We start from the raw sequence: 167,813 nt of genomic DNA, 5'->3' as shown, positions 1-167,813 counted from the left end.
GGTGGTTTTCCACCGGATTGAGAGCACTTAATTGGCACATAGTATTCATATTTGAATTACTAAAGGCTGAGTAATAATTGTCCGCACACACAGGCAAGGCCGAATTGGCCATTGCAAAGCGCTTTTTTATGCAAGGGGCGTGGAGCTTTGTTCCAATCTTGTTGTTGGTGGTGTGGATTCTCAAGCGTGAGGTAAGAGCATTTGGTGGATGCCTTGGCATGTACAGGCGATGAAGGACGTGGCACGCTGCGATAAGCGTTGGGGAGATGTGAGCAATCTTTGATCCAGCGATTTCCGAATGGGGGAACCCATCCTCACCATTTATTTTTGTTTTGAAGTCTTCGGATGACAAGATGAGAGTAAATGGGGAAGGATATCATCAGGTTGAATAAAATAGACCTGGTGAAGCGAACCCGGCGAACTGAAACATCTCAGTAACCGGAGGAAAAGACATCAACCGAGATTCCGTTAGTAGTGGCGAGCGAACGCGGACCAGGCCAGTGCCTTGTTGTAAATTAGCAGAACATTCTGGAAAGTTTGACCATAGTGGGTGACAGTCCCGTATGCGAAAATGATCAACAGGGACTTGAGTAGGGCGGAACACGTGAAATTCTGTCTGAATATGGGGGGACCACCCTCCAAGCCTAAATACTCGTACATGACCGATAGCGAACAAGTACCGTGAGGGAAAGGTGAAAAGCACCCCGATTAGGGGAGTGAAATAGTACCTGAAACCGAATGCTTACAAGCAGTTGGAGCCGCATATGCGGTGACAGCGTACCTCTTGCATAATGGGTCAGTGACTTAATTTATCGAGCAAGCTTAAGCCGTTAGGTGTAGGCGCAGCGAAAGCGAGTCTGAATAGGGCGAATGAGTTCGATGAATTAGACCCGAAACCCGGCGATCTAGGCATGACCAGGTTGAAGGTGCGGTAACACGCACTGGAGGACCGAACCGTTTAATGTTGAAAAATTATCGGATGAGTTGTGTTTAGGGGTGAAAGGCCAATCAAGCCGGGAAATAGCTGGTTCTCCGCGAAAACTATTGAGGTAGTGCCTCGGATGTTTTCCTATGGGGGTAGAGCACTGGATGGGCTAGGGGGTCGCGAGATCTACCAAACCTAACCAAACTCCGAATACCATAGAGACAAGTCCGGGAGACAGACGGCGGGTGCTAAGGTCCGTCGTCGAAAGGGAAACAGCCCTAACCTACAGCTAAGGTCCCCAAGTCATATCTAAGTGGGAAAGCATGTGGGAATCCCAAAACAACCAGGAGGTTGGCTTAGAAGCAGCCATCCTTTAAAGAAAGCGTAACAGCTCACTGGTCTAAATAAGGGTTCCTGCGGCGAAGATGTAACGGGGCTAAAGATATGCACCGAAGCTTAGGGTTGCAGTTTACTGCAGCGGTAGCGGAGCGTTCCGTAAGCGGATGAAGCCGAAGGGTAACCGACGGTGGACGTATCGGAAGTGCGAATGCTGACATGAGTAGCGACAAACAGAGTGAGATGCTCTGTCGCCGAAAGCCCAAGGGTTCCTGCTTAAAGCTAATCTGAGCAGGGTGAGTCGGCCCCTAAGACGAGCCCGAAGGGGGTAGTCGATGGGAACACGGTTAATATTCCGTGACCTGGTGGAATGTGACGGATCTCGTGTGTTGTCTGGTCTTATTGGATTGATCAGGCTTCGAAGAGGTTCCAGGAAATAGCTCCACCATATAGACCGTACCCGAAACCGACACAGGTGGGCAGGTAGAGTATACCAAGGCGCTTGAGAGAAGTATCCTGAAGGAACTCGGCAAATTACCTCCGTAACTTCGGGAGAAGGAGGCCCTGTCAGAAGGCAACTTTTGGCAGGGGGCACAAGCTGGGGGGTAGCGACTGTTTAGCAAAAACACAGGACTCTGCTAAGTCGGCTTCAAGACGACGTATAGGGTCTGACGCCTGCCCGGTGCTCGAAGGTTAAGAGGAGAGATGAAAGTCTTGAATTGAAGCCCGAGTAAACGGCGGCCGTAACTATAACGGTCCTAAGGTAGCGAAATTCCTTGTCGGGTAAGTTCCGACCTGCACGAATGGCGTAACGACTTCCCCACTGTCTCCAGGATATGCTCAGCGAAATTGAATTCTCCGTGAAGATGCGGAGTACCCGCGGTTAGACGGAAAGACCCCGTGCACCTTTACTGCAGCTTCAGAGTGGCATTAGGAAAGAATTGTGTAGAATAGGTGGGAGGCTTTGAAACCATGGCGCCAGTCGTGGTGGAGCCATAATGTGAAATACCACCCTATTGTTTTCTGGTGTCTAACCTAGATCCGTTATCCGGATCAGGGACCCTCTGTGGCGGGTAGTTTGACTGGGGCGGTCGCCTCCTAAAGAGTAACGGAGGCGCGCGATGGTTGGCTCAGGACGGTTGGAAACCGTCTGTTAGAGTGCAATGGCATAAGCCAGCCTGACTGCGAGACTGACAAGTCGAGCAGAGACGAAAGTCGGTCATAGTGATCCGGTGGTCCCTCGTGGAAGGGCCATCGCTCAACGGATAAAAGGTACGCCGGGGATAACAGGCTGATGATTCCCAAGAGCTCATATCGACGGAATCGTTTGGCACCTCGATGTCGGCTCATCACATCCTGGGGCTGGAGCAGGTCCCAAGGGTTTGGCTGTTCGCCAATTAAAGTGGTACGTGAGCTGGGTTCAGAACGTCGCGAGACAGTTTGGTCCCTATCTGCCGTGGGCGTCGATAATTGAGAGGAGTTGACCCTAGTACGAGAGGACCGGGTTGAACATACCTCTGGTGTACCAGTCATGCCGCCAGGCGTGCTGCTGGGTAGCTATGTATGGACGGGATAACCGCTGAAAGCATCTAAGCGGGAAGCCTCCCTCAAGATAAGTTATCATCGAGTCGTGGAAGACCACCACGTTGATAGGCTGGGTGTGGAAGCATGGTAACATGTGAAGCTAACCAGTCCTAATTACTCTTTTCGCGCTTGTAGAATCCCGCCATCAACAACAATGTTGGAAAACATCGTTGTGGCGTGGACGATTGAGCTCGGCCCATGGTGAAAGTGCACACCGTCAGTGTTTTGCTGACAAGATGTGCGCTCATAACCACATCGATTAAAAGACCCGTGACTACAGCTTATGCGCTTGCTTCATTGCTTGGTGGCCATAGCGACTGTGACCCACCCGATCCCATCTCGAACTCGGCCGTGAAACCAGTTAGCGCCGATGGTACTTTGTCTTAAGGCATGGAAGAGTAGGTCGTCGCCAGGCATTGCAGCAGGCGCATGAACATGAAGTCACGCGGAAATAACCCATTCACTTTTTCAAAAAGCGGCCTGTCCGGCATCGGGCCGGCCGCTTTTTATTTTGGCGCGGGATGGAGCAGTCCGGTAGCTCGTCAGGCTCATAACCTGAAGGTCGTAGGTTCAAATCCTACTCCCGCAACCAATTTATTGAAGAAAATCAAAACATTACAAGCCTCGCTGTTACCAGCGGGGCTTTTTTGTTTTGCTGCTGTAAGCACACAGTAAGCAAGGTGGAGAGTGCTTCTGATGAGAAAGCGCGGCATGATCTATGTCGTGAGTGTTCGTCTGCTCCCAAAAAGTGGTCTCGAGTGTAAGCCAGCCACGACAAATCAGGACGTATGAATCAGCCCTTCCTTCAACCTCTTGTCCCTCGCGCTCCAATAGTCGCAATCATCGTCCTGGCGCGGAATGCCCCCACAATGGTGCTTTCTTCTTTTGACCGGCCGGCGGCGCCTGGTTGAATATTATCTCGTTGGCTTCGGCCAGGTTACATGCCTGTTATTCATTGCTTGTCTCAAAAGCACTCGTTCAAAGACCGGTTCTGTCATGGTCGTTGCGTTGACATGCTGGAAGTAAAGTAGCAGGCGACGCGCAAAGGGGAGTTTCATGAAAAAAGCCGCAATGAAAATTATTGCTGCACTGGGAATATTGAGTCTGCCAACACCAGCACTCGCCTACCATACTGTCCGCGTTGGTGATGCTTCGCAAATCAAATTCGTGATTTCTGGTAACAGGGTCTATCTTCGCAATCTGGATAGTTTCGACTCAAACTGGCTGGGCTGTTGCTACAATTACTGGATGGACCTCACAACAGAGACCGGAAAGTCGCAATATGCCTATTTCCTCTTGCGCTATGCATCTGGAGAATCGATCGACCTGCTGGTCAACGACCGGACCCAGCCAGGTGCGATCTACCACCTGGGCAATTTTATGTAGGCTTGATGAGGCCTAACTTTCGTGCATCTTTTTCTCTTCCGGGCATGGTCAATCAACAAGACTTTCGATTTGTTTGATCTGGTTCATTGAGGCTTCTCAAGTGACATGAAATACGGGAATACTGCGGGAACCTGCCACGAAAAATTGGTGAAAGAGGCGCAGTCGGCTGGTGCTGGTGCGGCGCCATAGTTGAAATAAAACACCATGCTTTGCTGGGTGGCTACTGCGGTCATGAACATGGAGAGCCACCCCTGACAGGTTTCCGGAGCGATGGTTCCGGCATTGGTGGCGTGACCGGTTGTCAGATTGCACATATAGGGCCAGCCCATGCCCTCCAGTTTGGGAATTACGGTTCCGTTGGGATCGGTCCCCACCGAGGTGATCTTGACATTGCACGTGATGGTCCCTGCCTGGGCCTGCGTAACACCCGGTCCGAGACTCAGTATCGCCAGAATTATCAGTCGAGCGTTGCTCAGGACATGTGCTGTCGACAAAAGCAAATTTGAGATCATCTTCGATTTTCCCTGTTTTTTACAAGATGATTCGATTCATCTCTGAGTATATGAACAGTTTCATGCACCATGGTATAGAATATCCCCCATAATGGGCCTATCTTTGATAGTAATAAATTTGGCTATTGGTGAAAGCATTTTCCTTGGAATTGCACCTGATTGAATAGCTATATCAATCCGAATTTTGTGAAAATAACTGATCAATGTCCGTTACTGTCAGGGCAGGTGCATTGACATATAAAAATCGAAAATGCAGCCCTCATGCAAAGGGGATCTTTATGCACTTTGCGAAATTGATTGGCAAAACCGGTCAGGGACACACCAGAAACTCCAGTCGCAAAGTAAAAATATCTGCCCGTCTGTTCGCCTGTTCACTGACCACCTGCTTCGTCGCCATGCCTGTTCTTGCGGGCGAGACGGTTCTTTATACCTATGACGAGCTGGGCCGGCTGGTACGAACCCAGCAAACGGGTTCGATCAACAACGGCGTCACAACGGACATCGATTATGACGATGCGGGGAACCGGACCGGCTATGAAGTTACGGGGTCCAGCGGAGCCGGTTCGGATGGCGGTGCGACCGGCAATGTCGGCGGCGGTTCCGGCAGCAATACTGGCGGTGGTGGCTCCGGAGGTGGTGGGGAAACACCGCCGGGCTTTGCCGTTTCGGACACCAGCACCACCGAGGGTGGCAATCTGGTGTTTACCGTCACAAAGAGCGGCAGCGTTACCAGCAGCTATTCTGTTTCCTACGCGACAGCCAACGGGTCGGCAGTCACCGGATCGGACTATGCCGCGAAATCCGGCACACTGACATTTAACGGTTCAACAGGTTCGCTGACGGTCAGTGTCGCAACCGTCAACGACAGTATATTTGAGCAAACAGAAGCCATGTATCTGAATCTGTCCAACCCCACTGGCGGTTCGACGATCACCGACAGCCAGGGCGCGGGCACGATTTCCGACAATGATGTCCAGAACAACCCGCCCACTGCCAATAATGACACGCTGATTGCCTTTTGCGGACAGGGCGTGAAAAACGTGCTGCTGAACGACACCGATCCCGATGGTGATGCGCTGTCGGTCGCCAGCATTACCGGTGGCGGCGGAATGGCCCTGTCCGAAAATAATGGCCTGATCATTGCCGAAAATGCATCCACCGGTTCCTTCACCTACACGCTTCAGGATGCCCATGGCGCAACCGACACCGCCACGGTCTTTGTGACCAACAGCTGCGGCGGCGGAGGGCCATTCGAATGAGTGATCCCGCGCATCTTCCGTTTTTTCCCATTCCCTCACTGTCGACAGGAAAGCTTCGATGATCAAACAAAGCGCTTTGACAATGGCCACGGTTCTGGGATTGATGCTCGGCGCATCGGCACAGGCGCAGGATGATCCTGGCGGCCCGGGCAGCAACCCCAATCCGGTCCCGCCATCTCCGGCCGAGCAATATGCGGTCAGCGAAGGCGGTGTCGACATGCGCACCGGCCAGTACACCTATTCCAGCACCGACCTGTTAATCGGTGGCAGCGGTGGTCTCAGCCTGACCCGGAACAATGGTGAAAACGACTGGAAATGGTCGAAACCCATGGGCCAGTTCTCTCACAACTGGCACATCTATGCGACCTACGCGCCGATCAAGAATGGCGGTGCCAATTTCGCAGTCATCGGGGGCGGCCGCGGATTTGCGCTCAGCACGGGTGCCAACTCGAACAATTTTGTCGCCTATTCGAACACCCAGCGTGCTTCAATCCGCGGCGTGCCGACCGGTTCAAACCCGCTGGATCGCTATCTCGTCTATACGGCATCCGATGGCACCAAAATCACTTTTCGGGAGGAAGGCGCCAATCCGGACGGGCCGCGCGTACTTTTGTCCAATTCCTCGCAAATCGGAACCGGCTATTATGCGTCCAAGGTCGAGGAGCCTGACGGTACGACCTACACGCTGAGCTATGACGAACCGACCAGCTCCAGTCCGGCCTATTTGCGCCGGGTCACCAGCAATCACGGCTATGCGCTGATTTTTCAGCAGACCACCGTTGCGGGCTATAAATATGTCAGCAAGGCCTGCGTGATCAATCTCGCGGTCCAAAGCGCGCCGTCCAACAATATCTGCCCAGCCGGTGTCCCCACGGCCAGTTATGCCTATGGATCAAATGGCAGGATGACGTCGTTTACCGATCCATTGCAGCAGGTCCACAACTATACTTCCACATATAGCGCCACAGCCTGGGCTGCCGCCCTGGCGAACTGGCCCAGCAGCAATTACACCTGGACCGAAACCTATAAAATGCCGGGTCAGTCGACGCCTTATCTGACCAACACTCTGCTGCGTCACCCCTTTTATGAATATACGCAAAGCCAGACTTTCGCGGACGGCCGGACGTACAGCTACGCCTGGAACATCACCGAACACAATGAGTCCACGATGGAAGTGGCGGGCGGAACCTGGACGCGGAATGATGGCGCGACAGCCACGGTGCGCTTTCAGGAAATGAAGCGCCCTGGTTGGGAAGAAGGCGATTCCTATTCGATTTCCGCAGGCCCCAACAAGATCATCGATCCCTTGGGCAGAGAAGTCCTGGGCGACTATTGCCTTCCCATAACAACCAGCGGGCAGCCTCCGTTCCCGCCACGAACCGGGTGCGCCACAGTGCCGGTCCGCTACTGGAAATATCCGGAAGGCAATATCGCCGAGTTCACATATGATCTCTATGGCAATGCATTGGAGACCCGTCAGAAGGCCAAGCCGGGATCTTCTTTGGCGGATATTGTCACGACAGCATCTTATAACTGCGCGACCGAATTGCTGTGCAAGAAGCCGCAATCAACGACGGACGCGAACGGCAACACGACCAATTATACCTATAGCAGCACAACCGGTCAGCCGCTGACGGTCACCGCTCCGGCGGTCAATGGTGTTCGGCCTCAGACGCGCTATACCTATACATTGCGCTATGCGCGGGACGTCAACGGCACCGCACTGCAGCCACCGATTTCGCTGCTGACGTCGGAGGAGTATTGCAAGACGACCGCGGCATCCGGCAGCGGCTGCGCGGGCGCCGCCGCTGATGAAGTGGTCACGACCTATGACTATGGGCCGACCACCGGTGCCAACAACCTGCAATTGCGCGGTGTCGTCGTCGACAGCGGCGGGCTCAACCTGCGCACCTGTTACCAATATGACGATCTGGGAAGGTGGATAGCCGAGACCCAGCCGGAAGGCACGGGGAGTAGCTGCCCATGAGACAGTCTCTGAACCGCAAAATCGCACTTGCCCTGACCGCCACGGTCATTGGAACCAGCCTCGCTGCCTCTGCGGCCCAGGCGCAGACATCTCCTTCGGATCACACCAGCGCCACCCGCTATGACATATTGGGACGGGTGGTTGGCACCATTGCTCCGGATCCGGATGGCAGCGGTACGCTCAAATATCTGGCCACCCGGACCACCTATGATGCACGCGGCAATGTCATCAAGGTGGAGAGCGGCGAACTGGCCAGCTGGCAGTCCGAAGCGGTGGCCCCGGCGAACTGGAGCGGCTTCACCATCCATCGCACCGCACATAGTGCCTATGACGGATCCAACCGGAAGACCAAAGACTGGGTGGCTGGCAGCGACAATGTCACGGTCAGCCTGACCCAGTACAGCTATGACAATGTCGGCCGGCTGGAGTGCACCGCCGTGCGGATGAATCCGGCAACATATACTGGTCTCCCGGCCAGCGCCTGTACCCACGCCACCGAAGGGCCGGACGGCAAGGACCGGATCACCAAAACCGTCTATGATGTGGCGGGTCAGGTGCTGCAGGTCCGCCGTGCATTCGGCGTTCAGAACGTGGAACAAGCCGAGGTCACCTATAGCTATACCCAGAACGGCAACAAGGAATATGTGATTGATGCCAATGGCAACCGGGCCAAGCTCACCTATGATGGACATGATAGGCAACGTTACTGGAGTTTTCCGAGCAAGACACGGCCATCAAGCTTCAATGACACTACGCAGGCGACAGCTCTCGCTACCGCTGGCAATGTCGATTTCAGCGATTTTGAAGAATATGGGTATGACGCGAATGGCAACCGCACGTCTTTGAGAAAGCGCGACGGCTTTACAATAGCCTATCAATATGATGCGCTGAACCGGATGACGGTAAAAGATCTCCCTTATCGGGCGGATCTTCCCTATGAACACCGCAAAGATGTGTATTACACATATGATCTGCGCGGGCTCCAGTTGTCCGCAACTTACATCAGCACCGCAGGCGAAGGATTGCGCTCTACTTACGATGATGCCGGTCGGCAATTGACTGCGAGCATGTACGTAAACAGCGTGTCGAAAACACTCTCATACCAATACGACAAGAACGGCAATCGTACCCGGATCACTCATCCGGACGGGCAATATTTTACCTACAGCTATGATGGGCTCAATCGATCTTATGATATCTATGAGGGGAGCGCCATCTGGGCCAACCGGCGGGCCGCCAACCGATATAATGATCGCGGCCAGCTCTGGTACAATCACCGTCTGACGGGTCTCCAGGACGCCTATTATTATGACCCTGTTGGTCGGCTGTCTTCCCTGGACATCCAGGCACAGGGAACGGCCGAAGACAATATCTTCGGCTTCTCCTACACCCCTGCCTCCCAGATCAGGTCGCGCACGACCAGCAACGATCTCTATGCCAACACCGCGCATTATGATGTCGACCGCAACTACACCACCAATGGCCTCAATCAGTACAGCGCCGCCGGTCCGGCGAGCTTCACCTATGATGCCAATGGCAATCTGACTTCGGACGGCAGCACGACCTTCACCTATGATGTCGAGAATCGCCTGATCTCCGCCAGTGGCGCGAAAACCGCGACGCTGACCTATGATCCGCTGGGGCGGCTCTATGAAGTGTCCTCGCCCTCCGGCACCACGCGCTTTCTTTATGACGGTGACGCCCTGGTCGCGGAATACAACACCGCCGGTGCGATCACAGCCCGCTATGTCCATGGCAATGGCGTCGATAATCCATTGCTCTGGTATGACGGCAGCACGGTCAGCAGCACCACGCGCCGCCACCTGTTTGCCAACTGGCAGGGCAGCATCAGCGCGATCACGGATGCCAATGGCAATGCGATCGCGGTCAACGCCTATGACGCCTATGGCATAGCCAATGACACCAATATCGGCCGGTTCCAGTATACCGGCCAGATCGCGATCCCCGAGATCGGCATCTACCACTACAAGGCCCGCGCCTACTCGCCGACGCTGGGCCGGTTCCTGCAGACCGATCCGATCGGGTATGAGGATCAGTATAATTTGTACGCATATGTTGGGAATGATCCGGTTGGGAATGTTGATCCATTCGGTATGTATGGCTGTAATTCTGCTGCTACTAGGATTTGTCAGAAACCCCAAGAATCTGCTATCAGGCAGCTGGAAACAAGTCTTGAAAATGTGAGTTCCCTAAGGGACGCACTGGAAAACGGTGATGAATTGACTGAAGAACAGCAACAGATCCAGGACAGAGTGGGCGAGTTTCTCGGTGAAGGATTTGGCGAGTCAGCAGACAACCTGACCGGTCTGATTGACACGGGAAATCGTGCTCTGGCCGTATTGAGAAGCGATATTCCTGTTGTTCAACGAGCTCAGCCTAAGGCACATCAAGACAGAAGAGCAGTGGCAGCCGGATCTAAAGGCACCGAAGGAAGTGTTCCAAAAAATCGGCATTTAGTCATCTATCCTGCATTTTCCAAAATACACCCTCCAGCGCAAGCTAGAACACTGATTCACGAAGCATTGCACCATGTGCCTTATCAGACCATCAACGATGGGCCCCGGAGTAATACTTACGGGCGTCGGAGTGCCCAAAAATTGGCCAGTCGCAACCCTGCGGCGGCATTGAAATCGGCAACAAATCTGGCTTTTGCGTTAGGCTTGGGGGTCGAATGAGACTGATAACTTGCAGCAAAGCCATGTTGTCATTCGGCTTAGTATTGATTGTTGTCTGTTGTGTTCCGCCTTCGGAACCGGTTTCTGTCGAGCATTCTGGTGATGTCACATACAAAGTTGGTTATGATTTTGTAGAACAATTCAATCAGATAGACGTCGAAATAATGCCTCCATCAAGTTCCTACATTTGCATCGAAGACGTGGTGGTTGAATCTTTGGCAGAAGATGAATTTGTGAACAAGGGTCATCCCGGCGTCACCGACCTGCACGGCATTAACATAAATGAACACATCAAGGTGATTTCCGACAAAGGATCTCGCATCTACATTTCTGCAAGCAGATATGGTGGCCAGACAATTGAAATCCCATATCATTTTTGTGATGAACTTTTTGAAACTTCAGACAAAAAGAAAGAACCTCGAATTTTGACCGTCGAAATCGGTCGCGGCCCTTAGTTTCATCTTTTTTAGAATAGCACCGCAACTACACCACCAACGGTCTCAATCAGTACAGCGCCGCCGGCCCCGCGAGCTTCACCTATGACGCCAATGGCAATCTGACCTCGGACGGCAGCACAACCTTCACCTATGATGTCGAAAACCGCCTGATCTCGGCTTCGGGCGCGAAGACCGCGACGCTGACCTATGATCCGCTGGGGCGGCTGTACGAGGTCTCCTCGCCCGCGGGCGCCACGCGCTTTCTCCATGACGGCGATGTCTCTTCGCCTGCAATCACCCCCCGGATGATTGCGTCTCATCGAGGTGGCGGAGTACAATACCGCCGGCACGATCACCGCGCGCTATGTCCAAAAGGCGTGCTCGTGGTCGCGCTGTAGTTTTTCCTAATACGGTCCCTGATTCGCCGCTCATCTGATTGATAGATCGTTCGATTACTTGCTTTATACGCACCCCGGGGACAAATAGATCCAAAATGGGGTTATCTTTTTCTTCGTTTTTCTGACGAGATTTGCCAATTAAAAGTCGCAGATTTCCTGCTGCTCGGTAGTCGGGATGCCGGTGACCTCTCTTTGACAGTTCAGGTCAAAGTGCCCGATTGTCAGGCTGCATGCGTTGACACTAATCCATCTCCTCAGCACTCATATGCATGTCGGCATTTGGTCATTGCCAATTCATGGCTTCGACCCTGACGGATGAACTGGAGGGCTGCATGAGGGTTTTTCTCGCGCTGGTTTTGATCTGTTTCGCAACACTTGGCGGGGCAGCCCAAGCTGGCACTGCCGGAGGGAAAATCGTTCATGTCGGCACCACAAGCAACAATGTACTCCTCTTCCGCATTGCAGGAGGAGTCGACACCAATCGGCCGGCCTGCGCCGTTACGCTGCGCTATGCGGTTGACAAGGACAGCGTTCACGCGCCGGTGATTCTGACGGCTTTTGCCACGGGCAAGGAGCTGGGCACCGTGGCCGGAACAGGCAATTGCACCTTTATGTCTAACTCCGAAGACCTGCAGTTTATCGAGGTTTGTCCACTGAATGGATGTTCATGATGGTCAAGCACAAACATTCCGACATTACCATTGTCGAGCCAAAAGGACCGCGGGCCCGGCTGTTGAAGCTCTTTGGCCTTGTGATCATGGCGGGCTTCGGCTCGACAACGGCATTGGCAGGTGGAGCTCTCTATCCCGCGCAAGTGATCACAAATGTGTCTTTTCAGGAAGAAGGCCTGCTTTTCTTTGCCGACAATTGGCCAAATCCCAATAACTGCGACAGCACGGCCGGGGTGATGCTTCTCAAGACAGACCCCAATTGTGACAAGGCTTATGCACTGATCCTGACCGCCTTCACTGCCGGCATGACGGTTCAGGGCTATTCTGACGGCTGCGCTTTGCATGATGGCCAGAGCTACAACACGATCAGGGGCTTCAAATATCTGGTGGTAAACAAATGACGGGCGGCGCCGAAAGCGGCCTTCCGAATGTTACGCAATCAAATCGCCGACCGGGCACCACTGGAGCGTCGCGTTCCATTTCCCGGCCCAGGTTATCGCACTGCAAAGGAGAATTTGACTTGAAGAACAGAGCAACAAAGCCACTTCTTTTCATCACCTTAGCGTGCTTCGCTCTGGCTGGCGTCCCGGCCCAGGCGACAGAAGTCTGGTCGGATGATCGACAGATCACGCTTCTGTATCCGGTGCCGAATGGCCTGACGATGTATATTGACGGAGCCGATCTGCGCCCGACGGGCACAACAACGCCGTGCCCCGGCAACCGGATGCACATTCCGTCTTCGGCTCCCAATTATGAAGTCATGGCCAGCGCCTTCATGCTTGCCTTTGGTTCTTCATTCAACATTCGCGTGGTTTACGAGACAGACACTCTCTCGGATTGCGACATTCGTATCATTCGGGGGTGGGTTTCCAAACCATGAGTGATCCCACGTTCGGCAACCGGAGTTCTGCCATGAAGCCTTTCTGCAAATATTCTCTCGCTGCCCTCCTGCCAGCAAGTCTGCTTCTGGCCAGCGGTCCCGCACTTTCCCAGGCGACGACAACCTATGAGTATGACGCTTTGGGGCGATTGACCGGCACAAGCACAACCGGTGGCACCAATGACGGACTTGCGACGGACTATGAATATGATCCTGCTGGCAACCGCAGCCGGGTTGTGGTCACCGGAAGCAGCAACGACCCTCCGGGCACGACGAAGATAATCGTGCTCCCGATCAACGGGTTCCTGGTCATACCGGTTTCAAACTGACCCTGACGATCGGACAAGATGAGGGTGGAAATTGAAGAAATTTATCGAACTTTTTGCAGCGTCATTGTTACTGGCTCTACCTTCACATGCAAATGCCGCCGCATGGTGTCAGGGCTATATCAACGACATTCTAACTTATGACAATGGCGATGTCGGCATATGGAGTACGTGGCGGACTGGTTGGACTACCATTTGCAATGTGAAGACCGAGTGGAAAGGAATTGCGCCTGAAGCCTGCTTCGTCTGGTTTTCGACCGCAAGTGCTTCCATCGTGGAGAACAAAGCAACCGTCATGTACTATCGAACGATAGATCAAGCGGAATGTGCAACAATGCCGCTGGCGACTTCTGCACCCGCCCCAGGATACCTCCGGATGTCCAAATGAGCGGTTTGTTCAAGACCTTTGTCACCGCAACCGCAATCGCAACGGGCTCGGCCGCCAGCGCCGCCGGCGGATGGACCGACGAAGCTGTCCCCGCAAGGGTGGAAATCGTTCGCGACCAAGGAATCCTCATTTTTGGGGATTTCGGTAATCCTGGACCGAACCCCTGTGCATCCGGAAATGCCGTCTGGGTCCCAAAGTCACACAGCGAATATACCGAGGTGCTGTCGAGCGCACTGGCGGCAGTTGCAGGTCAGCTGAAACTGAAATTCTATGTGCACTATTGCGCAACGGTGGGCTGGCACGGGTCCGATTACAACCAGTACTCCGCCGCCGGCGCCATGTTCATTTCACGATAGAACGGGAGAAGCAGAAATGGAATCTGTCTGGAAATATGTGTTGACGCTTCTCGGTGCCGTTGTCTTGTCTGGTACCGCTCACGCACAGACCTTCACCTGCGCGGTTTCCAACAATATTCCCTACTGTCAGTATACCGGAAAACTCGACAGGGTTTACATCAACATCGACAAATGGATGCTGTTTTACTTCGAGCAATCGGTGGATATCGCTTTGCCAGCATCTGCCGGATTTACGGGAATATCCAGAGGTGACGCCGGTGCATTCGCGGTGTCTGCCGATCCCGAATTTGCAGAATATTTCTACTCCACTGCGCTCACCGCTTTTGCGGGTGAAAAAACCGTCACGATCCAGATGCGCGGCAATGTGGGCGGCTACATGAAAGTCGACAGAATCTGGGTGACCCGATGAGGAAGGGAGAAAGTTGATGAAACTGCAGATGCCGATCAAATCCGCCTGGAAGGCGTTGCTGGGAATGATAGCGCTCGTCGCACTACCGGGTGTCGCCAATGCCCAGAGTTTCTCTTGCGCCGGTTCCGGGGCCGGAGCTTATTGCCAGTACACCGGCAAAGTGGCGCGCGCCTACATCAATGACGGCAATCTGATACTGATGTACTTTGAGCAGCCCATCAATACCAATTTGCCGGCCGCGGTGGGAATTACCGGGATTACGCAAGCAGCAGCCGGTGCCTATTACACGCCCAACAATCCGGAATTTGCGGAATATCTCTACTCCACAATTGTCACCGCTCTGGCTGCCGACAAGACCGTCTCCCTTCAATTCAAGGCTGCTCAGTCAGGGTATCTGAGAATCAACAAGATCTGGCTATATTCCTGATGGCGGCGGGCAGGAAAATTCTGGCACCGGACCGGAAGACAAGGGTTCGAAGAGGCACACCCCGATCGCGGATGATGGCCATTGTCACTGCCTGTTGCTGTGTCGTGTCCACCTCCGCAAATGCCGCCGCAGTGGACTGCGCCGGGACGCTGAGCGGGGTCTATACGACCAAAGCCGGCAATGTCCTCGTCCTGAGTTCCTGGCGCGGCGCCTGGACGCAGGTCTGCAATCTCAACAGCGAATGGAAAGGCGTGCCAGCCCAGACCTGCTGGGGCTGGTTCGCGAAAATCAATACCGCCGTGGCCCAGGTTCTCGAGGTCCGCTTTCATTTTCCCGACGGTACCAGCGCCGCCTGTGACCAGTATCTTACCTGGGAAAATGCGCCGTCCCCGGAATATGTGATGCTGCTGGATCCGTGAGAAAAGTCATTCTGAATTGACAGATAATCGTAACCCACAATCAAATTTTCAGGACAGAATATGAAATCTGCACAACTCGCGAAACTCGCTCTGATAGCTACCAGCATGATGCTGACCCAACCGGCCCTGGCGCAGTTCAAATCATTTGGTGAAAGTTTCGCGGTTCCGCATTTTGAATCGATTGATGAAAATGGTGTCAACTGGACTTCGGGTTATCTTCGTGTGCAGTCGCCTGTGATTACTAAAGGCAGGGACGAGGCCCAGCGCCGGCTGGGACTGTCCTGGGTTGGGCGTTCATGGGTTCGGACGGATACACCAACCATCTGGAAAAAGAATGGCAAGTTTACCGTCAATTACAACGGCTATTCCGACGAATTCAACGGCCCGAGCAACTTCACCCAGCGGAAGCCGGTAAATGGTGCCAGCCTCGGTTGCAGCTATGAAACCCCCAGCAATCATACCTCCCTTTGTGTTTACAAAAGCCGTGATGGCGACATTGTTCTTTTCCGAGGGATCCCGTCTTCACTCACGCCGGTGCCGAACAACATTGGGGAGTCCTGGTACGAGCACGGAAATCTTGCGATAACTTCAGTAGAAGTGATTTCCGCGGACAGAGGAAACCGCAGGCACGGTGATTTCGGGCCCTACGCATTTGCTGTCGGGCGGACAGATTATTACAAACGGGATTTCATTCTCAGATTTGTTTACCAGTTCAACCCAAGCTCTACGCTTTTTTCTTCGGAATTGAAAATCACCACGCCCAACCATGACAATGATGATGAAGAACATTATTTGCGCCCGAAAAACACGACCCAGACCATAACCGACTACAATGGAAATGTCTGGAAATATACTTTCAACAGCGATCGTGAAATGACAAAAATCGACGCGCCCGGTACCGCAGCGGACGTCACATTTACCTACACCGGGCAGCATCGGGTACGTACAGTCACGACTGTCGATGGTGTTTGGGATTACAGCTATTCCGACAATAGCACGTTCCGGACGATCACCCGTACGGACCCTGAAGGCAATGTAACCATCGTCAAGTATCACAAGGACGGCGGATATGTGGTCCGGCATACAGACCCGCTGAATCGGGTCACCAATTACGAATATACGGATGATCGACTTACTAAAATTACCTACCCCGAGTTAAACTATGTCACGTTCGCTTATGATTCGCGCGGGAATTTGACTCAAAAAACGACTTATGGAAAGCCAGGGGCAGGGGCGCCGGTGCTGACCGAAACGGCCACCTATCCGGCAACCTGTGACTCGACACCGACCTGTAACCGTCCAATTTCGGTCACCGATGCCAACGGGAATGTGACCAATTTCACGTACAAGACGCCCGGAACCGTGCAGGCATCCCTGCTTTACGGGCCGGTCAACATGCCATTCGGGACCAACAAGCCAGAAACTGTTACCTTGCCAGCCCCGACAAATGGGGCTGTAAGGCCACAAATCAGAAATTCTTACGTTGGCGGGGCACTGGTTGAGTCTTCCATCTGTAAAACGCAATCTTCATGCGCAGGCACCGCAGACGAAGTGAAGACAGTTTATGATTACGGGACAACCCATCAGGATCAACGCCTGCTTTACGGAGAAGCGGTAACTTCCAACGGGCAAACACTACGCACCTGTTACAGTTATGATTTCTTGGGTCGACGTACTTCAGTCACAACCCCGCGTGCCGGACTGGCCAGTTGCCCCACCAGCACTAATCTCGGCAGTACTTCTGGCACATTTTCTCCCGCATTCTCAAGGGCTGCGCTAGCTCCAACCTATCCAACCAGCTCCGGTACTGGCGGCGGAACCGGTGGCGGCGGCACTGGTGGTGGCGATCCTCCTGACCCGTGCATCAATCAGCCCGTTAGCTGCCAGTAATCATCATGTTCGTTGCTCGCAATAACACGCGCTCGACCGCGGTAACTGAAGGAACCCGAAAAATGGATTTCAAAAAACAGCTCCTGGTCGGTTTGGGCCTGATCATCGCGTTCTTGCAGTTGACTGCCGTTGCGCAAGCAAACCCGCCGACCGCTCACACGTCGAGAGCGTATCATGACGTCTATGGCCGGGTCGTGGCTACAATCGCCCCGGATCCCGATGGCTCTGGTCCATTGGGTTTTCCCGCCACCAGAACAAGTTATGATCCGGTCGGTCTCGCACTGAAAGTCGAGACAGGCGAGCTGTCGGTCTGGTCGGACTGGACCACCTTCACCATTTTTGTCACCGAGCATCATGCCTATGACACGATGAACCGCCGGGTGAAAAGCTGGCAGGTCGGTGACGACGGGCAAACCATATCCATGGTGCAGCACAATACCGACCGTGCCGGAAGGGCGGCTTGTACGGCCATCCGCATGGACACGGCGCGCTTTGCCAGCCCGGAAGCCAATCCCTGCAATCAGGATACAACCGGCAGCTCCATTCCGGATCGCATTAGCCGGAATTTCTATGATGCAAAAGGGCAGGTCATAGAGATGCGAAAAGGCATCGGCACAACACTGGAGCAGGCCGAAGCCACCTATACTTATACCAATAATGGCCAGCAATCTTCGGTAACCGATGCCAATGGGAATCGCGCGACCTACACCTATGACGGACATGACCGGCTGATACGCTGGAATTTCCCGCACAAGACCAGCACCGGTGCCACTTCGACGACTGATTTTGAGGCCTATACCTACGACAATAACGGCAACCGGAAAACGCTCAGAAAACGTGATGGTCAGGTCATCACCTATACTTATGACAAATTGAACAGGGTCACCAAAAAGGATATTCCGGGCAGTACCACGCTCGATGTCTTCTATGGTTATGACAATCGCGATCTTCAGACCTATGCCCGCTTTGCCTCGACCGCGGGGTCCGGGATAACCACGGCCTATGACGGCTTCGGCCGCCTGATCAGTGCGACCAACAACATGTTCGGAACCGCGCGAACGCTGACCTATCAATATGACGCCAATGGCAATCGCACCCGTGTGACCCATCCCGATGGCCAGTATTTTTCCTATGCATATGACAATCTCGACCGGCCGACCACGATCAAGGAAAATGGTGGCACGGTGCTGAGCACCAACCGGTACAATGCACAAAGCCAGCCGGATCTGATGACCCGCATCGGTGCATCCACCAGCCTGGCCTATGACAAGGCCATCCGGCTGAGCCAGATGAGCCATGGTCTCGGCGGAACCAGTGGTGACGTCGATTTCGGGTTTTCCTATAATCCGGCGAGCCAGATCAAGACCCGCACGATCAACAATGACGTCTACGCCGCCACGACACATTATGACGTGGATCGCGGATATACGGTCAACGGTCTTAACCAGTACACGGCCACCAATACCGGGGCGACATATGGCTATGACAATAATGGCAATCTGACCAGCTATGTAACCAGTGGTGGTCAGGTCAATTACAGCTTTGATGTCGAAAACCGCCTGATCGGCGCGACGGGCGACCGGACTGCCAACCTGGTTTACGATCCCCTGGGCCGCTTGTGGGAAACCAATGAAGGCGGTTCAACCAACACCACGCGTTTCCTTTATGACGGCGATGCGCTGGTCGCGGAATATGACGGTCTCGGCAATTTGCTTCAGCGCTATGTCCACGGCCCGGGCGTGGATCAGCCAGTCGCCTGGTATGATGGCGGCACCGTCAATGCGGCCAACCGGCGCCAGCTCTTCCCGAACTGGCAGGGCAGCGTCACCGCAATCGCCGACGGCAGCGGCAACATGGTGCAGGTCAATGGCTATGACGAATATGGCATTCCCAATGCGACGAATCTCGGCCGCTTCCAGTACACCGGCCAGATTCTCCTGCCGGAACTGGATATCTACCACTACAAGGCCCGCGCCTATTCGCCGACACTGGGGAGATTCCTGCAGACCGATCCGATCGGGTATGAGGACCAGTATAATCTGTACGCCTATGTCGGGAATGATCCGATAGGGAAGATCGATCCGAGTGGGGAGAGATCCACAGTTTCGGGTGGTCGAGTTTACATTGATCCCGAGAGAACAGGGGTGCCGAAAGTCAATCTGCCAAATCGAATGGGTGCTCGTGGAATTACTTCACGTTCAGGGGACTTTCATATCTACGACCATAGCACCCCGACGAATGCGCGTAACCTAACACGAATGGGAGATTCATTGGCTAAAGTGCCAACGCCTGGGCCAGGAAACTCGCCAGCATCAGGAAAAGGGGCTCGAAACAACGCCGGCTGGATTCCGACAGCGGGATCGACCAACATGGTCAGGTCATTTAGAGTGCCAAGTAGAGATCCAGCAAACCGAACCGATACGATCGTAAATTATACCATTGCAGGTGAGCATGATCTCAATGAAGGATTCGTAATGCGATGGGGGGAGAGAGGAAAAGATGGTAGAATTACGATCCAAACCTATGGCGAAGGCGACTCTTGGAGACAAATGATGATCCCAATTTATCATGATATCTGGGATGCTCAAGTTGGTCGCGTGTGGGGAGATGTAGATAACAGAGTGATAAGAGAGTACGCCAGATGATGCGGTCTTGGCTGCGAATAGCGGTTTCATTTCTAATACTCTGCGCCAGTTTTCTGCTGTTTGAAGTTCAAAATGTTTGGCCATTTAACGAGCATATCGTATCTAACCTGCGAATTGCGTTCACTTTCTTCACCATAGCTGCTTTTGTTTGCGTGATTGCAAAAAAGGGTGGCTTGGCCTTTGCGTGCCTGATGGCCGGTTTTGTGAGCACGTCGCTTTTTTCCAATGCAGAAATCTCATTTTATTTTGTTTTGCTAGCGATTATCCTCGCGTTGTCTCTTTGGCTAGTTAGCGGATTTAAGAGTGCCTGAAGTTTTTGCGTATGCAAAGTATTGCAGACCAGATTGAATCGCCGTCTCGAGGACGTAGATAATGACGCGTTCTTCTTGTAAGAATTCGAAGAACGTTAGATGGGAATATGATCAGCTTGGACGATTTGGCGAATTGTTAAGGATTTTAGCACGAATAGCTCCAACTGTTTCAATTTGCGCTGAGTAGGACTGTCAACCCAGTTGAATGGAAGGCAGACGCATCGAATCTTCCCCATCACCAACCCCCGAAAACCGCTGCCCGACCACAGCATTGCGCACAAAGAACTTCACTTGCGGTGAGGCGCTCCCTCCAACAATCTGGCTCGCAGTGATGCGGCCGTCCTCGCCGATGGTGACGGTGAGTTCGACGCTGCCCTTGGCGCGTGGAAGGCGCTGGCGCAGGCTGGCGACCCAGGTTTCGAATGCGTCTGCGTCCGCCTGGCTGTCTTTGCCAAAACCGAAATAGCCGGCAATGCGTCCGGCGAGCGTGGGTTTGGGTGCCGGCTTTTGGGCTTCTGCCATTTCCGGGCGGCGATTGGGGGCGGCGCCGGCATAGGGATCGTAGACGCCTCCGCCGCTCGGCTCGCCATTCGCTTTTGAGGCATCGGCGATTGCTGACGGCGCGGGCGCGATGACAGGTCGCGGAACGGTCATGCGCGATCGCGACCATTCGGGTGGCAATTCCGTTTGCCTGCTGAGTTCGATTTCGGTCAGCGGCGTGGTGGCTGCACTGGCCTGTGCATTGCTGTCGGGATTTTCCTGGATAGCCGGGTCATCCGGAACCGGCGCTGACAACTCGATCATTGTGATTTCCGGATTGTCGGCCCCGGTCGCACCACCTTCTCCGGTCGGCGGCTGATAAATCAGACCGCTCAGCAGAAAATACAAAAAGCCGCCATGCAGTGTCAGGGCAAGCGCGCCGCTGGACAGTTTCCGGAGGTTTTTTCGATGCGGCCAGCGAGCGGGAAGGGCGGGCAGAAAGCTGCTGTCGATCACCGGCAAAAATTGCCGTTCAACCTGCCACTCATCTACCGTCCGAAAGGCCATTTTCTCCCCTCATTTCGCGGTCCGGAAACCACCTTAGTTGCGGGTCCCGATCATGCAAGGCTCTTATACCACAAAAATCAACGAAAATGGCTGTTTTCTGTCGCATTTCGATTGCAAAATCCGGCGTTTTCCGACACAATTTTTGTCTTGCAGGGGAGTGATTTGCCGAGTCTTTCTGACCATCTTCTGGAGCATGAACTGATTGCTCTTCCGGAGCTCGAAAAATCGACCCGGATTGCCAGCGAAACCGGCCTGCGCCTGCCTTGGGTTTTGTCGCAAATGGGACTGGTCAACGACGATGATCTGCTCGCGGCCTTGCACGAGGTCAGCGGATGTCCGATAGCTGCTCCGGGACTGCTCGACAGTCGACCCGAACCACTCGACGGGATCTCTCCTCATTATCTTCGCAAGCACAGGGTAGTGCCGCTGGTCACCGAAAAGGAGGCTCATGTTCTGGTCGGAGATCTCGAGGATGATGGCGTCATCGACGCCCTGCAATTTGCGCTGGGCCGTCCGGTCGAGGCCCGACTGGCCCGGCTCGGTGATATTGAAGATCGCCTGAATCAGTATCTGGAGTCCGGGGATGACGCTGTGCCGATGCCGGGTGAGGCGGGTCTGGATGACGAGCTGGAGCGGCTCCGGGACGGCATCAGCGAAGCGCCCGTCATTCGCCAGGTCCATGAAATACTAACCAATGCGGTTAAAAGGAAGGCGTCGGACGTCCATATTGAACCTATGGCGCGCCATCTGTCGGTCCGCTATCGCATCGATGGGCGGCTCAGCGAAGTGGAGCGCCACCCGGCTGGCATAGCCGAACCGATCGCCTCGCGGATCAAGGTGATGGCGGGTCTCGACATTTCCGAAAGCCGCCTGCCGCAGGATGGCCGGATCAAACTCACGGTGCGCGGCGAGGATATAGATATCCGCGTATCCACCTCTCCCATCGCCAACGGCGAGAGCATTGTCATGCGGCTGCTCGGCCGTGCCAGCCTGCCACTGGAGTTGGATGCGCTGGGGCTGCCTGCCGTGGCGCTGGAAAAATTGCAGTTTGCGCTGCAAAAGCCTCACGGGATCATCCTGCTGACCGGTCCCACGGGAAGCGGCAAGACCACGACACTGTATGCAGCGATGAATGCGCTGCGAGGTCCGGAGGTCAAAATCCTTACGGTCGAGGATCCGGTGGAGGTCATGCTGGAAGGTATCAACCAGGTCCAGGTGCATCCCGAAATCGGTCTCAGCTATGCCAGCAGCTTGCGGTCTTTCCTGCGCCAGGATCCGGACATCATCATGATTGGCGAGATCCGGGACGGAGAAACCGCAGAGATCGCCCACCGGGCAGCACTGACTGGCCATCTGGTGCTTTCCACACTGCACACCAATAGCGCGCTGGGGGCCTATACGCGGCTTAACGATATCGGGGTGGAGCCGTTTCTGGTCGCGTCCACGGTCATCGCCACCATCGCCCAGCGGCTGGTGCGCAGCTTGTGCGACGAGTGCAAAACTCCCATCGTGCCGGATGCGGCTGCGACCGAAATGTTCCGGCAGTCAAATGTGGACTTGCCGGAGGAGATCTTTGAAGCGACAGGGTGCAGCAACTGTCACAACAGTGGCTATGCCGGCCGCCGGCCGCTGATCGAGATTGTGGCAGTTGACGATCAACTGAGGGAGAAAATCCGCAACGGGGATGCCGAAGACTATCCGCTTGAACCGTCGGAAACCCTGCTTGGACATGGTCTGACGCTGGTCGGGGAAGGACATACCAGCCTCGATGAAGTGCAGCGAGTGGTGAGCTTCTCATGACCGATTATCGTTGCCTCACGGTTGACGCTGCCGGAAAGAAACAGTGGCGCAAAATTGCAGCCGCCAGCGAACATGATTGCGTGGAGTTGATGCTTGCGGACGGCCTGACACCATTGCAGGTTACTTCGGGTTCCATGACACTTGCGGAGCGATTAAACCAGCCTGTGCAGTTTTCGTTCGGGCCTGGACTTGGTGAGCAAGCCTTGATGCTCAATCAGTTAGCGCTGCTTGTGCGATCCGGTCTGCCAGTGGACCGCTCGCTTGATCTGCTCCGGGATCAGGCTCCCAAAGCACGTCAAAAGCATATGCTGCACGCGATCCTGGACAAGGTCAAACAGGGGGAGGGCCTCGCGCGGGCGCTGGAAGTGGCCAGGATATTCCCGGGCTATGTTGTCGGTGTGGTTCGCTCTGCAGAACGCAGCGGCAAATTGGGCGAAGCTCTCACCTCTGTTGCTGCGCGCATGACAAAGGCGACCGAGACCAGACGAAAGCTGGCGACAGCGCTGACCTATCCAGCAGCTGTATTGATCGCGACGATCGCCGCGCTGGTCATTGTGCTGACCAGTGTAGTACCGCAATTTGAACCGGTATTTGCCGGCAATGAAGACCGGCTTCCGGGCATTACACTGCTGGTGTTATCCTTTTCTGCCTTTGTTCGCAGCTATGGACTGTTTTTACTGGGTGGCATGCTGCTTGTGGTGACTTTTTTCTGGATCCTATTAAGGTCTGAAGAAGGCGAGCAGCTTATGTCCCGGCTGGCACATTATCTGCCTGGCATCAAACTGCGCGACCAATATCTGGCGGGGCAATTTACCGGTTTGCTCGCAACGCTCATTGCCAATGGGCTGACTGTGGTCAAAGCCTTGCCGCTTGCAAAAAACACGCTCTCGAGCCGCCGCTGGAAGTCAGATCTTGAAGATGTGGAGCGGCAGATACGAGAAGGAATCCGGCTCTCCTATGCCCTAGCGTCCACGTCTGTTTTCCCGGAAACCGCCAGTCGTCTCATTGAAGTCGGCGAGCGAACAGGAAAACTGGGAGAAACGTGCGCCCATGCTTCGGAAATCATGAGCCAGGCGGCCTCGGCCCGGATCGAGCGGATTGTGTCACTGGTGAACCCGATTGCGATCATATTGCTGGGCGGGCTTGTGGCGATGCTGGTGGCGGGCGTAATGCTCGGAATATTTGCCTTGGGAGATATTGCAGGATGAGTTTGAAGCCACCACAAGAACAAAATGCCGCATGGGATCCGCCGAAGCGCAATGGCTTTACCCTCATGGAAATGCTGGTTGTCCTGGTTGTGATAGGACTGATCGCGGCAGTGGCCATACCTCAAATCACCAATCTTCTGGGCAGTGCAAAAACCAAGGCGGCCAAAGTGCAGCTGGATACGCTCTCGGCAAGCCTGCGCCACTATGAACTGGACACCGGGGCCTTTCCGACCAGCGAGCAGGGAATTGAGGTCTTGTGGTCCATGACAGACCCGGATCCCGCCTGGAACGGTCCTTATGTGCGGCAGGAACGGCAGCTCAAGGATCCCTGGGGCTTTGATTTTGTCTACCGCTCACCGGCTGAGGATGCGCCCTATGAGCTTGTGACGCTCGGTGCGGACAACAAGGAGGGAGGCACTGGCGATGACGCGGATCTCAAAGCTATCCCGTAAGCAATCGAAAGCGTGCTCCAACGGCTTTACGCTCGTCGAAATGCTGGTCGTGCTGGCGATCATGTCGCTGGCGGCGGTGCTTTTCATCGGCGGCGTCAATCAGTCCGGCACCATTGCGCGTATGGAAGTGACCGAACTTGAAAGATCAATCACATCGGCACGGCAATCGGCCATCAGGTCTGGCGAAACCCGGAGGCTGGAACTGGTACCCAACGGATTTAAGCTGCGCGGCGCTTTGGCTGGTGAGGACAATCTTCTTTTTTATGCTGATGGATCATCAAATGGCGGCAAAATATATCGGGACGAACAACTGGTCGCCCAAGTGCGCTGGATCGACGGGAGGCTCATGAGATGAGCTCGACTACCCCCCCTTTCAAAACCGGCGAGCGTGGGTTCACGCTGGTGGAAGTGTTGGTGGCTTTGGTGGCCACGGCCTTTCTTGTGGCGATATTGCTGGATGGCTCGGTCTCTGCAGCCGCGCGGCAGCAGGACAATGCGCTGGCGCAACAAGCGCTGAGTGTTGCCCAGTCCAGAATTGACGATCTGCGCGATATCTCTGGCGCACCTGCCCAGCGAAATGGGGAAGAAGACGGCGTGCGCTGGACCTTGCAGGAAAGGGAAATTGCGCGTGACCGGCGTGGTGCCTTTATCCTGGTGGAAGCGAGAATATCGGCCGGTTCAGAAGACAAACCTCAGCTCATAACCTTTCAAAAGCGCTATGTACGAAGCCTGATAGTCCGATGACCCGGAACGGCTTTACTCTTGTTGAAACGCTGGTTTCGATTGTTGCAGGGGGGCTTTTGCTCGGCGCGATCACTATGGTCATCGCCGGACTGGGTGATGATTTGCGTGAAAGCGAAGCTTTTGGCGGCAACCAGACCCAACAGGCAAGGCCAATTTTGGAAAGCGCACTTGCAGGTGCGCGTTTCGCAGATGAGAATTTTACGCCTCTGCCTCGCTCTGAGAACAGCCTGAGCTTTCGGATGATTGCGCCTGCAGCCTTGCAAAGTCAGGGATATGTTCAGGCGTCCTTGCAAATCTCGAACCGCGCCGGGGCCAAAGCACTTTTGCTGCAATCCATATCCAACACCTTCCCGGCGGTTGAAATTCTGTCGGGGCAAAAAGACATTGGTATTGAATATGTCGAGGTACCGGAAAACGATGGAGAATTTATCGGCACCGTCGTGATTTCCTATCACGGACAAGCCGGGGGCAGCGCCAATCAGATAAAAATCCATCCCAAAATCAATGGGCGCGGGGCTTGCGTTTTTGATGTCATTTCACAGCGGTGCCGTTCATGAATGCGCCCACGCAAAATCTGAGTCAAAGAGCAGGTGCATTCTGGCATTGGTGGAGTGACGAGCTGCGCGAGTTATTACCGGCGAGCCTCAAAAACCAGCCTACTGAGCGAGACCGGTTTGATATTTTTGCAGGCGATGAAGAAACAGTCATAGAATATGTCCATAATGGTGCCGGCGAGAAAATGGTGGAAGCCAAGCGCCTGGAATCTTTGGAGCAAGACAGCTGGGATCAGATTGTTGCGCTTGCCGATCAGTATCCCCCCAGACTGTTTCTGCAAGGACGTGACTATCTCGCCATTCCGGTAAAGCTTCCCAAAGCGAGCTTTGCTGACATTCGATCCGCTTTGCAGTTGCAGCTCGCAAATCTGGTGCCGCTCAAACCGGAATATGTCGACTGGGACTTTGCCGCGCTGGAGCGTGATGACAAACATGTTTTTGTGAGCCTGATTGTCGCAAAATCTGCGCGGCTTGATGAGATAGAAACTCTCTTTGCGGAAAAAAGCCTGATGCCGCCGACATTCTGTGTGGAGCATCAAGGCCGGATCGCGGTTCTGAGACGACCCCTGCTGTTGTCGAGCAAGCCGGCAGATCAAAACAAAAAAGCATTTGCGCTTGCAGCTGCTGGCCTGCTGGCCTGCACACCCCTGGTCACCTGGGCGGGCGCAGAAATCCTTCTGAGCCGGGAAGAAACGCGCATTGCAGAACTTGAAAGCGTTCTGGAGCCGCGTTTGGCGCAGGAAAAACAGATTTTGGCTGAAGAGATGGTGCGGCGAGCCGCCGCGCCTTTGCTCAAAATGCCAAGTGCCAGCAATCGGCTGGAAGCACTGGCCGCCAATCTGCCGGACACGGACTGGACGAGTTCCGTAACTCAGGACGGGCAGGGGAGAATGCAATTTCTGGCGGATATGGAAGATCGCGAAAGGGCTGAGGTCGGGCTCAGCCGGTCCAAAATTTTTGAGAACCTCGAACCGATTGAAGAACTGGATGCCGAAAACACACGCGACCGCGTGCGCTATGAGGTGGGACGATGAGTGTTGCCAGCATCAATCAATTCTCACCGGTGACACGGAAAACCCTGGCAGTTGGATTGCTCGTCCTTTCTCTGTTGCTCATTTGGAATGTCATCTTGTCCCCGCTATTCGCCAGTATTGGCGCAAGCCTGACTGAGCTGGATGATGCGCGGTTTCAACGGGAGCGACTGGAAAGACTGGAAGCACGGCCAGCCCCGGTAGCTGCGGAAGTGCTGCCAGCCGAAATCGTGTTCCGCGTTGATGATCCGGAAACTGCAGTCAGCCAGTTTGATGGTTATTTTGCCAATCTCGCAAGCGGAGCGGGCCTGCAGATTCTAAGCACTGAACCGCGCGTCGGGAAAACCGGCAGCAAGCTGCTGCAAATCGATTTTGCGGTTCAAGGCCGTGAAGAAAAGGTGATGCGTTTCATCAATTTGGCCGAAAAAACCATGCCGATCATTCGTTTCAAGGACTGGACAATTCAAGCGGTCGATCCGGCCAGCGGAGAGGTGCAGTTTTCAGGTCAGGCTCTCGCCGGGTGGGCAAAACCATGATGGAGCGTGTGAAACCGGAATGGATTTGGCTGGGTCTGGCCTTTGTGATCATTTGCGTTGTGCCGTGGTTTTTGTTGTCAGCAGACGATGATGATGTTGAAAAGCTCGAACCGGTTCTGACCACGCAGGTGCAGATGCAGGACATAGCTGTTGTCGACATGCTTCTCACAAAACCGCTCTTCAACTCGGGTCGCAAGGTGATCGTGCCGGGTCTGCCGGACACGGAAGCACCGGCCGATGGCGCACAGGGCCAATCTCAAATGACCCCCGCCCCTACATTAGTAGGGCTTGTCTCCAAGAGACGGGGTAAGGCTGTTGCGATTATCAAAACCCACGATGGCGAAACCAAGACCCTGGCAAGGGGACAGTCAAGTGATGGCTGGAAGCTGGTGTCGGTAAGGAAAAACGCCGCTGTTTTTGCCAATGCCGGTGAAAACAAAACGATCGGGCTGAACTATTCGAACAAGGCTGTAGGCGGCCCAGGAGTTGGCGATGCCATCCCGGCTAGCGAACCGGAACCTGGTATCGATATCGGAGAAAATGAGTGATTTTTTTGTGTTTCAAAACCGGCATATCCCGGCTGACTGTGAAGTGGCTTGCGGTTTTGCTGCTGGCCTCAATGCCTGCCATATTGATGGCGCAGGATTCCAAAAACACCCGTATCCAGTATGATGAAGTAAACGGATATTCGCTTGCCTTTGTCGAAGCAGATGTGAAGCGCGTAGTAGATGCGGTAATGGGCTCCATGCTGGGTGCCAGTTACACCATTGATCCGGACGTTTCGGGCAATATTACGCTGCGTACGGTGAAGCCGGTGACAGAAGATTCGCTCATTCCACTTCTGGAACAAGCGCTAGCCAGTATAGATGCGGTGATTGTGAAACGCGGTGACGGGTACCGGGTCATCGACCGCGCCAAGGCCCGTGCGCTCGCGCCAATTACGAGCTCCCGCATTGCTTCTGCAGGCAACACAGCTCCAGCTTCGGGAAATGCTGTGCCAAGGCGATTTGTTCCATCCGCGCCCGGCTTTGCCACCGAGGTGGTAACCCTGGAATTTGGCAGTGCTGCTGAAATCGCAAAACTCATCCAGGGCTTTTTGGGGGACAATATCGCAGAGCCTTCGCGCGACGGCTTCAACAACCTGCTCATCACGGGCAATGCAGAAGAACGCGATGCGGCCAAAAAACTGATTGGCCGATTTGATGTCGATAATCTTTCCAACATGAATTTTGAGATTTACCGGCTGGAAAATGTCGATGCTGACACATTGGTGGGGGAACTGGATGAGATTTTTGCGCCTCCCTACGACATCATCGGCTCGCGCGTGCGGCTGGTACCCTTGCCAAGATTGCGTTCGGTGTTGGGGATTTCCGCAAACCGGGCTGATTTGTCGAGAATAGAGCCCTGGATAAGGCGGCTGGATGCCGGCGGTTCGGGAAAGCGCAAGCTTTACAGCTATGCAGTGCAGAACGGCCGAGCTGCTGATATTGCCTCATCATTGCAGCTGGTATTGGGAAATGGCGAACAAACGGTTCCGCAAAGCAATGGCCCGGCTCGGATCGACGTGTCCGGAGGTGCGACGCAAGATGATGGAAACGAGAGCAGCCCGGCCGCTACACCGAGCAATTCCGGATTTTTTCCAAGCGCTTCGGCCGGCCTTTCCAGCGGTTTGAGGATTGTTCCGAACGCCCAGAACAACAGCCTGCTGATTTATGCGAATGGAGAAGAATATGGGTTTATCCGTGATGCGCTCGAAAAACTGGATCAGCCGGTTGCCCAGGTTCTGATCGAGGCGACACTTGCTGAGGTCACATTGTCGGATGACTTGCGCTTTGGTCTGGATTTTTCGATTTTTCGTTCCGGTTCTAATGGCACAAACACAATTACGAGCAGCGGAAACGAAAGCGGGACGCCTGCATCCAGCTTCCCGGGTTTTTCGGTATCCGTCATCGGCTCCACGGCGTCTGCTGTTCTCAACACCTTGCAATCCAAAACCGATGTACGCGTCCTGTCAGCTCCCAAAATCCTCACGCTCAACAATGAACCGGCAACGTTGCAGGTTGGTGATCAGGTGCCAATTGTTACTCAGCAATCACAAGGTGTGGTGTCGCCAGGCGCGCCTTTGGTCAATAATATTGAACTGAGGGATACCGGCGTGATCTTGCAAGTGACCCCGCGGGTGAATGACAGCGGGACGATCATTCTCGATATCTCGCAGGAGGTCAGCGATGTTGCCGAAACCACCACGTCGGGTATCAATTCTCCCACAATCCAGCAACGCCGGCTGGCGAGTACGGTGGCTACACGGTCCGGGGAGATGATTGCGCTTGGCGGGCTTATTCGCAATCGGCAGACCAAAATTAAATCGGGTATCCCTCTGCTTAGCCAGATACCGCTTATCGGAGGCTTGTTTGGCCGGGACATAGACACAGGGGCGCGCACAGAATTGATTATATTGATCACTCCAACGGTTATACGTTCACCGGAAGAAACCCAGAATATCGTCAACGCCCTGATTGACGGTCTGGATCTCACCAGGCCGCTTGTTGATCAAGCCATCGAAGGACAGGTGGGTGGACGTCAGCCCTGAAACCAGACCTCACCAATTGAGGCTTTCCTCAAGCAGGGAGCATGGATTCATATTGATCACCGCGATCTGGATGCTGCTTCTGGGCGCCTCCATTGTTGCAATCCTGATGGCCAGAAATCTGCATCAATCAGAACAATATTCGTTTGAACGTGAGCAAATCGCACATAGATATGCCCTCGATAGCGCTGTGGAAAACGTCGCTGCAGATCTGTTGTTCAATGGTCCGCGCAGCACCTTTGCACAGCTCCCAAATGAAACAGGATACAGTATCGGTGGTGTTAATGTGACTGTGAAGGTCAGCAGCGAAAGCGGAAAGATAGACGTCAATCAGGCGGATATTGCGCTTGTTGAAAGAGCGTTGCGCGGGCTTGCCGCTAGCGCCCAAAGCCGGGAGGTTTTTCTGGATCAGATCAAAGCCTCTCGAGCTGCTGACAGGCCGTTTCAGTCTGCTTTGGATATTGCAGCTGCCTTGCAGCAATCTGGCCTTTGCGGGGGCAGTATTCAGGAAGATTTGGGGCAATTTTTCACAGCATACTCTGGATTGGCCCAGCCGCAACAGGGGCAGATAGATCCGCAGCTTGCCAGAGCATTGGGGCAGCCGCATGTAGGTTCCGGTGGCCGGACGCGGCCGGGAACTGCAATTCGAGTTGAAGCAAGATCAGAGCAGGAGCAGGTGCAAGTTGCAGTATTGCGGGTAGGCGGATCCCTCTCGCAGTCGCATGTGCTGGTTGACTGGTTTCAGTCCGGGGTTTGTCGATAGAGAGAATTTTTGGAATTTCCGAATGGCAATGGGGTCGAGGTCTACGGCCCTATCGAAACAAAATCGTCCTTCTGAACGACAGTGACTGGTTGCCTTGCCAGTAATTACGACATAGCTGTTTGCATAAAAAGAGGCGCGTAAATCGAAGAAGGAAAACCGCGGTCCAGTGCCGATTGAAACAGACGGGTGATTGGGAAATGGAAACCCGGATACGTCCGTGGCCCCCTCTGCCAGAGCGGCACGAATAACGGACATTGCGTTGTCCACTTCGTCAGACTCCGCTTTGTTTCTATAGAGTCTGCAACTTAACACTTCGCACTCGGAGATGTAACCGATGACACTCACTGTTTGGCCGTTCAGTCGATCTATCTGGGTAATAAATTCATCGACTTTGATTGGCTGCGTCGGCGACGCGGCGCGACAACCCATTGTTGCAAGTATCAGAAGCAGGCCAATTGCAGGTCGGAAAAATGAAGCGGTTCCCATTTCTCCGAGCGTACTGGTTGCGACTACCGCTTTCCACCCCGAAAAAATCGTTCCGTCTTCCAAACCCAAATGTCCGCTTTCGGGACAATGCAGTCATGACCGCTATGGACGCATAAGCGGACACTGACTTTGCCGGTATTGCTGACCCCCTGATCAACTTTGCAACTGACCCGGATTGATGTCCGGAATTCCCGAAAAATTTGCCATCAGCTCTGCATGTCCGCTTAACTGCCGGTCAGTCTCTTCCTGGATGGGTAGCAGATTGTCGTTGCCGCGCTCATGGGTCCCGCCCAGCACGATGTTGCCGCGTCTCGGAAACATATAGAGCACGCCGCCCGGTTGGCGGCTGATATAGCTATAGTCAATTTCGGGCTGGTGTTTGAGCAGCGTCAACTGCCCGCGAACAGGAACGATGTTTTGGTCGCCAAATAAAAAGCCTGCCCCGAGACCGGAACAGTTGACAAGAACCGGATGAGGCAGTCTGGCCAGGTCTCCGAGCGAGGTGAATTTCATGGTCCAGAATCTTGCGCCCATTTCCGACAGGTCCCGCATCAAGGCAGGGAGATAGAGATTGGGATCCACCATGATTGTGCGAAATTTTCCCGTTATCCTGCGTCCCAAAAATATGCTCTCGGACATTCGACTGTCCTGTCGCAACGGTCGCATCTGGAAATGGTCGATCCAGTAAACACCGTATCTCGGTTCGGCCAAAAACGGACGGAATCCCGCCAATGCATCCGCGGTAATTGCATCGTCGGATGGGCCAATATTGGCGTTTTCTCCCGATCGATAACTCGGTCCGGTCAGGATGATAGCTCCTGCAATATTGGAAGTCGTATCGGGAGAAAATTTGTCGGCATAGACCGTTACCTTGATGCCGCGCCGCGCCAGCAGCCACGCTGTCGTCAGTCCGCTTACTCCCGCGCCAATAATGCCAATCGAGTCTGGCTGCGCAGCAGAGGCCTGGTCTGCCGCCCATCGGGCGCACGGCCACGATAGGGTATAGCCGTCGCCGCCATGGCCATAATTATGGACAACAAATTTCTCGGCAGTCTTTTCGATATCCAGCCTGAACCCGCCAACTCGGCCGGGACGCAGCCCCACAACCGGCCGATCAACATCGTCCGGGGACAGTTTTACCGGAAAGCCCGGCCGGAGCGATTGTGCAGGAAGAAGACGGGGCGTTTGGCACGCCGTCAGGGATGCTGCCCCCATCGACAAGAGAAGTGATCTACGTGTGAATTCAGATTTGGCTTGCAGCAACTCCATCGCGCTTGATTAGCCTAAAACCCGCAGTGTTCATAGAATTGGCATGGCAAGTTTTCATAACCATCAAGATGAAAGTGAACCAAATCGCGCGATAAAGTAAAATCGGAAAATCAAAATATTGTTAGCCTCGCCGCTACCAGCGGGCCTTGATTGGTTTCTGTAAGTGCGGTCTGTAAACAGGCGTGTCTAGCTGCCGGAAATCAACTGCCAGACACCACCGATCAGAGACCCGAGTACGAAGATGTAGATGGGTGGCATACTCAGATAGATCCACCGCAGGCGCTTTTCCGGAGCCTTGTGATATCCGAGCGCATAGCCAACACGCATGAATGGCCAAATGATGCCAATCCCGGCTGCCCAATAGGGACTGACGGCAAAGGCGAATAGCCAGAGACCGGGCAGGAACAGAACCAGATGCTCCAGTGTATTGTGGTGCGCGCGCACATATCGTTCATATTCTGGCGGACCGCTGTGCGATGGCGCTTCGATCTTGAATCGACCGCGCGCCAGGCCAGCCATCAGCAATGTGAAATAGTAAGCCAGCAGCGCGAGAGCGCTGACGACAACGACATAGCTATAGGCTTCCATTTTTGCAGGTATCCTTTGCCGGTTTCGGTTATCTATCTGCCTGATCGGGGTTCGAATTCGATATGCAGCTCCTTGAGGGAACGCAGCAGAAAGTGCGGATGATATTCGAAATCATTTTTCCCTTCCGCGAACCACATATCCTCGAAACGGTCGACAACGGCTGTGAAACCCCAGATCAGTTCACGCCGCGCCAGCGGTGCGCCCAGACAATGATGGGTACCCGAACCAAAGCCCATATGAGCGCCGGCTTTCTTGCGTTCGAGGTCAATCTTTTCCGGGCATTCGAAAAACCGCTCGTCGCGATTGGCAGCGGCATAGCGCACGTTGATGATTGAACCGGCAGGAATGGCAACTCCCGCAAGCTCCGTATCTTCGCGCACAAACCGCATCAGGCTCTGTACGGGGGATTCCAGCCTCACGACTTCCTCGACAAATGTTTTCATATATTTGTCGGGATCGGACTTGAGTTTGTGCCAGACATCCTTGTTCTCGATCAGGAGCTTCATGCCGGCGGCGAGGGCATTGGTCGTGGTCTCGCTGCCACCGACAAAAGTATCGGCCATCATTTCTGCATGCAGTTCGTTGTCATTGAGCGGTCGGTCCCAGCCCTCGATCACCGTGTTCACCAGCACGCTGATCAGGGAGTCGTCAGGATTTGCGCGAAGCCGTTCAAAGATCGGCTGGAAATAGTGTTGCGCCTCGATTTCCCGGTCGACCATCTCCATATGCCGGTCTTCGGGCAACATCATCGAAATCCGCTGGAAAAAGGCATCCGTCCAGCGCTTGATTTTCCACATATCCTCGCGTTTGGCACCCATTTGTTCGCCGATAATGAACAGGGGCAAGGGAATGGCGAACTGCTTGACCCATTCGCACTGGCCCTCATCCGCAAACTCATCGATCAGTTCATAGGCCAGATTCTCGACCAACGGGTCAATCTGCTTGATCCGGCTCGGCTTGAACGCCTCGTTGAACATTGCGCGCATCTGTTTGTGGTTCGGGTCATCGCGGCCAGCCAGTGTCGGTTCCGGCAACCAGCCCTTTTCCTCGAAACGTGCCGTGACTTTGCGGCCACGTTCCATGTCCGCAGGAGCGGCACGCTGACTCATATCAGGAGCGGCACTGGGAAAGCGGGCAGGATTGGTCAGCACTTCCCGCACGTCGTCATAACGGGTGACGATGAACATGTTGTCCGTGCCCGGCTGGATGTAGACCGGAGCTTCGTCCCGCAATGCCTTGTAGGCGTCATAAGGACATTGCTGCGTTTGGACATCGAACAGATTGACGTTCAGCTCAGCTTTGGTGGCCATGAAATCCTCCTCATCGTACCTGGATTTTGTCTTCACCCCAGGGTGCAATTTCTTCAGCTTTCTGAAACGCTTCGGGCAATTCTTCGACCATGTGCCATGTTGCTGCCAGCCGCCCAAAACCAACGAAAAAGGCGCAGGTCATACCGAGTTCCACAATCTGTTCTTCGCTGAAATGCTCTCGCAACCCGGCGTAGATACTATCGGTAATCGCAAGATGGTCGGTCGCCATCAGCTCGCCAAACCGGATTGCCGCTTTCTCCGCATCGCTCAAATTTTCGGCTTCCTGTGGTTTCTCCAGTGAACAGACCGCATCTTCATCGACGCCGTCGGCTACTGCATCACTGTAGCGAATGGCCATGCAACTGCGGCACTGGTTGAAAAAGGCGATCCGCAGCCGCACCAGCTCAACCAGTCGCTCGGGCAACTGCCGGTTCATCTTGAGGGCTCCGCCAAATTGCATCAATCCCAGCGCCTGCTCGGGGCAATGAGCGAAGAACCGGGTAAGCCCCTGCTCGAGATCCGTCAGATTTTCAGGTTGTACAGCCGCGCGAATCCGCGGGTCCCACTTCTCTGGCGGTAGTTTTGATATCCTGCCCATCCGATCCTCTCCAATCTGTCAATGGTTTTGCCGTTCAGAATAGGCTTAGCTGCCGTCAAGGATACTGACAGATTGGAGAAGGAGAGGATTTGGCGAAAATGCCCGGCACTGCACAAAACCAGGCGGCCTGTCCGAAAACGCTCGATGATGTCGACCTGTTCGGTGCCGGCGCGCAAGAGCATTGGTATGCCGCCTATGACATACTTCACCGGGAGGCACCTGTGCTGCGCATTGCTGGTGAGGGACTGACACCGGACAAGGATGCTTTCATCCTGACAAAGCATGAAGATATTTCGCGCGTCGTGAAGGACTGGGACCGCTTTCCGCCAACCCTGTCGCTGCTCGTCAGGCAAATCGAGGCCGCAGGCAAGTTGCCTCAGGAAATGCCGGATCTCGACGCGATGATCATTTCAATCTGTTCGCTTCGCCCCACTCCGGAGCTCTGGCGTGCGCATCGTCAGGAATTGACAGACCCCTGGGTCGGACCCGGGGCCAAACGCCATGAGAAAATGATCACAGACCATGTCAACTTTCTGATCGACCGGTGGATCAACAAGGGGGAAGTTGATTTCGTCCGGGAATTCGCCCGCCCATTGCCTCAGCGGACCATGGCCTCGGTCCTGGGCTTCCCCATTGAAGATATTCCGCAACTGGAAATCTGGGGCAATGCCCAGGTCATGTCCTACGTCCACGGGTGCGGTCACAACAACAAGTTGACCGCCGACCAAACCCGCGAAAAATTCCGGCTTCTGGATGGGTTTAGCGACTATGTGCGCGGGAAAACCCGGGAAAAACGGGCTAGCCCGCAGGACGACATGATCAGCTTTCTGACTCAGGTGCATTACCAGGCGCTGGACCGGAAACTGACCGACGATGAAATCAATGGTGTTGTCTATGCAATGGTCATAGGCGGCCTGGAAACCACCCAATATGCCATTGCCGAACAGGCGCAGCTGATTTGTGACCGGCCGGGCCTCTTCCGGAAATTGCAGGCAGACCGTGGTCTGATCCGCAGTTTTATAGAGGAAGGCATGCGCCTGCGTTCGCCGACGCAAGGGCTGTCCACCCGGATCACTTCGCAGGATGAGGTGTTTCAGGGAGTCGATGTGCCAGCCGGCTCCTCACTGCATCTGCGCTGGGCAGCCGCCAATATCGACCCGGAAGAGTTTGAAGAGCCCCAAGAACTGAAACTGGACCGAAAGGCAGTCACTCGCCACCTGGCTTTTTCGGCTGGCCCGCGTGTTTGTCCGGGGGCCGGACTGTCCCGGCTGGAACAGACCATAGCCTGGAACCGCCTGCTCGATCGGCTGGAGAATATCGAATATGCGGCGGACAATGATTTTCTGCATCAGCCCGGCATCATGCTCGGCACGAACCGGCTCAATCTGAAATTTACAGCAAACGGGAAGCAATCATGACCACATTACTGGCACATATCAAAATCAAGCCCGGCAAGGCGGAAAAGTGGGAGGCTATCATGGCGGACATGGTGGAAAAGACTTTCGAAACCGAAACTGGTGTCAATCGCTATGAATACTGGAAAGGGCAGGAGGAGAATTTCTATTACTGTCTGCTCTCCTTCGAAGACAAATGGGCTTTTTACCGGCATCAGATATCCGATCATCACGAAAGTCATGAATTTGCCGATGTACTGGCCGATATCCGGCTCGAATATGTCGACCCTGTGACTGGTGCGGGTGGAGGGCTGGCGGATACCAGAGATCCTGCACTTCCTGATGATGCAGACGAAGGGATGGCGATGGCGCAGGAACGTTTCCCGCTGGATATTGCCGGATGGTGGACACGGAGAAAATAGCGATGGAAAAGGCCTTGCAGGAGCTGCTCGACAAACAGGCTATCACGGAAGTGCTGAACCGCTATTCCCGCACACTGGACTGGCTGGACGATGAGGAGCATGCCCGCTGCTACTGGCCGGATGCCGAAATTGACTATGGTTTTTTTGTTGGCAGGGCCGATGAATTCGTACCGGTTGTCATGGAGGTTGAGCGCGCTTCCAAACGCCGCTGGCATATGTTGAACAGCGTCCAGATTCTTCTTCGAAACGAAACCGGAGCGGACGTGGAATGCTACGGCCTTGCAGTCGGGATCAACGACAGTGAAGGCGAGATGAAGGGCAATCTCTATGGTGGACGCTATCTCGATAATTTTGAAAAACGCGAGGCCGAATCCGGCCTGGAATGGCGCATTTCCCGAAGAAAATATATTCTCGACTGGACATTGCCGCTCCCCGTTCAGCCAGACGGCAGTCCCCGCGCAGAATTTCCGTTGCACATGCTGGATCTGACCCAATCGGGTCACGAGGAATATCGGCCGATGTGAGCGGGCGGTTGGTGATGCAACCGGCACAGAAGACATCGCAAGTCTGGTTGCGCGAAACTGCTGTTAGCGATATCGGAAACACAAATTCCTCCGCCCGTTCATTGTTCGGAAATGCGCGGTATAGCGAGCGAGCTCAAAATACACCCCCAGGAGACGGAGGCACGGACACATGGACGCACTGGACGGACAATGCTGGATACTGACCCTGTCCTGCGAAGACAGATCCGGCATTGTCAGCAAGGTCACCGGATATCTTCATGAAATCGGCGGCAATATTATGGAAGCCCAGCAGTTTCGCGACCCGGAAACCAACCGGTTTTTCATGCGGGTGGAGTTTGAAATCGCCAACTCGACCGGAGTGGAACAATTTGAATCCTTTGGCAACCCGGCCGCGGAATTCGATATGCGCTGGCGATTCCGCCGGCGAGATCAGGCCAAGAAAGTCCTGATTCTGGTATCCAGGTTCGATCATTGCCTCAGCGATCTTCTGTACCGCAGGCGTATTGGTGAGCTGAAAATGGATATTGTCGGCATCATTTCCAATCATCCGGGCGACAATCTCCATCTGCCAATGCGAGACAAGATCCCGTTCCATCATTTTCCGGTCAGCAAGGACAGCAAGCCGCAACAGGAAGCACAGATACGGGATGTGATCGAGCGGACTGGTGCCGAACTGGTTATTCTGGCGAGGTACATGCAGATCCTGTCAGATGATATGGCCCGGTATCTGCGTGGCCGATGCATCAACATCCATCACAGTTTCCTGCCGGGTTTCAAAGGCGCAAGGCCCTACCATCAGGCGTATCAGCGCGGGGTGAAGATGATTGGTGCGACAGCCCATTTCGTGACGAGCGACCTCGATGAGGGGCCGATTATCGAGCAGGATGTTGAGCAGGTCAGCCATAGCGACATGCCCGAGGACCTGGTGACAAAGGGACGCAATATTGAGCAGCGCGTGCTGTCTCGCGCTGTACGCTATGCGCTGGAAGACCGCATATTGCCCAACGGCCGAAAGACCGTTGTGTTTCGGCGATAGCACACAAACTCAGTCAATGATGAGGGACCGGAACTCCCGAATTCGGGATGCGTTCTTGCCAAGATCGGAGCCGCCCACTCTCGACAGCGACCTGATATCGACAACGGATCCAGTGGCTCCGTTCGAGCGGATGCGGATGATGACATCGTCCTTGAAGCCATACCAGAATGTTGTGTCTGTCGCTTCGACAATCCCCGTTCCCGGATCATCCGAAACCAGTGCCCAACCGAGAGACTGGACGGCCTGGACGGTACGCTCATGGGCCTCGGCGGGTGTCACATCGATGCGGATCGGGACAATATCGGGATAGGCTTCTGCCTGGAGATCCGAAACCAGCCTGTCCGGTTCCCCGTCCCGCCCTGGCTTGAGTTTGCCGACATAATCAGCCGGATTGGAACCGGACGCATTTCTGATTGCCATGATGGCATCGGTAAACATGGGCGGGTCCTGCATGTCGGTTGTGATGTCGTGGATCGCGGGTACCGCCTGCGCCGTGGCGCGGACATTGTCATATTGCATCTTGGCGGCAATCGGCGCGCCAATCGCAATTACCGCGACTGCGAGTCCAGCCAGTTTCCGCGGATTGAGGACGAGAGAAAGGATCAGTGCCAGCAACCCCAGACCACCGCTCACATACCAGATAACCGGCCACCACTCGCGTGTCATTGTGCCGAGGCCAAAACCGAAATCCCAAAAGCCAAATCTGGACCCAAGACCGGCGAGACCCGGCCAGACCACGACGATAATCGCAGCAACCAGGGCGAGGGCCAGAACTGCAGTTCGAAATTTCAACATGTCGACCTCTTTTTGCAACTTACCTGATCGGTTTGTCGGTGTGATAGGCCGAAAGCCTAAACTGCACCACCCCACAGAGCGGGAGAGAGCCGGGATACCCTCCCATTCTCGATTTTCAGCGCATGTTTGCGATCCTTTGCAAGCAGGGCTGGCGGGTCCACATCAACATATCTGGCACCGGCTGCAGCGAACAAGGCTGGTGCGATACCGAGGGATGTGCTCAGCATGCACCCCACCATGATGTCAAAACCCTGGTCCAGGGCCGCCGCGCGGAGCGCCAGTGCTTCGGTCAGTCCTCCGGACTTGTCGAGCTTGATATTCACACCGTGGTATTTTTCTCCAAGACCGGCCAGGTCCGCCCGGCTATGGCAACTTTCATCCGCAAACAGGGGCAGCGGCGATGCGTAATTCCGGAGCGGCTCGTCCGCACCGGCTGGCAGAGGTTGCTCGATCATCGCGACCCCCAGTCGGGCAAGCTGAGGTGCGACTTCGCGCAGAATATCGAGCGTCCAGCTTTCATTGGCATCCACGAGCAGCTGGGATTGCGGGGCGTTTCCATGAACAGCAGCGATCCGCTCGCAGTTCAGTTTCGCATCGAGCTTGACTTTGAGGACCGGAAAGCCGGCGAGACGACCGGCTTCTTTTCCCATTTCTTCGGGGGACAGAATGCTGATTGTCTGCACCGTCTGAAGACCTTCTGGCCAGCCCATGCCTGACAGCTGGCCTACGTCCTGGTGATTTCTCTTCGCCTCCAGATCCCACATCGCAGCATCGACGGCATTGCGCGCAGGGCCGGCCCGCATGACCTGCTGCAATTCCAGGCGATCCAGACCTTGCTCGAGCAAATTCCGGATTGTTTCTATCTCTGCGGCAAGCGAGTGGCTGGTCTGATCATATCGTGGAGAAGCAACGGCTTCCCCACGACCCGCAATCTCGCCATCGCTGAGCGTAACAGTGACTGTTTCCGTTTCATCCCGGCTGCCGCGTGCGATCACAAACGGCTTCTTCAGCGGCCAGCGGTCGATCTCGATCTTTAGGCTGCAGGACATGCCAGCTCGTCCACGAATTTCGCAGCACCGTGAATCATCGGATCGAAACAGGGAGCCGCGAACCGCTCCTCCAGCTCCGCACAAAGTGTATCCGCCTTTTCCGGACCAACCAGCCGGCAGTTAAGGGAAATTGCGCCAAGTCTGACGCGAGGATTTGTGAGGCGCGCCATTTTCAGATTGGTATCGATACAATCCTGCAGGTCCGGCACCGGATATCCGGGCTTGTCCTTGATTTCCTTCCGCCCCGCTTCGTGGCACATGATCAGCACATCAGCCTGGGCGCCGTGCAAAAGACCCAACGACACACCTGCATAGGCCGGATTGAACAGCGATCCCTGGCCTTCGATCACGTCCCAGTGATTTTCCGCGGCGGCGGGGCACAGATGTTCGACCGAACCGGCGATATAGTCGGAAATCACCGCATCTACCGGGATCCCGGTGCCCGCGATCAGAATGCCGGTCTGGCCCGTGGCCCGGAAATCGACATTGAAGCCGCCAGCCGTCATATCCTTCTCCACCGCGAGAGCCGTGTACATCTTCCCGACGGAGCAATCCGTACCAACCGTCAATATCCGCTTCCCTGATCGTGCTACGCCGGTGCCAATCGGCACGGAGCCGAACTGATGCCGGATGTCGTGCAGCGCTGTACCTTTGGTTTCGGCTGCCTTGCGGATCTCTTCTACATCGGAAAGGCGCTGGTGAAGGCCATTGGCGACGTCCATTCCGGCATCAATGGCTTCCAGAATATCCTGTTGCCAATTCTCCGGAATATCTCCGGTCGTGTTTGTCAGGCCGAGGACAAAAGTTTTTGCTCCGTGCTGTGCTGCTTCTTCGGGGCGCATCTTCGGTAGCCCCAAGGTGAGTGGGTTGCCATGCTCGCCGATGCAGATTTCCGGACGCCACTGGGCAATCCCTCGCGATGTCTTGATTGCCAGCGGGTTGTCTTCATGCCCCAGAAAAAGCAAATAGGGGCCTTGGAGATCGTGCATGGGCAATTCCTGTCCGTTGCCTGTCATGCAGATAGTCGGCAATCTGCAAGCGGTCGATGGGGATCAGAGCATGGGATATCCCTTCAGGTCAAGCCGCCCGATTTTGATTCGCACTCCCGGCTGCGCCATTCCAGTTGTCCGAGAGGAAATATTCGCCCAACCGTTGCACGACGCAGGTTCCGGTGGGGAAAGGATTGCCGAAGGGTTCCGACCGCCCCAGAAACGCCATGTCACATTGCTGCGCGCAGTTGAAATCAGTCATCGCGTCCCCGACAAACAGGCATTGTGACGCAGTCAGACCTTCGGTTGCCATGATGTCGCGGACTATCGAGGCCTTTTTCTCCGGTGCGCCACGTGCGGTGCGGAAAAATGGTGCGAGACCCTTGCGATCAACGATGATCTGCAACTCATCATGCGGTGTTCCGGACACGATATGGGCCTGGATATTCTGGCGTTCGAGCATGGCCAGAACCTCCGGAACATCGGGGAGCAGCGCGCTGTTCACGACCTCGTCGAGGACGATGGAGGAGAGCTTGTCGCACCATTGTGCGATTTCGGCTTCACTCAGCGCAATACCAAGATGCTCGCGGTGAAAGCGGGGGATCTTGTCGAACCGGGTTTCTCCAGGCACGGCGCGCTGATAATCTTCCACGGCCCTGCGTACTTCGGGACCAAATTCGTCATAGAGTTCGCCGAAAGCCGTGATCTTGGCGTCAACGGAGTCGGCGATCACGCCATCGAAATCGAAGAAGATACAGTCATATTGCGACAGGGAAACGGGGGTCATGGGAGCTCCAGTCAATCAGGGTTTCAGGGTTGACGGTATCCAGACCGTCTTCGGTATAGACCGTGTAAAGCGCACGGGCGATGCGGTAATCCTCGATATAGTCGATATCGACACCCGCAAGACGGGACAGGGATTGCAATTGGGGATTTGCACCGAGAAAATATTCGCGGGCGAGAATTTGCTGGCGCGGAGCCATGTAGATGCTGTTGGTGACCTTGTACCAGTCCGGCAATTCCTGCGAGATGGTATGATTTCGTGTCGCTTCATAGTTGAGCGCTCCATCCTGCGACCAGAAATATTCCTTCATCAGGTTGACCCCGACCAGCGAGTCCCGTTCGCCGGTGATGACCTGTTCGTGGTAAGCGCGAAAGGCATCGCAATATTCCTGCGGGGCCATCAGCGGACAGACAACGGTTGCCCAGGCGATGTGGGTGTGCGGGATGTCGCGGACAATGCCGGTGATCACGTCACGGAACGGGGCAATGTGGTCAATCGCCAGATGCCGCGCCCGGTGATGACGGGACACGCCAAAGCGGTTTCCCAGTTTGAGGAAGTCCTCATCTTCACTGGACAGGTATATGCGCTTTGGGTCGATGACCTCGCATAGCTGTGCCAGCTTCCATTCGATCAGTGTTTCCTCGTTGCCGAATGGCAGAAGGCATTTTTCGGCGATGCGCGAACTGCCGCGCCGGACGGGTATTACAACAGCCAGATCATACATGGGAAAGAACCTCTTGAAGTGGGGATAGAGATTGTCATGCCGCCTTCTCTGACGGCTGGGAAAGATATCGGGCGAGCCCCTGGTCCCAGCGGAACGGGTCAACCGGTCGTTTCATGCGCGAGACGATCTCGCCGGCTTCGAGGGCGGGATCCGAGGGATCGAACACATTATTGGCGAGATGAAAAGTGAACCAGCGGCGGGCCTGGACGGCATCGGCGCGGCGGGCGACAGACTGATCAATGTCCGCGGCAAAGTCCCGGAAAACATCATAGGCCTGCAACCAGTCTCCGGTTGCAAAGTCCGACATGCGCAACACCGGCGTGCCGAATGCCGCACAGGCACTCCAGCTTTTGGAATTGCCGACAACCATGCCATCGCTGTGCCAGCTCAGTGCGAGCGTTGCCTGTCCGGCAATTTCGGTGCCGTCGATCATCACCACCCGATCGGGATTTCCGGCGATCGCCGCTTCCAGCGCACGGTTGTCGCCGTACAGCTCGTTGAGCGGATGATTGGTAACCGCCAAAATGCTGTTGTCACGCAGACCGGAGGCAAGGGCCCTGATCATGGCGGCATTGTCCGGATAGCGATGATGCTGCCCGAAAAAATTCTCTTCATTTTCATATTCGAGCGGAAGGCCGATGATAATGCGATCCGTCGGCAATCCCGCCAGCGCCAGAAACTCCTCCCGGGACGGCAAAGCGGTTTGCTGATGCATCTGGGCCCAGATCGGACCGGCAAGCTGGTCGAGGCGATCACTGTCTTCTGTCGACAGTTCGGGCATGAGGCCGTGATCGAACAGGCCGGGCGACAAGGTGACCCAGTTGGCGCCGGTTTGCGCGGGTGGCGCTCCGCCTTCCATGATGTAGCGCACAGTCCCGGGGAACCGGCCGGGTGTTGCAATGTCGGCACTGCGACACAGGGTGAGATCGGGGTTCAGTTTCTCGACCAGCGTGATGAGATCCTCTTCTCCGCTGGCATCGCTGCGCAAGGCCGGGTGATCGGGACCATCGAGAATGATCCAGTTCACATGGGTGAGATTCGCTATGAGAGGGAGCTGATCTTCGCCAAGGCCGGTATTGCGCCAGAGAGGCGGGATCAGGACATGGACATCATGGACGCGTGCCATGACCCGGATCAGATGCACGATAATGTTGGAAAACCACCAGGGCGTCACAACGGGCAAGTAAAACATTACCTGCATGCGTGCTTGCGCCACTGTCTTCCTCCTCAACCTTTTGCCGGGCGCATCCGGCCCGGAAAGGAAAAGGATAAATGTTTATGGTTAACAAAGCGCTAAGGCAGAAAACCTGACCAAAGCGGGAGAAATCCAGAGGTTAAAGCGCTTGCGCGGTTTCTCCACCGGGCATATTGTCCGTATTCCGTTCGAGCAGGCGCAGGGTCATGGAAGCAGCAGTTGCGAAGATCTTTGAATTTGCACCCCTTCTTTGGGGATTGGGCTTCCTTGCGCCGCTGACCGCCCAGATACTGGACATGATGCACTGGGCCGCGCCCTGGGGTCTGACTCCGCTGGGCTTCGGCTTCATTATTGGTGGGATTTGGGGGATATATGCGCAGGTCCGGGGTACCTGGCTATGGTGAGCCTGGCTCTCGATCGTGCTCCGGCGGAGCTGCTTGCGGATCCGGAAGCGCTGGATCCGGAGGCCATTGACCGGCTCGCCGAACAGGATCTGACCGGCCTCGATCTTTCCGGCCTCTCCGACAAGCAGATGCGGCGGCTCGAACGCCGGATTGCCCGGCGCTTCCACGGCGGCACAAAGGGGGGCACGCCCTGGACCCCGGTGATCTGGGGTCTCGGCAACAGCGCCGCCTTCGTCATGATGTGGCCGTTGGTGATGCTGGACATGATCCCGCTCTGGCTGGGCTGTCTGGTCAATATCCTCTGTGCATCCATTGCCCTGCTTCCCAGTCACGAAGCACAGCATGACAATATTGCGCGACCCGGGACCAGATTGCGCTGGCTCAACGAGCTGGTCGGGCGCGTGTCCCTGATCCCGCTGGCCGGACCCTATCGTGCCTTCAAGATCACCCATCTCGGACACCATCGCTATTGCAACATTCCGGACAAGGATCCGGATTATTCCACCAGCGCGCGCAATGCCTGGCATTTCCTGTTCAAGTCCGTGCGCAATCGTCAGCCACGCGGTGAAGGGGGCGTGGCGCGCTATGTGGAAGTCCTGAAGGAAATGGACACGGCGGAATCCCGGCGCGCCCTGCGCGAAGCGGCAATCACGCAATTCCTCTTTCTGGCGATCATGTTTGCCTGCGCGTGGAACGGCTATGCGATTGAGGCACTGTTGCTATGGTGGGTGCCGCGGCATGTCGGACTGACCTATATCCGGCTGGTGCTCAGCTGGATGCCGCATCATCCGGCGAAGGAAACCGGCCGCTATACCAATACCCGGGCGTTCAAAAGCTGGGCCGGCAATTTGCTGACATCGGGGATGGAATATCATATTGTCCACCATCTCTACCCGAATATTCCGATCCACCGGACACCGGCGGCCTATTGGGCCCTGCGTCCCCTGCTCGTGGCGCGAAAATGTGAGCTCGGTAAACTTTAGCCGACAATCCCCGACAGATATTCCGTCTTGCGCCGGCCATTGCGGATCACGCGCCGCGCCGTGAGTTCCATGTTGCGAAAGGGTTCGCGATAGGAGACGTGGACCCATCCGCTGGCCGGTTCGCCGGCGCGGTAGAATTCGAGGATCAGCTGATCATAATTCAGCCGCCGCTCCATCCAGCGGCAGATTTCGAGATTGTCGGCACCGGGGATCTCGAAGTCGGCGGCTTCGCCCTTGATATGCTGGGATGAGCGCGATCCCATCAGCGCCCGATTGAGCCGAGGACTGCGGTAGCCGGAGGAAATCATCACCGGCCGGTCATATTGCGCGCGGACCGGTTCCAGCACCTTCTCGCAGAGCAGCTTCATCGCGGCAATCTCAACCGGACCGGGCCTATTGTCGATCATCAGCCGTGTGGCGGTCTGGGAGGCGGTAAATTCGCTGAGATGGAAATGCGGACTGAGTTTCATGGCGGGCAGCATGTGTGGAGCGGGTCATGCCTGTCAACCTGATGGTGGTCCGAGCGAAACAGGAAGAAGCGGAAGCGTGAAGACCGTTTGACACACCCGGGTTGGCATGCAAGATCGACTGCAAACAGGGGAGGGTTTTAATGACAATATTCCGGATAGTTACCGTGCTTATAGGGCTCATACCGCTATATCTCGGCGGCACCGGCATGCTTTTCGGGGCGGCGGCCATGGTGCCGGAGCCCGAGCTATACTCCCTGCCAGCGATCAATGCACTGGACAGCCAGTATCGCTATCTTGCGGGGGTGTATGTCGCCGTCGGACTCATGATCCTCTGGTCCGCCGGCGATGTGAAGGGCAGGGCCAGCCTGATGCGCTTTGCCATGCTCGGCTGGTTTATCGGCGGTTGCGCGCGCGGTCTGTCGTGGCTGACCGTTGGCGAGCCGGCGGATTGGCAAGTCAGCGGCATGATCGTGGAACTGGTTGTACCTGTAGTCATTTTGCTGTGGCAACAGCGGATTGTCCGTAGCCAGCAGAACGCCCTCTGACCGGAACCTATCGCCGCGCGATACATTCGATTTCGACGCGGGCGTTCAAGGCAAGACCGCTTGCGCCCAGTGCGCTTCGTGCCGGGTAATTGTCCTTGAAAAACTCCTTATACACGGTGTTGAAAGCGGGCCATTCTGCCATGTCCGCCAAAAAGGCCGTGCACTTGACGATCCGGTCCATGCCCAGGCCTTGATCAGCCAGTGTTTGCCGGATGTTCAACATGGTCTGACGTGTCTCCGGAGCTATGCCGCCGGGCACAAGGCCGGAGCCTTCCTTGATTCCCAATTCGCCGGAAAGGAATATCCAGCCATCGGCTTCAACCGCCTTGGAAAAAGGAAAACCAGCCTTTTTGGCCGCCTCTGTTGTGTGAAAGACTATTTCGCTTTCGGCTTTTTCGGAAGCGTCCCGATCGTCAGCCAGCGCTGCCTGTGCAGGCAACCCTGCCAGCATGGCTGCCAAAACCAGAGTTCGCATCGCACCTTCCTCCTATTTGTTCAGCATGTCTTTCAGATACTGGCCCGTGAAACTTTCCTTCACCTTGGCAACTTCTTCCGGGGTTCCCTGTGCGACGATTTCTCCGCCACGAATGCCGCCCTCCGGTCCGAGGTCGAGGATGTGATCAGCGGTCTTGATTACGTCCAGATTATGCTCGATCACGACGACGCTATTGCCCTGTTCCACCAGCCGATGCAGCACCTGCAGCAGCTTCCGGACATCTTCAAAATGCAGGCCGGTTGTGGGTTCATCCAAAATGTATAATGTCTGCCCGGTTGAACGTTTGGACAGTTCTTTTGCCAGTTTGACACGCTGCGCCTCGCCGCCCGATAGGGTCGTCGCCTGCTGGCCGACCTTGATATAGCCCAGCCCGACTTCATAGAGCATCGCCATCTTGTCCCGGATCGGCGGTACCGCCTTGAAGAAGCTGACAGCATCTTCCACGGTCATGTCCAGGATATCTGCGATCGACTTGCCCTTGAATTTCACTTCCAGTGTTTCCCGGTTATAGCGCTTGCCCCCGCATTCCTCGCAGGTGACATAGACATCGGGCAGGAAGTGCATCTCGATCTTGATCAGTCCGTCACCGCGGCACACTTCACAGCGGCCCCCCTTGACGTTGAAGGAAAAACGTCCGGGCTTGTATCCGCGCGCTTCGGCTTCGGGCAGTCCGGCGAACCAGTCGCGGATATTGGTGAAGGCCCCGGTATAGGTAGCCGGATTGGAACGTGGTGTCCGGCCGATAGGCGACTGGTCGATATCGATCACCTTGTCGCAATATTCGAGTCCCGTGACCTTTTCATGTTTGCCCGCGATCACGCGCGCACCATTGAGCGACCGGGCCGCGGCGGCGTAGAGCGTGTCGATGGTCAGCGAGGACTTGCCTGATCCGGACAGTCCGGTGACGCATGTGAATGTGCCCAGCGGAATGGAAGCCGTCACATTGCGCAAATTATTGGCTTCCGCACCATGTACGGTCAGCTTCTTGCCATTGCCTTTGCGCCTTTTGGTTGGAACATCAATCTGTTTTGTACCATTCAGGTACATTGCAGTCAGGGATTTCTTGTTCTTCAGGATCTGCTTGAGCGTGCCGTTGGCGATGATTTCTCCACCATGCACACCGGCACCGGGGCCAATGTCGACCACATGATCGGCGGTCCGGATGGCATCTTCATCATGTTCGACAACGATGACCGTGTTTCCAAGATCGCGCAGGCGTTTCAAGGTTGTCAGCAGCCGGTCATTGTCCCGCTGGTGCAGGCCGATGCTGGGTTCGTCGAGCACGTACAGGACGCCGCTCAATCCTGATCCGATCTGGCTGGCGAGCCGGATCCTCTGGCTTTCGCCACCCGACAGCGTCCCGCTGGTCCGGTCGAGATTGAGATAGTCCAGCCCGACATTGTTGAGAAATCCGAGCCGCTCAATGATTTCCTTCAGGATGGGTTCGGCAATCTGGCGCTGGGTGGAGTCGAGCTGATCCGCCAGCCCCTCGAAAAAGGCGAGAGCATCCCCGACGCTGCGCCGGGTGGGTATGCTGATATCCTCGCCGGCGATCTTGACCGCCAGTGCTTCGGGTTTCAACCGGGCACCGTGACAGACCTCGCAAGGCGCGGCGGCCTGAAACTTGGCCAGTTCTTCCCGCATCCAGGCGCTTTCGGTCTGCAGCATGCGGCGGTTGAGATTGCCGACCACGCCTTCAAACGGTTTCTTGACTTCATAGCTTTTGCGTCCGTCCTGGAAACGCAGCTTGACCGGCAGTCCCTGGGTGCCGTTGAGGATGACATCGCGGTGATGTTCGTCGAGATCGTTCCACGGGGTTTCCAGATCAAATTCAAAATGACGGGCCAGCGATCCCAGCACCTGCATATAATAGGGGCTCGGCGGATTGGATTTCGCCCAGGGCACAACCGCGCCCTGCTTGAGCGTGAGCGCGGGATTGGGGACAATCAGCTGGGGATCGAAATATTGTTTCTCGCCCAGTCCGTCACAGGCCGGGCAGGCACCTTGTGGCGCGTTGAAGGAAAACAGGCGTGGAGCGATCTCCTCGATCGTAAATCCGGACACCGGGCAGGCGAAACGCTCGGAAAACACGATCCGGTTGTCGGGCAGGCCGGTGCCTTTCATCTTTGTCCCGGTTTCTTCCGCTTCACGCCCGGGCACGACGCCATCTGCCAGATCGACAAAAGCCAGACCGTCCGCCAGTCGCAGGGCGGTTTCGAAGGAATCCGCCAGCCGGGTCTCCATGCCTTCGCGCACCACCAGCCGGTCCACGACCACTTCGATATCGTGTTTCAGCTTCTTGTCGAGCTTGGGCGTCTCCTCGATGTCGTAGAATTCACCGTCGACGCGAACCCGGGTGAAACCGGCCTTTTGCCACTCGGCCAGCTCCTTGCGATACTCTCCCTTTCGTCCCCGGACGACGGGCGCGAGCAAGTAGAAGCGGGTTTTTTCGGGCAGCGCCATGACCCGGTCGACCATTTGGCTGACCGTTTGCGCCGTGATCGGCTCTCCGGTTGCAGGAGAATAGGGAATGCCCGCTCGTGCCCAGAGCAGACGCATATAGTCGTAGATTTCGGTGACCGTAGCGACGGTCGAACGCGGATTGCGGGAAGTGGTCTTCTGCTCGATCGAAATGGCCGGAGACAGTCCTTCGATATGCTCGACATCTGGTTTTTGCATCATTTCGAGAAACTGACGGGCATAGGCCGACAGGCTCTCGACATAGCGCCGCTGACCCTCGGCATAGATGGTATCGAACGCCAGGCTCGACTTGCCGCTCCCGGACAGTCCGGTAATCACGATCAGTTTCTCGCGGGGCAGGTCAATATCCACGCCCTTGAGGTTGTGCTCTCTGGCACCTTTTACTTTGATATGGGTCAGCATATGCAGCCTTTGCCGAAGATTGGAAACAGAGTCCAGCGGGTCGTTGGACCATATAATGTTCTATTTATGTTCTCAATGCAATGGGCCAGTGCACCGAGCATTGAGAATCATCCTTCTATGGGGCCGGTATCGTTGGTGAGGAGGCGCCATGATGGTGGGAAGGTCGTTCAGAACAGCGGTTGGCTGATGGGAATCTCCAGATCCAGTTGCCCGGCAATATGCTCGCCCCATTTTTCGACATAGCCGATCTCTTCCTCGATGATCGGACTGGCGGCTTTCTTCGCCTGATCAGCCATGGTTTCCTCGTAATCTCCGCCCTGTTTGGCATGACTGGAGAATACCGGACCGCCGATCAATTCATCAATCTGGTTATCGTCAAACGCAAAATCGAAATGACTCGCGAGGGCGCGGAAGGAATCGGACTTCCGGTCATTGAACAGGGCAGAGTCCAGGGTCCGGAACCTGCCCCTGAACGGCGTCCTGAGGATCATCGCAAAATGGCGCTGATGCAGCAGCCATGTCAGGGCCGTGACCTGCATGTCGGTGAGGCGCATTTTTTCGTCATCGGACAGGCCTAGGTCTAGCGCGGCATAGCTGGAAATTTCCTGATTGAGCCGGCGTGCCCAGATCCTGCCTTCCATGCCCTTTTTGGCCACCGATCGCAAAAAGGCCCCGAGCCCGGACGTCATCATTATTGCTTTCGTTTTCGGCATATGCTGCATGATCAGCGGCAGGACCTGATTGGCATGATTGGAAGGCTTGACCACAGTCATGTTCAGGTCACCGCCGGACCGTGCAAAGAGGTTGAAGATGGGTTGCAACAGCGACTGGGTATTCTGATGCGACAGAGAGACGGCAATATCATTGAAAATCTGGGGCTCGCTATATCCGGCGCATCCTGGCAGCTCATCCATGGCGCGGACCAGCAGCGTGGAGCGACAAAAGGCGGTGTGAAAAATATAGTGACTGGGGACGCTGTCCGGTTTGAAATTACGAATATCCTCTCCGGGTATCCAGACTGCTTGATCTGGAGTTTCCAGTTGAAAGCTGGCCATAAACGTTAGCTGTTTTCGCGCTTCGTCCGGAAGATGGATAAATTGTACCCGGTCTGACACCACATCGAGGCGGTGTGGCAACCAGTTGCGATCATTGAGATATGTTGAACTGTCTGACATCGCCAACTATGGTGCCCGAACTTGTCGGGGCGATCAATTGCAAAGGCGATACCGGCGTCTCGGAGTCTATGACCATGCTGCAGGCGATAACACAGGAAGAGCGCAATTCGCGGGCGAGCCAGCTGGCGGAATCCGGCCGGTTGCACATGCCGGATTTTCTGGAAAACGACACTGCGGCGCAGCTTCACAGGACCTTGACGGATCTGGAGTGGATCACGGTTTTCAACAAGGGCACCGACAATTACGAAATGCCCCGCAGGAACGCCATGGCCATGCGCGAGTCGGAGCGTGACCGGCTGCTGGCCGATATCCGGAGCCGGGCGCGATCCCAGTACCAGTTTTTCTATCTTCGCTATCCGATTGTGGAATCCTATTTTGGGGAAGGCGAGGACCGCGGACCGCTGGCCGGATTTTTCGAGATGATGAATGCACCGGAGACCCTCGACGTCATCCGGGAAATCACGGGAGAACCAGACATATGCTGGGCTGATGGCCAGGCGACCTGCTTCGGACCGGGCCATTTCCTCAATCAACATGATGACCGGCATGACAAGCATGACCGTGTTGCGGCCTATGTTCTCAACCTGACACCGGAATGGGATGTCGACTGGGGCGGGTATTTGCAATTTTTTGATGAGCGAGGTGATCTGACCGGGGGGTTTCGGCCGCGCTACAATGCGCTCAACATGTTTACCGTACCCAATCGCCACTCTGTGGAGCTGGTCGCCCCCTTTGCCGGCGCACTTAGATATTCCGTCACCGGCTGGTTTCGCCGGGATGATCCACCGGGCAATATCGGCGGAGATTCCTGAGGATCAGGTTTCAGGATTTGCCATCGGCATCGGCGGGTGTTTTCGCGAGCTCATCCAGAACGCGTTCGAGGCCGCGAGCCAGCTCGTCGAGATCCGCATCCTCAAAAGCTTCGTCCAGCAGGCGGTTGATTTCGCCGAACGGGCTACGGATCGACCGTAACGCTGCCATGCCGGCCGGTGCGGGTTTGAGCACCCATGCCCGGGCATCGGTGTCCGATCTTGTGCGGGTGATATAGCCGGCCTTCAGCAGCCGGTTGGCCATCGTGGTAATAGCGCTTTCCCGCTGCATGAGCCGTTCGGCCAGATATTTCTGCGACACGCCATCCTCCTCGGCGATAATCGTCATGACCGCCGCCTGAGCTGTCGACATGCCACCGGAGTCCAGCAGGGCTGCATCTGCCTCCTTTTTCAGGCGATGGGCCACCCGTTGCAGCAGGAAATAGAGCTTGTGATCTTTCGCAGACATGCCTGTCTCCCTATTGACATTCCCGGCACCTTCCTAATACTACATATATGAAGTATCTCAAGAGGCGGGAATCAATATGGGTGCAATAGACGTCTGGTCACAAATGACAACGCAGCGCATGGCCGAGGCTCCGTGGCTCGCCACTTTGCTCCGCTGGACGGGGCAAACCGGCGCTCCGCAGGTGCCATCAACCGAAGTGACTCTGGCGGCGATGGACGCCGCCAATGTCGACATCAGCCTGCTGTCCGCCTGGCACGGCCCGGCGGGTTCGCTGATCTCGAATGAAGAAGTCAGTGCCCAGATTGATACGGCTCCGGACCGTTTTCGCGGCCTGGCAACGGTCGACCTGTCGCAGCCCATGGAAGCGGTTCGCGAACTTCGCCGGTGGGTCGACGGGAAAAAATTTGTTGGCGTCCGGGTCGTCCCCTGGCTCTGGGATCTGCCGCCGAATGATCGCCGCTATTATCCGGTTTACGCTGCCTGCGTCGATCTCGGCGTGCCGTTTTGTACGCAGGTTGGCCATACCGGTCCGCTGATGCGATCCGAAACGGGGCGTCCCATTCCCTATCTGGAAGACGTGCTGCTCGACTTTCCGGAGCTGGTGGTAGTTGGCGGTCATGTCGGATTTCCGTGGATCGATGAACTGATCTCGCTGACGATCAAGTTCCCGAACTTTCATGTCGATACATCTGCCTATGCCGTGCACCGGCTGCCGCCCGATTTTGTCGCTTACATGAAGGGGCTGGGGCAGGACCGCGTCATCTTCGGAACCAACTGGCCGATGCTCTCCCCTGCCGGTTGCCTGCAGCGACTGGACGACCTGCAGCTTACCGATGTTCAGCAGGACGCATTTTTGTCAGGCAATGCCCGCCGAGTGTTCAAGCTATAACCGCAATGGAAAGGAACAACCATGCCAGTCCGTAAGCGAGTCGAAGCCTTTGTAGATGCCGTCGTCAACGGTGATCACGGGGAGGCCATAGCCAATTTCTATCATCCGGATGCCAGCATGCAGGAAAACCGCGAACCGCCGCGCGAGGGACGTGACCAGCTGATCGTGCATGAGCAAGCCGGGATGCGGCGGATTCAATCCATGATTACCCATCAACCGGAAGCGGTGCTGGTTGACGGCGATCACGTCGCCATTGCCTGGACCTTCGATTCTGTCGGCAAGGACGGCGTGACCCGGCGACTTCATGAAGTTGCTTTGCAGGAATGGCGGGGCGACCGGATCGCCAGAGAACGTTTCGTCTACGACAGTGCGACAGCCTGGCAACCCGTTTCCTCCCCAGATAATTCAAAGGACTGAATCATGGCCTCTCCCGACCCCTGTGTCATCGACACGCTCCCTTTTGCCGGGCTCGACCCGGAAGAAATGTGCCGACGGGCGCTTGAATCCCGCAGCGATACAGACCTGTTCGAGCATGAGCTCAGTTTCGTGCGCCGGCGAGTCATCCGGAATTCTCCGGATCTGCCCAGCCTGATCATCCTGCCGGACGGTCCGGCCACGCTGGAAAGCTACGACGGCTTTATCGACGCTCTGTCTGACCGGTTCAACATCGCTGTCATGGAGATTCCGGGTTTTGGATTTTCCTGGGCGAAGGACACGCAGGCGATGGAATTCGAATCCACCTGCCAGATCATGGCGCAGGCGATTGCCGATCTCGCTCTTCCGCAAGCGGTCCTGGTGGGCCCCTGTATTCAGGGCCTGATCGCGGCGCGGATTGCGGAGATACTGGACAGTCAGCTGGCGGGCCTGATCATTGCCCAGACTGCAGATTTTGCCGGGGAAGTTGCCTGGACACAGAGCGGCATCGATACCCATGGCAATCTGGCAAAGCCTTATGAAGGCCAGATCAGTTTCCGTCTGGCCCGCGAACGTGCGACCGTCGACTGGTGGGCGGCCTTTGTCGCGGGGCCGAAACTGCCGCTGGAAGAGTTTCAGGAAGAAGCGCGGAAAGTCCTGCGCTGTGGCTGTTCCTATGCACTGGCATCTCAGATCCAGAAATTCGGCGCGATGGATCAGCTGCCGGAATTTGCACCAAAGGTACCGACTGCGGTGATCTGGGGATTGACCGACCAGTCTCATCAGGCAACCGACAAGCGTTCGGTTTTGCGCTATGCACCGGATGCAATCTACATCGAGCGCGATGATCTGGGCCATTTTCCCGATCTGGAGGAGCCGGAACTGATAGCGGACACGGCTGGCCGGCTGATCGCTGATAGCTAGAACAACACGGGGAAAATCCTGTTGAGAATCTCGTTCTTGTTCCACGGGCCCAAACGTGCTCAACAGGCCGGACATGGAATCCCCCTGTATCAACATCTGTACGATTGACGGACCGACCGGCCTCTGTGCCGGGTGCGGACGGACGCTTTCAGAAATCGCGGAATGGGCGTCAGCGACCGAGGCGCGTCAAAGCGAGATTCTGGCCGTCTTGCCGGATCGCATGCAGAATCTGGCTGAAAAAGGCAGTGGAACCGGGCCCGACTAGCTGCGGTCCGGCTTGCCGGTATGCTTTTGCCGGGAGAGGCAAGCATGGCATGGCGTGGCGCAGTTTTCGTCGCCACCGCCTTCCTTCTCCAGCGGGATATTGACCGATCGCACAACCCCGTCGGCATTGCACAGTTCAATGGTCATCATTCCACTGGCTGGAGCAGCGGGCATTAGCGCCATGCTCCAGATCGCTATCAGCGCGGGCAGGCTGGCTGCACCGCCGGTTCTAAACTTCTCTATCATCGGAATCCGGTTTCTCGTCGTCATCAATCAGCACGCGATGCGCTGCGCCTTCCAGATCTTCAAACTGGTCATTGCGCATCGCCCAGAAGAAAAAGGCCAGACCTGCGAGGCCCATGAACAGGGCCACGGGAATGAGGATCGCAAGGCCGCTCATTTGGCTGACCCGTAAAGCCGCAAGGCATTGCCCACGACAATCAGCGAGGATGTCGACATGGCTATGGCGGCGATCAGCGGCGTGACCAGTCCGGCAAGAGCCAGCGGCACGGCAAGGATGTTATAGCCAATGGCCAGGGCAAAATTCTGGCGGACCGTCTGCATTGTCCGGCGGGCAACTTTGACGGACAATGCCACCGGCATCAAACTGTCGCTGGTAAACACGGCATCGGCGGCCTGTTGGCCGACGTCACTGGCCGATCCCGGTGCGATGGACACGTGTGCGGCGGCCAGGGCCGGACCATCATTGAGACCGTCGCCGATCATCAGCACCTTGTGTCCCTGATCGCTGAGGCGACCGATGGCATGCACCTTGTCTTCCGGGCGGGCACAGGCCTGGGCGATTATCCCCAGCTCCCTGGCAACCGGGCCGACGGCTTCCAGGCTGTCTCCGGACAAGAGCGATGCAGGCAGGCCCAGCTCGTCCAGTTCCCGGATGGCTGCATGGGCATCTGGCCGGATGGCGTCGGTGAGAGTGATGTGCGTGATTTCGTTCGCGATCACCAATTGGGTCGCGAGGCTGGCGTTGCCTTTCTCCGGTCGTCCGAGGGAAACCGGCTGGTCATTCCAGATCGCCGACATGCCTTCGCCGGCGGTTTCGGTCAGGTCCTCAACGTCTGCAGGCGCAATGTTCTTGGCGTTCAAGGTTGTGCAAATGGCTTTGCTCACGGGATGCCTGCTGGATTGGGCCAAGGCCAGCGTTACCGCTTTCTGGTCATCAGACAGCTGGTCGAGATTGTCCGGGACCGGCTGGCCCATGGTCACTGTACCGGTCTTGTCGAGAATGATCCGATCCGCCTCCGCCAGCCGTTCGAGGGCGCTGCCATCCTTAACCAGAACCCCCTTTCGCATCAACGCGCCAGACGCCACCACCTGGGCAGCCGGCACAGCCAGCCCCAAGGCGCAGGGGCAGGTGATGATCAGCACCGCAACGGCAATCAGCAGCGACTGGTGCACACCGGCGCCTGCCAGCATCCAGCCGATGAAGGCCAGAAGTGCGAGGCAGTGGACGGCCGGGGCGTAGTAGCGCGCGGCCCGGTCGGCGACCCGGACATGGAAAGAGCGGTGCTGCCCTGCTTCATCCATCAGGCGCGCGATGTCGGAAATGCTGGTATCCTGACCCGCAGCCGTTACCTGCACCCGGACAGGAGCAGTCAGGTTCGTGGTTCCGGCGAGAACGTCATCGCCTTTCTGGCGCAGTCGGGGGTCGCTTTCACCGGTAAGCATCGAAAAGTCAAAGCCGCTGGATCCTTCAATGATCACACCGTCGGCCGCGAGATTTTCGCCGGCGGCAACCTGCATGACCATATTGGGCCGGATATCCGTGGCCTTGGTCCAGGCCGTTGTTCCATCCGGCTGGATCACCATCGCGCCCGGCGCGGTTTGCCGGAGCAGGGCGGAAATACCCTCGCGTGCCCGGTCCCGCATCATGCCGTCGAGGACACGCCCCGAAAGCAGGAAGAAGATCAGCATCACCACGCCATCAAAATAGGCGTGGGGACCACTGGTGGCCGTCTCATAAAGGCTGAGCCCGGTGGCCAGCAGGATTCCGATGCTGATCGGCACGTCCATATTGGTCCTTAGATATCGCAGGGCCATGGCGGCGGATGCGAAAAACGGTCGCCCGGAATAGGCGATGACCGGGATGGCGATCAAAGCCGAGAGCCAGTGGAACAGGTCTTTCGTGACGCCCACGGCACCCGACCAGACGCTGACCGACAGCAGCATGATGTTCATCATGCCAAAGCCCGCCACAGCCAGGGCCCGCAGCAGGCGCCTTGTGTCGCCACGATCTTCGGACAATGGATTGTCCGCCAGTATCTGGGCTTCGAAACCCAGTTCTGCGATCGCGCTTTTGAGCTTGTCTTCGGTCAGTTCCGGTGTGTGTGAAACAGCCACCTGTTTGGTCGAGAAATTCACCCTGGCGGTCACCACGCCCGGCAATTCTCCCAGCCCGCGCTCGATTTTGGCAATGCAGCCCGCGCAGCGCATGGTCGGGACGGCAAAGCGGCTGTCTTCGCACTGCCGGACGGGTTCCAGATCATCGAGGGCGACCGTGGCGTTCATCTGATTTCACTGACCATGTCGAGATTGCGGCCACCTTCGGCAACCGAAATCCGGAGCTTCCACCGGCCTGCTGGTAGTGACTGATTGCTCAGATACTGGCCGGGCGCTGCTTCGCTGAATTCCAGTTTCAAAGAGTCCGTGCGCCCCACGGGATGTTCGGCGACTGCTGATACCCGGGCGCCGCTCAATGCGGTATTTTGGGCGTTGCGCACGGCAATCTGGAGACGGTCGTCGGCGCGAACCGGAGTGCTAACAGTCCAGCCATGCGCGGCTTCGCGGCGGCTTTCTTCGAGCCACTGATTGTATTTCTGACTGGCCACATAGCTGTTGTCGACAACCGTGCCGCCAAAGGAAGATACCGCCAGCCCGGCCATCAGAAAATTGACCGCGGCTATCACACCGAAAAAGGCGACAAACATCAATGTCACGTGAAAACCGGTGATTTTCTTTCTGGTTCGGTTCATGCTCTCATCCTCAGTCAGTTTTTGGGCCGTTCAAAAAACAGCTCTTCGCTGTCGCTTTCCGCATTTTCTCCGGCGCCCTCAATCGTCATGACGAATTCATCGCGTTCGGATGTGGTTTCTGGCGCCGCAATGAAGAGCCGCAAATTGGCGACAGAGTCGGCGGGGACCGTGACCTCCAGCGCGGTTTGCTGGTCCGGCCGGCTGGTTCCGCCTTCCCAGAGCGTGGCTCCCGGCAGTCCCGTAATCGATACATTCATCTGCCGAGGCCGGTTCTCCATATTGCGGATTTTCGCGGTATAGGCGTTGCGGATATCCCCGTTGGAGAGCTGCACATAGACCGGATTGCGATCATGCTGCACGGCAAGGTCAAGCCGTGTGCGATTGCCCAGTGCAAACAGCATGGCCAGCCCGATGCCCGCCCAGACGCCAAAATATACCAGGGTCCGGAGGCGCAGGAGGTTCTTCCAGGCTGGCCCGGTTTCTTTCCCGGCTTTCTCTGCTTCGGCATCATCCGCCGTGATATAGTCAATCAGCCCGCGCGGACGGCCGACTTCACCCATGACCCGGTCACAAGCGTCTATGCACAGTGCGCAGGTGATACAGCCAATTTGCGGTCCTTCGCGTATATCAATCCCGGTCGGGCAAACCGCGACACACTGGTTGCAGTCGACGCAATCACCAAAAGCTGCCGGGTCTTTCTGGGCCTTTTTGATGCTGCCCCGCTTTTCGCCGCGCCAGTCCTTGTAGGTTACCTGCAAGGATTTTTCGTCCATCATCGCCGCCTGAATGCGGGGCCAGGGGCACATGTAGACACAGACCTGCTCGCGCATGAAGCCGCCAAATATAAAGGTGGTGGCGGTCAAAATGCCGACGGTGGCATAGGCCACAAAAGCCGCTTCACCGGTCCAGAAGTCCACCACCAGCGTCGGCGCGTCGGCAAAATACATGATCCAGGCGCCGCCGGTCCAGAAGGCGATAAACAGGTAGATGCCCCATTTGAACAGGCGGCGGACCGTTTTCTTGGCTGTCCAGGGCGCCTTGTCCATTCGCATGCGGGCATTGCGATCGCCATCAACAAACCGGTCGACATGCTGGAACAGGTCGGTCCAGACGGTCTGCGGGCAGGCATAACCGCACCAGGCACGTCCGACGGCAGATGTGACCAGGAACAGGCCGATGCCGGCCATGACCAGCAGTCCGGCGACATAATAGAATTCGTGCGGCCAGATTTCGATGCCGAACATGTAGAAGCGCCGGTTGGCCAGGTCGACAAGCACGGCCTGATTGGGGGCATAGGGTCCGCGATCCCAGCGGATCCATGGCGTGATGTAATAGATCGCGAGTGTGACGATCATGATCGCCCATTTGAGCCGCCGGAAGGTTCCGTCGATCCGCTGGGGATGGACGGCCTTCCTGGCCTCGTAGAGCTTCAGCTCGGGATCAAGGATTTCATCAGGATTGTTCATCACCTGTGCCTGTTTCCGCCGTTTCGTCGGGCTGTGGTGCCGCTTCCCCGCCGCCAAGCGAGTGGACATAAATGGCGAGCATGCGGATTGTAGCAGGATCCAGACGTTCGCTCCACCTTGGCATGACGCCATAGCGGCTGTTGGTGATGGTTTCGGTTAGCGACGCCCGGTCACGACCATAAAGCGCGATCCGGTCGGTCAGATTGGGGGCGCCCTGAAAGCGGTCGCCCTTGCCGTCAGCGCCATGACAGATCGTGCAATTGGCCTCGTACAAAACCGCGCCGCGCTCTGATGCCGGGCTGGGCCTCTCGTCACCAGAGATTGTGCGCACGTAGGACACAACGTCCTGGATTTCGTTCGGCTGGAGGATCCCGTCCCGACCGAAGGCCGGCATTTGCGAGAACCGCGTGTCGGGATGGTCGGGCTGGCGGATACCGTGGACCAGCGTGTATTCGATCGCCTCGAGGTCGCCGCCCCAGAGCCAGTCATCGTCATTGAGATTGGGATATCCCTTGAATCCCGACGCCCCGGATCCGTGACACTGGACGCAATGGACCTTGAATGCCGATGCGCCGCCATTAATGGCCTGGTTCCTCAGGTTTTCGTTGGCGGCCACGCTGTTTATGTCATTTGCCACCAGCGCTGCCCGGATCGGCTCGAGCTGTTGTTCCCGGGCCGACATTTCCTTCTGCAATTCGCCGCGACTGGTCCATCCGAGCACGCCTTCCGTGGCGGAGTTGACCAGCGGCCAGGCCGGATAGAGAATCATGTAGGCAATGCCCCAGACGATGGTCGCATAGAAGGTCCAGACCCACCAGCGCGGCATCGGCGTATCCAGCTCCACAATGCCGTCCCATTCGTGGCCAACCGTTTCGGTGCCGGTGGCTTTATCGACATATTTGTGCTCAGACATCGTTCTTGTCCTCATCAAAAATCATGTTGGCGGCATCATCGTGCATGTCCTTGGCGGCCGGACGAAAGGTCCAGAGCGCAAAGCCGAGCCACAGCAGGGCCATGAACAGCAATCCCCAGCTATCGGCGAAATGGCGCAGTTCCTCGTAGTTCATCGCGGCTGCTCCTGTGCTTCACCGGCCTCAAAGTCGACCAATGTCCCCAGCATTTGCAGATAGGCCACCAGTGCATCCATTTCGGTCAGCCTGTCCGGGTTGCCGTCAAAATCGCGTACCTGGACCTTGGGGTAGCGCTCTTCCAGTTCCGCCGTACTGGCAAATGGATCAACCTGGGTGAGCAGGTCTTCATTGGCCTTTTCAATGGCTTCTTCCGTGTAGGGGACGCCAACCCGATACAGAGCCCGCAAATGGCCTGACATGTCACCGGCATTGAGGTCGCGGTCCTTCAGGAAGGCATAGGGTGGCATGATCGATTCCGGTACGACCTGACGCGGATCCACCAGATGCTGGACATGCCACTCGTCGGAATAGCGGCCACCGACGCGGGCGAGATCAGGTCCGGTCCGTTTGGAACCCCACTGGAACGGATGGTCATACATCGACTCCGCAGCCAGCGAATAATGGCCATAGCGCTCCACTTCGTCGCGGAACGGCCGGATCATCTGGCTGTGGCAGGTGTAGCAGCCTTCCCGGATGTAGATATTGCGTCCGGCGAGTTCCAGCGGCGTATATGGCCGGACCCCTTCGACTTCCTCGACCGTGTTGTCGATCCAGAACAAGGGAGCGATTTCCACGATACCGCCGATGATCACCACAACCAGGGAGCATACGGCGAGCAGGGTGACGTTTTTTTCGAGCTTTTTGTGTTTGTCAGCAAAATTGGCCATGTTGTGTCTCCCTTACTCGGCCGGAACCGCAGCTGGCTGACCAGCCAGAGGTTTGTCGGCTTCCGGATCATGCGGAGTTTCGGTCATCGGTTTCTCATCGCGCTGATGGCCGGCGATCGTCATCCAGACATTGTAGACCAGCACACAGGCACCAGCGAGGTAAAGCAAGCCGCCGACGGCCCGGATCAGGTACATCGGAAGCATGGCGCTGACGACTTCGCTGAACGAGTAGACGAGATAGCCGTCATCTCCATATTCGCGCCACAGCAGGCCCTGCATGATGCCGGCAACCCACATCGAAGCGGCGTAGAGAACGATACCCATGGTCGCGAGCCAGAAGTGCCAGTTGATCATCCGCAGGCTGTACAGGCGTTGCTTGCCCCACAGACGTGGCACCAGATAGTAGATCGCCGCAAAGGTGATCATGCCGTTCCAGCCCAGCGCACCGCTGTGCACATGACCAATGGTCCAGTCGGTATAGTGGGACAGGCTGTTGACCGCCTTGATCGACATCATCGGCCCTTCGAAGGTGCTCATGCCGTAGAAGGCGAGGCTGAGAACCATCATCCGGATGATCGGGTCGGTGCGGATCTTCTCCCATGCGCCGTTGAGCGTCATCAGGCCGTTGATCATGCCGCCCCAGCTCGGCATCCACAGGATGATCGAGAAGACCATGCCCAGCGTCTGCGCCCAGTCGGGCAGAGCCGTATAGTGGAGATGGTGCGGACCCGCCCAGATATACAGGAAGATCAGCGACCAGAAGTGAATGATCGACAGGCGATAGCTGTACACCGGTCGTTCGGCCTGTTTCGGCACGAAATAATACATCATGCCCAGGAATCCGGCGGTCAGGAAGAAGCCGACCGCATTATGTCCGTACCACCACTGGGTCAGGGCGTCCTGAACCCCGGCAAAGGCGCTGTAGCTTTTCGCACCCAGCAGACTGACCGGCATGGTCAGGCCATTGACAAGATGCAGCATGGCGACGGTCAGGATGAACGCCAGGAAAAACCAGTTGGCGACATAGATATGCGGTTCCGAACGTTTGGCGATCGTGCCGATGAACACGGCGGCATAGCTGACCCAGACAATAGTCAGCCAGAGGTCGACATACCATTCCGGCTCGGCATATTCCTTCGATTGTGTGATGCCGAGCAGGTAACCGGTGGCCGCCAGCACGATAAACAGCTGGTAGCCCCAGAAAACAAAGCGGGCGAGGCCGGGGAAGGCCAACCTCGCCCTGCAAGTGCGCTGGACGATATAGTAGCTCGTCGCGATCAGCGCATTGCCTCCAAATGCAAAAATGACAGCAGAGGTGTGAAGCGGACGCAGACGTCCGAATGTCGTATATTCAAATCCCAGATTGAGAACCGGGAATGCCAGTTGCAGCGCGATATAGAGTCCGGCCAGAAAACCGGCCATGCCCCAGAAGATCGTGGCGATCACGCCCCAGCGGATGGGATCATCGTCATACAGGCCCTGATCGGGCGGCGCTTTCAAAATGCCGCGCCCGATGGCAACATAGTCGGCCTTGCTGATGGTCACCCAGAGAGTGATCAGGCAGGCGATGGCAATGATCGCCATGTGAAAGGCAAAGCCGCTGTCCGCAGCCAGAACCATCGCAGCGAATGCAACGAATGCGAGTACCAGCCAGCCGCCGGCCTTCATCAAAAGAGTATCCATGTTTTCCTTCCCCGTTTCGGCGACAAGAAATCGCTATCCACGGGAAGGCATTGCCCCGACCGGAGAACCAAAACATTGATCTGCGTCAATTTCCGGAAACAGTCTGTCGGAAAAGCAGTTTATGCCGTTATTGCAGGGCTGGAAATGGAGAACGAGGCTGGCGGGCCGGAGCAAGGCTGCAACGGCCCGCAGCAATCAGGTCATTGGAACTTCTCAGTCGAGGTAGAAATTCACAGTCGTGACGACCCGGACCTTTTTGTAGGGTGTGTCGGTTACGCCATAGCCGCCGGCATCGCCGTCCCGGCTGTTGATCGAGAAATAGCCCTGTGTAGCGGACTTGATGCCACCGACATCCGTTCCGCTGTCTTCTGCAAATTGCTCGGCAGATTTTCGCGCATCCTTGGTGGCTTCGGCCACCATTTCCGGTTTGATTTCGTCGAGCTTGGTAAAGGTGTAGCTCATCCCCGAGCCGTCTTCGAGAACGACGCCGCGACGGACAAGATCAAACTGCCGGGCGACCGCCGCCTGTGCCTTTTCGATATCGTTGGTGCGCAGCGACATGCGCTGGCGGATCGTATATTGGGGGATGCCGTTGCTGCGATACTGGTTGACATTGGCGCCTGTCGGTTTGAGCGCATCCGCCTCAAAGCCCAGCTCCTTGAAGAAGGTGCGGATCGCTGTCGTATCCTGGTCCATATCGGCCTGCGCCCCTTGCAGGCTCGTGCTTTGCGCCGAATAGGCGATGGTCCAGGTGGCCAGATCCGCCGTGACTTCCCGTTCGGCCAGCCCGCGAACGGTCACGCTGCGATCGGCCATTTTCGCCCGAAGCAGACCGTCTCCGAGCAAATATCCGCCAACGATCAGCCCGATGGTCAATATGCCGGCGCTGGCCAGCCAGACACTGTTTCTGCCGCCCAGGATTTTCCCGCTGTCACCATTTTCTGCCATAAGTGTTTCCCTTCCCTCTCTTGCCTTCTAGACTGTTTCGACAACCCGGTTCGGCTTTGCGCTTGCTGCGATGAACCGTTTCTGAATAGCGATGAATGGAGTTTGATATTATGCCCATCCAGTATTTGCACACAATGCTGCGTGTCACAGATCCCGATGCGACGATCCGGTTTTTTAACCTGCTGGGACTGGAGCAAGTTCGCCGCTATGACATCGAGCAGGGGCGGTTCTCGCTGATCTTCATGGCTGCGCCGGGTCAGGATGGTGTAGCGGAAGTCGAGCTGACCCATAACTGGCCGCCCGAAGACGGGAGCGAGCCGGAGCAATATGACGGCGGCCGGAATTTTGGACATCTCGCCTATCGTGTCGATGACATTTATGCGCTGTGCCAGAAACTGATGGATGCCGGCATCACGATAAACCGGCCACCGCGGGACGGGCATATGGCTTTCGTCCGGACGCCGGACAATGTGTCGGTCGAGTTGCTGCAGGCGGGCGACAATTTGCCCGTCCAGGAACCCTGGGCGAGCATGGAAAATGTGGGCGAGTGGTAGCAGGAGGGTTCAGGCCTGAGCGGTGTCGCCACCGCGTAAAGCCGGTGTTCGGGACATGTCAAACCCGACGATCTGATTGCGGCCATTATTCTTGGCGTCATAGAGCCGCCGGTCAGCTGTTGCCATGACGGACTTCAGCGAAGCCCGTTTCGGAATGGCCGCAATCCCGGCGGAAAAGGTGACGGGCTGACCAATTTCCGGCACCGACTCGTGGACAACGCGGATCAGGCTTTCGCATATCCGGCTCATGATCGCGGACGGAGACTGCCCGTTCTGGTCCAGATCCTCCTGACGAATGAGCAGGGCAAATTCCTCGCCACCGATCCGGGCAGGGGAATGGACGGTTTGCGCCAGCGTTTGCCCGACGGCTCGCAGCACATTGTCACCGACTTCATGTCCGTAGGCGTCATTGACCTGCTTGAAAAAATCGATGTCCAATATGGCAAGGTGGGAATATTCTCTGGTCGCCCGGTTTCTCTGAAACCGTTTCTCGAATGCCCGTCGGTTGCCGATGCCGGTTAGCCCGTCTGTCTCGGCGAGCAGCGTGAGTTCCACTTGCTTGCGCAAGGTGCTTTCGTGATTTCGCCGGAGTTTCATGATCCGTGTCGCAACGCCAAAGGCCAGAATGATTGTCTCGAGCACGAGCGCGAAATAGAGGCCATAATCCAGTTCATGAATACCGATATAGAGGTCCATTCCCCGCGCAATCCGGTCGAGGCTGAGCGCAATGATTGGCGTCCATGCAGCGATCTGGAACCAGATCGCCCGGCTGCCTCGCCGGGCCGCGTGCCACATCGTGTAAAGGACGACAGCCATGTAAGGCAGGAACGATGCGTGATAGTAATTGCGTATGCTGGTGTCGTAACCTTCAATGACCTGAAAGATATAGGCGGTGACAAAGACAGGCAGGACCGCGGTTGTCAGCAATATGGGGCGCAGCCACTTCGCGATCTTTCCGGGTTCGAGAAACCGGTCGAGAAAAAACCCGCTGGCGGCGATGCAGATGGCCAGCGTCCAGTAGTTCAGAAGGAATTTGGTGGTCAGGGTCGTGTCCGGAAACACCAGAAAGATCAGGCCCGACGAGCTGAATGTGTAGACGACTGTCCCCATGATCATCACGCTGTGCCACAGCATGAAACTGTAGCGCAGGGCGCCATAGAAGAAGGCATTGTAGAAGAAGGGCATGATTGCCATGCCGCACAAAAGGGCAAACATGGCAGACAGGGGCAGTTTGAGATTGTCCCACCGCTCCTTTGATGCCAGCTGAAGCAGCGTCAGGGAGCTGGCCACACGCGGCCGGTCGAGGGCGACGTAGACAGTTTCGATCCTGTTCCGGATCTCCGGATTGTCCGACCCTGGAATCGCCAGGCCATAATGGCCCTTGGGGCGCCAGCTATCCACGACCTCCCGTTCGGAAAATGTCGCTGACCGCACGCTGCCGTCGTCCAGAACGGAGTGTACCTCCATTGTCGTCAGGCCGTTATTGTCTCCCTGAACTTCAATTGCGCCGTCGGGCAAATCAGCCGCGCGGAACGGAATTTTCGCCCAGAGTTTGGCGCCAGAAAATCGATATTTGTCTTCCGAGCAATCGAACTTTTGCGACTGGGCCAGAACGTCGGATATTCGGGCTTCCGAGCCGGTTCCAAGCGTGCACAATTCGTGAGAAAGAGGGACGGCCGCAGACGCGGGCGCACAGAGGCAAAAAAATGCCACGATTGCGACCAGTAAGCGCAAACTGCCTTCCTCCCGTATGACCCTCATCAAGTCGATGTGACCTAATGTAAATTCGCTATTTTTCCGTTAACCATCGACAGGTTTTCGATTAGCTTCTAAAACCGGTTTCATGCTTGAAATTGTCCGAATTCCCGTACTGTCTGACAACTATGTGTGGCTGGTTCACGAACCAGAATCGCAGGAGACCATGGTCGTTGACCCTGCGGTCGCCGATCCCGTGCTGGCGGAAGCCGAAAAGCGGGGCTGGCAGATCACCCAGATCTGGAACACCCACTGGCATCCGGATCATACGGGCGGCAACCAGGCGATAAAAGACGCAACGGGCTGCCATATTACCGGCCCGAAAGCGGAGCAGGAGCGGATACCGACGCTGGACAGCAAGGTGCGCGGAGGGGACAGCGTGAAACTGGGAGATGTCGAAGCGCAAGTGCTCGACGTTCCGGCCCATACTGCCGGCCATATCGCCTTCCACATCGCCTCCGAGAATGTTGTTTTTGTTGGTGACACCCTGTTTGCCATGGGCTGTGGCCGATTGTTCGAGGGGACAGCCGAGCAGATGTTTGAAAATATGCAGAAACTGTCGCGCCTGCCCGGCGAAACTTCGGTATATTGCGCACATGAATATACCCAGAGCAATGGCGAATATGCACTGGTCGCGGAGCCTGATAATGAGGCGTTGCGGCACCGGATGAACGAAGTCGTCGCAGCGCGGGCGAGGGGAGAAGCAACCGTTCCGACGACGATCGCGCTGGAACAGGCGACAAACCCGTTCATGCGCGCCACATCCGCCGCTGAACTGGCGGAACGCCGTTCAGCCAAGGATAATTTTTGAAGAGCTATTTCAGTTTTTCAGTCCATTATGGTACATTGTTCATTGATGGGGGCAAAAGGAGAATTGTGATGCGTAAACTGATGTTCGCGCTGCCCATGGCAGCACTGCTGGCGGCTCCCGCGGCGATCGGCGGGACAAAGGAAGTCCAGCTGAGCGAAAAAGAGCAGGCCAAATTCGACAAGGCGATCGAAGGGCGGACGGCTGGCGAACCGCTGAAGTGCATCGGCCGGACCCAGCAGGAAAACCTGACTGTGGTCGGCGACAAATATCTGATCTACGGCCGCAGCCGCAATGCCAAGACCATCTATGTCAACGAGCCGCGCGGCGGTTGCCAGGACGCTGATCGCCATACGCTGGTTACCCGGCGGTTTACGTCAAATCTCTGCAGCGGCGAGATCGCCGAAGTGGTGGATTCGACAACCGGAACCTTCCGCGGAAGCTGCTCTTTTGGGGATTTTGTTCCCTACACAAAGAACGCCGAATAATCTGTATCGACCGGCTCCGGCCAATCCTATTTCTTGTACAGCGCCGACAGACGGTCGGCATAGCGTTCGCGAATGACATGGCGCCGGATTTTCATGCTCGGCGTCAGTTCCTCGTTTTCAATCGCAAAGGGTTCGTCGGCAAATTCAAACCGGCGGACCTTTTCCGTTACGGACAGGTTCTCGTTCACTCGGTCCACGGCTTCGCGCATCGCCGACTTGAATGCCGGATTGGCCTGCAGCTTCAGAAAATCATAGGCCATGCCTTCCTGCCGTGACCATTCCAGCGCCCATTCGGGATCGGGCACCAGCAAGCCGACCATATAGGGTCGCTTGTCCCCGACAATCATCGCCTGGAGAATCTCTGGCTGCAGCGTCAGCATGCCTTCCAGTTTCTGGGGGGCGACATTTTCGCCCTTGTCATTGACGATCAGATCTTTCTTGCGGTCCGTAATGGCGACCCGGCCAGCTTCGTCAATCAGGCCGATATCGCCGGTGTGCAGCCAGCCATCCTTTATGACGCGATCGGTTTCCGGCTGGTTTCGCCAATAGCCCTTCATCACCAGCTCGCCGCGAACCAGAATCTCGCCGTCTTCGGCAATCTTCACATCGGTGTCGATCATCGGCGGGCCGACCGTATCCATTTTCAGGCCGGTGCGGGGACGGTTGCAGGCGATGATCGGACCGGACTCGGTCTGCCCATAGCCTTGCAGCAAAGTCAGACCCAGCGCCTGGAAAAAGACGCCAATATCGGGATTGAGCGGGGCGCCACCGGAGACCATGGCCTTGATGCGACCGCCAAACCGTTTCTGGACTTTTGGTCGCAAGGTCCGGTTGAGGAACAGCTCCATCGGCTTGTCGCGTTTGCGTTTATGGCCTTCTGCTTCGCGCTCGCCAATGGTCAGTGCCTTGCCGAGCAAGTAATTTGCCATCTTGCCCTGTTTCTCGACCGTCTTGATCAGACGCTGGCGGAGGACTTCGAAAAGGCGCGGGACCACGACCATGATGGTTGGGCGCACTTCCTCGATATTGGACGCCAGTTTTTCCAGGCCTTCCGAGTAAAAGATCTGTGCGCCGAGGCCGATGGGGAAAAACTGGCCTGCGCTGTGTTCATAGGCATGACTGAGCGGGAGGAAGGACAGGAAAACTTCGTCGTCCCAGCCAAAGTCGTTTTCGATGACTTCGGCCGGACCTTTGACATTATGTAATATGGCACCGTGATGCTGCATCACGCCGCGCGGCTTTCCGCCAGTGCCGCTGGTGTAGATAATACAGGCGGTATCATCGCGCGTAATTGTTTGAACCTCTCCGGCGACTTCGGCGACATCCTGGTCGGTTCCCTGCACCATATCCTGCCAGTTATGGATGCTGAATTCTCCGGATTGACCAATGCGCAAATCGGACAGGCCGATCACGATGTCGGCATCTGCGGAACTGATAATCGAGGGCAGAAGATTCTGCGCCAGCTTCTGATCGGAAACGATCACCGCCCGCGCGCCACTATTGTCGAGAATATGCTGATGATCTCCCGGGGTGTTGGTGACATAGGTGGGAACCGTGATGCATTGCGCGGCCATGATGCCGAGATCAGCGATGCACCATTCCGGCCGGTTTTCGGATACCAGCATCACCCGGTCGCCCGGTTTCAAACCCAGCTTCTTGAGAGATTTTGACAGGGCTGACACTTGCCGCGCCGCCTCGGCCCAGCTTGTTGCCCGCCATTCGCCATCTATCTTGGCGCTCAGGAACGGCTCGTCACCGCCTTCTTCTGCCCGGGCAAAGAACATCGACACCAGGTTGGAGTAATTGTCGAACTCAAGATATCTGTCCTGAGACTTTTTTGCTGCCACGATCACACCCTCTCATCCAGCCTTGCCTGCACGGCGATTTTTATTCTGACGTGCAGGCTAGCGCGGTTCCCGAAGTCCGGCAATTCTTTTAGTCGCCTTTTGCTCAGGGAAGTTCGCTGACCGCTTCGCCGATGGACCTCGGATCAACAGCGCCGACCCAGCCACGCCCGGTTTTCTGGGCTCCGGCCAGTTTCGAAGGCAGGCCCGAGGTGTCGACTTCATGCCCAAAAGCACCAATGGCGTCCTGCAGCTTGACCAGATCGCTGTCCCGTTCGATCAAAACCTTGTCCCTGCGGAAATAGATGTTCGGCAGGGCCATCGCCTGTTCCAGTGTCAGGCCATAGTCGATGACGCCGATCAGTGTCTTGGTCACATGCATGATGATACGCTTGCCGCCGGCCGAACCCAGCGCCAGAACGGGCTGGTCATTGGCATCATACACAATGGTCGGCGACATCGACGAAAGCGGGCGCTTGCCGGGTTCCACGCGATTGGCCACCGGGGCCCCATTCTTTTCCGGAGCGAAAGTGAAATCTGTCAGCTCGTTGTTGAGCACCATGCCGCGGGCGAGCAGCTGGCTGCCAAAGGGGCCTTCCACTGTGGAAGTCATATTGGCGATATTGCCATCGCCATCGACCGCCGTGAAATGCGTGGTGCCCGCGACTTCCGAGGATATGGCCGCCGTTCGCGGGGTGGCGCCAGGCGGATTGCCGGCAAGATAGCTGCCGCGTGCTGTTCGGGCGGAGATCAGCTTCGAGCGCCTGGTCAGATAGGCCCGGTCGATCAGACCTGCGACCGGAACCGATACGAAATCGCGATCCGCGAGATATTTTTCCCGATCGGCATAGGCGAGGCGCATGGCTTCGGAAATCAGGTGCCAGCTTCGTGCATTGTCCGGCCCGAGCGCACTCATGTCGAACCGTTCCAGCATACCCAATATCTGCTGGACCGTGGTTGCGCCGGATGAGGGCGGACCCATGCCGCAGATTTTGTAGGCGCGATAAGTCGAACAGACTGCCGGACGGAGCTTTGCGCTGTAACCGGCCAGATCTTCGGCTGTGATCACCGCCTGATTGGCCGGCGCGTTGGCAACCGCGGCCGAAATCGCCGCCGCGGTTTCTCCACTGTAAAAGGTATCTGCCCCGCCAGCCTGCAGATCACGCAACAGTTTCCCCAGTTCCGGATTGGTGATTTTCGTACCCGGTGTTGCGGGTGCACCTTCGCGCCAGTAGAGCGCCTGCATGTCCGGGAAATTGGCCCAGATTGGCGCCAGTCGCTCCATCCAGTCGGCTTGCGGATTGCTGACGGCATAGCCTTCTTCCGCCAGCCGGATCGCCGGTTCGAACAGCTTCGCCCAGGGCAGTTTGCCCCATTTGCGATGCGCCATCTCCATCAGTCGCATATTGCCTGGCACACCGACGGACTTGCCGCCCGGTACCGATGCGCGGAAACCTTCGGGTTTTCCATCCTTGTCCAGAAAGCGATCCGCCCTGGCCGAAGATGGCGCGATTTCGCGTCCGTCGATCGTCTCGATCCAGCCGCGTTTGCCATCATGGTGGAGCAGGAATCCGCCGCCGCCAATGCCGCTGGATTGTGGTTCCACCACGGTCAGTGCGAGCATCATCGCCATGGCTGCATCGGCGGCAGACCCGCCGGCCTGCAAAATTTCAAATCCGGCTTTGGTGGCTTCCGGATGAGCCGAAGCGGCGGTGCCGACATTCTGGGCCTGCGCCGGGAGCGCGACCGGGATGAGAAGCAAAAACGCGAAGAAAGTCAGGAGTTTTTTCATGGACCGGGTTTTATGATTGCCCCGGGTCTTTGGCAAATCATTTGTCTGCGCTGCCGACGGCTTCGGCGACAGAGGTGAATCCGTCGCGTTTCAGCAGGCGAGCGAGATCGCGGTTCATCGTTTTGGCTATGCCCGTCCCTTTGTAGATCATGGCCGTGTACAGCTGAATGAGGGAAGCCCCGGCGCGGATCCGTTCATAGGCCTCTTCAGCTGAAGATATGCCGCCTACTCCAATCAGCGGGATTTTCCCTTCACTGGCAGACCGGAAATCGCGAAGGCGCTGCAGTGCGAGGTCCTTTAGTGGTGCACCCGACAGCCCGCCCTGTTGGTCGCGATTGGAAGATCGCAAATCCGGCCGGCTGATGGTTGTGTTGGACACAATCAGCGCATGTAATTGATGGGTCATTGTGACATCGACGATATCGTCAATATCGGCCGGCTCGAGATCCGGTGCCACTTTCAGGAATACCGGCATGGCATGGTCTCCGCGCGCCTCCATCACGGCGGTGAGCAGCTGTTCCAGCGCCTGCTTGTCCTGCAGTGCCCTCAGTCCGGGCGTGTTGGGTGAGCTGATATTCACCGTGAGATAATCTGCCAGCGGCGCCATGTTTTTCACGCCCGTTACATAGTCGGCGATCCGGTCCTCGCTGTCCTTGTTCGCGCCGATATTGATCCCCAAAATGCCTTTGCCCATGCGCCGCCGGATCCGCGTGAGACGGGGTATCGCATTCTGCTGGCCATCATTGTTGAAGCCCAGCCTGTTGATCACGCCTTCATCTGCCGGAAGGCGGAACACGCGGGGTTTGGGATTGCCGGCTTGCGGGCGGGGTGTCAGCGTGCCCACTTCGGCAAAACCAAAGCCCATGCGGATCAGCGCGTCGGGCACTTCGCCATTTTTGTCGAATCCGGGCGCCATCCCGACGGGATTGGGAAAGGTCAGCCCGGCCAGTTGTGTTGTCAGAACAGGATCAGATTTGGGCGCCGGCCCCATCGGCACGGTTTTCAGGCCCGCTATGGAAAGGCCATGTGCCTTTTCGGCTTCCAGGGAAAATATCAGCGGGCGGACAAGATCATAGAGCATGGCCGCGCCTATGGCATTGCCTGAACCGCACGGCAATCCATTTGCTATCGACAAACGTCCCGAAAATATGGTCGCAGATGCAATCAAATATGATATGCGCTCGGCACGGAAAGACGAGGACATGATGACAGCAACACCAGATTTTGATTTTCAGCTTGGCGAAATGGCGGACCAGATCCGCGACACAACCCGGCGCTTTGCCGAAGAGAAAATCATGCCGCTGGCCGAAAAAATGGACCGCGAGGACTGGTTCCCGCGCGAACTATGGGAGCAAATGGGCGAGCTCGGCCTGCACGGTATCACGGTCGAGGAAAAGGATGGCGGTCTCGGGCTGGGCTATCTGGAACATGCCATCGCTGTGGAAGAAGTCAGCCGCGGTAGCGCCGCCCTGGGCCTCAGCTACGGCGCGCACAGCAACCTGTGCGTCAACCAGATTCGCCGCTGGGCCTCACCGGAACAGAAAGCCAAATATCTGCCGAAACTGATATCCGGAGAACATGTCGGATCGCTGGCGATGTCTGAAGCCGGAGCCGGTTCCGATGTCGTATCGATGAAACTCAAGGCCGAAGCGGTGCAAGGCGGATATCTGCTCAACGGCACCAAATTCTGGATCACCAATTCCACCGATGCCGATACGCTGGTGGTCTATGCCAAGACCCGGCCGGATGCTGGTTCTGGTGGCATCACCGCCTTCCTGATCGAAAAGGACATGAAGGGTTTTTCCATCGGCCAGAAGATCGAGAAGGTCGGCATGAAGGGCAGCCCCACGGCGGAGCTGGTCTTTGACGACTGCGAGGTTCCGGAAGAAAATGTCATGGGGCCAATAAACGGCGGTGTTGGCGTGCTGATGTCGGGGCTGGACTATGAACGCGCGGTACTGGCCGCGATTCCGCTGGGCCTGATGCAGGCCTGTCTCGATACGGTCATCCCCTATGTCCGCGAGCGCAAGCAGTTTGGCAAACCGATCGGCACCTTCCAGCTGATGCAGGGCAAGATTGCTGACATGTATGTCCGCCTGAACAGCGCCCGCAGCTATGTCTATAATGTCAACAAGGCGTGCGACGCCGGGCAAACGACGCGTTTCGATGCGGCTGGCGCCGTCATGTACGCCTCCGAAAGCAGCGTCCGGGTCGCAGAGGAGTCGATCCAGGCGCTGGGCGGCGCAGGATACACCACCGACTGGCCGGTTGAACGCTACTGGCGGGACAGCAAGCTGCTCGACATCGGCGCAGGCACCAACGAAATCCGCCGGATGCTGATTGGCCGGGAGTTGATCGGAGGGGGATGATGTCGGAAAAAGACATTTACGTCATTGAACTCGATGGAACGAAGCTGCAATCAAGGGAGGACTTCTTCCGAGATCTCAGCATAGCAACCGATCTTGATCTCGTGCCTAATCTCGACGCGTTGGACGAAGATTTGGCTTTGCAAATCCCTTTTTGTTGTGGGCCGTTCAAAGTTATCTGGCACCGCGCCGAAAGCTCTGATTGGAGTGGTTATTCTGAAATCACGAAAATTCTAGGTGTCCTATTCTTTGCCCAACAGCGTGATCCTGATCATTTTATAGGGTTGGAACTGGTCTTTGATTCAGAAGAAAATCAGGATGCGTCGAGCTTTCAAGCGGCCTATTCTTCGCCTGGCTATGTCGCGGAACGAAAAAAGCGGGCAAACAAGCTGCCCGACAGGTTTCGGCTAAAATGAAAATCCTCCTCACCGGGTCCTCGGGCTGGCTGGGGCGGTTTCTGGCGCCGCGGTTGCAGGCGAAGGGCTACGAAACGGTCGGACTGGACGTGGTGGACGGTTGTTACACCGATGTGGTCGGGTCTGTTGCGGACAAGGTGTTGATCGACCAGACCGTGTCGGAGAAGGGGATTGAGGCGATCATCCATGCCGGGGCGCTGCACAAGCCGGATATTGTTCGCTATCCGGCGCAGGCTTTTGTAGATGTCAATGTCACTGGCACGCTGAATCTGCTCAAAGCGGCGCGCGATGCCGGGCATGACCGCTTTGTCTTTACATCCACAACCTCGCTGATGATCTCGGCCGATGTGCGGGCCGGCAAAAGCGGCGGCGCGACGTCAGCTTATTGGCTGGATGAGGACTTTGGTCCGCTGAAGCCGCGCAACATTTATGGCGTGACCAAACTCGCAGCCGAGCATTTGTGCCGGCTCTGGTCGGACCAGCACGGGCTGGATGTCGCCATCCTGCGCACCGGAAGGTTCTTTCCGGAAGATGACGATACGCTCTCCGACCCCAGCGGTCCGAACCTCAAGGCCAATGAGTTTCTCAATCGCCGTCTGACCGTGGAAGACGCTGCCGACGCGCATATTGCCGCGCTGGAGAAGATCTCCGGGCTGGGTTGCGAGACATTCATCCTGTCTGCTCCGCCGCCATTCTCGCGGGATGATCGTGAAAGGCTGATCGCGGATCTGCCCACAGTAATTGAAAGCTACTATCCCGAAGCGAAAGCGCTATACGCCAAAAAGGGTTGGGTGCTCCCCGACTATATCGACCGTGTTTATGATCCGGCCAAAGCCGAAAGACTGTTGGGTTTTCGACCGGCCACAGACTTCTCATCTGTTCTGGAGGCCTTGAAAAACGAAGGCGAAATGCCCTTTCAGCATGACCCTGATTATCTTTCCCCCAAGGGGCGTACATGACCTACACCTTGATCACTGCCAACCGGAATTATTCGAGCTGGTCGTTGCGACCATGGCTGCTGATGAAGGCGCTACGTATCCCGTTCGAGGATGAGATCGTCTATTTCGAAGCCGAAAATTATCAGCGATTCCGCGAGTTTGCACCCAATGCGCAGGTGCCGTGTCTGAAGGACGGGAGCAGGGGCAGCGGGGCCAGCACGGTTTGGGACTCGCTGGCAATTATTGAGTATCTCGCCGAACGCCATGATGGCTGCTGGCCAGTAGACGGCAAGGCCCGGATGTGGGCCCGATGTGCAACCGCCGAAATGCATGGCGGGTTCTCGGCCTTGCGCAACCAGTGTCCGATGAACGTGGGTGTCCGGGCGCGCCTCCATAAAATTGACCAGCCATTGCAAAGGGATATCGACCGGATTGGAGAATTGTTTGCGCAGGGTCTGGAACAATTTGGTGGTCCCTGGCTGGCAGGAAACGAATTTTCTGCGGTGGATGCCTTTTACGCGCCGGTGGCCTATCGCACCCGGACCTTTGATCTCGATATTGGTCCGGCGGGCCGGCAATGGGTCGACCATATTCTCGCCCATCCTGCCATGCAGGAGTGGGAAGCAGAGGCACTGGCCGAGCCCCATCGGGAGCAGGGGCATGAGGAGGAAATCGCCCAAACAGCCAGCGTTCTCGAGGATTTCCGGGTTCCTGTTTGAACGGGTTCTGAAATTCGCGGTTGATTAGCGCGCCGGGTTCGTCCAAAGGCGGCCTCATCGATGCTGCATTGCAGCATTTTTCTTCCCGCAACTCTCGATCGAGGCCTGCTATATGGCGATTCACAGCGACTTCCGGCGCGACTGGCTGTCCAATCCAAAAACCGAATTTCTGGCCGGTCTGGTCGTGGCGCTGGCGCTGATTCCCGAAGCGATCGGTTTTGCGATCATCGCAGGTGTCGATCCAAGAGTGGGTCTCTATGCCAGCTTTTCAATTGCCGTCATCATTTCCATGATCGGCGGCCGGCCCGGCATGATCAGTGCGGCCACCGCTGCCGTTGCCGTGCTGGTGGTCCCGCTCGTGCGCGATCATGGTGTCGAATATCTGTTTGCCGCGACAATTTTGATGGGCATTTTCCAGGCAATTGCCGCCTTGCTCCGGCTCGATCTGCTGATGCGCTTTGTCTCGCGCTCGGTGATCACCGGATTTGTCAATGCGCTCGCAATTCTGATCTTCATGGCACAGCTGCCGCAGCTGACCGGCGAAGCAATGACGTTTCAAACCTATGCGATGGTTGCGGCCGGTCTGGCGATTATTTACGGATTGCCGCGGATCACCAGCTGGGTGCCGTCACCGCTGGCAGCGATTATCGTTCTGGCCGCCATCAGCATGTATTTCCGGGTAGATGTTTCCACTGTTGGCGACATGGGCGAACTGCCGGACAGCCTGCCATGGTTCCATGTCCCACAGATCCCGATCACCTGGGAAACATTGCGGATCATTGCGCCCTATTCGCTGGCGATGGCGGCCGTCGGTCTGCTGGAATCCCTGCTGACCGCTTCGATTGTCGATGACATGACCGAGACGCGCAGCGACAAGAAACGTGAAACCTATGGCCAGGGAATTGCCAATTTCGTCACCGGATTTATCGGCGGCATGGGCGGTTGTGCGATGATTGGCCAGTCGGTCATCAATATCAAGTCCGGTGGGCGGCGCCGGCTTTCCACCTTTTTCGCCGGCGTCATGCTGCTGGTGCTGATTGTCGGGCTGGGCCCGCTCGTGGCGCAGATCCCGATGCCGGCGCTGGTCGCGGTGATGATCTTTGTCTCGATCAGCACATTCCGCTGGCGGAGCTTTTTGGAAATCCGCCATCATCCCTGGCCCTCCAATGTCGTGATGATTGCAACCGTGGTCATGGTCGTGGCGACGCATGACCTGTCCATCGGCGTACTGACCGGTGTTTTGCTGTCGGGTATTTTCTTTGCGTGGAAGGTTCGCCAGCTGGTGACGATCCAGGATTTCATCGAGGTCACAACGCACCGCTATGTCTTCGGTGGCCAGATCTTCTTCGGATCGGTGGACATGCTCTATGAAGCGATGGAGTTCAACGAAGATGGAATCGACAAGGTCATTATCGATGTGCACGACGCGCATTTCTGGGATATTTCCGCGACCGGCATGCTCGACAAGATTGTCGAGCGGCTCAAGAATGAAGGCAAGGAAGTGGAACTGATCGGTCTGAACGAAGCCAGCGCCACGCTGGTCGAGAAATATAGTGACAACGACCGGCCGTTTGAAAGCCTGGGTGTGGTGGGACATTAGTTTTCCCTGCCGATGGGAAGTCCGTTATGGTGCGCGTTCAGTAAACTCCTGATTCGCAATTCCATTTTGAAGGGCCTCTCTCATGATCACTCTGCACCATCTCGAATATAGCCGATCGACCCGCATCATCTGGTTGCTGGAAGAACTGGGCGTCGAATATGAGATGGTCCGTCACCAGCGGCATCCGGAAACCATGCGAGCACAAGCCGATCTGGCCGCGATCCATCCGCTGGCCAAGGCGCCGACAGCGATCATCGACGGCAATCTGATGATGGAATCCGGCGCGATCATCGAATATATTCTGGAGCAATATGGCGAAGGCAAGCTGGCACCTGCACCGGGGTCAAATGACCGCGCCGAGTTTCTCGAATGGCTGCATTTCGCCGAAGGCACATTGGCCAATCCGGTGATCGTGCAGATGCTGGCCCCGCGTTTCGGTGGACTGGGCGAAGGCTATGCGCCCTTCGTCGAAGGGGAAGTGGTCAAACTGCTCGACTATGTCGAACATCATCTCGACAACCGCGAATATATTGTCGGCGACAGCTTTTCCGGGGCGGACATCAATATCATGTATGTGATCGAGCTCGCCATGGCCGCAGGGATGCTGGCCAATCGGCCGGCCTGTGCCGATTATGGCAAGCGCATGATGGCGCGGGACGGCTACAGGAAGGCGATTGAGCTGGGCGGGCCCGTGGTTCCATCCCTGGGAGGCTAGAACCGTAGTTCCACCGGCCAATTCCGAAATCGCGTCTGAAAACAGGTGGCGCGGGCAGATTGTCACGCTGATCCTGCTGATCCTGACTTTGCTGGCCTTTGCCGGAAACTCCCTGCTCAACCGCGCGGCGCTGGCTGACGGGCAGATTGACTGGGCAAGCTTCACCATCATCCGCCTGGTCGCCGGCGCCCTGTTGCTCAGCCTGCTGTTCGGCATCCGTCACGGCGTGGCGATCATTCCGAAGCGTGCGGACGTCATTGGTGCCGCCTCACTCTTTGCCTATGCGGCCGCCTTTTCCGCGGCCTATATTCAGCTGGATGCCGGCATCGGCGCGCTGATCCTGTTCCCTGCCGGACAGATCAGCATGCAACTGATCGGGTTGTTGCGCGGGATCGTGCCGTCTCGCGGCCAGATAGCTGGTGCCGCCATCGCCCTGGGCGGCCTGATTTACCTGATGGCACCTGGCGCCAGCGCACCGCCGCTATGGAGTGCACTGTTGATGACCAGCGCGGGCATTGCCTGGGGATTTTACAGCTGGACCGGGAAGCTGGCGGAAAATGCGGAACTGGCGACGGCACGCAATTTTTTGGGGGCCGGCCTGTTGGCCTTGTTCCTGCTGCCATGGGTTGATCCCGACATGATCAGCGGTCGCGGTGTTTTGCTGGCTGTTGTCTCCGGCGCGATAACCTCGGCGCTCGGTTATATTCTCTGGTATCAGGTGCTGGCCCGGATTTCGATTACCAGTGCCGCTGTGTCGCAATTGTCCGTACCAGCCATTGCTGCGGTGGGCGGAATTGTGCTTCTGGACGAGGTGCTGACGGTGCGGCTGATTGTCGGGGCAGCGATCATCTTCGCCGGCATCGGGCTGGTAATCAAGGCATCCGGACAAGTCCGGAAACGGGAATAGGGCAGTTGCGCAGGCGACGCCCTGGTTGATGGTCGAGAGCTAGCCCACCGAGTCCCGCACCTTTGCAATCCCAGCCTCGCGCTGGGCGCGAAGCTCGGCTTTCAGCCTCGCCGGATCGCGGGCAAATACGAAACCGAAGCTGACGCCGCCTTCCTTGCCGATGGTGGCATGGTGGAGCTTGTGCGCCTGGACAAGACGTTTGGCATAACCCTTTTTCGGCACATATTTGAAATAGCGCTGATGAACGAGACCATCGTGTATGAGCGTGTAGATAATCCCGTAGATCAATATGCCAAGACCGATCCAGGTTCCCGGTTCCCAGGCGCTGGTCCCCATGATCATGGGGCTTCCGATCGCGAACATCGAAATACTCATAATCGCGCCAGCAATGCCGTAAAGATCGTTCTTTTCCAGTGTCTTGTCATGGGGCTCATGATGATCCCGGTGCCAGTTCCAGCCAAATCCATGCATGATATATTTGTGCGACGCCCATGCGACAAATTCCATCCCGACAACGGATATCATGATGGTTCCAAGGATCGCAAAAATGGTCATCTGGCGAAGATAGGCCTTTCTGCCGGGCTTTTGAAGTCACTTCCTGCTTGCACGGGCAATTGATCTGGCTAAACGAAGCACCATATCGGGAAGACAGGATAATATGACAAAAGCACGCACCCTTTATGAAAAGATCTGGGACGCACATGTGGTGGACCAGCGCGACGATGGCACGTCACTCATCTATATCGATCGCCATCTGGTCCATGAAGTGACCAGTGCGCAGGCCTTTGAAGGATTGCGCAAGGCTGGTCGCAAGGTCCGCCGGCCGGACCTGACCCTGGCCGTACCCGACCATAACCTGCCCACAACCCCGCGTCTGGATGCACAAGGCAACAAGATCCCGATTGCCGACCCGCAGAGCGCCGCCCAACTGGCCGCTCTCGAGGCCAATGCGCCAGCATTCGGTGTTCCCTATTTCGATGCCACCGACATCAAGCAGGGCATTGTGCATGTGATTGGTCCGGAGCAAGGCTTTACATTGCCTGGCACGACCATGGTCTGCGGTGATAGCCACACGGCGGCGCATGGCGCGCTGGGCGCACTGGCCTTCGGCATTGGCACGAGTGAAGTCGAGCATGTCCTGGCCACGCAGACATTGCTCCTGAAGCGCTCCAGGACGATGGAAATCCGGGTCAATGGCAAGCTCAGTCCGGGTGTCAGTCCGAAGGATCTCATCCTCCATATTGTCGGCGTTATCGGCGCTGCTGGCGGCACCGGACATGTGATCGAATATCGTGGCGAAGTCTTCGAGAAAATGTCGATCGAAGGCCGGCTGACGGTATCCAACATGTCGATTGAAGCCGGCGCACGGGCCGGCCTGATCGCGCCGGATGAAGCCACATTTGCCTATCTCAAGGGGCGGCCGATGGCTCCCTCGGGAGCGGAATGGGATGCAGCCGTTGCGTACTGGAAAACACTGCCAACCGATAAAGGGGCCGTATTTGACAAGAGCGTCATCATTGATGCCGCGGATATCGCACCGTCGGTGACCTGGGGTACCAGCCCCGAAGATGTCGTGCCCGTCACTGGCGTCATTCCCGATCCCGCCAGTTTTGCCGATCCTTCGAAACAGGATGCCGCCCGTAAGTCTCTGGACTACATGGGACTGGAGGCCGGTCAGAAAATGTCGGATGTGCCGGTCGAGAATATCTTCATTGGCAGCTGCACCAACAGTCGCATTGAGGATCTGCGTGCAGCCGCTGGCGTGCTCAAGGGCCGGCGCAAGGCCGATGGCGTGAAGTGGGCGATCGTTGTTCCCGGTTCCGGCCTGGTCAAAGCGCAAGCCGAGTCCGAAGGGCTGGATCGCATCTTTCTCGATGCCGGATTCGAATGGCGCGAGCCGGGCTGTTCGGCCTGCCTCGGCATGAATCCGGACAAGGTGCCATCGGGTGAGCGCTGTGCATCCACATCCAATCGCAATTTTGTGGGACGGCAGGGGCCGGGTGCAAGAACTCATCTTGTCTCGCCGGCCATGGCGGCTGCCGCTGCCGTGACTGGAAAGCTGACCGACGTTCGTGAACTGACAAAACAGGATTGAACCATGACTGATGACAAGAAAACACCGGAAGCCGATGCCACTGAAAACGAAAAAGGCAATGGCGAAAAGAAAACCGGAAAATGGTCGACCGGAGCAAAAGTTGGCGCCGCAGTCGGTTCTGCTGCAGTCGCAGCAGCCTTGATCTATGCCGGACGGCACAAGATGCGCAAGCTGGACGAGTTCAAATCTGCCAAACCCCAGCCGGGAACGCGCTATGAGAACGAACCGGTGGATGACGACCAGGATGAGGATGACGGCAAATGAAGGCGGTCCGCAAGGTCGAGGGACGGGCGATTCCCTTCGGTCAGAAAAACGTCGATACTGATGTCATTATTTCGGCGGAATGGCTGAAAACGATTTCCAGGGAAGGCCTGGGTGCCGGCGCGTTTGAGTCCATCCGGCAAAAGGAAGGCAATATCTTCGACGATCCGGAATTTGCCGGTGCGCCGATCCTGATCGCGGGCGACAATTTTGGCTGTGGATCCAGCCGGGAACATGCGGCCTGGGCCCTGGATGACATGGGGATCAAGGCGATCATTGCACCCAGCTTTTCCGATATTTTTTCGGGCAATGCCTTCAAGAACGGCCTGCTGGCCATTGCCTTGCCACAGGAGGCAATTGACCGTCTGATGGAAGTGGCGAAAACCGACCCGGTTTCGATCGACATGGAAAGCATGAGCGTGACCACGCCGTTCCAGGATCGCTTTGCATTTGAAATGGATCCGTTCCGCCGGAATTGCCTGATGGAAGGGCTCGACGAAATAGACCTGACAATGACCCAGTCCGATGCCATAGAGCGTCACGAACAAGAGACCGATTCTGCCCGGCCCTGGATTCGTCCACAGGCGGCATGACCGGCCTATCCGTGTTGGGGAAGAGGAAGAACAGATGAAAGCATTGATGTCCGTGCAAGTTGGCGGTCCGGAGACACTCGAAATGATCGAGGTCGACAATCCGGCTGCCGGAAAAGGTCAGGTGGTGATTGATGTGAAAGCCTGTTCCATCAACTATCCCGACGTGCTGATCATTCAGGACATGTATCAGTTCAAGCCGCCGCGTCCGTTTGCGCCTGGCGGAGAAGTGGCCGGCGTGATTGCCGAAGTCGGAGAAGGCGTCACGGGCCTGAAAGTCGGTGACCGGGTGGCGTCGACCACCGGCCACGGCGGGCTGGTTGAGCAGGTGGCTGTCGACCAGAACAGCGTGTTCAAAATTCCGGACAGCGTCTCGTTCGAAGATGCCTCGGCGCTGATCCTGACTTATGGGACGTCAATCCATGCCCTGGTCGATCGCGGACATATCAAGGAAGGTGACACGCTCCTCGTACTCGGCGCGTCCGGCGGTGTCGGCATTGCAGCGGTTGAGCTTGGCAAGGCATTTGGCGCCCGGGTTGTTGCCGCTGTTTCGTCAGAAGAAAAAGCGGCTTTTGCAAAAGAAGCAGGTGCCGACGAAACCGTTGTCTATGGCCGCGCACCATTTGACAAGGAAGCGTCCAAGGCGCTGGCTGGCCAGTTCAAGGCAGCTGTGGGCCCGAACGGCGCTGACGTGGTCTATGACGCGGTGGGTGGTGATTACAGCGAGCCTGCCGTGCGGTCGATTGCCTGGGAAGGGCGTTTTCTGGTTGTCGGATTTCCGGCGGGAATTGCCAAATTGCCGCTCAACCTGACACTGCTCAAGTCGTGCGATGTATGTGGCGTTTTCTGGGGCGCCTATGCCGCCCGGGACCCGGCCGGAAATCGCTCGCATATCAACCGCCTGTTCAAGCTCTGGGATCAGGGCATGATCCAGCCGCGGGTTTCCGAAGTCTTCGCTTTTGAAGATGCCGGCAAGGCAATCCAGAAAATGGCGGATCGCGGAGCTATCGGGAAGCTGGTTGTCAAAGTTTCCGATTGATCGGGGCTGCACTCTTGTGGCGGACTGCCAGAGTGCCTATTTTCAATGTCACAAGACTAGCAATATCATTGTAAGGGAAGAACATGGCCAATTTTGAAGATCGCGAAAAAGCGTTTGAAACGAAATTCGCGCGCGATGAAGAAATGCAGTTCAAGATCACGGCACGCCGCAATCGCCTGCTGGGTGAATGGGCGGCGGAAAAAATGGGTCTGACCGATGAAGAAACCGATGCCTATGCCAAGGCCGTTGTGCAGGCGGATTTCGAGGAAGCCGGTGACGAGGACGTGATCCGCAAACTGCTCGGTGATCTGACTTCCGCAGGTGTCGATGTGGATGATGCCGGCATTCGTACCGCTCTCGCCGACAAATTGGTAGAAGCGCGCCGCCAGTTTATCGAAGAAGCCGAGTAGGATCATCCACGATGCCCATGGCAAGTGCAGATATCGAGACCATGATCCGCGAAGCCTTCCCGGACGCGATTGTCGAGATTCAGGATCTCGCCGGCGACGGGGATCATTATGCCGCCAAAGTGCTGTCTTCGGCTTTCGAAGGGATGAGCCGGGTGAGCCAGCAACGCGCGGTCTATGCCGCACTTAAAGGGAAAATGGGCGGCGAACTGCATGCGCTGCAGCTGACCACCGGGGTTCCCTCCAAGGAGAATTAGAATGACAGATGCTATCCACGCAAAAATCGATTCCATGGTGACATCCAATGATGTTGTCCTGTTCATGAAGGGCACTCCGCTGTTTCCGCAGTGCGGATTCTCCAGCAAGGCGGTCGCGATCCTCGAACATCTCGGCGTTGGCTTTGAATCGGTTGATGTCCTGCAGGACATGGAAGTCCGTCAGGGGATCAAGGAATTTTCCGACTGGCCCACCATTCCTCAGCTCTACGTCAAAGGCGAATTTATCGGTGGTTCGGACATCATGATGGAAATGTACGAAGCCGGTGAACTTGGCGAGCTGATGGCCCAAAAGAAAGTCGCTCCTGCCAGCTGAGCAAACGGCGAACAAAATAGACAGACACGGGCCGAAAAACAGAATCGGCTGGCCCGAATCAAGAGCGGCCCGGATTAGGAGTTCCGGGCCGCTGTGACTTGGGTAGGTTTGTCAGTAATTTCAATGAGGGGGGACAACGGAGACCAGTTCGCTGTCCCCCTCATTCGTGTTTCGTGGGTGTGAAACAATAGGAACGCCAATAGCCATGCATTGACCGTGCCAGTTTTGCTCTGGTGAAAATTTTCAACGGTTTAGCTGGTTACTGTGCTGTTAACCTGTGTCGAGATGTAAAATAACTCGACATGGCAGGGCTTTCGGATCAACCGATAAAATCCAGCCTGGTCATCAAAATGTAAAATCCAGTGTTTACATGCGTAGTCGTTTAATCTACGGTTGTAGTCGATTTGGGATCGGCCAGAATCTGGCTGGCTTGGACATTGGGGAGTAGGTCATGGTCGAGCGCATCAGTGATGCAGAACATGAAATCATGGAAGTTCTCTGGACACAGTCGCCGCTGACGGCAACTGAGGTCGCCGATCGGGTCGTGGAATCAAAGGGCTGGTCTCTCCAGACAGTCAAGACATTGCTCTCGCGGCTGGCCGCGAAGGCGGTGCTTGGCACCCAGCGTGATGGCCGCAAATTTCTCTATACACCTCTGGTGGAACGCGACGCCTATCTGGCCGGCGTTTCGCGCAAGTTTGTCGATCGTCTCTTTGGCGGCAAGGTTACGCCGCTGGTTGCACACCTGGCCGATGCCGATGAGCTGAGTGACGAGGATATCCGGGAAATTGAAGAGCTTTTGAGGGAGTTGAAGGCATGAGCAGCGAGATATTCGGCGACGGAATCCTGGCCATCTGGACCCTCGATACGATGGTCTCAATGACATTGCTGATGGCCCTGGTCCTCCTGCTACGCCGACCGGTGAGCCATTTCTTTGGCCCGCACATCGCCTATCTTCTCTGGATATTGCCACTGGCGCGCCTGTTCATGCCGACGCTGACGGTCGCAGCTCCGCCGCCAACACCTGCAGAACCGATCGCTTCAGCTGTGATCGGATCCGAGCTGGTGCAATCCTCGGCCGCCCAACAGGTCGCTGTCAGCGCCTTTGCTTCGGTGGACTGGCTGATGGTCGCCGTGATCATCTGGCTGGGTGGTGCGGGCTTGCTGTTTTTGAGCAAACTGGCAGGCTATTTCCAGTTCCGTGAAGACATATTGGCTGATGGTCAGCTGGTCGGCCGGCATGGCAATATCAAGATTCTGGAAACGGCGGCCGTCAACGGTCCCCTGGCCTTTGGACTGTTTGACAAATATATTGCGGTACCTGCCGATTTTTTCCGGAATTATGCGCCGCAGGAACGCGAATTGGCGCTGGACCATGAGATTGCCCATCACGAGTCCGGTGATCTGGCCGCCAATTTTGTCGGCCTGCTGATCCTGTCTCTCCACTGGTTCAATCCGGTGGCCTGGTTTGCATGGGTCGCATTCCGTCAGGATCAGGAAACGGCATGCGATGCGCGCATCCTCAAGAAAAGCGGGCGTTCCATGCGTGCGGTATACGGACGGACAATTGCCAAGTCTGCTTCCGGTCACAAGCTTGGGCTGGCCAGTCCGCTCAATCAGAAGAACAAGATCAAGGACCGGCTCAAGATGCTGGGTCAAACCGAGAAATCCGGCATGAGGAAAAAACTCGGCATGCTCATGGTCGGCGCCTCCACATTCGCTGCGCTCCCGCTGACGGCTACGGTGGTCTATGCCGAGGCAGATATTGCGGAAGCAGAAATGGCGGATGATGCACATCCCGACGACGCGTTTGACGGCGTTCAGGTTCAGAGCGCCGGCACCACGGTCGACGTCGGTGACAAGGGTGTGCTGGTCACCGAAAAAACCCGGGACGGTTACAAATATACCGTCAGCAACAAGCGCGGGACATTTGAGTTTGAATCGCAACGCAAGTTGAAACGGAGTGAGGTTGACGAAAAACTTGGGCGGATGGTGCCTTCTTACAAGAAGACCAGCCTGCCTGTACCTCCTGCACCTCCCGCGCCTGCTGTACCGCCGGCACCCGAACCCTTTGCTGATGATGACAAGGTTGTGAACATCACCATGCTGAACGGGTCGAAGGATTTTGCCCGCGACAAGCAATATGTCCACAAGATCAAGCATGACGGACGCACGATTATTTTGCGTACCAACCAGAAACTGAGCAAGGAAAAGGTTCGGGAAATGGTGGCTGAGGCAGAGGAGTCGCGCCGCGAGTCTGAAGCAGAATTGCGCGAGCACCGGCAGGAATTGAAAGAACGTGAGCGCGAGATGCGCGAACACCAGCAGATGGTCCGGATCCAGCTGCGCGAGGCCGAACGTGAAAGAGAGGAAGCCCTGCGCGAGGCGGCCCGCGAAGTGCGGGAAGCGCAACGGGAAGCCAGAGCAGCTGCGAGAGAGGCAAAGCGTGAAGCCCGGGAAGCGTTGCGCGAAGCCATGGAAGAGGCGAGCGAGAGCAAAAACGAGAGCAACCAGACTTCGCGACGAACTGCCCGCCAGACAAGCAGGGTGTGGAGCATCGCCAATCAGGTGGTCGAAATCTCCTACGCACCGCGACTGCCCGTCAAACCGAAATCCGTCAAAGTGGATATCGATTGCGAGGCGATGAACAAGAAAATCGCGTTTGCCGGCAAACCCGGTGATCTCGAGAGCCAGACCTGGGCCGTCGTAGCCGGATGCGGCAGCTTCACTACCAGGATCGACGAAAAGAAGATGATGAAGCTGACGTTGCAAACGCTGAAACAGCGGCGGGATGCAGCGGCGAAATCCTGTAACAATCCGGATGCCGATTTGCGTCGCAAGATTCGCAACTATGATCGCGAAATCAAGGAGCTCGAAGCCGGACTCGAAACGATCTGAACCAATCCTTCAGAGCCCCGCTTTCGAGCCGCTCCCCCGGCAAAACCTGATTTTGGCTTGTTTTACCGGCTGAATATGCGACATCCACCGGATGGATGAGAAATTCGATCCCGCCAGTTTCCCGACCGGCCTGGCTGAGCAGCTTGAACCGCTGGTTGTGCGCGTGCTGGCGGGCAATCCCAGCCCCTATACCTATACCGGGACCCAGACCTATCTTGTCGGGAACCGGTCGGACCGGGCCGTGATAGACCCTGGCCCGGCCATAGATGCGCATATCGATGCAATCATCGCCGCCGCGGGCGATGCCAGGATATCAGCCATCATGTGTACCCATACCCACCGTGATCACAGCCCGGCGGCGGCGCCGCTGGCAGAAAGAACCGGTGCGCCCATTATCGGATGCGCAGCGCTGGTGCTGGAAGATGATGGGCCGCGGGCGGACGAGGCCTTTGATCAAAGCTACCGGCCCGACCGGGTGCTGGTTGATGGTGAAACCCTGTCCGGCGATGGCTGGACCATCGAAGCGGTGGCCACTCCCGGACATACCTCCAATCATCTCTGTCTCGCGGTGCAGGAGTCCGGTGCGATGTTTACCGGTGACCATGTCATGGCCTGGTCGACCAGCGTGATATCACCGCCGGACGGCGACATGGCCGACTATATGGCGAGCCTCCAGAAAATCTATGACCGGGAGGACAAGGTCTATTACCCGGCCCATGGCAAACCGGTGGACAAGCCGCGGCAGCTGGTGCGCGGGATGATGGGGCACCGCAAGCAACGCGAGCGCCAAATTTTGAAAATCCTGGAGGAGCGGGAAGCGGCCATCCCCGACATGGTCCAGAAAATGTACAAAGGCCTCGACCCGCGCCTGTTTGGTGCGGCCGGACGTTCGGTTCTGGCGCATCTTCTGGATCTCCGGAACCGGAATATCGTTCACGAAAATGACGAGATATGGGCGCTGGTGTCGTGAACCGTGCCGGTAGCCTCGCTGTTTTTTTTGTTGTTCTGGCGGTGGCAGTCATCGGCTTCATGCTATGGCCGGAAAAGAATAGTGAACCGGCCGCTGGCGGCACGGAACCGCGCTCCGGGGCGGCCGTTTTCTCCCTTCCGGTCCCGATGACGAACAATGCGGTTGCCTTGGCGACCGGACCGGACGGACCGACACTATACAGCTTTAATGGCCTGAAAGCGGGCAAGGGCTGGCAGGATACCAGTCAGGATGCTTTTGCCTGCGTCATCGAGATCAAAGCCTGTGAAGCGATCAGCCCGGTTCCGGTCGAGCAGGGGCGGCTGGCAAGTGCAGCGGTTACCGTTGACGGAAAAATCTACCTGTTTGGCGGCTATACCGTCGCCGAAAACGGGGACGAAGTCTCGACGCCGGAAGTTTTCGCCTATGATACGGACGATGACAGCTATGTGCGGGTGGCGGACATGCCGACGCCGGTCGATGACATGGTCGCATTGCCCTATCGGGACCGCTGGATCTATCTCGTTTCCGGCTGGCATGATCAGGGCAATGTCAGCCTGGTTCAGCTCTACGACACCCGGACGGATAGCTGGTCCCAGGCAACCGAATTCCCGGGACTGGCCGTCTTCGGGCATGCCGGCGGGCTTGTCGGAAACAGCATGATCGTTACGGACGGCGTCGCGGTCGCCGGACTGGTGGACGGCAAGCGCAAATTTGTTGCCGCCCCTTTCACCTGGCGCGGGGATATTGATCCCGCCGATCCCTTGCGAATTTCCTGGCGTCCTGTCGATCCGATGCCGGGCGGTCCGCTCTACAGGATGGCGGCGGTTGGCGATCCGCAACGCAAGCAGGTGATCTTCGCTGGCGGCGGCGACAATCCCTATAATTACAACGGGATCGGATATGACGGTGAACCCGCCAAACCCTCCGACCGGATCATGGGCTATGATCTCGAGACGGACAGCTGGACGGCGCTCGGCAGGTTGCAATCTGCCAGCATGGACCATCGCGGCCTCGCAAAATCCGGGCAGGATTACTATATCATGGGGGGCATGAACGCCGACCAGGCGGTCATCGCAGATGTGGCAAAATTCCGCATCGATGATTGATCTTTTCGGGCGCCGCATGGCATAGCCGGATCAAGTTGGCCAAATGGCCGGAAAACAAGGAATAAAAAATGGACGCACGTGGTGGAATTGGCGGCTCTCTGGCCGGGGTGGACGTGATCGAGGAAATCAACCGGCTGCGCAAGGAGCGCAATGCGATCATCCTCGCCCATTATTACCAGAAACCCGAAATCCAGGATATTGCGGATTTTGTCGGTGACAGTCTGGAACTGTCCCGCAAGGCGGCGGAAACCGATGCCGACGTCATTGCCTTTTGCGGCGTGAAGTTCATGGCGGAGACGGCAAAGATCCTGTCGCCGGAGAAGATTGTCGTGCTGCCTGATCTGGACGCGGGTTGCAGCCTCGAGGACTCCTGTCCTCCGGACAAGTTCAAGGCGTTCCGCGAAGAGCATCCGGACCATATCGCGCTGACCTACATCAACTGTTCGGCCGAGGTGAAAGCGCTGAGCGATATCATCGTCACCAGCTCGTCGGCGGAACATATCCTGAAACAGATTCCGCTCGACCAGAAGGTCATTTTCGGCCCGGACAAGCATCTCGGCGGCTATATCGCCCGCCAGACCGGCCGCGACATGCTGCTCTGGCCCGGTGTGTGTATTGTCCATGAAGCGTTCAGCGAGACCGAGCTGCTCAAGCTGAAGCAGCAGCACCCCGACGCTCCGGTTGCCGCACATCCCGAATGTCCGGCCTATATTGTTGATCATGCGGACATGGTCGGTTCGACCAGCGCGATCCTGAAATATGCCAAGGAATTTGACGGCGACACGATCATTATCGCGACCGAACCGCATATCATCCACCAGATGGAAAAGGCGGTGCCCGAGAAAAATTTCATCGGTGCTCCCGGCGCGGACGGCAACTGCAACTGCAATATCTGCCCCTATATGGCGCTCAACACGATGGAAAAACTCTACGTTGCGCTGCGCGATCTCGAACCGCGGATCGAGATGGACGAAGAGCTGCGGCTGCAGGCGAAAAAGTCGCTCGACCGCATGCTGGAAATGGCCAGCGCGACGGTGGGGCAGGGCGACCTGGGACCGACCGACCTGGCGCATGAGGGCTAGGCATCTGGCCAAACCTGACAACTGTCTGCAAAATGCCGCTTTCGCCAGGCAACTGGTGCAATGATCTCTCGGTGATGTCGAGGGAGTTATATCCATGCTGGAGCCTGTGGTGAGTGTTTTCACTGACAGTTCAGGAAGACTTCGCCTTCTCTGGCGCCTGCCCATATTTGCATTTTCGCTGTTTGCCATCTTGAGCCCGCTCTTTCTGGTTTCACCGCAATGGTTGCAGCTCATGCTGGCGGTCATTCTCCTGACGGTGTTTCTGGGATTCTGGGCTGCCAGAATCGAGCAAAAAACATTGAGCGACTACGGGCTAAGTCGCGACCTATTTTTCGGTATTGAGTTTTTTGTGGGAATGGTTTTCGGCGTTTTGGTGATCGGATTAATTTTTGCTGTGTCCGTGCCCTGGAGCGTGCCGGGTGCAATTATGATCAGTTCCGCCGCCGTCGATGGCGCTTTCTGGATGTTTCTGTTCAGAATGTTGCTTGTCGCCTATTGGGAAGAACTGATCTTCCGAGGGTTCCTCCTGACCAGTTTTCGCGAATGGTTTGGAATGAAGCTGGGAGCCAGACCTGGTTTGGCGATGTCGGTGCTACTCACTTCCGTAATTTTCGCCTCGGTGCATGGTGCGACTGACAATTTCTCGTGGGCCGCTTTTTTCATACTGGCTTTGAACGGGGCAATCTGGTGTCTGCCGGTCATTCTCACAGGACGGTTAGGAATGTCGATTGGATTGCACGCAGCCTGGAATTTTTCGCAAAGCAAAATTTTCGGATTTTCCATGAGCGGCAATGAATCCGCCTCATCGTTGTTATCTGCGGAACAGGCCGGGCCGGACTATTGGACCGGTGGCGCTTACGGACCGGAAGCAGGACTATCTGGCATTGTTGCTCTGGCCGTAACGGGCATTCTCGTTCTGGCCTATCACCGAGCCTTCCTTCGGCAGGAAGGCGGCAAGTGATCAACCGCCATGTTCCTGCATCAGCTCTGCCGAGAATAGCCGCTTTCTAAATGACTTGGTTGGCGCTAGATATTGACGATGACATTCTCGCTTGACCGCTTCGACCTTGATGCCTTTGTGCAATCCACTCTGGCGGAAGATCTCGGCCCAACAGGACGGGATGTCACATCCGAGGCGGTGATTCCAGCCGATGCCATCTTCACCGGTGTCATGGACAGCCGCCACGAAGCGGTGATTGCTGGATTGCCCATTGCGGAGGCTTTTTTCCGTGCGCTGGACCCGGCAGTCGAGATCGAAATTCTGGCCGAAGAGGGAGCGACTGTCGCATCAGGCGCCGATATCATGCGATTGAAGGGCAGAGGACGCGCGATGCTGACGGCCGAGCGCAGCGCACTCAACACGGTGCAGCATCTCACCGGTATCGCCAGCATGACCGACGAATATGTCCGCAAGATTGCGGGGACGGGTTGCACTTTGCTCGACACGCGCAAAACCATTCCCGGGCTTCGCGTGCTGGAAAAATATGCGACGCGGATGGGCGGGGCGCAGAACCACCGCATGGGCCTGTGGGATGCCGCGATGATCAAGGACAATCATGTTGCCGTCGCCGGCGATATCGGCGAGGCGGTACGACGGGCAGTGGACGCAAAGATCGAAACGATCATTGTCGAGGTGGACCGCGTCGACCAGATCGAACCCGCACTGGCCGCTGGCGGCACCCATTTGCTGCTCGACAATATGGACCCGGCGACCTTGCGCGGGGCGGTAACGCTGATCGGAGACCGCGCAGCGACCGAGGCCAGCGGCGGGATCAGCCTGGAAACCATCCGGGACAAGGCGGAAACCGGAGTAGATTTCATCTCGGTCGGCCGATTGACACAATCGGCACCAGCGGCAGATATCGGCCTCGACTTTGAACAAGTGTGATATCAGACGCGGTTAGTGATGAAACCTGCCCGTCCAACATCGATCATCTGGTTTGAGCGGCTGTTCTGGATTTCGGCATTTGTGAGTTTTGCAACCGATCTTGATACAGAAGGCTCATTGTTTGAGATTGTTTTGATCAATGCGGTCTTTTTTGGATTACTGTTCCTGCTTTGGGATCTCATAGCGCGTCGCGCCAGCAATGTGTTCAAATGGATATATTCCGTTCTTGCGTTTTTGGGACTGGGGTTTTTTCTGCTCGCAATGGCGGCAAAAGGCCTTGGATCGGAAATGCTGGGAGGTATTTTTCTCCAAATGACCGGGCCTGATCTTGTTGTTAGCGCCGTTGCCAATATTTTGTCATTTGGTGCAGCGATTTGCCTGTTTTTGAAACCTTCCCAGATCTGGTTTCGGTCAAAAGGTGCCGTGATCCAGAATGGCGACCAATTGTCGGATGTGTTTGAATGAGAATTTTCAGTTTGCATCTCATGCTTGTGGTTCCATCACTGGCCCACGCCCAGGCCTACCAATGCCGCGCACCCTCGGTCCTGCAGCCCGCATCACCAGTATCCAAACCCGCCAGCGAACCGCGGCGCCCACTGCCGGTATCCGGCTATACGCTGGCGCTGAGCTGGTCGCCGGAATTCTGCCGGACCCGCAAGGACAGTTCCCGCCACAAGACCCAGTGCAGCGGTGATGACGGCAGTTTCGGGTTCATCCTGCACGGTCTCTGGCCGGACGCGCAGGGTGCCACCTATCCGCAATGGTGCCGGGCGACCCGTCTCCTGTCTCCCGCTGCGACACGGCGGAATTTCTGCATGATGCCGGATACGCGGCTGATGGCGCGGCAATGGGCCAAGCATGGCAGCTGCATGGCCCGGCGGCCTGAAACCTATTTCCGGATTTCGCGGATCATGTTCGGCGCGGTCCGGTTTCCGGACATGGACCGACTGTCACGCAAACCGCTGACGGCGGGAGCCTTTCGCACGGCCTTTGCCGCGGCCAATGACGGACTCACCAGCGAGATGATCCGGCTGAAAATCAATCGGCGGGGCTGGTTGCAGGAAGTGCGCCTGTGTCTTGCAGAGAATTTTCGGCCCACCCGCTGCCCGGCCCGGATGCGGCGGGCCAAAGACGACACGGCAATCAAGATCTGGCGGGGCGCCTGACGCTATTCAGCCTGAGATCAGGTGCGCTTGTCCGTCCCGAAAAGAGCCGGGTCGTTATCGATGGTACGGGTACCCGGGTGGTGCTTGTCGAGATGCTTGCGAATGATCTTCAGATTGCGGGTGTTGGACCGCCACAAGAAGTCGAACAGGTCACCGGCGAGCGGGACGGCACCCAGCGCGGTGTCGATGCCGACATTGGCCGCCATCCGTGACAATTGCCATTTGGACATGCCCAGATTACGGGCCTCCCAGACGATATAGGCGCCCATCAGGGCCGTTGCGATATCCCCGACAACGGGAATGAGGCCAACGAGGGAATCAAGCCCGACAGGGCGATTTATCCCGGGAATCACGAAAACCCGTTCCAGAACCTTTTCCATGGCCTCGACACGCTGCCGGACCGCCTGCGGGTCGCGGCTTACATCCGGCAATTGTTCCGCGAGACGCTTTAACTGCTCTTCGGAGATGGCCAATTTCGGTCCTCCCTGTGCTATATTAGTCATACACCTATGATATAGGTATGCCGACCAGCGAATTCAATGGATGCCACCCGCGGGGATTGACCGCAAACCCGCGCTGATCCGGCCTTGCGATCGACCAGCGAACGGGGGTGCCGAGCGGAATATAGTTGTAATGATTGACCAGCATCTGTTCGGCTTCGGCATAGAGGCGGGCCTTGATCTCCAGATTGGTGGCGGCATCGGCATCCGCGATCCTGGCATCGGCATCGTTGAGGCAGACAGCGGTCAGATCGCAGGTGAGCTGGGTCAGAAACCATTGCGGGCTGTCATAAGGCGCGATTTCGTCAATCAGGCGCACATCTGCCACGCGGTCAATCCCCACTTTTTTTGCATCCAGTCCGATCCTCCGCAAATCCGACTGGACACGCAGGAACAAAATGTCCGCCCCGGCTTCATCGGGCAGGCCGATAACGAGGGGCGGAATATACCCGTCAGAGGCCTTCCACCTGGCTACCATGGTACGGGCGAATTCGATACGATCCTGCATGGTCATGGTCGCCCAGTCCGGCCGGGTGTTGATGCCTTCAACATCCAGTGCTTCGGGAATGATCTTCTGCCGGCTTTTCCATGCGGTTACATTGGGGAAGGAGGTCAGCAATGCCGGTCGGTCGATCGCCATCGAGAGTATTTCGCGATTGTCGGGTATCGCCCAGAAACCATCCGCGCGCACAAAACGCAGCCCGAACAGTCCGGCCACCGGATCCAGGCGCAAATTGCCGGTATCGATTCCCGACGCATCGATCAGCGGCAGATGATGAAACTTTCCGTTGAGCACGACATCGATATGACCGGCATCGAACCGGGCGATGGCGAGCGCCGCGCTTTCGCCGCGCAGAAACACCCGCCGTGGATCATCCTCCACAGAGCTCTCATCGGTCTCCTCGTCGTCAGCCTCCTCATCCGGTTGCAGCAAAGGACCAAGAACGAGCGTCGGCTCCGTCGAGATTTCCACCATCGGGCCCGCGCCATGGCCTGCACGGAACAGGCCCAGTTCAGGTTGGGCCAGCAGCTGGAGGAAATTGGGCTGCGGAGAGTCGAGGCGTATTTCGATCACGCGGCCGGTCATGGAGACGATTTCATCGATGACCCTTAGGTCACGTCCCAGCCGGCTGCCGGCCAGCTCTGCGATACGCTCTCTCAGTAAAGTGGCGATTCGTTCGGCCGTGATCTGGCGGCCGTCGTTCCATCTGGCCTCGTTCAGGCGGAAAATGTAGCTCAGGCCGTCGTCGGTCACAATCCAGCGTGCCGCGATGGAGGGCACAATCCGGCCCTGTTCGTCCAGCCCGATCAGACCTTTGGCCACGGCCATCCGGGCTGTTGCGGAGACGTGATTCAGATTAATCCCGATCGGATTGACCTTCCCGCCACTTTCGGAAATCACTGTAACACGGGCCCGGTCTTCATCGCCTGACGAACTGCATGATGCCAGCAACAGACCAGCGATCACTGGCGCGATGAAAGAGGCCAGACGGGATGAGTTCCGGTTTGTCATGGCGTCCTTATACGCAATGTGCGGCTGGGGTGAACATTGGAAATATTATCGTCCCAGCCGTCAATCCGCGATGCGACCAGCGAGCGCGTCACATAAAAGTAGAGCGGAAGGATTGGCATGTCCCGGGTCAGCAACTGGTTGGCCTGTGCGAACAGAGCCGCACGTTTCCCGGCATCTGCACTTTGCCGGGCATCGTTGACGAGCCTGTCATAAGCCGGGTTGCTGTATCCCGAATAATTGCCCGGTCCGTTGGCGGGCTGGTGCACCATGAGAAAGTTTTCCGGAACCGGAATGTCTGCGATCCAGCCGGAACGGGCGAGGGCGAAATCATGCTGGCGCAAGGCCGAAAAATGCAAGGCCGCCTCGCTGTTGAACAGGGTCGTACGGACTGGCAGCGGTTGCCACATGGCGGCCAGTGCCACCGATACCCGACGATGTTCAGCGGAGCTGTTGAAACGTATTTCAAATGTGAGCGGATTGTCGGCATCATATCCCGCTTCCCGCAGGATCCCTTCAGCTTCACGCAGTCGCCGTTCCCGCGGCCACGTGGCCCAGACAGGGCGGTATGCTGACCCGCCGTTCAATCCCGGCGGCAAGACGCTCCAGGAGGGACTGTTGCCGATCGCCATGACCTTGTCGGCAATCCATTGTCTCTCGATGGCCATCGACAGGGCGGTTCGAACCCGCGCATCATCAAATGGCGGCTTGCGGGTATTGAACACAAAATAGTAGCTGCCAAGATAGGGCGTGCTGTGGGCCAGACCGGGATGATTGTCTTCGAGCCACTGGTGGCGACTGACCGGATAGTCAGAGGCGATGTCCGCCCCTCCGGCCAGTATCAGCCGCATCCCCGCAAGACTGTCATCCATGGGTTTCCAGATGATATTCCCGGTGATCTTCGTGTCATCATGCCAGTTCGGATTGCGTTCCAGGCGCGCATGATTGTTGAGAAGCCAATGAGTGAGCCGATAGGGTCCGCTGGTCACCACAGGGCGATCGGCGGTCCATCTGTTTCCCGCTTCCCTGATTCGGTGCAGCGGTATGGCGGACAATGCCGGATGGGCAAGCAGCACCGGCAGGGCCGGCGACGGCGATTTGAGGCGGATCTCCACCATCTGTGCGTCGAGCGCCACAATTGTGGAGATATTGTCAAAGAGCGTCCGTGTTGGTGCGGCCGTTTCCTCCGCTCGCAACCTGGCCAGGACATCGGGAAACAGGTGCGCGTTGATCGGCGTGGCGTCAGAAAATTCCAGGTCCGGCCGTAATTCGAAAATCCACCGCAAACCGTCTGCGGATACCGTCCATTTCTTTGCGAGACCGGGCTCTGCCTCACCGCGGGCATCCAGTCTGGTCAGGCCTTCATACTGGTCAGCCAGAACCCTGAGCGAGGACAGATCAGACACCCCTTGCGGATCGAGACCCTTGATTTCGGAATCCGACAACCGGACGATTTGATCCGGACCCGGCAAAACAGTTTCGTCAGCGGCGCCACCGCACCCGGTCAGGACAAGCAACAGGCTGAACAGAAAAATCAGACGCATGGCCCAACCGTAGATGTTTTTGCTGGATCAAGGAACAGTTACTCTTATGCTTGCCGGGAACATGGAGACGAAAGAATGGCCGGTTTGCAATATGATATTCAATCAATAGGCGGTTCGACCGGGCAGGCCATTCTCGAGCTCTTGCCCGAGATTGCGGCACGTGCGGAAGAAATTGAGCAATCGCGCCAGCTGCCGGCTGATCTCGCGCGCAAAATGGCTGAGGCCGGTGCTTACAACCTGTCAAAGCCTTCAGCCATAGGCGGACTGGAACTCCCGCCGCTGGATTTTCTGAAAATCATCTCGACCATTTCAGAAGCGGACGCCAGCGCCGGCTGGTGCGCCATGATAGCGGTCACGTCCACACTCGGCGCAGCCTATCTCGACAAGCCGGTGGCAGAGGAGATTTTTGGTCCGCAGGATGTCATCACGGGCGGAGTGTTCGCGCCCATGGGCAAAGCGGAAGACAAGGGCGACAATTATATCCTCTCGGGACAGTGGCAATGGGGTTCCGGCTCTCCGAATTGCAGCTGGCTTGGCGGCGGCGCCATGATTTTCAAGGATGGCGAGTTGTTGAAATTTGAAAATGGGGCGCCCTATCACCGGATGCTGTTTTTCCCGGCTGATCAGGCGCGCCTGATCGACAGCTGGCATGTCGCCGGAATGAAGGGGACGGGATCCGGGGATTTTGCAGTCGAAGCGCTGACGGTTCCCAAGGAACGGAGCATATCCTTCATCGCGGACGAACCGCAGGATGGCGGACCGCTGTACAAGTTCCCGCTTTTTGGATTGCTGGCGCTTGGCGTATGCGCCGTTGCTTTGGGTAATGCGCGGGCTGCGCTCGAAGAGATACGGAATATCGCGATCACCAAGAAAACGCCCGGTGGTGGCCGCACCATGGCCCAGCGACCTGTCGTACAGGTGGAGCTGGCAAGGGCAGAAGCGCAGCTGAGTGGTGCGTTTGCCTTTCTGGAGACCGCCGTCGAAGCTGCCTGGCAGGAAGCCAATGGTGAAGCGCAGATTTCAGCGCGCGGGCGGGGCCAGTTGCGGCTGGCTTGTGCCCATGCCACCGAAACTGCTGCAGATGTTTGCAAGACTGCCTACATGCTTGGCGGTGGTGCCGCGGTCTATGCGTCAAGCACTCTGCAGCGCCGGTTCCGCGACGCGCATGTAGCGACGCAGCATATCGCAACAGCACCGGCAGTATTCGAGCTTGCAGGCAAGGTGCTGCTGGATCAGCAGGTGGACATGGCGATGCTGTGAAAGTCAGACCGGTTCAGACCGGGGCCTTCCCCATTTCGGCGGCTATTTTCGATAATGTTTGCGTCATCATATCGTTCGCCTCGTCAGTCAGCGACAGCAGCACGCGAACCCGGTTGTCCGCATCCCTTTTCTTTTCGACCAGACCAATATTGTGGAGATAATCGACATAGCGATTCATCGTCGTCTTGGGGACATCATATGTGATAGCGAGATCCGAGGCCACCACGGTTTTGCCGTGATGTGCCGAACAGGTCAGGTCCAGCATGATATTCCACGGGACTTCCCCGAAGTCCTCCGCAAAATATTTGAAGTCATTCGCTCTGATTGACCAGATTTTGAGCAACAGAGCCGCAATATTGCGCGAATTTTCTTGAGGCCCGGTTTCCGGTAGTTCCGGCGAACCAGATAACATCCAGGGCAAATCTTCCTCGTCAGAAACCGTCCTGTCCGAACTTTCTGCAAACTTGTTTTTTGGTCCGGAACGATCCTGATCGGATATGGTATCTGCCCCCGGTTATCCTTCTTCGCTCGGCCAGATGCTATCTACCAACCGGATGGTAGTCAATGCCAACACCCGGGTTTTCCAGCGATTTTACATGTGGCGATCATATCCTCCGCATTGCAATTTGTCAGGTCGATGCTAAGGGAGGGGCATGAATACACGCACGGCAATCCTCGATCTGGCGGAAGATGCTGCCCGGCAGCAAGGCTCCAACGGATTCAGCATCGGGCGTCTCGCCAAGTCCGTGGGTATTCAGAAGGCCAGCATGTTCCATCATTTTCCCAGCAAGCCGGATTTGCTGGACGCGGTGTTCGAGCGATACTCCCAGGAAATCTATCTCTGGTTTGATGACCTCGACAAAAAACAGGTCACTGGTGGCGAGCGCGTTTCCCGGTATCTGGACCTCACACGCGATATTTTGCAAGACGGGGACTCAATTTGCTTGTCGATAGTGCTTTGTGTTGAGCAGGAAAGCTTGCAGGATGAGCTAGTCGACGAGGTTCGGATCTTTCAGAAACGCAATGTGAAATGGCTAGCGCAATCCTTCAAGGCCGGATTGCGTGACAACAGCATCAAAAATGTGGGCAGCCCGAAGGCGGAAGCCGCGGCCTGCCTCTCGCTAATAGACGGAGCTTTGGTCTCCGCCCGGCTCCATAATGATGTTACCCATTATGACAACGCGGTGAAGCTCTTGCGATCCCGATTGCGCCGAACCGGGAAATAGTGCTTCCGGCTCGTGTTCCCATCCCAAAAATCAACTGGTGCGGACGGCGGGACTCGAACCCGCACACCCGTTTCGGATAGCAGATTTTAAGTCTGCTGCGTCTACCATTTCGCCACGTCCGCACCGGTAGATCCGGCTGAGTTGCCGAATGTCTCTGGACAAGCATCATTGCACGCCGCGGGTCAAGTGCGGAGCAACCAAATCCATGTTTTTCTTGTGAGCTATATGTACGGGAGCAATCTGTTCTAGCGGTTTTTGTTCAATCGCTCCCGGATTTCCTTGCCCGGTTTAAAATAGGGCACCCGTTTTGCGGGAACTTCCACGGATTCACCTGTTCGCGGATTTCGTCCGATGCGCGGTTTGCGCTGGCGTGTGGAAAACGCGCCAAATCCCCGCAATTCGATACGTCCACCCTCTGCCAGTTTCTGAGTGATCTGGTTAAAAAACAGATCCACAATCTTCTCAATCTCATCCGGTTTCAGCTCCGGATTTTCGTTGGCCAGTTTTTCAAGCAATTCAGAACGTATCATCGGCTTGCCTTTCGGTGTCAGAGGCAGTCTTGCCATTCATGGAAGGCGTCTTTGCCAAGAGGCCATTCCATTCTTCACGGATAAGCAGGATGATGCCAGAAAATTTACATGTTTTCAATGGGCTTTGGATTTTCAGAACAGGGTGTGCCTTATTCCGGGATGCTGCTGGCCAGTGATTCTTCCTCCCAAAAACGGAAAAGCCCGCCTTCCTTTCGGAAGACGGGCTTTCCAGATCAGTTTGGACAGGACGTGATCGAGGTGATCAGTCGTCCTTTTTCTTGAGCGCTTCGCCAAGAATATCGCCAAGGCTCGCGCCGGAGTCTGTCGAACCGAATTGCTCGACAGCCTGCTTCTCTTCGGCCAGCTGATGCGCCTTGATCGAGAAGTTCGGCTTTTTGCTGCGGTCGAAACCGGTGACCATGGCATCGACTTTCTGGCCGACCTGGAAACGGTCCGGACGCTGTTCGTCGCGGTCCCGGCCAAGGTCGGAACGCTTGATGAAGCCGGTTGCTCCATCGTCGCCAACCTGCACTTCGAGGCCACCGTCGCGGACTTCGAGAACGGTGACAGTTGCCACTGCGCCCTTCTTCATTCCGCCAGTATCTGCACCGCCAACCGCAGGAGCGCCTTTTTCCAGCTGCTTCATGCCGAGGGAAATGCGTTCCTTCTCGACATCAATGTCGAGAACCACCGCTTTGACCTGCTCGCCTTTGTGATGGAGGTTCAGAGCATCTTCGCCGGAAATGCCCCAGGCAATGTCGGACATGTGAACCATGCCATCCACATCGCCTTCGAGACCGACGAAAAGACCGAACTCGGTGGCATTCTTGACTTCGCCTTCGACGGTGCTGCCAACCGGATGTTTGTCAGCAAAGTCGGTCCAGGGATTGGACTGAGCCTGCTTCAGACCCAGAGAAATCCGGCGCTTGTCGGTGTCGACTTCGAGAACCAGCACATCGACTTCCTGAGATGTCGAAACAATCTTGCCGGGGTGAACGTTCTTCTTGGTCCAGCTCATTTCGGAAACGTGGACAAGACCTTCAATGCCTGGTTCGAGCTCAACAAACGCACCATATTCCGTGATATTGGTAACCGAACCCGTGAGCTTGGTGCCAACGGCATATTTTTCGGACGCTGTGTCCCAGGGATCGCTTTCCAGCTGTTTCATGCCGAGCGAAATACGCTGGGTATCCTTGTTGATCTTGATGATCTGAACTTTCAGCGTGTCGCCGATGTTGATCATTTCGTTCGGGTGATTGACGCGCTTGTAGCTCAGGTCAGTGACATGGAGCAGGCCGTCAATGCCGCCAAGGTCAACAAACGCACCATAGTCGGTGATATTCTTGACCACACCTTCGGTAACCTGACCTTCGGCGAGCGATTCAATGAGGCCGGAACGCTGTTCGGCGCGGGTCTCTTCGAGAATGGCGCGACGCGAAACGACGATGTTGCCGCGCTTGCGGTCCATTTTCAGGATCTGGAAGGGCTGTTTGATGTCCATCAGCGGGGTGACATCACGCACGGGGCGGACATCGACCTGGCTGCCGGGCAGGAAGGCCACGGCGCCGTCAAGGTCAACGGTGAAACCGCCCTTGACGCGACCAAAGATAATACCCTCGACACGATTGCCTTCGTCATATTCTTTTTCCAGCTTGTCCCAGCTCGCTTCGCGGCGAGCGCGATCGCGGGACAGCATGGCTTCGCCATTCACATTTTCGATACGATCGACATAGACTTCGACTTCGTCGCCGACGCTGAGTTCGGCTTTCTGGCCTGGTGCTGCGAATTCACGCAATGCTACGCGGCCTTCGGATTTCAGCCCTACATCGATGACAGCCATGTCATTTTCGATGGCGGTGACGGTGCCTTTGACCACGCGGCCTTCAAAGCCCTGATCTTCACCACCGAGAGATTCGTTTAAAAGTTCCGCGAAATCGTCGCGGCTTGGAAATGCCGTTGAGGCCATGTGTGTATTCCTTAACAAATGTTTTTTCGGGCCAAGCGGTTGGTTCCGCTGGTCTTGGACCAAAACACGCCAATCACCGCATGTGATTAGCGTATCCCCCAGAAAACTGCCATTTCGTGAAATGCGGGACCGAGCACAAAACAGCAAAAGAAACGCCCGAGCCGGAATGATCCTGGATCAGTCCGTCCTGCGTTTCATATTTTTGCTATGCCGGATCTTTGTCGCGCCGGCTGCTTATCTTCGCATTCACCAGAGCAATCGCCTGTTGAACGGCGTCGCCTATAGTCAAATCTGTTGTATCTAGCAAGTCTGCATCTTCCGCGGGTTTGAGCGGTGCCGCAGACCGGTTCATGTCCCGCTCGTCCCGCTTCATGATATCCGCAAGTATGTCGTCAAAATTGACTTTCTCGCCTCGGCCAATCATTTCCTCAAACCGCCGCACCGCCCGGGCTTCCGCGGATGCCGTGACAAACAGCTTCACATCGGCATCTGGTGCAATCACCGTGCCTATGTCCCGTCCGTCCAGAATGGCGCCTCCAGGTTGGGTGGCAAAGTCTTTTTGCCGCTTGTTCAGCGTCTGTCGGACCGCCGGATGTATCGAAACCTTGCTGGCATATGCGCCAACACCTTCGTTTCGCAAAACCGGATCGCTCAATAGAGCTCCTTCGAAGATGCAGCCTTTCAGTGCATCTTCTTCGCTGTCCGGATCACCGCCCATTTCCCTCACGGTCCAGCCTACGGCCCGGTACAGCAGCCCGGTATCCATCAAGGGCAACTGGAAATGCGCGGCCAGTTCCCTTGAAATCGTGCCTTTCCCGGATGCGGTGGGGCCGTCGATAGCGATAATCATGGTTGCCGCTCCGCCGGCTGCCGCCATGCTTTCCATAATCCACCAAGAGCAATGGCGATCCAGACGATCTCGAGCAACAGCGAAGCCAGATTAAAATGTACAGTGAGCGAGATCGTCAACAGCCCGGCACCGGCAAGGTTCGCGCCATTGTAGACAAAGGGGTCAACTTTGGTGGCATAGACATTATAGGCATAGGCTGCGACGATCAGGATGCTTCCCAATATTCCGATGACATTGGCGGAAAGGTCTGAAATCATGCCTTTGACAGTCCCTTCAGCATTTCGACAAATCCCGGAAAACTGGTTTGCGCCGGGGTCATGTCATCCAGAGCCAGCCCTCCCTTGGTGACGAGGCCCGCGACTGCGAAACTCATGGCGATCCGGTGGTCAAGGGCGGTTTCAATCACCGGTTTGTTGCGCCCTCCGGTGAGCGGCTTGCCACCCGTTCCCTGAATGGTCAGGCCGTCAGCTTGTTCCGTGACTTCCACACCGAGTGTTTCGAGTCCCCGTGCCATTTGGCTCAGGCGATCGGATTCCTTGACCCGCAATTCCTGCAATCCGGTTGTTCGGGTTACTCCATCGGCCAGCGATGCCGCGACAAACAGCACGGGGAATTCATCGATCATGCACGGCGCAATTCCGGATGGAACCTCAATGCCGGTCAATGCACTGTGGCGGACGTGAATATCGGCCACCGGTTCGCCTCCGACTGTTCGCTTGCGCTTGAATGTGAGGTCGGCCCCCATGTTCTGAAGCACCTGAAACAGCCCGGCCCGGGTAGCATTGATTCCCACGTTCTGAACGACAATGTCCGATCCCGGAACCAGCAGGGCGGCGACCACCGGAAAGGCTGCGGAAGAGGGGTCACCCGGAACCTTGATGTTCTGGGGATTCAGTTCTGCTTCGCCTGTCAATGAAATGGTACGGACACCATCTGTATTGGTTTCAACCGCCAGTTCGGCGCCGAAACCCCGCAACATGGTTTCGCTATGGTCGCGAGTCGGGATCGGTTCCATGACTCTGGTTATGCCAGGAGTATTGAGCCCCGCGAGCAATATGGCCGATTTGACCTGCGCAGAGGCCACTGGCAGGCGATATGCAATCGGAACGGCCGGGCAAATGCCGCGCACTGTCAGCGGCAGGCAGGACTTTCCATCACCCGATGGTCTCGCCTGAATATTTGCACCCATTTCGGACAGAGGATCGATGACGCGGCCCATTGGCCGAGCAGTCAGGGATGCATCACCGGTGAAGGTGGTGGAGATGTCATGCGAGGCCACCAGACCCATGAGCAAACGGGTGGATGTCCCGCTGTTGCCCATCTCAATCGCAGCCTCGGGTTGCATTAGCCCGCCAGTACCAACGCCATGGACCGTCCAGACATCGTCGTTCTTTTCGATTTTGGCGCCCATGGCGCGCATCGCCTCTGCGGTGGCGAGAACGTCCTCACCCTCAAGCAACCCGGTTATGCGGCTTTTGCCAATCGCGAGGGAAGACAGGATCAGGGCTCGGTGGGAAATCGATTTGTCGCCGGGAACGGTGATTTTTCCGGACAGGGGCCCAGCTGGAGAAAATCGCTTACTGGTTTTGCTGGCAGAGGAATTCTGGGTCATTTGTCAACTTTGCAATCCGGTAAAGCACAATTGATTCGTGCCCTTATGTGAAACGGCTTTTGACAGCGCGACCAAGCTATGGCAAGGCGCGCCCCGATTGGATGAACGATTCATTTTTGACAGAGTCGGGCATCACCAGGAAACCTGACAAACAAGGATTTGGAACCAGCCATGGTCAAACCAGAATGGGGCACGAAACGTACATGCCCGAAATGCGGAACACGCTTTTATGATCTCGGCAAGGAAGATCCCGTGTCCTGCATTGAATGCGGTGAAAATTGGACCCCGGAGCCGGGCCTGAAGTCCAAGCAGCCGATGCCGTTTGAAGAAGCGCCGAAGAAAGACGCGAAAAAAGAAGAAGATACGATCGACGATGATGATCTGGACATCAACATCGACGATGATGAGCCGTCTCCGGATAATGAAGTCGACCTCGGTGGTGACGATGACCTCGGCGTCAGCAAGGGCAAGGGCGACGACGAAGACGACGAAACGTAATTTTGATACGGCAGGCCCTGTTAGGGCTTGCAAAAGGCGGCGCATCTGCATTAAAGGCGCCGCTAACGGGGCCTTAGCTCAGCTGGGAGAGCGCTTCGCTGGCAGCGAAGAGGTCAGGAGTTCGATCCTCCTAGGCTCCACCAATTTTCTGGAACAGAACCGATCTTAGTGATCGGCGCCCTGAAAATTCCCGCAGCGCAAGCAAGGGCCTGGAACGGGCCATCTTCTCAAATTCCGTTTCTGATATTTGTGAATTGGCCCTTCCCATGACAAAACCTGTAACCGCCTATGACGCAATCATCCTCGGCGCCGGAGGCGCGGGGCTGATGTGCGCGGCCATTGCCGGGCAGCGCGGCAAAAATATTTTGGTCATCGATCATGCTGCGGAGCCCGGGAAAAAAATCCTCATCTCCGGCGGCGGGCGCTGTAATTTCACGAATATTCACACGGCGCCGGATCGTTTTCTGTCCGAAAACCGGCATTTCGCGAAATCGGCGCTGAGCCGATATACCGCCACCGACTTTGTTGATCTCGTCAACCGGCACAATATTGCATGGCATGAGAAAACCCTTGGCCAGTTGTTTTGCGACGGTTCGGCGAAACAGATTGTCGCCATGCTGCTCGCGGAATGTCCGGAGAACCATGTCAAACTGTCACTTGGGATGCCGATTTCCGATGTGAGCCACGCAGATGGCGAATATTGTGTGACATGTGGCGATCGTACGGCGAAGGCCTCGTCTCTGGTCATAGCAACCGGCGGGCCATCCATTCCCAAAATGGGTGCGACGGGATTCGCCTATGAACTGGGCCGGAAGTTCGGTTTGAAAATCGTAGAACCGCGTCCGGCGCTGGTGCCACTGACACTTGGCGGGGAAGAAACGCTGTTCCGGTCATTGTCCGGAGTTTCCGCGCCGGTCATCGCCAGCTGCGGCAAGACGGCGTTCCGGGAAGCCGCATTGTTCACCCACAAGGGCCTTTCGGGTCCTGCGATTTTGCAGATATCTTCCTACTGGCAACACGGGTTGCCAGTAACGGTCAACTTCCTGCCTGATCGGGCGATCGGCTGGCTGGTGGACCTCAAACGCGCACAGCCGCGGATGCAGCTTAAAAAAGCGATTGCAGAATGTCTGCCTGCACGCTTGTCCGAAACCCTGATCGATCGGATTGCGCTCACCGGGGATCTGGGAAACCTGGCCGATCGCAAGCTGGAGGATGCGGCACGACGCCTGGCCGACTGGCGGTTCATGCCCAATGGTACCGAAGGCTTTGCCAAGGCCGAAGTCACCGCAGGCGGCATCAGTACCGCCGGTCTCTCGTCGAAAAATATGGAAGCTAGGCAGATGCCCGGACTCTATGCTATCGGCGAGGCCGTTGATGTCACCGGCTGGCTTGGTGGCTATAATTTTCAATGGGCCTGGGCAAGCGGTTACGCGGCGGCACAAGCTCTGTAATCATACGACAATCCTTTCAAACCACCGGTGACTGGCATTCCCGGTGTGCTTTCAACTTTGCCGCTGACGGAATTTTCATGTCATTCAATACAGTTTCCCCGCTTCTCGCCGAAGCCCTTAGCGAGCGCGAATATGACCAGCCGACAGCGGTGCAGGCGGCCGTTCTGGAACCGGAAACGGAAGGGCGTGATCTGATCGTTTCGGCTCAGACCGGATCCGGAAAAACGGTAGCGTTCGGTCTTGCGATGGCGCCACAGTTGCTCGAAGACAGCGGCCGGTTCCCGTTCCTCGTTGAACCGTTGGCACTGGTCATTGCACCCACCCGTGAACTGGCTCTGCAGGTCAGCCGGGAACTGAGCTGGCTCTATGCCAAGGCGGGGGCGCAGATCGCCACCTGTGTCGGCGGCATGGATGCTTCGAAGGAGCGGCGGACGCTGCGGCGCGGCGCGCACGTGATTGTCGGGACCCCAGGGCGTCTACGCGACCATCTGGAACGCGGGGCGCTGGACTTGAGCAAGCTCAGGGCGGTCGTCCTCGATGAAGCGGACGAAATGCTCGACATGGGTTTCCGGGAGGATCTGGAAGAAATCCTCGACGCAACGGGCGAAGAGCGCCGCACGCTGCTATTCTCGGCCACCATGCCCAGGCCGATTGTCGCGCTGGCGAAGCGCTACCAGACGGATGCCTTGCGGATATCCACCGTGGGTGAAGATCGCGGGCACGGAGATATTGCCTATCAGGCGGTGGCAGTCGCGCCGTCCGATACGGAAAATGCGGTGGTCAACCTGCTCCGTTTTCATGAAGCGGAATCGGCAATGTTGTTCTGCGCGACGCGGGAAAGCGTGCGCCGTTTGCACGCCAGTCTGGTGGATCGCGGGTTCAGCGCCGTCGCCTTGTCGGGCGAACATACGCAAAGCGAGCGAAATCAGGCGATGCAGGCACTGCGTGACAAGCGAGCGCGGGTATGCGTCGCCACCGACGTTGCGGCGCGCGGGATTGATCTGCCGACCCTGTCGCTGGTTATCCATGTCGAGATCCCGCGGGACGCCGAAACCCTGCAACATCGCTCGGGTCGGACTGGCCGGGCGGGCAAGAAGGGCACGGCGGTTCTTGTCGTGCCTTTCCAGCGCCGGAAGCGGGTCGAATCGATGTTGCGCGGGGCAAAGATCAGTGCGGAATGGAAAGACGCACCGTCGCGTGCGGACATCCGGAAAAACGATGCCGAACGCCTGATCGAAATGCTGCGTCAGCCGGTTGAAATTGACGAGGATGATCGCGAGCTGGCGACCCGGCTCATGGCCGAAAAGACGCCAGAGGATATCGCCGCCATGCTGGTCCAGTCCCACCGCGCAAAACTGCCGGCGCCGGAGCAGATGCTCGACCGGGGCGCTCAGTCAAAGCCGGCACCGGGTGGTCCGCGTCCCGGATTTGAGGATACTGTCTGGTTCAAGATGGATGTCGGTCACAATCAGCGGGCGGACGCGCGCTGGATCCTGCCTGTCCTTTGTCGGCGTGGACATATCACCAAAAACGAAATCGGGGCCATTCGCATCAACGGCAATGATACACTGTTCGAAATTCCCCGGGCGGTGGAAGGCAAGTTCACCAAGGCCATTGCGCAAAAACGGGATGGCGGTGATGACACGGATGACATTGTGATCACCCGGTTCGAAGGCACACCACGCGATGCGGCGAAGCGGAACCGCAAGGGACGCCGGGACAATGCCGGCGGCGGCCGGGACTACAGCAATGCCAGCAAGAAATTCGGAGGCAAGAAATTCGGCAAGCGCAAGCGCGCGGAAAGCAAGGCTGGCGGCAAAGACTTTGACGGCAAATCTAATGCGGGGAAAAAGAGAGGCGGACCCGGCAAGCCTGAGGCGCGGCAGAAATATGCCAATGAAGGAGCCTCTGACGGTTCCGGTTCGGGAAAAAATACCGGTGATCGAAAAAAGGGAGCAAAAGGTCCGTTTGGCGGAAAAAAGAAGAAACCTCATCGCGGCAAGCGGCCTTTTGAAGGCAAACCGCGCAGAGACTGAGGAGCGAAGTGACGGAACCTGTCCAGATTTTGGTTGATGCGGATGCCTGCCCGGTAAAGGAAGAAATCTACCGGGTCGCCTATCGTCACGAAATACCCGTACTCATAGTCAGCAACAGCCATTTCCGGATCCCGCAGCATCCACTGGTGAGCCGTGTGGTGGTCAGCGATGCGTTTGACGCCGCTGATGACCTTATTGCGGAGCAGGCAGGCGCCGGTTCAGTCGTCATCACCAGCGATATCCTGCTCGCCGAGCGTTGCCTGAAGGCGGGTTCTCTGGTGCTGGCACCCAATGGCAAGCCGTTCACCATCGATTCCATCGGAGCGGCAGTGGCAACTCGCGCGATCATGAATGATCTGCGCGCCGGCATGGGGACAGAGAATATTGGAGGGCCGCCGCCCTTTGGCAAACAGGACCGGTCGCGATTTTTGTCAGCGCTGGATGAAATTCTCGTCCGGCTCAAGCGAGCCGGCTAACCGGTTCCTGACTTAATCAACCGTCACCCGGAACGTCAGGGCGGTACTGGCTGATGGTCCGAGAGAAGCGATATTGGCGGTTAGAACAGTGCCAATGACGGAAGCCGTGACCCCGTCGCTTTCGGCGCCATCACTGGCATCATCATCTTCGGGCGTTCCCGCAGCGTTGCAATTGGTCCCGCTCTGCATCGATCCGGCAGTATAGGTGTAGTTGCCCACCAGATTGTCGGTCGCAACGATGTCTGTCGCGGTCGCGCTGCCGCTGTTGCTGATCAGGATGCAATATTGCACGATGGCTCCGGGGATGGATTTGGGAATAGATGTGCCATCAACGATACTGACCGGATCACTGATCACGCTGCTGATCTTGGTCACGCTGAATGTGGTGTCGGGCTGGCAATAGTTCATGTCATGGATGTTCATGAACTGGTTGCCGGGATTAACCGGGGCCGTGGTATGATTGCCATAAACAATCGTGACCGTGTCGACGGGGGCCAGGAATGTAACCACCACGTTTCCGTCCGGATCCGGGCCGTCAGAACCGACATCTCCGATCGCGGTGTTACCGATCACATAGTTGGCGGTCCCGTTGGTCAGCGTGGGAATCACCGTTGTGCCATTGAACGTGCCCGTCACGGTGACCTTGTCCGCCCATTGTCCGGCGCCGAAATCCACGTCGAACAAAGTGAATTGCAGGCCGGGAACTGCGGTGGGCAGTGTGAGCACGGTCGTTGACGTGTCGGAACGGGTATTGTTGTTCATGTTGAGGAAAAGGGATTGTTCCGTCGCCCCCTGTCCGCCTGTATTGGTCGAGTTGATCGCCGGAGAACCGGTGACGAAAGCCACATCGGTGGTGATCGCGTAATTCGTGACCCCGATCCCGGCCACTGTGAAATTGTTGTTGGTAGATCCTGTTGTCCAGGCCTTGCCGTTCCAGTCGAACAGGATCTGGTTGGCCGGCGAACAGATTGTCGACAGGCTCGGCGGTGTGCCAGCGATGCGTGTGCCAGCAACCGTAAAGCTGGCATCATCATAATCATCCTCGCCCGTTGCGCCGTTGCCAGGCGTGGAGTCGAGGTCAAATATCGACGAGACTGTCACTTCCGCGGCATTGGTGACCGTTGCCCCCGAAGTGGCCGTCACATTCGCGACGATATTGAGCGTTGCACTGCCTCCCGGAGCCAGCGTGCCGACTGACCAGTTGCCAGTCCCGCTATTATAAGCCCCTCCGCCGGTATCGCTGACATAGGTAACACCCAGCGGAAGCTGATCATTGACGACGATGCCGGTGGCGGTCGAGGGGGAACTGGAGGCGTTGGTCACAGTGATGGTGTAGGTAACATTGTTGCCGTTATTCGGGCTGCTGTCGTTGACCGTTTTGTTGACAGACAGATCGGCAAATGGCGGCGTGTCGGTCAGAAACAGGTCGGCGCGAAGGAAATTGCCGTCATCTTCCGACGGGAAGATATCGCAGATTTCCAGCCGCCATGTCCCGGTACTATTCTCACCGTTAAATGCAGAGAGTGCATTATCGGGAATGAAATTATTTTCGTAGAGTGGCAGCCCGGTGTTGTGATTGCCGGTTGCGGGATCTGTATTGACCAGCTGGGTTCCGCCGTCATTCAGGCGAACATCAAAATTGTCGCCGGAATCCCCGCCACTGCCATTTACCACCCGGACCCTGGTGCCTAGCGGAGATTCCAGCGTGATCCGCATGTCGCCGCGCCAGCTATGGGTAGCGATGACACCGATATCGACGTCCGAAACCGTGAAATTGTCCGGCACCGAAAAATTCTGAACAAGCGGACTGCTACAGATCTGGGATCCGGTGATATCGTCGGCGACGCCGGGATCCGTGATCGTATATTGGGTGGTGGTTTGCGCCTGTGCAATCGCCGGAAAAAGCGCGAGCGTGATCAGGCCCAGCAACAGTTGCGCCAGGTATCTCACACAGGATTGTGCGCCGGATCTGGTCCATCCGCTATCACATGTCCCCACAAACATGGTTCACCGGTAGGGGAATAGACTGAATATTTGGTAAAAAAATCGCTGCCCAAACGCACTTAATGAAATTTTACAATTTCCGAAATCTGCTGATTTTCCGGGCCGCTCCCGCGTTTACCCGGTGGGAGGACCATTCCAGTCTCCGCGACCGGCCATCCACAGACTGATCGCGGCAACCGCTGCCGTGTCGGCACGCAATATTCGCGGTCCCAGCGAAACCGGCACGGTCTGGGAAAGGGCCCGGATCGCAGCATTTTCCGCATCGGAAAACCCGCCTTCCGGACCGATGAGAATGGCCGCGGGTCCTTCATGGGCTACAAGTGCCTTGCGAAAGCTGCCTTCCCCGCTCTCGAAAATCCGTTCATCCGCGAAGAACAGGTGCCTGTCCGCTGGCCAGGCCTTCAACAATGCGTCGAGTTTTGTCGTTTCCTCGAGCTCCGGCAGCGATGTCCTTTCGCACTGCTCGGCGGCCTCGATCATGTGCGCGCGCAGCTTCTCCGGCTTGCCCATCGGGTTCTGCGTCCGCTCTGTCTGCACCGGGATCATCCTTGCAACACCGAGTTCGGTGGCCTTTTCGGCAATCCAGGCGAACCGGTCCTTTTTGATCGGTGCCGCACAAAGCCACAGATCGGGCACCTGTTCGCGAGGACGGGTCAGCCCGTCAACAAGAAGGATGAGGTCCCGCTTTCCCAATGTCGTCACATGCGCCAGATATTCGCCGGAGCGGTCGTCAAACAGCTTGACTGGCTGGCCCTCGCGAATCCGCATGACCTTGAGGAGATAATGTGCATGGCTGCCATCCAGCCTGACTTCTGCACCATCGGTCAGTTCCACATCAACAAACAGGCGTGGTGCGCTGCGCGGCGGATAAGCGGGTGTGGCAGGCATGGGGTCGGTTTTCTCCCGGAGTGCAGGAATTGCTGTCGGATTATGGACGCTCTGGACGCTTAATCAAGTTCCGCATGACGAAAAAAACGGACTGGCTTATAGGGGAGCGATGTCCAGTGAATCACAGATCGTTCCGGATACGGAAAATACCGGCCTGATCGGCCTGTTGCCATCCGCGGCCCGACCCTATGCGTTGCTCGCCCGACTGGACCGGCCGATCGGCTGGTGGCTGCTATTCTGGCCCTGTGCCTGGGGCGTGGCGCTGGCAGGTGGAGCGATCCAGCGCTGGGACCTCCTTCTCTGGTTGCTGCTCGGTTCCGTGGCGATGCGGGGAGCAGGTTGCGTCTATAATGACATTGTGGATCGCGATCTGGACCGCAAGGTGGAGCGTACCCGAAGCCGACCGCTGGCCAGCGGAGTGGTTTCTTTGCGGTCGGCCTGGATCTGGCTTCTCCTGCTGTGCCTGGCGGGACTTGTCGTCTGGTTTCAGATCAATCTGACCGCCAAGATCGTTGCGCTCTGCAGTTTGGCGCTTGTTGCTGCCTATCCTTTTATGAAACGTATCACCTGGTGGCCGCAGCTCTGGCTTGGTCTGGTGTTCAGCTGGGGCGCGCTGGTCGGCTGGTTAGCCATTGCGCCGGACGGGAGTCTGGCCATGCTCCTGCTCTATGGCGGCACCATTTTCTGGGTGATCGGCTATGACACGATCTACGCGTTGCAGGATCGTGAAGATGATGCGCTGGTCGGTATCAAGTCTAGCGCGCTGCGGTTGGGGGACAATGTGCGACCGGGTGTCCTGGGCTTTTATCTGCTCGCACTTGCCGGATGGGTGGGCGCTTTCTGGATGGTGCGGCCAGATTATCTGGCGCTTGCCGCGCTGATCCCGCTGGCCTGTCACCTGCTGTGGCAGGTCGGCACGCTCAAAAGCAGTGACGGCGACGATGCGCTGAACAAGTTCCGGTCGAACCGGTTCGCCGGTTTTCTGATGTTTCTCGCCTGTCTGGTGGTGGGGCAGGCCGGATAGCTCTGACTGTCTCAATCCGGTGATTTAAAGCCTTGCAACTTGCACGGATTCTGGCATCTTTAATCATCTGATTAAACCTCCCGGAGTCTTGGCATGAAGCAACGCCGTTTGGGCAAGAGCCCCATCTATGTGTCCGAAATCTGTATGGGCACGATGACTTTTGGCAGTGCGGCGGACGAAGCCATGTCCCGGAAAATCCTCGACCAGTCGCTCGATGCCGGGATCAACTTTTTCGATACGGCAGAAAATTACCCGGTACCGCCGAAACCGGAATGGGCAGGGGATACCGAAAAGATTTTCGGGCGCTGGCTCAAGGACAAGGACCGCGACAGCATCATTGTCGCAACAAAGGTCTCGGGCCCCAGCCATGGCTGGATCCGGTCGTCGCAGCGGGCGGGCATGACGGCGATGGACCGGCACAATATTGTCCGTGCTCTGGATGCGAGCCTGAAGCGGCTCGGTACGGACTATATCGACCTGTATCAGACCCACTGGCCGGACCATGGTACTGCCTATGACGAAACCATGGAAGTGCTCGACGAGCAGATCCGGGCGGGAAAGATCCGCGCGATCGGCTGTTCCAACGAAACCAGCTGGGGTCTGATGAAATCGCTGGAAGCCTCCGAGCGTCTTGGGGTAGCGCGCTATTGCACCATCCAGAATAATTTCAGCATGAACAACCGGCGGTTCGAGGACGAACTTGCTCAGGTGTGCGAGAAAGAAGGGGTGAGCCTGATACCCTATTCCCCGCTAGCGGGAGGTGCGCTGTCGGGCAAATATAATGATGGCGCGACCCCGGAGGGCGCGAGATTCTCCAGTTATTTGAAAATGGGTGGCCGGCAGAAGAAAATGGCGGAACGTTTCGTCAATCCGAAGAGCGAGGAATCGACCAAGCGCTATATGGAGATTGCAGCGGAGCTGGGCGTCTCACCGGTCACATTGGCGACGGCCTGGTCGAAACAGCATGATTTTGTCGCGTCCACCATCGTCGGTGCGACCCATAGCGACCAGCTGCCCGACATTTTTGCCGCCGCAGATCTGGAACTCGACAAGGATATGATGAAACGGATCTACAAGATCAGCCGCGAGATCATGTATCCAATGGGCTGACGGTCCGGACACAATTGAGGGAAAACAAAAGCATGAACCGATTTCTGCAACATACGGGCGCGAAATATCCGATTGTCCAGGCCCCGATGGGCTGGATCGCGCGTTCGCAATTGGCGTCCGCCGTCTGCAATGCCGGAGGAATGGGCATCATCGAGACCTCTTCCGGAGAGACGGAGAATTGTCTCGCGGAAATCGAAAAGATGAAGGATCTGACCGAGGCGCCATTTGGTGTGAATCTGCCAATCATGTTTCTCAAGGATCCCGGCCTTTTGCAGCATATTTGCGACAGCGGGGTGAAATTTGTCACGACCTCTGCGGGCAGCCCCCGCAAATTTATCGGGCCGTTGAAGGAAGCCGGGATCACGGTGTATCATGCCGTCCCCACTGTGGATGCCGCCATGAACTGCGTAGATGCCGGGGTGGACGGTCTGGTCGTGGAAGGCGCGGAAGGCGGAGGTTTCAAGAATCCCGAAGAAGTTTCGACTCTTGTCCTGTTGCAGGCGATCCGCAAGCAGACCGATATTCCGATGGTCGCGGCAGGTGGGATTGCCGATGGCAAGGGCATGGCAGCGGCCTTTGCGCTGGGTGCGGAAGCGATCCAGATGGGTACGCGCTTTGTATCGAGCGCGGAAAGCCCGGTACACATGAATTACAAGCAGGCAATTCTGGATGCCAAGGAAACCGGCACCTATGTGCTGAACAAGAAAGCCACGCCCTGCATTCGCGCGCTGAAAACCGAGCGGACCGCGAAAATCCATGAAGATGGCTTAATGCCGCCAGATACGTTCAAGGGCATATTGGATGTCTATTTCGGCGGGGACATGGAAGCGGCTGTTGGTTTGGCCGGACAGTCTTCCGGTTTGATTGACGAGGTAAAAACTGCCAGACAGATTATTGACGAAACGGTGGAAGAGTTTTTCGCCATTACCGAACGTATGGGCGCCCTGAACGCCGCAAAGACATTCTGAAATCAGCATATTAAAAGAGGAACATCTGATGAGCATCGACAACGCCAAACAACTTTTCACCACCGTAACCGACGACGGCAAGCTGGTGCTTTCAATTGAGCCCTATGATGTGCCGGAGCCGGCTGACCACGAGGTGGTTGTCGAGATGGAAGCCGTGCCAATCAATCCGTCCGATCTCGGCCTGCTGACCGCACCCGCCCAGATGGATACGGTGCGCAGCGAGACGGTCGACGGTCACCCGGCGCTGGTTGCGGATATCGATCCGGCGATGATGCGCATTTTCGCCGGTCGCAAGGGCAAGAAGCTGCCGGCAGGAAACGAAGGCGCAGGCAAGGTGGTGGCTGCCGGAGCCTCTGACGCGGCACAGGCACTACTTGGCAAGACCGTCACCATCGTTGGCGGAGAAATGTATCGCACCCACCGCGTAATGCCCGCGATGATGTGTGTGCCGCTCCCGGAAGGCGCGCCGGCGAAAGAAGGCGCCAGCCTGTTCGTCAATCCGATGACCGCGCAGGGTTTCGTCAACACGATGCGCTCCGAAGGTCATGAGGCGCTGGTCCACACCGCGGCCGCCTCTAATCTCGGCCAGATGCTCGCGAAGCTGTGCCTGAAGGAAAATATTCCGCTGGTCGCCATTGTGCGGAGCGATGCGCAGAAGAAAATCCTGACAGATATCGGTCTGCCGGAGGGACATGTGCTGGATTCATCAAAGGACGACTTCATGCCGAAGCTTGTCGATGCTTTGGCCGAAACCGGTGCGACGCTGGGCTTTGATGCCATTGGCGGTGGCAAAATGGCCAATTACATCCTCACCGCCATGGAACAGGCTGCGGCCAAGCGCGGCGCGGAATTCAGTGTCTATGGCTCCACCGTCAACAAGCAGGTCTATATCTATGGACGTCTCGATACCGGCGACACGATTCTCGGCGCGGGTTACGGTCTCTACTGGGGTGTCGGCGGCTGGCTGCTGACCCCGCATCTCGAAGAGGTTGGCATGGAACGCATGATGGAAATGCGGATGTATACGGTCGAGGAACGCAATGGCATTTTCCACAGCGACTATTCCAGTGAAATCAGCCTGATGGACATGATCGATCCCGAAACCGCCAAGGCCTATGAGAAGAAAGCGACGGGCGAGAAAGTGCTGGTGAATCCGACACTGTAAAGGGTCGGTATGTTTCGGCACTGGTTGTCAAGGGAGTGGAGCGCAATTGCCATCGTGGCGATGATTGTAGCGGCTCTGGTCTATTCGTACGGGATCGAACAAAGAGCAGAAATGGGCCCCTTCACGGCAACTGAAGCCACTATAGTGAGTTTCGGATCATCGGCTGGGTACAGTGCCCGGGGCGCTGACAACATGGTGGTCATGGTCAAAACCGGGGAAGGAGTGATCATGCGTACCCGCGTACCAATTGTACTGCTCCGACAGTGTCGGGTTGGGGATTCAGTTGAAGCGGAATCGAATGGGCATGTGATTAAAATCGACCCGCAATCCTGTCGGCACTAGCGTGATTTAGCGGACATCGTCATCCTGAACTTGGTTCAGGATCCATGGCTGGGCTAGATGGATGCTGAAATGAATTCAGCATGACGGCTAGGGTTGCGCTCACGCATCGCCTTGCAGTCGCGCTTTCAGCGCTTCATTCTCGGCTGTCAGCCGCGCGATCTCGTCCTGCAGCGGTTTGGCGGCCTGGTCGACCATGTCTTTGGTGTAGCGCGGAATGATATGTTGCGGGCAGTTCCAGTCATAGGCTTCGAGTGAAATTGTCATGACCCGCTCGGGCTGGCCGGCATAGTCGCGGTCGACGATGCGGCGGGTCAGGTCCGGGTCCGCATCCAGCGCATGCGCCTGGACATGGCCGAGCAGCTTGAGGCGCTTGCGCCGGGGATAGTCGACCATGAACAGCGCAACGCGGTCATCGGCGCGGGTGTTGCCGAGACTGATGTACTGCCGGTTGCCGCGAAAATCCGCAAAGCCGAGCGTCTGATCATCGAGGATCTTCAAAAATCCCGCCGGGCCGCCGCGATGCTGCAGATAGGGCCAGCCATTTTCCGAAACGCTGGCCATGTAAAAGCTGTCGCGTGCAGCAATGAAAGCGGCGGCTTTGTCGTCAAAACGGTCAAACAGGCGCTCGCCGGCAAAATCTTCCCACTGGTCCCGGGCGCCATTGTCGGCCTGCGCCTGTTTCACCGCATCGGTGGTCAGCATGTCGAGAAATTTATAGGTCATGGCTTGGATCTCCTGCCCCCGGTTCGCGCCGGAGCGGGGACAGGTTACTGCATATCGGGGCCAGGGGCCATGATGGCCTGACCGTCAGGCGGGATATGGTTGGTCAACCATAGTTCACGACCTCATATTCGATCCCGTTCCAGTCGAAGAAATAGAACCGCTTGCCCGGTTCATATTCCTCGTGGCCAAAGGGTTCCAGTCCGGCGGCTTTGACCTTTGCTTCCACGGCATCCAGATCGTTTACTGTCACACCGACATGGTTGAGCGGGGTGCCTTTCCGAAATTTCGGATCGGCGGCCTCCACGTCGTCATTGGTGTAGAAGACAAGATAATCCGCGCCATTGCCGGGATTGCCGACATGGATTGAATGACCTCCCATTTGCGATGGACCTTGCCAGCGTATCTCCCAGCCAAACAGGTCGCAGACCAGGTCTGCGCTGCGCTGCGGGCTGGTGACGGTCAGGTTGACATGTTCGAGTGTTCCTGTGCTCATGGTTTTTCTCCTGTTGTGAATTCTGTGGTCGGGATGCGCCAGGGCGGAAAGCGCCGGTTGTCACCGGCATGGAAAAGGCAGATCGGGTTGCCGGCCGGATCGCTGAGATGGGCTTCACGCCAGCCCCAGTTTTGATCTGTCGGCCCACTGTCAAAGGCGATCCCCGACTCCCGCAGTCGTTTGACCACGGCGTCGAGCATATCGAGTTCGAAATAGACCATGGTGGTGGGAGCTGAAATGCTTTCCACCGCATGGATCGACAGGGTCTCGCCGCCCGGGGTTTCGAACCGCGCATAGCGGGGCGGAGAGTCCACAATCTGGGTCAGCCCCAGCCGCCGGTAGAAATTGACGGACCGCTCATAGTCCGTGCACCCCACGGTGACCTGGTTCATCTTCATCGCCTATTCTCCTTCTGAAACCTGCGAGTGCTTGCCGTTGCTGGACGAGCTGGACGGGTGTTTGCGGGTTCAGGGAGTCATGATTTCCGGCGCTCCAAAGCCCGTCAAACAGCGCTTTTGCTGTCCACAGTTGCGATTCGTACAACCTCAAGCTAAGTTGAGGTCAAGAAATATATTTTGAGAACCGCTCATTGGGCTCCTGCAAAGGCATGAGCCCATCTCCCGCCGGTTCGATCCGGGGGTTGGTTGGGACTTAAACAGCGTCGCGAAAGTTGCTGCAGATCGGCGGATCGGCGGATCGGCGGATCGGCGGATCGCGGGGCAAGCCTTGACCGTCGCGTCAACCGCCGGCGTTGCGGGATGGGTCCCTGCCTGCGCAGGGATACGGCGCAGGAAAGGACAGACTCATGCCTCAAACGCCCACACTCACCATCGGCCAACTCGCCGCCAGAACCGGGCTCTCGGTCTCCGCCATCCGCTTCTATGAGGACAAGGGACTGGTCGAGCCTTTCCGTTCCGGCGGGAATCAGCGCCGGTTTTTGCGCAGTGATATCCGCCGCCTCAGCTTTGTGCTGATCGCCCAGCAACTGGGGCTGAGCATCAGCGAAATAGAAAGCCAGCTTGCGCGGCTGCCGCACGGCCGAACGCCGACGGCAGCTGACTGGCGCAAGATCAGCAAAGCGATGCGCAAGGTCATCGACCGACGGATCACCGAGCTGGAGCGGACGCGCGAACGGCTGGACGGATGCATCGGCTGTGGCTGCCTCAGCCTAAAAAAATGTGCGCTCTACAATCCGGAGGACCGCGCGGGACTAAAGGGTCCGGGCCCGCAGCTGGTGCTGGGAGATGAATGAAAAGCTGTTCAAACTCTCCCGGAGTTGCGCCCTTTTTCTTGTCTCTGTGACCGAAAACCAACGTACGACATGTTAATCCTCAGCCGCGTTTTCCTCTTTTCCGGCCGGATCATATTTGGCGAACCAGCCCATGATATTGTCGGTCTTGGCAATCAGCTGGCTGGGCCGGCCGGCAATCAGATGCGGTGCTCCGGGAACGCGAACCAGAACCGTGTCGACATTCTGTACCTTGAGCGCGGTATAATATTGTTCGGCTTCCCAGGTCGGTGTCCGCCAGTCGGCCTCGCCAACCATCACCATGGTCGGGGTTTTGACATTGCCAACCAGCGAAAGCGGCGAGCGGCGCCAATATTCCTGGGGCTGTTCCCAGGGTTGTGCCCGGAACCAGTGCCGGCTGACAAAGCGTGATATGTCGGCTGACAGGGCCATGCTGGCCCAGTTGATCACCGGCTTGATCGTCGCGGCGGCGGCAAAGCGATCGGTTTTGCCAACCGCCCAGGCGGTGAGGACGCCGCCACCCGAACCGCCAGTAATGAACAATCGATCCGCGCTGACATAGTTGCGCGCGACCAGCGCATCGACCACGCTCATCAGGTCATCATGATCCTCACCCGGATAGTTGAGATCAATGAGCTGTGCGAATTCCTCCCCATAACCCGTCGAACCGCGCGGATTGACATAGGCCGTGACATAGCCTTCCGCGGCAAATCGCTGGATCTCGGCAGCGAAAAAGGGGCCGTACATGGTGTGCGGGCCGCCATGAATCTCGAGAATCAGCGGAAAGCTGCCATCGGCACGAAAGTCCGGGGGCAGGGCGACCCAGGCTTCGATCGGACGCCCGTCATGACTGGACGGGATCTGGATTTCCTCGATTGTTGCCAGTTGCAAATGGCCGAGCGCATCTTCGTTGAGATTTGTAAGGGTACGCGCAGCGCGGCCCCCGCGCGCATAAGCCACGTCCGCCGGACGTTGGGCAGATCCTTTGGTATAGGCAATCAGCGGTGTGCTGCCGCCCGCGCGACTGGCCACCGAGAAGCTGCCGCTGGCATAGGGACGGCCAATCGATGTGCCACCGACATCCCGCTGCAGCTGGCGGACATTGCCGGACAGGTCGATGGAGACCAGTGTCAGCGCCCCATCCACTTCTGACTGTGCGATCAGGGCGCGACCGTCCGCGCGCCATGCGATGCTGCCGATCGACCGGTCATATCCTGAGGTCAGATTGCGGATGCCCGACCCGTCAGTGTTCATCACATAGACGTCCGTTTGCTGATAGGCTTTCAGCTTGTCGTCATAGCCGAGATAGGCGATGCGCGAACGGTCCGGGGAAACACGGGGAGCGATGTCCGGACCATCACGCTGTGTCAGGGCCGTCCGGGATCCGTCAGACAGGGTCACCCGGTAAATTTCACTCTCGATCGGATCCAGATCGGCATTTTCCACATCATTGCCGGTCACCAGCAGGGTGTCATTGTCGAGCCATTGCGGTGCACCAAATTCCTTGTCGCCACGGGTGATCTGTCGCGCTGTTCCGCCCTCTGTACTCAGTACGAAGACATGGCGCGTGCCCTTCGGAAGATAGCCGGCGCCATCGAATCGAAAAACAAGATCGTCAATGACCTTAACTGGCTTTGCCCAATTGGCACCTTTGGGCGCCCTTGGCGGTTGGGCCAGCGTCACCGGTTTGTCCGGAACCAGCATGGCAAAGGCCAGGGATTTCCCGTCGGGTGACCAGACAGGCGCGTTGGGCGGAAATTCGAATTGCCCGAGCGAAAAACTCTCGCCGCTGTCGGCATATCGCAGACGCATGTCCGGTTTGCCATTGGTTGAGGTGAGGTACACCAGCCGGTCTCCGTCCGGCGACCAGCGAACCGAAGAGCTGCTCTGCCCCGTCACCATTGGCCGGTGGGCGCCGCTCCGGGTATCAACGGACCAGAGTTCGCTTTTCACCCGGTCGGCAAACCGGTCCATCGACTTGCGCGCATAGACAATGGTGGAACCATCCGGCGAGATCTGCGGATCATCCGCATATTCGAGGTCGAACACGCGTTCGGCGGTAAAACGATTGTCCGCGACATCCTTCGCGAAAGCGGTTGTGGCCATCGAAGACAGGCAGCAGGCGGCAAGAAGGTAACGCAATTTCATCATGAACCCCTTTTTACATGGGGAGACTGTATGAAGCTCTGGCCGGATAAGCCAGTGGAGTTTATGGAAAATCGCACCGGTTACCCGTTTTCAAAGCAGCAAAAGCGGGTTCATGGCTATCCCGAAAAGCAGGTGTAAAAAAACCGCAACAATATTGTCCGCAAATTGTCACCAAAACTTCCTAGAGCCGCCACAACCAACGATATCACACCCTGTCCGGGAGGCTCCCTTGCCAAAAAAATCTCTGCTTTTTCTGTCAGCTGCCGCGCTGGCGATTCCCACTCACGGTGCAGCTGCACAGGCCATTACCGAAGAACAGGCGGCAGCGTTGCTGGACCGGCTGAACCAGCTGGAAGCCGAAGTTAAAAGCCTGCGATCCCAGCTCAATAATGTCCGGACCAGCCAGGCCAGCCAGGCAGAAGCTGTTTCTGCGGTGGCCGAACAGGTAGCGGCCACAGACGAAAAACTCGCGGCTGCGAACACGGAAAAAGTCACCTGGAAGGGCGCACCCCAGATTTCCACATCCAGCGGCTGGTCATTCAAGCCGCGCGGGCGCCTGCAATATGACGCCGGAACGGTCAATGCCCCAGGCTCGATTGTCGATAACGGCCTCGGCTTTCAATCGGAAATCCGGCGCGCGCGTCTTGGCGTGCAGGGCGATATTCCCGGCGGCTTTGGCTACAAGTTCGAAGTAGACGTCGCCGATAATGAAGTCGTCGTGACCGACGCGGTTCTGACCTACAAGGACGGCGCGGCAAAATTCACGGTCGGGCAACATAACAATTTCCAGTCCTTTGAAGAGCTGACCTCCAGCCTGCACATCAGTTTTCTGGAACGTGCAGCCTTTACCGATGCGTTTGGCTTTCAGCGGCGCGTGGGTGTCTCCGGCGAATATAAGAGCGGTGATTTTCTCGCCCAGGGTGGCGTGTTTACGTCCAATTTTGACGATCTGAGCAGTGATGAAGCGAATGCCATTGGACTGGATGGCCGCGTCGTGTTCATGCCGAAAACCGGTGATACGCAATGGCATCTCGGCGGATCGGTCCACTGGCGCGACATGAATGACCAGTCTGGTGCAATGCGTTATCGCCAGCGGCCGGCGATCCACACCACGGATACGCGTTTCATCAATACCGGCAATTTCACGGTGACCAGGGAAACCAGCTATGGTCTGGAAGCGGCTGTTCTGAGCGGCCCGCTGCACGTCGCGGGCGAGGCGCACTGGCTGAAGGCCACGCGCCCTGGCGGCCTTGCCAATCCCACCTTCTTCGGCGGCTATGTCGAGGCCGGCTATTTCTTCACCAAGGGGGATAGTCGCGGCTACAAGAGCGGGAAGTTCGACCGGGTGAAACCCAATGCGGCTGTCGGTGATGGCGGTGCCGGGGCGTTGCAGGCCAATGTCCGGTTCGACTATCTCGACCTGTCCGACGCGGGTATCATCGGCGGAACCCAAAATGCGTATCAGGCTTCGCTGATCTGGACACCGGCAGACTATGTCCGCTTCATGCTCAACTATTCCCATATCGAATATGACAATGCGGCTGTTTCGGCGGCTTCGGGCAATAATTACACGGTTGATGTCTTTGGCGCTCGAGCGCAGGTGGATTTCTAGAACCGGGAATGCCTCCGCGGCCATTCTGTCAGGCCTGATTTCGGGCCCGTTGTCTGGACCATGCATGATCGCGGCAGAGCCAACGAAAGGTTGGAGCTACCAACCTTCAAGGCGCGAAGACGGGGCTGCTGTTTTTCAGGGGTGATTCTCCCTTGTCGGTATCGGGAAAACCCGGTGAGGTGACGTCCGCCACGGAATCCGATTGCGGAACCTGTCGCACGATGATCAGACTCAGGAAATATCCCATGATCGCACTGGCGCCATATCCAACGACTGGCGTGGGATAGGCACCCATCGCAGCGACCGCAATCAGCGCAACCCAGCACGCGGTGAACGTGTAGTGGATTGCGCTGCGTTCGTTTCGCGGCACAAAAAATACCGGGCTCACCAGTATCAGGCAGCCGATCCAGAGCGCCAGTCCGGCCATGATGTGGACATCAAAGGCTGTCCAGAGGATATGATCGACAAACGGAACAGCCGGAATACGGTCGGGCTGAAACAATGTGGCCAAAAGCCCGATAGCGCAAACTATCGCCGCGCTGAACGTCCATTGGCCTGGCCGCATCCAGCAGACTACGGCAATCGCGGCAAACAGCATGGCCGCCATCGCCCGGTCCGGCTGAATGGCGATGGCAAAACCCGCTGTTACAACCGCCAATGTCGTCCAAATATTCTGGATTCTGGCGAAACAGAGCGCGATCAACGGCAGAAAAATCAGACTGGTCTGAATGAAGAACGGTCCTATCAGGACCCAACGTCTTGCGTCCTCCACGGCATGGCCAATTGCCGCCGTGCCAAGCAGGATCACCGAACCGGTCACTGCGGCCATGGTCACAAAACCGTTGGTATTCCGCACCGACACCATCACGGCCATCGCGATCAGTATCCCCGCCACCAGCGCCATGCCGTTGATGACCAGCATCGAGTCCGGAGCTCCCGAAACGGCGAGATAGGCCAGCCCGGTCAGGCATGCCGTCACTCCCGCGATGAATGCCGAAATCGTAAACCTGTCCTGCATGATCCTGCTCCAGTTTTTGAAGGGTGAGATTTCCATTTCCATATGAAAGCGAAAGCAGGCCATCAGGCATCCCAGCGCGAAGATGACGGCTTTCCTCTCGGTGCTGAAAGTCGATATTTCCGCGCACATGGCCTGCGCCCATTTTTCGCGATGATCCGGCGTCAGAAATTGTATCAGACGCATCAGCTGGTGCCGCATCATGCTGATTTCGGCTTCAGCTGAGGGGCTGGTGCCAAATGCGTGGCATCGACCAGGCTTTGCGCAAAAATCCGGCCCGTTTTGGTCAGCTCGTAAATATGGCGGGGCGGCCGCCCCTCGACGCTGGCTTCCTGCCATCGCGACACCAGAATCTCCTGATCCTCCAGACGGGCAAGCATCGGATAGAGTGTGCCTGGTCCTATGCCAGCCTCTCGCATTATTTCGTAGCCGTACTTGCCCTCTGACGCATTGAGCAGGGAAATCAGGGCGGACCTGGTGGCTTTGGAAGGGGCTCTCGCTTTTCGCATGATTCTTATATCGATATATATCGACTTAATGTCAATGACCTGATCTGGATCGAGTGAAAAAGTCAGTCCAAAGCGTTTACGGAATTAGGCAGAGTCCGCTTTTGCGCCCAAACAGGCCGGGCTGCGCCGCCTTACTCGGCGGCGATCAGTTCCTCGGCGGCGTCGAGATCCACCGACACCAGCTGGCTGATCCCGCGTTCGATCATCGTGACGCCGAACAATCGATGCATCCGGCTCATCGTCACGGCGTTGTGGGTCACGATGAGATAGCGGGTGTTGGTTTCCGCCACCATCTTGTCGAGCAGGTCGCAAAACCGCTCAATATTGGCGTCATCCAGCGGTGCATCGACTTCATCGAGCACACAGATTGGTGCCGGATTGGTTAAAAACAGGCCGAATATAAGTGCCACAGCGGTTAAAGCCTGTTCGCCGCCCGAGAGCAATGTCAGCGATGTCAGCTTCTTGCCCGGCGGTTGCGCCATGATTTCGAGGCCGGCCTCGAGCGGATCATCGCTGTCGACCAGTTCGAGATGCGCCTTGCCGCCGTCGAACAGGGTGGTGAACAGGCGCTGGAAATGCTGATCGACTTCTTCAAAGGCGGCGAGCAGTCGCTGACGCCCTTCGCGGTTGAGGCTTCCGATTGAACCGCGCAGCTGGTTGATCGCTTCATTGAGTTCTGCGCTTTCCTGGGTCGATTGTTCCCACTCGGTCTCAAGCTCCGCCAGCTCTTCGGCGGCGACGAGATTGACCGGCCCGATACGTTCGCGGCTCAGCGTGAGGCGTTCCAGTTCGGCAGATTCCAGTCCCGCGTCGCCGACCGTTTCCGCGTCAAACTCCGCTTTCTCCGGAAGCATCTGTGGCGGGCACTCGAATTTCTCGCCCGAGATCCGGCCCATTTCGACCCGGCGCAGTTCCTGGTTTTCTGCGCGGGCCTTGGCACCTGCGCGCTGTTCGCGGGCCTGGCTGAGTGCTTCGCTGGCGGCATTAAGCCGGTCTTCATGATCCCGCTGTTCCAGCTCCGCCTGACGTAGCGCCTCGTCCTTCTCGGCTACGGCCGCATTGAGCAGATCCTGCTGGCCCTGCAGCTCTTCGACCTGGACATTGATGACTCGCGGCCGGTCAGCCAGCTTCTCGACTTCGGTTTCAATCTCCGCCGCGCGTTTGGTCATTTCGGCCATACGGGTGGCAGCCTCGCTGGACCGGTCGCGCCAGGATCGCATCTGCGCGCTGGCAACGGCTTTCTGTTCCTTCACCTGCGCCAGTTTCTGATCCAGCGCCGACAGCGCAGCCTGCGCCGACATGACCTGATCCCGTGCGGCATCACGCTGATTTTGCAAGGCGGCACGCGCTGCCTCCTGCGCCGCGCCATCCGGCTGACCGGCGCGCTCCTGTTCGGCGGATTCCAGTTCGGCCTGTGCGGCAGCTTTGTCGGTTGCGAGCGCCTGCTCGCGATCGCTCAGGCTGGCTGTGCGCTTCTGCAACCAGGCGAGGGCTTCTTCCGCCTGATCCACTGCGCGGAGCGTCTGGCGTAACTGATCTTCAGCCGTGCGACGCGCTTCCCGTGCGGCTGACAATTGTTCTTCGGTGGCGGACAGTGTCTGCTGTTGCTGCACCAATATAGTCTCGGCCTCGGCCACCTTATCCGTGGCGGGAGCCAATAGTCTTTCCAGTTCCGCATGGCGATTGGCGCGGACCAGCCGTTCGGCACTGGCATTGCCATCGTCGCGCGCCACAAATCCGTCCCAGCGGCGCAGCGCACCTGCCTTGGTTACGAGGCGTTGCCCCACCGCGAGCTGTTGCCCGTCATCGCTTTCCGCGACGAAAATCTGGGCGAGACGATCATGCAGCGCTTCGGGGGCTTCGACATGATCGCGGAGGATTTCGCAGCCCGACGGTGCTTTGCCAGCACTCGCCAGCCCCTGACTGCCGGCCCAGAACCGGTCTCCATCTTCCCCGACAGCCGCCAGCAGATCGTCACCCAGTGCGGCAGCCAGGGCGCGTTCATAGCCCTGGCCAGCGCGAATCTGGTCGATGGCCTTGTGATCGCTCTCGCTTCGCGACAATTCGCGGTCGAGCGCGGCATGTTCGGCTTGCAGGCCGGCCAGTTCCGCCTTGAGCGACGCCACCGAAGATTCCGCTGCATCCCGGGCTTCGCTGGCCGCGACCCGATCGGCTTCGAGTGCAGTGATGGCTGCGGCTCCCGATTCAGCCGCAGTTTGCGCCGTCTCGCGCTGGGATTGGGCTGTTTCCAGCGCCGCTTGCAATTCCTCTTCATCGCCCATTTCCGCGCGTTCGGCGGCCAGACGATCCAGTTCTGCCGACAACCGGTCGAGCCGGGTCTGTGCCGCTTCCAGCGCGGCATCCGAGACCTTGATCTCGGCCTGAATACGCGCCTCTTCCGCCACCGCTTTCGCCAGTTCCACTTCGCTTTCGCTGGCGGCCCGTTCGGCTTTTTCCGCCTGCTTCTCGAGATCCGGGCGCTCGCTTTCCAGCGTGGTGAGCTGGGCAGCAAGCCGGCTTTCATCCTGTTCCAGCTGTGCCAGCGCCTCCATCGCATCGCGGGTCAGCTGGTCTTCGCGGGCATTGTCTTCCTGAATGCGGCGGGCTTGCGATTCGAGATCGAGCAGGCGCGACTTCAGATTGTCCCGCTCATTGGTCAGGGTGACGAGCCGATGGCCGGACTCGCTGGCTTCATCGCGAGCCTTCTGGAGATCGGCGCGGATCAGGCCCAGCGACCGGGCGCTGTCATTCTGCGCCTTGACCGCCTCCTGCTGTGCGTTCTGACAGCTGTTGACGCTGGCCTCGGCGGCTTCGGCTTCTGCATTGGCAGCATCGGCAGCGGCAGCGGCTTCCTGCCAGCGGGCGTAGATGAGGCGCGCCTCGACGGTTGAAATCTGGCCAGAAAGTTTCTTGTAACGTTCGGCCTGTTTCGCCTGCCTGCGCAAGGCCGAAGCCCGCTGCTCCATGTCACCCAATATGTCATCGAGCCGGGCCAGATTGCGTTCCGCCGCGCGCAATTTCTGTTCGGCATCCTTGCGCCGGACATGCAGGCCGGAAATGCCAGCCGCTTCTTCCAGCATCTCCCGGCGATCGGTCGGCTTGGAGGAAATCACGTTGCTGATCTTGCCCTGGCTGACGAGGGCAGGGCTGTGCGCACCGGTGGCGGCATCGGCAAATATCAACGCGACGTCCTTGGCCCGGACGTCTGTGCCATTGGCACGATAGGCACTGCCAGCACCGCGTTCGATCCGGCGGACAATTTCCAGTTCGCTGTCATTGTCACCGACATGAAGTGAGGAGACATCGTCGGTCTCTCGCTCGGCATGCAATGCCACTTCGGCAAATTGTCGCTCAGGGCGATCCTGGGTTCCGGCAAAAATCACGTCTTCCATGCCGCCGCCGCGCATGGATTTGGGAGAACTTTCCCCCATGACCCAGCGGATCGCTTCGAGCAGGTTGGACTTGCCGCAGCCATTGGGGCCGACAACACCGGTGAGACCTTTCTCGATCCGCAGTTCGGTGGGATCGACAAAGCTCTTGAAGCCCGAAAGTTTGAGCTTCTTTATCTGCACGGATGCTGTTCCATGCGCATTTGGCCTTGTCCGCCCCTCATCTGATGCCCCCCGGCTGTATCGTCCGAACGCACGTGGTTATCGCGCGCCCGCTTCCTGCAATTTGGTTTCCACGATGGGCCAGTTGGTGCCCTGGATCATCGTGCCATTGATCAAGAATGTCGGCGTGCCGGGAATGTTGTAATCCTCGGTCGCCTTTTCCGTATCTGCAATCAGTTTTTCCGCTGCTGCCGTGTCGCTCAGGCAGGCTCTGGCCTGATCTTCGGAAATACCGCGTTGCTGGAAATAGCTGATCAGATCCAGCTCTTCTGCCAGGCGGACAAACCGGACATCCGCGGGTGACTGGAGAACTGAGCTATAGGTGGATTCGCCCATGGCCTGGGCTTTTTCGAACATTGGCCCCTGATTGCTGAGAGCCTGCTTTGTCAGGGCAAAAAACGGTCCGGGACCGCCGCAGCGCGACAATATGGCAGAAGTCAGGTCCAGCGGATCACGCACATAATTGCGCACTTCAAAACTGACCCGGCCGGACTCCACATATTCGTCGCGGATGGCATCAAATGCCTGTTCACCGAAATCCTTGCAGTGCGAGCAGGTGATAGACATGAATTCAACCAGCTTGATCGGCGCGTCGGGATTGCCCATGACATAACCGCCAGCCTCGGTTTCGGTCACCATCTCGGACCATTTTTGTCCGGACGGCGCTGCGATCGCCGCGATCGGCTCGCTGGATACTGCGCCATTGGCTGTGGCATCTTCATTATCGCTGCAGGCGGCCAGACTCAGAGCCATAGCGGCAGCAGAAAGTGTCAGAATTTTACGCATGATGTGTTCGTTCCCGTCGTGAAATGGATATCTTGTCTGTTTGGCTGGTCATTGTGGCAAACGGCTCAGGCCGGCCTCCAGCGGCGCCCAGTCGCGGACATTGCCGATATATTTGCCATTGAGAGTAAAAGTGGGCGTTTGCGCCCGCTCGGGCTTGACCAGTTCAATGGCATTATTGGTCATCGCGGTCAGGATTTGCTGTTCTTCTTTGTTGCTGAGGCAGGCGACGAGCTCGGCCCTGCCATATCCCCGACCCTGCATGAATTCGAAAAGGCCGGCGCCTTGCGCAGTCTTGATCAGCCTTTCGCTGACCGTGCCTTCGCGCGTGGCTGCCTTTGCCTTGATGTCGAGCGCATCGAATCTGTTGAGCATGGTGATCTGGTTGCCGAGCAGGGCATTGTGGTTGCCAAAAAAGCGATCACGGGTTCCACATCGCGCCATCAGCGCAGCCGCCATGTCAATGCCGTTCAATATCAGATGACGGACTTCAAAGCTGACATGTCCGCGATCCACATAATTGGCCTTGAGCGGCACATGGGAGTCTTTCTCAAACTGTCCACAGCGAGGGCAGGCATAGCTCATATATTCGGTCAGCCGGAATTTGGCGATAGGGTTGCCCATGACATGGCCACCTTCTGCCGAGACCGTTACGCGATCCGACCAGGCCGATTTGCTATCCGAAGACTGGGCCTTGACCGGCGAAGATATTGCGAGGGCTGTCCCGCAAATTGCCGCAAAAAACGCTGCTGCAAATTTCATTCCATGTCCTCTTTGCCGTTTGGCCCGGTTTTTGACCGCGCCGGCTTGTCCGAACCGCCAACTTTTCCGGCGATTTTGATCCCTATTTGCGGAGCCTCTTCCGACTTGGCAATACCCGTTGCCAGTGATTCCAGCACCCTGTTCAATTCCGGGTCACCAATATCCCGCAAGCTCTCGCCCAATTCGATCGGCGCCGGTTTGAGCGAGGGGGGTGGTGCAACCCGTTTTTCCCTTTGTTTTGGCGGGGTTACGACGCCCTGCCTGAATCGCACCTGACTGATCGCGCCATATCCGAAAAACCGGTTCACGCGCTCGATTATTTCGGGTGTAATATGTTGCATCAATGTCGCGTGTGCGCCGGATACGAGCAAATGCAGCGTCCCGCCTTCTTTCTCCCCGCGGGGAAAGCGGATTGATTCGGGAAGCGAGACGTCCGCATAGCGTTCTCCGACGATTTCGGGCCATCGACTGACGACCGAGCTCTGGATAAAGCCGAAGCGGCGAAAGGCGGCGCGTCCTATTTCCGGCATCAGGTCGGAAATGCTTCGTGCCTCTCCGCCGCGAGGCCGCTGGAACTTGTTGTATTTTCGGGGCGCAGCACTACGGGGCGGTCGCTTGCTTTTGCCAGCATCTCCAGTGTTGCCACTGCGCGTTCCATTTTCCTTCGCCATCGCCAGAGATCATGGCATAGGAGCCCCATGGGCGTCGACAAAATAACAGGCGAAGCGGCAGAAATCGCCGCCAAAATCAGTGCACATTATGTGGATAACGCACGGCAGCTGCCCTGGCGGGTGCCGCCGCACCGGTCGCAGGCAGGTGAACGGCCGGATCCCTATCATGTCTGGTTGTCCGAAATCATGCTCCAGCAAACCACGGTTGCGGCCGTGATAGGGTATTTCGAAACCTTCATCCGGCGCTGGCCGACGGTCACTGACATGGCAGCTGCAAGGGAGAGCGACATTCTCGCCGCCTGGGCCGGGCTCGGATATTATGCGCGAGCGAGAAACCTGTTCAAATGTGCGACCTATGTTACGGAAAAACGGGATGGAATTTTTCCTCAGACAGAGTCTGAACTGTTGGAGCTTCCCGGAATTGGACCCTATACGGCCGCTGCGATTGCGGCGATCGCCTTTGGCCAGCGGGCGGTTGTGGTCGATGCCAATATCGAGCGGCTGGTCGCCCGGCTCCATGCCATTTCAACACCGCTGCCAGCTGGCAAGAAAGCCATTCGCGCCGCGATGGATGATCTGACGCCGGAAGATGGCGCCGGAGATTTCGCCCAGGCCTGTATGGATATTGGGGCATCCGTCTGTTCGGCGCGATCTCCCAAATGCGCAATCTGCCCGGTACGCAGCCATTGTCGGGCGCATGCCACGGGCAAGATGGAAGAGTTCCCGGTCAAACCACCGAAAAAGGCCAAACCGGTCCGGACAGGCCGGTTTTTCTGGATCGAGAGTGCCGGCAATATACTGCTGGTCACGCGTCCCGGCAAAGGCATGCTGGCGGGAATGCGCGCGCTGCCGGATGACAACTGGGCCGCGCAAAGAAATGGTCACGGGCAAGCGCCATTCCAGGGAAACTGGCAGATTCACGAGAATGTTGTTCAGCACAGCTTCACGCATTTTTCGCTTGAAGTCGATTTGGCGGTTTATCATGGCGACAAAATCGCTATTAACAGTGATGAAAGCAGATTGGTGGACCTGGCTGAGCAAGTCGGGCATGCGCCAGTCTGGTGGCCGCTGGCCCAGTTGCCAGAAGCCGGGCTTCCCACGTTGTTTGCAAAGTCTGCAAGCTGGGCAATGAAAAGAAAAAAGAAGACAGAGAAGGAACTGCAATGAAAGTCACCCCCCTTAACGGTCCGGCATTTGATCGGCGTTCAGTCCTCGGAGCCCTTGGCGTCACTGCCCTGCTTGGCGGCCAGTCCACCGCGGCGCTCGCGCGCACAATGGTGCAGAACCGGCCGACATTCTCCGGCCTGACCAGGATCATCAACGACTATGTCGAGCAGAAGAAAGTCGCTGGCATGCTCGCGGCGATCGGCTATCGCAACGAAGCGCCGACGGTCATTTCTGCCGGCACGCTGACACTTGGTGGCGAGAAGCCTGTCGGCCTCAACGACACGCTGTGGCGCATGTATTCGCAGACCAAGCCGGTAACCGGCATGGCCACCATGATGTTGATCGAAGATGGCGATATCGATCTTGACCAGCCGGTTTCGGAAATCCTGCCCGCATTCAAGGACATGCAGGTTCTGGTGGATCCCGAAGGCCCGGTCGAAAATACTGTCGCCGCCAAGGGGTCGGTCACCATCCGCCAGCTGCAGACGCACACCGCCGGACTGGGTTACACGATCGTGTCCAAGGGCCCGATTCAGAAAGCCTATCTCAAGGCGGGACTGACGCCGGGCCGGGTCAGCCGCAATCCGATCCCGGGCGTTGATCCGGGCTCTCCGACTCCCGATCTGGCCACGTTTATCGAACGCCTCGGCGAATTGCCGCTGGTCTATCAGCCCGGTTCCAAATGGAGCTATTCGCTGAGCCATGATGTGTTGAGTGCGGTGATCGAGAAAGTGTCCGGCAAGCCGCTGGACCAGTTCCTGCAGGAGCGCATGTTCGGACCGCTTGGCATGAACGACACGTTCTACAAGGTGCCGGCAGACAGGGCCGGCGATCTGGCCGACAATTACGCTCCCTTTGCCGGTTCGCTGATCCCGATCGACCCCGGTGCGACAAGCATCTACCTCGATGCCCCCGCTTTTGCATTCGGAAGCACCGGCCTGGTCGGGACCGCAGCAGATTATGACAAATTCCTGCAGATGTTGCTCGGTTTCGGACGGTTCGGTGATGAGCAGGTGATGAAACCTGAAACCGCCAGGCTTGGCATGTCAAACCTGTTGCCCGAGACCGCAGATCTCAGCGGCACCTGGGTCGCCAAACAGGGCTTTGGTGCGGGCGGCCGCGCTGGTCTCGGCACGGAAGCCAGCCCGGCCGGGACCTTTGGCTGGGGTGGTGCAGCGGGTACTTCGGCCTTTGTCGACACCAAAAACGGGTTCCGTGCTGGGGGATATACGCAGTATATTCCGTCGAACAGCTATCCGTTCCAGTCCGATTTTCCGAAATATGTCTATGCCGACCTGCTCGGGGCAGCGGCGGTTGAAGGAAAAACAAGCCCTTGAGCGACCACATCAGTCAGATCACCCCCGCCTTTGCCGGCGGCACCATGGACCGTGCCGATCAGGTGCGGGTCAATCCGGACCGTCTCCGCGATGCGATGATGCGGCCCAATGCGCGGTTGCTCAGGCTCGATGGGCTCAATCCGGTCTTTGATGACCATGGCAATCTGGCCTGGGGTGCGGCTTATGAAGCTTCCCCCGACAATGATCTGCTGTTGCTTGGCATGGACGGGGATACGCCCTGTTTTGCGGAGCTGAACGGGGCGGGCAACGCGGGGCCGGCTGCCGATCCCCGGCTTTGGCAGGCACTGGGCGGGTTGCCACCCGAACAGGCCGCCGTCTACGCGACGGCGCGCAGCCTGGTCGACTGGCATGCACGCCACCGGTTTTGCGCGCAATGTGGCAAACCGACCGAATCCCGAAAGGGCGGTTGGGCAAGATTGTGTGACCCGGAAAAGGACGGCTGTGGCGCGGAGCATTTTCCCCGCACCGATCCGGTGGCGATCATGTTGTCGGAATGTGAAGGCAAGGTGCTGCTCGGCCGCCAGCCGCGGTTTCCGGTCAAACGTTTTTCAGCACTGGCCGGCTTTATCGAACCGGGCGAGAGCATTGAAGGTGGAGTCCGCAGAGAGCTGTGGGAAGAAGCCGGGATCAAGGTCAGGGACGTACGTTATGTCGCCAGCCAGCCCTGGCCGTTTCCTTCATCGCTGATGATCGCCTGCACCAGCATCACCGACGATCCGACACTGACGCTGGATGAAGAAGAAATCGAGGAAGCGGGCTGGTTTTCTCTGGCTGAGGTTCAGTCGGCGATGGCCGGTGATCCGGACGCCCCCTTTATCGCACCGCCACCTTTTGCGATCGCGCATGACCTGCTGCGGCACTGGATTGACCTGCAAACCGGTTAGGAAAAGCTGGCTTCAACCCTGTCGGCTTCCTCTGCCGGGACCATCAGATAATCCGCCAGCGCCAGATCGCCGTGAATGCCGATTTCCGAAATCCGCTCAATCGTTGACAGCGTTTCGTCACTGTGCCTGCGAATGCGGAACATGACATAGTTGGCGTCGGTCAGACAGGCTTCGATCTTTTTCTGCTGTTCGAGACGCGGGCTATTGTCGGCATTGTAGGCGGGCAGGATTTCGACCAGCACATGCGGGCGCTGTTCCGCGAGCAGGGACCTGATGCCCTCGATCACATAGGCTTCGCCGCCTTCGACATCGATCTTGACGATTGCCACCTGTTTGGGAAGCAGGCCTTCCGGCAAATCATCCAGGCCAACGGTGACCACCGGCTTGGTGGCGATGGCGCCTTCGCGAAAGCCCTCGACAAGGCTGGCCGATGGATCGGTATCCTCGTTACGGTAAATCTGCAGCTGGAGAATATCGGTATGCACGCTGAGTCCGGCCGGGACCACGGCATAGGGAAAATTGTTGGCGGTGATCAGTGTCTGGGCATAGTCGGCGCAGGCCGGATTGGGTTCGAAGCCCAGATATTCCCGCTCGGGATCGGCCGCGGCGACCTTGAGCATTGTTTGCCCGAGATTGACACCAACATCCATGAATGCGCCGGGCTTTTGCCTGAACAGGTGGGCAATCATCTGCGCCATCCACGGTTCGGACACATAGGTTTTCCGGCCGTTTATGATCGGAATCACAAAGCGCCGGCCAAAGGCCTCTTCGGTATAGCTTCGGTTGAACATGCCGAGATTCTTCAGGATGAAATGCGCGGCGCGGTGTTGCAGGGCAGGCATGATCTGTCTCTCTGTTCTTCCGGGCTGTGCCTATTGCAAGTCACCCGGAAATTTGTTTCGGGCTTCTGTTTAAGACATTTCCTGGTTTTGAGAAGACCTTAAGCCGGATTTCGGGCCATTGTGCTCTGGCAATCCCTGATTGATACAGGCAAGGAGTGAACTGTTAACGGCCATTGTCGTTCGGTCAGACCAGCCCGAGTTTCGAGAGTTCCCCGAGCATCTCCGCCGGCATGTCCTCCGCCCCTTCTGCTCCATCACCGAGATCGGGCGGGGCGTCCTTGTCCTCCAGATAGCGCCAGCCCTGATGTGCCCGGCGCGGGATGGTCTGAACCGCAATCAGTTTCGGTTCGAGCCGGATCCATTGCCGGCCTTCGCCATTGTCCTGGAATCCGATGATCGGACTGCGCCCGACAATCTTTTTCTGGTGAATCCAGTAGAGGGAACCTCCGGCCATTTCCGTGAAGCGCTTGGGCTTGTAGCGGGTGGTCAGCCGGGCTTCGCCATTGGTGGCGGCATTGCCGGCATGCGATTCCAGCCACCGGCGGAGAGTGGCCGGGCTTTCGCTGCGAAAGGCAATCTTGGTCATGTGAAGCGGCATGGCATTCATGTGTGGGGAGTGACCGTCATAGTCAAGCATCGATCAGACTTGCGCGCACCAGCCAACGGGTGAATGATATGCGGGAACACAAGCGAGAGGATGACCAATGAGACTGATCAGGATGACGGTGGCGGCATTCGGTCTGCTGGCAATGGCAGCGCCGGTGGCAGCAGAGGATCACGCCAAATCCCCCCATGGACCGGACGACACGATCGGGGCTGCCAATAATCTGAGCCTCGAAGGAGTGCTCGCCGCCTCGAAGCTGGTGAAGACCGGAAAGACCTATCCACTCGGCGTGATCACCGGCCGGAACTCACCCGCTTACCCGGGGCGGGCGTTTGACATTGAGGTTTTCCCGATCCCAGAAGGCGGCGCGAACAAGGTGACCGGTCATGACGATCGTCTGGTCAGCCATGTCGGAATCGGATCACAACTGGATGGCCTGGGACATATCGGTGTGGACAAGGTGCATTATAACGGGATTACCGCCGAAGAGATTTTCGATCCCAAAGGACTGAAGAAACTGGGCACCGAACATGTGCCGCCGATCGTCACGCGTGGCGTGCTGATCGATATCGCGGCACATCGCGGTGTCGCGCAGCTTGCGCCGATGGCGTCCTTTGGCAGTGCGGAGATTCAGGCGGCGGCCAAGGCGCAGGGTGTGACAATAGGCAAGGGCGATGTCGTGCTCTTTCATACCGGCTGGCTGTCCAAGGCCGACGAAGACCCAGCCGTGTATATCGGGCAGCAACCGGGGATCAACGCGGATGGGGCGAAATATCTGGCAGAGCTGGGGGTCGTGGCGGTTGGTGCCGACAGTGCGGCTCTCGAAACCATGGACTTTGGAACGGATGGAAACCTGTTTCCCGTCCATGCCATGCTGCTCGCACATTACGGGGTCTACATTCTGGAGACGATGAATACGGCAGACCTGGCCCGGGACAAGGCCTGGGAATTCATGTTCGTGCTGGGCCAGCCCCGATTTGCAGGGTCGGTTCAGGCGGTGATCAATCCCGTCGCTATCCGCTAGATTCTGCCAGTTTTTCCGGGAAGAACAGCTGCGTGCAAGTTCCCCTATATTTATTGTTGCAAATGATTATCAATATCATAATATGACTTCGAATCATCCGGAGGAGAAGCCTGTTATGAAAGTCTGGTCTGCCCAAATCGCACAGCTGGGTGCCCCGCTGCCGGAATTGTTGTCGCTTTCCGGGGCCGAGGCACGGATCATACTGGCGCTCCGTCATGCGGTGATGTGTCAGAAGCTGCAGCGGGATCCGGCGCCGGTTCTGAAAGAGCGCCTGGGAACCGGCCTTGCCGTGACACGATTTCTGCTCGTTCTGGAAACAATCGGTGAGGCCTGGCCGGACAATTTTCATCTGGGTCGCAATTGCTGCCGGCACACAACGGCGGACGAAATCACCTTGCTTCAGATGGTCCGCTTTTGACCGTCTGTTGTGCGAAATGATCGGTGCAGATGCACGCGACCGGGTCTTCATTGACATTGGCAATTTCATTTCCGTCTTTCGCAGTCCGACGGAAAGCTAGAGTCCAACCAGACCGCTGGCGACCGCGAAACCGAGAAAGGCGAGGAAGCCCATCGTATCGGTGATCATGGTGACAAAGACCGAAGAGGCCAGCGCCGGATCCTGATGGAGGCGGTCAAGCATGACCGGGACGAATATCCCTGCAAAGCCGGCAATGACGATGTTGACCAGCATCGCGGCCGCGATCACCCCGCCCAGCATCGGATTGGCGAAGATCAGTGCCGTGCCGATCCCGACCAGTACCGCCACCGTGCCACCGTTGAGCAGGGCAATGCGGAATTCGCGGCCGATAATTCGCCGGGTATTGGACCGGGTGAGTTCATTCATCGCGAGAGCCCGGACGGAAACCGCCATCGTCTGGGTTCCGGCGTTGCCGCCGATCGAGGCGACGATCGGCATCAGAATCGCCAGTGCCACCATCTGTTCGATGGCAGCGCCAAAAATGGAAATCACGAAGCTGGCGAGCAGCGCGGTCGCAAGATTGGCGATCAGCCAGCGGACGCGCGCCCGATAGCTTTCCCGGATCGGTTCATTGATGTCCCCTTCGCCGGCACCGGACAGCAGCAGCACGTCCTCGCTGGCTTCGTCTTCGACGATATGGAGAATGTCATCGACGGTGATCATGCCGATCAGCCGGCCATCCTCGTCGACCACGGCGGCGGAGATCAGATTATATTTCTGGAACCGCAGGGCGACCTCTTCCTGGTCCATGTCGGCCGGGACCAGTGTTTGCTCCCGTTTCATCACGTCGCTGACGGCGATGTCGCGGGGTGTGCGCAGGATCCAGCTCAGCTGGCAGGTGCCGACCGGCTTGTGCGCCGGATCAACGACGAAAATTTCCCAGAATTCGGTGGTCAGATCATCATGTTCGCGCAGATAGTCGATCAGCTGCCCGACATTCATATGTTCCGGCACTGCCACCAGATCGCGCTGCATGATCCGGCCGGCGGTTTCTTCCGGATAGGTCAGGGCGGTTTCGATGACCGCGCGATCTTCGGCATCCAGTTCGGCCAGAACGGCTTTCTGTTCGCCTTCCTTGAGATCTTCGATAATCGCAACGGCGTCATCGGTCTCGAGCTGTTCGGTCAGATCCGCAATCTGCCCGGGCTCGAGTATTTCGATCAGATCTTCCCGGACGTGCTCGTTCATTTCCGCAAGCACATCCGCGCTGACCAGATCGCCCAGGGCGGCGGCCAGCGGGGCGCGCTCGTCTTCGTCGACCAGTTCGAAGAGATCGGCAATATCGGCGTTGTGTAGCGGGTTGACCAGTTCCTGGGCGAGATTGGGATCGGCCTGATCGACAGCATCTGAAACCGAGCGGACAAATTCGTCGGTCAGCCGGTTATCTTCGTCAAGGCTCTGGGGAGCGGCGTCTGCTTCGCGGTCTTCGGGAGTGTTGCCTGGCTCGCTCATGTCGATGCTCCCCGCCTCAGAGCGGCATACCGAACCGCCGCACGATTGCTGTCTAGTAGCAGTAATGGCCAGAATGCAATGTTTTGTGACATTTATCGAAAGCAGCGGGTGATTTTTCGTGCGCCTGCACCTATATGCCCTGCAACGACACTATATCTCAGAACAAGGAACAGCCCATGGCGCATGAAAAAATGACCTTCCACCTCGATACCGGCGATGTTGAAATCAAGCTCCGTCCGGATCTGGCTCCCGGCCATGTCGAGCGGATTACCGAACTGGCGTCGGAAGGTTTTTACGACGGGGTTGTTTTCCACCGCGTGATTGACGGATTCATGGCGCAGGGCGGTGATCCGACCGGTACCGGCATGTCCGGTTCGGACAAGCCCGACATTCCCGCCGAATTCTCTCAGGAACCCCATGTGCGCGGCGTCTGTTCCATGGCCCGGACCATGGATCCGAACAGTGCCAACAGCCAGTTTTTCATCTGCCTGGACGACGCGACGTTCCTCGATGGCCAGTATACGGTCTGGGGTGAAGTCACCAGCGGCATGGACGCCGTCGATGCCCTGCCCAAGGGCGAGCCACCGGCGCAGCCTGGCACGATCAAGTCGGTTACGCTGGGATAAACGCCAACGGATCAGGCGCCAAAGGGGAGGCAGGCCATGCAGGTATATCGATACGGTCTCGGGATCATCGCAACCACCCTGCTTGCCTCCTGCAGCGGTCCTGAAGCGGAGCCGGAACTCTATCCGGATTCGCTGTTCGAAAACCCGCCCGCTTCGGACACCGGTGCGATAGCCGAACTGCGGGGACGCTGGGTCTCCGAAGAAAACACGGATCGCGAGCTGGAAATTTCCGGCCATGAATTCGTGCGCTTTGAAAAAGCGGTCGAGACAAGCCGCGGGCCGGCGGTATTTGTGAAAGACTGCAGCACCGGAAGCGCGGACCCCGACGGCGAGGCCTTTGTTGTAAAGGAATCCGGGGAAAAGACCTGCTACATCATGTCATCCGTCACCGAAGACAAACTGGTTTTCATACATGGCAAGCGCGGCCGCATGTTTCGCTTCACACGCAGGACGGAGGAATGACATTCCCTGATCTTGAGATCTGCAAAAAGGAGTTTCCGTCATGCGCCTGAAAGTCCCGAGGATAGAACCCCTTTCCGATGCCGAACTGGATTCCGGACAGTCCGGCAATATCCGCAAAACCTTTCCGGTCGGCCCGATCTACAACATTTTCCGAACGCTGATGCGAGCGCCGCGGGCGAGCAAGGCGTTTCTCGCCTGGGGCGGTTATATCCTGTCCGACCATAATGACCTGCCGCCGCGCGAGCGGGAACTGGTGATCTTGCGGACGGGCTATAACTGGAAATCGGGATATGAATGGGCGCAGCATGTCCGGATCGGCAAAGAGGCCGGGCTGAGCGATGAAGAGATAGAGCGCATCAAGCAGGGGCCGGAAGCCGATGGCTGGACAGCGCTGGATCGCGCCCTGCTCAAGGCGGTGGACGAGCTGACTGCCGACAGTTTTGTGACGGATGCGACGTGGTCCGGTCTGTCTGAACTCACCGAGAAACAGCGCATGGATCTGGTGATGACGGTCGGCCAGTACACCCAGGTGTCGATGATGCTCAACAGTTTCGGGGTGCAGCTGGACGAAGGGCTTGATGCTGATCCGGATCTTGAGGCCTGATCGCAAGCCCGATTAGAGGCCGGCCTTGATCACCCAGTCATGGAATATCCGGACGGCGCGGTTTTTCTTGTCTCGCTTCCGGCACACAAACCAGTAGCTGTAGGGACTGTCGACATCATGGTCGAACAGCCGGGCGAGGCGGGGGTCATTGGCATCGGAAAAATGCCCGCCATGCATGATCGCCACGCCGAGCCCCTGAGCTGCGGCTTCGAGCATCAGCGGTCCGCTGTTGAGATGATCGACGCTGGCCGGTTCCAGATCCGGCAGGCCGACTGCGTCTTTCCACTGTTCAAAGGCGCGCGTCATGTCGCTGTGGACCAGAATATTGTGATGCTTCAGATCTTCCGGCGACCGGATGGCGTTCGGGCCCTCAGTCAGCTCGGTTGAAGCGATGGCGTAGACCTTGTTCGAATCCAGTTTCACACTGTAAAGATTGGGGTCGACATGATCAGCGATGATGATCGCCGCATCGATCACATCGCCCAGCATGTTCTCCGCATGGCTGGATGTATCGACATCGATATGAAGCTTTGGAAACAGCTGGCGCAGCTCTGGCAGCCGGGGAAGAAGTCGAGTCGCCCCGAACAGCGGCAACACGCCGAGGCGCAGCCGGAGATCGCCACCGCTGACCGTCATCTGGTCGACCGCTTCGCCGATTGTTTCGATCGCCGGTGCGACCGCATCCAGCAGCGTCTGGCCGTCCTCGTTCAGAATCATCGCCTGATTACGGCGTTCGAACAGCGGCTTGCCGATATGGTCTTCCAGCGACTTGATCCGCCGACTCAGGGCCGGTGCGGACAGCGCCAGCTCAGCTGCTGCAGCTTTGGAAGACCCGAGCCTGGCCACGCGAATAAAGGCTTCGAGCGCGCGAAGGGGAGGAAGGCGTCTCATGATGCAACGCATATTGGCGCCAATTTCGGATTGTGCAATGCAAAACTTCATAGATTCTGTGGATAATGGCGGAAATCCGCCATATTGAACTATATTGGTTGCAAATCATGCAACTATCAATGTCTATTTCGCACTTGCAACATAAGCGATTCTGGCCCAATTAGGACGGGCCTTTCAGGCATCCTCTCCTAAAAACTTTTCAGGCCAGTCCTTCGGGGCTGGCCTTTTTTTTGGTTTTTTCAGCTTGCCCGGTATCGAAGTCGCGGGACCAGTGCTGCGATTGCGATATTGAGAGTCGCATATTGGCCGCATCGACCCTATCTAGTTGATAATAGGTAAGCGGCAGGAGAATCGCCTGATGTCTGACAATTCTGACTCCCCGGACAAAAAAAAGGACGACGACAAGGACCCGAACATGCTTCGGCTCCAGGTCGCCAATGCGCGATCGGAAGACAGCGGGCGTGGTCTGGCCCGCTTGTCGCGAGACAATATGGCAACGCTGGGTCTTGTGGAAGGCGAGGTTATCGAGATTTGCGGCAAGCAGGCGACTCCCGCACGGGCGGTTTTGCCCTATCCAGAAGATGAAGGACTGGATTTTGTCCGGCTGGACGGGTTGCAACGCGCCAATGCCGGAGTCGGGTCCGGCGATTTCGTCGAAATCCGCAAGGTCGAATCGAAGCCGGCGAAAAAAGTGGTCTTCGCACCAGCCCAGAAAGACCTGCGACTGCACGGCAGCGGTAATGGTCTCAAGCGCAGCTTCATGGGACGGCCACTGAATGCCGGTGATTTTGTCGCGACCCATGGCCAGCAACAGGTGGATCGCAGCGACATGCCGCCGCAATTGCGACAGATGCTCGCCGCCCCGGCCTTTTCGCTGCAGCAGATACGGCTCACCGTTGTGTCCACCACGCCGAAGGGTTTTGTCCATATCGACGAGAATACCGAGGTGGAACTCCGGCCGGAATATGAGGAATCGACCGAGCATCGCCGGGCAGATGTCACCTATGATGACATTGGCGGCTTGCATGAGACAATCGATCAGCTGCGCGAGATGGTCGAGCTGCCGCTCCGCTATCCGCAGCTGTTCACGCGGCTCGGTGTCGATCCGCCACGCGGGGTGCTGCTCCATGGCCCGCCAGGCACCGGAAAGACCCGCCTGGCCCGGGCCGTCGCCAATGAAAGCGATGCCGAATTCTTTCTGATCAACGGCCCGGAGATCATGGGGTCGACCTATGGCGAATCCGAGAAAAAGCTGCGCGAAGTCTTTGAGGCTGCGACCAAGTCGGCCCCCTCGATCCTGTTTATTGATGAAATCGACTCCATCGCGCCCAAGCGGGGCGAGGTCCAGGGCGAAACCGAGAAGCGGCTGGTCGCGCAATTGCTGACCCTGATGGATGGTCTGGAATCCCGGCTCAATCTGGTGGTGATTGCCGCCACCAACCGGCCGGAAGCCATTGACGAAGCGCTGCGCCGCCCCGGCCGTTTTGACCGCGAGATCATCGTCGGCGTGCCCGACGCGCGCGGCCGCCGCGAGATACTGGGGATCCACACGCGCGGGATGCCACTCGAAAGCGCAGTGGACCTGCACGAGCTGGCCCGTACAACCTACGGGTTTGTCGGTGCCGATCTGGCGGCGCTGACGCGGGAGGCTGCGATTGAAGCCGTGCGGCGAATCATGCCAAAGCTCGATCTGGAGTCGGAAACCGTTCCGCCGGAAGTGCTTGATGAACTGGTCGTGCAGCGCAATGACTTTGTCGAGGCACTCAAGCGCGTGCAGCCATCTGCGATGCGCGAGGTGATGGTCCAGGCTCCCGATGTGCGCTGGGAGGATATTGGCGGACTGGATGACGCGCAGATGCGCCTCAAGGAAGGCATTGAACTGCCGATGAAAAATCCCGAAGCCTTTACCAAGCTGGGCATTCGCCCGGCCAAGGGGTTCCTCCTTTATGGTCCCCCGGGAACGGGCAAGACCCTGCTGGCCAAGGCGGCCGCGCGTGAAGCGGATGCCAATTTCATCGCGACCAAGTCGAGTGACCTGCTGTCCAAATGGTATGGCGAAAGCGAGCAGCAGATTGCCCGCCTGTTCGCCCGTGCCCGGCAAGTGGCCCCGACGATCCTTTTCATCGACGAGATCGACAGTCTGGTCCCCGCCCGGGGCCGCGGAATGGGCGAGCCGCAGGTGACGGAGCGGGTGGTGAATACGATTCTCGCCGAGATGGACGGGCTGGAGGAAATGCAGTCGGTCATCCTGATCGGTGCCACGAATCGCCCCGGTCTGGTGGACCCGGCACTTTTGCGACCGGGCCGTTTTGACGAGCTGGTCTATGTGTCGGTTCCCGGCAAGGATGGACGGCGCCGCATCCTCGCGATCCACACCTCGAAAATGCCGATCGCCAAAGATGTCGATCTTGACGACATTGCCGAGCGGACGGAACGCTATTCGGGTGCTGATCTCGAGGATCTGGTGCGCCGGGCCGGCCTCTATGCGTTGCGCGAACATGGCGGGCTGGTCGAGACCGTGGGAATGAAGCATTTCGAAAAGGCGCTGAAAGACAGCCGCGCTTCGGTGACACCGGAAATGGAGGAAGAATATTCCAAGATGGAAGCATCGCTCAAGCAAAGTGCGATGCGCGCCGAACCGATCGGATTTGTCGCCCCCGGCATGCTGACGCCGGAGCGCGACAGCAAGCATTAGGGCGCGGGGGCAAAAAGAGTATTAGCGGGATTGCAGCGACGTGTCATCGAGGCGCAGCGTCTTGTATCCCCAGCCAAAGATGAACACGCACATGGTAAGCGCGAGCCAGAAGGGCAGGGCACCGCCATAGGTGTAGAGCAGGACCCCCAGTGCGGGCGAGGCGATAAACGCCACACCGTTGACCGACGCGACAATGCCGGCCACGCCATTTTGTTCCGATCTCTTCACGGCCAGTGAGGCACCGGCGGTGAAACCGGGGCGGAACAGGCCAAAGCCCAGTGATCCAATCGCAAAGCCGAGGATGATTCCATACAGATCGTCGGACAGGCCAATGATGAAACAGCCGAGCGCGGCCATCAGCATGCCCCACAATACCGAGGACCGCGGGCCCATCTGCAGCAATGGAATCAGACCCCATTGCGCGAGCAGGGTCGCCGCGGCGCCGGACATCAGCACGATGCCGGTCATCTCGATCCCCGTGGCGGGATCATTGCGCAGACCGAGCCGGTCGAGCACCAGAAACCCGATGACGCCAAGTACAATGGCATGGGCATTGCCGCCGAGAATGCCGGTAATCAGCCACGGCTTGATCCGCTCATCGCTCCATTTCATGCGCGGCGGCAATTCCCGACCTTCCCGGGCAGCGCCGGGTACGGCATGCTGTTCCTCGTCGCCGTCACTGTCCTTGAGACTGCCGGAAGATGGCGCCGAACTGTAGGGCTCGGAGGTGATCACGCCCCTTGCTTCAAATCCGGGATTGTCATTGGGCAGCTTCAGCGCCAGCGCGATCATCACGACGATACCGATGGCGGCAAAGGCGAACATCGGACTGGACAGACCAAAGAAAGGCAGGATCAGGATTGGTGCGATTGCCGGGCCGACAATCGTGCCGAGACCAAAGGAAGAAGATATCAGCGACAGGGCCTTGGTCCGGTCCGCACGCGCCGTACGGGCCGCGACATAGGCCTGAACCGCGGGCGGGGCCGCTGAACCGAGACCGCCATAAAGGCTGCGGAAGGCGGCAAACAAAATGAACGTCCACAGCGCGCTATACCATCCCAGAAGGCCCAGAAACAGCGCGAGTCCGGCCAGGGCAAAGGAAGCGGTAAAGCCGATCATGCCCAGACGCATCAGCGCCTTTCGCCCGCGATGGTCGGACATTCTCGCCCATTTGGGGGCGGTATAGACCCACAATAGCGCCGACCAGCTGAACGCGGCGCTGACCCAGAAATCGGGAATGTGCAACTGGGTCCCGATCGTTGGCAGGACCGACTGCATGGCCGTATTCCCGGACGCGGTCACCAGCATCACCGAAAACAGCACGGCCATTCGCGTATTGTCGATGGTGCGACGCGCCGGTGTTGCCAGGGAGGGATCGGGAGAATCGGCCATGGCCGTCCTATGGCATGCTATTTTTCCCAATCATAGCTACGTTCCACTCTGGCCACATGCAGACTGTAGCTGCTGTACCATTTGCCCCGTCCGGTTTCGCGGATAGCGGCATGTTCGGGGTTGTCGCGCCAGGCTTTGGCATCATCATCCGTTGCCCAATAGCTGATCGTGATTCCCGACCCGTCGGCATTTCTTGCGTGATCGATACCGCGATATCCGGACTGCAAGGCGGCCAGTTTCTCCATCCTGTCAGCAGCGTCTGCGTAACCGCTATCGTCCGCATCCGTGCGCCGCGCACAGAAAATGACAGCGATGGTTCCTTTGGTAAAAACGGTCATGGCGCCGAATAACGCCACCGCTGGTCGCGAACAAGTGCGAACATGTTTGAACATGACGCTGTGATACTCTAACAGGACACCGGAAACCGGAGGAACGAATTGAACAACAGCATAGCCAAGACACCATTTGTCAGCCGGGTCCGGCAAAGATTGCAGAGACTGTTTGGCGCATGGGGGGTATTTTTCAAAGGCTTCCTGAAGCATCCGGTCATGGTCGGTTCGATCATCCCCTCCTCGGCGGCCACGGTTACAAAGATGCTGGAGCCGGTTCACTGGGACAAATGCGATCTGTTTGTCGAATACGGGCCGGGGGTTGGAACATTCTGTCGCCCGGTTCTGGAACGCATGAAGCCCGACGCGACGCTGGTTGTCATCGACCTCAATCCGGATTTTATCGATTATCTGCGCAAGACCATTGGTGACAGCCGGTTTTACGCCGTTCACGGTTCCGCTGCCGACGTGCAGCAGATCATCCGCGATCTGGGTCACGAAAAAGCGGACTATGTCCTGTCCGGACTCCCCTTTTCCACACTGCCAGATCAGCTGGGGCCGAAAATCGCGAAAGAGACCTATGACGTTATCCGCCCCGGCGGCGCGTTTCTGGTCTATCAATTTGTCAAAAAGGCGCGCGATTACATGGCGCCGCATTTCGATCAGATCGACAATGGATACTCGCTCTGGAATATCCTGCCCTGCCATCTGTTCTGGGGCTGGAAGAGCAAATAGCGCGTTCCTTCTTCATGTCGTTTGTCGACCCTTGTTGACGGTTGGTCGAAGACCCAATCCGGCCTTGCGCCTTTCGCGCGCATGGCCATAGTAAGCACATAACAAGACCCCTATCGAGAGGACGATTCCCATGTCACGCTTTTCCGGCTTTTCTGTTTCACGGTCCCTGGGTGCGGCCCTTGCTGCGACCGCACTGACCGTATCTGCACCGGCCTTTGCCGACAAACACGCATCTCCGAAACCAGCCCCCGTCAGCGAGCTCGTCGACGCGGTCAACATTCCCTATGAAGAGTTCACGCTCGACAATGGATTGAAGGTGCTGGTGCACACCGACCGCAAGGCACCGATCGTCGCGGTTTCAATCTGGTATGGCGTGGGATCCAAACATGAGCCGAAAGGCAAAACCGGATATGCCCATCTGTTCGAGCATATCATGTTCAATGGTTCGGAAAATGCTCCGGGGGATTTCTTTGAACCGCTGCGCCAGATTGGAGCGACAGACCTGAACGGCACGACCTGGCTGGACCGGACCAATTATTTTCAGACTGTTCCGAAATCTGCGCTGGAAGTCGCCCTGTTTCTGGAAAGCGACCGCATGGGCTATCTGCTCGGTGCCGTGACCCAGGAAAAACTGGACAACCAGATTGGTGTGGTCTCCAACGAAAAGCGACAGGGTGACAACCGGCCCTATGGACTGGTCAGCTATCGCCAGACCGAATTGCTGTTTCCCGATCCGCATCCATACGGCCACAGCACGATCGGATCGCTGGAAGATCTCGAGGCGGCTTCGCTCGAGGACATGAAGACCTGGTTCACCGATCATTATGGTCCGAATAACGCCATATTGGTGCTGGCCGGAGATATTGATGCGGCCGCAGCGCAGCCGCTGGTCGAGAAATGGTTTGGCGCCATCCCCCGTGGCAAGCCAATTCCGCAACTCTCCCCCGAACTGCCGACGCTGGATGCGCCGGTCTATGACGTGATGAAGGACAAGGTCGCAACGACGCGGATTTACCGCAACTGGATCGTGCCGGGTCTCAATGATCCCGATTACACGCCGCTGGATGTCGGGATGACCGTTCTCGGTGGTCTTGCCAGTTCACGCCTCGACAATATCATGGTGCGTCAGGAGAAGAATGCGGTGGCGGTATCCGCTTATGTCATCCCCTTCGTCCACGGCAGTCTTGTCAATATCCAGGCTGACGTGAAGCCGGGCGAAGATGCCGATGCCGTCGCCAAGCGACTGGACGAGATTATCGCGGACTTCATTCAGACCGGACCGACGGTCGATGAAGTGCAGCGCGTCGCGACCCGCGATGCGGCCGCGCGTATTGCCGGTCTGGAACAGGTGGGCGGTTTCTCCGGCAAGGCGGTGGCTCTGGCCGAGGGTGAACTCTATTCCGACGATCCCGGGCACTACAAGAAAGAGCTGTCTCGGCTGGCATCTGCCACGCCTGAGGCGGTGACGAAGGCCATGCAGAAATGGCTGACCCGGCCCGTGGTTGGCATTCGCGTGGTACCTGGTGAGCGGGAAGCCTATGATGAAGTGGCTTCAGGCGAAGGCGGCCGTACCGGCACACTGACAGCACCCGCCTTTTTCATGCAGGGCGATCAGCCAGATGCGCTGTCTGCTCCGGATCGATCCCGGCTGCCGGACGTTGGTGAAGTGCCCAATGTGGACTTTCCCGATGTCGAGGAAACGACCCTGTCCAACGGGATCAAGCTCTATTTCGCGAAACGCGATGCGGTCCCGATGACCCGGGTTTCGATCTCGTTCAACGCGGGATCCACTGCGGACCCGAAAACGAAAGTCGGTCTGCAGAATTTTGTTTCGGCGATGATGGAAGAAGGCACAACCAGTCTGAATTCCGTCCAGATTGCCGAACAGCAGGAACGGCTGGGAGCGAGCATCAGTGTCGGCGGGGGCCGGGACCGGACCCGTGTCAGTCTGAGCGCGGTCAATCCCAATCTGGATGCGTCGCTGGATCTGCTCGCGGACATCGTCAAAAACCCGGCCTTCAATTCCGATGAGATCGAACGGATCCGGGTACAGCAACTGACCGCCATCGATCGCGAGGAAAGCAATCCGCGCAGTATCGCGACGAACAGCCTGCCACCGCTGATCTTCGGTGAGAACCATCCCTATGGCCGCGGACTGTCGGGCAATGGCACGAAAGAGTCGGTGGCATCGATCACGCGTGAAGATCTGGTGAACTTTCATTCCAGCTGGATGCATGCCGGCAATGCCGAGATCTTCGCCGTGGGCGATATCGACCGCGCCGCGCTGGTGGAAAAGCTGGAAGCCCGGTTTGGCACCTGGCAGGCACCTTCGGCCGCACCGACCAAGAATTTCGATGCGCCGATTCCGGATCAGCAGGGCCGGATTGTCGTGATTCACCGGGCCAATTCTCCGCAATCGGTAATTCTGGCAGGGCAGGTGACACCCGCCAATGGAACGGATGATCTGCTGAAGCTGAATGCTGCCAACGAGATCCTGGGCGGCAATTTCCTGTCGCGGATCAACATGGACCTGCGCGAAACCAAGGGCTGGAGTTATGGCACCCGCAACACCGTGTTGCGCGGCGAGGGCCGTGTTCCCTATATCATGCGGGCCCCGGTCCAGACCAACCAGACCGGCCCGGCTGTTGCCGCGATGATGGAACAGGTGAAGGGTTTTCTGGGCGAAAATGGCGTGACCCCGGCCGAGCTGGAACGCACGGTCAATGGCAATGTCCGCCAGTTACCCGGCCAGTTCGAACGGTCGACCCGGGTATTGGGCCAGATCCAGAATGACGTGCTGTTCCAGCGCCCGCTCAACTATGCTGAAACCGTTGCGGACCGCTACAAGGCGCTGACCGCTGATGATCTCAACCAGGCTATGGCTGACGCTATCGATCCGGACAAGTTCACCTGGGTGATTGTCGGCGATGCGGACAAGATCAAATCGCAGCTGGAGGCGCTGAACATGCCGATCGAATATCGTGGCTATGAAGCTAGTGACACGGATGTTAGTAAGGCGGACAGTTCAGATGATTCGGCAGTCGCAGGAGATTGATCGCCGGCTCAGGGCTATGAATTTAAAAGGAGAATATTATGTCGATTGATGGTTCATATGATTGCATCACCAAATCCCCCATGGGTGACCAGGCGTCGGTGGTAACGATTACAACCGATGGCGATACCTTTACCGGTACCAATGAAGGTTCGATGGGTTCGATGGAGCTGGAAGAAGGCAAGATCAACGGCAATGAGCTGACCTGGGTCATGAATATGACCGTGCCGATGCCGATGAAGCTGGAAGGCAAGGCCACGATCGAAGACGGTGTTCTGACCGGTTCGGTGAATGCCGGTGCTTTTGGTGAAATGGCGATGACCGGCACCAAGAAATAAAAAACCGTTTGAGTTATCCGTCCAACCGGGCGGATATAAAAAGGGCCGCTATCCCAATGGGTAGCGGCCCTTTTTGATTTCTGTTTGCGGCGAGGACCGGCTAGCGGACAACCACGCTGACGGCGCGGCGATTCTGGGCCCAGGCCGCTTCATTCGATCCGAGTGCTTCGGGGCGCTCCTTGCCATAGCTGACCGTGGTCATGCGGGATGGGCTGACACCCAGCGACGCGAGATAATTTTTCGCGGCATTGGCCCGGCGCTCTCCCAGCGCCAGGTTGTAATCGCGTGTCCCGCGCTCGTCGGCATGGCCTTCAATCGTGATCCGGGCATTGGGATGCTGTGCCAGCCACTGGGCCTGGCTTTGCAATATCACCTGATCCTGGGAATCCACATTGAAGCGGTCGGTATCAAACAGAATCCGGTCGGACATGGTATTGGCGAGGAAATCACCCTGTGAGCCGGGCGCATAGCCGGGGCCAGCAGGTGCGGGTGGAGGAGCCTCAGGTGCGGTGCCCACCGGTGCCGGTGGCAGTTCTTCGGGCGGTTTCTGTCCGCAACCGGCCAGAACCAGGCTGGAGGTAATCACGAGGGGGGTAGCGTATTTCCACATATCGGCACTCCTAGTCAAAATTGCCCTTGGTCTACTTATAACCTGTTTTCAGGGACTTGTCCCACATTAGTTACACGGTCTCCCGCTATTATGGCAGCAATGGTCCCCAGGACGGGTCGGAGCCGTTGACCGGTGTGGGCAATTGCCGCTCGTTGCGCCCGGTCAGATCGACCTGCCAAATTCCGGTCCGGCCATTGCCACGGGTCGTGCGGAAATACTGAATGACCCGGCCATTGGGTGCCCATGTAGGGGCTTCGTCCTGCCAGCTGTTGGTCAGCAACCGCTCGCCGCCGCCGCCTGGCGTCATGACGCCAATCCGGAAATTACCGGCAATCTTGGTGAAGGCGATCAGGTCGCCACGGGGACTCCATTCCGGTGTCGCATAGCGGCCGCCACCAAAGCTGATCCGGCGTTCATTGCCGCCGTTGCTGCTCATGACATAGAGCTGCTGGCTGCCCGAGCGGTCGCTTTCGAACACGATCCGGCTGCCGTCAGGAGAAAAGCTGCCGCCAATGTCGATGCCCGGCGAGAAAGTCAGCCGTTGCGGTTGTCCTCCTTGCGAAGAGACCTTGTAGATGTCGGTATTTCCGGCAATTGCCATGGAATAGAGGATCCATTTGCCATCCGGTGACCAGCGCGGTGCAAAGGTCGGATTGCTGCTCTCCGTAATCAGCCGCTGGCGGCCTGTGCCGATGTCATAGATATAGATCCGGGGATTGCCGTCGAGAAAACTGAGATAGACGATGCTTTTGTAATCCGGCGAAAAGCGGGGCGTCAGCGCCGTGGCGCGGCCATTGGTTATGAACCGGTGATTGGCGCCGTCGCTGTCCATGATCGCCAGCCGCTTGCGCCGGTTATCCTTGGGACCGGTTTCGGCGATATAGGCGATGCGGCTGTCGAAGAACGGGGATTCTCCGCTGAGCCGGGAATAGATGGCATCGGCGCATTTATGTGCGGCCCGCCGCCAGTCGCGCGGTGACACCACGAAACCCTGCCGCGTCAGCTCGGTTTCGAGCGCGACGTCGTACAGATAACAACCGACTGTCAGCTTGCCATCCGGATTGGTGCGGACAAAGCCCTGGATCAGCGCCGCCGCGCTGGTGCTGCCCCAATAGGAAAATTGCGGTGCGGTCACTTCGTTGAAGCTGATGCCGCGGACCTGATTGCGACCCTTTGGCTCGAACAGGCCACTGGAACGCAAGTCGCTGACAATCACGTCGCTGATCTTGCCACCAAGATCGGCGGTACCCCCCGCCGGGGTTTCGGTGTTCTGCGGTGTGGGCAGGGCAGGGACAGCGATGATCAGTTCATTGTCCCCTTCCGCTGTCACATCAACTGTCAGCTGCGCCTGCACAGGAACAGAAAGTCCAGCCGCGAGTGCAATCAGGCCGAGAATGGTTTGCCGGGCCGCAGGGAATCTTTTTCTTTTGGTCATGCCTTGGATTTCCTCATCCTTGATCAGCTGTCCTACAGCGCCAGACGTTTGTCAAAATTGGCCTGCAAGTCTTTCCAGGAATCGTAGAATTTTTCCGGAAGGTCAAATGGTGCGGCCCGTCTGACAGCGGCGACGGCGCGTTCGCCGTGCAGCGCAGCTTGCGGCGCATTGGAGGCCGTTTTGCCGGACGTGTTCACAATCGTCGGACGACCGACAACATTGCCCTGCCGATCCAGCTGAAAGCGCACGACGGTTCGCAGCAATTCTGCATCCGCTCCAGTAGGTGCCAGACTCTGCCAATGCGGTTTCAGCTGCGCCAGAACGGCTCTTTGCAGACTGGCCACAGCCGCCGGCGACGCCTTTTCCGCGGCGATATTCTGGTTGCGGCTGGTCGAGGCCGTATCGGTCACGCCTTTCAGGAAATCCTTGCCAAGGCGCGAGCCTCTGGGCTTGTCGGCTGGTTTGGGTTTCGCCTTGGGCGGTGTCTTGGTCCGGGGCTTTTCGCGGGCTGCGACTTTCGGCTCGGGCCTGGGCCGTGCGGCGGGTTGCTCGCGCGGCGGCGTGGGCCGGACATCCGGCAATTCGGTCAGTTCTGCCGGGTCCGGTTCGGTGAGCTCGGCTGGATCAGGCGGCCCCAGTTCCGGGGCAACGCTGGTTGCGGGCGGCAGCTTCGCGGGATCGGGAGCAGCACTTTCCAGGCCGACTTCATCGGCAATCATCACCTCAATCGGCTTGGTCCGGAAGCTGTCGTCCGGCCCACCGAGCAAGCTGAATGACAGCACGCCGATCAGGGCGATATGCCCGCCGGCCGCCACTCCCAGGCCAATTTTTTCAGCGCGTTCCATAACAGCCGATCATTCCTATGGCGCCTCAGATGAACCGCTGGTGACTGGACCCGTGACCAAAGAAAGCCGGTTCAGACCCACTCGGTTCAACTCGCCCATCACACCCATGACCAGACCATATTGCAGTGTCGTGTCACCGCGCAACATTATTTGGCGTGGGTTTTCAGGGTTTTGGCTGGCGGCTATGTCACCCAACCGCGAAATCAGGGCAGTCCGACTCAACTCCTCCTCACCCAGATATATCCGGCCGTCCCGGTCTATCGAAATCTGCACCGGCTCCTGTTCCTGTTCCAGCGCATTGGCGCGGCTTTCCGGAAGATTGACAGGTACCCCTGCAACCAGCAAGGGCGCGGTGACCATGAAGATGATCAACAGCACCAGCATGACATCAACAAAGGGGGTCACGTTGATTTCGGACATGGGCGGACGTCCGCGGGTCCGGCCACCATTTCGCGAAGGGGTGTTCATGCCCATTATCGCGCTCCCAGTTCCAGCTCGCGACTGAGGCTGGCATGGAGGCCGTCGGCAAACCGCCCCATGCGCGCTTCCAGCTTGTTGAGGCGGTGGGAAAAGCGGTTATAGGCGATCACCGCCGGGATGGCGGCAAACAGGCCGATAGCGGTGGCAAACAGCGCTTCGGCAATGCCCGGTGCGACGACGGCGAGCGAACTGTTCTGTTCTGCAGCGATTGCCGAAAAGCTCCGCATGATGCCCCAGACCGTCCCGAACAGGCCGACAAAGGGGGCGACGCTGCCGACCGTGGCGAGGAAATTCAGCCGATCCGCCATCGCATCAATTTCGCGCGCGATGGTGGCGTTCATGGCCGTCGCCAGCCGCTCGCGCGTGCCCTCGCGATCCACCGGCCCGGCGGTTGTCGAGCGTCGCCATTCCTTGATTCCGGCGATAAACACGCGCGCGACAGGAAGCACGCTTTTCTTGTATTTCTGGAAGAACCGGTCGACATCCTGGGTGCTGGAATAGGCGGCTTCAAACTTTTCGGTGCGATCCTGGATACGGCGCACCTTCATCGCGAAGCTGACGATGATCGTCCAGGTCCAGATACTGGCGAGGAGCAGGCCGATCATCACCAGTTTGACGATGATGTCCGCCTGAAGAAAAAGCTCGAAGGGCGAAAATCCGCTGGAAATGGCGACGACGGAGAGTGTTTCTAGCAAAACGGAGTCCCTTTGTAGTTCATTCTGCATCCATGACGCTGGCGAAGGCCTTTGTCCATGCTTCGGGTTGCCGACGCGGCCGACCCGAGGGTGTCAGAAAGGCGGCCTGCACATCGGCCGCGGCAATCCTGTCCTCGCCGCGCATGATCGTCTGCTCGATGATCACGCTGGCAGCGCGCAGTTTCCGGACCCTGCTCACCACGACAAGATCATCGTCCAGCCTGGCCGGCAGAACATATTTGATCGTCATGTCGGTGACCGCATAAACCCCTTCACCGGCACCGAATGCGGCATTTTGATCCATGTCCAGCACCCGCAGCATGTCGGATCGGGCGCGCTCCATGTAGCGCAGGTAATTGGCGTGATAAACAATCCCCGAAAAATCCGTGTCCTCAAAATAGACCCGGCAGGCGAAATAGTGCCGACCACCCACGAAACGCCCGTCATGCGGCTGGATATCGGAAGGAACGTCCATGGAAGTGCTTTAGGACACCAGCCTTGCCTGCGAAAGCGCATTTTGCCGGGTTTTTGTCGGCTGGACGCAAATGCGAGTCCTTTCGGCGGCTCCGAACCAGATTATCGCCGTTCCTCAATCACTTGCGTGATCGCGTGGGGGCATGGAAATCCGGTGGCTTGTTGCGGACCCATTGCAAAAACCGCCCGATTTTCGGATGATCTCTCAGCGCTTCGGATGCGTGGAATTGCCGTGCCAGTTCCGCATTGGTGAAATTGGCATGGATCGTCCGGTGGCAAATGGGATGAACAGCAACAGTTTCCTTGCCCTTGCGGCTTTTCGGGACCGGATGGTGCCACTCAATGCGGCGGCCAAGCGGGCGTTCGCAAAGCCAGCAATATTCTACCGGACGGGTCATTTTCGGGCAGTGCGTGCCTGTCGGCTGTCCAGGAACTTCGCCAGCCGGTTCATTTGGCGCAGCCGATGCAAAAACTGGCCATGGGATCGATTTCGAGACGCTTGAAGGCGATCGGTTCGCCTCATTCGGCGCACCAGCCATATTCGTCCTCCTCCATGCGCAGGAGCGCCTGATCGATACGGGCCAGGTCACTGGTGCGCCGCCGTGCTTCGGCCTGTGCCATTTCCTGTTGCTGCAGGGCATCCATGCGCGACAACCGTCCGACGCTTTGCTGATCGAGTTCCACAGTGCTTCGCCAGCTTTCGGCCTCGGCATCCAGTGCCTTCAGCTCCTTTTGACGATCGAGCAGGCGGGTTTTCAGCTGTTGCAGCTGACCGTCCGAAAGTCCGTCCGCGCTCATCGGCTGCTAGTTTCCGGTGGGTGCCAGCAGGTCCAGTGTCGCGGCGGTCATGGCTTCGGTTCCCAGCGTAACCGACTCTCTTGGCTTCACCTTGAAGAAAGGCGAATGATGGGACGGGACCGGTGTTCCGCCCGCCTTTTCGCGGTCAAAATCGGCTTGCGGTGTTCCGCCAACGCCGAAATAAACGCCCGGAACATCGGTATTGGGGGCCACAAAATAGGCGAAATCCTCAGCGCCCATGCCACCGCGCGGGCGATCATCAAATACTTCTTCGCCAAATCGCTGTTCGAAAAGCGTGCGGATACGCCGGGTCAGCGCGACATCATTATAAGTCGCGGGCGTACTTTCTTTCGACACCAGGACTTTGGGCAGCTTGTCCTCGGGCAGGCCGTTCATTCGCCCTACATTCTCCGCCACCCGCCGGATTCCCGCGAGCAGCTTCTGGCGCGTTTCTTCATCGTCGGCGCGAACGGTGAGCTGCATGGTCGCCCGGTCAGATATGATGTTGTGCTTGAACCCGCTGTTGAAAGCACCGACGGTGACCACGCCCGGCTTGAGCGGTGCGATATCGCGGCTGACCAGGGTCTGCAGGTTCATGATGATCTGAGCACCCATCAGGATCGGGTCCTTGCCGCGATGCGGACTGGCACCATGCGCACCAACGCCGTGCACGATGATATCGACCGTGTCGGCAGAAGAGTAGGTGATCGACTCCCGGAGGGTTAGCCTGCCGGTGGCTGCACCGGATGACACATGGAAGGCGAGGGCATAATCGGGTTTCGGGAACCGCTCGTAGAGGCCGTCCTCCATCATCATCCGCGCACCGCCCAGGCGTTCTTCCGCCGGCTGGGCGATGAGCACGACGGTGCCCTGCCATTGCGCCTTCATGTCGGACAGACGCCGCGCGGTGCCGATGATCGAGGTGATGTGCACATCATGGCCACATGCATGCATGACCGGCTTCTCGGTGCCATCTATGCTGACCTGGCGCGCTGTGGATGCATAGCCGAGGCCGCTGTCTTCCTTCACCGGAAGCCCGTCCATATCCGCCCGGAGCAGGACTGTGGGACCTGCGCCATTGGTCATGACACCAACCACGCCGGTGCCGCCCACCTGTTCGGTCACATCCCATCCGGCCGCGCGCCATTCGCGCGCGATAATGGCCGCGGTGCGTGTTTCCTTGTAGGAAAGTTCGGGATTTTGGTGGAAATCAATGAACAGCGCTTCCAGCTTCGCATCATAATCGGAAGCAATCGCGGCGCCCAGCGGTGTATTTGTGGATTGCGCACCGGCAGGTGCGCCAGCCGTGATGCTGCATGCCGCTGCAAGCGCCAGAAAAGACTTTTTCATGATTTCCCCTTTATTGCGTCACACCTTATGCCGGTCCGAGGCGAAAAGCGCAAAGCTTGTTGCCTTCCGGGTCCCGGAAATAGGCGGCGTAAAAGGCCATCGGGCCCTCGTCACCCCGGACTCCGGGTGCCCCCTCGTCGGATCCGCCCAGCTCCAGACCCTTTTTGTAGAGACTGTCGACCTGCGATCGCTCCTGCATTTGCAGGGCAATCATGTTGCCGTTGCCGGGTTGTGCCTGTTCCCCGTTCCAGGGTTCGGTGAGGGCGATGGACGGGCTGGCCATGTCAGTGCCGTAGAGCGTGAAGCCATTTTCTTCCATTTCCATCAGCCGCTTGGCGCCGAGCTCGCCGAGCAAGCCGTCATAATAGGTCCGGGCCTTTTCCAGATCATTGGTTCCCAGAGTCACATATCCGATCATTGCATCATCCTCCCATGTTCATTTTGCAAACGCAAAGCTTGTTGCCGTCGAGATCGCGGAAATAGGCGCCGTAAAAGACTTCTGGTGCCCGCCAGCCCGGTTCGCCTTCGTCCTTGCCACCGATTTCCAGCGCTTTGGCGTGCAGGCGGTCGATATCTGCTGTGTCCTCAAATTGCAGCGCGACCATGGTACCATTGCCGAAACAGGCCTCGCCTTCATCATAGGGAGACGTGATGCAGAGCATCGGCTGGCCCGGGACTTTGCCGTAAAACTGTCCGCCGAGCGGCGTCTTGAACAGCCTTTTGATGTCGGTTCCTTCAAACAGGGAGTCGTAAAAGGCGAAGGCCTTTTCCTTGTCGTTGGTTCCGAGCATTGTGTACGCGATCATTATTCTCTCCTTGAGGGGGTGATTCGGTTTCGGAGTGAAACCTATCAGTCGTGCGGGCAGATGCAATAACCAGCGAGGTTATGTCGCATTCTGCGGCCAGGACCGTTGACTGGCGCTGCTGTCAAAGAAAAACGCAGCGCAACCGAATGGCCGCACTGCGTTCGAAATTCCTGTCTGGTGACAGATATCAGCCAGCGGGGCAGTCACCCACGCGCTTGCCGACATTTTTGGCGGAAATTTTCATTTTCACCGGTCCGGCGCCGCCGTCCATGTTGAGCATCATGTCATAGCTGCTTGGGCCATATTGGCCGGTCATCGCCATGTTCATTTCGCCAGCACCGTTGTTCATGTTCTTGCAGGATAATTCGGAATCAATGGCACCGCCACTCATGTTGAATTTCTTTATTTCGCAGTCAAACTCTTCTTGAGCCGCAAAAAACTCAGCTCCAGGGTTTTTGGCCATTTCTTCGGTCATGCAGGATTTGCTCACCGTTTTCTGACTTTTCATCCGTTCGATCATGCCGGGAGGAACGCCGTTGGGCATGCCTTCGATCTCCACATCGACAATCTCGACGGTATTTTCCCATTCACCCGCTTCCAGGCTCACTTCGTTCATCTCGGCGGCGACTTCTTCGTTGGTGATCTTGCCGTCTCCATCAGCATCTGCACCACTGTCTGCGCAACCGCTGACCAAAGCCACCGCAGCGGCAGAAACCAGAATCTTTTTCACTGTTATATACCCTCATCTGTTTCGTTTCGTCCTGTTTGCCATAGCCGCGGCGGAAAGTCTTGTAAATTTGCTCTGAACTGCGTCCAGAATTGGGATGACAGTGATCCCTTTTTGTTCCATAGTTTCACCATGGCAAAACTGGTGATACGAGAAGGTCTGGCGGAACCGGAAACTGACGAGAATTTCGTTCCGCACAAGCCGGCGCGCCCGGAGAAATCCGAGGGCGGAAAGCGATTTGAACTGGTCAGTGACTTTGAACCGTCGGGAGATCAGCCCACTGCGATTGCGGAACTGGTCGAGGGTGTTGCGGATGGCGATCAGGATCAGGTGCTTCTGGGTGTGACCGGCTCGGGCAAGACCTTTACCATGGCCAAGATTATCGAAGAGCTGCAGCGGCCGGCTCTCATTCTCGCGCCCAACAAGATCCTGGCAGCCCAGCTTTACGGGGAATTCAAAAGCTTCTTCCCGAACAATGCGGTCGAATATTTTGTCAGCTATTACGACTATTATCAGCCCGAGGCCTATGTCGCCCGGTCTGATACCTATATCGAAAAGGAAAGTTCGGTAAATGAGGCAATCGACCGGATGCGGCACAGCGCAACCCGGTCGTTGCTGGAGCGAGACGATGTGATCATCGTGGCATCGGTATCCTGTCTGTACGGCATCGGGTCGGTCGAGACCTATTCGGCCATGATATTCGATTTGAAGAAAGAGCAGGCGGTGGATCAGCGGGATATCATTCGCAAGCTGGTCTCGCTGCAATACAAGCGCAATGACCAGGCTTTTGCGCGTGGCAATTTCCGGGTGAGGGGTGACAATCTCGAAATATTCCCGTCGCATTATGAAGACATGGCCTGGCGGATATCATTCTTCGGGGACGAGATTGAGGAAATTGTCGAATTTGATCCGCTGACCGGGAAAAAGGGCGCCAGCCTCAATCGGGTCCGCATATTCGCCAATTCCCACTATGTGACGCCGGGTCCGACCATGAAACAGGCGATGGAAGCGATCAAGCTGGAATTGGGTGTGCGGCTGAAAGAGCTGGAATCCGAGGGCAAACTGCTCGAGCACCAGCGGCTGGAACAGCGCACCAATTTCGATCTCGAGATGATCGCTGCGACCGGGAGCTGCGCGGGGATTGAGAATTACTCCCGCTTCCTCACCGGCCGCCTGCCCGGAGAACCGCCGCCAACACTGTTCGAATATTTGCCCGACAACGCGCTGCTCTTCGTTGATGAAAGCCACCAGACGGTGCCGCAGATCGGGGCGATGTCGAAAGGCGATCACCGTCGCAAGATCACGCTGGCCGAATATGGCTTTCGGCTGCCCAGCTGTATCGATAACCGGCCGCTGCGGTTCAACGAATGGGATGCGATGCGGCCCCAGACGGTCAGCGTGTCGGCGACACCCGGCAACTGGGAAATGGAACAGACCGGCGGCGTATTCAGCGAGCAGGTCATCCGGCCAACCGGGCTGATCGATCCGCCGGTGGAAATCAAGCCGGTTGAAGATCAGGTGGACGATCTCATCAACGAATGCCGGAAAGTGGCCGAACAGGGCTACAGGACGCTGGTCACCACCCTGACCAAACGCATGGCCGAGGACCTGACCGAGTTCATGCACGAAGCCGGAATCAAGGTACGCTACATGCACAGCGATGTGGAAACGCTGGAACGTATCGAACTGATTCGCGATCTTAGGCTGGGCGTCTATGATGTTCTGGTGGGGATCAACCTGTTGCGGGAAGGTCTCGACATTCCCGAATGCGGGCTGGTCGCAATACTTGATGCGGACAAGGAAGGTTTTTTGCGGTCCGAGACCTCGCTGATCCAGACCATCGGGCGGGCGGCCCGGAACGTAGACGGCCGCGTCATTCTCTATGCCGATCGCATGACCGGTTCGATGGAACGGGCCCTGAACGAGACCCGGCGCCGGCGCGAAAAACAGGAAGGGTATAATCTCGAGCACGGGATAACACCGACCACCATCCGCAAGAATATCGGCGACATTGTTGCCCATGTTGCGAGCAAGGATCAGGTGACCGTACCGATTGATGACGATACCGAGCATCTGGTCGGCCACAATTTGCGCAGTCATATCGAGAGCCTGGAAAAACGGATGCGGGAAGCTGCCGCCGATCTCGAGTTCGAGGAAGCCGGACGGTTGCGGGACGAGATCCGCAAGCTGGAGGCGGACGAACTGGGTGTTCCGGCGGACTTGCAGGTCGCCGCCCCCAGGGGCAGGGCCACCGAGGGGCGCCCGGGAACCCGAAAGGGCAAATACGGGCGGACGACCAAGCGGCGGATGGGGTGAGATCGCGGCATCTGTCTATTCGATCAACGACTGCAACATGTAGATAAACGACATCCTGGTGCCTTGTGCCCGCCGGCTGGCAGGTTCATTCTTGTGCCGTTTGTTGAGGGGAGCATATTATGCGAATTTCGTTTTTCGCCGTAACACTGGCGGCACCCTTGCTGGCTGCCGCTTCCCACGCACAGGCCAGTTCTGTGCAGGCCAGTTCAGTACAGGCACCGCTGGTGCTGGCATCGCAAGCGACTCCCGAACTGGCGGCAGCAGTAGCAGCGCCCGGACGGAGCGAAGGCGACACCAAGCTTGATGACAGCCGAAAACCTGCCGAGCTGCTGTCCTTCATGGGTCTCGAGAAAGGCGATACCGTCCTCGATATCTTTGCCGGTGGCGGATATTATAGCGAGATCATGGGGGCCGCGGTCGGTCCGGACGGGTCGGTGACAGCCGTCAATCCCCCCCAGTTTGTCAGTAGCGAAGCGGCCAAAACCAAATGGGCGGGGATCGCATCGCGGCAGTCCAATGTGACCATGGTACCGTCCCAATTGCCGGACTATGAGGCCGAGCGAGACAGCATCGATTTTGCGATGCTCCATCTGATCTATCACGATTTTTACTGGGAGAGCGAACAGTTCAAATTTGAGCGGATGGACCCGGCGGTGGCGCTGGCCAACCTTTACGCGGGGATGAAGCCGGGCGGAATTATTGCTGTTGTGGATCATGTCGGACGCGCTGGGGACACCCGGGCTATTGTCGAAAAGACCCACCGGATTGATCCGGCAACCGTGAAGGCCGATTTCGCAAAAGCCGGGTTTGTCCTTGATGCGGAGAGCGACATGTTTGCCAATCCGGCAGATGACCTCGACAAGAATGTCTTTGCACCGGAACTGCGGGGAAAAACAGACCGGTTTGTCATGAGATTCCGTAAGCCAGGATAGGAGATTCACTTACGGGGAGGCGCGAAATCCGAGTCGCTGCGCCAAGCATTTGATCTCAAAGGGCGTTTTTTCCGCCTGGAAATCCTGTGAATATCCTGGCTTTCTTGCGCTTTGCGGCGCGGGGAATTCATTGCGGGATTTTGTAATAATATTTCAGAGTGTTACGGCGAGTTACAATAGTTTACATGACTGTTCACCCATGGTTCGACTAATAGCGCCTATATCAGTTGCGTAGTCAGAAACTGAACGGCCCGGGCGTTATCCGGCTTTTCAAAACGGCAAGGATCCCATGGAGCTTATTGTGGACAGCAATGGCATGACAAATCGCGACACCCCTCGCAAAGCGTCTGTTTCTGCCCGGTCGGGCAGTGCGGCATTTGACCGTGCCGAGCTGCGTGCGGGACCAACATTGGGGGACGGGTTGTATCTGGTCGTGTCCGGTCCGGGGGCAGGACACGGTCGATCAACCCGGTTGCGTCCGGATCTCGGTGATCCGTCTCCGGAATATCGGCGCATCGAAATCGTCGTCGAGGCAGGAACCGAATCGGTGACCGGCGAACAACGTTACGAACGATCCATGCCGCTTTCGGGGCTGGCAGGCAGTCGGGGAATCGAGCTGGTTGGCAGCAACGGTACCAAGAGATTTGATTTGATGAGTAACTGACTTTGGCCGACGGCGCCCGGGTTTAGGGTCGCAGGTTGTCGGAACAAAGGCAGGGGACAGGCTGGTGTAGAGTTTTGGCCTGTCCCCTGATCCTGACGATCAGGATGGAAAATTTGAAGAACAGGTCCGGCAATCCGTCATACGGGGGCTTTCAGGGGGTTTGTAAGCCGCCGGACACTGGGAGCAGGGCCGGGCGCGCCAGTTGTGTTTTGCGCGACCGCCCTGCTTTTGTTTTGCGCGATTTTTTGCCGGTGATTTTCAGTGAACCGACAGAGTATGTTCGCTAGCTGGCATATTTGACGGAACAGCCATAAGCCCGTGTGTTCGCCATCTGCACCGCTTTGCCGGATTTCAGATCGTTGAGCGCCGCCAGCACATGATTGCGAGCGCCCTTGATATCCGCCGGATTGGCGGTTGGCTTGTCGTCAATGCCCCCCTGGTAGACCAGTGTGCCTTCGCCATCGATCACATACATGTGCGGTGTCGTCCGGGCGCTGTAGGCCTTGCCTACCAGACCCTTTGCGTCGAGCAGATAGTGACTGGCCTTGTGCCCCTGATCCGCGAACAGGCGCTGCGCTTCTTTCACGGTCATGTGCCCCTGCTTGCCGGGTGCTCCACTGTTTATGGTGAGCCAGACGGCGCCCTGTTCGCGGGCTGCGGCCTGGGTTTTCTGCATGTTGCCGCTGTCATAATGCTTCTTGACGAAAGGGCACCCCGGATTATGCCATTCGAGCACAACCGTCTTGCCTCGAAATGCGGAGAGCTGAACGGTTTTTCCAAACATGTCGGTGAGCTTGAAATCCTGGGCAATGGCGCCATTTTTTTGCGCGCCGGCGACCGGCTGGGCGATGGCGACAATGGCGAGAGAGGCAAAGGCAGCGGTTGTCAGGTTCTTCAACATCGGGGACTCCTATTCAAGGTTATCTGGCATCGGCCATGCGTTCCGGGGGGTTGACCAGATCGGTGAGTGTGCCGACGGTCAGGATCTGCGGGAGGATGACTGGTTCCTTGCCGGGGGCGTAGAACAGATATAGCGGTACGCCGGCGCGTCCGTGCTTTTCGAGAAACTTGCTGATCTCGGGATCCGGACGGGTCCAGTCTCCCATCAGGACGGCGACATTGGCCGCAGCAAAGGCATCCGCCGTTTCCTGACGCTGGACGGCGGCGGCTTCATTGGCCTTGCAGGTAATGCACCAGTCGGCAGTGAAATAGGCAAATACCGGTTGCCCGGCGGCGCGCAGTTCGGCGAGCCGGGTTTCGGCAAAGGGCTCGCTCGGCAAAGTGGCTGTGGAGGCACTGGCGACTCTGCGCTCGTCCATGACGTCATCGCCGGGCAGCAGCGCGATGCCGCCAATGATCGCGACCGCCACCGCCGCGGTGGTTATTGCGCCGCGCGAAACACCCTTGATCTGTCCGCTGCCAAACCACCACAAAAACAGCGACACGAGCAGCAGGAACATCAGGGAGACACCCAGCGCATCGGTGCCGATCTGACGACCGAGCAGCCAGATCAGGCCGACGGACGTGAGCAGCATCGGGATAGCCATGATCTTGCGGAAGCTGTCGAGCCATGCGCCAGGTCGGGGCAGCCGGTCCCGGATCGCCGGGACAAAGGCGATGAGCAGGAAGGGCAGCGCCAGCCCGATGCCCAGCCCGGCAAAGATAACCAGCGCTGCAATCGGGGGCAGAATAATCGTCGCGCCGAGAGCTGCCGCCATGAAGGGGCCAGTGCAGGGGGTTGCGACAAAGGCGGCCAGCGCGCCGGTCCAGAATGATCCGGTCGGTCCATCCTTTTGCGTGAGCTTGTTGCCGAACTGGATATTGGGCAGCTCGAACAGCCCGGCGAGGTTCAGTCCGATCGCCGTGACCAGCGCCAACAGCACGAATATGATCCGCGGGTCCTGCAGCTGGAATGCCCAGCCAACCGCCGCGCCGCTTGCGCGCAACGCCAGCAGCAGTGCGCCAAGCGCCGTCGCAACAACCACGACCCCGGCGGTATAGGCCAGCGCATCACGGCGCACGACAGCTTGATCACCGCCCGCCTTTGCCAGGCTGATGGCCTTGAGGCTGAGGATCGGGAAAACGCATGGCATCAGATTGAGCAGCAGCCCGCCGAGAACCGCGCCGCCCAGGGCTAGCAGCAGCAACGACAGCTGGGACTGACCATCCCCCAGCCCGCCGTTGGTGTTTCCAACAAATGGGATGCCCGACATTTCGACTTTACCTTCATTGGCATTCAGGGAAAGCCCCATGTCCGGGCCGACTTTGAGCACACCGCTGATTTGCTCGAGACCATCACCACGCGCGGCTGTCTCGATAATCAGCCGGTCTCCATCCCGGTTCACCTTCTGTGGCGCGCCATAATCGACAATTCCGTCTTCGCGGATGAAGAAATAGGGGTCGGAGATTTCAATATCGGCCGGGAACGGAACCGACAGCCGAAAAATATCATTCTCGACACCAAAAGTCGCGGCACTGCCGAGCCGGCGGGGCAGGGCTTCGCGCCAGGCGTTGAAGGCACTGTCCAGCGCAACCGCTGCATCGGGCCCGACCACTTCCAGATCTATGGACAGTTCGTCCTGTTCCGGCACGCAGATCTCGTCGGTACAGGCGAGCCATTCCGACTTGACTGAAATGGGCAAGGGGCCCGGCTGGACCCGTTCCGACACCACAAGATTTACAAGGACAGCATAATCGCCCTTGTAGATATAGTTCATGATGCCGGAAATCAGCAGCGTGTCGGGAACCGGATATTGCGCCTTGCCGGCGGTGACGCCATCGGGAAGAGTCCAGTCAAAACTCATGCCGATTCCGGCATCCCCAGGATTTTCCCAGTAACCGTGCCAGGTGGGCTTGGGCGTCATGACAAAGGCCAGAGTCACGCTCTGTCCTGCCTGGACCTGCCGGGACTCTGCAACCAGAGTTGCGGGAACGTTCAGCTCTTTTTTTTCAGAAAATCCGGCAGGCGCAATCTGTTCCATCGTCAGGTTTTGTGCTCTTGCCGGACTGACGCTCAGCAGAAGCGAGAAAAACAGCGCCGCCACCAGCGTCTGCATTGCGGTCATCCAGTTGGCTTTTGCCCGGCTTTTTGTCGACAAAAACTTGTCCGTCATGAAAACTCACCATTTCGCTTCTAAAGATATTTAGGCTATCAGCGGCGCTCTTGCCATAGCTGCTTTTGATACCTGGGAATTATTCGTGCGTCTGACCAAAATTGTTACATTATTCACCGGACTGTTCGTCCTGTCATCCGCTGCCAGTGCAGAACATCACAAGGAGGGGCAGGAAGCGTCGCCGAAACTGGTTGTCGCAATCTCGGTAGACCAGTTTTCGTCCGATCTGTTCAGCGAATATCGCAGCACTTTCCGGCACGGGATGAAACGTCTCGCCGGTGGCGCGGTCTTTCCGTCCGGCTATCAGGCGCATGCGGCGACCGAAACCTGTCCCGGACATGCTACCATCATGACGGGAAGTCATCCCGGGCGCGCCGGAATCATTGCAAATAACTGGATCGATCTGAGGGTCGCTCGTGATGACAAGACGGTCTATTGCGCGGAAGACGAACGGGTCGAGGGGACCAGTTTCGGCGCAATTACCGCCGCGACCCAGGGGCCCTATATTGCCTCGGCCTGGCATCTGCTCGTCCCGACGCTCGGGGAACGGCTGAAGGCAACATCTCCGCAATCCCGCAATGTTGCTGTCGCTGGCAAGGACCGGTCCGCCCTGATGATGGGCGGTACCGATGTGGATGCGGTCTACTGGTGGAAGCGCAAGGGCTTTGCCACATTGAGTGACCGTGAGGTCGGGCCGCCCATTGCCGCGCTCAATGCGCGAATCGCCGACTATATCGACCAGGCCCGCGCGCCCTATCCGGTGCCGGACCATTGCGCGGCCCGCAATAATCAGATCGTTGTCAGCGACAACCAGTCTGTCGGGACCTATGATTTCCGGCGGCCGGAAGGCACGGCCCGGATCTTCCGCGGTTCACCGGACTTTGACAAGGTCACGATCGAAGCGGCAATGGCTCTGATTGATTCCATGAAACTGGGGCAGGGCGAGGTGACAGACGTCCTTTCGGTGGGGCTGGCTGCAACCGATTATATCGGTCATGCTTTCGGTACCGGAGGCCTGGAAATGTGCATTCAGATGGCACAGCTTGACCGGAATCTGGGGCTGTTGTTCGAGCATCTGGATGCCGCCGGGATGGACTATGTCGCGGTATTAACGGCGGATCATGGAGGCCATGACCTGCCGGAACGCCTGCGCTTGCAGGGCGTACCCGATGCTGAGCGTATTGATCCCAATCTCAATGCGAAATTTGTCGGCAAACAGGTCAAAGACATTCTGAAAGACAGTTCGGACGTGCCGGTACTCCATGCCGACAGCCCGTTTGGCGACTATTATGTCAGCCTTGATCTGCCTGCCGAACGACGCGCCGAAGTCAAAAAGATCGCCATGATGATGTTTGCCGAGCATCCCCAGGTGGAGGCGGTGTTCGATCATGACATGCTGTCTGCCCTGCCGATGCCGAAGGGACCGCCGGAAGAATGGACCATGGCCGAGCGCACCCGGGCATCATTTCATCCGGACAGATCCGGTGATTTCATTGTTTTGCTGAAAAAGGCGGTGACCCCGATCGCTTCGGGTGGACCCGGCTATGTCGCGACACATGGCAGCCCCTGGGACTATGACCGTCAGGTTCCGATCCTGTTCTGGCACAAGGACCTCGCACATTTTGAACAGCCGCTGTCGGTCAGGACCGTCGATATCGCGCCCACGCTCGCGGCATTGATTGGTGTGGAGATTCCCGCCGACGAGATTGACGGAAAGTGCCTCGATATTGATGGCGGAAAGGCCAATAGCTGCGAGCGCTGACGCCCGGGAGCTAGCGGCGCTCGTAGCGCGACAATCCGCGGCCGAGACTGTTATTGGCTATGCGGATCTGGTCCCCGCTCCAGTCGGCCACGAACCAGGTATTGCGTTCTACGCCATTCGCCAGTCCGGCATTGTTGGAATGGATATTGAGACCGGATGAACTGTGCTCCCGGCCCTCTGCGGCGACGGCGATGAACGCGCTGTAATTTTCCTTGTTCTGCCCCTGAACAAAAACATTGTTGGCAATCGTCCCGGTGGCGCCGGCGGGGAGATCGATCATATAGTTGGTCGCGCGTCCGCTGGTGTCGTCAAAACTGCTGCCGGCAATGGAAACCCGCGGCGCGCGGCTCTTGACATAGTGGCCGCCGCTGCCTTTCTCAAAGCGTGAGTTTCGGACCGTCAATGATCCATAATCCCCAATATACACGCTGTGCGCACAGGAAAGACCGCGATCGCAGCGGCCAAGGCGCTGGAAGGTGGACCGGGTAATCACGATTTCTGCCGAAGGATCATCCGCACTGAGGATGCCCTGCTCGGCATTCCGGAACAGGGCATTGTTGATGTACAGATCCCCTTTTTCGATGCGGATACCCGCGCCATTGCCATCCGGGACGCGCTGGTTCTGAAAGATGATGCCGTCAATTGTCGCCGCTTTGCCGCGCAAGACGAGGCTGGCCTTGCCCTCGCAAATCCCGCCATCCAGAACCGTCTGGCCGGCAATTTCCGCGCGATATGTAATGCGTCCGGCCGTCTGGACCGCGCAGTCGCCATAGGCACCCGGCGCAATGACGATTGTCGCATCATTTCCGCCAATGGCCTCGACAGCATCCGCGAGACGGTAGAAACCCTGACCGGTTTCGACCACGGTAAAGGCCGGGCCATTGTCCTGTGCCGCTGCCGGGATGGCGGCAAGCAGGGCCAGAGAGGCAATCGTCATGTTTTTCGAAAGGCTGTTCAAAATCTCATGCTCCGGAGAAAGTTCTGATAATTGCAGGAAGGCTGTTAGGCCCGGCGGCGCAACACAACAATATGTGCTTTTACTCTGTCCCAAATGAATTCAAGCTGAGACGAAGAAGTTAAAAGCCCGTCACGGTCTGTAAAAAGTGATAAAATATGTCTCATTTCGGGACATGCCCCGGGAGCAATGGTAGCCATATGGTCAATATTTTGTTAATAGAATCGCCGAGGGTCGCATTTTGTGCGTTGTTAAACGTGCGTAAAGGAATGCAGAAAAATGAAAAAATCAATTTTGGGCACTGCGGTTGTTTCAGCCTTTGCTTTGGCGGGAACGGCAAATGCCGCAATCATAACCGGTGAGCTGACTGGCGGCATCGCGTTCGACAATGGCGGGGTTTTTCAGGAGTCTATCCCTGTTATTGTGGGTAATAATCACCAGGACTCGAACAATCTTTTTGCTTTCAACGAAAATCAGGGCGTGGCGCTGGATGCTGACGTTGGCGGCTTGACGGCTGGTACGCTTGTCAACAGCCACTACGTCTTTTTTGACCCGTTGGCACGGGGCACGACCGGAGTCGGTTATGTCGATTTCGATGGCGAGATCATCGGGGTTTTGAGCGGCAAAGCAGATATGGATGCGACGGATACGTTGCTTGGACTGGGTGCTGTCAATTATGTCAGCGTGAGCCTGCGCGGTCTGGAAGCGGCCGACAGTTTCAACGTGGTTGGCAATCGTCTGAACATTGACTTCCGGGCATCTTCCCCGGGCGACTATATTCGCGTTCTGACGGCCCCGGTTCCCGAACCGTCCACCTGGGCAATGATGATCGGTGGTTTCGGTCTGGTCGGCGGTGCGATGCGTCGTCGCCGGAAAATGACGACGAAAGTCAGCTACGCCTGATCGTCAGAACAATCGAATACCTAAAGCCGGTTCCGCAAGGAGCCGGCTTTATTCGTTGAGATTGGGCCGCAGCCACTGCCGCGCCCGGTCGAGCGGAACACCACGCCGGGCGGCATAATCCTCCACCTGATCTTCGCCGATGCGGGCGACGCCGAAATATTCGGCTTCCGGATGGGCGAAATAGAAACCGGACACGGCGGCCGTCGGCGTCATCGCAAAGCTGGTTGTCAGTTCAATACCGGTATGTTCGGTTGCGCTCAGCATATCGAACAATATCGGTTTCAGGCTGTGGTCCGGGCAAGCGGGATAGCCGGGGGCAGGGCGGATGCCCTGATATTTTTCCTGGATCAGCGCCTTGTTGTCGAGACTTTCATCCTCTGCATAACCCCAAAGGTCCTTGCGCACATGCTCGTGCATCCGCTCCGCAAAGGCCTCGGCCAGCCGGTCGGCCAGCGCCTTCAGGAGGATGCTGTTATAGTCGTCCTTGTCTGCTTCAAAGCGGGCGACATGCTCGTCAATGCCGTGTCCTGCAGTCACCGCAAATCCGCCCATCCAGTCATCGGACGTATCGACAAAATCGGCGAGGCAATTATTTGATTTGCCGGATCGCTTGCTGACTTGCTGACGCAGCATGGGGAGGGCGATTTCCTCATTTTCGGGTGATACCATGATGTCATCACCATCCCGCCGCGCGCGCCATAGGCCAGCGACCCCTTTGGCGGTCAGCCATTTCTCTTCGATGATCCG

The 167,813-nt window shown here is 57.3% G+C and carries 169 protein-coding genes, 3 tRNA genes, 2 rRNA genes and 1 pseudogene (1 of these 175 only partly in view); 98 read left to right on the top strand and 77 right to left on the bottom strand.

The annotated features are described in order from the left end of the window. Positions 1-181 precede the first annotated feature (181 nt). The 4 genes from BUQ90_RS16885 to BUQ90_RS16870 all read left to right on the top strand — a co-directional run bounded on the left by BUQ90_RS16885 (position 182) and on the right by BUQ90_RS16870 (position 4,231). Positions 182-2,979, top strand: a 23S ribosomal RNA gene (locus BUQ90_RS16885). 166 nt (positions 2,980-3,145) lie between these two features. Then, positions 3,146-3,260, top strand: a 5S ribosomal RNA gene (gene rrf, locus BUQ90_RS16880). Positions 3,261-3,360: 100 nt separating this feature from the next. Further along, positions 3,361-3,437, top strand: a tRNA-Met gene (locus BUQ90_RS16875). A 464-nt stretch (positions 3,438-3,901) separates the two neighbouring features. Then, on the top strand, positions 3,902-4,231 hold the full coding sequence (locus tag BUQ90_RS16870; protein ID WP_074206245.1) for a hypothetical protein: 330 nt from the start codon (positions 3,902-3,904) through the stop codon (positions 4,229-4,231). A gap of 83 nt (positions 4,232-4,314) precedes the next feature. Here BUQ90_RS16870 and BUQ90_RS16865 read toward each other — a convergent pair whose 3' ends face one another. Beyond that, positions 4,315-4,743, bottom strand: coding sequence for a hypothetical protein (locus BUQ90_RS16865; protein WP_074206244.1), 429 nt, complete (start codon positions 4,741-4,743; stop codon positions 4,315-4,317). Between the two features lie 278 nt (positions 4,744-5,021). On the opposite strand from BUQ90_RS16865, the gene BUQ90_RS16860 reads away from it, so the two are divergent. From BUQ90_RS16860 to BUQ90_RS16785, 15 genes are all read left to right on the top strand, one after another. Next, entirely contained in the window at positions 5,022-6,002 is a 981-nt protein-coding gene (locus tag BUQ90_RS16860; RefSeq protein WP_074206243.1) for a Calx-beta domain-containing protein, read from the top strand. A 58-nt stretch (positions 6,003-6,060) separates the two neighbouring features. Beyond that, on the top strand, positions 6,061-7,989 hold the full coding sequence (locus BUQ90_RS16855) for a hypothetical protein (protein WP_074206242.1): 1,929 nt from the start codon (positions 6,061-6,063) through the stop codon (positions 7,987-7,989). After that, a complete protein-coding gene (locus BUQ90_RS16850; protein ID WP_074206241.1) occupies positions 7,986-10,685 on the top strand; it encodes an RHS repeat protein in 2,700 nt (899 codons plus the stop codon). Before BUQ90_RS16855 ends, BUQ90_RS16850 begins: the two co-directional genes overlap by 4 nt. After that, the gene (locus BUQ90_RS16845; protein WP_143182906.1) at positions 10,682-11,140 is read left to right on the top strand and encodes a hypothetical protein; all 459 of its coding nucleotides are present in this window, start codon (positions 10,682-10,684) and stop codon (positions 11,138-11,140) included. Before BUQ90_RS16850 ends, BUQ90_RS16845 begins: the two co-directional genes overlap by 4 nt. 712 nt (positions 11,141-11,852) lie before the next feature. Continuing rightward, positions 11,853-12,191, top strand: a complete 339-nt coding sequence (locus BUQ90_RS16835; RefSeq protein WP_159437131.1) for a hypothetical protein — start codon at positions 11,853-11,855, stop codon at positions 12,189-12,191. Continuing rightward, complete coding sequence (locus tag BUQ90_RS16830; RefSeq protein ID WP_159437130.1) at positions 12,191-12,592, top strand: hypothetical protein; 402 nt, start codon at positions 12,191-12,193, stop codon at positions 12,590-12,592. The genes BUQ90_RS16835 and BUQ90_RS16830 overlap by 1 nt, the downstream gene beginning before the upstream one ends. Before the next feature lie 119 nt (positions 12,593-12,711). Beyond that, positions 12,712-13,071 carry a hypothetical protein gene (locus tag BUQ90_RS16825; RefSeq protein ID WP_074206236.1) on the top strand — a complete coding sequence of 120 codons (360 nt, stop codon included), beginning with the start codon at positions 12,712-12,714 and terminating at the stop codon, positions 13,069-13,071. A 32-nt stretch (positions 13,072-13,103) separates the two neighbouring features. Continuing rightward, positions 13,104-13,400, top strand: a complete 297-nt coding sequence (locus BUQ90_RS16820) for a hypothetical protein (protein ID WP_159437129.1) — start codon at positions 13,104-13,106, stop codon at positions 13,398-13,400. Positions 13,401-13,431: 31 nt separating this feature from the next. Continuing rightward, positions 13,432-13,785 carry a hypothetical protein gene (locus tag BUQ90_RS16815; RefSeq protein WP_074206234.1) on the top strand — a complete coding sequence of 118 codons (354 nt, stop codon included), beginning with the start codon at positions 13,432-13,434 and terminating at the stop codon, positions 13,783-13,785. Beyond that, on the top strand, positions 13,782-14,141 hold the full coding sequence (locus BUQ90_RS16810) for a hypothetical protein (protein ID WP_074206233.1): 360 nt from the start codon (positions 13,782-13,784) through the stop codon (positions 14,139-14,141). Before BUQ90_RS16815 ends, BUQ90_RS16810 begins: the two co-directional genes overlap by 4 nt. A 16-nt stretch (positions 14,142-14,157) precedes the next feature. Then, entirely contained in the window at positions 14,158-14,550 is a 393-nt protein-coding gene (locus tag BUQ90_RS16805) for a hypothetical protein (RefSeq protein ID WP_074206232.1), read from the top strand. A 16-nt stretch (positions 14,551-14,566) separates the two neighbouring features. After that, a complete protein-coding gene (locus tag BUQ90_RS16800) occupies positions 14,567-14,977 on the top strand; it encodes a hypothetical protein (RefSeq protein WP_084192765.1) in 411 nt (136 codons plus the stop codon). After that, the gene (locus BUQ90_RS16795) at positions 14,977-15,396 is read left to right on the top strand and encodes a hypothetical protein (protein WP_143182904.1); all 420 of its coding nucleotides are present in this window, start codon (positions 14,977-14,979) and stop codon (positions 15,394-15,396) included. Before BUQ90_RS16800 ends, BUQ90_RS16795 begins: the two co-directional genes overlap by 1 nt. Before the next feature lie 60 nt (positions 15,397-15,456). After that, positions 15,457-17,286 (top strand): RHS repeat domain-containing protein, encoded by a 1,830-nt coding sequence (locus BUQ90_RS16790; protein WP_074206230.1) that lies wholly within the window; start codon positions 15,457-15,459, stop codon positions 17,284-17,286. A gap of 62 nt (positions 17,287-17,348) precedes the next feature. Further along, positions 17,349-19,931 (top strand): RHS repeat-associated core domain-containing protein, encoded by a 2,583-nt coding sequence (locus BUQ90_RS16785; RefSeq protein WP_074206229.1) that lies wholly within the window; start codon positions 17,349-17,351, stop codon positions 19,929-19,931. 503 nt (positions 19,932-20,434) lie between these two features. Here the strand turns inward: BUQ90_RS16785 and BUQ90_RS16775 are convergent. Next, positions 20,435-21,289: a hypothetical protein gene (locus BUQ90_RS16775; RefSeq protein ID WP_074206227.1), complete on the bottom strand. Its 855-nt coding sequence runs from the start codon at positions 21,287-21,289 to the stop codon at positions 20,435-20,437. Positions 21,290-21,451: 162 nt separating this feature from the next. On the opposite strand from BUQ90_RS16775, the gene BUQ90_RS16770 reads away from it, so the two are divergent. The 11 genes from BUQ90_RS16770 to BUQ90_RS16720 all read left to right on the top strand — a co-directional run bounded on the left by BUQ90_RS16770 (position 21,452) and on the right by BUQ90_RS16720 (position 30,964). Next, a complete protein-coding gene (locus BUQ90_RS16770) occupies positions 21,452-23,089 on the top strand; it encodes a GspE/PulE family protein (RefSeq protein WP_074206523.1) in 1,638 nt (545 codons plus the stop codon). Continuing rightward, the gene (locus BUQ90_RS16765) at positions 23,086-24,297 is read left to right on the top strand and encodes a type II secretion system F family protein (protein WP_074206226.1); all 1,212 of its coding nucleotides are present in this window, start codon (positions 23,086-23,088) and stop codon (positions 24,295-24,297) included. The genes BUQ90_RS16770 and BUQ90_RS16765 overlap by 4 nt, the downstream gene beginning before the upstream one ends. Continuing rightward, on the top strand, positions 24,294-24,749 hold the full coding sequence (gspG, locus tag BUQ90_RS16760; RefSeq protein WP_074206225.1) for a type II secretion system major pseudopilin GspG: 456 nt from the start codon (positions 24,294-24,296) through the stop codon (positions 24,747-24,749). Before BUQ90_RS16765 ends, gspG begins: the two co-directional genes overlap by 4 nt. Then, on the top strand, positions 24,721-25,104 hold the full coding sequence (locus BUQ90_RS16755; protein WP_084192761.1) for a pilus assembly FimT family protein: 384 nt from the start codon (positions 24,721-24,723) through the stop codon (positions 25,102-25,104). The genes gspG and BUQ90_RS16755 overlap by 29 nt, the downstream gene beginning before the upstream one ends. Then, on the top strand, positions 25,101-25,493 hold the full coding sequence (locus tag BUQ90_RS16750) for a type II secretion system protein (protein ID WP_074206223.1): 393 nt from the start codon (positions 25,101-25,103) through the stop codon (positions 25,491-25,493). Before BUQ90_RS16755 ends, BUQ90_RS16750 begins: the two co-directional genes overlap by 4 nt. After that, the gene (locus BUQ90_RS16745) at positions 25,490-26,050 is read left to right on the top strand and encodes a type II secretion system protein (RefSeq protein ID WP_074206222.1); all 561 of its coding nucleotides are present in this window, start codon (positions 25,490-25,492) and stop codon (positions 26,048-26,050) included. The genes BUQ90_RS16750 and BUQ90_RS16745 overlap by 4 nt, the downstream gene beginning before the upstream one ends. Continuing rightward, positions 26,047-27,081, top strand: coding sequence for a hypothetical protein (locus BUQ90_RS16740; RefSeq protein WP_074206221.1), 1,035 nt, complete (start codon positions 26,047-26,049; stop codon positions 27,079-27,081). Before BUQ90_RS16745 ends, BUQ90_RS16740 begins: the two co-directional genes overlap by 4 nt. 95 nt (positions 27,082-27,176) lie before the next feature. Continuing rightward, a complete protein-coding gene (locus tag BUQ90_RS16735) occupies positions 27,177-27,614 on the top strand; it encodes a hypothetical protein (protein WP_143182902.1) in 438 nt (145 codons plus the stop codon). Continuing rightward, complete coding sequence (locus BUQ90_RS16730; protein WP_143182901.1) at positions 27,611-28,162, top strand: hypothetical protein; 552 nt, start codon at positions 27,611-27,613, stop codon at positions 28,160-28,162. The genes BUQ90_RS16735 and BUQ90_RS16730 overlap by 4 nt, the downstream gene beginning before the upstream one ends. Next, entirely contained in the window at positions 28,159-30,204 is a 2,046-nt protein-coding gene (gspD, locus tag BUQ90_RS16725) for a type II secretion system secretin GspD (RefSeq protein WP_074206218.1), read from the top strand. Before BUQ90_RS16730 ends, gspD begins: the two co-directional genes overlap by 4 nt. Positions 30,205-30,256: 52 nt before the next feature. Then, positions 30,257-30,964, top strand: coding sequence for a hypothetical protein (locus BUQ90_RS16720; protein WP_074206217.1), 708 nt, complete (start codon positions 30,257-30,259; stop codon positions 30,962-30,964). A 639-nt stretch (positions 30,965-31,603) separates the two neighbouring features. Here BUQ90_RS16720 and BUQ90_RS16715 read toward each other — a convergent pair. The 4 genes from BUQ90_RS16715 to BUQ90_RS16700 form a co-directional block, all read right to left on the bottom strand. Next, entirely contained in the window at positions 31,604-32,554 is a 951-nt protein-coding gene (locus tag BUQ90_RS16715) for an FAD-dependent oxidoreductase (RefSeq protein ID WP_159437127.1), read from the bottom strand. A gap of 351 nt (positions 32,555-32,905) precedes the next feature. Beyond that, positions 32,906-33,307 (bottom strand): MAPEG family protein, encoded by a 402-nt coding sequence (locus BUQ90_RS16710; RefSeq protein WP_074206215.1) that lies wholly within the window; start codon positions 33,305-33,307, stop codon positions 32,906-32,908. Between the two features lie 32 nt (positions 33,308-33,339). Then, positions 33,340-34,617: a cytochrome P450 gene (locus tag BUQ90_RS16705; protein WP_074206214.1), complete on the bottom strand. Its 1,278-nt coding sequence runs from the start codon at positions 34,615-34,617 to the stop codon at positions 33,340-33,342. Between the two features lie 10 nt (positions 34,618-34,627). Beyond that, positions 34,628-35,215, bottom strand: a complete 588-nt coding sequence (locus BUQ90_RS16700; RefSeq protein WP_074206213.1) for a carboxymuconolactone decarboxylase family protein — start codon at positions 35,213-35,215, stop codon at positions 34,628-34,630. Between the two features lie 98 nt (positions 35,216-35,313). Here BUQ90_RS16700 and BUQ90_RS16695 point away from each other — a divergent pair, with 98 nt between their 5' ends. From BUQ90_RS16695 to purU, 4 genes are all read left to right on the top strand, one after another. After that, the gene (locus BUQ90_RS16695) at positions 35,314-36,633 is read left to right on the top strand and encodes a cytochrome P450 (protein ID WP_074206212.1); all 1,320 of its coding nucleotides are present in this window, start codon (positions 35,314-35,316) and stop codon (positions 36,631-36,633) included. Next, positions 36,630-37,031, top strand: coding sequence for a putative quinol monooxygenase (locus tag BUQ90_RS16690; protein ID WP_074206211.1), 402 nt, complete (start codon positions 36,630-36,632; stop codon positions 37,029-37,031). The genes BUQ90_RS16695 and BUQ90_RS16690 overlap by 4 nt, the downstream gene beginning before the upstream one ends. Then, positions 37,010-37,555 (top strand): nuclear transport factor 2 family protein, encoded by a 546-nt coding sequence (locus BUQ90_RS16685; protein WP_084192760.1) that lies wholly within the window; start codon positions 37,010-37,012, stop codon positions 37,553-37,555. The genes BUQ90_RS16690 and BUQ90_RS16685 overlap by 22 nt, the downstream gene beginning before the upstream one ends. Before the next feature lie 169 nt (positions 37,556-37,724). Further along, entirely contained in the window at positions 37,725-38,591 is an 867-nt protein-coding gene (gene purU / locus BUQ90_RS16680) for a formyltetrahydrofolate deformylase (protein WP_074206209.1), read from the top strand. Positions 38,592-38,600: 9 nt separating this feature from the next. On the opposite strand, the gene BUQ90_RS16675 is transcribed toward purU, so the two are convergent. The 6 genes from BUQ90_RS16675 to BUQ90_RS16650 form a co-directional block, all read right to left on the bottom strand. Next, positions 38,601-39,386 (bottom strand): DUF1499 domain-containing protein, encoded by a 786-nt coding sequence (locus BUQ90_RS16675; protein WP_074206208.1) that lies wholly within the window; start codon positions 39,384-39,386, stop codon positions 38,601-38,603. Positions 39,387-39,442: 56 nt separating this feature from the next. Beyond that, entirely contained in the window at positions 39,443-40,435 is a 993-nt protein-coding gene (dgcA, locus tag BUQ90_RS16670) for an N-acetyl-D-Glu racemase DgcA (protein ID WP_074206207.1), read from the bottom strand. Next, positions 40,420-41,424 carry an N-acetyltransferase DgcN gene (gene dgcN / locus BUQ90_RS16665; RefSeq protein ID WP_074206522.1) on the bottom strand — a complete coding sequence of 335 codons (1,005 nt, stop codon included), beginning with the start codon at positions 41,422-41,424 and terminating at the stop codon, positions 40,420-40,422. Before dgcN ends, dgcA begins: the two co-directional genes overlap by 16 nt. 88 nt (positions 41,425-41,512) lie before the next feature. Further along, the gene (locus tag BUQ90_RS16660; RefSeq protein ID WP_074206206.1) at positions 41,513-42,211 is read right to left on the bottom strand and encodes an HAD family hydrolase; all 699 of its coding nucleotides are present in this window, start codon (positions 42,209-42,211) and stop codon (positions 41,513-41,515) included. Then, on the bottom strand, positions 42,183-42,932 hold the full coding sequence (locus tag BUQ90_RS16655; protein ID WP_074206205.1) for a glycosyltransferase family protein: 750 nt from the start codon (positions 42,930-42,932) through the stop codon (positions 42,183-42,185). Before BUQ90_RS16655 ends, BUQ90_RS16660 begins: the two co-directional genes overlap by 29 nt. Positions 42,933-42,966: 34 nt before the next feature. Next, positions 42,967-44,148, bottom strand: a complete 1,182-nt coding sequence (locus tag BUQ90_RS16650) for a hypothetical protein (protein ID WP_143182900.1) — start codon at positions 44,146-44,148, stop codon at positions 42,967-42,969. Between the two features lie 185 nt (positions 44,149-44,333). On the opposite strand from BUQ90_RS16650, the gene BUQ90_RS16645 reads away from it, so the two are divergent. Both BUQ90_RS16645 and BUQ90_RS16640 read left to right on the top strand, forming a co-directional pair. Beyond that, positions 44,334-44,531, top strand: a complete 198-nt coding sequence (locus BUQ90_RS16645) for a hypothetical protein (protein WP_074206203.1) — start codon at positions 44,334-44,336, stop codon at positions 44,529-44,531. Beyond that, positions 44,525-45,514 carry a fatty acid desaturase gene (locus BUQ90_RS16640; RefSeq protein ID WP_143182899.1) on the top strand — a complete coding sequence of 330 codons (990 nt, stop codon included), beginning with the start codon at positions 44,525-44,527 and terminating at the stop codon, positions 45,512-45,514. Before BUQ90_RS16645 ends, BUQ90_RS16640 begins: the two co-directional genes overlap by 7 nt. On the opposite strand, the gene BUQ90_RS16635 is transcribed toward BUQ90_RS16640, so the two are convergent. Further along, entirely contained in the window at positions 45,511-45,984 is a 474-nt protein-coding gene (locus tag BUQ90_RS16635; protein ID WP_074206520.1) for a D-Ala-D-Ala carboxypeptidase family metallohydrolase, read from the bottom strand. The two genes, BUQ90_RS16640 and BUQ90_RS16635, sit on opposite strands and share 4 nt — an antisense overlap. A 140-nt stretch (positions 45,985-46,124) precedes the next feature. Here BUQ90_RS16635 and BUQ90_RS16630 point away from each other — a divergent pair, with 140 nt between their 5' ends. Beyond that, complete coding sequence (locus tag BUQ90_RS16630; RefSeq protein ID WP_074206202.1) at positions 46,125-46,529, top strand: DUF4345 domain-containing protein; 405 nt, start codon at positions 46,125-46,127, stop codon at positions 46,527-46,529. 7 nt (positions 46,530-46,536) lie between these two features. On the opposite strand, the gene BUQ90_RS16625 is transcribed toward BUQ90_RS16630, so the two are convergent. The 3 genes from BUQ90_RS16625 to BUQ90_RS16615 form a co-directional block, all read right to left on the bottom strand. Continuing rightward, complete coding sequence (locus tag BUQ90_RS16625; protein ID WP_204244811.1) at positions 46,537-47,004, bottom strand: RidA family protein; 468 nt, start codon at positions 47,002-47,004, stop codon at positions 46,537-46,539. 12 nt (positions 47,005-47,016) lie between these two features. Beyond that, complete coding sequence (gene uvrA / locus BUQ90_RS16620) at positions 47,017-49,908, bottom strand: excinuclease ABC subunit UvrA (protein ID WP_074206201.1); 2,892 nt, start codon at positions 49,906-49,908, stop codon at positions 47,017-47,019. A 167-nt stretch (positions 49,909-50,075) separates the two neighbouring features. Next, positions 50,076-51,083, bottom strand: a complete 1,008-nt coding sequence (locus BUQ90_RS16615) for a hypothetical protein (protein ID WP_143182898.1) — start codon at positions 51,081-51,083, stop codon at positions 50,076-50,078. A 68-nt stretch (positions 51,084-51,151) separates the two neighbouring features. On the opposite strand from BUQ90_RS16615, the gene BUQ90_RS16610 reads away from it, so the two are divergent. After that, a complete protein-coding gene (locus tag BUQ90_RS16610) occupies positions 51,152-51,895 on the top strand; it encodes a 2OG-Fe(II) oxygenase (RefSeq protein ID WP_159437126.1) in 744 nt (247 codons plus the stop codon). A gap of 10 nt (positions 51,896-51,905) precedes the next feature. On the opposite strand, the gene BUQ90_RS16605 is transcribed toward BUQ90_RS16610, so the two are convergent. After that, entirely contained in the window at positions 51,906-52,361 is a 456-nt protein-coding gene (locus BUQ90_RS16605; protein ID WP_074206198.1) for a MarR family winged helix-turn-helix transcriptional regulator, read from the bottom strand. Positions 52,362-52,437: 76 nt separating this feature from the next. Between BUQ90_RS16605 and BUQ90_RS16600 the strand changes: the two genes are divergently transcribed. From BUQ90_RS16600 to BUQ90_RS16585, 4 genes are all read left to right on the top strand, one after another. Next, entirely contained in the window at positions 52,438-53,250 is an 813-nt protein-coding gene (locus BUQ90_RS16600; protein ID WP_074206197.1) for an amidohydrolase family protein, read from the top strand. Between the two features lie 21 nt (positions 53,251-53,271). Then, on the top strand, positions 53,272-53,667 hold the full coding sequence (locus tag BUQ90_RS16595; protein WP_074206196.1) for a nuclear transport factor 2 family protein: 396 nt from the start codon (positions 53,272-53,274) through the stop codon (positions 53,665-53,667). Positions 53,668-53,670: 3 nt separating this feature from the next. Beyond that, complete coding sequence (locus tag BUQ90_RS16590; RefSeq protein WP_074206195.1) at positions 53,671-54,588, top strand: alpha/beta fold hydrolase; 918 nt, start codon at positions 53,671-53,673, stop codon at positions 54,586-54,588. A 73-nt stretch (positions 54,589-54,661) separates the two neighbouring features. Continuing rightward, positions 54,662-54,853, top strand: a complete 192-nt coding sequence (locus tag BUQ90_RS16585; protein WP_074206518.1) for a DUF1289 domain-containing protein — start codon at positions 54,662-54,664, stop codon at positions 54,851-54,853. Here the strand turns inward: BUQ90_RS16585 and BUQ90_RS17635 are convergent. From BUQ90_RS17635 to BUQ90_RS16540, 10 genes are all read right to left on the bottom strand, one after another. After that, the gene (locus BUQ90_RS17635; RefSeq protein WP_143182897.1) at positions 54,850-55,098 is read right to left on the bottom strand and encodes a hypothetical protein; all 249 of its coding nucleotides are present in this window, start codon (positions 55,096-55,098) and stop codon (positions 54,850-54,852) included. The two genes, BUQ90_RS16585 and BUQ90_RS17635, sit on opposite strands and share 4 nt — an antisense overlap. Then, positions 55,082-55,252, bottom strand: coding sequence for a cbb3-type cytochrome oxidase assembly protein CcoS (ccoS, locus tag BUQ90_RS16580; protein WP_074206194.1), 171 nt, complete (start codon positions 55,250-55,252; stop codon positions 55,082-55,084). The genes BUQ90_RS17635 and ccoS overlap by 17 nt, the downstream gene beginning before the upstream one ends. After that, a complete protein-coding gene (locus BUQ90_RS16575) occupies positions 55,249-57,378 on the bottom strand; it encodes a heavy metal translocating P-type ATPase (RefSeq protein WP_074206193.1) in 2,130 nt (709 codons plus the stop codon). The genes ccoS and BUQ90_RS16575 overlap by 4 nt, the downstream gene beginning before the upstream one ends. After that, the gene (locus tag BUQ90_RS16570; RefSeq protein WP_074206192.1) at positions 57,375-57,842 is read right to left on the bottom strand and encodes a FixH family protein; all 468 of its coding nucleotides are present in this window, start codon (positions 57,840-57,842) and stop codon (positions 57,375-57,377) included. The genes BUQ90_RS16575 and BUQ90_RS16570 overlap by 4 nt, the downstream gene beginning before the upstream one ends. A 14-nt stretch (positions 57,843-57,856) precedes the next feature. Further along, a complete protein-coding gene (gene ccoG / locus BUQ90_RS16565; protein WP_074206191.1) occupies positions 57,857-59,308 on the bottom strand; it encodes a cytochrome c oxidase accessory protein CcoG in 1,452 nt (483 codons plus the stop codon). After that, on the bottom strand, positions 59,295-60,221 hold the full coding sequence (gene ccoP, locus BUQ90_RS16560) for a cytochrome-c oxidase, cbb3-type subunit III (protein WP_074206190.1): 927 nt from the start codon (positions 60,219-60,221) through the stop codon (positions 59,295-59,297). The genes ccoG and ccoP overlap by 14 nt, the downstream gene beginning before the upstream one ends. Next, positions 60,214-60,375 carry a cbb3-type cytochrome c oxidase subunit 3 gene (locus tag BUQ90_RS16555; RefSeq protein WP_074206189.1) on the bottom strand — a complete coding sequence of 54 codons (162 nt, stop codon included), beginning with the start codon at positions 60,373-60,375 and terminating at the stop codon, positions 60,214-60,216. The genes ccoP and BUQ90_RS16555 overlap by 8 nt, the downstream gene beginning before the upstream one ends. After that, positions 60,372-61,106, bottom strand: coding sequence for a cytochrome-c oxidase, cbb3-type subunit II (ccoO, locus tag BUQ90_RS16550; protein WP_074206188.1), 735 nt, complete (start codon positions 61,104-61,106; stop codon positions 60,372-60,374). Before ccoO ends, BUQ90_RS16555 begins: the two co-directional genes overlap by 4 nt. A gap of 12 nt (positions 61,107-61,118) precedes the next feature. Continuing rightward, positions 61,119-62,789, bottom strand: coding sequence for a cytochrome-c oxidase, cbb3-type subunit I (gene ccoN, locus BUQ90_RS16545; protein WP_074206187.1), 1,671 nt, complete (start codon positions 62,787-62,789; stop codon positions 61,119-61,121). Between the two features lie 213 nt (positions 62,790-63,002). Next, positions 63,003-63,737 (bottom strand): SIMPL domain-containing protein, encoded by a 735-nt coding sequence (locus BUQ90_RS16540; protein ID WP_074206186.1) that lies wholly within the window; start codon positions 63,735-63,737, stop codon positions 63,003-63,005. A gap of 110 nt (positions 63,738-63,847) precedes the next feature. Here BUQ90_RS16540 and BUQ90_RS16535 point away from each other — a divergent pair, with 110 nt between their 5' ends. Next, positions 63,848-64,291 (top strand): VOC family protein, encoded by a 444-nt coding sequence (locus tag BUQ90_RS16535; protein ID WP_074206517.1) that lies wholly within the window; start codon positions 63,848-63,850, stop codon positions 64,289-64,291. Between the two features lie 9 nt (positions 64,292-64,300). Here the strand turns inward: BUQ90_RS16535 and BUQ90_RS16530 are convergent, their stop codons facing one another. Continuing rightward, entirely contained in the window at positions 64,301-66,004 is a 1,704-nt protein-coding gene (locus BUQ90_RS16530; protein WP_159437125.1) for a sensor domain-containing diguanylate cyclase, read from the bottom strand. Between the two features lie 130 nt (positions 66,005-66,134). Here BUQ90_RS16530 and gloB point away from each other — a divergent pair, with 130 nt between their 5' ends. Beyond that, positions 66,135-66,857, top strand: coding sequence for a hydroxyacylglutathione hydrolase (gene gloB, locus BUQ90_RS16525; RefSeq protein WP_074206184.1), 723 nt, complete (start codon positions 66,135-66,137; stop codon positions 66,855-66,857). Positions 66,858-66,925: 68 nt separating this feature from the next. Next, positions 66,926-67,342: a hypothetical protein gene (locus BUQ90_RS16520; protein WP_074206183.1), complete on the top strand. Its 417-nt coding sequence runs from the start codon at positions 66,926-66,928 to the stop codon at positions 67,340-67,342. Between the two features lie 26 nt (positions 67,343-67,368). Here the strand turns inward: BUQ90_RS16520 and BUQ90_RS16515 are convergent, their stop codons facing one another. The 3 genes from BUQ90_RS16515 to BUQ90_RS16505 form a co-directional block, all read right to left on the bottom strand. Beyond that, positions 67,369-69,126, bottom strand: a complete 1,758-nt coding sequence (locus BUQ90_RS16515; protein WP_074206516.1) for an AMP-dependent synthetase/ligase — start codon at positions 69,124-69,126, stop codon at positions 67,369-67,371. A gap of 166 nt (positions 69,127-69,292) precedes the next feature. Continuing rightward, positions 69,293-70,978 (bottom strand): gamma-glutamyltransferase, encoded by a 1,686-nt coding sequence (gene ggt / locus BUQ90_RS16510; RefSeq protein ID WP_074206182.1) that lies wholly within the window; start codon positions 70,976-70,978, stop codon positions 69,293-69,295. Between the two features lie 37 nt (positions 70,979-71,015). Further along, complete coding sequence (locus BUQ90_RS16505) at positions 71,016-72,059, bottom strand: quinone-dependent dihydroorotate dehydrogenase (RefSeq protein ID WP_074206181.1); 1,044 nt, start codon at positions 72,057-72,059, stop codon at positions 71,016-71,018. A gap of 124 nt (positions 72,060-72,183) precedes the next feature. On the opposite strand from BUQ90_RS16505, the gene BUQ90_RS16500 reads away from it, so the two are divergent. From BUQ90_RS16500 to BUQ90_RS16470, 7 genes are all read left to right on the top strand, one after another. Then, positions 72,184-73,347, top strand: coding sequence for an isovaleryl-CoA dehydrogenase (locus BUQ90_RS16500; RefSeq protein WP_074206515.1), 1,164 nt, complete (start codon positions 72,184-72,186; stop codon positions 73,345-73,347). Then, entirely contained in the window at positions 73,347-73,760 is a 414-nt protein-coding gene (locus tag BUQ90_RS16495; RefSeq protein WP_074206180.1) for a barstar family protein, read from the top strand. Before BUQ90_RS16500 ends, BUQ90_RS16495 begins: the two co-directional genes overlap by 1 nt. Beyond that, positions 73,757-74,719 (top strand): NAD-dependent epimerase/dehydratase family protein, encoded by a 963-nt coding sequence (locus BUQ90_RS16490; RefSeq protein ID WP_074206179.1) that lies wholly within the window; start codon positions 73,757-73,759, stop codon positions 74,717-74,719. Before BUQ90_RS16495 ends, BUQ90_RS16490 begins: the two co-directional genes overlap by 4 nt. Continuing rightward, positions 74,716-75,417 (top strand): glutathione S-transferase family protein, encoded by a 702-nt coding sequence (locus tag BUQ90_RS16485; RefSeq protein WP_074206178.1) that lies wholly within the window; start codon positions 74,716-74,718, stop codon positions 75,415-75,417. The genes BUQ90_RS16490 and BUQ90_RS16485 overlap by 4 nt, the downstream gene beginning before the upstream one ends. Positions 75,418-75,529: 112 nt before the next feature. Continuing rightward, entirely contained in the window at positions 75,530-77,017 is a 1,488-nt protein-coding gene (locus BUQ90_RS16480; RefSeq protein ID WP_074206177.1) for a SulP family inorganic anion transporter, read from the top strand. An 82-nt stretch (positions 77,018-77,099) separates the two neighbouring features. Continuing rightward, entirely contained in the window at positions 77,100-77,732 is a 633-nt protein-coding gene (locus BUQ90_RS16475) for a glutathione S-transferase family protein (protein ID WP_074206176.1), read from the top strand. Continuing rightward, positions 77,692-78,639 (top strand): DMT family transporter, encoded by a 948-nt coding sequence (locus BUQ90_RS16470; protein WP_204244810.1) that lies wholly within the window; start codon positions 77,692-77,694, stop codon positions 78,637-78,639. Before BUQ90_RS16475 ends, BUQ90_RS16470 begins: the two co-directional genes overlap by 41 nt. A 39-nt stretch (positions 78,640-78,678) precedes the next feature. Here BUQ90_RS16470 and BUQ90_RS16465 read toward each other — a convergent pair whose 3' ends face one another. Further along, the gene (locus BUQ90_RS16465; protein ID WP_204244809.1) at positions 78,679-79,194 is read right to left on the bottom strand and encodes a sterol desaturase family protein; all 516 of its coding nucleotides are present in this window, start codon (positions 79,192-79,194) and stop codon (positions 78,679-78,681) included. Positions 79,195-79,297: 103 nt separating this feature from the next. On the opposite strand from BUQ90_RS16465, the gene leuC reads away from it, so the two are divergent. The 16 genes from leuC (at position 79,298) to BUQ90_RS16385 (ending at position 92,732) form a co-directional block, all read left to right on the top strand. Beyond that, on the top strand, positions 79,298-80,734 hold the full coding sequence (gene leuC / locus BUQ90_RS16460; protein WP_074206175.1) for a 3-isopropylmalate dehydratase large subunit: 1,437 nt from the start codon (positions 79,298-79,300) through the stop codon (positions 80,732-80,734). 3 nt (positions 80,735-80,737) lie between these two features. After that, positions 80,738-80,998: a hypothetical protein gene (locus tag BUQ90_RS16455; RefSeq protein WP_074206174.1), complete on the top strand. Its 261-nt coding sequence runs from the start codon at positions 80,738-80,740 to the stop codon at positions 80,996-80,998. Next, positions 80,995-81,588, top strand: a complete 594-nt coding sequence (gene leuD, locus BUQ90_RS16450; RefSeq protein WP_074206173.1) for a 3-isopropylmalate dehydratase small subunit — start codon at positions 80,995-80,997, stop codon at positions 81,586-81,588. The genes BUQ90_RS16455 and leuD overlap by 4 nt, the downstream gene beginning before the upstream one ends. Positions 81,589-81,622: 34 nt before the next feature. After that, positions 81,623-82,624: an NADPH:quinone oxidoreductase family protein gene (locus tag BUQ90_RS16445; protein ID WP_204244808.1), complete on the top strand. Its 1,002-nt coding sequence runs from the start codon at positions 81,623-81,625 to the stop codon at positions 82,622-82,624. Positions 82,625-82,707: 83 nt separating this feature from the next. Next, positions 82,708-83,034, top strand: coding sequence for a DUF1476 domain-containing protein (locus BUQ90_RS16440; protein WP_074206172.1), 327 nt, complete (start codon positions 82,708-82,710; stop codon positions 83,032-83,034). 11 nt (positions 83,035-83,045) lie between these two features. Further along, positions 83,046-83,288, top strand: coding sequence for a BolA/IbaG family iron-sulfur metabolism protein (locus tag BUQ90_RS16435; protein WP_074206171.1), 243 nt, complete (start codon positions 83,046-83,048; stop codon positions 83,286-83,288). Position 83,289: 1 nt separating this feature from the next. After that, positions 83,290-83,622 carry a Grx4 family monothiol glutaredoxin gene (gene grxD / locus BUQ90_RS16430; RefSeq protein WP_074206170.1) on the top strand — a complete coding sequence of 111 codons (333 nt, stop codon included), beginning with the start codon at positions 83,290-83,292 and terminating at the stop codon, positions 83,620-83,622. Positions 83,623-84,073: 451 nt separating this feature from the next. Further along, entirely contained in the window at positions 84,074-84,442 is a 369-nt protein-coding gene (locus BUQ90_RS16425) for a BlaI/MecI/CopY family transcriptional regulator (protein WP_074206169.1), read from the top strand. Beyond that, positions 84,439-86,520 carry a M56 family metallopeptidase gene (locus BUQ90_RS16420; RefSeq protein WP_074206168.1) on the top strand — a complete coding sequence of 694 codons (2,082 nt, stop codon included), beginning with the start codon at positions 84,439-84,441 and terminating at the stop codon, positions 86,518-86,520. The genes BUQ90_RS16425 and BUQ90_RS16420 overlap by 4 nt, the downstream gene beginning before the upstream one ends. Before the next feature lie 91 nt (positions 86,521-86,611). Continuing rightward, entirely contained in the window at positions 86,612-87,490 is an 879-nt protein-coding gene (locus BUQ90_RS16415; protein WP_074206167.1) for an MBL fold metallo-hydrolase, read from the top strand. Then, the gene (locus BUQ90_RS16410) at positions 87,487-88,596 is read left to right on the top strand and encodes a Kelch repeat-containing protein (protein WP_159437124.1); all 1,110 of its coding nucleotides are present in this window, start codon (positions 87,487-87,489) and stop codon (positions 88,594-88,596) included. Before BUQ90_RS16415 ends, BUQ90_RS16410 begins: the two co-directional genes overlap by 4 nt. A gap of 68 nt (positions 88,597-88,664) precedes the next feature. Then, positions 88,665-89,678 (top strand): quinolinate synthase NadA, encoded by a 1,014-nt coding sequence (nadA, locus tag BUQ90_RS16405; protein WP_074206166.1) that lies wholly within the window; start codon positions 88,665-88,667, stop codon positions 89,676-89,678. Between the two features lie 94 nt (positions 89,679-89,772). Continuing rightward, a complete protein-coding gene (locus tag BUQ90_RS16400) occupies positions 89,773-90,639 on the top strand; it encodes a CPBP family intramembrane glutamic endopeptidase (protein WP_074206165.1) in 867 nt (288 codons plus the stop codon). A 78-nt stretch (positions 90,640-90,717) separates the two neighbouring features. Continuing rightward, positions 90,718-91,566, top strand: coding sequence for a carboxylating nicotinate-nucleotide diphosphorylase (gene nadC, locus BUQ90_RS16395; RefSeq protein WP_074206164.1), 849 nt, complete (start codon positions 90,718-90,720; stop codon positions 91,564-91,566). Positions 91,567-91,584: 18 nt separating this feature from the next. After that, positions 91,585-92,031: a hypothetical protein gene (locus BUQ90_RS16390; RefSeq protein WP_074206163.1), complete on the top strand. Its 447-nt coding sequence runs from the start codon at positions 91,585-91,587 to the stop codon at positions 92,029-92,031. Next, the gene (locus tag BUQ90_RS16385) at positions 92,028-92,732 is read left to right on the top strand and encodes a ribonuclease T2 (RefSeq protein ID WP_074206162.1); all 705 of its coding nucleotides are present in this window, start codon (positions 92,028-92,030) and stop codon (positions 92,730-92,732) included. The genes BUQ90_RS16390 and BUQ90_RS16385 overlap by 4 nt, the downstream gene beginning before the upstream one ends. Positions 92,733-92,749: 17 nt before the next feature. Here BUQ90_RS16385 and BUQ90_RS16380 read toward each other — a convergent pair whose 3' ends face one another. From BUQ90_RS16380 to BUQ90_RS16370, 3 genes are read right to left on the bottom strand one after another with little or no spacing between them, the layout of a single operon-like run. Continuing rightward, positions 92,750-93,205 carry a DUF4112 domain-containing protein gene (locus BUQ90_RS16380; RefSeq protein WP_074206161.1) on the bottom strand — a complete coding sequence of 152 codons (456 nt, stop codon included), beginning with the start codon at positions 93,203-93,205 and terminating at the stop codon, positions 92,750-92,752. 34 nt (positions 93,206-93,239) lie between these two features. Beyond that, a complete protein-coding gene (locus tag BUQ90_RS16375) occupies positions 93,240-94,745 on the bottom strand; it encodes an ABC transporter substrate-binding protein (protein ID WP_084192755.1) in 1,506 nt (501 codons plus the stop codon). Next, positions 94,742-96,286, bottom strand: a complete 1,545-nt coding sequence (locus BUQ90_RS16370; RefSeq protein ID WP_074206160.1) for a peptide ABC transporter substrate-binding protein — start codon at positions 96,284-96,286, stop codon at positions 94,742-94,744. Before BUQ90_RS16370 ends, BUQ90_RS16375 begins: the two co-directional genes overlap by 4 nt. A gap of 75 nt (positions 96,287-96,361) precedes the next feature. Here BUQ90_RS16370 and BUQ90_RS16365 point away from each other — a divergent pair, with 75 nt between their 5' ends. Then, entirely contained in the window at positions 96,362-97,546 is a 1,185-nt protein-coding gene (locus tag BUQ90_RS16365; RefSeq protein ID WP_074206159.1) for an acyl-CoA dehydrogenase family protein, read from the top strand. Positions 97,547-97,559: 13 nt separating this feature from the next. Here BUQ90_RS16365 and BUQ90_RS16360 read toward each other — a convergent pair whose 3' ends face one another. After that, positions 97,560-97,958, bottom strand: coding sequence for a MarR family winged helix-turn-helix transcriptional regulator (locus BUQ90_RS16360; protein WP_074206158.1), 399 nt, complete (start codon positions 97,956-97,958; stop codon positions 97,560-97,562). A gap of 241 nt (positions 97,959-98,199) precedes the next feature. Between BUQ90_RS16360 and BUQ90_RS16355 the strand changes: the two genes are divergently transcribed. Further along, the gene (locus tag BUQ90_RS16355; protein ID WP_074206157.1) at positions 98,200-98,772 is read left to right on the top strand and encodes a TetR/AcrR family transcriptional regulator; all 573 of its coding nucleotides are present in this window, start codon (positions 98,200-98,202) and stop codon (positions 98,770-98,772) included. Positions 98,773-98,807: 35 nt separating this feature from the next. On the opposite strand, the gene BUQ90_RS16350 is transcribed toward BUQ90_RS16355, so the two are convergent. The 6 genes from BUQ90_RS16350 to aroA all read right to left on the bottom strand — a co-directional run bounded on the left by BUQ90_RS16350 (position 98,808) and on the right by aroA (position 103,730). Further along, a tRNA-Leu gene (locus BUQ90_RS16350) sits at positions 98,808-98,894 on the bottom strand. Positions 98,895-99,017: 123 nt separating this feature from the next. Next, complete coding sequence (locus BUQ90_RS16345; protein ID WP_074206509.1) at positions 99,018-99,302, bottom strand: integration host factor subunit beta; 285 nt, start codon at positions 99,300-99,302, stop codon at positions 99,018-99,020. 262 nt (positions 99,303-99,564) lie between these two features. Continuing rightward, positions 99,565-101,268: a 30S ribosomal protein S1 gene (gene rpsA / locus BUQ90_RS16340; protein WP_074206156.1), complete on the bottom strand. Its 1,704-nt coding sequence runs from the start codon at positions 101,266-101,268 to the stop codon at positions 99,565-99,567. 205 nt (positions 101,269-101,473) lie between these two features. Continuing rightward, positions 101,474-102,118 (bottom strand): (d)CMP kinase, encoded by a 645-nt coding sequence (gene cmk, locus BUQ90_RS16335; protein WP_074206508.1) that lies wholly within the window; start codon positions 102,116-102,118, stop codon positions 101,474-101,476. Next, positions 102,115-102,375 carry a CBU_0592 family membrane protein gene (locus BUQ90_RS16330; RefSeq protein ID WP_074206155.1) on the bottom strand — a complete coding sequence of 87 codons (261 nt, stop codon included), beginning with the start codon at positions 102,373-102,375 and terminating at the stop codon, positions 102,115-102,117. The genes cmk and BUQ90_RS16330 overlap by 4 nt, the downstream gene beginning before the upstream one ends. Further along, complete coding sequence (gene aroA, locus BUQ90_RS16325; RefSeq protein ID WP_074206154.1) at positions 102,372-103,730, bottom strand: 3-phosphoshikimate 1-carboxyvinyltransferase; 1,359 nt, start codon at positions 103,728-103,730, stop codon at positions 102,372-102,374. The genes BUQ90_RS16330 and aroA overlap by 4 nt, the downstream gene beginning before the upstream one ends. 171 nt (positions 103,731-103,901) lie before the next feature. Between aroA and BUQ90_RS16320 the strand changes: the two genes are divergently transcribed. From BUQ90_RS16320 to BUQ90_RS16300, 5 genes are all read left to right on the top strand, one after another. Beyond that, a complete protein-coding gene (locus tag BUQ90_RS16320; RefSeq protein ID WP_074206153.1) occupies positions 103,902-104,228 on the top strand; it encodes a TIGR02300 family protein in 327 nt (108 codons plus the stop codon). Between the two features lie 67 nt (positions 104,229-104,295). After that, positions 104,296-104,371 (top strand) — tRNA-Ala (locus BUQ90_RS16315). A gap of 123 nt (positions 104,372-104,494) precedes the next feature. Beyond that, positions 104,495-105,679, top strand: a complete 1,185-nt coding sequence (locus BUQ90_RS16310; RefSeq protein WP_074206152.1) for a BaiN/RdsA family NAD(P)/FAD-dependent oxidoreductase — start codon at positions 104,495-104,497, stop codon at positions 105,677-105,679. Between the two features lie 77 nt (positions 105,680-105,756). After that, positions 105,757-107,715: a DEAD/DEAH box helicase gene (locus BUQ90_RS16305; RefSeq protein WP_084192823.1), complete on the top strand. Its 1,959-nt coding sequence runs from the start codon at positions 105,757-105,759 to the stop codon at positions 107,713-107,715. Positions 107,716-107,723: 8 nt separating this feature from the next. Next, positions 107,724-108,191 carry a YaiI/YqxD family protein gene (locus BUQ90_RS16300; protein ID WP_074206151.1) on the top strand — a complete coding sequence of 156 codons (468 nt, stop codon included), beginning with the start codon at positions 107,724-107,726 and terminating at the stop codon, positions 108,189-108,191. Between the two features lie 12 nt (positions 108,192-108,203). Here BUQ90_RS16300 and BUQ90_RS16295 read toward each other — a convergent pair whose 3' ends face one another. Beyond that, positions 108,204-110,141, bottom strand: a complete 1,938-nt coding sequence (locus BUQ90_RS16295; RefSeq protein WP_159437123.1) for a proprotein convertase P-domain-containing protein — start codon at positions 110,139-110,141, stop codon at positions 108,204-108,206. A gap of 168 nt (positions 110,142-110,309) precedes the next feature. Further along, positions 110,310-111,083, bottom strand: coding sequence for a 16S rRNA (uracil(1498)-N(3))-methyltransferase (locus tag BUQ90_RS16290; RefSeq protein WP_074206150.1), 774 nt, complete (start codon positions 111,081-111,083; stop codon positions 110,310-110,312). A gap of 109 nt (positions 111,084-111,192) precedes the next feature. Here BUQ90_RS16290 and ubiA point away from each other — a divergent pair, with 109 nt between their 5' ends. The 4 genes from ubiA (at position 111,193) to BUQ90_RS16270 (ending at position 115,350) form a co-directional block, all read left to right on the top strand. Then, a complete protein-coding gene (ubiA, locus tag BUQ90_RS16285; protein ID WP_074206506.1) occupies positions 111,193-112,107 on the top strand; it encodes a 4-hydroxybenzoate octaprenyltransferase in 915 nt (304 codons plus the stop codon). Positions 112,108-112,200: 93 nt separating this feature from the next. After that, the gene (locus tag BUQ90_RS16280) at positions 112,201-113,217 is read left to right on the top strand and encodes an aldo/keto reductase (protein ID WP_074206149.1); all 1,017 of its coding nucleotides are present in this window, start codon (positions 112,201-112,203) and stop codon (positions 113,215-113,217) included. 32 nt (positions 113,218-113,249) lie between these two features. Further along, complete coding sequence (locus BUQ90_RS16275) at positions 113,250-114,185, top strand: NAD(P)H-dependent flavin oxidoreductase (protein WP_074206148.1); 936 nt, start codon at positions 113,250-113,252, stop codon at positions 114,183-114,185. A 28-nt stretch (positions 114,186-114,213) separates the two neighbouring features. Then, positions 114,214-115,350, top strand: coding sequence for an MDR/zinc-dependent alcohol dehydrogenase-like family protein (locus BUQ90_RS16270; RefSeq protein WP_074206147.1), 1,137 nt, complete (start codon positions 114,214-114,216; stop codon positions 115,348-115,350). A gap of 441 nt (positions 115,351-115,791) precedes the next feature. Here BUQ90_RS16270 and BUQ90_RS16260 read toward each other — a convergent pair whose 3' ends face one another. From BUQ90_RS16260 to BUQ90_RS16250, 3 genes are all read right to left on the bottom strand, one after another. Further along, positions 115,792-116,415, bottom strand: a complete 624-nt coding sequence (locus BUQ90_RS16260) for a pyridoxamine 5'-phosphate oxidase family protein (protein ID WP_074206145.1) — start codon at positions 116,413-116,415, stop codon at positions 115,792-115,794. Positions 116,416-116,518: 103 nt separating this feature from the next. Next, positions 116,519-116,908, bottom strand: a complete 390-nt coding sequence (locus tag BUQ90_RS16255) for a VOC family protein (protein ID WP_074206144.1) — start codon at positions 116,906-116,908, stop codon at positions 116,519-116,521. After that, positions 116,905-117,306: a VOC family protein gene (locus BUQ90_RS16250; protein WP_074206143.1), complete on the bottom strand. Its 402-nt coding sequence runs from the start codon at positions 117,304-117,306 to the stop codon at positions 116,905-116,907. The genes BUQ90_RS16255 and BUQ90_RS16250 overlap by 4 nt, the downstream gene beginning before the upstream one ends. A gap of 407 nt (positions 117,307-117,713) precedes the next feature. On the opposite strand from BUQ90_RS16250, the gene soxR reads away from it, so the two are divergent. Beyond that, positions 117,714-118,160: a redox-sensitive transcriptional activator SoxR gene (gene soxR / locus BUQ90_RS16245; protein ID WP_074206142.1), complete on the top strand. Its 447-nt coding sequence runs from the start codon at positions 117,714-117,716 to the stop codon at positions 118,158-118,160. Between the two features lie 72 nt (positions 118,161-118,232). Here soxR and BUQ90_RS16240 read toward each other — a convergent pair whose 3' ends face one another. Next, the gene (locus tag BUQ90_RS16240) at positions 118,233-120,305 is read right to left on the bottom strand and encodes a S9 family peptidase (RefSeq protein ID WP_074206505.1); all 2,073 of its coding nucleotides are present in this window, start codon (positions 120,303-120,305) and stop codon (positions 118,233-118,235) included. A 229-nt stretch (positions 120,306-120,534) separates the two neighbouring features. On the opposite strand from BUQ90_RS16240, the gene BUQ90_RS16235 reads away from it, so the two are divergent. Further along, complete coding sequence (locus BUQ90_RS16235) at positions 120,535-121,917, top strand: porin (RefSeq protein ID WP_074206141.1); 1,383 nt, start codon at positions 120,535-120,537, stop codon at positions 121,915-121,917. A 106-nt stretch (positions 121,918-122,023) separates the two neighbouring features. On the opposite strand, the gene BUQ90_RS16230 is transcribed toward BUQ90_RS16235, so the two are convergent. From BUQ90_RS16230 to BUQ90_RS16205, 6 genes are all read right to left on the bottom strand, one after another. Further along, positions 122,024-123,118 carry a hypothetical protein gene (locus BUQ90_RS16230; protein WP_143182893.1) on the bottom strand — a complete coding sequence of 365 codons (1,095 nt, stop codon included), beginning with the start codon at positions 123,116-123,118 and terminating at the stop codon, positions 122,024-122,026. A 14-nt stretch (positions 123,119-123,132) separates the two neighbouring features. Continuing rightward, complete coding sequence (locus BUQ90_RS16225; protein ID WP_074206139.1) at positions 123,133-123,441, bottom strand: PadR family transcriptional regulator; 309 nt, start codon at positions 123,439-123,441, stop codon at positions 123,133-123,135. Positions 123,442-123,572: 131 nt separating this feature from the next. Then, entirely contained in the window at positions 123,573-127,013 is a 3,441-nt protein-coding gene (gene smc / locus BUQ90_RS16220) for a chromosome segregation protein SMC (RefSeq protein WP_074206138.1), read from the bottom strand. Between the two features lie 78 nt (positions 127,014-127,091). Continuing rightward, the gene (locus BUQ90_RS16215; protein WP_074206137.1) at positions 127,092-127,838 is read right to left on the bottom strand and encodes a thioredoxin domain-containing protein; all 747 of its coding nucleotides are present in this window, start codon (positions 127,836-127,838) and stop codon (positions 127,092-127,094) included. 48 nt (positions 127,839-127,886) lie between these two features. Then, a complete protein-coding gene (locus BUQ90_RS16210; protein ID WP_074206136.1) occupies positions 127,887-128,597 on the bottom strand; it encodes a DsbA family protein in 711 nt (236 codons plus the stop codon). Next, positions 128,594-129,268, bottom strand: coding sequence for a DUF721 domain-containing protein (locus BUQ90_RS16205; protein WP_084192751.1), 675 nt, complete (start codon positions 129,266-129,268; stop codon positions 128,594-128,596). Before BUQ90_RS16205 ends, BUQ90_RS16210 begins: the two co-directional genes overlap by 4 nt. 27 nt (positions 129,269-129,295) lie before the next feature. Here BUQ90_RS16205 and BUQ90_RS16200 point away from each other — a divergent pair, with 27 nt between their 5' ends. The 3 genes from BUQ90_RS16200 to nudC are packed head-to-tail and all read left to right on the top strand — an operon-like array spanning position 129,296 to position 132,677. Continuing rightward, a complete protein-coding gene (locus tag BUQ90_RS16200) occupies positions 129,296-130,435 on the top strand; it encodes an A/G-specific adenine glycosylase (protein WP_074206134.1) in 1,140 nt (379 codons plus the stop codon). Beyond that, entirely contained in the window at positions 130,432-131,772 is a 1,341-nt protein-coding gene (locus BUQ90_RS16195; protein ID WP_074206133.1) for a serine hydrolase domain-containing protein, read from the top strand. Before BUQ90_RS16200 ends, BUQ90_RS16195 begins: the two co-directional genes overlap by 4 nt. Continuing rightward, entirely contained in the window at positions 131,769-132,677 is a 909-nt protein-coding gene (nudC, locus tag BUQ90_RS16190) for an NAD(+) diphosphatase (RefSeq protein WP_338044546.1), read from the top strand. The genes BUQ90_RS16195 and nudC overlap by 4 nt, the downstream gene beginning before the upstream one ends. On the opposite strand, the gene BUQ90_RS16185 is transcribed toward nudC, so the two are convergent. Together BUQ90_RS16185 and BUQ90_RS16180 are read right to left on the bottom strand one after the other, a co-directional pair. Beyond that, positions 132,674-133,519, bottom strand: a complete 846-nt coding sequence (locus BUQ90_RS16185; RefSeq protein ID WP_074206132.1) for an FkbM family methyltransferase — start codon at positions 133,517-133,519, stop codon at positions 132,674-132,676. The genes nudC and BUQ90_RS16185 overlap by 4 nt on opposite strands. A gap of 184 nt (positions 133,520-133,703) precedes the next feature. Then, positions 133,704-134,117 carry a DUF1489 family protein gene (locus tag BUQ90_RS16180; protein WP_074206503.1) on the bottom strand — a complete coding sequence of 138 codons (414 nt, stop codon included), beginning with the start codon at positions 134,115-134,117 and terminating at the stop codon, positions 133,704-133,706. 106 nt (positions 134,118-134,223) lie between these two features. Between BUQ90_RS16180 and BUQ90_RS16175 the strand changes: the two genes are divergently transcribed. After that, complete coding sequence (locus tag BUQ90_RS16175) at positions 134,224-135,147, top strand: cyclase family protein (protein WP_074206131.1); 924 nt, start codon at positions 134,224-134,226, stop codon at positions 135,145-135,147. A gap of 115 nt (positions 135,148-135,262) precedes the next feature. Then, entirely contained in the window at positions 135,263-135,565 is a 303-nt protein-coding gene (locus tag BUQ90_RS16170; RefSeq protein WP_074206130.1) for a hypothetical protein, read from the top strand. Positions 135,566-135,661: 96 nt separating this feature from the next. Here BUQ90_RS16170 and mgtE read toward each other — a convergent pair whose 3' ends face one another. Then, complete coding sequence (mgtE, locus tag BUQ90_RS16165; protein WP_074206129.1) at positions 135,662-137,077, bottom strand: magnesium transporter; 1,416 nt, start codon at positions 137,075-137,077, stop codon at positions 135,662-135,664. Between the two features lie 176 nt (positions 137,078-137,253). Here mgtE and BUQ90_RS16160 point away from each other — a divergent pair, with 176 nt between their 5' ends. Genes BUQ90_RS16160 through BUQ90_RS16150 form a run of 3 tightly spaced genes read left to right on the top strand, consistent with a single transcriptional unit; the run spans position 137,254 to position 138,769 of the window. Then, positions 137,254-137,703 carry a peptidylprolyl isomerase gene (locus BUQ90_RS16160; RefSeq protein ID WP_074206128.1) on the top strand — a complete coding sequence of 150 codons (450 nt, stop codon included), beginning with the start codon at positions 137,254-137,256 and terminating at the stop codon, positions 137,701-137,703. 36 nt (positions 137,704-137,739) lie between these two features. Further along, positions 137,740-138,165, top strand: a complete 426-nt coding sequence (locus BUQ90_RS16155; RefSeq protein WP_074206127.1) for a hypothetical protein — start codon at positions 137,740-137,742, stop codon at positions 138,163-138,165. 40 nt (positions 138,166-138,205) lie between these two features. Further along, positions 138,206-138,769 carry a carboxymuconolactone decarboxylase family protein gene (locus tag BUQ90_RS16150; protein WP_074206126.1) on the top strand — a complete coding sequence of 188 codons (564 nt, stop codon included), beginning with the start codon at positions 138,206-138,208 and terminating at the stop codon, positions 138,767-138,769. A 12-nt stretch (positions 138,770-138,781) separates the two neighbouring features. On the opposite strand, the gene BUQ90_RS16145 is transcribed toward BUQ90_RS16150, so the two are convergent. After that, entirely contained in the window at positions 138,782-139,660 is an 879-nt protein-coding gene (locus tag BUQ90_RS16145; RefSeq protein WP_074206502.1) for a LysR substrate-binding domain-containing protein, read from the bottom strand. Positions 139,661-140,075: 415 nt separating this feature from the next. Here BUQ90_RS16145 and BUQ90_RS16140 point away from each other — a divergent pair, with 415 nt between their 5' ends. Further along, on the top strand, positions 140,076-142,355 hold the full coding sequence (locus BUQ90_RS16140; protein ID WP_074206501.1) for a CDC48 family AAA ATPase: 2,280 nt from the start codon (positions 140,076-140,078) through the stop codon (positions 142,353-142,355). A gap of 21 nt (positions 142,356-142,376) precedes the next feature. Here the strand turns inward: BUQ90_RS16140 and BUQ90_RS16135 are convergent, their stop codons facing one another. Further along, positions 142,377-143,747: an MFS transporter gene (locus BUQ90_RS16135; RefSeq protein ID WP_074206125.1), complete on the bottom strand. Its 1,371-nt coding sequence runs from the start codon at positions 143,745-143,747 to the stop codon at positions 142,377-142,379. 17 nt (positions 143,748-143,764) lie between these two features. Further along, positions 143,765-144,085 (bottom strand): antibiotic biosynthesis monooxygenase family protein, encoded by a 321-nt coding sequence (locus tag BUQ90_RS16130; RefSeq protein WP_074206500.1) that lies wholly within the window; start codon positions 144,083-144,085, stop codon positions 143,765-143,767. 99 nt (positions 144,086-144,184) lie between these two features. On the opposite strand from BUQ90_RS16130, the gene BUQ90_RS16125 reads away from it, so the two are divergent. The 3 genes from BUQ90_RS16125 to BUQ90_RS16115 all read left to right on the top strand — a co-directional run bounded on the left by BUQ90_RS16125 (position 144,185) and on the right by BUQ90_RS16115 (position 148,201). Next, entirely contained in the window at positions 144,185-144,811 is a 627-nt protein-coding gene (locus tag BUQ90_RS16125; RefSeq protein ID WP_074206124.1) for a class I SAM-dependent methyltransferase, read from the top strand. A 130-nt stretch (positions 144,812-144,941) separates the two neighbouring features. Beyond that, positions 144,942-147,866 carry a M16 family metallopeptidase gene (locus BUQ90_RS16120; RefSeq protein ID WP_074206123.1) on the top strand — a complete coding sequence of 975 codons (2,925 nt, stop codon included), beginning with the start codon at positions 144,942-144,944 and terminating at the stop codon, positions 147,864-147,866. A gap of 38 nt (positions 147,867-147,904) precedes the next feature. Beyond that, a complete protein-coding gene (locus tag BUQ90_RS16115; RefSeq protein ID WP_074206122.1) occupies positions 147,905-148,201 on the top strand; it encodes a hypothetical protein in 297 nt (98 codons plus the stop codon). A 100-nt stretch (positions 148,202-148,301) separates the two neighbouring features. Here the strand turns inward: BUQ90_RS16115 and pal are convergent, their stop codons facing one another. From pal to BUQ90_RS16055, 13 genes and pseudogenes are all read right to left on the bottom strand, one after another. Next, positions 148,302-148,811, bottom strand: a complete 510-nt coding sequence (gene pal, locus BUQ90_RS16110; RefSeq protein ID WP_074206121.1) for a peptidoglycan-associated lipoprotein Pal — start codon at positions 148,809-148,811, stop codon at positions 148,302-148,304. Positions 148,812-148,899: 88 nt separating this feature from the next. After that, complete coding sequence (tolB, locus tag BUQ90_RS16105; RefSeq protein ID WP_084192749.1) at positions 148,900-150,246, bottom strand: Tol-Pal system beta propeller repeat protein TolB; 1,347 nt, start codon at positions 150,244-150,246, stop codon at positions 148,900-148,902. Positions 150,247-150,278: 32 nt separating this feature from the next. After that, complete coding sequence (locus tag BUQ90_RS16100) at positions 150,279-151,091, bottom strand: hypothetical protein (protein WP_074206120.1); 813 nt, start codon at positions 151,089-151,091, stop codon at positions 150,279-150,281. Positions 151,092-151,106: 15 nt separating this feature from the next. Continuing rightward, a complete protein-coding gene (gene tolR, locus BUQ90_RS16095; protein WP_074206119.1) occupies positions 151,107-151,565 on the bottom strand; it encodes a protein TolR in 459 nt (152 codons plus the stop codon). After that, the gene (gene tolQ, locus BUQ90_RS16090; RefSeq protein WP_420812028.1) at positions 151,565-152,176 is read right to left on the bottom strand and encodes a protein TolQ; all 612 of its coding nucleotides are present in this window, start codon (positions 152,174-152,176) and stop codon (positions 151,565-151,567) included. Before tolQ ends, tolR begins: the two co-directional genes overlap by 1 nt. A 109-nt stretch (positions 152,177-152,285) precedes the next feature. Then, positions 152,286-152,741, bottom strand: coding sequence for a YbgC/FadM family acyl-CoA thioesterase (locus tag BUQ90_RS16085; protein ID WP_074206117.1), 456 nt, complete (start codon positions 152,739-152,741; stop codon positions 152,286-152,288). Positions 152,742-152,859: 118 nt separating this feature from the next. Beyond that, positions 152,860-153,138, bottom strand: a complete 279-nt coding sequence (locus tag BUQ90_RS16080; protein WP_074206116.1) for an HNH endonuclease — start codon at positions 153,136-153,138, stop codon at positions 152,860-152,862. A gap of 49 nt (positions 153,139-153,187) precedes the next feature. After that, positions 153,188-153,253 (bottom strand): annotated as a pseudogene (locus BUQ90_RS17950) (hypothetical protein); the annotation flags it as partial. A gap of 6 nt (positions 153,254-153,259) precedes the next feature. Continuing rightward, a complete protein-coding gene (locus tag BUQ90_RS16075) occupies positions 153,260-153,538 on the bottom strand; it encodes a TraR/DksA family transcriptional regulator (protein ID WP_239447458.1) in 279 nt (92 codons plus the stop codon). A gap of 6 nt (positions 153,539-153,544) precedes the next feature. Continuing rightward, entirely contained in the window at positions 153,545-154,888 is a 1,344-nt protein-coding gene (locus BUQ90_RS16070; RefSeq protein WP_074206115.1) for an amidohydrolase, read from the bottom strand. Positions 154,889-154,913: 25 nt separating this feature from the next. Continuing rightward, a complete protein-coding gene (locus tag BUQ90_RS16065; protein ID WP_074206114.1) occupies positions 154,914-155,306 on the bottom strand; it encodes a VOC family protein in 393 nt (130 codons plus the stop codon). 4 nt (positions 155,307-155,310) lie between these two features. Further along, on the bottom strand, positions 155,311-155,694 hold the full coding sequence (locus BUQ90_RS16060; RefSeq protein ID WP_074206113.1) for a VOC family protein: 384 nt from the start codon (positions 155,692-155,694) through the stop codon (positions 155,311-155,313). Positions 155,695-155,881: 187 nt separating this feature from the next. Next, positions 155,882-156,424, bottom strand: a complete 543-nt coding sequence (locus BUQ90_RS16055) for a DUF3617 domain-containing protein (protein WP_074206112.1) — start codon at positions 156,422-156,424, stop codon at positions 155,882-155,884. A gap of 129 nt (positions 156,425-156,553) precedes the next feature. Here BUQ90_RS16055 and uvrB point away from each other — a divergent pair, with 129 nt between their 5' ends. From uvrB to BUQ90_RS16040, 3 genes are all read left to right on the top strand, one after another. Further along, entirely contained in the window at positions 156,554-158,737 is a 2,184-nt protein-coding gene (uvrB, locus tag BUQ90_RS16050) for an excinuclease ABC subunit UvrB (RefSeq protein WP_074206111.1), read from the top strand. A gap of 119 nt (positions 158,738-158,856) precedes the next feature. Beyond that, a complete protein-coding gene (locus tag BUQ90_RS16045) occupies positions 158,857-159,669 on the top strand; it encodes a class I SAM-dependent methyltransferase (protein WP_239447457.1) in 813 nt (270 codons plus the stop codon). Between the two features lie 316 nt (positions 159,670-159,985). Further along, positions 159,986-160,333, top strand: a complete 348-nt coding sequence (locus tag BUQ90_RS16040) for a hypothetical protein (protein WP_204244807.1) — start codon at positions 159,986-159,988, stop codon at positions 160,331-160,333. A 283-nt stretch (positions 160,334-160,616) separates the two neighbouring features. Here BUQ90_RS16040 and BUQ90_RS16035 read toward each other — a convergent pair whose 3' ends face one another. After that, positions 160,617-161,234: a redoxin domain-containing protein gene (locus tag BUQ90_RS16035; protein ID WP_074206109.1), complete on the bottom strand. Its 618-nt coding sequence runs from the start codon at positions 161,232-161,234 to the stop codon at positions 160,617-160,619. Between the two features lie 19 nt (positions 161,235-161,253). Further along, positions 161,254-163,446, bottom strand: a complete 2,193-nt coding sequence (locus tag BUQ90_RS16030) for a protein-disulfide reductase DsbD family protein (RefSeq protein WP_239447456.1) — start codon at positions 163,444-163,446, stop codon at positions 161,254-161,256. A 130-nt stretch (positions 163,447-163,576) separates the two neighbouring features. On the opposite strand from BUQ90_RS16030, the gene BUQ90_RS16025 reads away from it, so the two are divergent. Then, on the top strand, positions 163,577-165,208 hold the full coding sequence (locus tag BUQ90_RS16025; protein WP_074206496.1) for an alkaline phosphatase family protein: 1,632 nt from the start codon (positions 163,577-163,579) through the stop codon (positions 165,206-165,208). A gap of 10 nt (positions 165,209-165,218) precedes the next feature. On the opposite strand, the gene BUQ90_RS16020 is transcribed toward BUQ90_RS16025, so the two are convergent. Next, complete coding sequence (locus BUQ90_RS16020; RefSeq protein WP_420812027.1) at positions 165,219-166,169, bottom strand: right-handed parallel beta-helix repeat-containing protein; 951 nt, start codon at positions 166,167-166,169, stop codon at positions 165,219-165,221. Between the two features lie 273 nt (positions 166,170-166,442). On the opposite strand from BUQ90_RS16020, the gene BUQ90_RS17900 reads away from it, so the two are divergent. After that, positions 166,443-167,066: a PEPxxWA-CTERM sorting domain-containing protein gene (locus BUQ90_RS17900; RefSeq protein ID WP_074206107.1), complete on the top strand. Its 624-nt coding sequence runs from the start codon at positions 166,443-166,445 to the stop codon at positions 167,064-167,066. Between the two features lie 48 nt (positions 167,067-167,114). On the opposite strand, the gene metH is transcribed toward BUQ90_RS17900, so the two are convergent. After that, a protein-coding gene (metH, locus tag BUQ90_RS16010) for a methionine synthase (RefSeq protein WP_074206106.1) crosses the window boundary here: on the bottom strand, positions 167,115-167,813 show its 3' end. 1,932 nt of this gene lie beyond the right edge of the window; only the last 699 of its 2,631 coding nucleotides appear in the window; its start codon lies off the right edge, out of view; the stop codon is at positions 167,115-167,117.

The sequence above is a fragment of the Parasphingorhabdus marina DSM 22363 genome (assembly GCF_900128895.1).
Classification (GTDB): domain Bacteria; phylum Pseudomonadota; class Alphaproteobacteria; order Sphingomonadales; family Sphingomonadaceae; genus Parasphingorhabdus; species Parasphingorhabdus marina.
The sequence above is the reverse complement of the archived record's forward strand: the minus strand, read 5'-3'. Positions and strand labels throughout refer to the sequence as shown.

Coding starts and splice junctions, on each gene's coding strand:
- BUQ90_RS16420 (WP_074206168.1), top strand. CDS start 84,439: ATGAGCAGCGAGATATTCGGCGACGGAATCCTGGCCATCTGGACCCTC.
- uvrB (WP_074206111.1), top strand. CDS start 156,554: ATGGCAAAACTGGTGATACGAGAAGGTCTGGCGGAACCGGAAACTGAC.
- leuD (WP_074206173.1), top strand. CDS start 80,995: ATGAAGGCGGTCCGCAAGGTCGAGGGACGGGCGATTCCCTTCGGTCAG.
- BUQ90_RS16365 (WP_074206159.1), top strand. CDS start 96,362: ATGGCCGGTTTGCAATATGATATTCAATCAATAGGCGGTTCGACCGGG.
- BUQ90_RS16465 (WP_204244809.1), bottom strand. CDS start 79,194: ATGACCATTTTTGCGATCCTTGGAACCATCATGATATCCGTTGTCGGG.
- BUQ90_RS16145 (WP_074206502.1), bottom strand. CDS start 139,660: ATGAGACGCCTTCCTCCCCTTCGCGCGCTCGAAGCCTTTATTCGCGTG.
- BUQ90_RS16590 (WP_074206195.1), top strand. CDS start 53,671: ATGGCCTCTCCCGACCCCTGTGTCATCGACACGCTCCCTTTTGCCGGG.
- nadC (WP_074206164.1), top strand. CDS start 90,718: ATGACATTCTCGCTTGACCGCTTCGACCTTGATGCCTTTGTGCAATCC.
- BUQ90_RS16625 (WP_204244811.1), bottom strand. CDS start 47,004: ATGCGAACTCTGGTTTTGGCAGCCATGCTGGCAGGGTTGCCTGCACAG.
- BUQ90_RS16660 (WP_074206206.1), bottom strand. CDS start 42,211: ATGACCCCCGTTTCCCTGTCGCAATATGACTGTATCTTCTTCGATTTC.
- ccoP (WP_074206190.1), bottom strand. CDS start 60,221: ATGTCTGAGCACAAATATGTCGATAAAGCCACCGGCACCGAAACGGTT.
- dgcN (WP_074206522.1), bottom strand. CDS start 41,424: ATGCACGATCTCCAAGGCCCCTATTTGCTTTTTCTGGGGCATGAAGAC.
- BUQ90_RS16160 (WP_074206128.1), top strand. CDS start 137,254: ATGGCGCATGAAAAAATGACCTTCCACCTCGATACCGGCGATGTTGAA.
- BUQ90_RS16320 (WP_074206153.1), top strand. CDS start 103,902: ATGGTCAAACCAGAATGGGGCACGAAACGTACATGCCCGAAATGCGGA.
- BUQ90_RS16030 (WP_239447456.1), bottom strand. CDS start 163,446: ATGACGGACAAGTTTTTGTCGACAAAAAGCCGGGCAAAAGCCAACTGG.
- ccoN (WP_074206187.1), bottom strand. CDS start 62,789: ATGGATACTCTTTTGATGAAGGCCGGCGGCTGGCTGGTACTCGCATTC.
- gspG (WP_074206225.1), top strand. CDS start 24,294: ATGAGTTTGAAGCCACCACAAGAACAAAATGCCGCATGGGATCCGCCG.
- BUQ90_RS16600 (WP_074206197.1), top strand. CDS start 52,438: ATGGGTGCAATAGACGTCTGGTCACAAATGACAACGCAGCGCATGGCC.
- BUQ90_RS16310 (WP_074206152.1), top strand. CDS start 104,495: ATGACAAAACCTGTAACCGCCTATGACGCAATCATCCTCGGCGCCGGA.
- BUQ90_RS16270 (WP_074206147.1), top strand. CDS start 114,214: ATGAGCATCGACAACGCCAAACAACTTTTCACCACCGTAACCGACGAC.
- soxR (WP_074206142.1), top strand. CDS start 117,714: ATGCCTCAAACGCCCACACTCACCATCGGCCAACTCGCCGCCAGAACC.
- BUQ90_RS16860 (WP_074206243.1), top strand. CDS start 5,022: ATGCACTTTGCGAAATTGATTGGCAAAACCGGTCAGGGACACACCAGA.
- BUQ90_RS16370 (WP_074206160.1), bottom strand. CDS start 96,286: ATGCGTCTGATTTTTCTGTTCAGCCTGTTGCTTGTCCTGACCGGGTGC.
- BUQ90_RS16230 (WP_143182893.1), bottom strand. CDS start 123,118: ATGCGTCTGATACAATTTCTGACGCCGGATCATCGCGAAAAATGGGCG.
- BUQ90_RS16505 (WP_074206181.1), bottom strand. CDS start 72,059: ATGCTCTATGATCTTGTCCGCCCGCTGATATTTTCCCTGGAAGCCGAA.
- BUQ90_RS16855 (WP_074206242.1), top strand. CDS start 6,061: ATGATCAAACAAAGCGCTTTGACAATGGCCACGGTTCTGGGATTGATG.
- BUQ90_RS16585 (WP_074206518.1), top strand. CDS start 54,662: ATGGAATCCCCCTGTATCAACATCTGTACGATTGACGGACCGACCGGC.
- pal (WP_074206121.1), bottom strand. CDS start 148,811: ATGTGGAAATACGCTACCCCCCTCGTGATTACCTCCAGCCTGGTTCTG.
- BUQ90_RS16225 (WP_074206139.1), bottom strand. CDS start 123,441: ATGCGAAAAGCGAGAGCCCCTTCCAAAGCCACCAGGTCCGCCCTGATT.
- BUQ90_RS16615 (WP_143182898.1), bottom strand. CDS start 51,083: ATGTCAGACAGTTCAACATATCTCAATGATCGCAACTGGTTGCCACAC.
- BUQ90_RS16385 (WP_074206162.1), top strand. CDS start 92,028: ATGAGAATTTTCAGTTTGCATCTCATGCTTGTGGTTCCATCACTGGCC.
- BUQ90_RS16500 (WP_074206515.1), top strand. CDS start 72,184: ATGACAGCAACACCAGATTTTGATTTTCAGCTTGGCGAAATGGCGGAC.
- BUQ90_RS16710 (WP_074206215.1), bottom strand. CDS start 33,307: ATGGAAGCCTATAGCTATGTCGTTGTCGTCAGCGCTCTCGCGCTGCTG.
- BUQ90_RS16445 (WP_204244808.1), top strand. CDS start 81,623: ATGAAAGCATTGATGTCCGTGCAAGTTGGCGGTCCGGAGACACTCGAA.
- rpsA (WP_074206156.1), bottom strand. CDS start 101,268: ATGGCCTCAACGGCATTTCCAAGCCGCGACGATTTCGCGGAACTTTTA.
- dgcA (WP_074206207.1), bottom strand. CDS start 40,435: ATGTCCTGCAGCCTAAAGATCGAGATCGACCGCTGGCCGCTGAAGAAG.
- BUQ90_RS16215 (WP_074206137.1), bottom strand. CDS start 127,838: ATGCGTAAAATTCTGACACTTTCTGCTGCCGCTATGGCTCTGAGTCTG.
- BUQ90_RS16040 (WP_204244807.1), top strand. CDS start 159,986: ATGACAAATCGCGACACCCCTCGCAAAGCGTCTGTTTCTGCCCGGTCG.
- BUQ90_RS16130 (WP_074206500.1), bottom strand. CDS start 144,085: ATGACCGTTTTTACCAAAGGAACCATCGCTGTCATTTTCTGTGCGCGG.
- BUQ90_RS16490 (WP_074206179.1), top strand. CDS start 73,757: ATGAAAATCCTCCTCACCGGGTCCTCGGGCTGGCTGGGGCGGTTTCTG.
- BUQ90_RS16425 (WP_074206169.1), top strand. CDS start 84,074: ATGGTCGAGCGCATCAGTGATGCAGAACATGAAATCATGGAAGTTCTC.
- BUQ90_RS16785 (WP_074206229.1), top strand. CDS start 17,349: ATGGATTTCAAAAAACAGCTCCTGGTCGGTTTGGGCCTGATCATCGCG.
- purU (WP_074206209.1), top strand. CDS start 37,725: ATGGACGCACTGGACGGACAATGCTGGATACTGACCCTGTCCTGCGAA.
- BUQ90_RS16730 (WP_143182901.1), top strand. CDS start 27,611: ATGATGGAGCGTGTGAAACCGGAATGGATTTGGCTGGGTCTGGCCTTT.
- cmk (WP_074206508.1), bottom strand. CDS start 102,118: ATGATTATCGCTATCGACGGCCCCACCGCATCCGGGAAAGGCACGATT.
- BUQ90_RS16800 (WP_084192765.1), top strand. CDS start 14,567: ATGAAACTGCAGATGCCGATCAAATCCGCCTGGAAGGCGTTGCTGGGA.
- ccoO (WP_074206188.1), bottom strand. CDS start 61,106: ATGGCCAATTTTGCTGACAAACACAAAAAGCTCGAAAAAAACGTCACC.
- BUQ90_RS16810 (WP_074206233.1), top strand. CDS start 13,782: ATGAGCGGTTTGTTCAAGACCTTTGTCACCGCAACCGCAATCGCAACG.
- BUQ90_RS16400 (WP_074206165.1), top strand. CDS start 89,773: ATGCTGGAGCCTGTGGTGAGTGTTTTCACTGACAGTTCAGGAAGACTT.
- BUQ90_RS16355 (WP_074206157.1), top strand. CDS start 98,200: ATGAATACACGCACGGCAATCCTCGATCTGGCGGAAGATGCTGCCCGG.
- BUQ90_RS16260 (WP_074206145.1), bottom strand. CDS start 116,415: ATGACCTATAAATTTCTCGACATGCTGACCACCGATGCGGTGAAACAG.
- BUQ90_RS16390 (WP_074206163.1), top strand. CDS start 91,585: ATGAAACCTGCCCGTCCAACATCGATCATCTGGTTTGAGCGGCTGTTC.
- BUQ90_RS16195 (WP_074206133.1), top strand. CDS start 130,432: ATGAAAGTCACCCCCCTTAACGGTCCGGCATTTGATCGGCGTTCAGTC.
- BUQ90_RS16305 (WP_084192823.1), top strand. CDS start 105,757: ATGTCATTCAATACAGTTTCCCCGCTTCTCGCCGAAGCCCTTAGCGAG.
- BUQ90_RS16060 (WP_074206113.1), bottom strand. CDS start 155,694: ATGATCGCGTACACAATGCTCGGAACCAACGACAAGGAAAAGGCCTTC.
- BUQ90_RS16755 (WP_084192761.1), top strand. CDS start 24,721: ATGACGCGGATCTCAAAGCTATCCCGTAAGCAATCGAAAGCGTGCTCC.
- BUQ90_RS16520 (WP_074206183.1), top strand. CDS start 66,926: ATGCGTAAACTGATGTTCGCGCTGCCCATGGCAGCACTGCTGGCGGCT.
- BUQ90_RS16070 (WP_074206115.1), bottom strand. CDS start 154,888: ATGAAAAAGTCTTTTCTGGCGCTTGCAGCGGCATGCAGCATCACGGCT.
- BUQ90_RS16435 (WP_074206171.1), top strand. CDS start 83,046: ATGCCCATGGCAAGTGCAGATATCGAGACCATGATCCGCGAAGCCTTC.
- BUQ90_RS16155 (WP_074206127.1), top strand. CDS start 137,740: ATGCAGGTATATCGATACGGTCTCGGGATCATCGCAACCACCCTGCTT.
- BUQ90_RS16605 (WP_074206198.1), bottom strand. CDS start 52,361: ATGTCTGCGAAAGATCACAAGCTCTATTTCCTGCTGCAACGGGTGGCC.
- BUQ90_RS16805 (WP_074206232.1), top strand. CDS start 14,158: ATGGAATCTGTCTGGAAATATGTGTTGACGCTTCTCGGTGCCGTTGTC.
- BUQ90_RS16275 (WP_074206148.1), top strand. CDS start 113,250: ATGAACCGATTTCTGCAACATACGGGCGCGAAATATCCGATTGTCCAG.
- BUQ90_RS16750 (WP_074206223.1), top strand. CDS start 25,101: ATGAGCTCGACTACCCCCCCTTTCAAAACCGGCGAGCGTGGGTTCACG.
- BUQ90_RS16555 (WP_074206189.1), bottom strand. CDS start 60,375: ATGAACTACGAGGAACTGCGCCATTTCGCCGATAGCTGGGGATTGCTG.
- nadA (WP_074206166.1), top strand. CDS start 88,665: ATGGACGCACGTGGTGGAATTGGCGGCTCTCTGGCCGGGGTGGACGTG.
- BUQ90_RS16360 (WP_074206158.1), bottom strand. CDS start 97,958: ATGTTATCTGGTTCGCCGGAACTACCGGAAACCGGGCCTCAAGAAAAT.
- BUQ90_RS16485 (WP_074206178.1), top strand. CDS start 74,716: ATGACCTACACCTTGATCACTGCCAACCGGAATTATTCGAGCTGGTCG.
- BUQ90_RS16775 (WP_074206227.1), bottom strand. CDS start 21,289: ATGGCCTTTCGGACGGTAGATGAGTGGCAGGTTGAACGGCAATTTTTG.
- BUQ90_RS16675 (WP_074206208.1), bottom strand. CDS start 39,386: ATGTTGAAATTTCGAACTGCAGTTCTGGCCCTCGCCCTGGTTGCTGCG.
- BUQ90_RS16535 (WP_074206517.1), top strand. CDS start 63,848: ATGCCCATCCAGTATTTGCACACAATGCTGCGTGTCACAGATCCCGAT.
- BUQ90_RS16515 (WP_074206516.1), bottom strand. CDS start 69,126: ATGTTCTTTGCCCGGGCAGAAGAAGGCGGTGACGAGCCGTTCCTGAGC.
- BUQ90_RS17900 (WP_074206107.1), top strand. CDS start 166,443: ATGAAAAAATCAATTTTGGGCACTGCGGTTGTTTCAGCCTTTGCTTTG.
- uvrA (WP_074206201.1), bottom strand. CDS start 49,908: ATGCTGACCCATATCAAAGTAAAAGGTGCCAGAGAGCACAACCTCAAG.
- BUQ90_RS16185 (WP_074206132.1), bottom strand. CDS start 133,519: ATGCCTGCCCTGCAACACCGCGCCGCGCATTTCATCCTGAAGAATCTC.
- BUQ90_RS16135 (WP_074206125.1), bottom strand. CDS start 143,747: ATGGCCGATTCTCCCGATCCCTCCCTGGCAACACCGGCGCGTCGCACC.
- BUQ90_RS16255 (WP_074206144.1), bottom strand. CDS start 116,908: ATGAGCACAGGAACACTCGAACATGTCAACCTGACCGTCACCAGCCCG.
- aroA (WP_074206154.1), bottom strand. CDS start 103,730: ATGACCCAGAATTCCTCTGCCAGCAAAACCAGTAAGCGATTTTCTCCA.
- BUQ90_RS16575 (WP_074206193.1), bottom strand. CDS start 57,378: ATGAACGCCACGGTCGCCCTCGATGATCTGGAACCCGTCCGGCAGTGC.
- BUQ90_RS16100 (WP_074206120.1), bottom strand. CDS start 151,091: ATGGAACGCGCTGAAAAAATTGGCCTGGGAGTGGCGGCCGGCGGGCAT.
- BUQ90_RS16240 (WP_074206505.1), bottom strand. CDS start 120,305: ATGAAATTGCGTTACCTTCTTGCCGCCTGCTGCCTGTCTTCGATGGCC.
- BUQ90_RS16765 (WP_074206226.1), top strand. CDS start 23,086: ATGACCGATTATCGTTGCCTCACGGTTGACGCTGCCGGAAAGAAACAG.
- BUQ90_RS16345 (WP_074206509.1), bottom strand. CDS start 99,302: ATGATACGTTCTGAATTGCTTGAAAAACTGGCCAACGAAAATCCGGAG.
- BUQ90_RS16820 (WP_159437129.1), top strand. CDS start 13,104: ATGAAGCCTTTCTGCAAATATTCTCTCGCTGCCCTCCTGCCAGCAAGT.
- BUQ90_RS16455 (WP_074206174.1), top strand. CDS start 80,738: ATGACTGATGACAAGAAAACACCGGAAGCCGATGCCACTGAAAACGAA.
- BUQ90_RS16480 (WP_074206177.1), top strand. CDS start 75,530: ATGGCGATTCACAGCGACTTCCGGCGCGACTGGCTGTCCAATCCAAAA.
- BUQ90_RS16745 (WP_074206222.1), top strand. CDS start 25,490: ATGACCCGGAACGGCTTTACTCTTGTTGAAACGCTGGTTTCGATTGTT.
- BUQ90_RS16795 (WP_143182904.1), top strand. CDS start 14,977: ATGGCGGCGGGCAGGAAAATTCTGGCACCGGACCGGAAGACAAGGGTT.
- BUQ90_RS16790 (WP_074206230.1), top strand. CDS start 15,457: ATGAAATCTGCACAACTCGCGAAACTCGCTCTGATAGCTACCAGCATG.
- BUQ90_RS16475 (WP_074206176.1), top strand. CDS start 77,100: ATGATCACTCTGCACCATCTCGAATATAGCCGATCGACCCGCATCATC.
- tolR (WP_074206119.1), bottom strand. CDS start 151,565: ATGGGCATGAACACCCCTTCGCGAAATGGTGGCCGGACCCGCGGACGT.
- BUQ90_RS16700 (WP_074206213.1), bottom strand. CDS start 35,215: ATGGGCAGGATATCAAAACTACCGCCAGAGAAGTGGGACCCGCGGATT.
- mgtE (WP_074206129.1), bottom strand. CDS start 137,077: ATGAGCGAGCCAGGCAACACTCCCGAAGACCGCGAAGCAGACGCCGCT.
- BUQ90_RS16865 (WP_074206244.1), bottom strand. CDS start 4,743: ATGATCTCAAATTTGCTTTTGTCGACAGCACATGTCCTGAGCAACGCT.
- BUQ90_RS16685 (WP_084192760.1), top strand. CDS start 37,010: ATGGTGGACACGGAGAAAATAGCGATGGAAAAGGCCTTGCAGGAGCTG.
- leuC (WP_074206175.1), top strand. CDS start 79,298: ATGACAAAAGCACGCACCCTTTATGAAAAGATCTGGGACGCACATGTG.
- BUQ90_RS16630 (WP_074206202.1), top strand. CDS start 46,125: ATGACAATATTCCGGATAGTTACCGTGCTTATAGGGCTCATACCGCTA.
- BUQ90_RS16375 (WP_084192755.1), bottom strand. CDS start 94,745: ATGACAAACCGGAACTCATCCCGTCTGGCCTCTTTCATCGCGCCAGTG.
- BUQ90_RS16830 (WP_159437130.1), top strand. CDS start 12,191: ATGGTCAAGCACAAACATTCCGACATTACCATTGTCGAGCCAAAAGGA.
- BUQ90_RS16850 (WP_074206241.1), top strand. CDS start 7,986: ATGAGACAGTCTCTGAACCGCAAAATCGCACTTGCCCTGACCGCCACG.
- tolQ (WP_420812028.1), bottom strand. CDS start 152,176: ATGATCGGCCTGCTCCTCGCCAGTATCTGGACCTGGACGATCATCGTC.
- BUQ90_RS16640 (WP_143182899.1), top strand. CDS start 44,525: ATGGTGAGCCTGGCTCTCGATCGTGCTCCGGCGGAGCTGCTTGCGGAT.
- BUQ90_RS16075 (WP_239447458.1), bottom strand. CDS start 153,538: ATGAGCGCGGACGGACTTTCGGACGGTCAGCTGCAACAGCTGAAAACC.
- BUQ90_RS16835 (WP_159437131.1), top strand. CDS start 11,853: ATGAGGGTTTTTCTCGCGCTGGTTTTGATCTGTTTCGCAACACTTGGC.
- BUQ90_RS16845 (WP_143182906.1), top strand. CDS start 10,682: ATGAGACTGATAACTTGCAGCAAAGCCATGTTGTCATTCGGCTTAGTA.
- BUQ90_RS16610 (WP_159437126.1), top strand. CDS start 51,152: ATGACCATGCTGCAGGCGATAACACAGGAAGAGCGCAATTCGCGGGCG.
- BUQ90_RS16705 (WP_074206214.1), bottom strand. CDS start 34,617: ATGGCCACCAAAGCTGAGCTGAACGTCAATCTGTTCGATGTCCAAACG.
- BUQ90_RS16085 (WP_074206117.1), bottom strand. CDS start 152,741: ATGGACGTTCCTTCCGATATCCAGCCGCATGACGGGCGTTTCGTGGGT.
- BUQ90_RS16330 (WP_074206155.1), bottom strand. CDS start 102,375: ATGATTTCAGACCTTTCCGCCAATGTCATCGGAATATTGGGAAGCATC.
- BUQ90_RS16115 (WP_074206122.1), top strand. CDS start 147,905: ATGTCGATTGATGGTTCATATGATTGCATCACCAAATCCCCCATGGGT.
- BUQ90_RS16035 (WP_074206109.1), bottom strand. CDS start 161,234: ATGTTGAAGAACCTGACAACCGCTGCCTTTGCCTCTCTCGCCATTGTC.
- ubiA (WP_074206506.1), top strand. CDS start 111,193: ATGTCCAGTGAATCACAGATCGTTCCGGATACGGAAAATACCGGCCTG.
- BUQ90_RS16150 (WP_074206126.1), top strand. CDS start 138,206: ATGCGCCTGAAAGTCCCGAGGATAGAACCCCTTTCCGATGCCGAACTG.
- BUQ90_RS16250 (WP_074206143.1), bottom strand. CDS start 117,306: ATGAAGATGAACCAGGTCACCGTGGGGTGCACGGACTATGAGCGGTCC.
- tolB (WP_084192749.1), bottom strand. CDS start 150,246: ATGACCAAAAGAAAAAGATTCCCTGCGGCCCGGCAAACCATTCTCGGC.
- gloB (WP_074206184.1), top strand. CDS start 66,135: ATGCTTGAAATTGTCCGAATTCCCGTACTGTCTGACAACTATGTGTGG.
- BUQ90_RS16595 (WP_074206196.1), top strand. CDS start 53,272: ATGCCAGTCCGTAAGCGAGTCGAAGCCTTTGTAGATGCCGTCGTCAAC.
- BUQ90_RS16870 (WP_074206245.1), top strand. CDS start 3,902: ATGAAAAAAGCCGCAATGAAAATTATTGCTGCACTGGGAATATTGAGT.
- BUQ90_RS16290 (WP_074206150.1), bottom strand. CDS start 111,083: ATGCCTGCCACACCCGCTTATCCGCCGCGCAGCGCACCACGCCTGTTT.
- BUQ90_RS16175 (WP_074206131.1), top strand. CDS start 134,224: ATGAGACTGATCAGGATGACGGTGGCGGCATTCGGTCTGCTGGCAATG.
- BUQ90_RS16140 (WP_074206501.1), top strand. CDS start 140,076: ATGCTTCGGCTCCAGGTCGCCAATGCGCGATCGGAAGACAGCGGGCGT.
- BUQ90_RS16210 (WP_074206136.1), bottom strand. CDS start 128,597: ATGAAATTTGCAGCAGCGTTTTTTGCGGCAATTTGCGGGACAGCCCTC.
- BUQ90_RS16740 (WP_074206221.1), top strand. CDS start 26,047: ATGAATGCGCCCACGCAAAATCTGAGTCAAAGAGCAGGTGCATTCTGG.
- BUQ90_RS16080 (WP_074206116.1), bottom strand. CDS start 153,138: ATGACCCGTCCGGTAGAATATTGCTGGCTTTGCGAACGCCCGCTTGGC.
- BUQ90_RS16655 (WP_074206205.1), bottom strand. CDS start 42,932: ATGTATGATCTGGCTGTTGTAATACCCGTCCGGCGCGGCAGTTCGCGC.
- ggt (WP_074206182.1), bottom strand. CDS start 70,978: ATGAAAAAACTCCTGACTTTCTTCGCGTTTTTGCTTCTCATCCCGGTC.
- BUQ90_RS16690 (WP_074206211.1), top strand. CDS start 36,630: ATGACCACATTACTGGCACATATCAAAATCAAGCCCGGCAAGGCGGAA.
- BUQ90_RS16170 (WP_074206130.1), top strand. CDS start 135,263: ATGAAAGTCTGGTCTGCCCAAATCGCACAGCTGGGTGCCCCGCTGCCG.
- BUQ90_RS16645 (WP_074206203.1), top strand. CDS start 44,334: ATGGAAGCAGCAGTTGCGAAGATCTTTGAATTTGCACCCCTTCTTTGG.
- BUQ90_RS16280 (WP_074206149.1), top strand. CDS start 112,201: ATGAAGCAACGCCGTTTGGGCAAGAGCCCCATCTATGTGTCCGAAATC.
- BUQ90_RS16695 (WP_074206212.1), top strand. CDS start 35,314: ATGCCCGGCACTGCACAAAACCAGGCGGCCTGTCCGAAAACGCTCGAT.
- BUQ90_RS16065 (WP_074206114.1), bottom strand. CDS start 155,306: ATGATCGGATATGTGACTCTGGGAACCAATGATCTGGAAAAGGCCCGG.
- BUQ90_RS16045 (WP_239447457.1), top strand. CDS start 158,857: ATGCGAATTTCGTTTTTCGCCGTAACACTGGCGGCACCCTTGCTGGCT.
- BUQ90_RS16205 (WP_084192751.1), bottom strand. CDS start 129,268: ATGGCGAAGGAAAATGGAACGCGCAGTGGCAACACTGGAGATGCTGGC.
- BUQ90_RS16540 (WP_074206186.1), bottom strand. CDS start 63,737: ATGGCAGAAAATGGTGACAGCGGGAAAATCCTGGGCGGCAGAAACAGT.
- BUQ90_RS17635 (WP_143182897.1), bottom strand. CDS start 55,098: ATGATAGAGAAGTTTAGAACCGGCGGTGCAGCCAGCCTGCCCGCGCTG.
- ccoG (WP_074206191.1), bottom strand. CDS start 59,308: ATGAACAATCCTGATGAAATCCTTGATCCCGAGCTGAAGCTCTACGAG.
- ccoS (WP_074206194.1), bottom strand. CDS start 55,252: ATGAGCGGCCTTGCGATCCTCATTCCCGTGGCCCTGTTCATGGGCCTC.
- BUQ90_RS16415 (WP_074206167.1), top strand. CDS start 86,612: ATGGATGAGAAATTCGATCCCGCCAGTTTCCCGACCGGCCTGGCTGAG.
- BUQ90_RS16635 (WP_074206520.1), bottom strand. CDS start 45,984: ATGAAACTCAGTCCGCATTTCCATCTCAGCGAATTTACCGCCTCCCAG.
- BUQ90_RS16570 (WP_074206192.1), bottom strand. CDS start 57,842: ATGAACCGAACCAGAAAGAAAATCACCGGTTTTCACGTGACATTGATG.
- BUQ90_RS16120 (WP_074206123.1), top strand. CDS start 144,942: ATGTCACGCTTTTCCGGCTTTTCTGTTTCACGGTCCCTGGGTGCGGCC.
- grxD (WP_074206170.1), top strand. CDS start 83,290: ATGACAGATGCTATCCACGCAAAAATCGATTCCATGGTGACATCCAAT.
- BUQ90_RS16440 (WP_074206172.1), top strand. CDS start 82,708: ATGGCCAATTTTGAAGATCGCGAAAAAGCGTTTGAAACGAAATTCGCG.
- BUQ90_RS16180 (WP_074206503.1), bottom strand. CDS start 134,117: ATGCCGCTTCACATGACCAAGATTGCCTTTCGCAGCGAAAGCCCGGCC.
- BUQ90_RS16495 (WP_074206180.1), top strand. CDS start 73,347: ATGTCGGAAAAAGACATTTACGTCATTGAACTCGATGGAACGAAGCTG.
- BUQ90_RS16200 (WP_074206134.1), top strand. CDS start 129,296: ATGGGCGTCGACAAAATAACAGGCGAAGCGGCAGAAATCGCCGCCAAA.